The organism is Streptomyces viridifaciens (genome assembly GCF_001888885.2).
In the GTDB taxonomy this organism is placed as follows: domain Bacteria; phylum Actinomycetota; class Actinomycetes; order Streptomycetales; family Streptomycetaceae; genus Kitasatospora; species Kitasatospora aureofaciens.
On the sequence record NZ_CP090841.1, the window covers coordinates 1,622,206 to 1,852,891 of the forward strand.

The following is a 230,686-nucleotide window of genomic DNA, read 5'->3' on the forward strand; positions in this document are numbered from 1 at the left end:
GCCCCCGGCCACTTCCAGGACTTCACCGTCGACCTCGGCGCGCTGCCCGACGGCACGGACAAGGTCGTCTTCAAGGCCCTGCAGACCTACAGCGACGGCACCGTGGTGCGCTGGATCGAGGAGCCCCAGGACGGCCAGCCCGAGCCGAAGAACCCGGCGCCGGTGCTCAAGCTGACCGCCGCCACCGCCGGTGACTCCGACGCTCCCGCCCCCAGCGCCGCGGCGAGCGCCAAGGCCGACCCGGCGCCGGCGAACCCGACGAGCACCGCGACCGCGAAGGCGAGCGGCAGCGACTCCACCGCCCGCGCACTGGGCATCGCGGGCATCGTGGTCGGCGTCCTCGGCGCGGTGGCGGGCGTCGTGATCGGCCGCCGCGGTCGCGGCACCGGCGCGGACGCCTCGGCGTAAGAGTCCGGGGTCGGTGCGGGACGCGCGTCCCGCACCGACCCCGCCCGGCAACCCGCGGACTGGCGGGGTCGGAATTGAACAGGCCGTGCCATGCTCGGCCGCATGTGGTTCTGGCTGGGCCTCCAGGCCGGGACCCTGTTCGGGGTCGGCTTCGTCACCTGGCTGACGGACCAGACGCTGTACGAGATCGGCGCGGTCTGCCCGTACTGCATAGTCGTGTGGATCGCCACGATCCCGCTGTTCTGGTACACCACCCCGCACAACGTCAGGCACAGCGTGATCCCGCTGCCCGCGCGGTGGCGCCCGGCGACCGAACTGGCGCGGGGGATTTTTCGGACGTTCTTCGGAACTTTTCCGGGCCACGATCCGACTACCAGTGCCGGGTCCGCACACGGCGGACCCCTCGCACCCGGATCGTCCCAGGAGAGTTCCATGCGTTCTCGTGTTCTGTGCGGCATGGCCGCCGCCGTCGCCCTGCTCGTGACGGGCTGCGGCAGCGGCGGGAGCGCCGAGTCCGGCGACGCCGGTGCAACTGCGGCGAACGGCGGGGCCTCCTCGGCCGCGGCGGCATTCCCGGTCAAGGTCACTGACTGCGCGGGGAAGGAGACGGTGTTCGACTCCGCGCCGAAGAAGATCGTCACCAGCAACGCCTCCAGCCTGGAGATGCTGCTGAAGCTCGGCGCGGGCGACAGAGTCATCGGAACCGGCTTCCCGCCCGGCAAGGGCACGCTGCCCGCCGACGTCGCCGATGCCGGAGCAAAGGTCCCGGTCCTCGGTGACATGGTGATCCCGAAGGAGAAACTGCTCGGCTCCGGCGCGGACCTGTACGTGGAGACCTTCGCCGACATGGGCGGCATGGGCGGCGGCATGGGCACCGCCCCGACCGCCCAGGAGTACCAGGCCGCCGGGATCAAGCGGGTCTTCCTGCACTCCACCGCCTGCGCGGCCACGGCCCCAACCACGGTGCGGGACCTGACCGGCGTCGAGGGCGACATCAAGAGCCTCGGCCAGGTCACCGGCACCTCGGCCAAGGCCGACGCGCTGGTCGCGGACATGGAGAAGAAGGTCGGCGCCGTGAAGACCGCGCTGGCGGGCGTGGCGGCGGACAAGCGCCCCGGCTACTTCTTCTTCGACTTCGACGCGGGCACCAAGCAGCCGATGGCGGTGGGCAACCGGCAGGTCGCCAACGCGGTGATCACCCTGGCCGGCGCGCGCAACGTGTTCGGCGACGTCGACGGCGACTTCAAGCCCGTCTCCTGGGAAGACGTCGTCGCCAGGAACCCCGACTGGATCCAGCTCGGGGTGCGCAACCGCGGCAGCGACGCCGAGAACAAGAAGGCCTTCGACGACGCGGAGAAGTTCCTGCGCGAGTTCCCCGCCACCAAGGGCCTCAAGGCCGTCCAGGAAGGCCACTTCGTGCGCATCGGTTCCGAAGTGACCACCATCGCCGGCACCCGCAACGCCGACACCGTCCAACAGATCGCCCACACCCTCTTCCCCGACCAGGTCAAGGACGCCCAGTAGTGACCGCCGCCACCGCGGCGACCGGCCGCCGGCCCACGCGCACCGCGCGGGCCGGCCTCGTCGCGTCCGCGCTCTCCCTCGCCCTGGTCCTCGCCCTCACCCTCGCCGTCTCCCTCGGTGCGGTGGACATCCCCGTCCGCGAGGTGTGGACCGTCGTCGGCCACCGGCTCACCGGTTCGGCTCCGGAAGCCGGCACCCGGGACCTGATCGTCTGGCAGCTGCGGGTGCCCCGCGCCCTGCTGGCCGCGATCGTCGGAGCCGGACTCGGCCTGGTCGGCACCGCCGTCCAGGCCCTGGTCCGCAACCCGCTCGCCGACCCCTACCTACTGGGCATCTCCTCCGGCGCCTCGCTCGGCGCGGTCGCCGTCATCGTCCTCGGCGCCGGCACCGGCTTCGCGTTCGGCTTCGGCGTCCCGGCCGCCGCGTTCGCCGGAGCCCTGGCCTCCTTCGCCCTCGTCTGGGCGATCGCCCGGCGCGGCGGCGGCTTCGCCCCGATGCGCCTGGTCCTCGCCGGGGTGGCCATCGGGCAGTTCCTCTCCGGCTTCACCAGCTTCCTCATCCTCCAGGCCGGCGACGAACAACAGACCCGGGGCGTGCTGTTCTGGCTGATGGGCAGCCTCGGTGCCGCCACCTGGGACCAACTCGCTGTCCCGGCCGCCGCCGTCGCCCTGGGCTGGCTGGCCCTCCAGGGCCGCGCCCGGCACCTCAACGCGCTGCTGATGGGCGACGAGACCGCCGCCGGCCTCGGCGTCGACACCTCCCGGCTGCGCCGTGAACTGTTCGCCGTCACCAGCCTGCTCACCGGCGTCCTGGTGGCGGTCTCCGGCGCGATCGGCTTCGTCGGCCTGCTGGTGCCGCACGTGTGCCGGCTCGTCGTGGGCGGCGACCACCGCCGGCTGCTGCCGCTGTCCGCCCTGACCGGCGCCGTCCTCCTGGTGGCCGTCGACACCGTCGCCCGCACCGCCCTGGACACCCAGGAACTGCCGATCGGCGTCGTGACCGCCGTCATCGGCGCACCCGTCCTGCTGTACCTCCTCGACCGGAAGCTGGAACGCTGATGAGGATCACCGTCGAGGACATCACCGTCACCCTCGGCGGGCGCGACGTCCTCTCCGACGTCGGCCTGATCGCCGCCGAGGGCGAGATCGCCGGTCTCGTCGGGCCCAACGGCAGCGGCAAGTCCACCCTGCTGCGCACCGTCTACCGGCATCTGCGCCCGCACGCCGGGCGGGTGCTGCTGGCCGACCGGGACGTCCGGTCCATGGCCCCGGCCCAGGCGGCCCGGCACATCGCGGCGCTGCCCCAGGAGCGCGGCTCGGACTTCGAGTTCACCGTGCGCGAGGTCGTCGCGATGGGCCGCACCCCGTTCAAGCGGGCCTTCGCCGGCGACGACGAACGCGACCACGCGACGGTGGCCGAGGCCCTGGAGCGGGTCGGTCTCCAGGCCTACGCGGAGCGTCGGTTCGCGGAGCTGTCCGGCGGCGAGCGCCAACGGGTCCTGCTCGCGCGGGCGTTCGCCCAGCAGCCGGATGTCCTGGTGCTGGACGAGCCGACCAACCACCTCGACGTCCAGCACCAGGTGGAGCTGCTCGCCCTGCTGCGCGAACAGCGCCGCACCACGCTGATCTCGCTGCACGACCTGAACGCCGCGGCCTCGCTCTGCGACCGGCTCCACGTCCTGCACGACGGCGCTCTCGTCGCCTCCGGGACACCCCTGGAGGTTCTCACCCCGGACTTGCTGGCGATGGTGTTCGGGGTGCGGGCCGCCGTGGTCGAACACCCGCTGACCGGGGATCCTCTGATCGCCTTCGACCACCGGAAGACCATGCCCGCCCCGCCTGCGGAGGAGTCACCCGTCACGGTGTGAGATCGGTGCAGGTGGCCCCCGTTCCCCCCACGGGACCGGGGGCCACCTGCACTGCCGGAGGTGGTCAGGAGGCCTCGAAGTGGCTGGGCCGGCCGTCGCGTAGCACCAGGGTGCCCTGCCGCTCGGCGTCGGCCCGGCGCATCAGCTGCCAGCTGCCGTCGAGCCGGTGGAGGGCGGCGGAGTGCCACGGGGTGGTCCAGGCGTCGGGGGCGTCAAGCAGGCGGATGCCGAACTTTGCGGCGCCGCGCGGCTGGGGATGGATGGACAGGCGGACGGTGCGGGGGTGGTGCTGGGCGATGAGGTCGCCCCAGGCGCGGCTGCGCTGGATGACGCCGTAGGCGCGCTGCCGGCATTCGCGCTGGAGGGCCGACTTGGTGCCGGTGAAGTCGACGGTGTCCTCGGTGAGGAAGCGGGTGATGCCGCAGTAGAGGGCGCGGGCGTGGTCATCGCTCTTCACCTCGGCGCGCAATTCCTCCACGGTCGGGGCGTGGGCGGCGTGGACGCGGGCGCGCTTCTCGTCGTACGGGAGGTCGCCGAGCACGTCGCGAAGGTCGAAGACGGACAGGTGGGCCAGGCCCTCGCGCCGGATCACGGCGGTGAGTTCGTCGGAGTAGGCGTCGATGTGCGGGTCGGGGACGCGTATCAGGTCGCCGAAGATGTGGCCGTCGGAGCAGATCTCCATCCGCGCGCCCGGCTCGTACACCTCGCCGACCGCGCGGCACAGGTCGTCGAGGAAGGTGAGGGAGAGCCGTTCGCCCTCGTCGGGGAGGTGACCGAGGACCTTGTCGGGGCTGGGGGACTTGCAGGGGAAGCCGGGCAGGGTGAACACGATCGGGTCGCCCTGCTCAGCGACCTCGCCTATCTGGCGCAGCTGTTCGGGGAAGTCGTCGACGGTGGCCGGGGTGGCGGTGTCGGTGGCCCGGCGGTGGGGCAGGAGCAGTTCCAGGACGGCGGCGCTGATCTGCCGGACGTCTCTGGACATGGGCGTGGCGGTACCGGTGGTGGTCATGCGGCTTCTCCGTGAGGGCATGGCGGGATGGCGTCCCGGCGCCCGCACCCTCCGGTGGGGGCGGGCGGGCCAGGACGCTTGCGACGGGCGGGTTGGGGCTCGCGGTGTGGCCGGGTCGGTCAGATGCGCTTGTCGTAGGCGACGGGAAGCTGGTTGACGCCGCGGGCGAGGACGGCCGGGATCCAGGTCAGGTCGTCGAGGGAGCCCGCGGGCCGCAGGCCGGGCAGGCGGGTGAGCAGGGTGACGATGGCGATCTGGAGTTCGGCGCGGGCGAGGGCGGCGCCGGGACAGAAGTGGATGCCGTGGCCGAAGGCCAGGTGGGAGTTGGGGCTGCGCTCCAGGTCGAGCGTGTCGGCGTCCGGGAACTGTTCGCCGTCGCGGTTTGCGGCGCACAGCGAGACGATGACGGAGTCGCCGGCCGGGATCCGGGTGCCGTGCAGGTCGCTGTCCTCGGCGAAGAAGCGCCAGGTGGTGAGCTCGAAGGCGCTGTCGTAGCGCAGGAGTTCCTCGATCGCCCGGGGCATCAGGTCCGGCTCGTCCCGCAAGCGCGCCAGCTGCTCGGGGTGGCGGAGCAGAGTGATGATCATAGTGGTGATCTGGTTGGTGACGGGCTCCTGGCCAGCGACCAGGAGCTGGAAGATCATCGAGTCGAGTTCCGCCTGGGTGAGCTCCTTGCGGTCCTTGGCGAGGACCAGTCGGGAGAGGAGGTCGTCCTCCCAGTGCTCGCGCTTGTGGGCGACGACGTCGGCGATGTAGGTCTGCAGGCCGAGCAGACGGGCCTCGTAGGCGGGGCGGCCCGGGTCCTGGGGCCCGACGGGCTGGACGACCTTGCCCCAGTCGCGGTCGAAGCGGGCGGCGAGCTCCGGGGGCAGGCCGATGACCTCCGCGAGGACCCGGAACGGGTAGTGCGCGGCGAAGCCGGCCACCAGGTCGGCGCCGCCCTCGGCTGGCAGCTCGTCCACGAGGCTGTCGGCGATCTCATGGAACCGGGGCCGCAGGGATTCCACCCGGCGTGGGGCGAAGGCGTTCAGGACGAGGCGGCGCATCCGGGTGTGCTCCGGCGGGTCCTGGTGCAGAAGGTGCACCTGGAGCTGGGAGTGCTGGGGCTCGGGCATGATCGAGGCCAGCGACCGCCAGTTGTCATTGCCCAGGCGGTGGTTCTTGCCCAGGCGCGGGTCGTCGAGCGCGGAGTGGGCGGCCTCGTAGCCGGTGACCAGCCAGGCGGCGATCCCGGAGGGGAAGCGCACCCGGTGGACGGGTCCCGCGTCGCGCATCCGCTCGTAGAGGTCATAGGGATCGGTCTTGTACGCGGCACCGTACAGGGGTATGGGTTCGCCGGCGGTGGCGCCGGTGACGGGGCAGCGGCCCTCGGTACGGTCGGGGGTGGTCATGCCGGTTTCCTCCGGTAGGGGTGGTGCGGTGGAGAGGGGTTCAGAGGGAGAGGGCGGGGCGGTGGTGGTCGAGCCAGAGCGCGAGGTCGACGACCCGCTCCAGGCGCAGGCGGTGACCCCATGCCAGCTGGTCGGCGGGGGTGTCGAGGGTGGCCTTGATGACCGTCTCGTCGGCGATGTCGCGTACGTAGGGCGCGTCCAGCGCCTCCCGGGCGAGCCGCTGGAGGCCGGCGTTGTAGTCGGCGTGGTGGGTGGCCGGGTAGTGGTTCTTCGGCCGCCACAGCACCGAGTCCGGGGCGATGCCCTGGCCGGTGTCGCGCAGCAGGCTCTTCTCCCGGCCGTCGTGGTTCTTCATCGCCCAGGGGGTGTTGAAGGCGTACTCGACGAGGCGGTGGTCGCAGTAGGGGACGCGGACCTCCAGGCCCTGGGCCATGCTGAGCCGGTCTTTGCGGTGCAGGAGTTGGCGCAGCCAGCGGGTGAGCGAGAGGTGTTGCATCTCGCGCTGGCGGTGCTCGGCCGGGCTCTCGCCGTCCAGGTGCGGGACGGCGGCGAGGGAGCTGCGGTAGGTGTCCTCGCGGAACTCGCGGATGCGCAGGTGGGCGGCGAGGTCGGGGTTGAGCGGCATGGCGGCGTCGTCGCCGGTGACGAGCAGCCAGGGGAAGGCCCGCGCGGCGAGCGCCTCGGGGGTGTGGAACCAGGGGTAGCCGCCGAACACCTCGTCCGCGGCCTCACCGGAGAGCGCGACCGTGGAGTGCTTGCGGATCTCGCCGAACAGCAGGTAGAGCGAGGTGTCCATGTCGCCGACACCGATCGGCGAGTCCCGGGCGACCACGACGGCCCGCCGGTTCTCCAGGTCGAGCAGCGCGCGCGGGTCGAGGACGACGGTGGAGTGTTCGGTGCCGATGAAGGTGCCTGCCTCGGCGGCGTACGGGGTGTCGTGGCCGGTGCGCAGCACGTCGCCGGTGAACTGTTCGGCCTGGTCGCTGTAGTCGACGGCGTAGGAGCGCAGTTTGGCCTGTGCGCCTTCGCGAAGGCGCAGTTCGTCGGCGATCAGGGCGGTGACGACGGTGGAGTCGAGGCCGCCGGAGAGCAGGCTGCACAGTGGGACGTCCGCCTCCAGCTGGGTGCGCGCGGCGCGATTGACCAGGGAGCGGACCCGGTCGGTGGTGGTGGCGAGGTCGTCGGTGTGCGGGCGGGCGGTCAGTTCCCAGTAGCGGCGCTCCCGGACGCCGTCGCGGTCGAGGACGAGCAGCGCGCCGGGTTCCACCTCGCGCACGCCGGCCCATACGGTGGGGCCGGTGTTGAAGAGCAGGCTGTAGGCCTCGCGCAGACCGTCGGCGTCGACGGTGGGGGTGACTTCGGGGTGGGCGAACAGCGCCTTGGGTTCGGAGCCGAACACCAGGCCGCCGTCGACTGTCGTCCAGAACAGCGGCTTGACGCCGAGCCGGTCGCGCACCAGGAGGAGCCGCTGCTGGCGTTCGTCCCAGATGGCGAAGGCGTACATGCCTTCCAGCTGGTCGACTAGGGCGTCGCCCCACTCCAGGTAGGCGCGCAGCACCACCTCGGTGTCGCTACGGGTGACGAAGTGGTGCCCTCTGCCGCGCAGTTCGGCGCGAAGCCGGTGGTGGTTGTAGACCTCGCCGCTGTAGGTGAGCACCACCTGCGGATGGTCCGGGCGGTCGGTCATGGGCTGGGTGCCGCCGGCAAGGTCGATCACCGAGAGGCGGCGGTGGCCGAGCGCGGCGTGGCCACCGAGCCAGACGCCGCCGGCGTCGGGGCCGCGCAGGGCCATGGTGGCGGTCATCGCCTCGATGACGGGGGCCGTGTGGCGGACGTCCTGGTGAAAGGACACCCAGCCGGTGATTCCGCACATGCGTGTGCTCCTGTCGTGAACTGGGTTGGAAGTAGGGGGTTTCAGGCTGTACGGGCCGCGAGGCGGCCGTGTGACGCCAGGAGGACGACGGCGAGGCAGGCGCCGGCCGCCGCGAGTCCGATGCCGGTGTGCAGACCGGCCGCACCGGGTCCGCCCAGGCTCCAGGAGGCCGTGGCGAGGGCCGGGCCGAGGGTGAAGCCGAGGCTGCGGGCCAGCTGGACGGTGGAGCTCGCGGTGGCCGTCGTCGCCGGGGTCGCGGCGCTCATCACCAGGGTCTGGGTAGGCCCGCCGTACAGGCCCATCCCGGCCCCGGCCAGGGCCAGTCGCCAGGCGACGTCCGGCAGGCTCCAGGAGTCGCCGAGCGGCACCAGCAGCAGGAAGCCGGACGCGGTGAGCGCGACCCCGGCGGTAGCGGTGGACCGGGCGCCGAAGCGGTCGGCCAGCCGGCCGCCGAGCGGACCGCCGATCCCCATGGCGAGGGGAAAGCACAGAATGGTCAGGCCGGTGGCGGTGGCGCTCTCGGCCTCGTCGCGCTGCAGGTGCAGGGCGAGCAGATAGTGCACCACCGCGAAGGCCGCCGCGACGGCCAGGACCGCGGTGTTGAGCCCCGCCGTACGGTTCTCCCGCAGGACGGCCAGGACCGGGCGCCCTCCGCCCCGGCGCAGCCACCACAGGACCAGCGGGAGAGCGGGTGCCGCCAGCAGCAGCCAGGCGACCGAGTCGGCCGACAGGGTGAGCCCCAGCAGCACCGCGGCGACGGAACCCCCGATCAGGCCCGCGTCCGCGAGCTCCGCCCGGCCCGGTGCGCGCAGGACACCCCCGGCCGGGACGTGGCGGCGGGCGAGCAGCCAGGCGGCCAGGCAGACCGGGAGCTTGACGAGGAATATGGCCCGCCAGCCGAAGTGGTCGAGCAGCAGCCCGCCCAGGGCCGGGCCGGTGACGGCGCCGAGCGGGCCCAGCGTCGCGGGCACGCTCATCGCCCGCGCCCGCAGCTGCGGCCGGACCGAGCGCATCGCCAGCACCGGCATCAGGACGAACAGCACGGCGCCGAAGGCACCCTGGACGACCCGTGCCGCGATCAGCGCACCGGCCCAGGGCGCCGCCGCGGCGGCGACGCTGCCCAGCGCGAACCCGGCGACGGCCGTCAGTACGGCCGGCCGGGTGCCGACGGCGTCCAGCCAGCGGCCGGCGGGAAGCAGCAGCGCCACCAGCGGGAGCTGGTAGCCCAGCACGGCCCACTGGGCGGTCTGCGCGGATATGTGGAAGCCGTCGGCGACGTCGGCGAGCGCGATGTTCACGATGTTCATGTCGAGCATCGCCACGAACGACAGCATCCCGGCAACCGCGACCAGGCTCCACCGGTCCGCCACCTGCGGCACCTGCTGTGCCGTCGGCGCGCTCACTGGGCGACCCCCTTGACGGCGGGTCCGAACCGGCGCGACGAGCGTTCGTTGAGCCGCATGCCCTGTCCTTCCTCGTGTGCCGGGCGCCGTCGGCAACGGCGCCCGGCACACGAGTCGGACCGGAACCCCGGGAAGTTCCGAACAGTTGCGTGATTCTTTTACGAACATGGGGACGGCGCCGTGCCGGGAACCGCGCCACTCGGACCGGCGCTGGCTGGCAGCGGCAGGGAGACCGAAGGGGCGGCCCGGTCGGCCCGGTGCGTCCCGGTGGGCTGGTCCCTGCTGCTGACCAGGGAGTCGATGTCACCGCGCACCAGGGTGAGCCTGGCCGCGCCGATCGCGGCGTCGGTGCCGGAGCCCATAGCGATGCCGAGGTCGGCGGCGGCGGGAGTCGGCAGCCCCGACTCCCTGACTGACACCCCCGCTAACATCCCGATAAAATGACCGCCTCAGGTGTGCCGGGAAGTCTGGTCGGCTCGGGGGACGACTGCGGCGACAGGGCGGCGGCGCCCCGCTCTTTGTGATGGAGTCTGCCGCTGATGCACGCCGTGGGGATCATCCTGCTCCTGGTCGTCCTGGCCACCACCGTGGCCACTTTCGCCGGGCGTTTGCGTGTGCCCGCCCCGTCCCTGCTGGTGCTGGCCGGCCTCGGGATCGCGATGATCCCGGGCGTGCCCGCCCTGCACATTCCGCCTCAGGCCATCGCTCTGGTCGTCCTGCCGCCCCTGCTCTACGCCTCCGCCGAGGAACTGTCCCTGCGCGACCTGCGCACGGTGTGGCGACCGGTGACGATCCTGTCCTTCGGCCTGGTCTTCGCCTCCGCCGCCGCCGTGGCTGGACGCTGCCCCTCACCCGCGCGGTCAAGCCCACCTGCGGCAGGCTCTCCTGGCGGGTCGCCGGGGTGGTCACCTGGGCCGGCACCCGCGGCGTCATGCCGCTGACCGCCGCTCTCTCCGTCCCCCTCACGGCCGACGACGGCAGCATCCTCGCCGGACGTCCCCTCATCCTCGTCCTGACCACCTCGGTCGTCGTCTTCACCCTCGTCGTCCAAGGCCTGACCCTCGCCGCCGTGGTCAACCGCTCTGGCCTGTCCCTGGAACCCGAACACACCGCCCGCGAGGAGAACGACGCCCGCGACGCCCTCAACCGCGCCGCCCTCGACCACGTCGACCACCTCGCCACCCTGGAGGTCATGCCCGACACTGCCGTCGACCGCGTCCGCCGCGGTCTCGCCGCCCGCCTCGACCACACCCCCGAGACCCCGGAGGGCACCACCGCGGGCGCCGCCTACCGCCAGCTGCGCCACGAGGTCATCGCCGTCCAGAGCACCGAACTGCACTGCCTCTACGACGAGCACCGCATCAGCGACACCACCCGCCGTCGCCTCCAGCACGACCTCGACCGCGAGGAAGCCGCCCTCGGCACCCGCTGACCATCCGGGGCTGTGATCAAGCTCCGGATCAGGCCGCCTTCGCCGGACGGGTGGACGACTCCAACGCGGCACCGGCCTGGTCGGCGAGCGTCACCGCCACCAGCAGCAGCAGGGCCACGTTGGTGTTGGCCAGGTGCCCGCGCAACGGCAGCAGCATCGCACTCAGCGCGAGCGGGATCACCATCGCCGCGAGCAGGGAGACCGGGCCTCTCATCACGTACCGGCGCATCGCACACCTCCGGGTTCCGGTGTAGGCAGTGCGCGGGCCGGGCGCGACCCGCAGGGCAGCGCATTAACGCGATCCTTGCGGTCACCGCGGCAGGAGAGCCCGGCCGCCCGGCGGGGCGACGATGGAAGACGGAGGCGCGATCAGAGGGAGGACCACATGCCTCGCGGCCGGTTGCGGGTCTACCTCGGGGCCGCTCCCGGGGTCGGCAAGACGTACGACATGCTCGCCGAGGGGCAGCGCCGTGCCTCGCGAGGGACGGACGTGGTCGTCGCCTTCATGGAGGACTACGGCCGCCCGCTGACCCGCCGGATGGCCGAGGGCTTGGAGACCGTGGCCCGCCGGACCATGACCTACCGGGGCTGCACCTTCACCGAGATGGACCTGGACGCCGTGCTGGCCCGCCGCCCCCGGGTGGCCCTGGTCGACGAGCTGGCGCACACCAACGTCCCGGGATGCCGGCACGAGAAGCGCTGGCAGGACGTCGAGGAGCTGCTGGAGTCCGGGATCGACGTCATCTCCACGGTCAACATCCAGCACCTGGAGTCGCTGAACGATGTGGTGGAGCAGATCACCGGCATCCGGCAGCGCGAGACGATCCCGGACGACGTAGTGCGCCGCGCCGACCAGATCGAGCTGGTCGACATGTCCGCCGAGGCCCTGCGCAGGCGGATGGCGCACGGCAACGTCTACCCGCCCGAGAGGATCGACGCGGCCCTCGCGAACTTCTTCCGGGCCGGCAACCTGACCGCCCTGCGGGAGCTCGCCCTGCTCTGGGCGGCCGACCGTGTCGACGAGGCCCTGCTGCGCTACCGCCACGACCACGGCATCCAGCAGCCATGGGGCACGCGGGAACGCGTCCTGGTCGCGCTGTCCGGCGGTCCCGAAGGAGACACCCTCATCCGGCGGGCCAAGCGCACCGCCTCCCGCGGCGCGGGCGGCGAGTTCCTGGCCGTCCACGTCGCCCACGACGATGGACTGGCCGGCGCGTCCCCGCAACTGCTGGCCAGCCAGCGCGCCCTCGTGGAGAGCCTCGGCGGCAGCTGGCAGGCGGTGAACGGAGACGACCCGGCACAGGCGGTGCTGGCCTTCGCCCGGCAGGTCAACGCCACCCAGATCGTCATCGGCGCCACCCGCCGTAGCCGCCTCAAAAACCTCTTCGGCCGCGGCACCGGCGAGACCATCATCGAAGGCTCCGGCGACGACATCGACGTCTACGTCGTCACCCACTCCGAAGCCGCCCATGGCCGGTTCCTGCCCAGCCGCCGGTCTCGCGAAAAGCGTTGACCACGACCTTTCCGGCCGAGACGGGCCACCGGCAGGAAACGTTTCGGACAACCGCTGGTCTCGTGCGCGTGACGCCGCCGTCAAAGCCGCATCAAAGTTCGGATTCACCCGTATGGAACGCGTCAGGGAACGATGACGCGTTCCATACGGCTGGTTTGCTGCCCTCTGCCGGTTCGTCCGCCGGTGCCGCACACGTCTCCGGGCAGTGCCTGCGGCGTCCCCCACATCCCCCACCAGGTGGAACCCATGCTCGATCTCGTGTTCGTCGGCCTCACGGTTGCCGTGTTCGCCGTCATCGCCCTGATCGCGAAGGGGGTCGAGAAGCTGTGAGCGCCGAGAACCTCGCAGGCCTGATCGTCGCCGTCGCACTCGTCGGCTACCTCGTCGTCGCGCTGATCTTCCCGGAGAAGTTCTGATCATGAGCTCCACTGCTGCTGGTTGGCTTCAGGCCCTCGCCCTCGTCGGCGCACTGGCCCTGTGCTACCGCCCCCTCGGCGACTACATCGCCAAGCTCCTCACCACCGCCAAGCACCTCAGAGTCGAGCGCGGCGTCTACAAGCTGATCGGCGTCGACGGTGACGCCGACCAGCGCTGGCCGGTGTACCTGCGCTCGGTGCTGGCCTTCTCGGCCGTCTCCGTCCTCTTCCTCTACGCCCTGATCCGTCTCCAGACGCACCTGCTGCTGAGCCTGGGTGTGCCGGAGATGGAGGCACACCAGGCCTGGAACACCGCCATCTCGTTCGTCACCAACACCAACTGGCAGTCCTACAGCGGCGAGTCCGCGATGGGCCACCTGGTGCAGATGGCGGGCCTCGCGGTGCAGAACTTCGTCTCCGCCGCCGTCGGCATCGCCGTCATGGCCACGCTGATCCGCGGGTTCATGCGGAACAAGACCGACCGGGTCGGCAACTTCTGGGTCGACCTCACCCGGATCACGCTGCGCCTGCTGCTGCCGCTCTCGATCGTGCTCGCGCTCGTCCTGGTGGCCAACGGCGTGGTCCAGAACTTCCACGGCTTCCACGAGGTCACCTCGCTCGCGGGCGACGTACAGAAGATCCCGGGCGGCCCGGTGGCCTCCCAGGAGGTCATCAAGGAGCTCGGCACCAACGGCGGCGGCTTCTTCAACGCCAACTCCTCCCACCCGTTCGAGAACCCGACCGGCTTCACCAACGGGCTGGAGATCTTCCTGCTCCTGGTGATCCCGTTCGCCCTGCCGCGCACCTTCGGCAAGATGGTCGGCGACAACCGCCAGGGCTACGCGCTCGTCTCCGTCATGGCGATCTTCTGGGTCGCCTCCGTCGCCCTGCTGACCCTCGCCGAGGCGCAGCACCACGGCACCGCCCTGCAGGCCGCCGGCGGCGCGATGGAGGGCAAGGAGCAGCGGTTCGGCATCGCCGCGTCCACGCTGTTCGCCGCCTCGACGACGCTGACGTCGACCGGTGCGGTGAACTCCTTCCACGACTCGTTCACACCGTTCGGCGGCGGGATCACGATCTTCAACATGATGCTGGGCGAGATCGCGCCCGGCGGTGTGGGCTCTGGCCTGTACGGCATGCTGATCCTCGCCGTCGTGGCGGTGTTCGTCGCCGGTCTGATGGTCGGGCGCACGCCGGAGTACCTGGGCAAGAAGCTCGGCGGCCGGGAGATGAAGTTCGCCTCCCTCTACATCCTGACGACCCCTGCTCTGGTGCTGGTCGGCACGGGTGTGGCGATGGCCCTGCCGGGCGAGCGGGCCGGGATGCTCAACAGCGGGGCGCACGGCTTCTCCGAGGTGCTGTACGCGTTCACCTCCGCGAGCAACAACAACGGTTCGGCGTTCGCCGGTATCACCGTGAACACCGACTGGTACGACACCGCGCTGGGCCTGTGCATGGTGCTCGGCCGGTTCCTGCCGATGGTGTTCGTCCTGGCGCTGGCCGGTTCGCTCGCTCAGCAGCAGCCGGTCCCGGCCACTCCGGGCACCCTGCCCACCCACAAGCCGCTGTTCGTCGGGCTGCTGTCCGGTGTCGTGCTGATCGTCGTCGGCCTCACCTACTTCCCGGCCCTGGCCCTCGGGCCGCTCGCAGAAGGTCTCCACTGATGTCCACCACCCACAACCCCGCACCGGTCGACCACAGCACGGCCCCGCACCGAGTCCAGAGCGGCCTTCTCGACCCCAAGCTCATCCTCACGTCGCTCCCCGACGCGGTGAAGAAGCTCGACCCCCGGGTGATGGTCAAGAACCCGGTCATGTTCGTGGTCGAGGTCGGCTCGGTCGTCACCACGATCTCCGCGATCGCGAGCCCGTCCGTGTTCGCCTGGTCGATCACCGTGTGGCTCTGGCTGACCACGGTCTTCGCCAACCTGGCCGAGGCCGTCGCCGAGGGCCGCGGCAAGGCCCAGGCCGACACCCTGCGCAAGACCAAGACCGAGAGCGTCGCGCGTCGCCTCACCAACTGGCCCGCCACCCAGGACGAGGAGGAGGTCCCGGGCACCGCCCTGCAACTGGGTGACCACGTCGTGGTCGAGGCCGGCCAGATCATCCCCGGCGACGGCGACGTCGTCGAGGGCGTCGCGAGCGTCGACGAGTCGGCGATCACCGGCGAGTCCGCGCCGGTCATCCGCGAGTCCGGCGGTGACCGCAGCGCCGTCACCGGCGGCACCAAGGTGCTGTCCGACCGGATCGTGGTGAAGATCGCCTCGGAGCCCGGCAAGTCGTTCATCGACCGGATGATCGCCCTGGTCGAGGGCGCCGCCCGGCAGAAGACGCCGAACGAGATCGCACTGAACATCCTGCTGGCCTCGCTGACCATCGTCTTCCTGGTCGCGGTCGTGACCCTGCAGCCGATGGCGACGTTCGCGGGTGCCCCGCAGTCGATGGTCGTGCTGGTCGCGCTGATCGTGGCGCTCATCCCGACCACCATCGGCGCGCTGCTGTCCGCGATCGGCATCGCGGGCATGGACCGCCTGGTGCAGCGCAACGTGCTGGCGATGTCCGGGCGCGCCGTCGAGGCCGCCGGCGACGTCAACACCCTGCTGCTCGACAAGACCGGCACCATCACCCTGGGCAACCGCCAGGCCGCCGAGTTCCTGCCCGCCGAAGGTGTCGAGATCGGCGAGCTGGCGGACGCCGCGCAGCTGTCCTCGCTCGCCGACGAGACGCCGGAGGGCCGCTCGATCGTCGTCCTCGCCAAGACCGAGTACGGCCTGCGGGCCCGCGCACAGGGCGAGCTTGCCCACGCGACCTGGGTCCCGTTCACGGCCCAGACCCGCATGTCGGGCGTGGACGTGGACGGCGTGCAGGTCCGCAAGGGCGCGGCCGGCTCGGTCGCCAACTGGGTGACCGACAACGGCGGTTCGGTCGGGCCGGACGTGGCACAGCTGGTGGACGGCATCTCCGCCGCCGGCGGTACGCCGCTGGTGGTGGCCGCGAAGAACGGCGACGAGGCTCCTCGCGTCCTCGGGGTGATCTACCTGAAGGACGTGGTGAAGGAGGGCATGCGCGAGCGGTTCGACGAGCTGCGCCGGATGGGCATCAAGACCATCATGATCACGGGCGACAACCCGCTGACCGCCAAGGCGATCGCGGAGGAGGCCGGTGTGGACGACTTCCTCGCCGAGGCCACGCCCGAGGACAAGATGGCCCTGATCAGGAAGGAGCAGGAGGGCGGCAAGCTGGTCGCGATGACCGGCGACGGCACCAACGACGCCCCCGCGCTCGCCCAGGCCGACGTCGGCGTCGCGATGAACACCGGGACCATGGCGGCCAAGGAGGCCGGCAACATGGTCGACCTGGACTCCAACCCGACCAAGCTGATCGAGATCGTCGAGATCGGCAAGCAGCTGCTGATCACCCGTGGCGCGCTGACCACGTTCTCGATCTCGAACGACGTGGCCAAGTACTTCGCGATCATCCCCGCGATGTTCGCCGGGGTCTACCCGGGCCTGAAGCACCTGAACATCATGGGCCTGCACAGCCCCCAGTCCGCGATCACCTCGGCGATCATCTTCAACGCCCTGGTCATCATCGGCCTGATCCCGCTCGCCCTGCGCGGCGTGAAGTACCGCCCGTCCGACGCCAGTTCCCTGCTGGCCCGGAACATCGGGGTCTACGGCGTCGGCGGTCTGGTGGTGCCGTTCGTCGGCATCAAGCTGATCGACCTGATCGTCCAGTTCATCCCCGGTCTGAGCTGAGAGAACGAGAACCATGCCCACCATCGTGCGCACCCACCTCACCGCGCTGCGGGCGCTGCTGGTGATGACCGTCCTGTGCGGCATCGCCTACCCGCTGCTGATCACCGGCATCAGCCAGGTCGCCTTCAGCGACAAGGCCAACGGCTCGATCGTGAAGGCCGACGGCAAGGATGTCGGTTCCAGCCTGCTCGGCCAGAACTACAACCTGCCGAAGAAGAACCCGGACGACCCGAAGGAGGACCCGGTGCCGGACCCGAAGTGGTTCCAGCCCCGGCCCTCCGCCAACAACTACGCCGGCGACAACTCGGGCGCCTCCAACCTCGGCCCGAACAGCGAGGACCTGCTCAAGGCCGTCAACGACCGCCGCGCCGCCGTCGCCGCCTTCGACGGCGTCGACCCGGCGAGCGTCCCGGCCGACGCGCTGACCGCCTCCGGCTCCGGCCTCGACCCGCACATCTCGGTCGCCTACGCCAAGGAGCAGGTCAACCGGGTCGCCCGGGAACGGAACATCCCGGCCGACACGCTGAACCAGCTCATCGACAAGTACACCGAGGGCCGCTCGCTCGGCTTCCTCGGCCAGGAGGGCGTCAACGTCGTCCTCCTCAACAAGGCCGTGAACGAGACGAAGTGATCGCCGCGGCGACCTGAGGATCCCGACCGGCCCGAGTGCGCAGGACCACCTGCGTGCCCGGGTCGGTCGCCCGCGTTGCGCGCCGTCCCAGCGGACCACACTCCACGGTCCGCCTTTCCCGGACACCCCTTCGTACCGGCCACCCTTCGTCAGAAAGCGCAGCACCCATGTCCCCTGACCTCACTCCCGGCACCGTTCATCGCCGCGGACGGCTGCGGGTCTACCTCGGATCGGCCCCCGGCGTCGGCAAGACCTACCGGATGCTGGACGAGGCCCACCGGCGGCGGGATCGCGGCGCGGACGTGGTCGTCGGCTTCATCGAGACCCACGGGCGCCGGCACACCGCAGGGATGCTCGACGGACTTGACATCGTCCCCCGCGTCCACCGCTCCTACCGCGACGCCGAGTTCGAGGAGATGGACCTCGACGCCGTGCTCGCCCGCCGCCCCTCCGTCGTCCTGGTCGACGAACTCGCCCACACCAACATCCCCGGCGGCCGCAACGCCAAGCGCTGGCAGGACGTCGAGGAACTGCTCGCCGCCGGCATCGACGTCATCACCACCCTCAACATCCAGCACCTCGAATCGCTGAACGACGTCGTCCAGAAGATCACCGGGATCCCCCAGCGCGAGACCGTCCCCGACGAGGTCGTGCGCCGGGCCGACCAGATCGAACTCGTCGACATGGCCCCCCAGGCGCTGCGCCGCCGCATGGCCCACGGCAACGTCTACAAGGCGGAGAAGGTCGACGCCGCCCTGACCAACTACTTCCGGGTCGGGAACCTCACCGCCCTGCGCGAACTCGCCCTGCTCTGGGTCGCCGGCCGGGTCGACGAAGGACTGCGCGACTACCGGGCGACTCACAACATCGACCGGGTCTGGGAGACCCGCGAACGCGTCGTGGTGGCGCTGACCGGCGGCCCTGAGGGCGAGACGATCATCCGCCGCGCCGCCCGGATCGCCGACCGCACCGCCGGCGGAGAACTGCTCGCCGTCCACGTCAGCCGCAGCGACGGCCTCGCGGGCGCCTCGCCCGGTGCACTCGCCCAACAGCGCCAGCTGGTGGAGGACCTGGGCGGCAGCTACCACGTGGTCGTCGGCGACGACGTGCCCACCGCGCTGCTGGCCTTCGCCCGCGCTCACAACGCCACCCAGCTGGTGCTCGGCACCAGCCGCCGCGGCCGGATCAACCGCTTCCTCACCGGCCCCGGAAACGGCCAGACGACCATCGACGCGTCCGAGGACATCGACGTCCACATGGTCACCCACGAGTTCACCGGCCGCGGCCGGATCCTGCCCAAGCTCGGCCCCCGCCACTCCAGGCGCCGCACCGTCGCCGGCTTCGCCGCCGGCCTGGTGGTGCCCGCGCTGCTGACAGCCGTACTGTCCCAGTTCCACCACTCGGTCAACCTCACGACGGACGCCCTGATCTTCCAACTCGGCGTCGTGGCCGTTGCGTTGCTCGGCGGCGCGACATCGGCGCTGCTGGCCTCGCTGGTGGCCTCGCTGCTGCTCAACTACTTCTTCATCCCGCCCGTCCACACCTTCACCATCGACGAGACCAACAACTTCATCGCCCTGGTGGTATTCGCGGTCGTCGCGCTCACCGTCGCCACCGTCGTCGACCACGCCGCCCGCCTCACCACCAGAGCCGCCCGCGCCACGGCCGAGGCCGAGACCCTCTCCACCCTGGCCGGCAGCGTGCTGCGCGGCGCCGACGCCCTGCCCGCACTGCTGGACAAGACCCGCACCGCGTTCGGCCTGGACTCCGTCGCCCTGCTGGACCGCGACGGCGGCACCATCGCCCGCAGCGACTCCGACGGCGACCCGGCCGCGGACCGTACGGTCACCGAACTGCCGGCCGGACCGGACGCGCTGCTGATCCTGGCCGGACACCAGATCTCCGCCACCGACCAGCGCGTCCTGACGGCCTTCACCGCACACGTCACCGCCGCGCTGGAACGCGACCGCCTCGCCACCGCAGCCGCCGAGGTCGAACCGATCAAGGCCGCCGACAAGATGCGCACCGCCCTGCTCGCCGCCGTCAGCCACGACCTGCGCACCCCGCTCGCCGCCGCCCTCGCCGCCGTCGGCTCGCTGCTCAGCGCGGACGTGGAGTTCGCCCCCTCCGACCGCGACGAACTCCTCACCATGGCCAACGAGTCGCTGTTCAAGCTCACCGCACTGGTCGACAACCTCCTCGACATGAGCCGCCTTCAGGCCGGTGCCCTCACCCTCCACCTGGAGGCCACCCAGCTCGACGAGGTGCTGCCCCGGGCGATGGACTCCCTGGCCGACCCGGACGCCGCCGTCCAGCCGCTCGACCTGGACACCGCCCCGCCGGTGCTCGCCGACCCGCCCCTGCTGGAACGCGTCCTCGCCAACCTCATCGCCAACGCGCTGCGCCACAACGCCCCCGGCGCGCCCGTCCTGGTCACCGCCAGCCACCACGCCGACCAGGTCGAGATCCGCGTCGTCGACCGCGGCCCCGGCATCGCCCCCGAGGACCGCGACCGGGTCTTCCTGCCCTTCCAGCGCCTCGGCGACACCGACAACACCACCGGCGTCGGCCTCGGCCTCGCCCTCTCCCGCGGCCTCGCCGAAGCCATGGGCGGCACCCTGGAAGTCGAGGACACCCCAGGCGGCGGCACCACCATGCTGCTCACCCTGCCCGCAGCCACCCAGGTCGAGGAGGAGCGGTGAGCCGCATTCTGCTGGTCGACGACGATCCGCTCCTCCTGCAGACCCTGCGGATCAATCTCCGCGCCCGCCAGTACGCGGTCATCACCGCAAGCAGCGGCCAGGAGGCACTCGATACGGCCGCGCGCGAGCAGCCCGACGCGGTCCTCCTCGACCTCGGCCTGCCGGACTTCAAGGGCCTCGACGTCCTCCAGGGCCTGCGCGCATGCCTCGATTCGCCGATCATCGTGCTCTCCGGCCGCACCGAGCCCGAAGAGGTGATCCGCGCCCTCGACGCCGGAGCCGACGACTACGTCACCAAGCCGTTCGACCCCGACGAGCTGTTCGCCCGGCTGCGGGCCGTCCTGCGCAGACCGTCCCGCCTCGTCCGCGAGCACAACCCCAGGATCGGCGAGTACGAGATCGACACGGACGCCACCACCGCCACCGGGCCGGACGGGACCGTCCGTCTCACCCCCACCGAGTGGAAGATCCTCACCCTTCTGCTGGCTAACCCGGGCCACCTGGTGTCCGGCCGCCAGATCCTACGCGAGGTATGGGGCCCCACCGCCGAGAAACAGCGCCACTACCTGCGCGTCTACCTCGCGGGCCTGCGCCGAAAGCTCGAACCCGACCCCGCCCACCCCCGCCACCTGATCACCGAGGCCGGCATGGGCTACCGCTACGAGCCCTGACCCGCCCCTGGGGGCACCAGGTCCGAAGGCAGTGAGCTGAACACGTACGGCCCGCCCGGCAGGTCGATGGTGTTGGTGCAGCCGAGCGCCTTCTCGGCTGCCCGGTGGGCGAACGCCACCGCCAACTCCGCCGTCTTCTGCCGGCCCGGGGCGGGATCCGAGTTGCCCCCGGCGTTCTGGACCGCAGCCGTCGCCGTGTAGTACCAGATCAGCTCCTTGCCGTCGGCGCCCGACCTGGTGACACAGGTGAAGCGGACCACGGCGGCGCCGTCCCCGGCCTCACCACCCGGGAACGACTGGGCGTCCGCCGGTACGTCCTTCCGTTCGAGGGTGGTTCGGTCCTGTTCGTCGCCCGCACCGCTCACCCTGACGCTCAGGTCCCGCCGGTGCTCGCCGTCCACGAAGCAGGACAGGATGTCGGGCAAGGTGGACCCGCCCGGAATGAACGTGGTGTCGACCCGGACCTGTCGGGTGGACCCCAGGGACGCGGCGAAGCGCGGGTCGTCGAGGGTTCCCCGGCACTCTCCGTGGGAGAGGTCCACGGCCGGCGGGTGCTTCACGCTCTGATCGAGGTGGTAGTGCCAGCCGAACAGGCCGGCGCCGAGGACGACCACGACAGCAGCGGACCCTGCCACCCATCGGAGACCGTTCACTCGCACCCCGTAATCATCTCCTTCGGCAGCGCGGACTTGGCGAGGTCCTCGAAATCGGCCCGGTCCGCCTGCGGCTGACTGACCCGGGCGGCCTCACCCGGCACGACCCGCAACAGCACGTGGTGGAACGAGTTGGGGCGAGGACAGTACTCCACGACCGCGGCGCCCCGCGCCCAGGCGACCGAGGAACTGCCGGCCCCGAAGCTCTCCACACCGCTCTGCTGGGCCGGCGCGGGCGGCAGTACGGCACGTCCCACGTGGCGGTCGGCGGTGACGGTCAGGGCGGTCCGGCCGTCCACCCGGATCGTGCAGGACTCCGACGCCCCCTCATCGCCCGATCCGTGGACGCGCTCCTGGACGTCCTGCCGGCCCGGGGGCAGCAGCCGACCGAGCGGCGTGTCGGGCCCGGTGGGCAGTCCGCACAAGGTCGTCGCCCTGCTCCGGTCTCCGTCCGGTTCGTGCGCCCGCCAGTCCAGGTAGCCGACGACCCCGGTCGCCGTGAACGCCACCACCAGTCCCCCGGCGAGCAGCGCCGTCTCGTACCGCCGCATGCCCGTCACCCCTTCCCGTTGGCGGTGCTGTTCGCCACGGCACCCACTGCGCCGCCCTGGGCGGCCTGGTGCCCCGCATGGGTGGCGAGCTGATTGATCTGGTCCATGCTCAGGCCGCTCCCGGCGGCCGCGTCCCGAACGGCCTGGGCCGTGCTGATGCCGCTCGCGTTGCGGCCCTCGTCCGCCTTCTGGCCGGCCTCGTCCTGCGCCGCCGCGAGGGTGTCCTGGTGCGTGCTGTCCACGATGCTCTGCAGCATCTGGCCGAAGACGAAGTCCCCGGCCGCGCCCGCGCCCGGGACCACCGCGGTGGCCTGGTAGACCACGGTGTCGAACGCACCCCGGGCCCACGACGCCCCGTTGGCCACCGCGTCGTTGTAGGCCTTGTCCAAGGCGGCGTGGTCCTTGAACACCGCGTCCGCACGCGCCTCGTTGAGGATCCCGGCGATGGCACCGCCCGAACTCGCCGCGTTGTCCACCGGGATGGCGAGCTTCGTGGTGTCGGTCTCACCCCCGGCGAACGCCGTGTGGATGAGCGCGGTGGTGTACGCCTGCTGGGCGTTGATGACGCTGCCGTACGCCTCCGGATCGCGGCCGAGCTGGTTGAGGACGGCACGAACGTGGGAGGTGTCGAGGTTGGCGGGCGCCCCGTTCACCGGCAGGATGCTGTCGAACTTCGAGAAGGAGTGCTGGACATCCCCCATGTAGTCGGCGACCAGGTGACCAAGGCTGGGGCGCAGCGCGGCGAGCGGGGCGTCCTTGCCGGTGATCCGGGCCAGGCTGCCGCCGTCCTTGCTGTGGCCGAACTCGTCCATCACCTTGGCCATGACCTCGGCCTGGTCCGCGCGGTGTCGGAGCGGAGGGTTGGGCGTCTCGTCGTACGGGTGGCCGCTGGTGGCCGCCTCCAGCGCGTGGCCGAGCGCGGCCGGCCCGCTGGCCAGGGATTTCGCCTGGACGTCCTTGTCGTAGGAGAGGGTGTCCGGTTTGAACTCCTTGTCGTGCGCCAGGTAATGGAGGTAGTCGGCGGGCTTGGGCTTTCCGTTCGGGTTGACCGTGCCGTCGGTGTTGTAGGCGGTGGGCTGGTCGTGGAAGAACTTGGTGGCCGCCTCCGGGCTGTGGCCCAGCGCTTCCAGGATCCCGGTGAGCGGCTGGTAGCCCGCTGCCCCGTCCTGGCCGGCGATGTTGAAGATTCCCCGCTTGTCACCCCCGAAGTCGGGCCAGAACGGCCTCGTCCGGTTGGTGTCCTTGGCGTCGAGCTGGACGACGTGCTCGGCGATCGGGTCGAGGAAGTGCGGGTCGTAGTTCCCGGTCCGCAGGATGCCGGCCAGCACCTGGTACCCGCGGGGGATGTACGGTCGGGTGCCCATCCCGACCGGCGGTTCCTCGGACAGCAGCTCGCAGCCCGCCTTGCGCAGGTCGGCTTCCCACTGGTCCGACAGGTGCGGCTGGTTGGAGGTTCGGGTGGCCGTGGCCAGGGTGGTGCCGAGGTTCTTCTGCAGGTCCCGGTACTGCTGCAGGCGGGCGTCGCTCACACCGTCCACGCCGGAGTCGGCGCCGACCATGTTGTCCCAGAAAACCAAGAGGCCCTTCGGCCCGACCGTCTCGTAGAACCTGGTGGTGAACACCGGGTCGCCGCCGTGGGCGGCCAGCAGGCTGTTGAGTTCCAGGAGTTCGGGGTCGGTGAGCTTCTTGCCCCTGGCGGCGAGCTGGGCGGCGCGCTTGGCGTCCGCCTCGGGGCCGCCTCCGACTGCCTGGGCGTTGAAGGAGCCGTCCTTGTCGGTGGTGGCGTCGGCGCGCAGGGCGAAGCAGGCCCGCTGGTCGGCCTCGGTGGCCTCCCTGAGAACATTCCCGATCCGGTGCTGGAAGCCCTCGGCCTTGGCGCGGCACTTGTCCTGGTAGGTCCGCGACGCCTCCGGGTCGTGCGCGGTCGCCTTGTCCGGCGCCGGCCAGCTGACCGTGCCGCCGTCCTGGCTGACGGTGTATCCAGCGGCCGTGATCTCCGCGACGACCGCTGCGGCCTTGTCCTTGGCGGCCTGGATCTCCTTGGCCGCCTCGCCCAGTACGGAGGCGATCGCGGCGGCCTCGGTCGCAGCGGCGCCAAGCTGGTCGTTGCCGCGCTGGAGGGCGGGCTTGGCCAGTTCCGAGCTCTTGCCCGTCCAGCCCGAGCCGTTGATCTTGGCGACGACGACGCTGTTCCACTCGCCGTCCATCGCCCTGAGCTTCGTCGCGATCTGCTCCCAGGAGGTGGCGGCGGCGGTGAGCACGTCCACCTTGGCGTTGCTCAGATCGTGCAGGTCGACCATGGTGCACTCCCCCCGTCAGCCCTGGAATCCGGCGGCCGCGGCCGAGTTCGTGGACTGGTAGTTGTGGACGCTCGTCCGGAGGTTCTGGGCGAGAGCGCCGATGACCTTGGACAGCGCCAGGATCTGCTTGTCCCAGGTGGTCGACGCCTCCTTGCACGCCGCCCCCACGCCGAAGCCCGGGAGGCCTGCGGCGACCGCCGTCATCTTCTGGTCGGCGCTCTGGCATTCGCCGCTCAGCCGGCAGTTGATCTGCTCGGCGTCCGTGGCGGCTGCGGTCAGTTCCCCGAGCTTGACCGAGAATCCACCGCCGGCGCCGGCCGGCGACTCGGCCGAGTTGAGCCGGGTCCGCGCCGCCTCCTGGCGCTGGGCCTGGGCCGTCAGATTGCCTTCGGCATCGTAGGCCCACGGGTTCATCATCCGGTCGAACGCGGTCCCGCGGTCGGACATCGTCCGCCACTCCCCTCAATGCGCACCGGACGCTCGGTCCGGTGCCCCCCATGAGTAACCGGGCGAGCCTACCGACCGGTAACCTTCGCGTGCGCCCGACCGGTGGAATCACAACGAATCATTGACGGGCGGGAACGCCGGACGCCTGGCCGCGCGCCAAGACCGGGGGTGGCTCCGAGCTGTGACCGGATCGTCCGCCTCCCCGGCCCACCGGCCGGGGAGACGAACCGCAATGTCGCGCCGCGCGAGGGCGGTCAGCTGGGGTCGACGACCTGGGTGACGGTGAACCGGTTCAGGCTGTCGGGGTTCAACCGGTGGCCCTCGACCACCAGGTACTGATCCGCCCCCGCCCGTAGCACCTGGGTCTCCTTCGCCGTCGGCGCGAAGTCGGGGTGTTGGCCGCGGGCCGCCTCCAGTGCGAACGCTCGAGCCTCCTCCAGGGACATCGGCTCGGAGGTCCTGATCTCGGCGCCGAAGCGGTTCTTGGTCAGGCCGATCTCGACCACGACGACGTGGTTGCTCATGATTCCTTCTGCTTCCTTCCGTGTTGATCAATCCGTCAGTCCGCCAGCAGAAAGGTCTCCAGGCTGATCACCCCCGAGACCACCGCGATCGCAGCAAGGGCTCTGGAAGGACCACGACCACTCTCCACAGCGCCCGCAGCGGCCGGCCCTCGCGCCGGCGCGCCGCCCGGCGGGGCGCGGCTGGCTCGACGGCCTGCGCGACGTGGGCCGCACCGGCGCTCCTGCTCACGCGAACTCGCACAGGCGGGGCCGTACCCCCACCGCGGTCAGGGCGAGCGCCGCCGCCAGGGCCGCCGCACCCAGCCCGGCCGTGGCGGCGTCGAGGTCGTCGTCGGTGACGGCGACGGCTCCGTCGAAGGCGCGCTGGTTGATCGCTTGGTCGTCGTCGAGGGCGGCGCTGAGCGCGTCGAAGTCGGCGTTGGACTGGCCCGCGGTGGTGCCGGTGTCGAACGTGACGGCCTCCTTGAGCTTGCCCTGGGCGTTGAGCTCGCGGATCTTCCGGTCGTCGCGCTGGTACTGCTGGAACGCGGCCAGCACCCGTGGTCTTTCACTGGCCGCCGAACCTTCCCCGGAGGAACCCGCCGAGGGTCGGGGTTCGGCAAACGGTCCGCCGTCAGGCCCCACGCCCGGGCGGCGAACCGTTTCCTCGCAGCTCACGCTAGGCGCCATCGAACACCCGTCCGACTGTCTTGACGGGTCCTTGATGCCCTCGACGGTCATCTTGACGAGGCATTGTCGCCGCGGGTCAGGGCCTCGTCTTCCCGTCCCGTCCGCTTGACCGGTGGCCGCCGTGATCGCTGCTCGGCGTCGGCCCTGGAGCCCCGTCTGCAGTGCGCGAAGCAGCGTCGGCTCGTCGTCGACGGCGCGGCTCGATGCCTCGGCCCCCGCGGCCGCCGTCCGCACAGCCGGACGCCGGGCCGCGAGGGCCGAGGGGGTGCACCCGGTGCCGGTGGCACGCGGCACCGGGTGGGTCTACGGGGTCAGCTCTGCCCGGCCTTGCGGCCGTGGTTCGCCTTCTTCTTCCGTCGGGCCTTCTTCTTGCGGGCGCGCTTGGACACGGCGGCCCTCCTTTCGTTCGTCGGGTCGGTGTGCTTCAGGCGGCCTGGCCGACCAGCTGGTCGGCGAGCTTGGCCACGCGCTTCAGCGAGCGCTCCTCCTGGGCGGCCGGGGCGGTCTGCGCGATGACGCCGCCGTCGTAGTACGCGCCGTTGACCAGCTCGACGTCCGGCAGGCAGAGCCGCACCACGGCCGCCGCGCCGTCCGCCGCCGGGGCGCCGGTGCGCCCGTACAGCGGCAACAGGGCGGTGTCGCACTGCCCCGGGTTGAGACTGACCGCGGTGATGCCGGAGCCGACCGGGGCCATGTCGGCGGTCGCCATGGTGAGCGCGAGCTGCGACTGCGCGTAGGCGGCGACCCGCGAGTACTTCTTCACCCGGTGCGGGTCCGACCAGTTCATCGAGGCGGTGCGGTGCAGCGAGGACGACACGTTGACGATCCGCGCGTCCCCGGCCGCCGCGAGCGGGGCGCGCAGCAGCTTCGCCAGCAGGTGCGCGGCCAGGAAGTTGACCTGCAGCGACACCTCGTTGCCGTCGTCGGTCAGGGTGCAGCGCTCGGGCGCCATTACGGCGGCGTTGTTCACCAGCAGGTCCAGCGACGGGTAGTGCTTGACGACCGTACCGGCCAGCACCGCGACCTCGGACAGCTTGCTGAAGTCGGCCGCCAGCTCGACGAGTTGGTCGCGCCGGGCGCCCACGTCGACCAGCCGGGAAACGGCCGCCTCGGCCTCGGCCGTCGTCCTGGCGTGCACCAGCACGGTGGCGCCATGCCCGGCGAGCAGCCGGGCGGTCTCCCAGCCGATGCCGGAGGAGGCACCGGTGACCAGGACGGTACGGGCGGACAGGACGGATTCGGACATGACTCATCCAAGGTGGAAGGGCACCGGCGGGGTGCGAAGGCGGCACGGCGCGAAGCCGTACGCCTCCGGGGCCGCCGGCGCGGGAGGTGTGATGCGGTGGAACGCCCGTCTGCCCCCTGCCCTCGGAGCCCGCCGGGGCAGGGGACGGGCGGCGGTGATGAGCATGGGCACGGCGAACAGCAGCCGGCCCGTACGCGCGGCCGGTGACGGGCGGGAAGGCGCTTGGTCCTACCGGACGGCAGTGGCGACCGCGACAGCGACGACGATCCGCGGCCGGCTATGCGGCGGGCGGTCGTGGTGGCGTGTCGAGCGGTGCATGTCCCCCATCGAAGCCCTCGGGGAGGCCCGGGGCAAGTGCGTTCACCCTCCCTGACGTACCCCTGACGCGCTGCCGACAATTCCTTGACGACGTTGTCCCTCGGGCGCTCGCCAAGGTTCCGTCAGGAGGCGGCCCGCCACCGCCAGGCTTACGTCAACGGGCCGCCGCCGGTTCGCCTCGGCCTGTCGTACTGGACGGATGTCCGCCACCACCTTTCCTGCCACCGACTGGTTCTCCCCCGAACGGCCCGGCGCGCGCGTCCTGCCCGCCCATGTCGCACGGAGCTCCCACGGCGGTTGGTGGGCGGACGACCCCGCCCCGCCCCGGGCGCTGCTGGTGCACTGCGGACCGGAACGCCTGCTGCGTGGCGACCCGGACCGACTGGACCCTGACGTCCTGGCCCGCTTCGGGCGCGGCCAGTTCCACGCCCCCGACCGCTTCCTGCCCCTGCTCGGCCGCACCTTCACCCACCTCACCCCCTGGGTCCGCGTGCTGCACGTCCACGCGGAGCGGCCCCGGCCGGTGTCGCGCCACACGAGGGCGTGGGTGCGGGCGTTGAAGGCCAGTGACGAGACGGCGCTCGACCGGCTCGCCCGACGGTCCGCCCCTGTCGGGTCATCGCCGGACGGCCCGCACTGGACCGCCTCGACGTGGGGTGGCCACCGCGCTCTCGCGGTGAGCGGCTTCGCCTGGGGCGCGTTCATCGGGCCGTACCTGGCCTCGCTCGCCTGCGGCTACCTCGTCGGGCGGAACCACCTCGACATCGCCGTGGCGACCGACCCTGCTTTCCGCCGGCTCGACCTCGCACTCGCCTGCGTCCACGCCGCCACCGCCGCGGCCCACGCGCAGGGGCTCACCGCGACGTGGTCGGCGCCGGTGAGCAACCACGCCAGCCGGGCGCTGGCCGAGGCCGCGGGCTTCCGGCCGGTGCGGCGCGAGGTGTTGTACTGGGCGGGCCCGGCCCTTGCCCGCTGACAGCGGGCGCCTGGGCTTCCGGACCGAGGCCACCACCCCGACCCGCGCTCACCTCCGCGCCAAGAAGGCGTCAGAGCCGCGCCGGACGCCGCCAAGCCCGCGTCAACGACCGCCATCGATTACCTGTCCCGTGGCCGACTTGGACCGCGTCCACCTCGAAGAGGCGCGCACTCCCCTGCGGTGCACTGCCTGGTTCGTCCCGGAACAGGTACTTGCCCGATCCAAGCCGGAGGTTCAGATGGGCCGCATCACCGAGCCTGATGACGGCCCGCTGTCGAAGCACGTCCCGGAGACTGCCGCGCGGCACCATCTGGGCGGCCATCGTGCGACCTACGTTCCGGCGCCGCTCCCACCGATTTTCCAGCGGTCGGAGATCGTCGTCGTGTCCATCATCCTTGCCATCATGGTGTCCGCCGGCGTCGCGCTGGCCCCCATGTCCCCGCCCCTGGCTGCCTTCTGCACGGTGCCGATCCCGCTCCTCCTGATCTACCGGTTCCTACGCGAGAGTCGCGTCAGGAGATCCAGGACGGACGCCGGCCTCCACCTCTACGAGCACGGCCTGGTCGTCGTCGGGCACGGCGAACTGCGCGTGCTGCACTGGGACGCGATGACGGTGTACCAGAACATCGGCCGGTACCACACTTTCGGCCGGAGCAATCGCATCAAGCACGCCTACACGCTGCGCGACCATGGAGGCCAATGGCTCACCATCCGCGAAGGGTTCCCGCGCCCCGAGGAATGGGGCCGACGCATCCAGCAAGCCGTGGCCGACGCGCAACTGACGGGCACGATCGCCGCCCTCCGGTCAGGAGAAATCCTCACGTTCGGCCGTTTCCGGGTGGACCTGACCGGCGTGGAAGCGGGACGCAAACGGGTCCCCTGGTCGCAGGTGGAGGGCGTCGGCGCGAGCAGGCAGGGACTCGTCCGCATCGAGGTCGCCGGGAAGGGAGCGGGGCTGTCCGGCGACCCGGTTCGGATGTTCCCGAACCTCCAGCTCTTCACCTCCTTGGTCGAACAACTCCGGCGATAGCCTTCACACGGGACCATCCTCGGCCACCCTCCCGTTCGGCAGTTCCCGACACACAGTCAGATCAAGAAGCTCCGGTTGACCATGCGACGCCTGAAATTCCGGGCTCATGGCCGAGGGCTCTCGGCAGCTGAGAGGCGGGCGGTGTAGACCGGTGGGCCTTGTGCTCGGCCAGGCCGGCTGCTTCGGCGACAATGGTGGTGCTCTGCTGCAGCGCGGCGCAGTGTAGTTCGAGCGGGCCGGTGATCCGAAGCGAGCGGCCTTGGTCACGGCGGACGATTCAGCCGGAGGCGAGCACCTGGCGGACTGTCTCGTCACCAGCGGCGTGCAGGTGGCGACGAGCAGGCCGGGCAGGTCGAGCACCACCGCCGGCTCCGGCGTGAGCTGCCCTGACCAGACTTGCTGAGTGTCACCCCGCCGAGGTGCCATGCGAGCACCACACAGGAAACTCGCGCACCTCCAGCTCACCCGGCCGACGAGAGTACGAACCGGTAGAGCGAGCCGACGCCCGAGCGCCGTCACGGCCACCGGGTCCGTGCTCGCCAGTACCGCACCGAGGACGAACGCCATCGCGAGTGGCAGGCCGGTCACCGCGACCGCGACATAGCCCGCCGCGGCCACCGAGGCCAGCACGAGGCCGAAGGCGAGGATGGTCACCGGCCGCCACACCGCCCGCAGATCCCGCAGTAACAGTTCCTCGGCGGAGGCGTACAGCAGCGGCGGCAGTACCACGAGGGCGATGGTCTGCGGCGGGATCCGCAGCGCCGGCGTCCCGGGTATCAGCGCGACGGCGATGCCGGGCGAGCACCAGCAGGGAGGGAGCGGGGATGGCGCCAGCGCCGCGCGAAGGTGGCCACGGCCGTGGCCAGCACCACCAGGAAGAGGACGGGCGCCACCGCGCGCATCCGAGGAACCCCTGCTCACGAGAGACGGGGTCGCTGCCGCTGAACGCTGCAGTCCGTCCCCCGTGCCGACCAGGCTTCCCGGCTCACCGCGGGTAATTTTATCGGAGATTTAGCGGGCCTGGACAGCGCCCTGCCCTCGCGCGGGGAAACCTGCCAGGTGAACCGGATCCGGGCCGACCGCTGGCAGACCGTCCACTCCACCCTGCCGCACCGCGTCGGCGCCGAGCTGCGGCCCGAGCTGACCCTCTCCTGGCACGCGCTGTGCATCCTTGACGAGGGATCCGCACGGCAGGCCCCGCCCGCGCGAGTGGCGGCTCACACGAGTCGAGGGCCCGGCGGGGCTACCGATCGGCGACCGCTCCCGAACCTGAGCTGTCGGCCGCCCACGGCACCGGATGCGGTGTGAAGTTGGGCCGCTCCCTGGTGGGTTCGTAGCGGCGCTGCCAGATGGGGGTGGTGGAGCCGCTGGTGGCCGGGACGATGGCCGACCAGTCGGCCGGGCAGCCTCGGCCGTGCTTCTGCTCGCGCTCCTCGTGCCGGACGAACTGCTTGGTGGCGAAGTGGTGGTCGATGATGGACACCCCGGCCTGGTCGTAGGAGTGCAGCACGGCCGCGGTGAGTTCCAGCATCGCGCGATCGCGCCAGAGCGTGCGGTCCCGGCTGGTGTCCAGGCCCATCCCGCGGGCGACCTCGGGGAGCTTGTCGTAGCGGTTGGTGTCGGACAGGTTGCGGGCGCCGATCTCGGTGCAGGTGTACCAGGCGCTGAACGGTGCCAAGGTGTAGCGCAGACCGCCCAGTTCGAGGACCTGGTCGGAGATGGTGGGAAAGGCGTGCCAGCGCAGGCCGAGCCCTTCGAACCACGGGTGGTCGGGGTGGCTGATCCGCACCTCGGGGACGGCGTCCGCAGGCAGTTCGAACCAGCGCGGTTCACGCCCTGGCCACTGCACGACCAGCGGCAGCACGTCGTACTCGGTGCCCCGCCCCCGCCACCCCATCCGCAGCACAGCCTCGGTGAACTCCACCGTCTCGGGGTCACCCAGCACCGACCCGTCGTGCCGCCGGTAGCCGGCGTAGCGGATGAGCTGTCCGTTCCACACCCTGGGTCCGGGCGTGCCGGGCTCGGCCGGGGTGAAGGCGGTCAGCAGCAGGCGGACCTTCCCACCGTTCCAGGCCAGCCGCAGATGCTCGACCAGCACCTCGAACAGGCCGCTCTCGTCGCAGCCGCCGACCCCGACCTCGCGGCAGTCCCAGACGTCCAGCCCCTTCCAGTAGAACTTCCCGATGCACTGCGGGTTGTTGCGCCAGGCGATCCGAGCGCCCTGCAGAAGCTCCAGGTCGCTCTGCCAGTAGCCGCCCGTAGCGGCTAACTCGGCCGTGAGCTCCCCGGTCCGCCGCTGTGCCGCCTCGGCCGACAGGTGTCCCTCGGCGGCGAGCTGCCGCAGCAGGTCGGCGGCCTCGGCGGCCACCGGGCCGGCGGGCTGGGCGGAGGGTACGGACGGTGTCGCGCGCAGGTGCGAGGTCTTCACGATGAGCCCCTTGTCAACGGCGAGAGATAGGCACCCAGTTCACACAAACGAAACATCTGACCGTGGTCGGACACTACGCGAGGAGGACGCCGGACCCGTATCCCTCCGATGCCGATTTGACGAAACCCATGCGACCTGCCGCCACCCCGGGATAGGTCAAATCAGCTGCCGACCAGCAGGCTTGACCGCCCGGCCGGCCGTCATCGACGCGCCACCGAACCCTTTGGCGACAGCGCGAGTTGACGACGTGACAAGCCATCCGTCGCGCCAACGGGTGCGGACGGCAGCTGCTCGGGTACGCTCGGCGCCCGGAGCGCCGGGAAGCCTGGTCGGCAGTGGACAACGTCCTGCCAACTGGAGCTTCCCGTGCCCGTCATGTCGTTCCCGGCAATCCGTCAGAGCACCCCCATCAGCGGGCTTCCTGGCGCCGCAAACGGCTGCGCACCAACCTGTGGCTGGTCCCGGCCGTCGAGGCACTGCTCATCTCGCTGCTCTTCGCGGCCACCATCACCCTGGACCGCCTCGCTTACGACGGCCGGATCACCTTCGCCGACTGGGTACTGAGCGGGACGGCCGACGGCGCACGCCAGATCCTCACCACCATCGCCGCCGCCCTCATCACCGTGGTCGGGCTGGTCTTCTCGATCACCATCGTGGCCCTGACACTGGCCTCCACCCACTTCGGCCCTCGGATGCTGCGCACCTTCATCCGCGACCGGGCCACCCAGCTGACCCTGGGCACCTTCGTGGCCACCTTCTCCTACACCGTGCTGGCCCTGGTCGCGATAAGCCCCGGCCCGCACGGCGACTTCGCACCGCACCTGTCGACCACGCTCGCACTCGGCTTCACCCTGGTCGACCTCGGCATGCTGATCTACTTCATCCACCACATCGCCACCATGATCCAGCTGCCGCAGGTCATCGCGGTCATCGCCGACGACCTGGCCCGGGCCATCGCGGCCCAGAGCGGTGCCGACCGGCCACCGGCGCCCCGCTCCGAGTGCGGACCCGGAGCCGGCGACCTGCTGCGCCAGGTAGACGAGTCCGGGACGGTGATACCGACCCCAGTCACCGGCTACCTGCAGTTCCTCAAGCACGACGAGCTGGTCCGGCTAGCCGAAGCCGCCGATGCGGTCCTCCATCTCCCCTACCGCCCCGGCCACTTCCTGGTCCAGGGCCAACCCCTTGCCGTGATCTGGCCGCCCGTCGCCGCACCCCAACTCGACGCCCAGCTGCCCCGGGTACAGGTGACGGGCCCGTACCGCACCCTGACCCAGGACGTCTCCTTCGGCTTCGACCAGTTGGTGGAGATCGCCATCCGCACCCTCTCCCCCGCCGTCAACGACACCTTCACCGCGCTGACCTGCATCGACTGGCTGAGCCACTGCCTGTGCCGGATCACCCATGGCTGGCACCCCCAGCGCGTCCACCGCGACCAGGCCGGCCGCATCCGCGTCATCGCCTACCAGGCCGATTACGACCGCCTGGTCCAACGCGCCTCTCGAGAAGATCCGCCAGTGCTCGGTCGGCATGCCCGCCGTGATGATCCGCCAGTTGGACGCGCTGTGACGGGTCATGGAGCAGACCACGATCCCGCACCGGCGCGAGGCCCCGATGGAGCAGGGCGCGATGATCTGGCGAGGCTGCGAAGCGACGGTGCCCGAGCCGGCCGATCGCGAGCACGTGCTGCGCCGCTACGAGGCACTGCTCGCACTCCACCGGGCAGCGGATTCGCCGGTGGAGGCCGCAGGGATGGGCGCGCCCGCACCCCTGGCTTCAACGGCTCCGATATCAACCTGACGACCACCCAGTTCTGCCGTCATTTGGACGCTGTAAACACTCCGTCAGGGGTGCGTCAGGGAAAGGGGCGAGCCACACGGACAGCCCTAGCATCCAAAGATCGTCTTCCGTGGACGAACGTCATCTGTCCAACGATCGGGGTAGCTTCACCATGCACGCTTTCTCACGCCATCGGGGCACGCTCGTCCACCGCGCCGTAGCCGGCACCATGCTGTCCGCGCTGGCTGTCACGGGCCTGGTGGCCGCCCCACAGCGGGCAGCGGCAGCCGACTGCTCGGGACAGTCCACCGTCGGCGGCGGCAACTGCACCACTGCCCTGATCAACGCCGTGGGCGACGAGGTCAGGCTCTTCGTCAACGCGGCCCACATCGCGAAGTCCGACAACGCCCGGTTCACCCAGGACGCGGCCGGCAAGCTCAGCACCCTGGCGCCCGGCTACAACATCATGGTCTTCAAGTACGACGGCACCGACGCCTACGACACCAAGTGGTTCGTCAACCCCTACACGGCGAACATGAACTCGGTGGTGGTCGACACCACCGTCAAGCTGGAGCACCACGACTCGGAGGGCGGCCCACTCGGCTACGACGACTTCCGGATCTGGATCTTCGCGGGCGACTCGACCTTCACCAACATGGGCGACGGCGGCTACGTGAACTGGGCCTTCGTCGGCAACGACAGCGACCGGAGCGTGGTCCGGCACAGGTCGTGCGGGTGGGCCGCCTGCGACCACACCGACCGGATCATCCACTTCCCGGGCCGCACCGTCCCGGGCACCAGTTCGGGCGGTCCGGCCGATCCCGGCGTTCCGGCCACGCCCGGCATACCGGTCATCGTCCCGGGCGTCCCGAAGGACCCCGGCACCCCGCTCGACCCCGGCGTCCCGGCCACTCCGGGTCTTCCGCTCAACCCAGGCGTCCCCGCGACCCCGGGCGTCCCGGCCCACCCCGGCATGCCCTCCGGCGGCGTCAGCGGCACGCTCCACCCTCGGGTGAAGAACGGGCAGGGCGTCGCCTCCACCGGTTCGAACGCGGGTGCGGCGGTGATCGCCGGTGGCGGCAACGGCAGCGACTCCGCTTGGCTGTTCACTCCGATCGGCGGCGGCCGTTACAAGATCACTAGCGCCGCAACCGGTATGGCCCTCACCGAGAACACCCACAGCTACCTCGCCGAGACCCGGCCCTGGAGCGGCGCCGCCGAGCAGAAGTGGGAGATCGCCGGCCAGAGCGGCGGCCGGTTCCAGATCCGGATCAGCGCCGACGACTGCCTGACGTACGACGAGAACTCCAAGGCCCTTGGCGTCTGGACCTGCAACAACGCCTGGCCCCAGCAGTGGAGCCTCCAGTCCTGAACGAGAGCTGGGAGCACGAACTCCCGGTCAACTGAACAGCACCTGCCGAACCGGCCAGGCGGGCCGGTTCGGCAAGTGCTGCTCTACCCCGTGGACGTCGTCGGGCTGCGCCGGGCCGGCCCCGCCCGGATCCTCACCCTGGCGGGCGGCTCCGAGCTCAGCGCTGAGGCGGCGAGGCGGCGAGGCGGCGAGGCGGCGAGGTTCATCCTCACCAGGTTGGCTTCGTGGGCGGGCGAGGACCCCCTGGCCGTCGCGCTCATGCACCGCTACCGGGCAGGCGTCTGACGCTCTGCCACGGCCGCGGGGCCCGTTAAAATCCAGAAGGCGCAGCCGGGCGGCCTACCAGACCCAAGACTGCGGATCCTCTCAACTGACGCCATGTCAATTACACGTAAGTTTCGGATCATCGCCCAGTGTTGGCCAGCCTGCGGTGGCACCATGGAGGCCGGTGCGCCGACGAACGGAGAGTCCGGTGAGCAGTCTCAACAAGGGTCTGGAACGGGTCGAAGTGGGCCTAATGTGGGATCCGAGTCCCGCAGGCTCGGTGCCCCACGACCTGGACCTCGTCGCAGCGACGTACACCGAGGACGCCCCGTCCGGCGCTCCCGCCTACCTCGTGCATTTCGACAGCCGCTCTCCCGATGGCACGATCACGCTCAGCAGGGACAGCCGTGACGGCAAGGGCCTCGGTGTCGACGAGCGCCTCATCCTGGAACTCGACCGCCTGGCGCACCGCTACATCCGAGTGGTCGTGGGCGTCGCCATCCAGCAGCACAACGGCCGGCTGACCTTCGCAGGCATAGCCCACCCCGCTGTACGGATCCGCAATAGGCACGATGAACTCGCGGCGGTGGACTTCACCGAGGTCGGCGAGGCAACGGCTGCGAGGGTCGCGGAATTCGTCCGGGACGATTCAGGAGCCTGGGGATTCCATGCCGGCGTCTCCGGCTTCGATGCCGATCCGGCGACCTTCGTGACGATCATGGGCAGTTAGGGAGCTGCCGCCCCGAGGGAGTATCCGGCGGCCGGCACGCCGGCGACACGGCAGCCGGCCGTGATCGTGCCGAGCGTGGCGTATTCAAGAGCGAACCCGCGCTCCAGCAGAGCCTGGCAGCTCATGGGATTCGAGCTCGTCATACGGGACAGTCTGGCTGACACAACATCGCCACGCAGACCCGCTCCCGACCGAGCGTGTACGGGAGGTCGCGATACCACCACCCCGTGACAGCGGTTCAGCTTCGCGCGGCCTGGCGGTTCAAGGCGATGCGGCGCGCGTCCGTCCGGCAGTCGCACTGCGGTATCGTCCGCCCCGATGCACCAGGTCTGCGGCCCCGCAGCCCGCACCGGGGAGGACCACCATGGCCGATCGCAGCGCGGTACTGCGGCCGCCGGACGCTCATCGTCCGAGCGCGCAGGACACTGCGCGCCTCGCGCTGGTGATCGGCGCCCTGGGGGTGGTCTTCGGTGACATCGGGACCAGCCCCATCTACACCCTGCAGACCGTCTTCAACCCGAGCGATCCGCATCCCGTCCCGGTCACCCCAGGAAACGTGTACGGGGTGGTGTCGCTGGTGTTCTGGTCGGTGGTAATCATCGTCCTGGTCACCTACGTGCTGCTGGCGATGCGCGCCAGCAGCACGTAGGGCGAGGGCGGCATCATGGCTCTGATCACCCTGCTGCGGCGGGCCGGCTCACCGCGGGGCCGGCGCACCACCGCGGTCCTGGCCGCGCTGGGTATCTTCGGCGCGTCGCTGTTCTTCGGCGACAGCATGATCACCCCGGCGATCTCGGTGCTGTCCGCCATGGAGGGACTCAAGGTCGTCGAGCCCTCGCTGGAGAATGCCGTCGTGCCGGGCACCGCGGCGATCATCGTGGTGCTGTTCCTGGTGCAGCGCAAGGGATCCGCAGCAGTGGGCCGGCTGTTCGGACCGGTGATGATCGCCTGGTTCCTGGCCATCGGAGCCTGCGGCGTATCCGGCATCGCCGACCACCCGCAGATCCTCAGGGCACTGTCACCCAGCTACGCGCTGAGCTTCCTGTTCGGCCACTTCGGCACCGCGTTCTTCGCGCTGGCCGCGATCGTGCTCGCGGTCACCGGCGCCGAGGCCCTCTACGCCGACATGGGACACTTCGGGCGCCCGGCGATCACCCGCGGCTGGCTGTTCCTCGTCTTCCCCGCCTGCGTGCTGAGCTACCTCGGCCAGGGCGCCCTGATCCTCGACGACCCGAAGAACATCAGCAGCCCGTTCTTCCTGCTCGTGCCCGGCTGGGGACGGATCGCGATGGTCGTGCTGGCCACCGCGGCCACGGTGATCGCCTCCCAGGCGGTGATCACCGGCGCCTACTCGGTCGCCTCCCAGGCCGCCCAGCTCGGCTACCTGCCCCGGCTGCGCATCGCGTACACCTCAGAGTCCACCATGGGCCAGATCTACGTCCCCTGGATCAACTGGCTGCTGATGGTCTCGGTACTCACCCTGGTCTTCGCCTTCCGCAGCTCCACCGCACTGGCCTTCGCGTTCGGCATGGCGGTCACCGGCACCATCACCATCACCACCCTGCTCTTCTTCTACGTCGCCCGTGCGAGATGGGGCACCCCGGTATGGCTGGTCGCCATCGGCGCGATCGTGCTGCTCTCCGTCGACCTGCTGTTCGTGGCGGCCAACGCGACCAAGCTCGTCCACGGCGCGTGGCTCCCACTGCTGATCGGCCTCACCGCGTTCACCATCATGACAACCTGGCAGCGCGGGCGCGACATCGTCACCACGGAGCGGGCACGCCACGAAGGCCCGTTGCGCGAGTTCGTCGACCAGCTCCACAGCGGCCAGGCGCCGGCGCTGCGGGTCCCCGGCACCGCCGTCTTCCTCAACCGCGGCGAGCAGACCGCGCCGCTGGCCATGCGGGCCAACGTCGAGCACAACCACGTGCGGCACGACCAGGTCGTGATCCTCTCCATCGAGACCGAGCCCGTACCCCGCATCCCGGCCGACCAGCGGATCCTCCTCGACCACCTCGGCCCCACCGAGGACGGGATCATCCACGTCACCGCCCGGTTCGGCTACATGGAGACCCCAGACGTGCCCGCCGCACTGACGCTGCTCGACCCCACCCAGACCGAGGGACAACTCCAACTCGACCAGGCCTCCTACTTCCTGTCGAAGATCGAGCTCCGACGCGGAAAGGCCCCGACAATGGCGCCCTGGCGCAAGCGGCTGTTCATCGCCACCTCCTACATCACGGCCGACGCCGCCGAGTACTTCGGCCTCCCCCGCGACCGCACCGTCATCATGGGCTCCCACATCGAGGTATAGGCACGCCGTCCCTGCGGCGCGAATCTTCGCGGCCCACACCACTTGGCGGGCAATCTAGCCAGCCGCTCGGCCGCACCAACCGGAGTCCGAATACCCCGCAGCTATCACCCTCTGTAGTCCTCCTGCGCGTCGAACCTGACGCAGAACTCGGGCAAGCAGCTCTCCCTGGGCCGAGTACCTCACCACCTGCGGGCAATCACCGAAAGTCGCAGGTCAGAGCGATGGTTCCGCGTTGGTGATCGCATGGTGGTCGCAGCAGCCCATCCAGACGCGGGATCTGTAGCCTCACGGGCTGATCAAGGAGTCATGACCGCAGGAGGCAGAGGAAAGTGCGCAGTTCGGGGCGCCAGCGGGGCCGGGTCTACCGTCGGTGCGGATGTCGCGACGCGGATCGGCGCCAGCTCGGGGCCGGGTGTCCGAGTCTTGCCGAGGAGGGGCACGGCACGTGGACCTTCGCAGTCGACATCCCCTCCCTCGACGGCCGCAGGCGCACCGTGCGCCGCAGCGGTTTCGAGGATGCGTGGCACGCGGAGGGCGCGTTGCGACGCCTGCTCGAAGGGCGGCGGCTGGGCTTCGACGCCCACCCGCACGAGACAGTGGCCGCCTACCTGACCAAGTGGCTGAAGTCGATGGAGTTCCTACTCAAGCCCACCACGTACGCGCGCTACCGCACCTACGTGCTCTGCGAATTGATACCGGTGTTCGGCCAGATGCGCCTGGAGGAGCTCGCCCACGACCACATCGCCGCCTACACGCACCAACAGCTCGAGGCCGGCCGCGGCCGCCAAGCCGTCTACCACTGCCTGGCAACGCTCTCCAGCGCCCTGGGCACCGCCGTCCGCAACCACGGGCTCCCCTTCAACGCCGCACAGCCCCTGCCCATGCGCCGGCCCCGCGCCGACGAACGCGTGCCCTGGAGCGCCGAGCAGGCCGTCGAGTTCCTCACCCACTGCCGAGGCGTCGACCCCGCCTTCGCCGACCTCTTCGAGGTCATCATCGGCACCGGCCTGCGCAAGGGAGAGGCACTCGGTCTCCAACGCCAGTGCGTCCGGATCGACGACCGCGTCATGTACATCCGTCACACGCTCTCCGCGATCGACAACCACGAGCTCGTCCTGACCGCGCCGAAGACCAAGAAGAGCCGCAACTGGGTGCCCCTGTCCGACCGCGTCGCCGCGGCCCTCCAACGCGCCATGGCGAGAAACACCTCCACCGACAACGACCACGTCTTCCAGGACTCCGACGGCAAGCCCCTCCACCCGGCCGCGGTCCGCCGGCGCTTCCACGAACTGCGCAAGCAGGCCGGACTTCCACACGTCACCATCCACGACCTGCGACACCTGGCTGCCACGCTCGCCCTGGAGGGCAACGTCTCCATGGCCGTCATCTCCAAAACGCTGCGACACTCCACACTCTCGACCACCGCCAACATCTACAGCCACTTGACCTGGGACGTTGCCATGGCGGCGGTGCACACCATCGAGGCCAGGCTCTGCCTCGTCGAGGCCCGCACGCGATCCGGCAGCAACGCCCTCGCCCCCAGCAGATCCCTGCCGAACCCGCTCTTCAGCCACGCAGCCTGACGGCTACGCGGCCACAGCCGACTCGGCCCACCGAGCCACTCGCACCGCGGCAAGAGCCGACAGGCAGGCGTCACCGCCGGTCCGGCAATGACGCCCAATCAGGCACGCGGCTCATTAGACCAGCTGACGCCGCGGGTCCCACAGCCATGCCCAATTACGGGGAACCCCCACCCGCTTCAACGCCGGAGAGAAGCTCAATCGGCTGGCGATTACGCTCAGCTACTTCGAGCGAACGAATAAAAGCCGCATAACGGTTGCGCCAGAGCATCCCAAGCCCCCGGATACACCCCCTGATGCGACGCGAACGAGCGTTCACGACCACACTGCGACCACCAACCACGAAGGCCGGCTCCGCCATCCAGCGGAAACGGCCTCTGACCTGCAGTGATGCAAGTCGGGACGACAGGATTTGAACCTGCGACCCCTTGACCCCCAGCGGTCGAAAGGGCGTCCGACTGATGCTCCTCAGTCCGAATCCCGCAGGTCAGGGCCTACCTCGTCCGCGACGCACGACGCCTGATGACACCTCATGACGCCCAGTCCGTGAGAGCCTCGTGAGAGGCGACGCGCGAGCGGGGGTTCGCGAGTGATTTGCCTCACGCCCCAACTGTGGGATGCTCCGCGCTTTCCGGAGCCTCCGATGGCGTCCTCCCCACAGCGCGGCGGCGCGGTCACGGGCGGGCCACCGGACGGTAGCCGTTCCCGGCGAGCCAGACCCGCGCCCGGCCGCGTTGCCGCTCCTCGGCGAACAGGTGGAACCGACGCAGCCCGTCCTCACGGCGGGCCAGCACGTCCTTGAAGCGGCGGAACGCGCCACGGCCGGCGATCGCGATCCCCAGGCGATCCGCGAAATCGGCGTCGCCGATCGTGGCGATGAACAGTTCCATGTCCCGGTAACCGTCCCGGGAACCCTCGCACCACGCCGGCAGCCACCGATCAGGATCCTCGTCGTCCTCCGTCTGCTCGTCGGAGTCGACCAGCTGCGGCCAGCAGTCACCTGTGGTCAGGTCGATCCGGCCACCACCGAGGACCGGGTCTCCTTCCAGCAACCCGGACAACTCCTCCAGATCCACCGGCAACGGCCTGAGCGGTGGCACCGGGCCGCGCCCCAGGGCAGCCGCAAGCTGCCGCGCCAGCTCCGCATCCCCCTCCCAGTCGCGCTCACCGAGTGCGGCGATGCACCGCTCGGCCAGGTCCGCCGCCCCCGGGACCCGCGCGGTCACCGCGTCGCCGACCGCATCTCCGACCTGCTGCAGAACCTCCGCGAACGGCAGCCCCGACAGCAGCGCGACCAGCGCCGCCCCGTCACCGGCATGCCGCGCCGCGCGCAGCCGCCGCAGACTCTCCTCGCTCCACGTACCCGTCATGGACAGCACGGTAGCGGCGCACCCGGTCCGGCGAACGCCAGGTCCGCGTTCAGGTAACGGGCGCGTCCGCCAACTCCTCGCGGATATGCCGATGTGGTGGGATGGGGCGCATGGGCTCGAACACGGTCTCCCCGGACGAGCTCGCCGCGCTGGTGGGCAGGTTGCGGTGGGACAAGCGCCGCCATCCCTACCACGGACGGGGCGAGTACCAGGCAACCGCCCACCAGGTACTGGAGACGGCGACCGCGCTGGTCGACGCCCGACGGGCCGGCACGGTCGTGCGGACGCTGCGCACCGCCGTGGACCGGGTCACCCGTGCGCTGATGTACCTGGACGACTCCTCTGGCATCGTCGGCGATGCGCTGCGGGAACTCACCGACCTCTACGCCCGCGCGTTGGAGCAGGCCCTGCCCATCAACCCCAAGACGCTCGCGTCCTGGCTGGTTGCGGCGCAGTTCGACGGCCCCGGCTGGCCCCGTATCCACCTGCGAGCGTTCGCGCCCGCCCTCGGCGAGCGGGGCACTGCCGAGATCACCGCCCAGGTCCAGGCACGCGCCGTCGGCGCCGCTTCGGACTCGTGGAGCGCCCAGTTCGCCGTCCGCGACTTCCGCGAGCAGCTCGCCGAGCTCACCGGCAACGTCGACCACTACATCGCGGTCCTCGCCGAGGACCTGAAGAGCCCGGAGCAGTACCGCAAGATCGCACGCGCCCTGCTCGACGCCGACCGCCCGGGCGAGGCCATCGACTGGGCCGGGCGCGGACTGGCCCACCACCCCGGCACCCCCTACAGCGACAGGCTCCGCGAACTGCTCGTCGACCTCCTCATCGATGAGGGCCAGGTTGACGCCGCGCTCGAGGTGCGCGTCACCGAGTTCAACCGTCACCCCGTCGCCGCCACCTTCCGTGCCCTGGCCGACACGTGCGACCGCGTCGGTGACACCACGCCGCTCGCAGCAGCCTTGGAGGCACTGCGCGCCCGGGCCACCGAGAACCCGCTCCGGCTGCGTGAACTCGTCCAGGCTCTGGACAGCGTGGGCCTGGACGAGGAGGCATGGTCCACCGCCGCCGCACACCCCGGCGATGTCGGGGCCCACCTGCTCCACTTCCTCGTCGAACGGCGCGAAGCGGCACGCCCCGCTGAGGTGCTCGGCCCCTACCGCTTCCTGGTCCAGGCCCAGCTCACCGACACCGGCCAGTACCGCTACGACCGCGCTGTCAGACTGCTCCGCCGCCTGCGCTCCGTACACACCGCAGCAGGCGACGCCGAGGGCTTCATCCGCTATCTCACCGAACTCCGCACCGAGCACAAGCGCAAGACCACTTTCATCGCCAAGCTCGACAAAGCCGGACTGGCCCCCTGACGTCGGTCCGGGCGAGTCCGGCTACCAGCCGCGCAGTTCCCTCCACCTCCGCTCGAACGCCTCCAGACCGTCGCGGCCGAGCAGATGCCGGTACTGACCGGTCGGGTACAGGGGCGAGGTGCTCGGGCGGCAGCTCGAGGAGGTTGAACGCCTGGTGGCGCGCACCGGGATGCGCCGCCGCCACCTCGGCCGGCTCGCGCTGGTCGGTCCGGCCCAGTTCGACCAGCAGCCCGTCGGGGCGCAGCAGCCGCAGCGACTCGTCGACGCGCTCGCCGGTCAGCGAGTTCGGACGACCGCCATCCGCCGGCCACCCGCGCCGAAGCCGCTCTCGCGGGACGAGGCGAGGTGGTCGTCGTCGACGCCGAGCTCACGCAGGGCGGGCCACTTGGCGGGACTGGCGGTCGCGTAGACCTCCGCGCCCAAGTGCCGGGCCAGCTGGACGGCGGCCATGCCGACGCCGCCCGCCTCCGGCGTGGATCAGGACGGGGTCGCCCGCGCGCACGCCGCCCAGCTCGGTCAGGGAGCGCAGGGCGGTCAGGTGAGCGACCGGCACGGCGGCGGCCCGGGTGAACGACCAGCCGTCGGCCGGACAGGACCCAGGGCAGCACCCCGGCACCGCCATTGCCGACGGAGCGCTCGACCAGCCCGCCAATCCTCCAGGATCACACGGCAGTTGGTGTCACCGATCCCGAACGAGCTGACCCCCGCGACCAGCGGCCGCTCAATGACGACCTAGTCCCAATCGAGGGAAATATGGGACTTTCTGACGTACGATTGGTCGACTCAGCTCGGATCCGATCCCGCACGTTCCCCGCAGCCGCCGAGCACCCCTGCCCTGCGTGATCGCCGGAGTATCAGCACTCTCAGGGACGGTGCGGGGCCGCAGCGAGCTCGCGGCCCGCGACGAAGTCCTCCTCGCCAAAGCCCGCCGCGCGACGCAGGCTTCCGCTCTCGATCAGGTCCATGACCGCGCGGATGTCCTGATCCAGCCGGCGGTCGTGGGTGACGAACGCACAGTGCTTCCGGATCAGCGCGTGCACCGCTCGGACGGCCGGCGACGCCAGTTCGACGCCCCGCAGCTCGATCGCCTGGGCGAGGGCGAGCAGGTGGATGGCCGCCATCTCGCGCACCAGCCCGTTGACGGTGCGCGCGTCGCGCGCCGAGATGGTGCCCATGCTGACGATGTCCTGGTTGTGGGCCTCCGTGGAGCGGGAGAACACGGAGACCGGACCCGTCTGTTTGAGGGCTTCCGCGGTGACGGCGGAGGCCGCGATCTGCATCCCCTTGAATCCGTGGTGCAGACCCGCCTGCGGATCGTCCGGCCTGCGCGCGGCGACCAGGTTGGGCGGCAGTCCCTCGTTGAACTTCTCGTCCACGACGAGCGCGAGCTGCCGGTCGAGCAGATTGGCCAGGCCCGCCACCGTGGTCTTGAGGCTGTCCATGGCCTGGCCGACGTGGCCCGCGTAGAAGTTGCCGCCGAGGTGGAGACCGTCTTCGTCCACGTCGAACAGGGGGTTGTCGGTGGCGGAGTTGATTTCGGTCTCCAGCCATCGCTCGACCCAGTCGAGCGTGTCCCGCGCGATGCCGATGATCTGCGGGGCGCAGCGCACCGAGTACTTGTCCTGGATCCTCTCGTTCAGCTTGACGTAGCCGCGCCCGGCAAGTTTCTCCCGGCGCATCAGGATCTCGTCGAAGGACGTGGCCAGCCTCGACCCCGCGAGCAGGGTCCGCACAGTCCTGGCGGACGCGACCTGCCCCGGATGCGGTTTGTTGACGTGCACGAAGGGGTGCAGGGCCGAGGCGTTGCCGCGCAGGGCCTCCAGGGTCATGGCCGTCGCCAGTTCGGCGACGAAGACCAGCTCCCGAGCGTCCCAGGCCGCGAGGACCGCGTAGGCCGCCGCGAAGGAGGTGCCGTTGATCAGGGCGATGCCCTCCTTGGGCTCGAGCCGCAGCGGCTGGATGCCCTCGTCGCGCAGGGCGTCGAGCGCCGGGCGGACCGTGCCCCGGTGCAGGACGTCACCTTCCCCGATCAGCGCCGCGGCCAGGTAGCACAGCGGCACCAGGTCGCCACTGGCGCCGACGGAACCCCGTTCAGGGATCAGCGGCAGGATGTCCCGGCGCAGGCACTCCAGCAGTGTCTCCACCGCCTCCGGCCGTATCGCCGAGACACCGCGGGCCAGCGCGTTGGCCCGGATCAGCATGGTCGCCCGGGCGACCGCGGGCACCGCCGCGGGCCCCACGCCGTTGAGGTGGTAGAGCACCAGATTGCGCTGGAGATCGGCCGCCTTGTCGGGCGAGATCTGCCGGATGCAGCTGTCGCCGAAGCCCGTGGTCACGGCGTAGATCGGGATCTCCTGGGCCAGGAGCGTGTCCTTGAGGCCCACGGAGGCTCGCATCCGCTCCGCTGCCCCGGCGGAGAGCCCCACGCGGGTGTCCCCGCCCTCCCGTCGCGCGGCCGCGGCAACCGAGCGGGGCGAGAGGGTGACTCCGTCGAGCTCGAGGTGCCGGCCCCCGGACATGTACGGCATGGTGCTGCTCCTCGCAGTGTGGTTACGAGCGGTGCGGGTACGGGCGGAAGGACCGGCGGCCTAGTAGACGCCCTCGATCATCTTCTGGCCGTCCATCTCGGCGACGGGATGGATGTTGCGCAGGGAGTCTCCGGCACCGGTGGGGCTGGGCACCCGGGTGGCCAGGTCACGTTCCAGGCTGTTGGGCACGAGGCCGTACCGGGTGAGGTAGTTCATGACGACGGCCCCCTCCTCCCCGAAATCGACCGGCCGGCCGGTGGCGGGGTCGACGACGCGGTAGATGACGTAGGGCGCGTACGAGTCGAAGACCACGTCTCCGGCGCCCTCCGGGTCGGGCCGCTGCACCGTGCCGCTGAGCACGGAGGTGCTGCCGTACGAACCCCGGAACTGCGCCTTGGGAAAGATCTCCGACGACAGGTAGTCCAGGGCGTCGAGGTCCATGTGGGCCCCGGTCCAGATCACCAGCCGCACCTTCTCCTCGATCAGGGCGCGCGTCGAGGGCCGCTCGGCCATGCGGGCCAGTAGCGGGGGCGTGGTGATCAGGAACGCGATGTCCTGGGAGCGCAGGACGAGTTCGGCCTGCTCGAGGAGGTGGTCGACGTAGGCGGCCGCGCCGGCGGTGTCGCCCTTGGCGATCAGGCGCTTCACCCAGCGCGGGTCCAGGTCGATGGAGAACCTGATGCCGCCTCGGGCGTTCGCGATCCGCTTGGAGTACTCGCCGAGCATGTGCGGGCCGCTGGGCGCCACGGCCAGGGCGTGTCCCTCGCCGTCGGCCGTGTAGTGGGAGTTCTCCCACTCCATGTACTGGTCGAACCAGTTCTCGAACATGACGAAACGCTTGGGGGCGCCCGAGGTTCCGCCGCTCTCGTACACGGCGAACGGCTTCTCCGCGGCGTCGATGCCCCGGGGGATCAGGTGCTCGACCGGAACGTCCCGCAGTTCGTCCACCAGATTGGGGAACTTCAGCAGGTCATCCACGGACCGGACGTCCTTGATCGGGTCGAATCCCAGACGGTCCCGCCGCTCCAGCCAGAACCGGGAACCGGTGGCCGGGTCGAAGTGCCACCGCATCATCGCTCGGATGTGTTCGTTGGCCTGTTCACAGGTGTCCATGACGTGTCACCGCTCTTTCTCGATGAGGATTGCGCAGGGAGGAGGGAATGGCAGATGGGTAAGGGCGAGGCGTGAGAAAGGAATTGATTTTCCCTCACACACCGTGGTAAGAACCGCCGTTGATCTGCAAGATCTGCGAGGTGACGTAGCCGCCCGCCGGGGAGCACAGGTAGAAGCCGAGTTCCGCGGCCTCCGCCGGGTCTCCCGCCCGTCCCAGGGCGGTCTGCCGGACAAGCATGGTCTCCCGCGCCGTGGTGAGCCGGTCGCCGAAGAAGTCGGTGCCCGCGAAGTAGCCGGGCGCGATGACGTTCGCGCTGATGTCGCGCGGGCCCAAGCGCGCCGCCAGGGTGTGGACGTACGAGTGGAGGGCGGCCTTCGCGGCGCCGTAGGCACCCGTCCCGCCCGATCCGCGGTAGGCGGCGATGGAGCTGTAGAGCACGATGCTGCCGCCGTCGGCCATGACGGGGAGCAGTCCTTCCACGGCGATGACCGAGGTCACCACGTTCGACTGGTAGGCCTCCTGCCATTCGATGAGGACCGAGTCGATGTCCTCTCCCCCGGCCTGGGGGGCGGAACCGGCGCAGCACACCAGGCCGCTGACCGACAGTCCGGTGGACTTCACGTACTCCTGGAGCCGTGCGACCGACCCGGGGTCGGACATGTCGAGGGCGAGCAGGGCGACGTCCGCGCCCTCGACGCTCGACTCGATCTCCTTGACCGCCTGCGCGAGGCGGTCCTCCCGCCGCCCGATCAGCAGCACCTTGTCCTTGTTCTCGGCGAACCGCTTCGCCGTGGCCTTGCCGATACCGGCGCTGGCACCGGTCACCACGATCAACCTGGACATGAGGGTCTCCTTGGGGAAATCGAAGAAAGCAGAGAAAGGGAGGGAAGAGGGGGTGCCGGAATTCAGCCGAAGAGCTGTTCTGCGATGTCCAGCAGCGCACCCTCGGCGTTCGGCCGTCCCACCAGCTGCATGCCCGCCTGCGGAGCCGTCGGCACGGACAGGGCAGGCCAGCCCAGCAGGCTGGCTATCGGGGTGTATCCCGCCATGGTGTCCACGGCGGGGTCGTGGACGTCGGGGAAGAGCATGGGCCAGGTGCGGATCGACTCCGGGGTGGGCAGTGCGAAGGGATAGACGGGGAGCAGCAGGGCGTCGATCTCCTCGGCGTCCAGCCGGGCGCGGAGGTCCTGTGCGAGGGCCGGCTGCTGTCGCCGCAGCTCTTCGGCGGCCTCGGGGGCGACCCGCTCGCCGAGCCGCAGCACGTTGAGCACGTCTTCGCCGAGCGGTGCCAGTGCCGCGGTGTGCGGGGTGAGCTGCTCGTAGGCCTCCCGCGCGCAGAGCGCCCAGGCGGCGGAGCGGACCTTCCACAGGTCGCCCAGGGAGATCCGCACCACGTCGAAACCACGGGCGGCGGCCGTCTCGGTCAGCTCCTCGTACGCCCGCAGGATGCCCGGTTCGCAGGCGCTGTCCTCCAGGACGTCGGTGACCAGGGCCAGCCTTCGGGCCGGCCGACCGTCCCGGGCCGGGGCCTCCAGCACGTCGAACCGCTCCAGGGCGAACCTGAGGTCGTCGATGGTCCTGGCGAACCACCCGACCGCGTCCAGCGAGGGCGACACGGGCAGCACACCGTCGAGCAGGGCCGGGTCGTAGGTCATGCGCAGGCCGACCACGCCGCACGCGACGGACGGGATCCGCACCGAGCCCAGCGAGTCGCTGCCCACGGCCACGTCGCAGATGTTGGCGGCGACGGCGACGGCGCTCCCGGTGCTGGACGCGCCGGGCCAGCCCCCGGGGACGACCGGGTTCACGCAGCCGGCGTCGAGTCCGAGCGTGGCCTCGGTCAGCCGGGTCTTGCATGTGACGTACTCGGCCGGCACGCCGTCGAGTACGGGCGCCGTCCACTGCGGATGGGCCCGGAACCGGGGGGATCCGGCGCCGGTCGCGAAGTCCCGGCAGTGGATGTTGTCCTTGACGCCGACCCGCAGCAGCGGCCGGCGTTCCGGATGGATCTCGGTGGCCGCCCGGAAGCGTTCGTCCGCGGTGCGCGCCCACTGCCGGCCGGCGTCCGCGCACGCCTGGCCCCACGCGGGGTCCTCGGCGGCGCGACGCAGCCTTTCGCGCAGCGCGCCGGTCAGCACCGGCGGCATGTCGTCCAGCCCGTTTTCCGGGTCACCGGCGGCACCCGTACCGGCCCCACCGGTGAAGAATTGCTTCATGTGATCAGCCTTTGCGGTGAGTTGAACGGACCGGTCAGAGCGCTGCGAGCAGGGCTTGCCGGTCCGGTTTTCCGGTGTCGGTCCGCGGAATGCGGTCCATTTCCACGATCTTCGCAGGACTCGGGAAGCCCAGGAGAGCAGCTCTGATGTCGGCGACCTCCACGCCCCGTCGGCGGCCCGTCCAGAAGACCGCGTAGCCCTCGCCGGTGAGCGCGTCCTCGGGGAGGGCCAGCGCGACGCACTCAGTGTCCGGCAGGCGGGTGCTCAACTGTTCGTCGACCCTGGCGAGATGCACCTTGATCCCGTTCACCTTGATCAGGGAGGTGGCACGGCCGACGAGCCGGAAAGCACGAGGACCCGTGAACTCCACCAGGTCCCCCGTCGTCCACCGGTCCGGAGGCCGTGGATCGTTCTCCGGGCGGGCCAGGCGCGGGCTGCGGATCACCAGTTCCTCCGGCCCTCCTGCCGATCCCTCGGCGTCCCGTACGAGGGACACGTCGGGAAAGGCCTGCCACTCGCGCGTGCCGTCCCCGTCGGGAGCCAGTGGCCGGTGGGCGATGCCACCGGTCTCCGTCGCCCCGAGGATCTCGTGCGCCCGCAGCAACGGGCTTGCCTGGCGGACGAGTTCGTACGCGGCGGCCGGCACGGTCGCAGAGCTGTGCAGGGCGACGACCGACCGGGCACGCTCCAGCGCCGGCCAGCCGCGCCGCAGCAGCTCCCAGGCCATGGGGATGCAGACGACCAGGACGCGCGCGCCGGGCGCGACGGAGCAGGGCTCGAAGGGGTCGGCCCACGCCTGGTGGACCCGGACCTGCCTCATGCGTGGCAGCCACTCGCCGAAGAGCGCACCGAACAGGTGCCGTGGCGGGGCGTAGTTTATGACCTCGTCGACCACGCCGACCAGGTGCCTGCCGATGAGGTCCACCTCGCTCTCCATCTGGTGCGGCAGCCGGAACCAGTGGCGCGGGACGCCCGTGCTGCCGGACGTCCGGAAGTGGATCTCCTCTTGGCGAGCGGCTGTCCGCGTCATGCCAGCTGGTCCTCCACCCGCTCACGCACGTACTCGGCGACCCGGTCGAGCGTGCTGAACGAATAGCGGACGTCGTCACCCACGAAGTCGACCTCGATGCCGAACTCGCCCTCGACGGCGGTGACGAACTCGAGAGCCGCCAGGCTGTCGAATCCGGGCAGCGCCATGGACAGGTCCGCGTCCTGGGCCAGCGCGCGGGCGGCCTCGCCGAAGCGCTTCTCGAGGACGGTCAGCACGCGGGTGGTGATCTCCGTGCGGTCAGCGGTCTGCATGGTCGGGACCTTTCTCTCGGCTGCGGGCGGCCGGCTGCGGGCCGGCGCTCGTCATCGATCCCGATTCCAGGTAGAAGACCCGGTCGGGCTGGGTGGGTTCGAAACGGACGAGGCAGTGGGCGGAGTCCGCGTCCAGCCCCAGTGCGGCCCTGATCTCCTGGGCCAGTTCCGTCAGGTACGCGTGGTCGCGGTCGGGATGGACGTGACACACGACGGACGCCCACCGGGCCTGGCCGGCAGCGCCCTCGCTCTCGCCGTACGAGGTCTGCGGCATTCCCCCGGCGAAGTACGCCATGGGCTCGGTGATGTGGAAGGTGACCACCACGTGCCCGGCGTTCGAGCCGTGCGCCGTCAGCCACCGGGTGAGGCGCAGGGCGGCCTTCAGCCGCGCGGAGGGGGTCAGCGGGGTGCTGGTCACATGGACGGTCGGCATCGGTCCGCGCCTTTCACGACAGGGCCAGCGGCGGCAGGGCGTGCTGCTCGGACGACAGCCGCAGTTCCAGGCGCCGTCCCAGGCAGTCGGCGAGCGGACCGCCGCTCGCGGCCATGAGGGGCGTCCAGGCGAAGCCGCCGTCGGCCGTACGGACGCTGTCCAGGAACTTCCTCAGGTGCTCGGGGTCCACGGCCAGACCGAACACGTCCGCCGCAAGGGTGGATTCGTAGGTGCTCAGCAGGTCGGGAACCCGATTGCCCTCGTTCGCGAAGCCGCCGCCGCGCACCCGGTGCCGGGTGAGCGCGTCGCCCACCGCGGCGGCGTCGGTCCGGCCGGTGCGGTGGAGCGCCCTGAGCGCCTGGAGAGTGGCCCGCAGGGCGGGGCGGCCGCCGGGCACGTTGGCGTACTGGCCAGGCACGGTCTCGCAGGTGGCGACGTATCCGGCGATGCCGGGCAGACAAGCCGCGGCGGCGTCCCCCTCGGTGCGGTGCAGGATCTCCGCAGCCGCGCAGGTCGACACCATGTCCGACGCGCGGCCCTCCCAGTACCCGTATCCGCCGTCGGGGTTGCGGATCGCCGTGGCGAGCCAGTCCGCGATCCTGAGGCGGGCCGCGGCATCGTTGGCGAACGCTCCCGCGGACAGGCCCCACAGGGTGCAGCGCACCTCGCTGCCCCGGCCAGGCATGTACATGATGCCGTTTTCATTCGGCATCATGCAGCTCTCCATCCAGCGCACGGCGTCGCGTTCCCCGGTGCCGGAGAGACGGCCGGCCAGCAGGTGCGCGGAGGTGGTGAGCACCTCCGAGGCCAGTTCGGGCTCGCGGTAGGTGAACCCGCCCTGACCGGTCCGGAAGGACAACACCGCCTCGACCACCCGGTCGGCGATGTCGTCGAGACCGGCGCCGAGCTCCCGCAGCGCGCCCACCGCGCAGAACGCCGCCCACACGTCCGGTACGGGATAGCCCGGCCACCGGGTGAAGGAACCGTCCGGGCTCAGCCGGGCCCGGATCCAGGCAACGCAGCCCTCCACGTCCCGCGGGGTCTCGTCCAGGCGTCGCAGCGCACTGGTAGCCCGGAACGTCGCCCACAGGCAGTCCGTCTCGTCGCCCTCCTGGAAGGTGAACCCGCCGGCCGCGCTCTGCCGTCCCCTGAGCCAGCCGGTGAGCCGCTCGCGATCCCAGGGCAGCGGGCCCCGCCCGCCGGTGGCCGTGCGCCAGGCGGTGATGGCGTAGTAGCAGGCGCGCACGTCGGACGCGCCATCCTTCGCGTGGCCGGGGCTCCAGGCCAGTCCGCCGTCCTCGGCCTGAAGCGCCGCCAGCCAGTCCTGCAGGGCCTCGGGCGGCTGCTCGCCGTAGATCTCCACCAGGGTGCGCACGGCGTAGTACGTCGCCCAGACGTCGGACGCCTGGCCGGGCGTCATCGCGAACCCGCCGTCCTCGTTCGCCGCGCTCCACACCCACGCGGAACTCGGCCGGCCAGCCTCGCCACGGCTGCCGTCCGGCAGGTCGGCCATCGCCTGGGTGCAGTAGTAGGTGGCCCAGGCGTCGGAACTCATGCCGGCCGACCACGCGTAGCCACCGTCGGAGTTCTGCCGCGAGGCCAGGAAGCCGGCGACGGTTTCAGGGGAGGGCAGATCGCCGACGCGGTCGAGCCACCTGAGGGTGCGCACGGCCGCATAGGTGCACCACAGGTCGGACTCCCCGGAGACGACCCCGGACGACCTCAACAGTGTTTCGTACGTCATGCCGGCACCACCTCGTCGACGACGCGGAAGTTGGATCGCTTCCAGCTCTTCTGGGAACCACCGCTCTTCGTGGTCACCGGCAGCCTGTTGACGAACCGGACCTCGTCCCACCGGAAGCCGAGGCGCTCGTGCGTGCGCTCCTGAATGAGGCCCGCCTTGCCGGACTCGGCGTTCCTGTCGGCGCTCGGGTCCCGTTCCAGCAGCAGCCTGGCCCACGCGCCGGCCTCGTCGATCTCGATCAGATAGCCCATGACGTCGCGGTTGGAGTAGACAACGCCTTCGAGGTCGCGGGTGCGCACCCGGCTGCCCTTGATCGCGGTCCCGTCGCTGCCCCGGCCGTGCACCGTCACCACCGGAGCGTCCGCGCCGCAGGGGCAGTCGCCGGACAGGGACACCTCGTCACCCATGTCGAGGCGCAGCAGGGGGCGCGCGTCGTTGTTGAGCGGCGTAACGACGAGCCGGCCCGTGCGCCCGGCCTCGGCCGGGCCGACGCCCGAGTCGTCCGCAATCTCGAAGTGGTTGGCACCGCGCAGCAGATGGAGCCGGTCCTGTGCACAGCAGGCGGCCAGCGTGCCGCTCTCCGTGCTGCCGTAACTCGCGTCGAACGCGCGGGCGTTCCACCAGTGCCCGGCCATCTCGCGCAGCTCGGGCGTACTCACCTCGCCGAGCAGCATGAGCAGTTCGACCGGCTCGCGCAGCTGCTCCAGCAGGCCGCGCTTCTTCATGATCTGCGAGAACTGGAGGAGGACGCCAGGTGCCACGAACAGCACGGTCGGCCGGAAGACCTCCCACAGGCCCGCGATCCGGTCCCAGTCGGAGATCCCGGTCGTGTACGGGTAGGCCTTGACGTGCGGAATGCCGAGGAATTCGCAGACGCCGACCATCAGGTCGGCCACCGGCACGATGTCCGAGGGCAGCAGGATCAGCGCTCGGTGACCGCCGTCCGCCAGCAGCGGGCGCCAGGCCTCGGCGACCGACACGGTGTTGGCGATCATGTCCTGGGAGGTCCGGGGCGTGGGAGTGGGCGTGCCCGTCGTACCCGTCGTCTGGTAGTACTTCAGCCCTCCGCCGGCCGGGACCCGCAGGTAGTCCAGGGGCCGGGCCTTGAGCTGGTCCTTGGACGTCACGGGCAGGTCATGGAACGCCCGCATCGAGAATGCGCCGAGCGACCCGTACGCGGACGTCTGCTCCGCTCGCTGCCACACGTCGGTCAGCTTCGAGGCGTAGTAGGTCTCGTCGTACTCCTCGTCGCGCTGGTGAGCGGTCACTTCCCGCTGTATTCGCTCCAGGAATTCGAGATCGCTCCGGGAGTTAATCTTCATTTCCCACTCCTTGATCGCGGCGGAAGAGCCTCAGCGCCGACGCCGACGCCAGAGTCGTCAGCGTGGCGAGAGCAGTCATGGACCACAGGGTCGACACGAACGACGTCGATGCGTCCCCGTGCGCGCCCTGGCCCGAGTACAGGGCGAGGAAGACCGCCTGGCCGGCGGCCATCGCGCAGTTGCAGATGGTCAGCAGCATGCCGGAGGCGACTCCGGAGAACCGGGTGGCCACCGAAAGCAGGACCACGTTCATCAGCGGCGGCACGACGACCCCCTGGGCGACTCCCGTGACACCGGCCAGCGACGCGGTGAGCGCGAGCGCGCCCGTCCGCGGCAGGTCCTGCGCGGCGATCAGCAGCAGGCGCGTGGCCACCATGCCGACGCAGCCGACCACGATCACCGTGGGCCCGAGCCGCCGTGCGGCTTTGTGCGCCGTGGCCGACCCCAGAGCGAATCCGATGCCCAGCGGTGCGGTGAGGAGCCCCGTGGCGAGCTGGGACAGCCCGAAACCGCTCTGGAGGTGAAAGGCCAGCACGACGTTGAAGCCGGCCGTCCCGACGAAGTAGACGCCGAGGATGGCGAGCCCCACGCCGACGCTGCCCCGCGCGAACATCGCCGGCGGGATCAGCGCGGTGTCCCGCTTGCGCCGCTCCAGCGACCGTTCGTACCTCCACAGGCCGACCAGCAGCGCGACCAGGCCGACCAGCAGCGCGGTCAGGAGACCTGGGGAGCCGAGGCGGGGGAAGGACAGCGGGACCAGCAGCGTCACCATGGCCGACGCCAGCAGCACCGGTCCCAGGACGTCGAACCCCTCGACCCTGCCACGTGACTCGGGGACGAGGCCGCGCCGGCTCGCGGCCAGGATGAACGCGCAGATCGGGATGTTGATGACGAAGACCGACCGCCAGCCGGTCGCCCCGACCAGGAACCCGCCGACGATCATGCCGCTGATCGTCGCCATTCCTAGGGTCGCCCCGTACAGCGAGGTCGCGACCTCCGCCTTGCGCCGGAACGAGGCCTTGATGATCGCCAGGACCTGGGGAACCATCAACGCCGCCGACAGCCCCTGCAGCACCCGCAGCGCGATCAGCGCCGGGAGGGTGGGCGCCAGCGCGCAGGCGATCGAGAACAGCAGGAACAGCAGCACTCCGGTGCGGAAGACCGCGCGCCGCCCGAACTTGTCCCCGAGTTTGCCGCCCAGGACCAGTGCGGCGGCGAAGGCCAGGATGTAGCCCGACCCCACCAACTGGACCTGCTCGACGCTCACGCCGAAGTGGTCGCGGATGGTGTTGAGCGCGATGTTGACGACCGTCGTGTCCAGCGTTCCGAGGAACGCTCCGGCGAGCAGGGCGGACAACGCCAGCCACGATTCCCCGGAGAGTCCGGCGGTCTCCGCCGGGGCCGTCCGTTCGCTAGTCGCCATGGGCCAGCCCCTTGGCGCGCATCAGGAACTCCCCGAGGAACCCGTCGTGCGGCACGTCCTGATGGACCCAGGAAGTCGGCCTGCCCCAGTACACGTTGGAGACCGCCGTGAACTCCACGGCCCGGGCGACCAGCGCCGCGTCTCCGGTGTGCAGCGCCAGCACCAGGGAGCCGTCGAGGACATCCGGCGCATCGCGCTCGAAGGGGGCCACCCACACGCAGGGGAAGGGAACCTCGTACGACAGCAACGGGTTCTTGGCGGAGGCCAGTTCCACGACCGCGGGCGTGATGGTCGCCAAGGCGCCCTCGCCGCCCAGCCGTTCGACCCTCGGCGCCAGGTGCACCGTGGCGTTGCCGGCCCGTTCCAGGACCGCCGCCGCCAGCCGCTCCGCGTCGGCCTCCGGCATACACGGTAGACACGCCGCGTCGTCCTGCGGCCCGACCAGCACCAACTCCCGCAGTGCATCGGCCAGTTCCCGGGCAAAGCCCGCCGGGTCGTGCTCGACCAGCACGCCCGTGGTCGCGGTGCACGCCGTTCCCGCGTGATACGCCGCGCCCTCGACCGCGAGGGCGAGCCCGGCGCGCCGGTCCGCGTCGGCGGCCACGACCAGCTTCGAACGGCCCGGGCCCTGGATGAGGACGTCACTCCGGTTGCGGTACTTGTCGACGACGTCCTGGCCTCCGTACACCAGGGCGCGGTCCGCCCGCTCGATGATCAGGTCCGCCGTGGCGTGGTCGCAGGGGACCAGGACCAGCTGGGTGGTGGGCACCCCCGCCTGCCACAGGGCGGTGACGAGCCGGAAGGGGGTGAGCGGATCCCGGTTGGAGGGGCGTACCACGACCCGGTAACCGAGGGCCAGCGCCTCCAACCACATCGAGTGGACGCCCGGGCTGTTCCCTGCCGCGTGCACGGCGAAGACGTCCCCGGTGCGGCACCACGCGGCGCCCGCCGCCGGCGTCTCCGGCACGGGGGCACCCAACGCCGCGCAGCCCGTGGGCCGGGCCAGCGAGGGCGCCCGCAGCACGTCCCGAAGGGTCTCGGTGATCAGTCGGTCGCATTCGCGTACGACGCTGACGGGCGTGCCCGTCAGCGCCGCCACCCGCCCCTGGTGAGCGGCCAGGTCGTCGCCCAGGATCTCCTCGGCCTCGAAGACGTCGGCCGCCTTCCTGAGCACGTCGGGCATCTCCGCGACGGACAGCGGCTCGCTGCCGCGCAGCGTGTCGATCCAGTGGGAGACGACCAGTCCCGGGACCGAGGCCAGTTCCAGGACGGGGACGCCGGAGGCGTCCGTCACGGACGTGCGCCTGCGCGTCCGGTACTGTCCGGCCGGCCCCAATGCGGCGATGTCCAGCATGCTCGCTCTCCTGTTCCCTTCGGCGAGTGGCGGTGCGTACGGTGGTGCGCGCGTCAGCGCGTGGCAGCGGTCGCGGCGCGGCGACGGCGGACCGCGGCGGCGAGGTCCCGGAGCACCTCGGCGGTGGCGTCCCAGCCCATGCAGGCGTCGGTAACGCTCTGGCCGAACACCGGCTCGCCCTCCCCGAGCTCCTGGCGTCCGGGGATCAGGAAGCTCTCCAGCATGACGCCGCGGATGTCCGTGCCGCCCTCGGCGATCTGTTCCCCGATCTGGCGGGCGACCACGGCCTGTTGCACGTGGTCCTTGCCGCTGTTGCCGTGGCTAGCGTCGATGACCAGCCCGGTCGGCAGCCCGGCCTCGGCGAGCAGGCGTGCCGTCTCGCGGACGTTCTCCGCGTCGTAGTTGGGCCGGCCCGAGGCACCCCGCAACACCACGTGGCAGTCGGGGTTGCCGCTGGTGTGCAGCTTGACCGGCCGGCCGTCCGGCCCGAGGCCGAGGTAGGCGTGCGGGGCGGCCGCGGACCGGACGGCGTCGACGGCGACGCCCACCGAGCCCGTGCTTCCGTTCTTCATGCCCACCGGCATGGGCAGACCGCTCGCCAGCTGGCGGTGGACCTGGCTCTCCACCGTGCGTGCGCCGATGGCTCCCCAGGAGACCAGGTCCGCCAGGTAGGCCGGAGCAGCGGGGCTCAGCCATTCCGTCGCGATGGCGGTCCCCATCTCGGCGATCTCCAGCATGAGCGCCCTGGTGGCGCGCAGCCCCCGGTCGAGGTCCAGGCTGCCGTCCAGCGCCGGATCGGTGAGCATTCCGGTCCAGCCGACCGTGGTGCGGGGCTTCTCGATGTACACGCGCATGACGACTGCCAGGTCGTCCATGAGGTCGCGGCCCAGGTCCCCCAGGTACTTCGCGTACGCCAGACCGGCGTTCACGTCGTGGATCGAGCACGGGCCCACGACGACGAGCAGCCGGTCGTCGTCGCCGTCGAGCACCTGACGGGCCACCAGGCGACCGGCGTGTACCGACCGGGCCGCGGACGCGGTCAGCGGCAGTTCGCGCAGGAGTTCCTCGGGCGTGCTCACCCAGTGCGTACGGTGTGCTCCACCGACGCCGTCCGGGGTGAATTCACCGATCGCGGAGTCCATGGATTCCGCGGAATCCGTGGACTCCCCGGACAGCGTGTCAAGAGTTCGCATCGTTCCCCCAATTCGTTCTACCCAGCGCAGCGGTTGTGCGTCGTCAACGAATGAAATCGGGCGGATGACGACAGCGGCGCCCACCCGTCCGGCAGTCACGTCGTCCACCCTGGCCCACGTCCGGGCAGGCGCGCCACCTGTGTCGCATGCAGCAAGGTGCGGTGCACCTTGCTGCACCATCGGGCCGCGCCGCAACCGCTAACATCGCGACGTAGCCGTCGCCGAATTCCACGCCGTTCCATGCTGCGTGCCGACGCTTTCCCTACGCACCGCATTCCCCCGGTAATTCTTCCGTTCACCACGGGCCCACGCCCCCCAGGAGCAGAATTGACCACTGATACCGATTCCGGCATCGGATCGACCGCCCGGATACCCGGTTCGAAAAGCCTGACCAATCGAGTGCTGCTGCTGGCCGCCGCGGCGAACGGGGTCAGCCGGCTCCGCGCACCGCTCGTCAGCGACGACACACTCGCGTTCCGCACGGCACTGGCGGAACTCGGCGTCCGGATGGACGGCGGCCCGCTGGAGGAGTACTGGGACGTGACCGGAACGGGCCGGGGGCCGACCGGCCGGGCCCGGGTCTGGTGCGCGGACGCCGGTACGGCCGCCCGCTTCCTGCCCCCCTTCGCCGCCACCGGCCACGGCTCCTTCCTCTTCGACGGCTCGGAACAGCTGCGGGCACGCCCGCAGGCGCCGCTGTCCGACGCGCTCCTGGGACTCGGCACGCGGGTGGAGCCGGGCCCGGGCGGCGGACTGCCCCTGCTGGTACGGGCCGACGGTCTGGACGGCGGCGAGATCACCGTCGACTCGCGCATGAGCAGCCAGTACCTCAGCGGTCTGCTGATGGCCGCACCGCTCATGCGGCGCGGACTGCGGGTGCGCATCCGGCGGTTGGTCAGCCGTCCCTACGTCGACATGACGCTGGCCCTGATGCGGCGCTTCGGCGCCCGCGTCACGGAGGACGGCGACGGTGGGTTCACCGTCGAACCCGGTGGCTACACCGCCACCGACGTGACCGTCGAACCGGATGCCTCCACGGCCTCGTACTTCTTCGCCGCGGCAACCGTCACCGGACGGACCGTCACCGTGCCGGGGCTCGGCGCCGGCAGCACCCAGGGCGACCTGCGCTTCGTCGACGTCCTGGCGCGGGCGGGTGCTCAGGTGCGGGTGGGACCGGACGCCACGACCGTGACCGGATGCGGCCCGCTGCGCGGGGGCTTCGACGTCGACATGGGTGACATCTCGGACACCTTCATGACCCTCGCCGCCGTCGCCCCGCTCGCGGACGCGCCCATCACCATCCGCGGCATCGGCCACGCCCGGCTCAAGGAGTCCGACCGGATCGCCGCCGTCGCCGCCAACCTCCGGTCCTGCGGCGTGGCCACCCGGGAGGGCCCCGACGAGATCACCATCCATCCCGGACCGCTGCGCCCGGCCCGGATCACCTGCTTCCGCGACCACCGCATCGCGATGGCCTTCTCCGTGCTCGACCTCGCGGCCCCGGGCGTCGTCACCCTCGACGACCCGCGCTGCGTCACCAAGACGTTCCCCGGGTTCCACACCGAGCTGCGGCGGCTCTTCCCGTCGCACGAACTTCCCCTTCCCGCAACCGAGTCCACTGAGGAGCACCGATGAGCAGGCTGCGTTGGCTGACCGCTGGGGAGTCCCACGGTCCCGCACTGGTCGCGACGCTGGAGGGCCTGCCTGCCGGCGTGCCGATCACCACGGAGTCGGTGGCGGACCACCTCGCGCGGCGGCGGCTCGGGTACGGCCGCGGTGCGCGCATGAAGTTCGAACGGGACGAGGTCACCTTCCTGGGCGGCGTCCGGCACGGCCTGACCCTCGGTTCCCCGGTCGCGATCATGGTGGGCAACACCGAGTGGCCCAAGTGGGAGCAGATCATGGCGGCCGACCCGGTCGACCCCGGGATCCTCGCCGGGCTCGCCCGCAACGCGCCGCTGACCCGGCCCCGTCCCGGCCACGCCGACCTGGCGGGCATGCAGAAGTACGGCTTCCACGACGCCCGGCCGGTCCTGGAGCGCGCCTCCGCCCGTGAGACCGCGGCCCGGGTGGCACTCGGCGCGGTCGCCCGGTCGTACTTGAAGGAGACGGCGGGCATCGAAATCGTCTCGCACGTGGTCGAGCTGGCCTCCGCCGCGGCTCCACGGGGTGTCTACCCGACACCGGCCGACGTCGAGAAACTGGACGCCGACCCGGTGCGCTGCCTGGACGCGGACGCCTCGAAGGCGATGGTCGCCGAGATCGACCAGGCCCACAAGGACGGCGACACCCTCGGCGGTGTGGTGGAGGTCCTGGCCTACGGCGTACCGGTGGGCCTGGGTTCGCACGTGCACTGGGACCGCAGGCTCGATGCCCGCCTCGCCGGTGCCCTCATGGGCATCCAGGCGATCAAGGGCGTCGAGATCGGTGACGGCTTCGAGCTGGCCCGGGTGCCGGGCTCGCGGGCGCACGACGAGATCGTGAGGACCGACGAGGGCATCCGGCGGGCCTCCGGCCGCTCCGGCGGCACCGAGGGCGGTCTGTCCACGGGTGAGCTGCTGCGTGTGCGGGCGGCGATGAAGCCGATCGCGACCGTGCCGCGTGCCCTGCGAACGGTCGACGTGACCACGGGCGAGGAGGCCCAGGCGCACCACCAGCGCTCGGACGTCTCCGCGGTGTCGGCCGCCGGGATCGTCGCCGAGGCCATGGTCGCACTGGTGCTGGCCGACGCGGTCGCGGAGAAGTTCGGCGGCGACAGCGTGGCCGAGACCCGCCGCAACGTGCGGTCCTACCTCGCCAACCTCTCGGTCGGCCGGGCCACTTGAGGGAGCGACGTCGTGGCGGCGGCGGGCCGCCGCGACGTCCCCGGACGGGCCGGCCCCAGCCGTCCTGCCCGCCGCCCACGAAGACGCGGGCGCACGACGCCGCACGAACATGCAGCAAAGTGCCCGACAACTTGCTGCACCTGCCCGACGGTGGCCGGAATTCCGCGGATTCGACAAGCTGAGGTCATGCCTCAAAACCACTCGGAACTCACGCTTGCCTATGTCGAGTTCTACGTCGGCGATGCATCCGCGCGTGCCGAGGAACTCCGGCGCCGATATGGATTCGAGGTGTTCGCGACGACAGGTGCCCCGGGCCCCGACAGCGAACGCCACTCCCTGGCCCTACGGCAGGGCGGCGTCACCCTGATCGTCAGCCAGGGCGCAGCAGCCGCCTCGTACGTGGAGCGTCACGGGGACGGCGTCGCGGACATCGCGTTCCACGTGGACGACGTCTCGGACGCCTTCGCCAGGGCGGTGCGAGCGGGCGCCCGGCCCGTTCGCGAGCCCTCGGGCGCTCCGGAGCCGCAGGCGGCGTTCGCCGTGTTCGGCGATGTCGCCCACACCCTGCTCCCGCACGGTGTTCCCCTTCCCCCCGGCTTCTCCCCCGTCACGCGCGACGCCCGCACGGGCCTGGCGGATTTCGAAGCTCTGGACCATTTCGCCGTCTGCGTCGAAGCGGGCGACCTCGCCGGCACGGTCGAATTCTGGCAACGTGCCTTCGGTTTCTCCTCCGTCTTCCGGGAGCACATATCGGTCGGCGTTCAGGCGATGAACTCCGAAGTCGTGGGGAACGCCGCAGGAGACGTCGTCCTCACCATCATCGAGCCGGACCGCGAGGCCGGTCCGGGGCAGATCGACGAATTCCTCCGGGAACACCGGGGCCCGGGAATCCAGCACCTGGCGCTGCGTACGCGCGACATCGTCGGCACGCTCGACCGCCTCGCCGCACAGGGCGTCGAGACGCTGAACGTGCCCGACACCTACTACGACGCGCTGCCCGAGCGCGTCACGGTCACCGAGTACAGCCTGCCGCAACTGCGCAAGGCCCGGATCCTGGTGGACGAGGACCACAACGGCCGGCTCTTCCAGGTCTTCACCCGGTCCGTCCACCCGCGCCGGACCTTCTTCTTCGAGGTGCTGGAGCGGTGCGGCGCCGAGACCTTCGGAAGCAACAACATCAAGGCCCTATACACGGCCGTCGAGTCCGAGCGCGTGCTCTCCGCAGCAGTGTCGCCGCGATGACCGCGCCGGTCACGGACTTCGCAACTCGTCATCGATCCCGGGAGGCATCGGCGTGCGCGGCGATCTACTGATCATCGGAGCGGGTGCGACGGGCGTGAGCGTCTTCGCCAACGCCGTCCGCCACGCTCACCACCGGTCCATCCGGCTCATCGACCCCCGGGAGGTGGGCCGGGGCGTGGCCTTCGGTGAGACCCACCCGGACCTGTTGACCAACAGTTCCTGCGAGGTCAACTCGCTGTTCGTGGACGAGCCGTACGACTTCGTGGACTACCTGCGCGGCCACGGCCTCTCCTACACCCCGCAGGACGTCGTTCCGCGCCGGTACCTCGGCGAGTACTGCGCGCAGCGCTTCGAGGAGCACGCCGCCCTGGCCCGCGCACGCGGCACCCGGGTCGAGCGGTCCCGGGCCCGGGCGCTCTCCATCGGCCGGGACGGCGAGGGCTACCGGGTCCGGCTGAGCGACGGCAGCGAGGTGCGCGGCTCGGACGTCGTGATCTGTTCCGGGCTCGAACGGCCCCGGCTGCCGGACCTGATGCGCGAGCACGAGGGGCATCCGGCGTTCACCGTCGGCCCGTTCCCGGCCGAACGCCTGCTGCGACGCGTGCCGACGGCTTCCCGGGTGCTGCTCATCGGCTCGCGCCAGTCCGCCGTCGACGCCGCGCTGCTGCTGTGCGGACAGGGCGACCGCGTCACCATGACCTCGCCGTCCGGGGCCCTGCCCTCGGTGCGGACCCGGACCCCGCTTCTGCCCGCCGCGGTCACCGCACCGGCCCGGATACGGGAGTTGCCCGTGTCAGGCACGAATCCGGTACCCGAACTCACGCGGATCTTCGTGCGGTCCGTGCGGCAGGGCGATGCGCGGCCGCTGGCGGAGCAGTTCACCGCGGAGAGCGACCCGGTGCGCCGGCTGCGGGCGGAGATCGCGCTCGCCGAGAGCGGCGCCTGCGCCTGGCAGGACATCGCCGTCGGGGTCAGCGCCGAACTGGCGGACTGGCTGCCGACCCTGCCGGCGGCGACGCGATCCGAGGTGCTCGCCGCCTTCCGGGAAACCGGTCGGCGCTATGCCACCGCACTGATCCTGCCCAACGCCAGGAAGATGCTCGGCCACATCGACGGCGGGGCCCTGGAACTCGCGCCGACCCATCCGGCGCGGGTGAGCCGCCAGGGCGCCGAGTGGGCGGTGGAATGGCCCGACGGGCGTACCCGCACGTTCGACCACGTGGTGAGCGCCTGCGGATACGAACCGCCCACCCTGTGGCGCGACCCCCTGAACGGCGACATCCACCTGGACGGGGCGCCGCGGCACGCCGTCCGTGTCGACCACCTCGGACCGGACCTGCGTGTCCGGGCCTCCGCGGACGCGCAGCCCGAGAACGTCTGGATCGTGGGCGCCGGCACGCACGTACGCGTCCTGTTCTTCGCCACGCTCCTCTACGTCGCCGCCCGCCAGGCCCGCGACGTGGCCGCCCAACTGGCCTCGCCCGCGGAACCCGCCTCCCGGGAACCGGCGTTCGCCGCCGGCCGCTGACCCCTTCGCGGCCGCCCCCCTGCCCTCCTTCGGCCGTCGCCGCCCCTGACGAGAACGGAATCGGATCGCCATGCCCGCCCCCCACGTGACCTCCGTCCCCCAGGCGTTCCGCGCCCCGGTCGCGCACACGCCCGACGCCGTCGCGGTCCGCTCCCCGGACGTCCGGCTCACCTACCGGGAGATCGACGACCTCTCGGACCGCCTGGCCCGGACGCTGCTCGCCGCGGGCGCCGGACCCGAGACACCGGTGGCCGTCCTCCTGGCACACACGCCGCTCCTCGTGGTCTCCCTCCTCGCCATCCTCAAAGCGGGCTGCGCGTACGTGCCGTTGCACCCCGGCTACCCGGCCGACCGCATGCGCCGCGTGCTCTCCCGAAGCGGTGCCCGGCACCTGCTGGTCGACTCCCGCTACCGGGACGTCCTTCCCACCGACGGCTCGCACGTGATCGACGTGGACGCGGACGCCTGGCGGTCGGCACCGGCGGGAGCGCCCGAGGTCCGCATCCGCCCGGACCAGCTGGCGTACCTGATGTACACCTCCGGTACGACCGGAGAGCCGAAGGGCATCGCGGTCACCCACCGGAACCTGCTGGACCTGGCCTTCGACTCCTGCTGGCGCGGCGACGCCCACCGCAGCGTGCTGTTTCACGCGCCCTACGCCTTCGACATCTCCGACTACGAGCTGTGGGTACCGCTGCTGGCCGGTGGGGAGATCGTGCTGCCGGCGGGCGGCTCGGTGGACGGCGGACGGCTGCCGCGGCTGATCCGCGAGTCCGGGGCACGTGCCGTCCATCTGACCGCCGGCCTGTTCCGGGTCGTCGCGGAGGAGGACCCGGGCTGCCTCGCCGGGGTCCAGGAAGTGCTGACCGGCGGGGACGTGGTCTCCGCGGACGCGGTCCGCCGGGTGTTCCGGGCCTGCCCCGGCATCACGGTGCGGGTGCTGTACGGGCCCACGGAGACCACCCTGTGCGCCCTTCAGCACGAGATGCGCTCCGTCGACGAGGTCGGGGACGTGATCCCGCTCGGGCGCCCGCTCGACGGCACCGGCGTGTACGTCCTCGACGCCGAGCTGTGCCCGGTGCCCGACGGCGCGACGGGTGAACTGTGCATCGCCGGGGCGGGCCTGGCGCGCGGGTACGTCGGCCGGCCCGAGGAGACGGACGCCGTGTTCGTACCGAATCCGTTCGGCCCGCCGGGCTCCCGGATGTACCGCACGGGGGACCTCGCGCGCCGGGAGCCCGACGGCCGGCTCGTCTTCGCCGGGCGCGCCGACGAGCAGGTGAAGGTGCGCGGCTTCCGGGTCGAACTCCCCGAGGTGGAGGCCGCCCTGACCAGCCACCCCCAGGTCCGGGACAGCGTGGTGGTGGCCCGGGACCGGTCCGGCGACAAGCAGCTGATCGCCTACGTCGTCCCCGCCGGCGACGCCCCGGTGGCGCCGGACGCACTCCTGACGCACGTGGCCGCGACACTGCCCGACTTCATGGTGCCGGCGGTCGTCGTCCCCCTCGACCGGCTGCCGCTGACGCCCAACGGCAAGGTCGACCGTCGGCAGCTGCCGGCCCCCGAGGCCCCGCGCGGGGCCGGGGCCGGGGCCGAGCCCGCCTCGTCGACCGCTCGGCTGGTCGGCGAGCTGTTCGCCCAGGTCCTGGGCGTGGAGCGGGCCGGTTCGCAGGACGACTTCTTCGACCTGGGCGGCACCTCGCTGCTCGCGATCCAGCTGCTGACCCGCGTCCGCGCGGTGTTCGGCCTCGAACTGGAGCTGTCCCGGATGTTCACCGACGCCACCGTCGCCGGCCTGGCCGCGCTGGTGGACGCCGGGATCAGGGACGAGCGTGGCAGCACGGGGACCCTGCTGCCCATCCAACCGGGTGGAGGGCAGCCGCCGTTGTTCTGCGTGCACCCCGGGTTCGGCCTGAGCTGGTGCTACTTCGCCCTGTCCCGGCGCCTGGGCGCGGACCAGCCGATCTACGGCTTCCAGGCACGCGGCACCACCGGGCCGGCCACGCTGCCCTCCAGCGTGCGGCAGATGGCCGGCGACTACGTACGCCTGTTGCGCACGGCCCGGCCCACCGGCCCCTACCGCCTGCTCGGCTGGTCGTTCGGCGCCGTCGTCGCCCAGGAGATGGCGGTCCAGCTCCAGGCGCTCGGCGAGCGGGTCGAACTGCTGGCGATGCTGGACGGATACCCGCCGCAGGACCGCGGTTCGCACGCTGGGCACGAGCAGCAGATCGTGCGCGGCCTGCTGACCGACCTGGGCGTGGAAACCGCGCACCTGACGGACGAACAGCTCTCGGCCACGGCCGTCGCCGACCTGCTGGCCGGCGCACAGGACGGCAGCGGCTTCCTGAGCGGCTGCGACGGCGACGCCATCCTGCGCGTCTTCGGCAACAACCAGCGGATCCTGCGGGAACACATCCCCGGACGCTTCGACGGAAGGGCCGTGTTCTTCACCGCCACGCGCAGCTGGCCCGCCGACGGCGAGGACGCGCGGTTCAGGTCCTGGCTGCCGTACCTGTCGGAGGGCATCGAGCACCACGGTGTCGACTGCCTGCACAAGGACATGCTGCGGCCGGTGCCCGCGCGCGGGATCTCGGACACCGTCCGCGGGCACCTCGGGGCGTTGTCCGCCGTCGGCTGAGCCGCCCGGCGAGCGGAGCCGACGGCTCGGCGGACGCCCCCCGTTCACCCCACACCACCCCTCTCACCCGCATCCCACCCGAACCAGATCTGGAGCAAGCTGATGACTTCAACGGACCAGGAGACCTTCGACGTCGTGGTCGTGGGCGGCGGACCCGGCGGGTCCACGGTCGCGACCCTGGTGGCCCAGCAGGGCCACCGTGTCCTCCTCCTGGAGAAGGAGACCTTCCCCCGGTACCAGATCGGTGAGTCCCTGCTGCCGTCCACGATCCACGGCATCGGCGCGCTCCTCGGCGTGACCGACGAGATCGAGAAGGCCGGCTTCATGCGCAAGCGGGGCGGCACGTTCCGCTGGGGCGCCAACCCGGAGCCGTGGTCCTTCTCCTTCGCCATCTCGCCGCGGATCGCCGGGCCGACGTCCCACGCGTACCAGGTCGAGCGCATGAAGTTCGACCAGATCCTCCTCGACAACGCCCGCCGCAAGGGGGTCGAGGTGCGCGAGCAGTGTGCCGCCGTGGAGGTGATCGAGGACGGAGGGCGGGTCCAGGGCCTGGTTTACACCGGCCCCGACGGCACCCGGCGGTCCGTGCGCTCGGCCTTCGTGGTCGACGCGTCCGGTAACAAGAGCCGTCTCCACCAAGGCGTCGGCGGCGAGCGCGTCTACTCGGACTTCTTCCAGAACATCGCCCTCTTCGGCTACTTCACGGGTGGCGACCGGCTGCCCGAGCCGAACCGCGGCAACATCTTCTGCGCCGCGTTCGACGAGGGGTGGTTCTGGTACATCCCGCTCACGGACGACCTCACCAGCGTCGGGGCCGTCATCAACCGGGAGTCCGCGTCGGAGGTCCAGGGCGACCCCCGCCAGGCGCTGGCCCGGCTGATCGACCGCTGCGAACCGATCCGCGACCTGCTGAAGAACTCGGCCGGGGTGACCGAGGGGCCCTACGGCCAGGTGCGCGTCCGCAAGGACTACTCGTACCTCAACACCCGCTTCTGGCGCCCCGGCATGGTCCTGGTCGGTGACGCCGCGTGCTTCGTCGACCCGGTCTTCTCCTCGGGCGTCCACCTCGCCACCTACAGTGCCACGCTGGCCGCCCGGTCCATCAACACCGCCCTGGACGGGCTGGTCGACGAGGAGCGCAGCTTCCAGGAGTACGAGGCCCGCTACCGGCACGAGTACGGCCTCTTCTACGAGTTCCTCATGTCCTTCTACGACATGAACGCCGATGACACCTCCTACTACTGGCAGGCCAAGAAGGTGACCCGGTGCGCCGACTCCGAACTGGAGTCGTTCGTCGGGCTGGTCGGAGGTGTCGCCTCCGGCGAGAGTGCCGTCCTCGGCGCCGAGTCGCTGCGCGCGAAGCTGGCTGCCACCTCGGGAGAGCTCGCGCAGTCCGTGGCCGCGGTCGGTGCCGCCGCGACGGCTGATGACGCGACCCCGCTGTTCCAGTCGTCGATCGTCTCCGAGGTGATGCGTGAGGGCGCCCGGACCCAGGCGCGGGCGCAGTTCGGCGAGGCGTTCGGTGACGCGGGCCCCATGTTCCCCGGCGGTCTGATGCCCACCGCCGACGGGACCCGGTGGACGGCCGCCGACGCGCAGTAGGGCCGTGGTCCCGGTTCCGGATCCGGCGGCCACCGGATCCGGAAGGGGTCGGCCCCGGCCCACTCTCCTCCCGCCCGCATCCGGGCCACACCCGTACGAAGGGAGTTCCCGCCGTGACCGTCGAGGTCCCAGGAACCACCTCGGCATGGCGCAGGACGACGGCGGCCGTGCTGACCGTCGTCCTGCCGCTGGCCGTGATCGGACTCGTGACCGTTCGGCTCGGCTCCTCGGCCTCCGCCGGCCGTGCCGCCGGGGGCGGCGCCGCAGCCCGTCTGGACACGACCGGCCACTTCCTGCTGGCGACCGCCGTCGTGCTGGCGGTCTGCCGCGCCGGGGGCCTGCTGGCGCGGCGCCTCGGGCAACCGGCCGTGATCGGTGAGATGTGCGCGGGCCTCGCGCTGGGGCCGTCGCTGCTCGGCCGGATCTCCCCGGACGCCGTCCGCCACCTCTTCACGGAATCCTCGCAGCCGCTGCTCGACGGCCTGGCTCAACTCGGCCTGGTTCTCTTCATGTTCGGTGTCGGGCAGGAACTCGCCGGCATCCGGCTGCGGGGCGCCGTCACCCGCTCGCTGCTGGTCAGCCAGGCGTCCCTGCTGGTCCCCTGCGCCTGCGGCGTGGCGGTGGCGCCGCTCCTGTGGCACTCGTACGCCGGCCAGAACGGCTCTCCCGTGGTGTTCGTGCTGTTCCTCGGCTGTGCGCTGAGCATCACGGCCTTCCCCGTGCTCGCGCGGATCCTCTCGGACCTGGGCATCATCCGGACCGAACCGGGCCGGCTCAGCCTCTTCGTGGCGGCCGTCGGCGACGGTGGGAGTTGGCTGCTGCTGGCCGCACTGCTCGCCGGGGCGCGCGGTGGCGACGTCGGCGCCTTCCTGCTGAACGCGGCGGGTGTCGCGACTCTCGTCGCCGCGTTCCTGGGCCCGGTCCGCCGGCTGCTGGCCCGGCGGCCGGGCCTGGGCGGGGAGGAGCAGGACGGCCCTGCGCGCTGGGCCGTCCTCGTCGCCGCGATCGCCGCGACGTCCGCCCTGACCGCGGCCCTCGGGGTCCACCAGCTCATCGGTGCGCTGCTCGTCGGGCTCGCCTGGCCGGTGCGCGACCGGGGCGCGCGGGAGGTGGCGACGCGTCTGACGGAGTGGGCGAAGTCGGTGCTGCTGCCGTTCTTCTTCTTCGAGTTCGGCCTCCACACGGACCTGACCGCGCTGGACTGGGGCGGCTCGACCGTGATGGCCCTGCTGGGCCTGTTCCTGCTCGCCACGGTCTCGAAGACCGTCGGCTCCGCACTGTGCGCCTGGCTCACCGGCATGTCGCCACGGGCGGCCTGCACCGTAGGTGTCCTGCTGAACACCCGTGGGCTCACCGAACTCGTGGTCATCCAGACCGGGTACCAGGCGGGGATCATCGGCGCGCGGATGCTGGGCGTCCTGACCCTGGTCGCGCTGGGCACCACGGCGACGACGAGCCTCCTGCTGCGTCTCCTTGACCGCGGTCCGCTGGCGCGGCAGGAGGATGCGGCACGGGGCGCGGAGGACGCCGGCTCCGATCCGGTGCGGGCCCTGGCGAGCCACGGCGCCTCCCTGGCCGAACGGTGAGGCGGGGCGCCACGCCCGGAACCTCCGGATGCGGCGCCCCGCCCCTGCACCGGCCGTCACCTCAGGCGGCGCTCACGCTCCGGGCCGCCCCGGCACCGTCCACACCGGCCGCGAGCATGTGGTCCCGCACCATCCAGCCTGCCTGGAACCTGCTCTGCGCCCCCAGGTCGCCGAAGATCTCCGCGACGTACTTGCGGCACGTCCGCAGGGCGATGCCCAGGCGCTTGGCCACCACCTCGTCCTTGTAACCGGCGGCGAGGAGTTGAATGATCGCGGCCTTGGTCTCCTGGGTGAGGTGCTCCGGGATCGGGTTGTTGCCGCCGGCCCCCTGGAAGCCCTCCCCCGCCGTCCAGGCGCTGTCCGTCAGGTGGGTGATGAACTCCACCAGGGCACCGTGCTTCACGATGTGCGCCTTGTCCTCGCCGCCGTCCAACAGGAACGCCACCGCGCGGTCGAAGACCACCATCGCGGGCAGGGACGAGGCGGTGGTACGGGCCTCGCCGCCGGACGCCGTGATCCGCTCGACGCACTCCCGCGCCTCGGTGTCGTAGCGCGACAGGTGCGGGAGCAGGGCGCGCATCCTGACCGTGGGCGGCAGCGGGCGGGGGTCGTGGAGGAGCACGTGCCGGGCGAGTGCCGGCGCTCCCCGCCCCAGCGGCTGCACGGCGAACACCTCGTCCGCGCACTGGGCCGCTGAGTCCTCAAGCGCGGCACGGATGTCGGACGCACCCGTCACCGTGACCACGGGACTGGACCACTCGGTGTCCGCGTCGCCCACGCAGAGGGCGGTGAGGGTGTCGAGCTCCCGGCGGATCCCGTCCAGTTGGGCCTGCCACGCATCGATGGCTCCCGAGAGCGGCTTGGTGTACCGGAGCTTGGCCGTCTCCGGGTGCACCGCCTCCCAGTCGCCGTGTCCCTCCGCGTCGGACCTCGCCAGCCGGAGTCTTCTCAGCCGGGCCAGCACGCGCGCGGCCCGGACCGTGCCCCATCCCAGGTTCCGCGCCAGTCTCTCCAGAGTCACGCCTCCAGTGCTGACGAGGAACCGATATGCGAGCACCTCCTCGTCTCCCATCGACGGGACGATCTGCGAGACGTCCATGGCTCCCCCTAGCACTTACCACGCCAATTGGATGACTACAGCCCAAGGATAATCACCAACTCATTCATAGGCGCAAGTACAAGTTTGGAGCCTGTAGCCGAGGGGTGAACCGTGACTCAGTCGGAGAAATCGGTCATATACATGCCAGCCAAGTCATGGTTTTGCCAAGTCCATGTGCAGATCCCGGCATAAATTTGGCCTGCAGTGTATTTTTAGATCCCGACCTGACGAATGTGTGCCCCACGCCGGCACTGCAGCTTGGAGTCTTCGTGCGTCCTGAAGTGTCGTACTCGTCACCCGTCGCGATCGTCGGCATGGGGTGCAGGTTTCCGGGGATCGAAGGGGTCGACGAGCTCTGGGACGTCCTGGTGGGCAACGTCGACGCCGTGACCCCGGTTCCGCAGGAGCGCTTCGACATCGACGACTCCTACGACCCGGTTCCCATGACCCCCGGTCGGACCGTGTCCCGGCACGGCGGCTTCCTGACCGACCCCTTCGGCTTCGACGCGGGGTTCTTCGGCATCTCGCCCGCGGAGGCGCGGACCATGGACCCGCAGCAGCGGCTGCTGCTGCACGTCGTGTGGGAAGCCCTCGAGTCGGCCGGGATACGGCCCTCCCGGCTCGCCGGCAGCCGGGGCGGCGTCTTCGTCGGACAGGCGACGTCGGAGCACGCGGACACCGAGCCCCGAGTCCACGAACCCGACGTCCGCAGCATCGTGGGCGGCCGTCTGCGCGCCGCCACGGCTGGCCGCGTCTCCTACGCCCTCGACCTGCGCGGCCCGAGCGTCGTCCTGGACACCGCGTGTTCCTCGTCGCTGGTCGCCGTGCACGCGGCCCGGCAGAGCCTGCTCACCGGTGAGAGCGACCTGTGCATCGCCGCCGGCGTCAACGTCATCCTGTCCCCGCACGACTCCATCGCCTACTCCCAAGGGGGCATGCTCTCCCCGGAAGGCCGCTGCCGGTTCGGCGACGCCGACGCCGACGGGTTCGTGCGCAGCGAAGGCGTGGCCGCAGTGGTGCTCAAGCGGCTGGACGACGCGCTCCGGGACGGCGACCCCGTGCTCGCCGTACTGCGCGGCAGCGCGGTCACCAATGACGGAACGACGAGCGGGCTGCTCCTGCGCCCCTCGGTGGCAGGCCAGGCCGACATGGTCCGCGAGGCCTGTCGCAGTGCGGGCATCACCCCCGCGGAGCTCGACTACGTCGAGGCGCACGGCACCGGAACGTCCGTCGGGGACGGCGTCGAACTGCAGGCGCTCGCCGAGTCCGCCGGTCCGGGCCGGCCGGCCGACCGGCCGTTGCTGACGGGATCGGTCAAGACCAACCTCGGCCATGCCGAGGCCGCCGCCGGTCTCGCCGGACTGATCAAGGCAGTGCTGATCATCCGACACGGGGTGATCCCGGCGTCCCTGCACCTCGACACACCGAACTCCCTGCTGACCCAGGACGGCTTCCCGGTGCGCGTGGTGACCTGCAACCAGCCGCTCCAGGCCGCCGGTACCGGCGCCCTGCTCGGAATCAGCTCGTTCGGCCTGACCGGTACGAACGCCCACGCCGTCATCGGCGCTCACGTACCCGACCCCGTGTCGGACACCGGGGTCACCGACGCCGACGCCGACGCCGAACCCCGACTACTGGTGCTCAGCGCGCGGACCCCGCACGCCCTGCGCCGCCTGGCCGAGAAGTACGCGTCCTACCTGGGCCCGTCGGGGCCGGGACGCCGGCACCGGCTGAACGACATCTGCTCCGCCGCCGCCACCGGTCGCGACGCCCATCCCCACCGGCTGTGGGTCGTGGGCGCCGACCACGACACCCTGTCACGGCGGCTGCGCGCCCTCGCCGCGGGCGACACGATCCCCTACGGCGGCACCGGTGAGGCGGAGCTGTCCGGCGAGCGGCGCACGGTGTTCGTCTTCTCGGGGCAGGGCTCGCAGTGGGCCGGCATGAGCCGGACCCTGTACCGTGCCTCGCCCGCCTTCCGCACGGCGCTGGACGCCTGCGACCGTGCGGTCCGCAAGGAGCTCGGCTGGTCGGTCCTGGAGCGGCTGGAGTCCGTGGAGACCGAGTTCCCCACGGATGTGAGCATCGTCCAACCCGTCCTGTGGGCCGTGCAGGTGGCGCTCAGCGCCGCCTGGCGCGAGCGCGGCGTGGAACCGGATCTGTGCATCGGCCACAGCATGGGCGAAATCGCGGCGGCCCACGTCTCCGGCGTCCTGTCCCTGGACGACGCGGCCGCGGTGATCTGCTGGCGCAGCCGACTGATGCGACGCACGGCTGGGCAAGGCGCCATGCTCGTCGTCGAGTTGTCGGCCGAGGAGGCGCGGCAGCACCTCCGCCCCCATGGAGCCGCGGTGTGCGTCGCGGCCGAGAACGCGCCCACCGCCACCGTGCTCGCGGGCTCGCCCACCACCCTGGGCGTCCTCCGGACCGAACTGGAGGAACGCGGCGTCCTGTGCCGCCCGGTGAAGGTGAACGTGGCCTCGCACTCACCGCAGATGGACGCCCTCTGCGACGACCTGCTGCGGGAACTGGCCGACCTCGCCCCGGTGCCGCGCAGCGTGGACATGATCTCCACCGTGCACGGCTCCGAGGTCGAGGGCCCCGAAATGACGGCCCCGTACTGGATGGACAACCTGCGCCGCCCGGTACTGTTCGCCGGCACGGTCCTGGAGGCGGCCCGCGAGACCGAGAGCGTCTTCCTGGAGATCAGCCCGCACCCGGTGCTCGTGTCCGCGATGGCGGACACGCTGAATACCGATCGCGACCGGGCCGCCACGGTGGCCTCCCTGCACCGCGGCCAGGACGAGCGCTCCGAACTGGCCAGTGCGGCGGGACGGATCTTCGCGTGCGGCGGCCGCGTGGACTGGACGCGGTGGTACGGCAGCGGCCCGCGCCATCTGCCGTCGCTCCCCGGCTACGCCTGGGACGCGGTGCAGTTCCGGCGGGAGCCGGCCGGCCGCGGGTCCGCACACCGCTCCACCGGTGCGCGCGTGCGCTCGCTCGACCTCGCGACCTGGGGTGGCACCGCCGACTGGGGTGACGCGGTGGCCGTGCACGGAATCGCGCCGGTGCCGCCCGTCGTGTACCTCGCGGCGATGCTCGAAGCGGCGAAGGAGACCGACCGGGACGCGGCGTTCGAACTGCGGGACGTGACACTGGGCGAGACGCCCGTACCCGTCGAGACCGCTGCGGACACCGTCCTCCAGGTGGCCCTCGACGGACCGGAGACACCGGGGCGGGCGCGCACCGTGACGGTCCGGGCCTCGTTGCGGGGCGCCCCGGCCCCCATCCTGTGCGCTTCGGGGCAGCTCGTCAGGGTGGACCCGGAAGGGGCCGGCCCGGTGTCGGGCATCCTCGACGGCGCTCTCGCCCGATGCCGCGAGTACTGCGGGGAGCAGGACTTCCAACGGCTCGCGCAGCGCCACGGGTTGGAGATCGCGGAGCCGTTCAGAGCCGTGCAGCACCTGTGGCGACGCGACGGAGAGGCGGTGGCCCGCATACGGCTGCCCAACCCGCTGCCGAAGGCGGGCTGGGAGGCCGCCCTGCCGTCACTCCTGGCGGCCCGGCCGGGAGCCACGTCGGACGTGGCCGGCTCCATCTACGCACCCGTGGCCTTCGGCTCGGTCCGGATCCACGCGGAGCCGGTGCCGGAGTTCTGGAGCCTCAGCACCATGCGCCCCGGGAGCGACGGGCAGTCCGCCGAGGCCGACGTCCTGCTGATCGCGCCGAACGGCCAGGTCCTCGCGCGTTTCTCCGGAATCCGCATGCGACGGATCGCCCGGGCGGTCCCGTCGCACACACCGCTCCGACACGTACCGGCGCTGATGGCCCGGCTCACCGAGCAGTGCGCGGCACCGCTCACCGGCCTGGCCAGGAAGGCCGCGGAGCCCGTCGTCGGGTTCCTCACGAACGTCCTGCGTGCCGCCCCCGAGCACGGATCGGTCCTCGCGGGCACCGTCGCCCCGCCGCCCGGCCCGGAGGAGACCCCGCGTCCGGCTCGCCCTCGGGAGACGGTCGCCGCACAGGTGCTCCTCGAACACTCCGCGGCGCTGCTCGGCATGCCGGTGGCGGAGATCGACAAGCGTCGGTCACTGCACGATCTGGGACTCGACTCGCTCATGGCCGCGCGGCTGAGGCAACTCCTCCACCGCAGCGGCGTGGAGGTCACCGCCGGGCGGCTCCTGGGTCCGGAGAGCCTCGCCAGTCTCGGCAGGAGCCTCTCGGAGCGCGACGCCCCGGGGGCGTCCGACGCGGCCGGGAACTGCGGCGTTCCGAAGCGACGGCAAAACTTAGACCATGGTATAAAAAAATTCTGACCGGTCCCGACGCCGTCACTCGGTAGCCACCACCCCCACCCGGGATTCCGACGGGGCCGTCACGAAAGGGAGAGGCAATGGACTCGCCGGAGACAAGGACGCCGCCGGTCGGCCGCCGGGAACGCAACAAGCAACGCGTCAAGGAACGCCTCTACACGGCGGCGGTCGAGCTGATCGTGGAGAAGGGCTACGACCACACCTCCATCGACGAGATCGCGGAGCGGGCCGACGTGGCCCGCGGAACGTTCTTCAACTATTTCCAGCGCAAGGAAGACATCATCAGCGCGTGGGGAGAGCAAAGGCGCGCCACGCTCATGACGCATCTCGACTCGAACAGCAGGTTCAACCCCGGCTCGATCACCCGCCTCCAGCAGGGCATGGCAGCCCTGGCCCGCCTCAACCAGGAAGAGCAGCACCTCACCATCGCGATGCTCACCGCCTGGGTGAAGGCGGGCCGCCCCATCCTCGAAGAGCCGTACGTCGCGGACGTGTTCGCCGGCATCGTCGAGAGCGGGGTGGACCGGGGGGAGCTGAGCACCGCCCTGTCACCGGACCGCGTCGGCAACGTCCTGCGCGACGTCTACCTCGGGGCCCTCTACCGCTGGGCCCACCAGCCGTCGGACCGGCCCGAAGCGCTGGGCGAGGAACTCCAGCAGATCCTGCAACTGCTCCTCGACGGCATGGCCGCAACGACCAGTCCCTAGCCGGAGCGGAGATCGAGACGACGAGTTGACCCCTGCGGTCCCTGACGCACTGCCAGTTGGCCGGCCAGGGCGCGCAGGGCCAGCTCGTAGGACCCGATCCCGAAGCCCGCGATGGTCCCGGAGGCCACCGCGGCGATGACCGAGGTGTGCCGGAAGGTCTCCCGTGCGTACGGGTTGGAGATGTGCACCTCGATCAGCGGCGCCGTGCGCTGGGCCGCGGCGTCCCGCATCGCGTACGAGTAGTGGGTGAACGCGCCCGGGTTGATCACCACGGGCACCTTCCCGTCGGCCGCCTCGTGCAGCCACTCCACCATCTGCTGCTCGGAGTTGGTCTCGTGCACCTCGACCTCGAAGCCGAACTCCTTGCCCAGCGCGGTGCAGCGCTCGACCAGTCCGGTGTACGAGGTGGCGCCGTAGACGTCCGGCTCCCGGCTGCCCAGCCGGCCGAGGTTGGGGCCGTTGAGCACCATCACCCGGGTCACGCCGAGACCTCCGCGTAGGCGGCGACCAGCAGGGACGGGTCCGGGCCCTCCAGCACGGAGGTCTTGCCGAGGCCGTCCAGGACGATGAAGCGGATCAGGTCGCCGCGCGACTTCTTGTCGATCTTCATCGCGTCCAGCAGCTTCGGCCAGGCGTCCGCCCGGTAGCTCAGCGGCAGGCCGACCGACGCCAGCACGGTGCGGTGCCGGTCGGCCGTCTCGTCGTCCAACCGCCCCGCCAGGCGGCCGAGTTCGGCCGCGAAGACCATGCCGATGGAGATCGCCGCGCCGTGCCGCCACTTGTAGCGCTCGTTGCGCTCGATGGCGTGGCCCAGGGTGTGGCCGTAGTTGAGGATCTCGCGCCGGCCGGACTCCTTGAGGTCCCCGGAGACGACGTCGGCCTTGACCTGGATGGCCCGGCGGATCAGCTCGACGGTGTGCGGGCCGGCCGGCGACTTGGCGCCCTCCGGGTCCGCCTCGATCAGGTCGAGGATGGCCGGGTCGGCGATGAAGCCGCACTTGATGACCTCGGCGAGGCCGGAGACGTAGTCGTGCCTGGGCACGGTCTCCAGGGTGCCCAGGTCGGCGAGCACGCCCACCGGCGGGTGGAAGGCGCCGACCATGTTCTTGCCCTCGGCGATGTTGATGCCGGTCTTGCCGCCGACAGCCGCGTCGACCATGCCGAGCAGCGTGGTGGGCATGGAGATCCAGCGCACCCCGCGCAGCCAGGTGGCCGCCACGAAGCCCGCCAGGTCGGTGGTGGCGCCGCCGCCGAGACCGACCACGACGTCGCTGCGGGTGAACCCGGTCTGCCCGAGCACCGACCAGCAGTACGCGGCGACCTCGGCGCTCTTCGCCTCCTCGGCGTTGGGCACCTGGAGGGCGATCGCCTCGTACCCCTCGCCGGCCAGGTCCTCGCGGATGGCGTCGGCGGTGGCGGCCAGCGCCTCCGGGTGGATGATCGCGACCCGCTTGGCCCGCGTCCCGATCAGCGGCGCCAGCTCGCCGAGCAACTGGTGCCCGATCAGCACGTCGTACGGGTCGTGGCCGGCGCTGCCGCCGACGTGGATCCTGACGGTGGTGTCAGTCATGGGGGGTCTTCAGCTCCAGTGCTTCCAGTACGGCGTCCGCGACCTGCTCGGGGGTGCGGTCGGCGGTGTCGACGACGGCGGTGGCCACCTCCAGGTAGAGGGGGCGGCGGGCCTCCATCAGCTCGCGCCAGCGGGCCCGCGGGTTGACGGCCAGCAGCGGGCGCGGGGCGTCCAGGCCGACCCGCTTGACCGCGTCGCCCAGCGGGACCTCCAGGAAGACCACCGGCAGCTCGCGCAGCAGCTCACGGGTGGCCTCGGCCATCACCGCGCCGCCGCCGAGCGCCAGCACCCCGCCGTGTCCCTCGGCGGCCGCGCGCACGGCACGGACCTCCAGCTCGCGGAAGTGCGGCTCGCCCTCGTCGATGAAGATCTCCGGAATGGGCTTGCCGGCCAGCGCCTCGATGTCGGCGTCGGTGTCCCGGAAACCCACGCCCAGACGCTCGGCCAGGGCCCGCCCGACGGTGGACTTGCCACTACCGGGCGGGCCGACCAGCACCACAACCGGTGACGTCATGCCCACACCTCGCTGCGCTCGGCGTGCGATGACCGCGACGGGCGCCTGCTGATGGTGAGCTCGCCTCGCTCGCTCATCGGACGATCAGGTGGTCGAGGTGGGCGTGAGTCGAGCCCGGCCCACTCATGACTGCTCCGCGGCAACGGCTTCGAGGGACTCCCGGGCGGCGGCGGCCACGCGGTCGGCGGTGAAGCCGAACTCCCGGAAGAGCAGTCCCCCATCGGCCGAGGCACCGAAGTGTTCGAGCGAGACGATGCGTCCGGCATCGCCCACGTAGCGGTGCCACGTCAGTCCGATGCCGGCCTCGACCGCGACCCGGGCCCTGACGGACGCCGGCAGGACACTGTCCCGGTACACCTGGTCCTGCTCCTCGAACCATTCGATGGACGGCATCGAGACCACCCGGGTCGGAACACCGGCAGCCTGCAGCTGTTCACGCGCTTCGACCGCGAGCTGCACCTCGGAACCGGTGCCGAGCAGGATCACCCGGACGGTGCCGCCCTCGGCCTCCAGGAGGACGTAACCTCCCTTGGCTGCACCCTCGTTGGGCTCGTACGTCGGAACGCCCTGGCGGGTCAGCACCAGACCGTGCGGGGCGCCCTTTCCGAACACCTTGGTGTGCCTCGCCAGGATCTCGCGCCAGGCGATCACGGTCTCGTTGGCGTCCGCGGGGCGGACCACGTTCAGCCCCGGAATCGCCCGCAACGATGCCAGGTGCTCGACCGGCTGGTGGGTCGGCCCGTCCTCGCCCAGACCGATCGAGTCGTGCGTCCACACGTACGTGACCGGCAGGTGCATCAAGGCGGACAGTCGTACCGCATTGCGCATGTAGTCGGAGAAGACCAGGAAGGTTCCACCGTAGATGCGGGTGTTCCCGTGGAGCGCGATGCCGTTCATCTCCGCGGCCATGGAGTGCTCGCGGATGCCGTAGTGGATGGTGCGGCCGTACGGGTCGGCCTCCGGCAGCGGGTTGCCCTTCGGCAGGAACGAGGAGTTGCCGTCGATGGTGGTGAGGTTGGAGCCGGCGAGATCGGCGGATCCGCCCCACAACTCGGGGATGACCGGGCCCAGGGCCTGGAGCACCTTCCCGGAGGCGGCACGCGTGGCGATGACCCGGCCCGCTTCGAAGACCGGGAGCTTCTCCTGCCAGCCCTCCGGCAGTTCTCCGGCGCTGATCCGGTCGAAGGCGGCGGCCCGCTCCGGGTTGGCGGTGCGCCAGGCGTCGAGGGACTTCTCCCACTCGGCCCGGGCCGTGTGCCCGCGGTCCAGGGCCCTCCGGGTGTGGGCCAGGACATCGGCCGCGACCTCGAAGGTCCGCTCCGGGTCGAAGCCGAGGACGCGCTTGGTCGCGGCGACCTCGTCGTCGCCGAGCGCCGAGCCGTGCGCGGCCTCGGTGTTCTGCGCGTTCGGGGCGGGCCATGCGATGACCGAGCGCATCGCGATGAAGGACGGCCGTTCGGACTCGGCCTTCGCGGCCCGGATCGCGGCGTACAGGGCGATCGGGTCGAGGTCGCCGTTCTCCTTCGGCTCGACGCGCTGGATGTGCCACCCGTACGCCTCGTACCGCTTCTCGGTGTCCTCGGATGTCGCGGTCGCGGTGTCACCCTCGATGGAGATGTGGTTGTCGTCCCACAAGAGGATCAGGTTGCCGAGCTTCTGGTGACCCGCGAGCGAGGACGCCTCGGCGGAGATCCCCTCCTGGAGACAGCCGTCACCCGCCAGCACATAGACGAAGTGGTCGAACGGCGAGGTGCCCGGGACGGCATCGGGATCGAACAGACCACGCTCGTACCGGGCCGCCATCGCCATGCCCACGGCGTTGGCGACGCCCTGCCCCAGCGGTCCCGTTGTCGTCTCGACACCGATGGTGTGCCCGTACTCGGGGTGACCGGGCGTCTTCGAGCGCCAGGTGCGGAACGCCTTCAGATCGTCCAACTCCAGGCCGGCGCCGGCCAGGTAGAGCTGGATGTAGAGGGTCAGCGACGCGTGGCCGGCGGAGAGGACGAACCGATCGCGTCCCACCCAGTCGGCGTCTGCCGGGTCGTGCCGCATCACCTTCTGGAACAGGGTGTACGCGGCGGGAGAGAGGCTCATCGCCGTACCGGGATGGCCGTTACCGACCTTCTGCACCGCATCAGCGGCCAGGACGCGGCCGGTGTCGACCGCTCGCTGGTCCAATTCGCCCCATTCGCAAGGCATCTTCAGTTCCACCTCAATAGTCGATTCGCGCCCGGACGCCGAAACGCGGTCCGCGCTCTCCGTCAATTTCCCGAGACTGTCCGGCCGGTGATGCTAGCGCGCCTCGCGCCGCCCTCACCATGATCCACGGATCAATTCGGAAGGCATGAATACGGCAGACGTGCAGCAAGGTGCTGCGCAGCTTCCTGCACGTCCGGGCCCTGGCGGGCCACTTCGCCGGATGGCCAGACTGGTCCCGAGATCGAAGCCAGACCGACATCGTGGGAGCGGGTGGCCGCTGCGGCCGATATCGGCCATATCGACGGCGGAAGCTTGCGAATGCGGTCGACGACCGCTGTGACACCAATTCGTCGGATCCCAGATGACTCATCGGACGACCCGGATGAGCGGATTCCTTGAAGGGCGCGTGAACCACATGACAGCCGAAACCCGAGTGCTTGCCCATTCGGAACGCGTCAGCTCGCCGGCCCGCAACACCATTCGCCTGGCGCTCCACTGCCGCGGAAAGCTCGATCGTGTCCTTCTGCAGCGAGCCTGGGAGATGGTCGGCCACGAGGTGCCGGGGCTCGCCGGAACGCTTCGGCTGTCCGACGGCGAGTACGTCTTCGAACCCCGACCGGACCGAGCGGGGCTCGTCGCGCACGTCGAGGGCGAGCAGCCGGACTTCCCGCTGACGGCACATCTGACCCTCGACGAACTCGACTGCGTGGCGGCGCTGGAAACACGCAGCACCAGTGCGGACGACCACGTCGTCTCGCTCCTGGTGCGGCACTCGCTGGCCGACGGCAAGCACGGTCTCCACGTCCTCTCCCGGCTCTGGGAGCTGTACACCGAGATGGCCGAAGGAAGCGCCGCGCCCGCCCTGCGGGAACCCGTCGTCGCCGGTCCGCTCGACGCCGCACTCAAGGAACGGACGATCCCCAGGGGCACCCCCCGGGAGTTCGGGACCGGCTCCCCGGCGGTCTACCGCACCGGAGAGGAGTGGGACGGGCAGCACCTGAGCGGTCTCAACCACGGGTGCCTGCGCCTGAGCGAGGAGGACACCAAGCAGCTGGTGCGCCGCTGCAAGGCGCAGTCACTCTCGCTCCACGGTGTGCTCTCGGCCGCGGTGATCCTGTCCTTGAGCCGGAGCCGGACGGACCTCCAGGCATTCGACCTGACCTCCGTCATCGACGTCCGCCGGCACATGGAACCCCCGATGCACCCGATCGAGGGGACCACCGTCCTCGGATACTCGACGTCCACCGTGGACGTGACGCTCCACCCCGATGTCGACGGCATCGCCAAGCTGATCACCGAGAACCTGCGGATCGATCTCGAATCCGGGGCCGCCCAGGAGTCCAGCGTCGTCAACGCGGGCTTGGAGAACCCCGGGGCGGTGCCGACCATGCTGTCGAACCTCGGTGTCGTCCCGCCGTTCCCGCACCCCGACGGCCTCGTGTTCACCGACTTCAGTGCGTGGAACGAGATGGACCTCGACAACCCGGGAAGCCCGGACGTCCTGACGGTCTACGGCAACATGCTCGTGGCCTCGACCTTCGGAGGCCGACTGCGAGTCGATCTCTTCCACGGGAACGAGATGTTCCCGACCGGGTGGACCGCGGCCCAGGTGCGGCAGATCGAACAGATCCTGACGGAGTACCCCGCACAGGACTGAACGCTTCGCCAACGGCGTGCGGGGCTCGGACCGCGTCCTCGCTCCGCCGCCCCGCGCACCGCCCCCCTGCCCGCCTGTTCGGAGGAACCGCCTTGTCCACCACTCTCGCCCTGTCCCTGCCTTCCAGGGGTGCGCAGTTCACCCGTACCACCATCGAGCGCCGTCCGTTGCGCGACGACGACGTCCGGATCGATATCCGGTTCGCCGGAATCTGCCACACCGACCTGCACTTCGGGAACGACGACTGGGGCACGACGCTCTTCCCGCTCGTACCGGGACACGAGATCGCCGGTGTGGTCTCCGAGGTCGGGGACGCCGTCCGCACGTTCAAGGTCGGCGATCGGGTCGGGGTCGGCTGCATCGTCAACTCATGTGGTGAATGCCAGAGTTGCCGGGCGGGTGCGGAGCAGTACTGCGCCAAGGGCTTCGTCATGACGTACTCCAACCGCGACTACGACGGTACCGTCACGCTGGGCGGCTACAGCCAGTCCATCGTCGTCGGTGAGCAGTTCGTCCTACGCATTCCGGACGCCATCGAACTGGACGTGGCCGCACCCATGCTGTGCGCCGGCGTCACCGTCTACTCCCCGCTCAGGCGCTGGGGAGCGGGCCCCGGCAAGAACGTCGCTGTCGTCGGCATGGGCGGCCTCGGCCACCTCGGTGTCAAGATCGCCGCGGCCATGGGGGCCGAGGTCACCCTGTTGGGGCACTCGCCGAGCAAGGAGGCGGATGCCCTGCGCTTCGGTGCCAAGCGGTTCGTCAACACTGCTGACCGCGAGGCCCTGACCGCCGTCGGCAGTCAGTTCGATCTCATCGTCAACACCGTGCCGACCACCCTCGACGTCGACGCCTACCTCGGTCTGTTGCGGCTCGACGGCACCCTGGTCAACGTCGGAGCCCCGGACGACCCGACCGGTTCCTACAACGTGTTCTCCCTGCTGACCGCGCGCCGCAGCATCGCCGGTTCCTCCATCGGCGGGATCCGGGAAACCCAGGAGATGCTCGACTTCTGCGCGGAGCGCGGCGTCACCACGGAGATCGAGAAGATCAGCGCCGATCAGGTGCCCGACGCCTGGAAGAACATGTCCGCGGTCCGCTACCGCTACGTCATCGACATCGCCACTCTCAGCACGACCTGACCGCGCGCCCAGGTGCTGCGCGTCGACCGGCCGGCCGACGGCCGGGCGTGACGGAGAAGTTGCTGCCAGAAGGAGGGTCATCCGTGGGGTCCAAAGAACCAGTCGTGCCGGAGCAGCTGCGCTCCCTCCACCGCAACCCGGTGCGCGCCGACGCGACGGGGCTGCTCACGCTGGCCGACCACGCCGCCGCGGCCGAGGCGCGAGTCGACCCCGCCGTCTGGGACTTCATCGCCGGTGGAGCCGGCCAGGAGCGCACCCTGGCGGCCAACACGGACGCCTTCGAAGCGGTCCGGCTGGCGCCTCGGGTGCTGGCGGGCGCCGGCCGACCGGACACCGGGACCGAGATCCTCGGGCGAACCTGGGCGGCGCCGATCGGCATCGCACCGATGGCCTACCACACCATGGTCGATCCCGCGGGCGAGGTGGGCACCGCGCTGGCCGCCGGCCCGTTGGGCCTGCCGTTGGTGGTGGGCACCTTCTCGGGACGCACCTTCGAGGACATCGCCCGGGCCGCTTCGGCCCCGCTGTGGCTGCAGGTCTACTGCTTCAGGGACCGCGCGGTCACCCGGCAGCTCGTCGAGCGCGCCGAACGGGCCGGCTTCGAGGCGCTGGTGCTCACCGTGGACGCCCCCCGCCTGGGCCGTCGGCTGCGCGACCTGCGCAACGACTTCCGGCTGCCGACCGGGATCACCCCGGCCAACCTGGACGGCGACGGCTTCTCGTGCCCCAGCGGCCACGCGCTCACCGAGTTCGACGTCACCCTCGACTGGTCCGTGCTTGACTGGCTGCGCTCCATCAGCGCCCTTCCGGTCCTGGTCAAGGGCGTCCTCACAGCCTCCGACGCGCACCGGGCGATCGCGGCCGGAGTCGACGGCATCGTGGTCTCCAACCACGGCGGCCGACAGCTGGACGGCGCCCCGGCCACGCTGGACGTGCTGCCCGAGATCGCCGCGGAGGTCGCCGGAGCCTGCCCCGTCATCGTGGACGGCGGGATCCGCCGCGGCGCGGACGTGCTGGCGTCGCTCGCCCTGGGCGCCGACGCGGTCCTGCTGGGCCGCCCGGTACTGCACGGCCTCGCGGTCGGAGGGGAGGGGGGCGTGGCCCGGGTGCTGGGCATCGTCACCGACGAGCTGACCGAGGCGATGGCCCTCACCGGCACCCGCTCGGTCGCCGAGGCCCGCCCGGAGCTGGTCCACCGCCGGCCCGTCGAGCCCCGCCCCGCCCGCCTACCCGCGCCGGCCACTGCCGGGCGGCGCAGGCCGAGCGGCTCCGGGTTGTGGAAGGCGGAGCTGCACGCCAGCCTGTCCGACCCGGTGCTGGACACTATGAACTTCCTCAACGAGGTCACCTTCCGCTATCCCGAGGCGATCTCCTTTGCGCCGGGGCGTCCGTACGACGGCTTCTTCGAGACGGAGCAGATCTTCGGCTACCTGCGCCGCTACCTCGACCACCTGGAGCAGGGCGGGGCCTCGCCGGAGCAGGTCCGCTCGATGCTCTTCCAGTACGGCCCGACCGGAGGCCAGATCCGCGAGCTGATCGCCGACTGGCTGCGCCAGGACGAGGGCATCGAGGTCGCTCCGGAGGCCATCGTGGTCACCGTCGGCGCCCAGGAGGCGATGCTCCTCGCGGTGCGCGCGCTGATCTCGGGTCCCGAGGACGTACTGCTGGTCTCCAGCCCCTGCTACGTCGGGATCACCGGTGTGGCCCGCCTGCTGGATGTGGAGCTGACCGCGGTCGAGGAGCGTGCGGACGGCTTCAGCTGCGCCGATGTGGAGGCGGCGATCCTCTCCGAGCGGGCCCGCGGCCGCCGTCCTCGCGCGCTGTACGTGATCCCCGACCACTCGAACCCGTCTGGTACCACCATGTCGCTGCAGACCCGCCGGGAGCTGCTCGACCTGGCGGCCCGGCTGGACATCCTGATCCTGGAGGACAGCCCGTACCGGCTGGTCAGCCAGGGCACCCAGCTGCCGGCCTTGAAGGCGCTCGACCGCGAGCGGCGGGTCGTCCACCTGGGATCGCTCTCCAAGACCCTCTTCCCCGGCGCCCGGGTAGGCTTCGCCATCGCGGACCAGCCGGTCCTGGACAGCTCGGGCGGCACCGGTCTGCTGGCGGACGAACTCACAAAGATCAAGAGCATGGTCACGGTGAACACCTCCGCGGTGAGCCAGGCCGTGGTGGCCGGCATGCTACTGGCCGCCGACGGGCGGGCCTCGGCCCTCAACGCCGAGACCGCCGCGTACTACGGCAATGCGATGCGGGTCACCCTGGAACAGCTGGCCGAGAACTTCCCCGAGGCGGACCAAGCGGCGCTCGGCGTGCGCTGGAACGAGCCCAGCGGCGGCTTCTTCCTGGCCGTCAACGTCCCGTTCCGCGCCGACAACGCCGCGCTGGTTCGCTCGGCGGAGGAGTTCGGCGTCATCTGGACACCGATGTCCTACTTCAAACCCCAGGGCGGCGGCGAGCAGAGCCTGCGGCTGTCCGTCAGCTACCTGGCCCGCGAACAGATCGCGGACGGCATCGGCCGGCTGGCGCGATTCATCAAGGCCCAGGCGGGCGCCTGACCAACCATCACCCCGCCAGAGAGGGGACACTGCGGCGGCGAACCCGCTCGACGACCCGAGCCAACTACCGGGTGCCGGTCAACGACGAGGGTCCGCACTCGCTCCCGCCGATCTTCGTCGACGCTGCCCTTGCCGATAGCCTCATCCGCCCTGGTGGGAGCCACTGACGATTACCCCTGCATGATGATCAGCCGTGCGCTGCGACTGGTGACCCAGGCCGCGAGGAACCTGGTCATGGACCTCGAGGACGCCCGCTGCCACGCCCGCTATCTGATCAGGGACCTGGGACGGGTGACGAGCGGTGGAGCGCGCGAGACCGAGCGGGACAAGGCTCTGCTGAGCAACCTCCGCAAGGCGTACATCCGCTGCTCGCCAAGCGAGCCGGTCTGTTCTCCAGGGCCGTGTGCCGGCTGGAACGACTCGTTGCGAACCACCGCGCCCGGACATCTCCTCGCCGATTCCCGTTCGATGGAGATGGCGATCGATTCCTGACGTCACGACAGGAGCCCTGTCTGCCCTCTACGCCGCCTACATCTTCAACGAAGGCGGCTGCGGCTGCGGCTGCGGCTGCGGCTGCCTCATCGTCGCTCGACCCACCCGACCCTCGGGCAGCAACTGGACCTGTCGGCGCGCACTTGACCGACGGCAGATACGTCAAGTGCGAACCCTCTGGCCAGAAGATGCGATCACGGCTAGCAACCACCGCCCCCATAGCAGTGATCGATAAATCCGATATAAAGCCTGAAGTGGCGCATACGGTCGCCAGCTAACGGCCCGCGCAGCCCTCAGTGCCACCGATGAACCGTGGAAACCGTGAGACGAATGTGAGAGGCAGGCTCCAGAGCACGCCGAAGGCCGCTTCCTCGCGAACGAGAAAACGGCCTCTGACCTGCGACGATAGGGATGAACCCCAGTCGGGACGACAGGATTTGAACCTGCGACCCCTTGACCCCCAGTCAAGGGGTTCACTTATTGTCGACAGCCGAGACCTCACGGTGTCGGCTTTTTCATTGATCAACTATCGTGAGAAACAAGTGAGTTAAGAGTTTCCGACGAAAGCGATGCGGCGGGGAGCTGACAGCTCGCCAATGGCCACCTTGCACACAAGCGCCCGTTTTGGCTCATCAGCGTTCACGAGCGCTCATCCCGCGTGGTCCCAAAATGGTCCCCAGGCCGACCACCCTGCCGCAGCTACTGCCGGTGACCGAGATCTGTCGCTCCTTCAGCAAGCACCACTTTTGCGATCTCGACAGCCGCTGCGTCGGCGGCGCTGGCCGGCTCGCGCCGCCGGCTCCGGCGAGCGGATCATGGTCACTTACCCACTGCCTACGAATGGTGATCTTCCGAGCGGTGTGTCATCTTGAGCGTGTCGTCTCCAGCTGGTTCTGGTGTGTCTCGCGCACCGCCCCGCACGCTCTGCCGCCACGCGCCCCACTGGACAGCCAGCCTTGGAACGGCATCACCGTGCTCTGTGCGCAGCGCGGTCGGTCCTATCAGCGGTGCGTGTGCAAGGACAGGTCAGGGGAGCATTTGGGTCCGTAGCGTTCGAGGCTGACTATGGAGCACCACGATCACTCACAGCCACATCTTCGAGAACTCCGCCGACGAGGCTGCGCTCACGCTGGCACAGGCCCTCGGCCGCGCCGAATCGGGCAGCGACTGTCCGAGCATGCTGGGGTTGGCGGGCAGTGACCCCGTGGCAGCGTGAGCTACGCCTGCCGTCGGCCGAGGCTTGAGCAGGCCCGGCAGAGCGGTCGGCGTCACACAATCACTGCGGGTCGGCCATGGCTAGTTCCGCCAGTGCTGCTGGGCTCCGAACCAGGTGCTGCGCCCACTGCACCTGACCCCCTTCTGGAGCACTCCGGCGCATGAGCACACCGTTCGATCGTGCGGGCACGGGAGTGACTGTCTGGGGCCGCACACTCAAGGCAGCTTTGGTTCCGCTAGGTTGAGAAGCCATAGTCGAAAGGGCCTCAGTCAGACGTGGTGGCCCAACAGGAGGCCACTGGTGAGCGATCGCAGCGCCATCGAATGGACGGAGGCGACCTGGAACCCCACCACCGGGTGCGACCGGGTCTCATCCGGATGCGACAACTGCTACGCCCTCACGCTCGCGAAGCGGTTGAAGGCGATGGGCGCGGAGAAGTACCAGGCGGACGGCGACCCCCGCACGTCCGGGCTAGGATTCGCTCTCACGCTCCACCGGGACGCCCTGACGGTGCCATACGGCTGGAAGAGCCCGCGGACGGTGTTCGTGAACTCGATGTCGGACTTGTTCCACGCGAAGGTGCCGCTCGACTTCGTGCGCCGGGTCTTCGCGGTGATGGCGGACACGCCCCAGCACACCTACCAGGTGCTGACCAAGCGGGCGAGGCGGCTGCGACGCGTCGCCGACCGGCTCGAGTGGCCGGAAAACGTGTGGATGGGCGTGTCCGTGGAGAACTCGGCCGAGCTCGACCGGGTCGACGACCTTCGCGACGTCCCGGCGGCGGTGCGGTTCCTGTCGTGCGAGCCACTGCTCGGCCCGCTGGAGGGGCTTGGCCTGGACGGCATCCACTGGGTGATCGCCGGCGGCGAGTCGGGCCCCGGCCACCGGCCGATGGAGGCCTCCTGGGTCAGGCAGGTGCGCGACGCCTGTCAGGAGGAGAACGTGGCGTTCTTCTTCAAGCAGTGGGGAGGTCGCACTCCCAAGGCCGGTGGGCGGCTGCTGGACGGACGGACCTGGGACCAGATGCCCTTGCCCGTCACGGTCTGACCGGTGGGCGCACCTCCAGCTTGTGAACCGGGGATCCCTTGCCGTCACTGGGCGTTCCCCCCGCTCCGTGCAGGTGCTTGACCGCCTGGCGGGCGACGGTCTCGGGGACCTGGCCGTAGTGCTCCCCGAACACCTGCAGCGTGTGGTCGACCAGCTTGAACGGGTGCCCGGCCCGCAGCAGTTCGGCCAGGTTCGCGGCCATGGCCGGTACGGCCCGGGCCCGGACGTGGTCAGGATCGGGACGCTGCAGGGTCGCCACCGAGAACAGCGCGTTGTCCTCGGCCTCCTCGGTCAGTTCGAGCCCCTCCCACCACGTGTCGCGGGCCCGGGCGTGCGCATCGCCGAAGGCCCACAGGCCATGGTTGCTACGCGTCCCGAAGACCAGGTTGTAGACGGCCTTCCGGTTCGGTGCGTTGGTGACGGGCACCGAGACCGTACTCATGCCCGTCCGCTCGCCGAGGAGCCTGCTGTACTCGGCGGCGACTTTGTCGTCGGCGTCCCCGGTGTAGCCGTCGGCGAAGAAGTCCCGCCACCAGCGCCCGCCGCACACCTCGTCCAGGCGCTCGTTGGTCCGCTCGTTCCCCTTCGCGGAGTGGGAGTTCCCTCCGATCCGGCGCACCGCCATCATGCTGAAGTTCAGCAGCAGCTCGGTGGGCGGCCAGATCTCCTTGCGGCGCCTGGCGAGGACGTCGACGAGGGTGTCGAACGGCAGGGCGAGCCCGCACGGGTCCAGGAACAGGAACAGCGGTCGGCCTACGGCGGCGGCCAGCACCTCGTCCAGGAGTCCGGTCACGTCACCGTGGAAGGCGCGGGCGTCGACGCCCTGCCCGCGGTACTCGGCGACGACGGACTCCAGGTGGGAGAAGGACGGCGCGGACCTCTCCGCGAAGAAGCAGGTCCAGCGGACCAGGTTCTTCGCCTGGTGGTCGGCTGCGATCTTGAGGACGAGTTCGGCCGATCCCGCCGTTCCGTTCTCGTAGCGCCCCTCCCCGGCGTACCCGTCCAGATAGACGACCTCGCCACCGCTCTTCGAGCCGGTCATCCCTCCGAACCGGGGTATGTAGCGGCTGAGCAAGGTGTGCTTGAAGACGCTGGGCAGCGCAGGTGCCGCCCAGTACTCCCCCGACGTGCCCTTCGACATCCGTTCCCCCTCCGCGCCCGGCACGACCCGACCACCGATTGCTCCAGGGTGGGTGCGGCGCATGCATCGCGTAAAGACCATGTGTCAGCCATCCCGCCACCCCGTGTTGCCTCATGAGGCACGACGAGCGCAGTCCGAGACCCACCGATCAGCGGCTTGGGAAAGCGATTACATGAAACCATAGACATGAAAGCACTGTTCAACAATATACCGAAGTTGACTTGTGCTGTAGGGTACAACCAAAGCCGACGATCGGAGCCAGGGCCACACCCATGTCGCAGCCACCCGCACCATCCGCCCAGGTGACAGCCGCCGAGATCTCCCGCATCGCGGGAGTCACGCGTGCCACCGTCAGCAACTGGCGCCGCCGGCACGAGGACTTCCCGGCGCCATCGGGCGGCACGGACAGCAGCCCGCTGTACGACCTGGAGAAGATCCGCGCATGGCTCGCCTCACGCGGACAACGCACGGCGGCCACGCCCAGCGGGGAACTGCGCACCACCCTGCGCCTCCGCGAACGTGTCGGCACCGGCACGTCCGACTTGCTCCTGCTGGTCTTGGCAGCCGCCCGCCACCCCGCCGACGACCTCACCGGTCTGCACGCGCGGTCCGATACCGACCTGGTGAAGCAGGCGAACGACGCGGCGGCCGAGGTCGCGGACGTGGTGCCGGACACGGCGCCCGTCCGGTTCACCGACGCCGACGCCCCCGTGCTGCGAGCCCTGCTGCTCTGCGTCCGCGACGAGGGCGCCCAGACGGCGCTGGGCGTACTCGCGGACAGGGAGTTGGAGGACAGTGCCGCCAGCGGCGCCTACCGGACACCGGCCCCGCTCGCCGACCTGCTCGCCCGCCTGGTTCCGGGCTCTCCGGCCCGGGTTTTGGACCCCGCCTGCGGCAGTGGCACCCTACTGTCGGCCGCCACCGCGATCGGCGCGCGCGAGCTGTACGGGCAGGACAGCCTTCCCGTCCAGGCACGGCGCACCGCGGTCGGCCTGACCCTGACGGCCCAGGAAGGCGCCGCCGTCACCGTTCGCACGGGTGACAGCCTGCGCGCCGACGCCTTCCCGGACCTCACCGTCGACGCCGTGCTGTGCAACCCGCCCTACGGCGACCGGGACTGGGGTCACGACGAACTGGCCTACGACCCGCGCTGGGCCTACGGTTTCCCGCCCCGCGCCGAATCCGAACTCGCCTGGGTCCAGCACGCATTGGCCCACCTCGAACCCGGTGGCCACGCCGTACTGCTCCTCCCGCCGGCCACGGCGTCCCGCTCCTCCGGCCGTCGCATCCGCGCCGAGCTGATCCGCAGCGGCGCGCTGCGGGCGGTGGTGGCCCTGCCACCGGGAGCGGCGATCCCGCTGCACATCGGCCTGCAGGTGTGGGTACTGCAGCGGCCACAGCCGTCCTGGCCGGCGCACCAGACGGTGCTCTTCGTCGACACCACGGGCGAACCCACGGCTCCGCAGCGAGGCGGCAGCCGTGCCGGTGCGGTGGACTGGACACGAGTGACCGAGCAGATCCTCTTCGCCTGGAAGATTTACATCAAGGAGCCGAACGCGTTCGAGCCGCAGGCCGGCGTGGCACGGGCGGCGAGCGTGGTCGACCTGCTCGACGAGGTCGTCGACGTGACCCCGGCCCGCCAGGTGCGTGCGTCCCAGACGGACATGGACCCACGAGAACTGGCCGACCAGGCCGTCACGGCCCGCGAGGCACTGACCGAGGCAACGCGGTCGGTCGCCTCCCTGGCCGCCACGGAGCCGTGGAGCGCGGCGGGCGCCTCGGCCCGGCAGTGGCGTTCGGCCACCGTGTCCGACCTGGCCCGGGGCGGCGCCCTGAAGGTCCTGCGAACAACCCCCGCCGCGCCGAGACAGGCAGACGGCGAAGGCGGTCCGGACGTAGACAGCGGAGCCACCCGACCAGCCCTCACCGGTGACGACATCGCCCGCGGAAGCGGACCCACCGGGAGGATCGACGACGCTCAGGCCACCGAACAGGTGCCGGAGATCGCCGTGGGCGACGTGCTGGTCCGTGGCCTGATCGGCGGCCGGGGCCCCGTCGCGCGGGTCGCGGGCGAGGACGAGGCGGGCGTGCTGCTCGGTCCGAACGTCCACCTCTTCCGTCCCGACCCGGCGCGCCTCGACTCCTGGTTCCTCCACGGCTTCCTCGGCTCGGAAGCCAACCTGGCCGGCGCCTCCACCGGCAGCTCCACCCTGCACCTCAGCCCGGGCCGGCTGCGCGTCCCCCTGCTACCGCTGGAGGAACAGCGGCGGTACGGGAAGGCGTTCCGACACGTCGCCGCCCTGCGCGAACAAGCCCGCCGAGCTGAGGAGTTCGCCGAGCGGACGGCGCGGCTCGTGGCCGACGGCCTCACCGGCGGGCAGCTCGTCCCGAGCGGACCCGAGACATTCGAACTCCCACTCACGCCATCCGTACCGGCCCTGGAAGGGAAGCGGAAGAAGTCTTGAACAGCAGCAAGCACACGGAGTTGGCGAACCACGCGTGGTCCGTCGCCGACCTCCTGCGGGGGGACTACAAGCAGTCCGACTACGGCAAGGTCATCCTGCCGTTCACGGTGCTGCGGCGACTGGAGTGCGTGCTGGAACCGACCCGCGAGAAAGTCGCGGAGATCGCGGAGCAGTACAAGGACAGCGACATCAACCCGGACCGCTTCCTGCGCCGGGCCTCGGGCCACGCCTTCTACAACAGGTCCGGCCTGACCCTGAAGAAGATCGCGGCGGACCCGCAGAACGCGGCCAAGAACCTCGCCGTGTACGTCGGGGCGTTCTCCGACAACGCCCGCGGTGTGCTGGACCGCTTCGAGTTCGCCCAGCAGATCAAGCGGCTGGACGGTGCCGGTCTGCTCTACCAGGTCATCGGCAAGTTCACCGACCTGGACCTGCGGCCCGAGATCGTGCCCAACCACAACATGGGCTACATCTTCGAGGAACTGATCCGCCGCTTCTCCGAACAGTCCAACGAGACGGCCGGTGAGCACTTCACGCCGCGCGAGGTCATCCAGCTCATGGTGCGACTGCTGGTCGCCCCCGACGGCGACGCGCTCCAGCTCCCGGGCGCGGTGCGCACCGTTCTCGACCCGGCCTGTGGCACGGGCGGCATGCTCTCCGCGATGGACGACCTGATCACGGACCTCAACCAGGGCGCCACGGTGGAGGTGTTCGGGCAGGAGCTCAACCCCGAGTCCTGGGCGATCTGTCGGTCCGACCTGATGATCAAGGGGCAGGACCCGGAGAACATCGCCTTCGGCAACTCCTTCTCGGATGACGGCCACTCGCGCAAGACCTTCGACTACATGCTGGCCAACCCGCCGTTCGGCGTGGAGTGGAAGAAGGTCAAGGACGAGGTCGAGGCCGAACACAAGTCGCTCGGCGATGCGGGCCGCTTCGGCGCGGGCCTGCCGCGCATCACCGACGGGTCGCTGCTGTTCCTCCAGCACATGATCTCGAAGATGAAGCCGGTGGACGTCAACGGTGGGGGCGGCTCGCGTATCGCGATCGTCTTCAACGGCTCGCCGCTGTTCACGGGTGCGGCCGGCTCGGGCGAGTCGGAGATCCGGCGCTGGATCCTGGAGAACGACTGGCTGGAGGGCATCGTCGCCCTGCCGGACCAGCTGTTCTACAACACCGGTATCTCGACGTACTTCTGGATCCTGACGAACAGGAAGAGCCCGGACCACAAGGGCAAGGTCGTCCTGCTGGACGCGCGGGACCAGTGGCAGAAGATGCGCAAGTCGCTGGGCGACAAGCGCAAGGAGCTCGGCAAGGACCACATCGCCACGGTGGTCAAGCTGTACGGCGAGGCCCTCGATGCAGCGAAGGACTCCGACCACCCGCTGCACGCCAAGGTCAAGGTCTTCCGCAACGAGAACTTCGGCTACCAGCGGATCACGGTGGAACGCCCGCTGAAGCTGCGATTCGAGGTGACGGAGGAGACGCTGACGGAGTTGGAAGCGTCGAAGGTCATCCAGAAGCTTCCGCAGGCCCCGGCCTTGACGGACGCCTTCAAGTCCCTGCTGGGCACGAGCTGGGCGACGAAGCAGGACGCCTGGCTGGCCCTCAAGGACGCAGTGGTCCAGGCCGGCGGAACGTGGCCCACCGGCGCGCCATTCAACAAGGCCCTGCGCGAGCTGATCGGCGTCCGGGACCCGGAGGGCGAGGTCCAGCTCGTCAAGGGCCAGCCCGAGCCGGACGCCGAGCTGCGGGACTACGAGAACGTCCCGCTGGGCGAGGACGTCGAGGAGTACCTGGCACGCGATGTACACCCGCACGTACCGGACGCGTGGATCGACCACAGCAAGACGAAGATGGGGTACGAGGTTCCATTCACCCGGCACTTCTACGTCTACGAGCCGCCGCGCTCGTTGGCCGAGATCGACGCGGATCTGAAAACACTGGAGGCCCAGATCCAGGAGCTGCTGGGGGAGGTCACCGAATGAGGCACGATCAGCTTCCGTACGGTGGCGGTGCCATGCCGGACACCTGGGCCGTCGTTCCCCTCAGGTACCTGGCCACGCTCACGAACGGCTACGTGTTCAACTCCTCGGACCGCTCCGACGAGGGCACCCCCATCATCCGGATCGAGAACCTGAACGGTTCGCGCAACTTCAATCGCTCCAGCCTCTCCCTCCCCGACAAGTACAGCGTGGAGGCAGGAGACTTGCTGTTCTCCTGGTCGGGGAACCCTGGGACCTCGTTCGGCCCGTACCTGTGGACAGAACCCGGCAAGCACTTCCTGAACCAGCACATCTTCAAGGTGGGAGTCCACGGCTGCAACCCTCGATGGCTCTACTGGGCCCTCAAAGCGGCCACGCACTGGATCGAGCGTCACCTGACCAGCGGCATGATCGGCATGGTGCACGTCACGAAGGAGGATCTCGCCGGAGTTCCGATCCCGGTTCCGCCCAGGGAAGCACAGATCCGCATCGCCGACTTCCTCGACTCCGAAACCGCCCGTATCGACCAGATCCGCTCACTTACACAGACACAAATGGAGCTTGTGCGTGAGCGTTTCAACGAACAGATGCGCTCGCTGACCACCGATGGAGCTGAATACGGGATCGAAGCCAAAGCACCCTGGATGCCACGCATCAACAGGCAGTGGAGGCTTTCTCGCATCAGCTATGAGTTCACCACCTCAAGCGGCACGACCCCTACGTCCGGCCGTGCCGATTACTTCGACGGCCCGCATCCATGGGTGAACAGTTCGGACATCAAAGATGCGCCGATCCTGTGCGCCGCCAAGCACCTATCGGATGCAGCGCTAGCCGACTTCTCTGCCCTGAAAGTATGCCGTACCGGGTCCCTCGTCGTCGCGCTGTATGGACAGGGAGCAACGAAAGGGCGTGTCGGAGTTCTACAGATAGACGCCTATCTGAACCAAGCGTGCTGCGCCCTGGCATCACTGGGGCGCGTTTCTGAAGAATTCGCCTACTACTGGTTCCGCGCACACAAGGAAGGGATCGTGACTCAAGCAGTGGGCGCGGGCCAACCGAACCTCAGCCAAGAGCTGATTCGGCAACTACCGCTACCAGTCCCTGATGCTGAAACGCAAAAAAGGATTGTCGCAGAGCTGAGCGAAGCAGAGCAGCAACTCAGAGTGCATAGCTCACTTCTCGTCCGCCGCGACGAACTCCTCGCCGAACGCCGCCAGGCGCTCATCACCGCCGCCGTGACCGGCCAGTTCGATGTCACCACCGCCAGCGGCCGCAACGTCACCGAAGGAGTCTCCGCTTGAGCCCCGTGCACGACGAATCTTCCTTCGGTTCCGCCATCGTCGCCGCCCTCTGCGAGCGCGGCTGGCGGGAGGCGAACCCGGAGGACTACCGGCCCGACCTCGGCCTGGACACCAACGAGTTGTTCACGTTCATCGGCGCCACCCAGCCCGATGAGTGGAACGACCTCCTCACCGTCTACGGCGGCAACCCCGACGAGGCGCAGCGCGGCTTCGCGCAGCGCCTCGACCGGGCCATCGCCGACGACGGCCTTCTCCACGTCCTCCGGAACGGGGTGAAGGACCGCGGGGTCCGTCTCCGTGTCGCCTACTTCAAGCCCAACCTCATCTCCGCGGACTCCGTCCTCGACGGCTACCGGGCCAACCGCCTCACCGTCGTCCGGGAACTCCCCTACGCCACCAAGCAGGCCGACTGGGGTCACCGCCTCGACCTGACCCTGTTCCTCAACGGCATCCCGGTCGCCACCGCCGAGTTGAAGAATCCGCTCACCGGTCAGGGCGTCGAGCAGGCCAAGGATCAGTATCGGGACGACCGCGACCCGACCGAGCTGATCTTCACGCGCCGCGTCATCGCCAACTTCGCGGTCGACCCGGACCTGGCCTTCGTCACCACCCAGCTCCGCGGCAAGAGCACCCGGTTCCTGCCGTTCAACACCGGCTCCCATGGCCCCGGCCAGCCCGGTGGTGCCGGAAACCCCTCCCCCACCACCCACGGCAGGTACGCCACCTCCTACCTCTGGGAGGAGGTCTGGCACCGCGACAACTGGCTCGACCTCCTCCAGCGCTTCGTGCACCAGCAGAAGCACAGGACGCCCGGCGGCGGCACTTCCAAATCGACGATCTTCCCCCGCTTCCACCAGTGGGACGTGGTCCGCAAGCTCACCGCGCACGCGGCCGCTCACGGCGCGGGCCAGAACTACCTGATCATGGCCTCGGCGGGCTCCGGCAAGTCGAACACCATCGGCTGGCTCTCTCACCGTCTGAGTGATCTGCACGCCGACACCGACCCGGCCGTCCTCGACCCCGAGGCCGTCGCCGCCGGCCGACTCAAGCCCGGCGAGCCCGTCTTCGACAAGGTCATCGTCATCACCGACCGTCGTAACCTGGATGCCCAACTCCGGGAGACGGTCGGTAGCTTCTCGCAGACCGACGGCCTGGTCGTGAAGGTCGACGAGAGGCACGGGGCGAAGAGCGAGCAGTTGGCCCGCGCCCTCTCCCGGGACACCGGGAAGATCGTCACGGTCACCCTGCACTCGTTCCCGGCACTGCTGGACTACATCAAGCGCAATCCCACCGAGATCAAGGGCACCCGCTTCGCGATCATCGTGGACGAGGCGCACTCCTCCCAGTCCGGCGACGCCGCCACCGCCGTGAAGTCCGCCCTGCGCGACCTCGGCCTGGACGCCGACTCGGACGACGAGGGCGCGACCACCGTCACCCTCGACGACAGGCTGAAGGCGAAGGCGGTCGAGCGCTCCCAGGCCGCCAACCTCTCCTACTTCGCCTTCACGGCCACCCCCAAGGCCAAGACGCTCGAACTCTTCGGCACGGAAGGCATGGAGGACGGCAAGGCCGTCTACCGTCCCTTCCACACCTACTCCATGCGCCAGGCCATTGAAGAGGGCTTCATCCTCGACCCCTTGCGCAACTACGTCACCTACAACACCTACTGGAAGCTCGCGAACCTCAACCGGGACGAGAAGGAGGTCGACCCCTCCAAGGCGAACAGCCTGTTGGCCCGGTTCGCGCTGATGCACGAGCACACGGTGTCCCAGCACGCCCAGGTGATCGTGGAGCACTTCGTCGCCCACACCCGTGGTCGGCTCGGTGGACGGGCCAAGGCTATGGTCGTCACGGCGTCCCGGCACTCCGCCGTGCAGATGGCCCGCGCCATCCGCAGCTACCTCGCCGACCGCGAGTACGACACCAGGTACCCGGACCTCGGTGTTCTGGTCGCCTTCTCCGGATCCCTCACCCTCGACGGCGAGGAGACCACCGAGAGCAAGGAGAACGGTGGTCTGTCGGAGAGCGCGCTGCCCAAGGCGTTCGCCTACACCCGTGCCGACGACAAGGCCGCGAAGGCCGGCGGCAAGGGGCAGCAGGAGTACCGGATCCTGGTCGTCGCAGAGAAGTACCAGACCGGCTTCGACCAGCCGCTCCTCACCACCATGTACGTCAACAAGACGCTGACCGGCATCGCCGCCGTGCAGACGCTCTCGCGCCTCAACCGCACCGCCGACCGCAAGTCGCAGGCCGACCTGGCCGTCCTGGATTTCGTCAACGAGGCCGAGGACATCCAGGACGCCTTCCGCCCGTATTTCGAGGAGGCGCACACCCTGCCCTCCGACCCGAACCTCCTCTACACGGCTCAAAGCCGAGTCATGTCCGCGCCGATCGTCTCGGAGCAGGACATGGACGAGTTCGTCGCCGCGTACTTCGAGGCGCAGGAGAAGGCCGGCGGGTCCCAGGCCAAGTGGGAGAAGCTGCACGCCGAGCTGTACCGGCTGCTCTCCCCCGCCGTCATCCGCTTCAGCACTTTGCTGGAGAGCGGGGAGGAGGACGACGTCGAGGCCGCCGAGGAGTTCCGGGCCAACCTCAACGACTACGTCCGCAAGTACGGGTTCCTCGCGCAGATCGTTCCCTACCAGGACGCCGAGCTGGAACGCCTGTACCTGTACGGGCGATACCTGCTCAACCGGCTGCCCCGCCTCGCGGACGGCGGCGTCGACATAGGCGAGGTCGACCTCAGCCACCTGCGCGTGGAGAAGACCGGCGAGCACGACAAGTCCCTGCTCCCCGAAGGTCCCGCTGAGCTCAAGGGTTTCGGCGACGGAGTCGGCGGCGGGAAGGACGACGAGAAGTCGCTGCTGTCCGAACTGATCGAGAAGTTCAACGCGAAGTTCGGCACGGAGTTCACCGAGGAGGACGTCCTCCCGGCCTTCAACGCGACGAAGAAGGACCCGAAGGTCCGGGCCGCCGCCCTCGTCAACGACGAGGAGAACTTCGGCGTCGTCTTCGACAAGAAGTTCGAGGAAAACATGATGGACCACGTCTCCACGATCGACACGCTCGGCAAGCGCTACTTCGGGACGGACCGGGACTTCAAGTCCAACCTCGACCGCAGTGCGCGCCGCGCCGCCTGGCGGATGATCCGCCGCGAGGAGGGGCTGGACGACTTCTGACGGGTTGCGGTCCGGCATCATCGGTGTCGGACCGCAACCTCGTCTGACGAGCATGGCCGGCTCCACAGAGCATGCCGCATCTGATGATCGGTGGATCTCCGCCCCTCCGGGAGCACTTCAACATCCGCCAACTTCGCCTGCGGACCGTCGGGTAAGACCTAGACTGCGTCCGGAGACGCAGGTCACAGCGCTGGGGGAAAGAGTTGGAAGAAGCAGAACGCAGGGCCGCAACCGCTCCTATCCGCATCCACCAGATCCGCACTGCGCTTCTGCAGCAGTACAAGGGGCTCATCTACGACGAGGACCTGAAAGGCTACGACCAGCAGGGTTACGAACAGCGGTTCCTCTCCCGTGCGTTGACGGCGGCTGCTGTACGCGAAGTGACAGGCTGCGATCACGCGGCCGCCGGCGCCTCCGTCATCGATGGCGAAGACGATCAAGGCATCGACGGCGTAGCAGTCACCGAGGGCACACAGGAAGTCTGGCTCGTTCAAGCCAAGTGGAGTGACGAGGGCAAGGGCAAGGTCGACACCAACGCGGCCCACAAGCTCATCGCTGGTCTCCGCCTCATCGAGCAGCGAAGTTTCGACCGATTCAACGACCGCCTGGAACCGATCGCCGCTCGTGTCAACGCAGCGATGCACGACGCCCGGCTGAAGGTGACTCTGGTGATCGCCGTCATGGGTGTGGGGACCCTCAGCACGGAAGTCGTCAACGTTCTCGAAGACGCTCGGAAGGAGTTCAACGGCCTCGGACCGGTTCTTGAGTACCGCGTAGTCCACGCTGCGGACCTCCTCCGACAGATCCGTGGCGATCTCGCGCCCGAGCCTGTGCGGGTGACCGTGCGGATGACGAACTGGCTCCGGCGGAACACACCACTCACCGCTTACCAGGGCACGGTTCCGGCCAGCAATGTGGCCGAGTGGTACCAGGCGCATGAAAGCCGGTTGTACGAGCAGAACTTGCGCCAGTCCCTCGGTACTACGCGAGTCAACTCCGGAATGCTGAACACTCTGATGAATGAGCCGGAGAACTTCTGGCTCTTCAACAACGGGGTGACGGTGCTGTGCGATCACCTCGAAGAGGAGTGGCCAGGACGCCGCCGTCCGGACGAGCCGGTGCACTTGCACGCCTCGGGCGTCAGCGTCGTGAACGGCGCACAAACCGTCGCGGCGGCACATCGCGCGATGGAAGCGTCCCACCAAGCGGTGGAGGACGCCGAGGTCACGGTCAAGGTGATCGTTGTCGACAAGAACGTGCCGGACCTCGCACGGCGCATCACCGAGACGACCAATACGCAGAACCACGTGGAGCAGCGCGACTTCATCGCCTTGGACGAGGTACAGGCGATGATCCGCGAAGACTTCATGCTGTCGCTTCAGAAGTCCTACGTGTTCAAGCGCGGGGAGCCCGACCCAGCGCCGGACGAGGGTTGTTCGGTCGTGCACGCCGCCATTGCCCTGGCTTGTGCGCATCGCAACACCGAGCTCGCCGTGCGTGCGAAGCGGGACACGGACCTCCTCTGGGAGCGCGGGAGCAGAGGTGCCTATCCCCGCCTCTTCGGAGAGCGCCCCAGCGCCTTCCAGATCTGGCGCACGGTACTGGTGCACCGCGCCGTGGGTACTGCTCTCAACGAGGAACGGAAGCGGTTCCAGAAGCGCGCCGCCGACGTGAGTCAGCGGGGCGACCTGCTCCTCACCCATCTGGTCTTTCAGCTTCTCGATCAGGATCGCATCGACGATCCGGATTTCGACTGGAACACGGCACTGCAGGAGGTGCCTGCACTCACCAATCGGGTCCTGTCCTGGTTGATCCACCACATCGACGCCGAGTACGGACCCACCTCCTTCCTGAGTGGGACACTGACTGACGCCGGGCGCTGCAAGCGGCTTGCGGAGCTGGTGCTGCGCGACGCCGAACGTGAGGGAGTCATCCCCGACCTGCCGGCGATCTACAAGGCCACCAAGGAGAGCAAGCGCAGGCCACGTCGGCCCAACGCCGTGCCGACCCTCGTGGACAACGGAAGGATCAAGAACGGGACGCCTGTCCGGCTACGTTTGTGGAACAAGCCCGAGATCGAGGCACTCACCCCTTGGCTCGCGGATGACCCACGACGCGGTGAAGCATCCTGGGTGAACGACCGCACACGGTGCCTCGTATGGGCGGTCGACGGGAAGGCGTATTCGCCGACCCGCCTGGTCCTCAACCTGTACGAACTCGCCGGCTGGCAGGAGGCCCCCGTGGCAGTGCAAGGACCAGCACGGTGGACGCTGGACGGTACGAACGACACTCTTTCCGATCTTGCACGAGCACTGCACGATGAGCAGACCGAACAGGAGTGAGCACGCACGTGCCGTGGCGCGAGCTGCGACACGACAGCTCACTTGGTGACGCCGACAAGGCTGAGCCCGCGTGGGGACCGGTCGAGTACTCGGACTGGCGCAATACGCGCCGTCCGCGGTTTCTTCTCGGCCGTCGGCTGGACGCAGTGATTCCTTCCGGAGAAACTCACTGCGACGGACAGGGCTCAGGGAGAAGAGCGAGCGCAAGTGCAGGACGCGGGGCGGGGACAGGTGCCGGACAAACCGATCGCGGGCCGCTACGAGTTGCTGGAGCGCCTCGGCAACGGCGGCATGGGCGATGTGTGGCGGGGCTACGACGCCGTACTGGACCGACCGGTCGCCGTGAAGCGGATCCGGCCGCAGGCCGTCGCCGCCACGCCCCGACTGGCCGAGGAGCTCGAAAGACGCTTCCGCCGCGAAGCACGGATCACCGCCCGCATCCAGCACCCGGGCGTGCCGCAGGTGTACGACGCCGTCCTCGACAGCACCTACGAGCAACTGTTCCTCGTCATGGAGCTGGTGGAGGGCGTCCCCCTCACCCGGTACGTGCATGAGGAGCGGCCCCTTCCCGTCAGCTGGGCGGTGGCGGTCGCCGCGCAGGTCGCCACCGTGCTGTCCTACGCGCACGACGTGCCCGTGGTGCACCGCGACCTCAAGCCGTCCAACATCCTGGTCGCGCGGGACGGTACGGTGAAGGTCCTCGACTTCGGGGTCGCGGCGATCCTGCAGTCCGACGTCACCAGGCTGACAGCCTCGGGCCGGCCCATCGGCACCCACCAGTACATGTCGCCCGAGCAGGTGCGCGGCACCCGGGTCACCCCGCGCACCGACCTCTACGCCCTCGGCTGCGTGCTCCACGAACTCCTCTGCGGCAAGCCACTGTTCAGTTCGCACAGTGACTTCGAGCTGATGGACCAGCACGTCCGGACCGCGCCCACTCCGCTGCGTGGCCTGCGCGCCGACGTCCCGGAGGAGTTGGAGGCGTTGGTTCTGCACCTGCTCCGCAAGACCCCGGAGAGCCGACCGGTGGACGTGCAGGAGGTGTACGAGCGGCTGATGCCTTTCCTGCCCGTGCCGGGGGAGTCCTCCGCCCTCGGGGAGGCCGGGCCGCCCGGAGCGCCGGACCCGACCGGACTCTACCGCCGCCCCTACGCACCCCGCGCTCGGGCCGAGGGCCGTCTCCGTGTCGCCCCGGACACGGCGGCACCCGGCCAGGTCGACGGCTACATGGTGTCGCCCTCCGAGCGGGAGCAGCTGCGGGCCCAGCTGCGGGAGGTCGACGAGCACTACATCGCCCTCATGGAGGAGGAGCGCTACACGCAGGCCGCCGAGGTCGCGGGCGAGATGATCGAGCCGCTGGCGCGAGCCCTGGGCGCCGAGAACAAGGCCGTCCTCCGGTTGCGGCGCCGTCGGGCGGTCAGCCGGCAGCTGGCGGGCGACCACCGGGCGGCCCTGCCCGAGTTCGAGGCGCTGACCGAGGCGTACGGCCGCATCAACGGGCCGACCAGTGAGGCCGCCCGCGACTGCCGCGCCCAGGCCGCCCGCTGCTGCGGAGAACTCGGGCAGGTGACCGAGGCGTTGGCGGAGCTGCGGGCGGTCCTCCAAGTGGAGCGGGCCGTCGAGAGCGACGTCAGCGACGCGGCTGTGGAACTGCGCCGTGACATCGGCATGCTGTTGCTCAGTCAGGGCAGCCCGGAGGAGGCCCGGGCATGTCTGGCGGCTCTGCACGAGGACGTCGTGCTCGTCCACGGCCCGCACCACGACGTCGCCGCCGAGGCCGCCGAGGTCCTGGCCATGCTCCGCCGCGAACTCGACAACGAGTGAACGGCAGAAGCTCGGTCGACAACCGATGAACGGACGATCGTGGCCTTGCTGCCGAGCCGCGCCGGCCTAGAATCCCGTCATGCCGCACCTCGCCCTCGACAGAGCCTTCTGTCAGCAGCTGGAGAAGCTTGAGAAGCACGTCAGGAACGGCGTGTTCGACGCCTGGGAGAAGTTCGAGCGGCTCACCCTCGACCAGCTCTTCAAGGACCCGGGCCTGAAGCTGGAATCCCTGAAGGGCGCCAGGGACCGGCAGATCCGGACCATCCGGATCACCCAGGGATACCGCGGCGTGGTCCTCGCGCCCGAGACCGGGGACACCTTCGTGTTGCTCAGGGTCGGCCCGCACGACGACGCCACCGAGTGGGCAGTGAAGCAGAAGGCAACCATCAACGCCGTCACCGGCGCCGTGGAGCTCCGTGAGATCGCCACCCTGGAGGAGCTGACCCCCACCTACCGGCGCATCGCGCCCGCGGAGGAGCAGCGGCTCTTCGCCAAGGTCTCCGACGGGGAGATGGCCGCTCTCGGCATCGACGCGACCACCCTCACCCAGGCGCGTGTGCTGACCAACCTGGAACAGCTCGACGTCTTCGGGCGGTTCTTCCCGCCGGACCAGTACAAGGTGCTGGAACACCTCGCCCTCGGGGCAACCGTCGAGCAGACGTGGCAGGAAGTCGTCGTGCCGGCGCTGGCGGCCGACGCGGCGTCGCAGGATCCCGTCGACACCACCGACTACGCGACCGCCATCGCACACACCCGCACCCGGATCGCCGTCGTCACGGACGCCGACGAACTGCGCGACATCCTCGACAAGCCGTTCGCCGCCTGGCGGATCTTCCTTCACCCGGCCCAGCACAAGGTCGCCTACCGCCCGTCGTACTCCGGCCCCGCGCAGGTGACCGGCGGGCCCGGAACCGGAAAGTCCGTCGTCGCCCTCCACCGGGTGCGGCACCTGCTGCGGCACCTGCGCGACGGCGACCGCATCCTGCTCACCACCTTCACCAACGCCCTCGTGGACTCCCTGAACGAAGGGCTCTCCCTGCTCGTCGACGACCCCGACCTGCGCGACCGGGTGGACGTCGTGACCGTCGACGCCTTCGCCGGGCGCGTGGTCAACACCTCGCGTCGACCGCTCACCGGGTTCGAGGAGACGGCACGGTGGGAGCAGGCCGCAGCAGCCACCGGCTTCACCGGTACCCCTCAGTTCCTGGCCCAGGAGTACAAGCACGTCGTCCTCGCCCAGGGCATCCACAGCCGGGAGGAGTACGAACGCTGCGAGCGCCGGGGCCGCGGCAGCGCGCTGTCGCCCTCCGCCCGGCCGCTGGTGTGGCGGACCGTGGAGGAGTTCACCAGGCGCCTGGCCGAGGACGGACTGCGCACCTACCTCGGCACCTGTGTGGAGGCCGCCGACCTGCTGACCCGGCAGGGGCCGTGCTATCGGCACGTTGTCATCGACGAGGCCCAGGACCTGCACCCGGCCCAGTGGCGGATGCTCCGTGCGGCCGTCCCGCGACGCCCCGATGACCTGTTCATCGCAGGCGACCCGCACCAGCGGATCTACGACAACCGGGTGTCACTGAAGTCCCTCGGTATCAACGTCGCCGGCCGTTCGACCAAGCTGCGCAAGAACTACCGTTCCACCCAGGAAATCCTGAGCTGGACGACGGGACTCCTGCTCGGCCGCCCCTACGCCGAACTGGCCGACAGTGGGCGGCACGACACCCTGATCGGGTACAGCTCTGCCCTGCACGGCTCCGGACCGCGCGTCCACCCGGCGAAGACGGAAGAGGCCGAACTCGACGCGTTGGTCGCGCAGGTGCGTGAGTGGTTGGACAGCGGCGCCACGTACGGGGAGATCGGAGTCTGTGCACGGTTCAACAAGACCTGCGAGAAGGCCAAGGACCGCCTGATCGCGGCCGGGATCCCCGCCAGCCGGGTCCGTGCGGGAGCCATCCGCACGGACGAGGCGGTCAACGTGGGTACCATGCACGCGTTCAAGGGGCTCGAGTACCGCTACACCGCCGTCGTCGGCGTCAACGACCGCGCATTGCCGAACCCTTCGGCCATCACCCCGGAGGAGGTCGACCGGCTCCAGCACGAGGCCGACCTCGCCGCGGAGCGCTGCCTGCTGTTCGTCGCCTGCACCCGGGCCCGGGACGACCTGTACGTCTCGTGGACCGGACAGCCGAGTACTTTCCTGGTGGAGGCCGGTTGCGGGGCAGGATAGTCAGTACAGTCCGCTCATCATGCCTGATTCAAGCGAACGCAAGCCCACCTCGACCGCACTCCCGAGTCTTCCAGCAGTACCACCGACGACAGCGCCTACCGCCAACGCTGCCACAAGGCCACAGCCGTCCGGAGTATCGAACCACACCGCCTCGACCACGAATACCGCATTAGCTATCGCACCCGTATCCCCTCCAGTAGGACCTCGACATGAGGAAACCGCCCCCGGCACCCGCTGACCACCGGGAGGCTCGGCCGATGCCCAGACCAGACAACCTTCACCGGGCGGGTGGACGGCCCCAGTGCGACACCCGTGTCTGGGACGCCGCAGAGCGCAGCGCAGACCCGCCAGAACGGACTACCCGTTCGCTGCGGGCGAAGGTCTCTACCCAGAGGCTGCCAGCCGGATGTCTCGACGAGGTCTCGCCTGAGCGGCATTTCGCAGCTACGCGTACGGGTCGCGCAGCGGCCGGGGCTCGCGGATTCCGCGCGCGAGCTCCTCGGGGAGATCCGGGCCAGCCATATAGTAGCGGCCCTGCGCTTCGCCCTGGGCAGCAAGCCAGCCGGCGCGGACGAGTTCGCGGATGTCGCGTTGGGCCTGCTGCTCGCTGAGTTCGGCGTCGGCCTGGTAGGTGGCGCGGCGGACACGGTTGCTCATGGCGGCCGGGTAAAGGGCGTAGAGCATGCGGTCAGGCCAGCCGCGCTGCTCTACGGCTTCGTCAAGGGCGGTCCAGACCTCGCGGGTGGTATTCACCTGGCGCTCGACGGTCTGGGCCTGCTGGTGGTGGGCGCGCAGGCAGAACCGGACCCAGGGGAGGGTGTCGCGGTCGGGGCTCCAGACGGGGCCGCCGACTTCGGCGAGGATGTCGTAGTAGCGGTAGGTGTTGCGGGCCCGACCGAGCCATTCCTCAATGCTGGAGAACTCCGGCGCCATGATGCCTTCGCGGGCCAGGACCAGGGTGTGTAGGGCGCGGGACATCCGCCCGTTGCCATCCGACCACGGGTGGATCGCCACAAGGTTCAGGTGCGCCATCGACGCCCGCACCAGGCCCGGCGTCTCTAGGTCGCGCTCGTTCAGCCACTCCACCAACTCGCCCGTCAGACCCGGCACCTGCTCGACCTCCGGGGCTGTGTAGGCGGCGATGGTCGGATCCTCGGCCGAGGTGACGTATACGGGCCCCGAGCGCCACCAGCCGGGCCGCTTGAGGAGGTGGTGGCCCTGCATCATGAAGTGCAGCGAGTTGAGTAGGCCCTTGCTATAGGCGAAGTCGTTGCCGGCCTCGGCCAGGCGCTGGATGTAGGTCATCGCCTGCCGGTAGCCCTCGATCTCGGCAGCGACAGTGTCGTTCGCGTCGATCGGCGCCTCGCCGACCATGATGTCCTCGACATCCGAGACACTCGCCGCGTAGCCCTCGATCGTGTTCGAGCCGGCGATCGCCCGCGCCGTGAGGTTGCGGCGCAACTGCCCTTCCCAGCGGCGCGGGGTGCGCAGGTGAAGGCGCAGCCGGTCCCGCACCTCTCCGATCTCTGCGAGAACAGCCTGGTCGATGTCGTGCAGCGTGGGCACACCATAGAGCATGAAACAATGACACCATGACGGCATCATTAAGTCAAGGTGGATCGGCGCAACGATGGCTCATGACTACTTCAACACCCACCTGGAAGCCACCCGTCCCGGATCCGTTCAGCGAGATCACTACCGCCGACCATCTGGCGCCGCCGAGCGGTCACCACGTTCGGAACCGGGCCACCCATAGGCCCGTCAACCACTACCAGCAGTCCACGCAAGTCGCCCCCGCTCAGACGCAGGCCTGGGCCAACTTCCTGGCAGAAGCTGTCCGCAATGGGCTCGACCCGACGCTGGTCACCCAGTGGCTGACCGTCCTGGCCGATGCCACCGGCAGCCCCATGCTCCCGTCCCTGGCCTCCATGCCGCTGGCCGACTACGCCAACCTGCGTCTCCCAGCCATCCTGACCGGCCTGGAGACCACCACGCACGTTCCCTACCTCGCCGGTTGGCACCTGCGGATCGTGCCCGAGCTTGGGCATCTCCCCCTGCGCCTGATCACTACCAGTCTCATCACCGCCGCAGTCCTCGGCTGGATCGCCGACGGCTGCAGCCGCTCCACGATCAAGAACACCCTCGCCATGCTCGCCCGCACCTTCGAGCAAGCCATCATGGACGGCATCCTCGAACGCAATCCCGCCCACATCACCGGATGGCAGCACCAGTTCCAGCAGGCCGAGGACGAACTGCGAGACCCCCGCACCCTCGCGCTGCGCGACTGGGACGCCCTTATCGAACTCGCCGACGCCCTGGTCGAAGCCTCGTACAACCGCTACCGCGGCTGGGGCGACGTCGTCGTCCACAGCGCTTGCACCGCCACCCGCATCGGAGAAGTCTCTGGAGTTCGGGCCCGCGACGTCGACACCGACAAGTGGCTCCTGACCTGCCGCCGACAGACCACTCCCGCACCCGGCGGTCTGGTCGACAAGCACACCAAAGGCCGGATCGCCCGCTTCATCCCGATCATCGAGCCGCTGCGCCCGCTCATCGCCCGCCGACTGCAGGCCACCCGCGGCGACCCCGACGCCCGCCTCTACACCGGCCCGCGCGGCCGCCGCATCAGCACCGCCGTCCTACGCGACGCCACGCACTGGGACGAGGTCATTAGCGACCTCGGCTACGAGCACCTACGACGCCACGATCTGCGCCACACCGGGCTCACGTGGATGGCGGACGCTGGATTCCTTCCGCACATCCTCATGGAAATCGCGGGACACCGGCTCATCACCACCACCCAGCGCTACTTCCACCCTGACGTGCTCCGGATCCTGGAAGCCGGCCAAGCCCTCACTCATCACCTCGAGGAGCTCCAATGCGACGGCCAGATCACGCGCCGCTGGTAACACACCGTGACCACCATTGCCTCGAAATGGCCACTGCCAAGCCGCTTCGAGGCGGCCCGCGTCACTTCACAGCAAGCAGCGGGCAGAAAGGCCTTAGAAATAACCCGATATGAACCAGTTTGACCCACTTGACCGATGCCCGGCGCACTTGACCTTCGGTCAAGTGCGCCACCACGCCTCGCTCCAGCAAAACGGCAAGGAGGTCTCGCACTTCACCTTGAGATCGAAGAACAATCCGCATACCAGCCACTGGAGCAACGGGTGGCGACGCACCCATGGCCAAACCTGGGGACCATTTTGGGACCACCCGGGACCAAAAACGGGCCCTGAAACCAGCAAGAGCGGGCACCTGGTTTCCCAAGTACCCGCTCTCACAACCGACTTCACAGTCGGGACGACAGGATTTGAACCTGCGACCCCTTGACCCCCAGTCAAGGGGTTCAATTAGTGTCGAAAGCCGAGGCCTTGAGGCCTCGGCCTTTTTGTTTCCCAACTGCACTGGAAAACAAAGGAAGTTGAGGATCGCCAATGAAGATCTATGGTCGGCAGATCTCGAATGCGTCCGATGCTCATTCGCGTTCAAGTTCGTACATAGATGTCCGTAAGCGCCCACGGGCGCTCATGGGCGCTCACCAGGTACAGCCCAAAGCTGGTCCCCAAATGGTCCCCAGGCCCCCGGATCGACCTTGGTCACCGCGCGTAACGGCAATCTGTCGGCCCTTCAGAAGACTCCTGCTGCCGACTGCCACAGCCCTCCGCGAGTCGCCCCTGGCCAGGCGGGGTACCTCGGGCGGATCACGGGCGCTTACCCACTGGCTACGGATGGTGATCTTCCGGGCGGTGTGTCGTCTTGAGCGTGTCTTCGCCGTCTGGTTCTGACATGCTTCGCGCACCGCCCAACGCGCTCTGCCGCCACACCCGACACAGCAGCCAACTCTTGTCCCAGATTCACCAGGCAGTCCGGGAGAAGGGCCGCTCATGGGACAGCGTGCGCAGCGGGGCAGGTTTGCCGGCGGTGTGGGTGCCGGGACGAGGGCGGGAGGCAGGAATCCACTACCGCCTCGCGCACGAGGGCGAGGACCAGGGCCGGCTCGTCGCCGTGACCAACGACGCGCGCGCCGATCTCGTCCACCGCGCTCTGACTGTCGCTGACCCCGACATCCAGCAGCGCACCGCGCACGCCATCGCGCTCTACCGCGGCCGCGGCGCGGCCATCGAGGCGAAACGCTACGCGGTCATCGCCCTCGCCGGAATCCTCGAGGAGCGACGCGACCTGATCCGCGCCGAGCTCGGCAGGCCGGACGACGGCGCGCTGTTCCAGATCGCCAACCGCTTCGAGATCCGCCACCGTGACGCCAGCCAGCTGGAGGACTACGACCCGGCGTTCCTCGACTGGATCTTCTGCTGGTACCTCGCCACGGTCGAACTCACCACCGTCCTCCTCCAACGACAGCAGGCATCCGGCTGACGCTCTTACGAGGGCCGCCTGCGGCGTCCTACCGGATGAGCAGGGCTGTTCGGAGCCCTGGTTCGCGGAGGTGAGCAAGGAGTTGGGGGTCGTCGCTGAAGAGGATCTCGGCAGCAGGGTCGAGGGCCTGGTGCAGCATGGCCTGGACGACGTCGGCCATCGGCTGTTCGTTGACGACTGCGGCCCAGCGGGCGGCCTCGTCGTGGTCCCCCTTCGCGGTGGCGTCGGCCCACTGGGCGACACAGGCCTTGGTGACGCGGTAGGCGTTCACCCGGCCCTTGGCCAGCAGGCCACGGTTGAGGTCGAACAGGTCGATGGTGGCCCGGCCCCTGGGGGTGAGCGGGTGGTACTGGCCGACCGCCAGGACTAGGCGCAGGTGCGGTGTCGGGTCCTCGGCCGTGGGGTCGATGAGCAGCGGCTTGCCGTCGGGGTCGAGCGGGAAGACGGCCTTCTTGAGGTGGCTGTTGCACAGTGAGCAGGCGAGGACGTGGTTGGTCCAGTCGAAGGCGCGTATCGGGTGCCGGTCGATGGGATCGAAGTGGTCGATGTCGGTGCCCTGGTTGTCCCCGCAGTACATGCACCGCTCGCGGCCGGCCGCCATCTCCCCGAGCAGGCCGCGCAACGGAGCGTGCACGTCACGTCGCACGGTGGTGTTCTTCCACAGCTGTCGTGCTCTGGCCTTCGGTTCCGGAGCCAGCACGATGTCGCAGGTGCATTCGGCCATGCGGGAGCGCGGCGGTTCCGGCAGGGCGAGCCGATGGATTCGGATCACGCGACGTGCCCGGTCAGGGAGTGCAGGCGGGCGGCGACCTCGTCGACCCGGGCGGCCGGCGAGCTGGTCAGGGTCCGCTTCAGCTGCCGGTAGCGCTCCCGTTCCTCCTCGCTCGCCTCGCCTGCCACGATCTTCATCTCCAGCGCGACCAGGAGTGCCCGGGCCTCGTCCGCGCGCTGCGAGTACGGGGTGTCGAGGCCGAAGAGTTCGGACAGCACCGCGTCGTCGCCGCTGCCGAACACCACCCGGTCGTACAGGTCTGTCCCGACGACCTCGGGGGCTTCGTCGACGTCCGGGCCGGGCAGGCGGATGAGCCCGGCGGGGTCGGCGGCCTGGCAGATGTAGGGGCTGTGGGTGGTGACCAGGAACTGCACCAGCGGGAAGTGCTGCTTGAGCCACCCGCCAATGCGCTTCTGCCAGGACACGTGCAGGTGCGCGTCGATCTCGTCGATGATCACGACGCCGGGAACGGTCACGACGGGGTGGCCGCTGTCGTGTTCGACGTGGAGGGCGCCGTAGGTGTCGTGGAGCTGCTTGAGGATGTCGACCACGAGCGCGGCCACAGTGCGGTAGCCGTCGCTCATCTCCCGCAGGGGGAACGAGCGGCCGCCGTGCGCGACCCACAGGCCGTCGGAGTCCACGTTCCCGATGGTGTAGTCGTCGGGCAGGAGCTCGTCACCGAGGATCTCCAGCGCGACGAGCTTCAGCTCCGCCGCCCCGGGGCGGTTCTCCAGGGACCGCAGGTGCTGCTCGATCAGCCAGCTCACGCCCTCGGCCAACGAGGCATCCTCGTGGAAGAGGCTGGTCAACCGGGCCACGGCACCCGCCCCGGCCATGCGCCGCTGAACCTCCCCGGAACCGCCGACGAGCCGGCGGAACGGACCGTAGCCCGCGCAGAACCAGCCCACCGGGTTGTCCGCCCACGGCCCGCGCTGGGCAGCGGTCGGTGCCTTCCTGTAGGCCATTGGGCTCAGGGCCGGCTGGGCATGGCGACCGGACGCGGTCGCGGATTCCGGCGCGGTCCACTGCAGGCCCGCCCAGAACACCCCGGCCGGAGGCCGTCCCGTGGTGAACCTGTCCTCCGCTGTATCCGGCTGGAGGCAGACCTCCGCGACGGCCCGCTCGCGCTCGTCGCTGATCCACGAGTCGAAGCCGGTCACCAGCCCGCGTGCCGCACTCGGCCCGCTGACGGCCAGGGCGACGGCGCGCAGCAGGGTGGACTTGCCGGAGCCGTTGCGGCCGGCCAGCACCGTCCATCCGGCGTAGGAGCCGTCGGGCCGGGTCAGGTCGAGGTCCACCTCACGGGCGCCGCGGAAGCCGCGTACGTTCCGCACCCGCACGTTCTTGAGGTACATGCCGCGTCCTCCAGCCCTTCCTCCGTCGCACGTCCCGGTCGCGGGCCGCCGCGACGACTCTATCCGTGCCGCGCGTCGGCGAAGGGCTTCCGTCCTTCCCCCCGTGGTACGCCGCTACAGTCCGGTGGGGCCTTGACCGGCTCCGCAGGAGCGTCCCTGGATCAACCTCCCGAAGGGAGGACGGCCCGGCCCACCACGCAGCTGGGGATCTCGGTCAGCTGTCAGGTAGGGCTTCGGGGCCGTGGTCGACGTCGAGGAAGCGGTACTCGGTCGCCCGGGTGCGACTCATCGCGTCGAAGGTGCGGCGTTGCTCGACAACGAAGCGGACCTGGTCGCCGAGGGCCAGGCGCATGGCGAAGAGCTGCTCGGGGTCGTCGAACTTCACGTCCCAGGCTGGTGACTTCTTCGAGGTGCCGGTCTTGATCCGTACCACGCCGGAGCTGCGCAGTTCGGTGATCCGGCCGGACAGGCGCTGGACGTCGACGGCTGTGTGGGTCTCGCGAAGGCGGGCGACGTACGCCCGGCCGCGGGTTGTCAGGGTGGCGGTGCGGACGTCGCCGTCGGATGCGAGCCATTTCATGCTCATGCCGAGGTCGAATTTGTCGAGGGCTCTGACGACCGCGTCGACCGGGTCGAGGATCTCGCTCCAGGCCCGGACGTCCTGCTCGTCTTCGAGGGCGCGCAGCAGGTTGACGAGTGCGCGCACGCCGGCGTCGGCTGGTGAGATGTCCAGCGGAAGTCCGTCGTCGTCCGGTTCGGGGTCGGGGGCCGGCCGGGGCCGTACGTGCATGATGGTGCTGCCGCGGGACAGTCCGGTCAGTTCCAGGGGGACCTGGCGGTGGGCTGCCGCCGAGACGCTGTCCTGGAGCGGGCGTAGCAGGGCGTTGCCCCAGTCGAACTGGAGGGCCCCGGTGGCGGCGTGGTCTCCGGTGAGTCGGATCTGCAGTTCTTCCTCGGCCTGGGCCTGGGGGTCGTGGCGCTGGAGGTAGTCGAGGTTGGCGCGGCGCAGGTCACTCTCGACGAGGTCGTCGTCCCGGTCTTCCGTGCCTTCCTCTTCCAGTCGGCGGGCGGTGCTCTCGCCGTGGAGTCGGCGCATCTGCTCTCGCCATTCGGCCGTCACAGGGTCACCTCCACGTAGCCTCGTACCGGCGCGGCGCTCTGCACGCTCGGTTCCCCCTCCCCGGGGCGGCGGCATCGCTGCCACCAGTCGTCCCAGCGGCCGCGGTCGCGGAAGTACTCCAGTTCCTCGGCTGCGAAGTCCTGGGGCTGGAACACCTTGGCCACCGGCACGTACGGGATCCGCAGGGGAGCCACGCCGTACCGGTCCTGCATAGCCTTCCAGCTCTTGAAGGCGGTCGTCAGCCATTTCGAGCCGGGATTGCCTCGAATGGCCCGCTCGGCTTCGGGGTTCATGAGCAGTGTGGCGTCCACGTTGTGAGGGTCCAGCTTGGCGCTGACGAAGCTGCCTCCCAGCCAGACGCTGTGGATGAGTTCGCGGCCCTGAAGCAGCGGCGCGAACTGCTCCTCAAGGTGAATGAACTGGTAGAGGTACTCCTGGAAGCCCTGCCAGATCTGGGCTCGGCTGGTGGAGGCTTGGAAGCGCTCCGCGTGGACGAAGGCTTCTGCGGCCTGTGTGATGGTCAGCCGGTAGCGGCCGGGCGGCAGGTGCCCGTGGTCGTTGAAGTCTGGCAGCACAGGCCCCCTTACCGGTCGTGGAGTGACCCTAGCCGCAGATCGGCCGGCGGTGACCATCCGGTCGGAAGATCGTGCGGAGATGTGATCTCACGGACCTGTGGCTTGTGGCCGTTCGCCGGGTCTGACTTTCAGGTGCTGTGGATGTCGGGGAGGGGGTCTTCCGTGCCGGTTCTCGGTTGTCAGGTGTGGCGGCCCGGCCCGGGATCGATGTCGAGGACCTGGTAGAGGTGCTGGCCGGCACCCCAGCGGGCGAGGCGTTCGCGGTCGACGAGGTGGAGGTGTTGCCGGGTGGCGAAGGCGGCAGCGGGTTCGGTGAAGCCGTTGAGCGCCACGACGACCGGGACCGCGGCGCCGTGAATGGGCCGGGCGGTGCCGTTGAACCTCTGGACGGCCTCCGACCTCAGCGGGGTCGCGTACCGCTTGCACTGCAGCACCACCCGTCGCCCCAGGCCGTCGACGGCGACGACGTCGGCACCGAGGTCCCCGGCACCACCGACCCGTACGGCGTCGATGAACCCGTCGCGTTCCAGCAGTTCGCGGCACATCTCCTCGAAGCGGGTCGGTGTGGCGGCCTCGAACGCCTCCAGAGTGTGGTCGAGAGAGCGCCGGGTATAGGACGCGGCGGGTTCAGCGGGCGTCGCCTGACGCACCGGTCGGTGGGCCCACTGCTCGATACGGCCGGTGACGGACGCCGCGGCCCGGGTACGGGCGAGCTTGAATCGCGTGGCGATGCCCGCACGGACCAGGGCCCACAACGGTTGCAGGAATCGACGCACCGGCGGGCCGAGGCCGGTGCGCCGAAGTGCCGCACGCAGAGCGACGAGTACCGCGGCGGCACCGCCGAGCGCCGCGGTGGCGGCCAGTGGATGTCCCCACAGCCAGGCCGCGGTCTGCACGACGGCGCCGAGCGCGAAGAAGCCCATCAGGAACGCGAGACCACTGCCACTGTCGTCGTCGGTACCCATGCCGTCCTGCCGCCGCGTGCGTCCTTCGCCAGGAGTCATACCTGTCACCCACCGTTTCCTTCCCGTCCGACGAGAGGGTAGGGCCCGACCGTACTCGCGGTTCACGTTTCTGATGAATCGCCTTGATTCGACGGCCGGTTGCGGCTTTGACGGGCTGACAGTGACCGTGCGGCCGCTGACCGGCTCAGGGCGCGAGCGCCCTCTTCTGCGCCCCCGGCGTACGCCGCCAATTTTCGCCAGATGCACTACGACGCCGTCACACCACCGGCCGGGCATTCGTCAAGCTGACAGATGGTCCACAGGCCTCCTGCCGTAGCGCAGCCTCCTCGCCCCTCAAGGGCACTACTGGGTCGAGCAGTTCGACAGCCTTGGCCAAGGCTGTCTACAGGCCCCTCCGGGAAGAGCCGCGCTCGGCGCGAGCTCTGTGTCCGAATCCCACTGCTGCCTGTGATCGATTGTCGACGTTCCGTCAGTTCGTGTCGGGAGGCGCTGCTACATCAGAGGGCGGAACGGGCCGCGAGGGACAGCCCGCCGACGGGAGGGGAGCCCATTCGATGCCGGTGCCCGAGGGATACCACGTCGTCCGTAGCCACATCCGCCGCAACCCGCGGCCGAGCGCGAAGAAGATGAGCGGCTGGTCGATCGTCGGGGTCTGTGCGCTGGTGTGGCTGTGGAGCCATTTCGTCGGCTTCGGTGACACAGGCACGGCCACGCCGAACAATCAGGCGCCAACGGCCACCTCTGCCCCGGCGACGCCCTGATGTCCAGCGGGCGACACCGGTGGCTCCGCCGGCCCCGGGGAGTCACCGAGCACATGGCGGCCGGCGTCACCGCCCTGGCGGTGGCCACGTTGCTCGCTCAGGCCGCGATCGCCGGTGCCCGGACCGCCGCCCGGCACTGGCCCGTCCTCATGGTTCTTGCCGCCACGGCCCTCGTCATCGCGACGGCAAGGTGGGTGCGGCGCCGCTCCGCCGATCGGGCCCGCGCGGTGCGGCTCGCCGGCCTTCGGCTGACTCTGAGCGGCATCGACTCGCTGGACGACCAGGGGTTCGAGTTCGCGTTGCGGGACCTGCTGCTCCGCGACGGCTGGACGGCGCGGCAGGTCGGCCGGCAGGGCGACCAGGCCGCCGACGTGATCGGTCAGCATCCGACGCTGGGCCGGATCGTGCTGCAGGCGAAGCACACCACGGTCGGCGGAAAGGTCGGTTCCCCGGTGATGTACCAGGTCAAGGGCACCGCCGGCCCCGTCCACGGCGCCGACATCGCCGTCGTGGTCACCAACGGCTCCTTCACTCGCGACGCCAAGGCCTGGGGCGACAAGCACCAGGTGCGCTGGGTCGACCGCGACCGGCTCCGCCTGTGGGCCGAACACGGCGTCGCCCTCCATGAACTGCTGCACCTTCCGACCCGAAGGACCCGGCGGCAAGTCCGCCATCCCTCAGCTCGGCCGATCCGGCCCTGGCACCCCGAGATGACACACGAGAGGCCGCACAGTGCGCCATGACGGCACCTTCGACCCGCTGCTGAAGGCCATCGCTGGAGCGGTACTCGCCCTCGCCGTCGCCAAGGTGGTCTGGCAATGGCTGAGCACCACCTTCTGGCGCTGGCTCAGCATGGACGTCTGGGGTTGGATCGCCGAACACCCGTGGTGGTCGGCTCTGATCGCCGCTCCTCTCGGGCTGGTTCCCCTCCTGCTTGTGGCCCGCCTCCTCGCCCCGCGCGGGTACGTCCGCTACACGGACGACGACTCCGACGACGAGGCCCCGGCCATCCTGACGTACGGGATCCACCACCTGGACGCGATGGAGGCCACGGAGTTCGAGCGGGCATGCGCCGCCCTGCTCGCCCGCGACGGCTTCACCCTGGTCCAGCACTCGGGTCGTGCCGGGGACCTCGGCGCGGACGTCATCGCCTGGGACCACCTCGGCCGCAAGGTGGTCGTGCAGTGCAAGCACTACGGCAAACCGGTCGGATCCCGGGACGTCCAGACCTTCAACGGCACCGCCCGGCCCGAACACCACGCCGACGTACCCGTCATGATCGGACTCAACGGATTCACCCGGGACGCCCGCGACTTCGCCGCCCGCCACAACCTCACCCTGGTCAACCGGCAGATCCTCCGCGACTGGGCCCAGGGCACCTACCTCTACGACGCCATCGACGACGAAGCGGACCGCGCCGCCGCCTGAGCACCCGCCCGGCGATCTATCCCCAAGCAAGGAGGAACTCACGGCGAACACCCATGCCCTCGACCAGCTCCGCAAACGCACCGCTGAACTCTGACGCCCCAGAATCGACCTGCACGACCTGCAGCACACCGCGGTCGCCGAAGGCATCCCCATCGCGATCGTGTCCAAGACGCTGCGGCACACCACCTTGGCGACCACGATCAACCTCTACGGCCGCCTCTTCAAGGACTCCGCGACCAGGCCGTCCAGGCACTCGCCCGAGCCCTCGATCAAGCCCAGGCAGGCCAACTCCGATCCGTCCCCGTGGTGATGACGACCTGCCGCCCGCGGCATAGCTGCCCGGCGGCCACCTGACCTGCCGCGCGATCCATCGGGGTAGGCCCCGGGACTTCCTCGTGCCTGAAATTGGCCGACACGCCCTGCGTCGGTGTGCCGAGAAGGGGCCGAGCACCGTGCCGGGCCCAAAGTGCCCTGCCTGCCTTCCTCCCCGGTTGCCGCGGACGATGGGCGGAGGCACCTGAGTGCCCTGGCCCACCGTTCGGGCGCGAGCCGTCCGTTCGGCGGCGGAAGCCGCGGTAGGGCAGGACCTGTCACCGCCGCTCGGACGGGCGCATCAGCCGACGTACGACCGCGTGCCGACCGGAGTCATGGGCGAGCAGGAATGCACGCAGGCGGTCCGCATGCTGCTCGCTGCTGCATTGCAGAGGCAGCACGACCGCGTACTCCTCCCCCTGGGCGACGAAGGAGAGCTCGCGGAGCATCGGGACCTGCGGGTCGGTGACGAACTGCTCGACCCTCTCGACGACCTCGTCGTTGCTCACACCGGCCGGCACGACCAGCTCGCCCGCCTCGGCCTTGGTGCGGTAGAAGCGCAGCATCTCATCGGCGAAGGCGGCGCGCAGCTCGTCCTGGACCTCCGGAGTGCGGCAGCGGTCGAGGAGGGCGTCGCAGGCTTCCTGGTCGGGCAGGACCCCCAGTGTCAGTCGGTGACGCAGCTCCATGGTGCGGCGGCGGGAGGTGTCACTCAGGTACATCTGCACGGTCCGGTCGGAGAGCGTGGTGAACCGTTCCCCGGCGTCGGTGAGACGCAGCCAGAGGTCCCAGTCCTCCATGCCCGTGTGATCGACCGTCCAGCCACCGACGCTCTCCGGCAGACCCCTCAGGTGTGCGACCCGGGAGGGCTCGAAGAACGCCCACAACAACTGGAGGTCGGGGTGCCACACCGCGTTCAGCAGGTCCGACTGGTACTGCTCCTCGTCCTGCTGGTTGAAACCGATGCTCGCCGTCACCACCAGGCGGGCGCCGTCGGCGAACGCCCGCTGAAGCGCGGCGAGATGGCCCGGCAGCCACCGGTCGTCGCTGTCCAGGTACGCGATGGCGGGGGCGGTGGAGGCGGCGAGCCCGATGTTGCGGGGGCCGCCCGGGTGGCCGTGGTGCGACGTCCGGATGAGGCTGATCCTGGGGTCGCCGTAGGAGCGGACGACGTCGTCGGTGTCGTCGGTGCTGCCGTCGGAGACCACGAGCAGCCGCCAGTCGGTGAACGTCTGGGCGAGGACGCTGTCGATCGTCGGCCGGATGGCCTGGGAGCGGTTCCAGGCTGGGCAGACAATGTCGATCGCCGCCATGTTCAAGGCTTCCCCCACAGGTGTACTGGCTGATGTCCGGTCGGGCGCCCTCGCCCCATCGGCGTCACCCTGGCCACCGGGCCTACAGATCGGCTATGCGGGCCTGGGCGGGGACCCCGTAGGAAACCTGTAGAGCGGCGCCGCAAGCTCGGGGGACAGCCCTTCCGCACGCACAAGTGAGGTGTTCACCGTGGCCAACCCGTTCGAGAACGACGATGCGCCGTACTTCGTCCTGGTCAACGACGAGGGCCAGCACTCGCTGTGGCCGACGTTCGCCGAGGTCCCCGCCGGCTGGCAGGTGGCGCACGGCGAGGACACCCGTGCGGCGTGCCTGGAGTACGTGGAGCAGAACTGGACGGACATGCGCCCGCTCAGCCTGGTCCGTGAGATGGCGGGCGACACGGCCTGACGAAGGCCGATCCGCCGAACCCACCGGCACCCCCGAACAGCGCAGAGGCCGCGGTTGACCCCGCGGCCTCTGTCGTGCTTCCACAGCCGGAGGACCCTGGCCGGGCCACCGCTTGCGCGGGCCCGGCCAGGGGAGTGAGGTCACGCCGTCTCGTGCCGGCCCTCCGTCTCGGCCACGAGGAAGGTGGCGAGCTGCTCGATGGTCGGGTGGTCCCAGACCACGGTGGGGTCGATCGGGATCGCGAGCCGTTCCTCGACGTCGGCGGCGAACGCCAGCACGACAATCGAGTCCAACCCGTACTCGCCGAGCTCGCGGTCGGGGGAAACGGGTTCCGCCAGTTCCGGCAGGTACTCGCCGACACGAGCCACCAGCCAATCGACCAGTTCCTCGACGGTCGCCGGAGCGGTACCGGGCTTGTCCATCTGAAGTGTCCTCCCTGATTCGTGAATGGTCGGGCCTGAGCGGTCGGGCCGCAGGCCTCATCGATAGCGGCGGTCCGACAACCCGAAGCCGCGGACCTCGTCGTCCCGCTCGAACAGCTCCTCGATCAGCGCGTCCTCGACCTCGCCCGCCAGGTCCGCCGGTCGGCCAGGGACACCGGGCGCCAGTCGGGTGAGCACGGCGACCAGCCAGTGCGGCCGGGCGAGGAAGGTGTCGGCCGGCGCGTGCCGATGGATTCCGAAACAGGCGGAGGCCGCGAGCAGCGCCGCGTACTCCGCGCCGAGCTCACGTACCATCACGGGCGCGGCGATGGAGAGGTCCGCGGGCCGCAGCCCGGCGCAGTCCTCCGCCAGGGTGCGCAGGCGGGCGGCGGTCCGTTCGGCAAGCGGCCGCAGCTCCGTCGGCAGGGGATCATCCTCGGGGGCCGCGTTGAGCGCGGCTGCGAGCGCGTCCCGGCCGCCCGCGGAGACCCGCAGCCCGGCGAGGTCGAGCGGCGGGAGTTCACCGTCGGCGGTGAACAATTCGGCCGGGGCCGGGGCGCTCTCGCGCCAGGAACGACGGGCCAGCGAAGGCAGCTGGGGTAGCAGCGCGGACAGACAGGCGGCTCGGGCGATGTGCCCGAAGCCGACCGGCTTGACGTCCCGCGCCATCTTCTGGAACACGGCGTGCTCGCCGTCGCGCCGGTAGAACTCCGAGCCCATCACCAGTGCCAGCTGTTCCACGGCGTCCAGCAGCAGGCCGGCCAGCAGGTACTTCACCGCTGGCGCGTACACGCTGCCCGATTCCGGTCGCACGTGCAGCGACCGGGCGGCCACCGTAGCGAAGGCCTCGCAGAGCAACAGGTCGGCGAAGGCGTTGGCGAGGGTGCTGCGCACCATCGGGATGTCGGCGGCGGTGCGGCCGTACAGCCGGCGGCGGCGGACGTGGTGCAGGGTGACGCGCAGGGCGGTATCGAGGATCGCGGTGCTCATCCCGGGCAGTGCGATCCGGGTGAGCTGGAACGCACGGGCCGCGGTCTCCAGGCCCGTCCCCGAGACGCCGACGAGGTCGTCGGGGGTGACCGGGAGGTCCTCCACCCGGATGCCACCGAGGAGGACCCCGCGCATGCCGACCGACCGGAAGCGCGCCAGTCGGGTCACCTTGGCGGGCTCAAAGGCGGTGACCGGGAGGTAGAACTGGGAGCAGCCCCGCGGGCCTCCGGCCGGGTCGGTGCGGGCCAGGAACACCACGCCCTGGGCCCGGTCCAGGTTGGAGATGCTCTCCTTGCGGCCGTTGAGCCGGTGGCCGTCGGCGGTCGGGACGGCAGCGAAGTCGATCGAGCCGATGTCATTGCCGTGGGCGAGCTCGTGGAAGGCGCAGGAGAGCTTGCCGCCGCCGAGCAGGAGGTCGGCCACGTGCCGCTGCTGGGGCCCGGAGCCCGCCGTCCAGAGGTTGACGGCGCCGAGCAGCGAGCTGGAGCAGTGGCCGAGGCCCAGGCTCGGGTCGCGCCGGTAGACCGAGCGCATGAGGTCGACCAGGTGGTCGGCGCGGCGCAGTCGTCCACCGAGGCGCTCGGGGACGAATTCGGCGAGCACACCGAAGTCGTCCAGAGCGCGTTCACCGCCCTCCGGAGTGCGTTCGGCCTCGTCGGCGGCCACGACGGCCGCGAAGCCCGCCGGGTTGTCGGCGTCCCACGGGTTGCCGAGCCGGTCTTCGAGGAGCTCGATGCGGGCGTCGACGCCGGCCTCGGCGAGGGCGTCGGCGGCCGGGACCGGGCGTGGATCGGGGTGGACGTCGGCGGTCACCGGAGGTCCTCCAACGGTTGGCGGAGCAAGGAGGCGTGCGCTCCGGCATCGGAGAGCAGGAGGCGCCCGAGTTCGTCGAAGACGGCGTCCGGTCGCTCGCCGGACCCGTCTCCGACCTGTTCGAGCACGAGGGCCAGGCAGCCGCGCAGCCAGCTGCCGCCGCGCCACCAGTCGTCCTCGGTGCGGTCGGGGTTGGCCGTCCAGAGGGCCAGGGCGGCGGCACCGGCCCAGCACCACTCGTACTTCTCCGCGAGCCGCATGGTCGCGGTGGCGGGCGCTCCGGCGGCCGGGCGCAGCGTGCGTACCGCGTCGAGCAGTTCGCGCTTCGCGGCGGCGAGCGCCCGGACCGGCCGGTCGGCGCCTCCGGAGCGCTCGGGGTCGACGCCGGCGGCCAGCGCGTCCAGGGCGCCGAGCACGGTGTCGCCCCGGCTGAGCGAGAGCAGGGCATCCGTGTCGAGCGGCGCGGGGGTGTGGTCGGCGCGCAGCCAGTCGGCGACGGGGCCGAGGCCGGGGGCGGTCACCAAGGTCCGGGCCAGCAGCGGCAGGTGGGCGGCGAGCACGCTGCGGTTCACCCAGGTGCTGCCGTCGAAGATCGAGACGATCTGGTGGTCGCGTTCCAGCTTGCCGAACGTCCCGTAGCCCTCGACGTCCCGCAGGAAACCGCGGGCGCCCAACAGGTCGCCGATGAGGCGGAGTTGTCCTTGGACGAGGGTGGGGGCGAGCGCCTTGGCGATCGCCGAGACGGCGGCCAGTTCGCCGGGCGCCTCGTGCGCGACGGCGGTGGAGGTGGCGGCCAGTGCCTCGGCCAGCATCAGCCGGGCGACCGCCCTGCCGGCCACCGCCCTGGCGTGCGGGAGGTCGGCGAGTCGGCGGCCGTGCAGCATCCGCTCGCCCAGGAAGCGGCGCAGGACGCGCAGTCCGTGGTCACCCGCGCCGAGCGACAGGGCCACGCACGCGGTGCGCGTCAACTGGAGGGATTTGAGTGCGATTTCGATGCCGTGTCCCTCGGCGCCGACCAGCGCGCGACCGGGCACCAGGGCGTCGACGAATTCGGCTCCGCTGATGTCCGCGCCCCGGATGCCGTGGGTCGGCAGCTTGGGAAGCGGGCGGATGGCGCCGCCGGCAAGTTCCCGCTTGTCCACCAGGAAGACGCTGAAGCCCCGCGGGCCGCCGGCTTCCTCGGTCCGGGCGAGGACGCACAGGAAGCGGCCCCGGGTGGCGTTGTTCACCGGCCACTTCCGCCCGTTCAGCCGCCAGCCCCCACCGTCCCTGACGGCCGCGAGCTCGCCAGACAGCAGGTCGCTGCCGTGGTCCGGTTCGGTGAGGCCCCAGGAGACGGCCTCGCCCGCGAGGACGTGCCGGGCGAGACCTCCGGCCTGGGCCGGGTCGCCGCCGATCCACACCGAGACGGCGCCGAGGAAGGTCTTGCCGTGGGCCACCGCGACCGTGACGTCCCGGGCGGCGACCTCGCGCAGCTCCGCCTGCAGCCGGTCCAGGCGTTCCAGTCGGCCGCCGTGACGGACCGGGACGTAGTGCGCGGGCAGCCCGTGGCCGTCCAGGGCGGCACAGGCCTCGGCCGGGAAGGACTCGGCCTCGTCGTGACGGGCCAGCAGGTCCGGGTCGAAGGGGCCGCCCGGTTCCGACCAGCGTTCGATCTCGGACGCCAGGCCGGGCGCGCGGTCCACCGTGGTCATCGGGACTCCCCCGCGGCCGCCTCGGCGCGGGCCCGGTAGCCGTCGGCGAAGACCGGCCGCAGCTCCCCGTCGAGGTACTGGGCGCGCATCTCGGCACGGCGGACCTTGCCGCTGGTGGTGCGCTGGATGCCGCCGCGGCGCATCAGCAGCACGGCGTGCGCGCGCAGGCCGAACTCCTTGGACACCGTATTGCGCACCTTGCCGACGAGGTCGGCGAGTTCCGGCTCCGGGGCGAGCCGGCGGATCTCGTGGATCAGCACCAGGCGGTCCTCGCCCTCCGCCTCGCCGGGGACCGTCACCGCGGCACCGACGGCGTCGCGCAGCTGCTCGTGCTGCTGGCGCAGTTCGTGTTCGATGTCGTGCGGGTAGATGTTGCGGCCGCGGATGATCATCATCTCCTTGATCCGGCCGGTGACGTACAGCTCCCCGTCGACGAGCGTGCCAAGGTCCCCGGTGCGCAGGAATCCGCCCGCCGTGCCGACGGTCCGTCCGAAGGTCTCGCGGGTGGCCGCCTCGTTGCGCCAGTAGCCACGCACCACGGAGGGGCCACTCAACCAGATCTCACCGACCTGCCCGGCCGCCAGCTCCTCCGGGGTCGCCGGGTCGACGATCCGGACGTCCAGGTCACGGGGAGCACCGCAACTGACCAGGGTGCGGACCGGCCCGTCGGCGGCCGGGCGGACGACGTCCTGCTCCAGGGCGGCCGCGTCACAGCTCAGCACCACGGGCTCGCGGCTCGGGGTGGTGGAGACCAGCAGGGTGGCCTCGGCCATGCCGAAGCACGGCGCGAAGGTGTCCGGCCGGAAGCCCGCCGGAGCGAACTTCTCGGCGAAGTCGGCCAGCACCCGGGCCTTGACCGGCTCGGACCCGTTGACGGCGTAGCGCCAGCCGGAGAGGTCCAGACCGGCCAGCTCCTCGTCCCGCACCCGGGCGGTGCAGAGCTCGTAGGCGAAGTTGGGCGCCGCCGAGAGGGTGACCCCGAACGTTCCCAACATCTGCAGCCAGGCACGCGGGCGCCGCAGGAAGGCCGCCGGGCTCATCAGGACGGTGCTGGTGCCGCCGAGTAGCGGCGAGAGCAGCAACCCCATCAGCCCCATGTCGTGGTAGTTCGGCAGCCAGCCACCGAAGCGCTGGCCCTCCTCGAATCGGAAAGCCTCGGCGGTGGCGGCGGCGTTGGCCAGCAGGTTGCCGTGGGTGACCATGCTGCCCTTCGGGTCCGAGGTGGAACCTGAGGTGTACTGGAGCAGCGCCAGGGTGTCTCGGTCGGCCGGCAGCTCCCGGACGTCGGTCACGTCGCGCCTCGGGTCGATCTCCGGGCAGAGCACGGACACCTCGAAGCCCTCCCGCGCGGCCCAGGCGGTGACGTCCGCGTGGTCGCCCACGGAGGTGAGCACGCACGCAGCCTCGGCGTCGCGGGCGATGCCGAGGACCCTGCGCTGGTCGTGCCGGTAGCGGCCGGGCATCGAGGAGGGCACGGCGACCATGCCCGCGTAGAGACAGCCGAGGACGGCGGCCACGAACTCCCTGGAGGTCGGGTAGAGCAGCAACACCCGGGCGCCCGGCTCGCAGGTCCGGCCCAGGTCCTGCGCGAAGACCCGGGCCGCGTGGTCGAGTTCGGCGAAGGTGAGCCACTCGGCGGACGCCGGATCCGCGGGGTCGGTGACGATGGCGACGGCCTGTTCGGTGCCGGTCTTCCGGGCGCGCTCCGTGAAGACCGCGCTGACGCTGGTCGCGCTGATGAGGTCCACCATGCTCGGGGTTCTCCAGATCGGGGTAGGTGCGGTCGGTGGGCTGGCTCTCAGGCGACGCCGTAGGCCGTGCGCCGGGTACCCGGCAGCCAGGGCGCGATGGTGTCGAGCACCGGCCCCTCGTCGACGAGGTAGAAGTGGTCGCCGGGCAGAGCCCGCGCGGCGAACCGGCCGCTGGTGCAGGCCCGCCATTCGGCGAGGTCCTCCGGACTGACGTCCGGGTCGGCGATTCCGCCTAGGGCCAACAGCGGTGCGCGGAGCGCGACCGGCGGGGAGCGGAAGTAACGGGCGGCGAGCTTGAAGTCCGCCCGGATCGAGGGCATGACCAGCTCCAGGAGTTCCGGTGCGGCCGCCAGTTCCTCGAAGGACTGGTTGAGCCGCCGCACCTCCTCGATCAGCTCCCGGTCGTCGAGGTCGTCGAAGTCGCGCGGGTCACGGTGGTACGGGGCCCGGGAGCCGGAGACGATCACCAGGTCGGCCGGGCGACCGAGTCGGCGCTCCAGTTCCAGCGCCACCTCGTAGACGACGCCGGCGCCCATGCTGTGGCCGAACAGCACCAGCGGCTCGCCCAGGAACGGCTCCAGGGCGTCGGCCACTGGCCGGACGATCTCCGGCATGCTCTCGACCGGGTCTTCCGCCAGCCGGTCCTGTCGGCCCGCGTACTGCACCGCGTGCACCTCGACGTCGTGCGGCAGTCCCCGCGGCCAGCCACGGTAGGCCTGGGCGGTGCCACCCGCGTGCGGGGCGCACACGATGCGGCAGCGCGGCCGGACGACCTGGTTGCACGCCCGGAGCCACCGGGTGCGGGTCGGGCCAGGAACAGTCACTGTGATCGCCTCCCATTGTGCTCCCGCACAGCACAATGAGCGTCGCTATCAGGCTTCTATAACGGCCGCGACGGCCTTCTATAGGGCGGCGACAGATCGGTGGGCATCCCGGGGCGGAACGCGAAGGAGCGCTGCTCCGGGTCGGGGGTGTCCCGGAGCAGCGCCCGTCTCAGATCTCCGCGCGGCGCAAGGTCTTCCAGGTGACCGCCGCGCTCGCGGCGATCGCCAGGACGAGCGATCCGAGGATCACTGCGGCCAGCATGGAGAAGTTCAGGTTCAGCCCGACGTCCGCTTTGGTGACCTGGGAGAGCCCGGAGGCCATTCCGGCCAGCGGCGGCAGCGTCACCAGCACGCCGAGCACCGCGCCGACGCCGACCACCAGGGAGGTCTCCCCGACGGCGAACGCCAGCAGTTGCCTGATCGTGCCGCCCGCAGACTTCATCACCGCGAAGTCACGGCGCCGGCCGTGCGCGGCCATCGCCATGCTGTTGGCGACGGCGATCCCGCTGTAGCCGACCGCGATGACGATCAGCATCGCGGCCAGGCTGTTGGTCAGTCGGGCATCGGTGTTGTAGTCGTCCAGGGCGTACTGGACCGCGTCGTGCACGGCGGTTCCGGGAACGGTAACCGGCTTCGTCTGCTCGGGGACGAAGATGTCGTCGTTGAGCGCGGCCGGGTCGTGGCCGCGGACCAGCCCGCGGGACATCACGAAGTCGCCCCGGGCCGGGTCGTCGGGCAGGACCTCGGCGACGCGCAGTTGGACGGTCGCACCGTCGGCGAAGCGCACCGGGTACTGGTCCCCGGCCTTGACGCCCAGCCAGGTCGCGATGGACTCTCCGAGCACCGCCTGACCCGGGCGGTCCCACTTCGGGTCCCGGGAGCCGAGCGCGTCGATCACTACGGTCGAGCCGTCGGCCTTGTGGACGAAGGCACGGGTGGGCAGGGAGGCCTTGCCGACCGGATTGGCGCCGACCACCTCGTCGGTGTTGCCGGGGGTCCCGTCGTTGGTGATGATCACCTGGCCGGCGAGCTTCAGCGCGTCGCCTGCCGGGTAGGCCACCCGCATCGTCTCGACCATGCCGCTGAGCAGCACGGCGAACCCGACGGCCGCGATCACCGGGGCAGCCATGGACGCGGCGCGGCGCGCACTCGCCGTGAGCTCGGCCCGGATGAGCATCGGCCCGGCCGAACCCGCCCGGTTGAACGGGCTGGTCACCGCCCGGCCCACCGGACCGACGAATACCGGGGCGAGCAGCGCGGCCGCCACGATCAGCACCATGGTCGCCGCGATCGCCATGTTGACCCGGCTGTCCGCGGCGGCAGTGGCGGTCATCACTGCGCACACCACTCCGAGGCCGAGCACGACCAGGCCTGAAATCAGCCGGGGTCGGCTCATTGACCGGCTACCGGAACGGCTCTCCAGCAGCGCCTCCAACGGAGCCACCTTGGCGGCCAGCCGACTCGCCGCCCAGGCGCCGATCACGCTGACGCCGATACCGATCGCGGCGGCGGCGAGCAGCGGCCATGCCGCCACCCGCACCGCGAGGTCCGGCGGGGCGACGTCCAGGCGCAGCAGGATGTCGCGAAGGAGCGGCGCGGCCGCGACGCCGACCAGGCACCCAGCCAGCGAACCGAGCACACCGACGGTGGCGGCCTCGCCCAGGACCATCCGGCGCACCTGGCGCGGGCTGGCACCGATCGTTCGGAGCAGGCCGATCTCACGGCGACGCAGTCCGGTCGCGAGGACCAGCATGGAGGCGACCACGAAGGCCGTCGTGAACAGACCCAGGGTGGCCATGGCGGCGATCAGTTGGGTGCCGAGGAAGCGCTTGTGGTCGACGTACTGGGGCTGGATCGTGGAGCGGCCGTCGCCGGACACCACACTGCCCTGGTCCCCGACGGCGGTACGGGCCGCCGCGGCGATCGCCCCGCTGGAGGCGCCGGCGCCGCCGACCAGAGCGATCACCCGAACGCCCGGGTCCCGTTGGGCGGCGGACTCGTCGCTGAAGAAATAGCCGGGCCCGTCGACCGTGCCGACGACCTTGAACTCACTGCGCCCAGGGGTGAGGTTCAAGGTCACCCGCTGCCCTGCCGCCACGCCCAGTGAGCGGTCGACGACGACCTCATCGGTTCCGCTCGGCGCTCGGCCCGAGACCAGGTTGTACGGGGCCAGCCTGGTGCTGGAGAAGCCGTGGCCGGCGTCAGCCGCGCCTTCGTCAGCAACCGGTCGGCCGTCCCGGAACACCTGGGCGTAGAAGGTTCGGTCGACCACGGCGGCGTCCACGCCGGGCACCGCGCGCAACTTGGCGACGAGCGCGTCCGCCTCGGCCTTGTCCCACGGGACCCGGTCCTTGGGGCTGCCGTTGCGGTCGGTGGCCTGCGGCGGCAGCACCAGCGCGGCGGTGCCCTCCAGCCGGGGCTGGACGGTCGGCTTGGCGGAGTCATAGATGACCAGGGTGGTCGAGATCAACGCGACGCCGACCAGGACCGCCACGAACGAGGCGAGGAAGCTGGTCCAGCGCTCGCGCACGTTGGCGATGACCAGCATCAGGACTCCAGTCGGGTCATGTGGGCCGAGATGGCCGCAGCGTTGCGGGCATCGGCCTCTCGGCTGAGGGTCACCCGGTCGGCGATCCGGCCGTCCTTGAGGAAGACCACGGTGTCCGCGATCGCGGCGGCCACCGGGTCGTGCGTGACCATGATCGTGGTCTGCGCCTCCTGGTCGACCAACCGGCGCAGCAGCCGAAGCACTTCGCGCGAGGTCTTGGTGTCCAGCGCGCCGGTGGGCTCGTCCGCGAAGAGCACATCGGGGCGGGTCACCAGCGCGCGGGCAAGGGCGACACGCTGCTGCTGGCCGCCGGAGAGCTGGCTCGGTCGGTGTCCGGCCCGCTCGGCCAGCCCGACCGCACTCAGTGCCGCGGCGACCTGGTCACGGCTGACCCTGCGGCCGGCGAAGCGGGAGGGCAATTCAACGTTCTGCGCGGCGGTCAACGACTCGACCAGGTTGAAGGCCTGGAAGACGAACCCGATGTGGTCGCGCCTCAACTTGGTGCGCTCGCGCTCGTTCTGCGAACTGATGTCCACTCCTGCCACCATCACCTGGCCGTCCGTCGGCTGGTCCAGACCCGCGGCGCATTGGAGGAGGGTGGACTTTCCGGAACCGGACGGTCCCATGATCGCGGTGAGGGTTCCACGCGGAAAGCCGAGCGACACACCGTCCAGCGCGGTCACGGCCTGCTCGCCCGAGCCATAGACCTTGCGAACGGTGTAGAGCTGGACCGCGTCCGAGGCGGGTGCCTGCTTCGTAGTTGTCACGATGAGCATTCCACCCGATCGGCGGACCACCAGCATTGATCCGGGCTCTACTTCAAAGGTATTGCCAGCACTACCCTGCCCCGTGCACCCCCGGGTTAGGGTGCTTGGCATGCGTCCCAAAACGGCCTGGCAGGCGATGGCCCAACGCCCGTTGAGCTTCCTCACCTCCAGTTGGCCGTGGCGCTCAGTGGCCTACCTCGCGAGCGGCGTGCTGGTCGGAGCCGCCGCCGTGGCGGTGCTGGCGGCCGGCCTGGTGGTCGGTCTGGTACTGCTGGTGATCCTGGTCGGCGTGGCCCCGTTGGTGGGTGTCGTCCTCTCCTCCGTGACGGTGGCGACCATCGAACGGCGCCGACTGCGACTGGTCGACCTCGACGACACCCCGGATCCGCACCAGAAGCCGAGCGGTCCGGGCCTGCGCGCCTGGGTCGCCACTCGATTGAAGGAGCCGGTGACCTGGCGCGAGTTGGGCTTCACGCTGCTCTCGGCAGCCGCACTCTGGTGGCTGGACCTGCTGGTCCTGGCCTTCTCCTTCGGCGTGCCCGCGCTCTGCTTCGAGGCAGTCGACGGCGTCACCTGGCCATGGGCCGTCTTCGGAAGCCTCGTGCTACTGGCCTCACCGTACACGGTGACCTCCTGGGCTGGCGCCCGCGCCGCACTCTCCCGGACCCTGCTCGCCCCGCGCGACGAGGAACTCGGCATCGCCCTGGAGGAGGTGCACGCCTCCAGGGTCCGACTGATCGACGCCTTCGACGCCGAGCGGGTGCGCATCGAGCGGGATCTGCACGACGGCGCACAGCAGCGGCTCATCACTTTGGGGATGACTCTCGGGCTCCTACAGTTGGATGTCCCACCGGGATCACCGCTGAGTGCGCAACTGATCCAGGCGCAGGAGCAACTGTCCGCCGCACACGAGGAGTTGCGTAGTCTGGTTCGCGGGCTGAATCCACCGGTCCTGGCAGACCACGGGCTGGCCGCAGCCGTACGGGAGCAGGCCAGCCGCTTCCCGATACCAGTCGAGGTGGACCTGCACCTGCCCGGGCGACTTCCTCGGCACGTCGAAACCAACGTCTATTACCTGATCAGCGAGGCCATGACGAACATCGCACGCCACAGCGGTGCCAGGAACGCCAGCGTGTCCGGCCGCTACCACGCCGATCTGCTGGTCCTGGAGATCTCGGACGACGGCCGCGGAGGAGCGGACCCGACCCTCGGCAGCGGTATGACCGGGCTCGCCGACCGCCTCACTGCCGTCGACGGGCGCATCCGCGTATCGAGCCCGATCGGCGGCCCGACCCTGCTTCATGTGGAGATCCCATGCCACTTCGGGTGATCGTCGCCGAGGATGCCGTCCTCCTGCGGGAGGGCTTGGTCGGCCTGCTGCAACGCTTCGGGCACACCGCCATCGCCGCCGTCGGCGATGCGGACGCCCTGATCGAGGCCGTCCACGCCGAGCAACCGGACCTGGTCGTCACGGATGTGCGGATGCCACCGTCGAACAGTGACGACGGGCTGCGTGCAGCCGTGACGTTGCGCCAGACGTACCCGCGGCTCCCCGTGGTGGTGCTGAGCCAGTACGTCGAGCAGTCCTACGCGATGCGTCTACTGGACTCGGACAACGGCGACGCGGTCGGCTACCTGCTGAAGGAGCGGATCGGTGCGGTCAGTGACTTCATGACGACGCTGGACCAGGTGGCCCGCGGCGGCACGGTGGTGGACCCTGAGGTGGTACACCAACTGGTGCGACTCCGCCAGGACCCGCTGGAGCGGCTGAGCGCGCGCGAGAAGGAGGTACTGAGCCTGATGGCGCAAGGTAGGTCGAACGCGAATCTCGCCGCAGAACTTTTCATCAGTGACGCCGCCATCAACAAGCATATTGGTAATATCTTCACCAAGCTTGATCTGCCGGTCGACATCGACGGACACCGTCGTGTCCTGGCGGTTCTGCGTTTCCTCCAGGCGTGACCGGCCGTAGAGCCGATCTCGCCACGGGACGATGGAATCGGCCAACCGCTCGGCAGTGACACCCGGAAGGGTTCAACGGCGCAAGCAATCGCCAGATCCAGTCGTAGATCATGTAAACGGGGGGTTTACTTGATGGCGAACTGTTCAGTTCATTCCTCGATCAATCGAGTTGGAACGCACTCCCTCGATTGTTCCTTCTTGCGCTCCCTGAGGTCCCAGCCGCCGGCCGAGCAGCAGACCGGATCGTTCACCCACCGCCTCCAGCCGCCCTGCGCCGGAACGTGAGCCCGGGCTGTGCCCCGTCCCGCCCCACTGCGGCTTCAGCACCCCATGGTCTTCCGTCCACTTCACGGGCGGAGCCATGCCTTCGGCCGACCGGGAGCCGCTGCATCCAGAAGCAGGCAAGGAGATCAGCATTGAACACGTCTTCACCCCCGGCACATGATCCGGCACCCGGAACGCCTATCGACGGCAGGAGATCGCAGCTCGAGTTCCGCGTCCTCGGTCCGGTCGAAGTACTGTCGAACGGCCGCCCCATCAAGCTGTCCGGCGCCAAGATCCACACGGTGCTCAGCGCTCTTCTCCTCGCCCGCGGCAGATCCGTGACCTACGACCAGCTGAGCGCACGCTTGTGGGGCTGGTCACCGCCATCGTCCATGCACGCGCAGATCTACACGTACATCCACAAACTTCGAAGGCAGTTGGGGGATGCCGTCGAGATCACCCGTCAACACCGTGGCTATCGTCTGGACATCGGCGATTCCCCGTTCGACCTGACCGGATTCGAGCAGTTCACCGAGACCGGTCGACAGGCCCTCGCCGAAGGCGACCACCACACTGCAGCGGTTTCCTTGCGGGCCGGCTTGGAACTCTGGTCCGGCACAGCTCTGGTCAACGTCACCGAGCACCTGGCCGAAATCGAACGACCAGCCCTGGACGAGGCATTCGCCGCAGCTACCGAGCAACGCATCGCCGCCGATCTCCTGCTGGGCCAACATTCCGGCCTGATATCCGAGTTGACCGGGCTTGTCAGTCGGTATCCACTTCGCGAGCTGTTCCGTGCCCAGCTGGTTACCGCCCTGGGGCGCAGCAACCGTCAGGCTGATGCCCTCATGACCTACCACGACGGCCGCCGCCTGCTCGCCGACCAACTGGGCGTGGATCCAGGCCCGGAACTCTCCGAGGCCTATCAAGCCGTCCTCTCGAGTGATCTGTCCTCCACCATTCTTCCCTCACGAACTGTGTCGGCGAATCCGCCCCGCGGGGGCCGCCCTACTGTCCTACTGCCACCTGACATCCGACCGCTGGTCGGCCGTACGGCCGAACTCGTAGCGGTGGAGGGCGGGGTGACCAGCGCCGCGACCGCGTCCTCTCCACGGTCCGCTCCGGCCCGGCTACTGGTAACAGGACCGACCGGCTCCGGGAAGACGGCCCTCGCAGTGCGCGCGGCCCACAACTGCACCGAGTTGTTCCCCGACGGTGTGCTGTTCGCCGAAGCCGTCGAACCCGACGGTACTCCGCGCGACGCCGAGAGCATTCTCGCGCGGCTCCTCGACGCCATGGGCGAACCGGCCGGATCCGTCGGAGGCTCCGAGGAGATCGCCCAACGCTACCGCGTCCTCTCCCACGGGCGCCGCCTGCTGGTCGTCCTGGACGACGTCACCCCCGAGCAGGACATTCAGCCGGTCATCCCGGACAGTCCGTATGCCGCGATCATCATGACCAGCCGCAGCCGGCTGCCGACCGTTACTCATGCCGACACCGTTGCGCTCGGCCCGCTGTCTCCGAAGGACGGGGTGGAACTGCTGGCCGCGATCGGCGGCCAGGGGAAGGTGATGGAGGACCTGCCCGCTGCCAGGGCGGTCGTGGAGTTCTGCGACGGGCTGCCACTCGCCCTGCGGCTGGTGGGTGCCAAGCTGGCGGCCCGACCGATGCTGGCCATCGGCGACCTGGCAGCCCGGCTGGCGAACCCGCGACGTCGGCTGGACGAACTCTCGTACGGCCCGCAAAGTGTCCGAGCCGCACTGATGTCGGCGGTCAGCCAGCTGCCGGAGGGCGCGCGTTCGCTCCTGCCCCAGCTCGGACGGATCACCGAGTTCGAGTTCGGGGCGGACACCGTGGCTCTTACAGCCGCTGCCGAGCCGGCCCTCGAACAGCAACTGGAACAGCTGGCCGACGCCTGGCTGATCTCCCCGTCCTCCATCGACGACCATGGGCGGTTACGGTTCCGCTTCGCCTCCCTCACCCGGCTGATCGCCGCCGAGCTGTCCCGGGAGGAGGCACCGGAAGAAGCGCTGGATGACGAACCCGAGGGCCTGGACGGGGAGTTGTCCTCGGTGGCCCGCCGTGCGGCCCCCGCTTCCTGCTGAAAGCCGCGCGCCGGTGCTCCGCCCCCCTGGGGACGGGACACCGGCGCGCGTTCCACCAGCGGACTGGTGATCCCCGGTCAGTCGGACATGGCGACCAGGATCCTGCGGCTCCCCTCGAAGGGGCGGCGGCCGTGGGCGGTCAGGACGTTGTCAATCAGCAGGAAGTCCCCGGGATACCAGTCCACGTCGATGGCATGCTCGAGGCCCCGGTCCCGGATCTGCAGGATGTACTCGTCCGGGATCGGCGTGCCGTCGGCGAGGGTCACGTACTGCGGGAACTCGGACGGTTCCAGGATCTGGTAGAGCTCGGCCGCCGTGTCGTCGCCCAGTCCCGCCGGGTGCCACTGGTCGGCCTGGTTGAACCACACTTCCGTGCCGGTCACCGGATGCGTGGTGGTGGCACGGCGCAGTTGGCTCACCCGGATGCCGTCCGGCCCCCATTCCCACTCCGCCTCCGAACGGGAGAGGAACTCCTCGACCACCGCGCGGTCGTCGGTCTCGAAGGTGTCCTGCCAGCTCTTGCCGAGGCCGTAACCGTCGTGCAGGTTCTGCACGTAGCGGATCCCGTCGGCGAACGCCTCACGCACCTCGTCGTCCAGTGAGGCCAACCAGAGCGCGCCGTCCAGCACGGGCGTCGCTCCACCGCGCTCGGCGGCCGTCTGGCAGTAGAACGCCAGCCGCGATGGCCAGCTACGGGCGTAGTTCAGCTCGTTGTGCATCGAGATGGTGAACCGCTGAGGGTACTCGGTGGAGGTGTACAGGTTGCCGCGCACTCTGGTCCGCGGCGAGTTTCCGTGCACGTAGGGCAGGCGGTTGGGCAGCAGCCGGTCGAGCACCGGCTCGACGGCCTCCGGCGGGACGCCGAAGCCGCGGAACACCAGCGCCTTCCGTTCGGTCAGCAGCGCGGTCAGCCCCTCGGCACCCAGTTCGGTGAGCCAGTCGGCCAGGTCACTCGCGCCTGCGGCCTCCGTGGTGATCTCGTACGGGGCCCATACCTGGTTGGTCCGGACTTCGGTGGTCATCACAACTCCTCTCGGTGGGCGGTGAACCGATTCATCGGGTGGCGAGGTCGTGCAGCTTGCCGAGCTTGTCGATCCCTTCTAGGACAGCCCGGGACTCCACCCCGAAGTCCACCAGGCAGCCGATCTCATCCACGCCCAGGGCCCGGATGTGCGGCAGGAGTTCGGCAGCGCGGTCGACACCGCCGAACAGACCGCCCGTGTCGAAGTAGCGGTCGAAGGCCCGCGCGGCGAGGTAGTCCATGTCGGCCGCCTGGAGCTGCGAGAGGTCGACGTCCTTGCCGAGGAAGTTCTTGGCCGTCAGGTTGGCGGAGCTCTTCAGGTAGGCGGTGAACGGGCCGCGCACCTGCTCGCGAACCTTGTCCAGGTCGTCGCCGAGCAGCGTGTGCAGCATCAGCACGACGTGGCCGTTCCAGCCGTCGTGCTCGGCGGCGGCTACCCTGCGGTACTCGGCGATCTTCCCGGCGAGTTCCTCCAGGTTCTGGCCCAGCAGGTGGGTCAGAACACCGGCGCGCATCCGGCCGGCCGCACGAAAAGTGTCCACGCCGCCCGCGGAGGTCAGCCAGATCGGCAGCTCTGGCTGGACGGCGGGCGGATAGGTTCGTACCTCGACCGGCCGACCCAGGCCGTCGGTCGTGCTCAGCGACTCGCCCCGCCACAACCGGCGCACCTCCTCGGCGGTCTCCTGGACGAGGCCCCGGCGCTCGGCGTAGTTCTCCGGGCGCAGCGCGAAGTCCACCGCGTTCCAGCCTGAGGCGAAGGCGACCCCGACCCGGCCGCCCGACAGGTTGTCCACCACCGACCACTCCTCGGCGATGCGCGCCGCCGGGTGCAGGGGTGCCACTACACTGCCGGCCCGGATGCCGATCCGCTGGGTGCAGGTGGCCAGTGCCGCGCCGAGTACGGACGGGTTGGGGTAGGCGCCGCCGAACGGGTCGAAGTGCCGCTCCGGGGTCCACACGGCGGCGAGCCCGGCTTGGTCGGCGAGCTTGGCACCCTCGATCAGCAGCTCGTAGCGGCCGGACTGGCCGGGCGCCGTGCTGTCATGGGCGAAGTAGAACAGGCTCAGTTCCATGAACCGTCCCTTCGGTTCGGGTCAGACACTCGGGTCGGACAGGAGGGGTTGGCGAGATGATGGCGGGTCGTCAGACCCGGGTGGGTTCGGGGGCCGGGCCGGGTTCCGGCGGCGGGCCGTCTTCCGGCGCCGGATCGGTCTCGGACGTGGGGCCGGCTTCGGGCGCCTGCTCGGCCGGGCGGGCCTGCCGAACGGCTGGGACGGCCGCCGCGCTGAGCGCGACCACCGCCATGCCACCGGCGGTGATCAGCATCGTCCCGGATCCGTCGAACCGGTCCAGCAGGTGGCCGGAGGCGAAGGCCCCGAGCGCCGGGCCAGCCGCGGTGAGCAGCCCGGCGATCGAGGCGACCCGGCCCTGCAGCTCCGCCGGGGTGGCGGTCAGCTGGTACACCGCCGTGGCCACCCCGAACACCGCGCCGACCAGGTTCATTGCGCCGAACAGCATGCCCAGCGCCAGCGGCCCGGTCACGAAGGCCATGCCCGCGATCAACGCCGACCAGACGGCGAAACCGCCGACCAGCAGCACCGGGAACGGCAGCAGGCCCATCCACCAGCGGGCGGTGAGCGCCCCGACGGCGCCGCCGCAGCCGCTGATGCCGACCAGCAGACCGACCGTGTCAGGGTCGTGCCCCTGCTCCTTCACCAGGACGACGACCAACGCGAGCGAGACCACCTGGAGCAGACCGCTGCTCGCGGACACCAACGGGATCGCCACGCGCAGGAAGCGGTGCCGACGGACCCAGTCCAGGCCATCGAGCAACTCCCGTCGGACGTCCCGGTGCTCGGTTCCCGCACCCGGCGGGCGGCAGTCGGTCCGGATGAACCGGACGTTGACGGCGGCGACGACGGCGCCGACCGCGGCCGCGAAGTACGGCGCAGACTTCGTCCAGGTGTAGAGCACGGTGCCGATCGGTCCTCCGACCAGACCGGCCACCCTGCCGCGGGCCTCGTTCTGGGCCATCGCCGAACGCAGCTGGCTGGCAGGCACGATGACGGGGATCGAGGCGCGCTCAGCCAGGCTGGAGAAGAGCGCGCAGCTCACGTCCAGGCCGATCAGCACCACCAGCGCCCGGACGTCCAACCGGTCCAGCACCAGGGCGACGCCCACGGTGACGAGCACCAGGAGTCGGCCGAGCGCGCTGAGCTGCATCACCCGGCGGCGGTCCCAGCCGTCGACCAGGACACCGGCCGGCAACTGGAACAGCAGGTAGGGCAGCACGGCGGCCGTCGCCGCGTAGCCCGCCATCCGCGCCGAGCCCCCGGAGAGGCCCAGCGCGAGCAGCGGATAGCAGACCCCGCTGAGCCGGGAGCCGAAGAACTGGAGCCAGTTCCCGGTCCAGAGCAGCAGGAAGTCGCGGTTACGGCGCAGCGGCACCGGTGCGGCGGATTCGGTGGGCGCCGTCATGCGTCGACCCTCGACCGAGGCTCTACAGCATTCCTATGCCCCGCCTTCATTCGCCGCGGACGCCCGCCGCGCGCTGTCATCGCCGCCCGTCCCGGTCGGCCGCGCTCAGCGTCTCGCCGATCAAGGCGACCGACTCCGGCTCGATGAGCATCCGCTCGTGCTCCACGGCCACCCGGTGCTCGACGATGCCTCCGCGCACGTACGGCCGCCACGCTGCGGGAGTGACGCCGGCCGCCGTGCTGGCGGCGGAGGAGACGAACAGAAGGTCGCCGCCGAACACCGCTGGGCGGTGCGCCCGCATCATCCGGACGTTGTCCACGAAGGTGTCGATCATCCGCACGAGTTCGGCGTCCCCGAGGTCCAGCACCGAGGGGTTCTCCCGGCGCAGGAAGGCCAGGTACTGCTCGACGGGCAACTCGCCGCGGGCGATCGCCTCCGAGTCGAAGTCGAAGCCGACCGAACGCATCTGCGCCGCGATCACCTCCTCCCGGGTGGGCGGCGCGCTGTCCGGGGCCTCCGGGTGAGCGTCCAGGACAGCCAGCAGCTCGACGGTGGCGCCCTCGCGCTCCAGCCGGGCGGCGACCGCGTGCGCGACGTGGCCGCCGAAGGACCAGCCGAGCAGCCGGTAGGGCCCCTCGGGCCGGGTCTCGCGGATCGTCCGGGCGTACCGCTCCGCCATCTCCTCGACATCGGCCGGGCGGCCGTGCGCGTCCGCCAGGCCGTGGGCCTGCAGACCGTAGACCGGCTGACCGGGGTCGAGGTGGCTGAGCAGCGCGGCGTAGCACCAGGCGGCACCGGAGGCCGGATGGATGCAGAACAGCGGCGGGCGGGTGCCGCGGGTGCGCAGCGGCAGCAGGTGGCGCATGGTGCCACCGCCCCCGTTCGCCGCCTCCCCGCTGCGCGCGTGCTCGGCGAGCAGGTCCGCGAGCGCGGCCGGGGTCGACGCGTCGAACAGCATCCGCACCGTCATCGGCGCGCCCAGCACCGCCCGGACCCGGGTGACCAGGGCCGCCGCGAGCATCGAATGACCGCCGTACTCGAAGAAGCCGTCGTCCACACCGACGGCCGGGAGCTTCAGCACCTCGGCGAACAGTCCGCAGATGATCTCCTCCTGCGCACCGCGCGGCGCGCGGCGAGGCCGGTCCGTGTCGTGGACCGGGGCGGGCAGGGCCCGGCGGTCCAGCTTGCCGGTGCCGGTGAGGGGCAGCCGCTCCAGGCGGACGACGGCCGACGGCACCAGGTGGTCCGGCAGGGTCCGGCGCAGCCGTTCACGTTCGGCTGCCGGGTCGTAGGCGGCGCCGGGCTCGACCACGACGTAGCCGACCAGCCGCTGGTCCCCCGGTGCGTCCTCTCGGACCAGAGCGGCGGCGGCTGTCACCCCGGCTCCGGCCGCCAGCGCGTGCCGGACCTCGCCGAGTTCGACCCGCTGGCCGCGGATCTTCACCTGGTCGTCGACCCGGCCGAGATACTCCAGTTCGCCCTGTCCGTTCCATCGGGCGAGGTCCCCGGTGCGGTACATCCGGGCACCAGCCGGACCGTACGGGTCGGCGACGAAGCGCTCGGCTGTCAGGCCGGGCCGGGCGTGGTAGCCGCGGGCCAGGGCGGCCCCGCCGACGTACAGCTCGCCCGCGTCTTCGGGGACCACCGGGCGCAGTCGGGCGTCCAGCACGCGCAGGCTCGTGTTGTCGAGTGGACGGCCGATCGGCGCGCTCTCCGGCCACTGGTTCACCGCCTCGGGCAGCGTCCACGCCGAGACGACGTGGGTCTCGGCCGGGCCGTAGTGGTTGTGCAACCGGGCCTGCGGGTGAGCGGCGAAGAAGGAGCGGACGGCCTCGCTCGGGTCGAGCGCCTCCCCGGCCTGGGCAACGGTGCGCAGCGCGGACAGGTCGTCCCCCTGCTCGGCCGCCGCCTCGAACACCGCGTCCAGGACCAGGTTCGGGGCGAGCAGTTCCTCGATCCGGTGCTCGGCCAGCCAGGCGGAGAGCGCGACCGGATCGCGTCGGACGTCCTCCGGGCAGACCACCAGGGTGTCGCCGTGCAGCAGGGCCGCCAGCAGTTCCTGGACCGACACGTCGAAGCCGACGGCGGAGAACTGGGCGAGCCGGCGCGGGCCGGCCGCGGGTAGGGCCCGGCGGTGCCAGTCCAGGAGGTTCCGCAGGGCCAGGGTGGTCATCACGATGCCCTTGGGGCGGCCGGTGGAGCCGGAGGTGTAGATGACGTACGCGGGGTGCTGTGCCGAGGGGCGCCGCCGTTCGGGCACCGGGGCGGCCTCGGCCTCGTCCGGCCGCGCGATGTCGAGCACTCGCGCGGCGCGGGCCGGCAAGCCGGCCCGCAGGGTGGCGTCGGTGACGACCACCGCCGGGTCGAGGTCCGCCAGCATGACGGCGACGCGCTCCGGCGGCAGCGCGGTGTCCAGCGGCACGTACGCGGCCCCGGACTTGAGGATCGCCACGAGCGCGACCACCAGGTCCGCCCCGCGCGGCAGCAGGACGGCCGCATAGCGCTCCGGTCCGGCGCCGGCCGCCCGGAGCCGCGCGGCCAGGTCCTCGGCGCGCTGGTCCAGTTCGCGGTAGCTCATGGCGGTGGGGCCTGCGAGCACGGCGACGGCCTCCGGGGTGGCGGCGGCCCGCGCCTCGAACTGCTCGGCGAGGCCGCGGTCGGCCAGGTCGCGGCGCGGTCCGCGGCCGGCCAGCAGCGACTCGGCCGCCTGCTGCGGATCAGCCGTGCGCAGCTCGTCCACGACGACGTCCGGACGCTCGACCGCGTCGGCGAGGACGGTGAGCAACTGGCCGACGATCCGCCGGGCGGCCGCCCGGTCGTAGGCGTCGGTGCTGTGGAGCAGGCGGCCGGCGATGCCGGAGGGCCGACCGTCCGCGTCACGGCGGCCGAACAGCGAGAAGGACAGATCGAGCCGTGCCGTCCCGGTCTCCGGGCGCTCCTCGGCGAGCCGTAGGCCGTCCACGGCGGTGGCGCCGACCGTGTCCGCCCGCTGATCCTCCCAGACGATCTCGACCTGGAAGAGCGGGTGGCGCGCGCGGGACCGAGCGGGGTTGAGAGCCTCGACCAATCGTTCGAATGGCAGGTCCTGGTTCTCGTACGCGGCGAGATCGCGCTCGCGCACCCGCTCCAGCAACTCGGCGAAGCTCGGCGCGCCGGACAGGTCGGTGCGCAGGACCAGGGAGTTGACGAAGAAGCCAACCAGCGGCGCGAGCGCCTCATCGGTACGCCCGGCGACCACGGTACCGACGGGGATGTCGTCACCGGCCCCCATGGCGCGCAACACGACCGCCAGGGCCGCCTGGATCACCATGAACGGGGTGGCGTGGTGGGCGACCGCAAGCTCGCGGATCCGGGCATGCAGCTCGGCCGGGATGTCGAAGGGGATGGTCTCGCCCCGGTTCGAGAGGAGATCGGGACGTCGGCGCCTGGCAGGCAGCGGAAGGTCCTCCGGGAGATCCGCCAACTCCTCTTTCCAGTAGTCGATCTGCCGGCTGATCAGGCTGTTCGGATCGTCCTCGCTGCCGAGCAGGTCGCGCTGCCAGAGCGTGAAGTCGGCGTACTGGACGGACAGCGGCACCCAGTCGGGCGCACGGCCGGCGGTTCGCGCCCGGTAGGCCTCGACCAGGTCGTGGGCGACCAGCCGCAGCGACCAGCCGTCCCCGGCGATGTGGTGGATCAGCAGGACGACCACGTGCTCGTCATCGCCGGGCTGGAAGAGCCAGGCGCGGACCGGGATTTCGGCCTCCAGGTCGAAGGGTTGCCGCACCGCTTCGGCGACGTCCCGGCCCAGGTCCGCGGTGGGCGCCACGGTGAGCGGCACCCTGGCGTCGGAGCGCACCACCTGGTGGGCGCCCTCCTCGTCGGCGGCGATGACGGTGCGCAGGATCTCGTGCCGGGCGGCAAGGTCCTGAAGGGCGGCGTCCAGCGCGGCCACGTCGACCTCTCCGGTGAGCCGCAACGCGGTCGGGATGGTGTAGACCGGCGAGGGGCCGTCGAGCTGGTGGAGGAACCAGAGCCGCTGCTGGGCGAAGGAGAGCGGGATCCGCCCCGGCCGTCCGCCCACCGGAAGCGCGGGGCGGGCCCGGCCGGCCCCCTCCAGCGCGGCCGTCAGCCCGGCGACTGTCGGCGCGTCGAACAGCTGCCGGACGGCGACCTCGGCGCGGAATACGGTCCTGATTCGGCTGACCAGCGCGGTGGCGAGCATGGAGTGGCCGCCGAGGTCGAAGAAGTCGTCGTCGATACCGACCTGTTCGAGGCCGAGGATCTCGGCGAACAGCGCGCAGAGCACCTCCTCGCGCTCGGTGCGCGGGCCCCGGCCGCCGCCTCCGGCGACCATGGGGGCGGGCAGCGCCCGCCGGTCCACCTTCCCGGAGCCGGTCAGCGGGACGGACTCCAGCTCGACCATCACACCCGGCACCATGTAGTCGGGCAGTGAGCCCGACAGGAAGGGCCGCAGGTCCGCGATGTCGGTACCGGGGCGCACGACCACGTAGCCGACCAGCCTGCGGTCACCCGGCGTGTCCTCACGGACGGCCGCGACGGCCCGCTCCACACCCGGGTGCGCGAGCAGCGCGGACTCCACCTCGCCCAGCTCGATCCGGAAACCGCGCACCTTGACCTGGTCGTCGACCCGCCCGAGGTAGTCCAGCCGACCGTCCGCACGCCACCGCACCAGGTCACCCGTGCGGTACATCCGGGCGCCCGCCGGACCGAACGGATCGACGGTGAACCGCTGCGCCGTCAGCCCCGGCCGGGCGTGGTAGCCCCGCGCCACACCGGCACCGGCCACGTACAACTCCCCCGGCACCCCCACCGGCACCGGACGCAACCCACCGTCCAGCACATACACCGAGGTATTGGCCACCGCAGTACCGATGTCCGGGGTGGCTCCGCTGGAGACCCAGGACATGGTCGAGTAGATGGCGGCCTCGGTCGGACCGTAGCCGTTGGACAGGGACAGCGCCCGGTCGGTCAGCGCGGTCGCCAGATCGGTGCGCAGCGCCTCGCCGCCGACCAGCAGGCAGAGGCCGTCGAAGGCGTCCGGGTCGTCGGCGAACACGGCCTGGAGGTGGCTCGGCGTGGCCTGGACCATCAGGGTGCGGGCCGCGGCCCGCTCCCCGCGCATCAGGGCGGCCAGCGCGAGCGGGTCGCGCACCGTGTCCGCAGGTGCGACGACCACGGTCGCACCGGTGACCAGCGGGAGGAAGACCTCCAGGGTGGCGATGTCGAAGGCGATGGTGGTCACCGACAGCAGCCGGTCCCCCGGGCCGAGGCCGAAGCGTTCGGCCATCGCGGCGACGGTGTTGGCCAGGCCGGAGCGGGTCACGACGACGCCCTTGGGGCGGCCGGTGGAACCCGAGGTGTAGATCATGTACGCCGCACCGGAACCCGGCACCGCGACCGTCGCGTCCGCGACCGGCTCGACGGACAGGTCCGCCTCGTCCAGGTACAGCCGCGGCACCTCCGCCGCCACCGCCGGATCGACGGTGCGGTCCGTCAGCACGAGCGCCGGAGCGGCGTCCTCCAGGACGAAGCCGATCCGCTCCACCGGGTGCGTGGGGTCGACCGGCACATAGGCCGCACCCGCCCGCGCCACCGCCAGCAACGCCACCACCAACTCCACCGAACGCGGCAGCACCACCGCCACGAAGGACTCCGCACCGACGCCACGCCCACGCAGCGCCCACGCCAACCGGTTCACCCGCTCATCCAGCTCCCCGAAGGTCACCGAACCGTCCGCGGCCTCCACCGCGACCTCCCCCGGGCGCTCCCGCGCCGCCCGGGCGAACCACCGCGGCAGATCACCCCGCGGCACCACCACCGACGCACCGGCCCCCGCGGCCACCAGCTCCCGCGACTCCGCCTCCGACAACAGCCGCACCCCACCGACCCGCACCGACGGATCCGCCACCACCTGCTCCAACAGACCCGTGAACCACAGCGCGAACCGCTCCACCGTCGACCAATCGAACAAATCCTCCGCGAACTCCAACGCACCGACCAGTCCGGACGGCCGGCCGTCGGGGCCCTGGAAGGACTCGCCGAGCGAGAAGCGCAGGTCGACCATGACCGCGCCGGTCTCTACCGCGTCGGTGCGCACCGAGATCCCCGACAACTCCGGCGCCTGGTCGAGCAGTTCCTGCTGGTCGACGGTGTTGAGGGCGAGCATGGTCTGGAACAGCGGATGGCGGGCCGTGGAGCGGGCGGGGTTCACGGCCTCGACGACCCGCTCAAAGGGCACGTCCTGGTGCGCGAACGCCGCCAGGTCCCACTCCCGCACCCGCTCCAGCAACTCCACGAAGCTCGGATCACCCGACACGTCCGTACGCAGCACCAGCGTGTTCACGAAGAACCCCACCAGCCCGTCCAACGCGTCATCGGTACGACCCGCCACCGGCGAACCCACCGGAATGTCGTCACCACCACCGAGCCGATGCAACAGCACGGCCACCGCCGCCTGCACCACCATGAACACACTCACCCGGCAGCGCGCCGCCAGCTCCACCAGCCCCGCGTGCACCTCCCCCGGCACCACCAACGGCACCCGGCCGCCCCGGTAGGACGGCACCACCGGACGCGAGCGGTCCCACGGCAGCACCAACTCCTCCGGCACACCCGCCAGAGCCGACTGCCAGAAGCCCAACTGCCTCCCCAACTCGGAGCCTTCGCCCTCCGCCAGCAGCTCCCGCTGCCAGAGCGCGAAGTCCGCGTACTGCACCGGCAGCGCCTCCCACCGCGGCGCCGCGCCACCCACCCGGGCACCGAACGCCACCGCCACGTCCCGCACCAGCACCGGGACCGACCAGGCGCCGTCACCGGCGATGTGGTGCATGACCAGGACCAGCACGTGCTCGGTCGGGCCGACCCGCAACAGCGCGGCCCGCAGCGGGATTTCGCTCCGCAGGTCGAAGGACCGGCGGACCACGGCGGCCGTGGCGGCCGTCACCTCGGCCGCGGACACCGCGGTCACCGGCAGGTCCGGTTCGGCGGAGTCCAGGATCCGCTGGTACGGGCCCTCGGCGTCCTCGGCGAAGACGGTGCGCAGGCTCTCGTGCCGCGCCACCACATCGGCCAGCGCGGCCCGCAGCGCGGCCACGTCCAGCGCACCGTCCAGCCGCAGGGCGACCGGGACGTGGTAGGCGGGGTTGGGACCCTCCAGCCGGTCGATGATCCACAGCCGCTGCTGGGCGTAGGAGAGCGGGATGCGGTCGGGGCGCGGTCCGGCGGTGATCCGGGCCCGGCCCCCGCCGGCGGCGTCCATGGCGGCCGCCAGGCGTTCGACGGTGGGCGCCTCGAACAGCGCGCTGATCGGAAGCTCCATGGCGAACTCATCGCGGATCCGGGAGATCAGTCGCATGGCGAGCAGCGAGTGTCCGCCGACCGCGAAGAAGTCGTCGTCGATGCCGACCGCGGGCAGCCGCAGCACCTCCGCGAACACCGCGGCGAGCGACTCCTCGCGCGGGGTGCGGGGCGCGCGGAACTCGGCGGCGGTCAGGTCCGGGGCGGGCAGGGCCCGGCGGTCCAGCTTGCCGTTGGGGGTCAGCGGGAAGGCGTCCACCCGGACGAAGGCTGCCGGGACCATGTACTCCGGCAGCTGCTCGGCCGCCCGGCGGCGCAACGCGTCGACGTCGGCCAGCGGGTCGTCCAGGTAGGCGACCAACCGGCGCTCACCGCGTTCGTCGGTGTACACGGTGACGACCGCGCGGCCCTGGTCCAGGTACCGGGTGAGCACGGCCTCCACCTCGCCGAGCTCGATCCGGAAACCCCGCAGCTTGACCTGGTCGTCGACCCGGGCGAGGTGTTCCAGCTCGCCGTCGGCGGTCCAGCGGGCGAGGTCGCCGGTGCGGTACATCCGCGCGCCGGGGGCACCGTACGGGTCGGCGACGAAGCGCTCTGCGGTGAGCCCCGGACGGCCGTGGTAGCCACTGGTGACGCCGTGCCCGGCCAGGTAGAGCTCACCGGGCACGCCGGGCGGCACCGGCCGCAGGCCGGCGTCCAGGACCTGGGCGCGGGTGTTGGCGATCGGTGCGCCGATCAGCGGCGCGGTGCCGGGCGCGACCCGCCAGGCGGTGGACCAGACGGTGGTCTCGGTCGGCCCGTACACGTTGAGCACCGCCTCGGCCGAGCGGCCCAGCCGCTCGGCGAGGTCGCGCGGCAGCGCCTCGCCGCCGACCAGCACGGTCAGGCCGTCCGCCGCGTCCGGCGCCTCCTCCAGCACGGCCTGCCAGAGCGACGGGGTGGCCTGCATCACCGTGGCGCCGCGCATCTCCCCGGCCAGCCGCCGCGGGTCGCGGACCAGCTCGCGCGGGGCGAGCACGGTGGTGGCGCCGCAGAACAGCGGCAGGAACAGCTCCAGGGCGGCGATGTCGAAGCCGACCGTGGTGACGGCGAGCAGCCGCTCCCCCGGGCCCAGCGGCACGAGCTCGCGGAAGCCGGTCAGCATGTTGTCCAGGGCGGCGCGCGGAACCACCACGCCCTTGGGGCGGCCGGTGGAGCCCGAGGTGTAGATCAGGTACGCGGCCTGGCGGCCGTCCGGCGCCGGCAGTGCCGCGGCCGGGCCGTCCACGGCCGGACCGTCCGCGTCGGGGGCGAGGACGGGCAGGCCGTTCGGCGCGGTGAAGTCGGGCCCGGCGACGGCGAGCACCGGAGCGCAGTCGGCGAGCATGTGGGCGATCCGGTCGGCCGGGTACTCGGTGTCGAGCGGCAGGTAGGCAGCGCCGGTGCGCAGCACCGCGAGCAGGGTGACCGGCAGCTCGGCGGTCCGGGGCAGCGCGACCGCCACCACCCGGCCGGGGCCGGCGCCGGCGGCCGCCAGCCGGCCGGCGAGCCGGGCCGAGCGCTCGGCCAGCTCACGGTAGGTCAGGGTGTCGGCCCCGGCGGCCAACGCCGGCGCGTCGGGCGTCTCGCGCACCCAGCGGTCGAAGGCGGCGAGCAGGTCCTCCGGCACCTCCCGGCCGGTGAGGTTCCACCGCTCCAGGACGTTGCGGCGCTCCTCGTCGAGCAGCACGTCGATCTGCTCGACGGGTGCCTCGGGCCGGGTCGCGAAGGCGGCGAGGACGCGCTGGAAGCGCTCCACAAGCAGGGCGGCGGTCGCGGGGTTGAAGAGGTCGTCGGCCACCGTGAGCGCGCCGCCGAGACCGTCCGGGCGCTGCCGCGCGTCGCCGCGCTCCTCGATGCTGAAGGAGAGGTCGAAGCGGGCGAAGCCGCTCTCGGTCGAGTAGCCGGCCACCCGCAGCCCTGGCAGGTCCGCCACCGCCTCGCCGACGTCCCGCCGGTCGAGGCTGTTCCAGGTCAGCAGGGTCTGGAACAGCGGGTTGCGGGCCATCGAGCGGGTCGGGTTGAGTGCCTCCACCAGGCGTTCGAACGGCAGGTCCTGATGGTCCTGGGCCGCCAGCACGAGGTCCCGGCTACGGGCGACCAGTTCCTCGGCGCTCGGGCCGCCGGACAGGTCGTTGCGTAGCACCAAGGTGTTGACGAACAGTCCGACCAGGCCCTCCAGCGCCTGGTCGGCCCGACCACCGACCGGGGTGCCGATAGGGATGTCGTCCCCCGCGCCGAGCCGGTGCAGCAGGGTGGCGACGGCGGCCTGGACCACGGTGAACAGGCTGGTCCGGTGGCGGCGGGCGAGCGCCTCCAGGCCCTCACGGACCGGCTGGGGCACGACGATCGGCACGGTCGTGCCCCGGTGCGAGGAGGTGGCCGGGCGCGGACGGTCGGTCGGCAGCGACAGCTCCTCGGGCGAGCCGTCGAGCACGGTCGTCCAGTACTTCAGCTGGCGGGAAACGAAGCTGTCCGGGTCGTCCTCGCTGCCGAGCAGGTCGCGCTGCCAGAGCGCGTAGTCGGCGTACTGGACGGGCAGCGGCTCCACGGCGGGAGCCTCGCCGCGCACCCGGTTCGCGTACGCGCCCAGCAGGTCGCGCACCAGGACCGGCCGGGACCAGCCGTCGCCGTTGACGTGGTGCTGGAGCAGCAGCAGGACGTGCTCCTGCTCGCCGAGCTCGAACAGGGTGACCCGCAGCTGGGGTTCGGCCCGCAGGTCGAAGGCGTGGCGCTGGGCCTCGGCCACCAGGGCGGGCAGTTGCTCCTCGGTGGCCCGCACCGTGAGCGGCTCGGGCACGGCGGTCGGGGGCAGGAGGATCTGCTCCGCGGCCTCCCCGTCCCCGTCGACCGGGGCGAAGACGGTGCGCAGGGTCTCGTGCCGTTCCACCAGGTCGGCCAGCGCCGCCCGCAGCGCGGAGCGGTCCAGGGCCCCGGTGAGCCGGAGCACGGTCGGGATGTTCCACACCGGCGAGGGCCCGTCGAGCTGGTGGAGGAACCAGAACCGCTGCTGGGCGAAGGACAAGGGGATCATCGGGCGTTCCTCCTGCGCAGAACCGGGCGGGCCGGGGCCGCGGCGCGGTCGGCGTCGTCGAGATGGGCGTCGAGCTGGGCCACCGTCGGGTGGCTGAAGAGCGCGCGGACGCTGAGGTCGAGGCCGAGCCGCTCCCTGACCCGGCCGACGATCCGGCCGGCGAGCATGGAGTGGCCGCCGAGGTCGAAGAAGTCGTCGTCGATGCCGACCTGTTCGACGCCGAGGATCTCGGCGAACAGCGCGCAGAGCACCTCCTCGCGCTCGGTGCGCGGGCCCCGGCCGCCGCCTCCGGCGACCACCGGGGCGGGCAGCGCCCGCCGGTCCACCTTCCCGGAGCCGGTCAGCGGGACGGACTCCAGCTCGACCATCACACCCGGCACCATGTAGTCGGGCAATGAGCCCGACAGGAAGGGCCGCAGGTCCGCGATGTCGGTACCGGGGCGCACGACCACGTAGCCGACCAGCCTGCGGTCACCCGGCGTGTCCTCACGGACGGCCGCGACGGCCCGCTCCACACCCGGGTGCGCGAGCAGCGCGGACTCCACCTCGCCCAGCTCGATCCGGAAACCGCGCACCTTGACCTGGTCGTCGACCCGCCCGAGGTAGTCCAGCCGACCGTCCGCACGCCACCGCACCAGGTCACCCGTGCGGTACATCCGGGCGCCCGCCGGGCCGAACGGATCGGCGGTGAACCGCTCCCCCGTCAGCCCCGGCCGGGCGTGGTAGCCCCGCGCCACACCGGCACCGGCCACGTACAACTCCCCCGGCACCCCCACCGGCACCGGACGCAACCCACTGTCCAGCACATACACCGAGGTATTGGCCACCGCGGTGCCGATGTCCGGCAGCCTGCCGGCCCGGACGGGAGAGCTGGTGGACCAGACCGTGGTCTCGGTCGGGCCGTACATGTTGCGCACCGACTCCGCCGCGCCGGCCAGCGCGTCGGCGAGGTCACGCGGCAGCGCCTCGCCGCCGACCAGCGCCCGCACCCCCTGGACGGCGGTGGCGTCGGCGTCCAGCAGCGAGCGCCAGAGCCCGGGGGTGGCCTGCATCAGCAGGGTGCCGGGCCGTTCACGCCGGGTGCGCAGCAGTGCGGCGAGCGCGCCCGGCTCCCGGACCAGCTCCGGCGGTACCACGACGGTGGTGGCGCCGGTGACCAGCGGCAGGAACAGCTCCAGTAGGGCGATATCGAAGGCGACCGTGGTGACGGCGACGACCTGGTCGCCCGCGCCGAGGTCGCAGCGGCCGGCCATGTCGTGCAGGAAGTTGGCCACCGCCTCGCGGGTCACGACGACGCCCTTGGGGCGGCCGGTGGAACCCGAGGTGTAGATCATGTACGCCGCACCGGAACCCGGCACCGCGACCGTCGCGTCCGAGACCGGCTCGACGGACAGGTCCGCCTCGTCCAGATACAACCGGGCCACATCCACGGCCACCGCCGGATCCGCCGTACGGTCCGTCAACAGCAGCACCGGAGCGGCATCCTCCAGAACGAAACCGATCCGCTCCACCGGATGCGCCGGATCCACCGGCACATAGGCCGCACCCGCCCGCGCCACCGCCAGCAACGCCACCACCAACTCCACCGAACGCGGCAGCACCACCGCCACGAAGGACTCCGCACCGACGCCACGCCCACGCAGCGCCCACGCCAACCGGTTCACCCGCTCATCCAGCTCCCCGAAGGTCACCGAACCGTCCGCGGCCTCCACCGCGACCTCCCCCGGGCGCTCCCGCGCCGCCCGGGCGAACCACCGCGGCAGGTCACCCCGCGGCACCACCACCGACGCACCGGCCCCCGCGGCCACCAGCTCCCGCGACTCCGCCTCCGACAACAGCCGCACCCCACCGACCCGCACCGACGGATCCGCCACCACCTGCTCCAACAGACCCGTGAACCACAGCGCGAACCGCTCCACCGTCGACCGATCGAACAAATCCTCCGCGAACTCCAACGCACCGACCACGCCCGCGGGCACCCCGCCGGCGGCGCGCTGCTCGGAGAGGTTGAAGGTGAGGTCGAACTTGGCGCCGCCGGCCGGGGCGGGCAGCAGCCGGGCGGTCAGCCCGCCCAGCGGGACGGTGGCGCCCTCGCCGACCGGGGTGTTGTCCCACATCAGCATGGTCTGGAACAGCGGGTGGCGGACCATCGACCGGGCCGGATTCACGGCCTCGACGACCCGCTCGAAGGGCACGTCCTGGTGCGCGAACGCCGCCAGGTCCCACTCCCGCACCCGCTCCAGCAACTCCACGAAGCTCGGATCACCCGACACGTCCGTACGCAGCACCAGCGTGTTCACGAAGAACCCCACCAGCCCGTCCAACGCGTCATCGGTACGACCCGCCACCGGCGAACCCACCGGAATGTCGTCGCCACCACCGAGCCGATGCAACAGCACGGCCACCGCCGCCTGCACCACCATGAACACACTCACCCGGCAGCGCGCCGCCAGCTCCACCAGCCCCGCGTGCACCTCCCCCGGCACCACCAACGGCACCCGACCACCCCGATAGGACGGCACCACCGGACGCGAGCGGTCCCACGGCAGCACCAACTCCTCCGGCACACCCGCCAGAGCCGACTGCCAGAAGCCCAACTGCCTCCCCAACTCGGAGCCTTCGCCCTCCGCCAGCAGCTCCCGCTGCCAGAGCGCGAAGTCCGCGTACTGCACCGGCAGCGCCTCCCACCGCGGCACCGCGCCACCCACCCGGGCACCGAACGCCACCGCCACGTCCCGCACCAGCACCGGAACCGACCAGCCGTCACCGGCGATGTGGTGCAGCACGACGAGCAAGGCGTGCTCGTCCGGGCCGAGTTCGAAGAGGGTGGCGCGCAGCGGCATCTCCTCGGCGAGGTCGAAGCCGTGGGCCGTCGCCTCCGCGATCCGCTCGGCCAGCTCCTCGGGGGCGCAGGGCACCACGTCGAGCTCGGGCCGGGGGTCGTCCAGGACGACCTGGTAGGCACCCTCGGTGTCCTCGGCGAAGACGGTGCGCAGGCTCTCGTGGCGCTCCACCACATCGGCCAGCGCGGCCCGCAGCGCGGCCACGTCCAGCGCGCCGCTGATCCGCAGGGCGCTGGCGAGGTTGTAGGTGGCGCTCGGCCCCTCCATCCGGTGCAGGAACCAGAGCCGCTGCTGGGCGAAGGAGAGCGGGATGCGGTCGGGCCGGGACATCGGCCGGACGGCCCCGCGGGCGCCGGCCGCCTGCCCCAGCACGGCGGCGAGCCGGGCGACGGTCGGGGTCTCGAAGAGCTGACGGACGCCGATCTCCACGCCGAGGGTCGAGCGGATCCGGCCGACCAGCCTGGTGGCGAGCAGCGAGTGTCCGCCGAGCGCGAAGAAGTCGTCGTCGATGCCGACCGCGGCCAGTCGCAGCACCTCGGCGAACAACCCGCAGAGGATCTCCTCCTGCGGCGAGCGCGCGGCCCGCCCGGCGGGCACCGTCCGGGCGGCGGGCTCCGGCAGGGCGCGCCGGTCCAGCTTGCCGTTGGCGGTCAGCGGCAGGGCATCCAGTGGCACCAGGGCGGACGGCACCATGTAGTCGGGCAGTTCGGTCGCCAGGGCGGCGCGCAGCGCCTCCGGGTCGGCCGTCTCGCCGAGCGCCGGGACGACGTACGCGACCAGCCGCTTGTCCCCCGGCTCGTCCTCGCGGACCACCGCGGCGCAGCGCTGCAGGCCGGGGATCCGCGCGAGCGCCGCCTCGACCTCGCCGAGCTCGATCCGGAAGCCGCGCAGCTTGACCTGGTCGTCGGAGCGCCCGACGTAGACCAGCTCGCCCTGTTCGGTCCGCCGGACCAGGTCGCCGGTGCGGTACATCCGCGCGCCGGGCGCGCCGAACGGGTCGGCGACGAAGCGCTCCGCGGTGAGCTCGGGACGGCCGAGGTAGCCGCGGGCCAGGCCGGCGCCGGTCAGGTAGAGCTCGCCGGTCACGCCGGTCGGGACCGGGAGCAGGCCGGCGTCCAGGAGGTAGCCGGCGGTGTTGCTGATCGGGCGTCCGATCGGCGGGGTCCGCGGCCAGTCGGCCGGGTCGGCGGGCAGCTCGTGGCCGGTCACCACATGGGTCTCGGCCGGGCCATAGTGGTTGTGCAGCCTGGTCCCGGTAGCGGCGTGGTGGGCGCGCACCGCCGCGCCGAGCGTGAGCGCCTCACCGGCCTGCACGATGTGGCGCAGCGCGGACAGCTCGATGCCGTCCTCCCGGACGGCCTCCAGCACGCCGTCGACGACCAGGTTCGGCGCGTACAGCTCGCCGACGCCCTCGTCCCGCAGCCAGCGGGCGAGTTCGCGCGGGTCGCGGCGGACCTCCTCGGGGCAGACGGCGAGCGTCTTGCCGCCGAGCAGGGCGGCGAGCATCTCCTGCACGGAGACGTCGAAGCCGACCGCGGTGAACTGCGCGACCACCGTGCCGACCGGCCCGGGCACCGCCCGCTCGTGCCAGGAGAGCAGGTTGGCCAGGGTGCGGCCGGGCAGCACGATGCCCTTGGGCCGGCCGGTGGAGCCGGAGCTGTAGATCACGTAGGCCGGGTGGTCGGGCAGGATCCGGGGCTCGGGCGCGGCGGGCGCCGGCGGGCGCTCCTGGTCGAGCAGCAAGGTCCGCGCCTCGGTCGATGGCAGCCCGGCCAGCAGTTCGCCGGTGGTCACCAGGACCTCGGGCGCGGTGTCGCCCAGCATGAAGGCGAGCCGCTCCGCCGGGTAGTACGGGTCGAGCGGGACGTAGGCCGCGCCGGTGCGCAGCACGGCGAGCAGGGTGACCACCAGGTCGACCCCGCGTGGCAGGGCAACCGCGACGAACCGCTCCGGGGCGGCACCCAGCGCGGCCAGTTCGCCGGCCAGGGCGGTGGCGGCCACGTCCAGCTCGCGGTAGCTCAGCCGGCGCCCGGCCTCGGCGACCGCGACGGCCTCCGGGGTGGCGGCCGCCCGCGCGGCGAAGCGCTCGGCGAGCGGGCGCGGGTCGAGCGGCACCGCGGGACCGGTGAGTTCGGCCGACTGCCGGGCCCGCTCGGCCTCGTCGAGCAGGTCAATGCGGTGCACCGGCCGGTCGGCGTCGGCGACGACGGCCCGCAGCACCCGGACCAGGGAGTCGGCGAGCCGCTGGGCGGTGGCCCGTTCAAACAGGTCGGTGCTGTACTCCAGCCGGACGGCCAGCCCGGCCGGGGCGCCGCGCTCGGCCCGCAGGTCGGCGAAGGCGAGCAGCAGGTCGAAGGTGGCCACGCCGGTGGAGACGTCCGCGACACTCAGCTCCAGGTCGGGCAGCTGCACGGCGCTCTGCCCGGCGGCCTCCAGGTGCCCGGCGTTGTTCCAGGTGACCATGGTCTGGAAGAGCGGGTGACGGGCCGGGACACGCTCCGGGTTGAGCTCCTCGACCAGCCGCTCGAACGGGACGTCCTGGTGCGCGTAGGCGCCGAGGGCGGTCTCCCGGGCGCGGGCCACGACCTCGGCGAAGGAGGGGTCGCCGGAGAGATCGGTGCGCAGGATTAGGGTGTTGACGAAGAATCCGATAAGGCCTTCCAGGGCCTCGTTGGTCCGGCCGGCGCTGGGCGTGCCGAGCGGAACGTCATCGCCGGCGCCGAGCCGGGAGAGGGTCACCGCGAGGGCGGCCTGCACCACCATGAAGAGGCTGGCGCGGTGCTGCTGCGCGAGCGCGTCCAGCGCGCCGTGCAGGTCCGCGGGGATCTCGAAGCGCAGTTCGTCGCCGCGGTGGCTCGGCACGGCCGGGCGGGGGCGGTCGACGGGCAGCGCGAGCTCCCCAGGCAGGTCGGCCAGCGTGGCGCGCCAGTGGTCGAGCTGGCGGGCGAGTTCGCTGGACGGGTCCTCGGTGGAGCCGAGCACCTCCTGCTGCCAGAGCGTGTAGTCGGCGTACTGGACGGCGAGCGGATGCCAGGCCGGGGCGGCGCCGGTGCTGCGGGCCGCGTAGGCGGCGGCGAGGTCCTTGACCAGCAGCGGCATCGACCAGCCGCCGTCACCGGCGATGTGGTGCATGACCAGCAGCAGCGCGTGCTCGCGCGATGAGCGGGCGAACAGGTGGGCCCGCAGCGGGATCTCCCGCGCGAGGTCGAAGCCGGCGCGGGCCGCTTCGACGAGCCGGGCGTCCGCCTCCTCGCCGGCCGCCTCCTCGACGGTCAGCACCGGGGCGAGCGGGGGCAGGATCCGCTGGTACGGGCCCTCGGCGTCCTCGGCGAAGACGGTGCGCAGGGTCTCGTGCCGCTCCACCACGTCGGCCAGGGCGGCCCGCAGGGCGTCGAGGTCCAGCGCGCCGGTGAGCCGCAGGGCGACCGGCACGTTGTAGGTGGCGCTGTCCCGGCCCTCGAACTGGTTGAGGAACCAGAGTCGTTGCTGGGCGAAGGAGGCGGGAAGCCGTTCCGGCCGGGGCCCGGCGGCCAGCGGGGCGCGCTTGGCGCCGCTCGCGTCCAGGTGGGCCGCCAGGGCGGCGACTGTCGGCGACTCGAACAGCCGGCCGATCGGCAGGTCGATGTCCAGAACCGAGCGGATCCGGCTGACCAGACGCATCGCGGCGAGCGAGTGCCCGCCGCTGACGAAGAAGTCGTCGTCGATGAAGATCCGCGGCCGGTCGAGGATCTCCGCGAACAGCCCGCAGAGGATCTCCTCCTGCGGCGAGCGCGGCAGCCGTCCGCCGGTCTCCCGCTGCTCGGGCGGCTCCGGCAGGGCCTTGCGGTCGAGCTTGCCGTTGGGCGTCAGCGGCAGGGCGTCCCGCGCGACGAACACCGAGGGCACCATGTAGTCGGGCAGGACCCGGCCGAGGTGGGCCCGCAGGGCGGCGGCGGTGGCGGTGCCGGTGGTCCAGGCGACCAGGCCCGGCTCGCCGGAGGCGCCGGTGCGCACCCCCACCGCGGCCGCGCCGACCTGCGGGTGGGTGGCGAGCACCGACTCGATCTCGCCGATCTCGATCCGGAAGCCGCGCAGCTTGACCTGGTGGTCGCTGCGTCCGACGAACGACAGCTCACCGTCGGCGCTCCACCGGGCGAGGTCGCCGGTGCGGTACATCAGGGTGCCGCGCGGCCCGTACGGGTCGGCGACGAAGCGCTCCGCGGTCAGGGCGGGCCGGGCCAGGTAGCCGCGCGCCAGGCCGTCGCCGGCCAGGTACAGGTCGCCCGCGACGCCGGCCGGTACCGGGCGCAACGCGGCGTCCAGGACGTAGGCGCGAGTGTTGTCGATCGGCCGGCCGATGTGCGGGGCGCGCGGGCCGACCGGGGCGGCGGTGGACCAGATGGTGGTCTCGGTCGGGCCGTAGACGTTGAGCACCGAGGACGCGCCAGCCGCGAGGGTGGTGGCGAGGGCGGGCGGCAGGGCCTCGCCGCCGACCAGGACCCGCAGCCCGGCCAGGACCTCCGGGTCGTGGCCGACGACCGCCTGCCAGAGGGTGGGGGTGGCCTGCATGACGGTGACGGACCGTCCGGTGAGGGCGGCGCGCAGCGCGTCGGGGTCGCGGACGGTGTCGCGGGAGGCGAGGACCACCGTGGCGCCGGCGGCCAGCGGCAGGTAGAGCTCCAGGCCGGCGATGTCGAAGCCGACCGTGGTGACCGCGAGCAGCCGGTCCCCGGGGGCCAGCGGGCAGCGCGCGGCCATGGCGACCAGGAAGTTGTCCAGGGCGGAGCGGCGGACGACGACGCCCTTGGGGGCGCCGGTCGAGCCGGAGGTGTAGATGACGTACGCGGGGGTGGCGCCCGCGGCGCGCTCGGCCGGGTCGCCGTCCGGCAGGCCGTCCAGGTCCGTCCGGTCGACCAGGACGGTGGCCGGGCCGTCGGCGGGCAGGTCCGGCCGCAGCCCGTCGGTGGTGACCAGGACGGCGGGGGCCGCCTCGGCAAGCATCCGGGCGAGCCGGTCGGCGGGGAACTCCGGGTCGAGCGGCAGGTAGGCGGCGCCGGACTTCAGCACCGCGAGCAGGGTGACCAGCAGGTCGGCGCCGCGCGGCAGCAGCACGGCCACGAAGCGCTCGGGGGCGGCGCCCCGGGAGCGCAGCAGCCCGGCGAGGGCGTTGGCCCGCGCGTTGAGCTCGGCGTAGCTCAGGGTGGTGTCGTCGGTCTCCAAGGCGGGCGCCCCGGGCCGTTCGGCGGCCTGCCGCTCGAAGCGGTCCAGGAACCAGCGGTCCTGGGCGGGCCGGGAGGTGGCGTTCCACTCGTCGAGGACGGTGGCGTGCTCGCCGTCGAGCAGCACGTCGACGGCGCCGACCGCGCGGCCGGGTTCGGCGACCAGGCGGCCGAGGACCGCGATGAAGCGCTCCACCAGCCGCTCGGCGGTGGCCGGGTCGAAGAGGTCGGTGGCGTACTCCAGGATGCCGGACATGCCGGCGGCGGTGCCGTCCTCCGCCGAGCGCTCGCGCAGGTTGAAGGCGAGGTCGAACTTGGCCGCGCCGCTGCCCACGCCGCGGGTGCTGACGGTGAGCCCGCGCAGCCGGGCGATGGCCTCCTCGGCGCCGTCGGCGCTGTTGTTGTTGAACGCCAGCAGGGTCTGGAACAGCGGCGAACGGGCCAGTGAACGGGCCGGGTTGAGTACCTCGACCAGTCGCTCGAAGGGCAGGTCCTGGTGGGCGTAGGCAGCGAGGTCGGTCTCCCGGACGCGCTGCAGCAGCTCGGTGAAGGTCGGGTCGCCGGACAGGTCGGTGCGCAGCACCAGGGTGTTGATGAAGCCGCCGACCAGGTCGTCCAGGGCCTCGTCGAGGCGCCCCGCGATCGGGGTGCCGAGCGGGATGTCCTCGCCCGCGCCGAGCCGGGAGAGGGTCACCGCGAGGGCGGCCTGCACCACCATGAAGACGGTCACGTTGGCGCTGCGGGCAAGGTCCGCGACCGCCGCGTGCAGGTCGGCCGGGATCTCCAGGCCGGTGTTCGCGCCCCGGTAGGAGGCCACGGCCGGACGCGGCCGGTCGACCGGCAGGTCGAGTTCCTCGGGCAGGTCGGCGAGCGTCTCGGTCCAGAAGGCGAGTTGGCGGGCCGCCAGGGACTCCGGGTCGTCCTCGGAGCCCAGGACCTCGCGCTGCCAGATCGCGAAGTCGGCGTACTGGACGGGAAGTTCCTTCCAGGACGGGGCCCGTCCCGCGGCCCGGGCGGTGTAGGCGCGGGTGAGGTCGCGGGTGAGCAGCGGGGTGGACCAGCCGTCGCCCGCGATGTGGTGCAGCACCACGACCAGTTCGTGCCGGTCCTCGGCCAGCTCGAACAGGTGGAGCCGGACGGGGGGTTCGGTGGCGAGGTCGAAGGGGTGGCGGGCCTGCTCGGCGAGTTCGGCGTCCAGCCGCTCCTCGCTGCAGCGGGACACCATCAGCTCGGGAGCGGTCGCGGCCAGCAGCACCTGGTGGGCGCCCTCGTCGTCCTCGGCGACGACCGTGCGCAGGCTCTCGTGTCGGGCGACCACGTCGGCGTACGCGGCAGCCAGTGCCTCCCGGTCGAGCGGGCCGTCCAGCCGCAGCGAGGAGACCAGGTTGTAGACCGGGTTCGGCCCCTCCAGCCGGTGCAGGAACCAGAGCCGCTGTTGGGCGTAGGAGAGCGGGATCCGCTCGGGCCGCTCCTGAGCGGCGCGCAGCGGCGCCCGGCCGGCCCCGGCGGAGTCCAGTACCCGGACCAGGGCGGCCGGGGTCGGGTTCTCGAACAGTCGGCGCACCGCCACCTCGATGCCGAGGGCCGTGCGCAGCCGGCTGACCAGCCGGATGGCGAGCAGCGAGTGCCCGCCGAGCTCGAAGAAGTTGTCGTCCGGGCCGACCGAGGGCCGGCCGAGGACGCCCGCGAACAGCTCCCCGACCAGTTCCTCACGCGGGTCGCGGGGCGCCCGGTGCACGGCGAGGCCGTCCGGGGCCTCGTCAGGGGCGGGCAGCGCCTTGCGGTCCACCTTGCCGTTGGGGGTCAGCGGCATGGCGGCGAGTGCGACGGTGGCCGCCGGGACCATGTATTCGGGCAGGGCGGCGGCGAGGTGGGCGCGCAAGCCCTCCCGGTCGACGTCCTCCGGCGTGACGTAGGCGACCAGCCGCTGGTCGCCGAGGCGGTCCTCGCGCAGCACCACCACGGCCCGGGCGACGCCCGGGAAGCGGGCGGCCGCGGACTCGATCTCGCCGGGCTCGATGCGGAAACCGCGCAGCTTGATCTGGTCGTCGGCCCGCCCGGCGTACTCCAGGTTGCCGTCGAGGCGCCAGCGGGCGAGGTCACCGGTGCGGTACATCCGCTCGCCGGGGGAGCCGTACGGGTCGGCGAGGAAGCGCTCGGCGGTCAGGCCGGGACGGTCGGCGTAGCCGCGAGCCAGCACCACGCCGGCCACATACAGCTCGCCGGTGACGCCGGGGGCGACCGGACGCAGCGCGGCGTCCAGCACGTAGCTGCGGGTGTTGGCGAATGGACGGCCGACCGGCACCGGGCCGTCCGGCAGCTCGGCACCCGGCTCGACCCGGTGCTCCAGGCAATTGACGGTCGCCTCGGTGGGGCCGTACGCGTTGATCACCAGGGCCTGCGGGTTCGCCTGGCGCCAGGCCCGGACGGCCTCGCCGCGCAGCGCCTCGCCGCCCAGCACGAGCGTGCCGGAGGGCGAGACCTCGGCGGACAGGGCGTCGAGCAGTTCCAGGTGGCTCGGGGTGCCCTTGAGGAAGGTCGGCCGGGGACCGCCGACGGCGTCGGGCAGTTCGGCCACGTGCACGGTACCGCCGGAGACCAGCGGGGTGAACAGGCCGGTGACGGTGAGGTCGAAGGCGACCGAGGAGTGCGCGAGGACGAGACCGGCCGCGTCCGGGTAGACCGCGCGGCCTCGGCTCAGGTAGGCGCCGACGGAGCGGTGCTCGACCACCACGCCCTTGGAGCGGCCGGTGGAGCCGGAGGTGAAGATGACGTAGGCCGGGTCGTGCGGGTGCGGGACGGCCGTGAACGAGGGCGCCTCACCCTCGTTCACGGTCAGCGTCTGGTGTCCGTCGAGCGCGGTGCCGGGCTCGGCGAGGACGAGCATGGGGGCACTTTCGGCGAGCACGGCGGCGATCCGCTCAGCCGGGTGGGCCGGGTCGATCGGCTCGTACGCGGCGCCGGACTTGGCGACGCCGAGCAGGGCGACCACCAGGTCCAGCCCCCGCGGCAGGATCACCGCGACGTACCGGCCCGGGCCGGCTCCGCGGGAGATCAGCTCCCGGGCCAGGAAGCTCGACCTGGCGTCGAGTTCGCGGTAGCTCAGCGATCCGTCGTCGGCCAGCACCGCGGTCGCCCCGGGGGTGCGCTGGGCCTGCGCAGTGAACAGCTCGGGCAGGCTGGTGCGCTCGATCGCGCCGACCGGGCCCCTCGCCCAGCCGGTCACCTGCTCGCGCTCGGCCGGCAGCAGCAGGTCGATCCGGCCCACGGGCAGTTCCGGCCGCCGCACCAGGGCGTCGAGTGCGCGCAGGAAGCGCCTGGCGACGGCCTCGACGGCCTCCTGGTCGAACAGCTCGCGCTGGTGGAAGAGCTTGAAGCGCAGCTGCTCCTGCGGCATGCCGACCAGGCTGAGCGGGAAGTGGTTGGCGGAGTGGCTCTCCGCGCCGACCACCTGGACCCGGTCGGTCTCCGGGGTGACCTCGGGCGCCTGGTCGAACGGGAAGTTCTCGAACACCACCGAGGTGTCGAAGAGCGGTCCGAGCCCGGCGCGGTGCTGCACCTCCTGCAGGCCCACGTGCTGGTGCGCCATCAGCCCGGTCTGGCCGAGGTGCACCCGCTCCAGCAGTTCCCCGGCGGTCTCCTCCGGGCGCAGTCGCACCCGCAACGGCAGGGTGTTGATGAACAGGCCGACCATCGACTCGATGCCGGGCAGCTCGGCCGGACGCCCGTTGACCGTCACGCCGAACACGACGTCGTCGCGGCCGGTGATCCCCGCCAGCACCAGCGACCAGGCGGCCTGGACCACGGTGTTGACCGTCACCCCGGCCTCCCGGGCACGCGCGGTGAGCGCCCGGGTCGCCTCCTCGGAGAGCCCGAACTCGTGGCGGCCCGGGTCCTGCGGGACGTGGTCTGCGGCACCGACCCGGGTGGGCGCGGCGAGCCCGTCCAGCATGCCGTCCCAGGCGGCACGGGTCGCCTCGGCGTCCTGCGCGGCGACCCACTCCAGATACCTGCGGTACGGCACGACCGGCGGCAGCTGCCCGAGGTCGGCGTCCGAGGTGTAGAGCAGGTGGAACTCCTTGAGCAGGGTCGGCAGCGACCAGCCGTCCAGCACGGTGTGGTGGACGGTCAGCACCAGCCGGTGGTCGAGCGCGCCGAGCCGCACCAGGGTGAAGCGGATCAGCGGCGGGCGGCCGATGTCGAAGCGGCGCTCGCGGTCCTCCAGCACCAGCTCGCGGACCCGTCGCCCGGCCTGCTCGGCGCCGAGGCCGGACAGGTCCTCCTCCGTCCACGGCAGGGTGAAGCGAGCCGCGACCACCTGGGCCCACTCGCCGTTCGCGCGCTGCCGGAAGGCGACCCGCAGGCTCGCGTGGCGGGTCAGCAGCGCCTCGGCGGCCCGGCGGGCCCGGGCCGCGTCCAGCGGGCCCGCCAGGTGGAAGGTCGACTGGACGGTGTAGACGTCCGGTGTCGACTCGTCGTAGACGCTGTGGAAGAGCAGGCCGCTCTGGAGCGGGGACAGCGGCAGGATGTCGTCGACCGTTCGGGTGGGGCGTGCCACGTCAGTTCTCCCAGTCCAGTGCCAGCTCGTTCTCGAGCTCTTCGATCTCGGTCTGTGAAATGCCGGTGAGGGCCACGTCGTGCGGGGTGAGCCCGCCGGCGTCGGGCCGCTGCGCGTATCCGGCGAGCGCGGTGAGGGCGGCGAACCAGCCGTCGGCGAGCGCGGCCACCTCGGCCTCGTCGAGCACGTCGGCGGCCCAGGTCCAGGTGGCGCCGAGCGCGGGTCCGTTCGCGGTCTCGGTCACATGGGCGTTGATCTCCACCGGGTGGGCGAGCGGGGTGGCCGGGTCCTCCCCCGCCGGGCGGGGCAGCTCGGCCGCCACCGACCAGTCGCCGGTGTCGTTCTGGACGAACCGGCCCAGGTAGTTGAAGCCGATCCCGGCGTGGCCGAGCCCGGCGAACTCGGCGGCGGTGTCCGGCCGCAGGTAGCGCAGCCGGCCGTAGCCGAGACCGTTGCCGGGGACGGACCGCAGCTGTTCCTTGACCCGCTTGAGCGCGGAACCGGCCGCCTCACCGGCGGCGAGCGCGTCCTCGACGTCAATGCCCTCGGTGTCCAGAAGCACCGGGTAGAGCGCGGTGAACCAGCCGGTGGTGCGGGACAGGTCGACGGTCGCGTCGGCCTCGTCGCGGCCGTGGCTCTCCACGTCGACCAGCAGCCTCTGGCGTGCCCCGGCCGACCATCGGGCGGCGGCCAGCGCCAGGCCGGTGAGCAGCACGTCGTCCACTCCGGAGCCGACCACCGCGGGTGCGGTGGTGAGCAGGTGACGGGTGACCTCCGCCGGAAGCTCCCGGGTCAGCCGGCCGGCCGAGGCCAGCAGGTCGGTCGCCGGGTCCAGCGGGCGGCTGCCGATCAGGCCCTGCCCGTCGCGCAGCACGGTCGTCCAGTGCTCCAGTTCGGCGCGGGCACCGGTGTCGTGGGCCCGCTCGACGGCCCGGTGCGACCAGCGGCGCAGTGACGTGCCGCCACGGCCGAGTCCAGGCCGCTCGCCGGCCTGGACGTCCGCCCAGGCCCGGTACAGGTCGGGCAGGAGCACGCGCCAGGAGACTCCGTCGACCGCCAAGTGGTTGACCGCGACCAGCAGTGGGCCGGGGAGTTCGCCCCGGTCGAACCAGACGACGCGGATCATCCGGCCCGCGCCGGGTGCCAGCGCGGCGACGGCCTGCTCTCCGTGCCGGCGGACCAGCTCGGCTAGCGAGTCGCCCGCCGTGCGGGCGTCCACCCGCTGGACGACGTCCTCGGGCCGAACGGCGCCCGGCTCCGGGACCTCGGCGCTCCAGGTGCCGGCGTCACCCGGGTCGGCCACGACGACCCGCAGCCGCAGGCTCTCGTGCCGTTCCAGCAGTGCCCCGACCACGGCGTGCAGCTTCGGCAGGTCAAGCGCCGCGGGCGCCCACAGGACCGTGGTCTGGTTGAACCGGTCCACCGGGACCCGCCGCTCCGCGAGCCAGTGCATCATCGGCGGCACGGCCACCTCGCCGAACGCCTCGCCCGGCTCCTCGGCCGCCGCGTCCTGGGCGGCATCGGCGACCCGGGCCAGTTCGGCGACGGTGCGGTGGGTGAAGACGTCGGTGGCGGTGATCAGCAGATCAGCCCGGCGGGCCGCGCTGACCAGCTGGATCGCCATGATGCTGTCGCCGCCGAGGTCGAAGAAGGAGCTGTCGGTGCCGACCTCCTCGGCCAGCAGGCCGACCACCCCGGCGACCAGCCGCGCCAGCGTCCGCTCGGTGTCGGTGCGCGCCTCCCGGCCGCCGGAGGCCCCGAACTCGGGGGCGGGCAGCGCGGCACGGTCCAGCTTGCCGATCGCGGTCAGCGGCAGCTCGGTGAGCTCGACGATCGCGGCCGGCACCATGTAGTCGGGCAGGACCCGGCCGAGATGGGTACGCAGCCCGGCGTGGTCGTAGCCCTCGCCCGGGACGGTGTAGCCAACCAGCCGCTTCTCCCCCGGCCGGTCCTCGCGCAGCACCACGGCGCAGCCCGCGACGCCGGGCGCCGAGCCGATCGCGGCCTCGATCTCGCCCATCTCGATGCGGAATCCGCGCAGCTTGACCTGCTCGTCGGCACGGCCGACGAACTCCACCTGACCGTCCGCGCGCCACCGGGCGAGGTCGCCGGTGCGGTACATCCGGCCGCCCGGGGCGCCGTACGGGTCGGCGGTGAACCGCTCGGCGGTGAGCCCGGGCCGGTCCCAGTAGCCGCGGGCCAGGCCCCGGCCGGCCACGTACAGCTCGCCGACGATGCCCGGCGGCACCGGGCGCAGTCCGTCGTCCAGCACGTAGTGGCGCATGTTGTCGGTGGAACGGCCGATCGGGACACCGGCCGCCCACTGCTCGGGACTCTCCGGGTCGACCCGGTGGGCCAGGGCGACCACGGTCGCCTCCGTCGGGCCGTACGCGTTGACGATCCGGGTCCGCGGAGCGTGCTCCAGGATCCGGCTCACCGCCGCGGCGGAGACCACGTCGCCACCGGTGGAGATCTGCCGTACGGAGGCGAAGCACTGCGGCAGTTCCTGGGCCATCACGCGGAACAGGCCGGCCGTCAGGAACAGCGAGGTCACCCCGTTGTCCTCGATCAGCGTGCGCAGCCCCTCGACGTCGAGGTCACCGGGCGGAGCGACGACCACGCAGCCGCCACGCAGCAGCGGGATCCAGAACTCCAGGATGGAGGCGTCCCACGCGTGCGGGGAGTGCAGCGGCACCCGGTCGGTGACGCCGTCCCAGTGCCGGTCGGCGGCAAGCACCGCGATGTCGCCCTGGCTGATCGCGACGCCCTTGGGCTGCCCGCTGGAGCCGGAGGTGAACATGATGTAGCCGAGCTGCTGCGCGCTGACCCGGACGGCCGGAGCGGTGTCCGGCAGCTCCTTGTCGCGGCCGACGTCCTCGGCATCGAGCACCGTGGCCCGGATGTCCAGGCCGTCCGCGCGGGCCCGCAGGGACCGGTCGGCCAGCAGGTACGAGACCCCGGCCTGGTCGAGCAGCCACTCCAGCCGGCTGTCCGGGGCGGTAGGGCTCAGCGGGACGTAGACCGCGCCGGCCTTGACGATGCCGAGCAGGGTGACGGCCAGGGTCTCGGACCGCTCCATGAGCACGCCGATCCGCGACTCCGGGGTGACACCGCGCCGCAGCAGGTCGTGGGCGAGGCGGTTGGCCAGAGCGTCCAGTCGGGCGTAGGAGAGCGTCGCACCGCGGAAGCTGATCGCGGGCGCGTCCGGCCGCTCGGCGACCTGTCGGGCGAACAGCGTGGGCAGGGAGTCGACGGCCACCGGGCGGGTGGTGTCGTTCCAGCGTTCCAGCAGGCGCTCGCGCTCGTCGTCGACCAGCAGCTCCAGGGCCGAAACGGTCTGCCCGGGGTCGGCGATGGCCGCACCGAGCAGGGTGACCAGGCGGCGGGCGAGAAGTTCGGCGCTCGCCCGCTCGAAGCGGTCAGCGCTGTACTCGATGGCCCCGCTCCAGCCGGCGCCCTCGGCGCCGGTGCGCTCGGTGAGCGCGAAGGTGAGGTCGAACTTGGCGAACTGCGGATCGATCCGGCCGGGCGTCACCGTGAGGCCCGGCAGGTCGGCGACGGCGGCCAGTGCCTCGCCCCCGGAGCTGTCGACGCTCAGCGCCACCTGGAAGAGCGGGTGGCGGGCGGCGGAGCGCTGCGGGCGCAGCGCCTCGACCAGCCGCTCGAAAGGGACGTCCTGGTGGGCGAAGGCAGCCAGGTCCGTCTCCCGCACCCGGCCGACCAGCTCGGCGAACGACGGGTCACCGGACAGGTCGGTGCGCAGGACGAGCGTGTTGACGAAGAAGCCGACCACGTCCGCCAGCGCCTCGTCGGTACGCCCGGCGATCGGCGAGCCGATCGGCACGTCCGTACCCGCCCCGAGGCGGCAGAGCAGCGCGGCCAGCGCCGCCTGGACCACCATGAACGGCGTGGCCCGCAGCTCCCGGGCCACCCGTACCACCTGCTCGTGGACGTCGGCCGGCACCTCGAAGGCCACCCGACCCGCCCGGTGCGGACCCACCGCCGGACGCGGACGGTCCGCCGGCAACGCCAGCTCCTCCGGCAGACCCGCCAACGCGCCGCGCCAGAACTCCAGCTGGCTGCCCAGCACCGAATCCCGGTCGTCCTCCGCGCCCAGCACCTCACGCTGCCAGGCCACGAAGTCCGCGTATCCGACCGGCAGCACCGGCCACCGCGGCTCCACACCACCCGCCCGGGCACCATAGGCCGTCACCAGATCACGGGCCAGCACCGGCATCGACGCACCGTCACCCGCGATGTGGTGCACCACCACCAACAACACCCGCTCCCGCCCACCCACCTCGAACAACCACGCCCGAACCGGCAGCTCGACCGTCAGATCGAAGCCCTCGCGGGCCGCGGCGTCGAGGCTCCGGTCGAGCTCCTCGGCCGCGGTCCGGACCGTGCGGAAGTCGACCGGGGCGTCCGGGCGCAGCCGCAGTGCGGCCGGGCCGCCGTCGCCGTCGGGCTCGATCACGGTGTGCAGGCTCTCGTGCCGCAGGACGACGTCCTCGAAGGCGGCGCGCAGCCGGCCGGCGTCGAGGTCTCCGTCGAGGCGGAGCACGACCGGGATGTTGTAGGTGGCGTCCGGGCCGGTCAGCTGGTGCATCAGCCACAGGCGCTGCTGGGCGTGGGAGAGCGGGACCCGCTCGGCCCGCGGCCGGGCCACCACCGCCGCCCGCACCCCACCGGCACCACCCACGACCACCCGGGCCAGCTCAGCCACCGACGGATGCTCGAACAACTCCCGCACCCCGACCTCGACACCCAGCACCACCCGCACCCGCGACACCAGGCGCATCGCCAGCAACGAGTGACCACCCAGGTCGAAGAACGAATCCTCCACCCCCACCGAGGCCACACCCAGCACCTCGGCGAACACCCCCGCCAGCAACTCCTCCACCGGCGACGACGGACCACGACCACCACCCGCCGACACCCCCGGCACCGGAAGCGCCGCCCGGTCCAGCTTGCCGTTCACCGTCACCGGCAACCGGTCCAGCACCATCACCACCGACGGCACCATGTAGTCGGGCAGCACCTCACCCACCCGGGCCCGCACCTCACCCGGCACCAGACCCGCACCCACCACGTACGCCACCAACCGCCGGTCCCCCGGACGGTCCTCACGCACCACCACCGCGCAGGACACCACACCCGGCACCGCCCCGACAGCGGCCTCGACCTCTCCCAGCTCGATCCGGAAACCACGCAGCTTCACCTGCTCATCGGCACGCCCCAGGTACTCCAGCGCACCATCCGCACCCCAACGCGCCAGGTCACCCGTCCGATACATCCGCGAACCCACCGGCCCGAACGGATCCGCCACGAACCGACCCGCCGTCAAACCAGGCCGACCCACATACCCACGCGCCACACCACCACCCGAGACGTACAACTCACCCACCACACCCACCGGAACCGGCTGCAGGTGCCCGTCCAGCAGATGCACGCCGAGATCGGGGATGCCGACGCCGATCGCGCTGGCGGCGCCCGCGGCGGCCATCGCCGCGGTCAGCGGGCGGTAGGTGACGTGCACGGTGGTCTCGGTGATGCCGTACATGTTGACGAGCGTCGGCTCGTCGTCGGCGTGCCGCTCGTACCAGGACCGCAGCCGGCCCGGGTCGAGCGCCTCGCCGCCGAAGACCACGTAGCGCAGCGCGAGGTCGGCGCCGCCGGCCTCCTCGTCGGCCCGGCTGAGCTCGTAGAAGGCGGACGGGGTCTGGTTCAGCACGGTGACCCGCTCGCGGGCGAGCAGCCGCAGGAAGGCGGCGGGCTCGCGGCTGACGGCCTGCGGGACGACCACCAGGCGGCCGCCGTGCAGCAGCGGCCCCCACAGCTCCCAGACGGAGAAGTCGAAGGCGTAGGAGTGGAAGAGCGTCCAGACGTCCGTGCCGTCGAAGCCGAACCAGTGCGCCGTGCGGTCGAACAGCCGCAGCACGTTGCGGTGGGTGACCGCGACGCCCTTGGGCCGGCCGGTCGAGCCGGAGGTGTAGATCACGTACGCGGCGTGGTCGGCGGCGGGGGCCAGGTGGGCGGCGGCGGGCCGCCGCTCCAGCGCGGCCGCGGTGGCCGGGTCGTCGAGGGCGATCCGCTCGCCGTCCGCCGGGAAGGCGGCCAGCGTGGCGAGGGTGCCGACGACCAGGGCCGGGCGGGCGTCGGAGAGGATGAACCCGACCCGGTCGGCCGGGTACTCCGGGTCCAGCGGCAGGTACGCGGCACCGGACTTGAGCACCGCGAGCACCGCCACCACGAGGTCGGCGCCGCGCGGCAGCGAAAGCCCGACCAGCCGCTCGGGGGCCGCGCCGCGCTCGCGCAGCAGGCCGGCCAGCCGGTCGGCGCGGGCGTTGAGCTCCGCGTAGGTGAGGACGGCGTCCTCGGCGGTGACCGCGACGGCCTCCGGGGTCGCAGCGGCGGCGGCCTCGAAGCGCCGGACGATCGAGTCCTCGGCCGCCACCGGGGCGACCGGGTCGGCCGGAGTGTGAGCCCAGTCCGAGAGGATCCGCCGCCGTTCCTCGGCGCTCAGCAGCTCCAGCCGGGCGACCGTCCGCGCCGGGTCGGCGACGGCGGAGGCCAACAGCCGCACCAGGCGCTCGCCCATGGTCCGGACGGTGGCGTCGTCGAACATGTCGGCGCTGTACTCCAGGTCAACCGCGATGCCGGCCGGGGCGGCGGCCTCGCCGGCCCCGCGCGGCCGCAGGTGGAAGACCAGGTCGAACTTGGCCACATCGGTGGTGACCGGCACCGGGTCGACGGCCAGGCCGGGGATGCCGTCGAAGGACGAGAGCGCCTGCGACTGGTCGTCGCCCCACTCCATCACCACCTGGAAGAGCGGGTGGCGGGCGGCGGAGCGCTGCGGGCGCAGCGCCTCGACCAGCCGCTCGAAAGGGACGTCCTGGTGGGCGAAGGCAGCCAGGTCCGTCTCCCGCACCCGGCCGACCAGCTCGGCGAACGACGGGTCACCGGACAGGTCGGTGCGCAGGACGAGCGTGTTGACGAAGAAGCCGACCACGTCCGCCAGCGCCTCGTCGGTACGCCCGGCGATCGGCGAGCCGATCGGCACGTCCGTACCCGCCCCGAGGCGGCAGAGCAGCGCGGCCAGCGCCGCCTGGACCACCATGAACGGCGTGGCCCGCAGCTCCCGGGCCACCCGTACCACCTGCTCGTGGACGTCGGCCGGCACCTCGAAGGCCACCCGACCCGCCCGGTGCGGACCCACCGCCGGACGCGGACGGTCCGCCGGCAACGCCAGCTCCTCCGGCAGACCCGCCAACGCGCCGCGCCAGAACTCCAGCTGGCTGCCCAGCACCGAATCCCGGTCGTCCTCCGCGCCCAGCACCTCACGCTGCCAGGCCACGAAGTCCGCGTATCCGACCGGCAGCACCGGCCACCGCGGCTCCACACCACCCGCCCGGGCACCATAGGCCGTCACCAGATCACGGGCCAGCACCGGCATCGACGCACCGTCACCCGCGATGTGGTGCACCACCACCAACAACACCCGCTCCCGCCCACCCACCTCGAACAACCACGCCCGAACCGGCAGCTCGGCCATGAGATCGAAGGGCCGGCCGGCCGCCGCGCGCAACGCGCCGGGCAGGGTGTCCTCGGTGACCTGGACGGTCTCGAACGGGACGGCCCGGTCGACCGTCACCTGGTGGGCGCCCTCCTCGTCCTCGGCCACCACGGTGTGCAGGCTCTCGTGCTGGCCCACCACGTCCGCGAGGGCGGCGGCCAGGGCGTCACGGTCCAGCGCGCCGGTCAGCCGCAGCGCCATCGGGATGTTGTAGGTCGCGTTCGGGCCGTCGAAGCGGTCCAGGAACCAGAGGCGCTGCTGGGCGTGGGAGAGCGGGACCCGCTCGGCCCGCGGCCGGGCCACCACCGCCGCCCGCACCCCACCGGCACCACCCACGACCACCCGGGCCAGCTCAGCCACCGACGGATGCTCGAACAACTCCCGCACCCCGACCTCGACACCCAGCACCACCCGCACCCGCGACACCAGGCGCATCGCCAGCAACGAGTGACCACCCAGGTCGAAGAACGAATCCTCCACCCCCACCGAGGCCACACCCAGCACCTCGGCGAACACCCCCGCCAGCAACTCCTCCACCGGCGACGACGGACCACGACCACCACCCGCCGACACCCCCGGCACCGGAAGCGCCGCCCGGTCCAGCTTGCCGTTCACCGTCACCGGCAACCGGTCCAGCACCATCACCACCGACGGCACCATGTAGTCGGGCAGCACCTCACCCACCCGGGCCCGCACCTCACCCGGCACCAGACCCGCACCCACCACGTACGCCACCAACCGCCGGTCCCCCGGACGGTCCTCACGCACCACCACCGCGCAGGACACCACACCCGGCACCGCTCCGACAGCGGCCTCGACCTCTCCCAGCTCGATCCGGAAACCACGCAGCTTCACCTGCTCATCGGCACGCCCCAGGTACTCCAGCGCACCATCCGCACCCCAACGCGCCAGGTCACCCGTCCGATACATCCGCGAACCCACCGGCCCGAACGGATCCGCCACGAACCGACCCGCCGTCAAACCAGGCCGACCCACATACCCACGCGCCACACCACCACCGGACACGTACAGCTCACCCACCACACCCACCGGAACCGGCTGCAGGTGCCCGTCCAGCAGATGGACCCGGGTGCCGGGCAGCGGAGTGCCGATCGGCGGCACGCCCGGTCCGGCGAGCGGACCGCTCATGGTCGCGCAGACCGTCGTCTCGGTCGGCCCGTACGCGTTGACCATGTGCCGCCCCGCCGACCAGGTCTCGGCGATCCGCGGCGGGCACTGCTCACCGGCCACCGCGAGGCTGCGCAGGCCGGCCAGGCGCTCCGGCGCGAGCTCGGCGAGGACGCTCGGCGACAGGGTGGCGTGGGTGACGCCGAACTCGGCGACGGTCCGCACCAGCGGTTCGCCCGGCAGCAGCCGCTCGCGCGGCACCACCACCAGGCAGGCGCCGGCCAGCAGGGTCACCACGATTTCGGAGACCGACGCGTCGAAGCTCGGCGAGGCGAACTGCAGCACCCTGCTGTCCGCGTCCACCGCGAAGCCCGCGCGCTGCGCCCGGGCGAGGGTGCCGAGGCCGGCGTGGGTGACCACGACGCCCTTGGGCCGGCCGGTCGAACCCGAGGTGTAGATCACGTACGCCGCCTGGTCCGGCCGGACGGTACGGGCCGGGGCGGGCCCGTCCCCGTCCAGGTCGAGCCGGTCGAGGTCCAGGCGCACGGCGGCGTTCGACGGCACCTCGACGTCGGCCAGGGTGAGCACCACGTCCGGCGCCGCGTCGGCGAGCACGAAGGCGATCCGCTCGGCCGGGTACTCCGGGTCGACCGGGACGAACGCGCCGCCGGCCAGGGCGACGGCGTGCAGGGCGACCACCAGCTCCACCGAGCGCGGCAGCAGGACGGCGACCCGCCGTTCCCGGTCGACGCCCGCCTCGGCGAGGATCCGGGCCAGCGCGGCCGAACGGCGGTGCAGCTCCCGGAAGTCCAGCTCGGCACCCTCGGCGACGAGCGCCGGGGCGTGCGGCGTGCGCTCGACCTGGGCCGTGAACAGCTCCGGCCAGACCTCGCCCGCGCCCTCGGCCCGCGGCCCGGTGCCCAGGGCGAGCAGCACGGCGCGCTCCTCGGCGCCGACCGCGGCGAGCCGGCCGACGAGGGCCCGCGGCTCGTCGGCGACGGTCCGCAGCAGGCGCCCGAACCGCTCGGCGAGCTGCCCGATCCGCGCGGCGTCGAACACGTCGGCCCGGTAGTGGAGCCGGGCGTGCAGGGCGCCGCCCGGGGCCGGCGCCGCCTCCAGGGCGAGCGCGTAGTGGGTCACCGAGTAGTGGTCGACGGCGTCGATCGCGAGCCCGGCCCCGGCGGCCGTCCGGCCGAGCGCGGCCCGGTCGAGCGGGTAGTTCTCGAACACCATCGAGGTGTCGAACAGTTCGCCGTGCCCGGCGGCCCGCTGGATGTCCACCAGCCCGAGGTGGTGGTGCTCGACCAGCGCGGCCTGCTCCGCCTGCAGCCGGCGCGCCAGCTCGGCGACCGTCTCGTCGGCGCGCAGCGCCAGGCGCAGCGGAACGGTGTTGATGAACAGGCCCACCAGGTCGGCGACGCCCGGGAGTTCGGCCGGGCGGCCGCTGACCGTAACGCCGGTGACGACGTCCGTACGGCCGGTGCTGCGGGCGAGCAGCAGCAGCCAGGCCGCCTGGACGAGGGTGTTGACGGTGACCCCGAGCGCACGCGCCGCGGCCTCCAGGTCGACGCCGTCGACCTGGAACTCCAGCCCGTCCGGCTCCTGGTGCACCGGTGTGCGGCCGGAGGCGACCAGGGTGCCGGAGTCGAGGTCCGCCAGCGCGTCGCGCCACGCCCGCTCCGCGGCGGTGCGGTCCTGGCGGCCCAGCCAGGCCAGGTACTCGGTGAACGACCTGGCCAGCGGCAGCTGCTCGCCGGCGTACCCGGCGAGCAGCTCGCGCAGGATGACCGGCACCGACCAGCCGTCGCGGATCGCGTGGTGCGCGGTGATCGCGAGGGTCGTGCCGCCGTCCCGGGTGATCAGGGCGAAGCGGATCAGCGGCGGGGCGGCGAGGTCGAAGCCCCGCAGCCGTTCCTGGTCGAGCAGCTCGGCCAGCCGCTCCGGCGCGCCGCGCAGGTCGGTCTCGGTCCAGTCGAGCGCCGGGTCGACGGCGACCACCTGGACGACGGTACCCGCGCCGGTGCGGCGGAAGGCGGAGCGCAGCGCGGTGTGGCGCCGCAGCACCTCGGTGGCCGCGGCCCGCAGCCGGGCCGGGTCCACCGTGCCGCTGAGGTCCACCCGCAGCTGGGAGACGTACGGGTCGTGGTCCTCGCCGCGCTCGTCGCGGTAGGAGTGGTGGAAGAGCAGGCCCTCCTGCAGCGGGGCGAGCGGCAGCAGCTCGGCGACGTCGCCAGCCGTCTCCAGCTCCCGGATCTCCTCCTGGGTGAGGGCGATCATCAGGTCGGACGGGGTGCGTCCGCCGGTGCCGGGGCGGGCGGCGTGGATCGCGATGCCGCGCAGCGCCTCGAACCAGAGCGCGGCGAGGCGGCGCACCTCGTCGTCGTCGACCAGGCCGTGGGCCCAGGTCCAGGTGGCGACCAGCTCGGGGCCGTCGGGGCCCTGGTGGGTCGCCGCGTTGACCTCGACGAGGTGGGCGAGCGGCGCCTCCGGGGCGTCCGCGGCGCTGAGGCCGGGCACCAGCGCCCAGCCCTCGCCGAGCGGGCCGGCCACGTCGATCCGGCCGAAGTAGTTGAAGCCGAGCTGGGCCTCGGGTGCGGCGGCCAGGCCGGGCGCGGTCTCCGGGGAGACGTAGCGGGCCAGGCCATAGCCGATGCCCTCGCCGGGGGTGGCGCGCAGCCGCTCCTTGACCGAGCGCAGCGCCTGCCCGGCCGCCTCCCCGCCGGCGGCGAGCTCCGTCCAGGCCACCGGCCCGGCGTCGAGGTGCACGGGGTAGGCGGCGGTGAACCAGCCGACGGTACGGGACAGGTCGCTGCCGGGCACCAGGTGCTCGGCGCGGCCGTGGCCCTCGACGTCCAGCAGCACGCCCTCGGCGTCCCCGCGCCAGTGCGGGACGGCGGCCGCGAGCCCGGTGAGCAGGACGTCGTCGACGTTGGCGTGGAAGGCGGCCGGCACGGTGGTGAGCAGCGGTCCGGTCACCTCGGCGGGCAGCCGCAGGGTGAACCGTCCGGCCTCGCCGCGCAGGTCCCGCTCGGGGTCGAGCGGGCGGGGGGCGAGTGGCGGGTCGTTGTGCGCCAGGACCTCGTGCCACCAGTCGGCGTCGGTCACCGGCAGCCGGGTGAGCTCGGTGGCCCACTGGGCGAAGGAGGTGGTGACGGGCGGCAGTTGGGCCGGGGTCCCGGCGGCGAGCTGCTGCTGCGCCTGGATCAGGTCGGGCACGATGATCCGCCAGGAGACGCCGTCGACGGCGAGGTGGTGGACGACCAGGAGCAGCCAGCCGCCCTCGGCGCCGCGGTCGAACCAGACGGCGCGCAGCACCCGCCCGGCGGCCGGGTCCAGCGCGTCCCGCGCGGCCTGGCCGAACTCCTCGACCAGCTCCGGGAGTTCGCTTTCGGAGCGACCGGTGGCGTCGACCCGGTGCAGGCAGTCGGCGGCGGCCACCGCGTCGACGGTCGACAGCTCGTGGGTGCCGGTGATCTTCATCCGCAGCAGGTCGTGCCGGTCCAGGACGGCCTGCAGCGCGCCGGTCAGCCCGTCCCGGGTGAGCGGCGGGGTCCGCAGCACGACGGACTGGTGGTAGCGCTCGGTGCGTCCGCCCCGGTCCGCCAGCCGGCGCATGATCGGTAGGTACGGCACCGCGGTGCCCTCGGCGACCGGGGCCGGGGCCGGGGCGGGCGCGGTGGCCGTCTCGCCCAGGGCGGCGGCCAGCCGGGCGACGGTCCGGTGCTCGAAGACGTGCCGGGCGGACAGCCGCAGGCCCGCGACCCGGGCCCGGCCGACCAGCTGAATCGACATGATGCTGTCGCCGCCCAGCGAGAAGAAGTCGTCGTCCACGCTGACGTCCTCGCGGCCGAGCACGGTGCGGAACAGCTCCAGGACCTGCTCCTCGGCCGGGGTGCGCGGGGCGCGGGCGGGCGCGGTGGCGGCGAAGGTCGGGTCGGGCAGCGCCGCCCGGTCGACCTTGCCGTTCGGGGTGAGCGGCAGTTCGTCGATCGGCACCAGCGCCGCCGGGACCATGTACTCGGGCAGGGCGGCGCGCAGGTGCCGCTCGACGGCGGCGGTGTCCACCTCGGTGCGGGCCACCAGGTAGCCGACCAGTCGCCGTTCGGCCTCGCTCCCCCGGACGGCGGCGACCGCGCGGGTGACGCCGTCGAAGGCCTCGATCGCGGCCTCGACCTCGCCGAGCTCCACCCGGAAGCCGCGGATCTTGATCTGCTCGTCGGCCCGGCCCAGGTACTCCAGGGTGTCGTCGCCCCGGAAGCGGACCAGGTCGCCGGTGCGGTACATCCGGGTTCCGGCCGGGCCGTACGGGTCGGCGAGGAAGCGCTCGGCGCTCAGCCCCGGACGCTCGAGGTAGCCGCGGGCCAGCCCGGCCCCGGCGATGTACAGCTCGCCGCGGGCCCCGGGGGCGACCGGACGCAGGCCGCTGTCCAGCACATAGGCGCGGGCGTATTCGAAGGGCCGGCCGATCGGCACCGGTCCGTCAGGCAGCTCCTCCCCGGGAAGCACCCGGAACTCCAGGCAGTTGACGGTCGCCTCGGTGGGGCCGTAGGCGTTGATCACGGTCGCCCGCGGGTTGCCGGCCCGCCAGGCGCGCAGGGCCTCGCCGCGCAGCGGCTCGCCGCCGAGCACCAGGGTGGCCGAGGGCGAGACCTCCGGCGGCAGGGTGTCGAGCAGCGCGAGGTGGCTGGGCGTGCCCTTGAGGAAGGTCGGCCGGGGGCCGCCCACCGCGTCGGGCAGCTCGGCGACGTGCACGCGGCCGCCCGCGACCAGCGGGGACCACAGGCAGGTGACGGTCAGGTCGAAGGAGACCGAGGTGTGCGCGAGGGCGAGGCCCGACGCATCGGGGTAGGCCTCCCGGGCCCGGCGCAGGTAGGCGCCGAGCGCCCGGTGCTCGACCACCACGCCCTTGGGGCGGCCGGTCGAGCCCGAGGTGAAGATCACGTAGGCCGGGTCCTGCGGACGGGGGCGGCGGTCGAGCGGCTCCGCCTCCGCGTCGGTGACCCGCAGGGTGGGCAGCGTGGCCGGGACCAGCCCGTCCTCGGCCACCACGGCCAGCAGCGGGGCGGCGTCGCCGACGATCAGGGCGATCCGCTCGACCGGGTAGGCCGGGTCCACCGGTACATAGGCGCCGCCGGCCTTGAGCACACCGAGCAGGGCGACCGTCAGGTCCACCGAGCGCGGCAGCAGCACCGCGACCAGGCTGCCGGGGACGACGCCGCGATCGGCCAGCTCACGGGCGAAGGCGTCGGCCCGCCGATCCAGCTGTCGGTAGGTCAGCGTCCGGCCGTCGGCCGTGACCGCGGGGGCGTCGGGCGTGCGGGCGGCCTGGGCCGCGAACAGCTCGGGCAGCGAGGCGGTCGGCTCGGCGTGGTCGAGCGGAGGGTTCCAGTCGAGCAGCCGGTCCCGCAGCCCCTCGTCGCCCGGGGTGACCAGGGCGCCGACCGGCGGCTCGGAGTCGGCGGCCAGTGCCCGCAGCACGTCCACCAGTTGCTCGCCGGCCAGCCGGGCGGACTCCTCGGAGACCAGTCCGGGTTGGTGGCGCACCCGCAGGGTCAGCTCCTCGCCGGGCACGGCGACCACGCTGATCGCGAAGTGGCTGCCGTCCCGCACCCGCGCGGCGGCCAGGTCAAGGCCGCCGGCACGGGCTGCGGCGCCGAGGCGCTCCTCGTCCAGCGGGTAGTTCTCGAAGGTGAGCAGGGTGTCGAACAGCTCGCCGAGGCCGACCTCGCGCTGGATGTCGCGCAGCGCGACGTGGTGGTGGTCCAGCAGCACGGACTGCTCGCGCCCGAGCCGGGCGACCAGGTCGGCCGGCGACTCCCGCGGGTCCAGCCGCACCGCGAGCGGCACGGTGTTGATGAACAGGCCCACCATGTCCGCCGAGCCGTCGAGGTCCGCCGGACGACCGGCCACGGTCACCCCGAACAGCACGTCGTCGCGCCCGGTCAGTCGGCGCAACACCAGCGCCCAGGCGGCCTGGACCATCGTGTTGACGGTGACGCCCCGGGCCCGGGCGGCGGCGGCGAGGGCCGTCGTCGTGGCCCCGTCGAGCAGGTACTCTCGCCGCTCCGGCTCGGCGACCTCGGCGCCGCGGCCCTCGGCCACCAGCATCGGCTCGGCGACCTCGGCGAGCGCGGCCCGCCAGGCCGTCAACGAGGCCTGCGGGTCGGTGCAGGCCAGCCAGCCCAGGTAGTCCCGGTACGGGCGGGGCTCGGCCGCGGGCTCGACCCCGGCGTAGGCGTCGAAGAGGTCCCGCAGGACGATCGGCAGCGACCAGCCGTCCACCGTGATGTGGTGCATGGTCAGCACCAGCGCGTCGGCCCCGTTCGCCCGGCGGACCACCGCCACGCGCAGCAGCGGCGGCGTCGCCAGGTCGAAGCCGGCCGCCCAGTCCCGCTCCAGGTAGGCGGTGAACTCCGCCTCCCCGGTCAGCGCGGCCTCGGTCAGCGGCACCTCGGGGGCCTCGTGCACGCACTGGACGGAACGCTGTTCCTCGGTGGTGCGGAAGCCGGCCCGCAGCACCTCGTGCCGGGCCAGCACGGCGGCCAGCGCGGTACGCAGCCGGGCGACGTCCACCGGACCAGCGAACTCCAGCACCAGCTGGATGGTGTACGGGTCGAGGGCCGCCTCGTCGAAGGCGTGGTGGAACAACAGCCCGTCCTGGGTGGGCGAGACCGGCAGGACGTCGGTGACGCCGGGCTCGGCCCGCAGTCGGGCGGTCGCAGCGGTGGACGGCAGCGGGAGGGCCTCGGCCGCCGGCCGCGGCCGGTACCCGGTGCTGGCCTCGGCCAGCCCAGCGACGGTCCGCCGTTCGAAGATGTCCTTGAGGGTGAAGTCCAGGCCGCCCGCCCGGGCCCGGCCGAGCAGCCGAAAGCCGAGCACGCTGTCGCCGCCGAGGGCGAAGAAGTCGTCATCCACGCCGACCCGGTCGACACCGAGCACCTCGGCGAAGACCTCGGCCAGCCGCCGCTCGGCCGCCGAGCGCGGGGCACGGCCGCCGCCGCCCGCGATCACCGGCACCGGTAGCGCCCGGCGGTCCACCTCGCCGGTACGACCGATCGGCAGGGTGTCCACCCGCACCACGACGGCGGGGACCATGTAGTCCGGCAGCGACTGGGCCAACAGACCGCGCAGTTCGGCCGTCTCGACGCCCCGGCGGGCCACCACGTAGCCGACCAGTCGACGGTCACCCTGGACGTCCTGGCGCACGGCCGCCGCGGCCCGCACCACGCCGGGGGCGGCGGCCAACACGGCCTCCACCTCGGCGAGGTCGAAGCGGAAGCCGCGCAGCTCGACCTGGCCGGCCTGCTCCTCGGCGGCCTCCCCAACGTCCGGGAGGAACGCGCCGACCAGGGTTCCGGGGGCGGTCGCGGTCGCGGTCAGCACCGTGGTGAACAGGTCGAGGAGCCGCTCGGCGTCCTGGGGGCGCTCGACGCCGAACAGCTCGCCGCGGTGGGCCAGCCGCGCGGTGAGCCGGTCGCCGGGCAGCACCGCGAGGGTCAGCGGGTAGTGCGTCGCGTCCACGAGGTCGACGCCGGTGACGGTGAGTCCGGTGGTGCCGGCCGCGGCGGCGATTGCGTCCCGGTCCACTGGGTAGCTCTCGAAGACGACCAACGTGTCGAACAGGTTCGGCACCCCGGCCGCCCGCTGGATGTCGACCAGCGCGAGGTGCTGGTGGCCGAGCAGTTCGCCCTGGCCGTCCTGGACGGCGCGGGCCAGCCCGGCCAGGGTGCTGCCCGCCGCCACGTCGGCACGCAGTGGGACGGTGTTGATGAACAGTCCGGCCATCCCCTCGACGCCGCCCAGTTCGGCGGGACGCCCGGCGACGGTGATGCCGAACAGCACGTCGGAGCGGCCGGAGAGGGTGCGCAGCGCCACCGACCAGGCGGCCTGCACCAGGCTGTTGACGGTGACGCCGAGGTCCCGGGCAGAGTCGATGAGCAGTCGGGTGGTGGCCTCGTCCAGCTCGCGGACGGTCTCGCCGACCACGGGCTCGGCGGACCCGGGCTCGGACCCCGCCGCAACCAGAGTCGGGCGGACGCCGGCCAGGGCCTGCGACCAGGCGTCGGCGGCGGCCGAACGGTCCTGCCGGGCGAGCCAACCGAGGTAGTCCCGGTACGGCCGGGGCTCGGGCGCGTCGAGCACGCCGCCGTAGGCCTGGAGCAGTTCACGCACCACGACCGGCACGGACCAGCCGTCCAGCACCGCGTGGTGGCAGGTCAGCACCAGCCGGTGGCCGTCGTCCAGGCGCAACAGGGCGGCCCGCAGCAGCGGGGCGGCCGCCAGGTCGAACGGCTCCGCGCGCTCGGTCGCGCAGACCTGCTCGGCCTCGGCCGCGCGCCCGTGCAGGTCGTACCCGCGCCAGGGCACCTCGGGCGCCCGGTGCACGGCCAGGACCGGCCGGCTCAGCCCCTCGTGCCGGATGCCCGCGCGCAGCACGGGGTGGCGGGAGAGCACACCGGCCAGGGCGGCCCGCAGCCGCTCGGCGTCCAGCTCGCCGGCCAGGTCGAGGCGCAGCTGCACGGTGTAGACGTCGCGGCCGCCGGTGGCAACGGCGCTGTGCACCAGCAGGCCTTCCTGCAGCGGGGTGAGCGGCAGCACCTGGTCGAGGTCCGGCTCGGCGAGCAGCTCGGAGAGTTCGGCGGCCGGCAGCGGGTCGGCGAGCGGGACGGCCTGCTCGGGCGTGTCGTCGATGGTCCGGGCGCCGCAGAGCGGGGCGAGGCGGGCGACCGTCCGGGCCCGGAAAAGGTCGCGGACGGCCAGGGTCAGTCCCTGCTCGGCGGCGCGGGCGGCCAGCCGGGTGGCGGAGAGCGAGTTGCCGCCAAGGGCGAAGAAGTCGTCGTCGATGGTGACCTCGGCGACGCCGCTGGCCTCCGCGAACAGCTCGCAGAGCCGGGCCTCTTCCGGGGTGCGCGGCGCGCGGCCGTCCGTCAGGGCGACGCTGACCGGCTCGGGCAGGGCGCGCCGGTCGAGCTTGCCGTTCGGGGTCAGCGGCATGGCATCCAGGACGACGATCACGCCGGGCACCATGTACTCGGGCAGTCGGCCCGCCAGGTGCTCGCGAAGCTGCGGCGAGTCGCCCTCGGAGGACACCACGTACGCCACCAGCCGCCGGTCTCCGGGGCGGTCCTCGCGCAGCAGGACGGCGGCCCGCTCGACCGGGGGGTGGGCGAGCAACGCGGCCTCGATGTCCCCGAGTTCAATCCGGAAGCCGCGCATCTTCACCTGCTGGTCCACCCGGGACAGGTAGGTCAGCGAGCCGTCCTTGCCGACCCGCACCAGGTCGCCGGTCCGGTAGAGCCGGCCGGGACCGTAGGGGTTGGCGACGAAGCGCTCGGCGGTGAGGTGCGGGCGACCGTAGTAGCCACGAGCGACGCCCCGGCCAGCGATGTACAGCTCGCCGCTGACCCCCTCCGGCACCGGCTGGAGGGCCGGGTCGAGCACGTACACCTGGGTGTTGAGCAACGGCTCGCCGAGGATCACCGGCCCGCCCTCCACCGCCGCGGCCATGGACCAGACGGTGGTCTCGGTCGGACCGTAGACGTTGGTCACCGAGGCGGTGTTGGCCGACAGGAGTTCGGCCAGCGGACCGGGCAGCGCCTCGCCGCCGGTGAGCGCCCGGACGTTCGCGAAGACCTGCGGCCGGTACTCCATCAGCGCCTGCCACAGGCTCGGCGTCGCCTGCATCACGGTGACCCACTCGCGGTCCACCAGGGCGCGCAGGCCGTCCGGGTCGAGCACCTGCTCGCGGCTGGCCAGCACGACGCAGGCGCCGGACAGCAGCGGGAGGAACAGCTCCAGGGCGGCGATGTCGAAGCTGACCGTGGTCACCGCGAGCATGGTGTCCGAGGGCCGCATCGGCACGATGGCGCGCATCGCGTCCAGGAAGTTGTCCATCGCCGAACGCTCGATCACCACGCCCTTGGGGCGGCCGGTCGAACCGGAGGTGTAGATGACGTACGCGGTCGAGCCGGAAATCCCGGCGCGGCCGAGCGGGCGGGCGTCGCCGGTGGTCAGCGCCGCGCGGTCGGGCACCAGCCGGGGCGCTCCGTCGGCGGTCGGGCCGTCGGTGGTGGTGACCAGCAGGTCGGGCCGGGCCTCAGCGAGAACCATGGCGATCCGGTCGGCCGGGTGGTCCGGGTCGATCGGCAGGTAGCCGCCGCCGGACTTGAGCACGGCGAGCAGGGTAACCAGCAGCTCGGTGGTGCGGGGCAGGGCGACGGCGACCAGCCGGTCCGGGCCGATGCCGCGAGCGACGAGCAGCCTGGCGAGGCGGTTGGCGCGGGCGTCCAGCTCGGCGTAGGTCAGCACCTCCTCGGCGCGAAGCGCGACGGCGTCCGGGGTGGCGGCCGCCTGGCGCTCGAACTCGGCGACCAGGGAGGGGACTTCGGCGGCGGTCGGGCCGGTGTTGCGGTCGAGCATGCGCCGGTGCATCGCCTCGTCGACCAGCCAGGCGCGGCCGACCTGGACCTCGGGGGAACGGCCCAGGTCGGCCAGCAGAGAGAGGAAGTTCCGCTCGTGATCGGCGAGTTCGGCCTCAGAGTAGAGCGCCGGGTTCGCGGCGAACTCCAGCCGGACGGTGCCGCTCGCGACCGGGTCGCCGTAGGAGGACAGCGCGAAGTCGGCGACCGGACCGTTGGAGAGCTGATGCCCGGTGGCGGTCACCTCGCCGAACCGCAGCGTCGGGTCGAAGGACATCGCGTTGACCAGGGTCCCGAAGAGGACCCCGCCGGTGCCGGTGAGGTCGAAGTCACGGTGCAGGTCCTCGCGCCGGAAGCGCTGTACCCGCAGTACCTCGCCGATCCGGGTCCGGACCTGCCCGACCAGGTCCGCGAAGGAGTCGTCGGGGTGGACGGCGATCCGCAGCGGCAGGTCGTTCGCGAGCATCGCCGGGGTGGCCAGCGCCGCCGGGGACTGCCGGGCGGCCACCGGCACGCCGAGTACCACTTCCGACACCGACAACAGGCGGTGCTGGTACACCGCCGTCGCGGCGGTCAGCACGGCGGGCCAGTGCCCGACGGCGGTCAGCACTGCGGTCAGCTCCGGGCTCAGCTCCACCTGTCGGCGCAGCGCGCGCGGGGCCGGGCCGGCGGAATGGTCGGCCAGGGAGCGACGCTCCTCCGCCTCGTCCACCTGGTCCAGCAGGAAGCGGCGGTCGTTCTCCCAACGCGGGGACTCCCGGTAGGCGCGCTCCTCGGCCAGCAGGTCGGCGAGGCCGTGCCGGCGCCGCGGCGCGCCGACGACGGCCGCCTCGTCGCCGTCGGGGGCACCGTGGAGGGCGGAGTAAAGGGCGGCCAGCCGGCTGAGGTAGCGGGTCTGACCGAAGCCGTCGAGCAGGATGTGGTGGTAGCGGAACCAGAACAGCTGCCGGCCGTCCTCCACCAGGAGCAGGGCGTGCCGGAACAGCGGGTCCGCGGCCGGATCCGGTGCGGACCCCAGCGTCGGCCCGGTCGCGAGGTCATGCTCCATCCAGGCCCGGGCCGCCTCCGACGGCTCCACCTCGGCCCGCAAATCCACGACCGTCAGCCCGGCATCCAGCTCCGCCCGGACGACCTGGTACACCTCGCCGTCGTCCCCGAACCCGGCCCGCAGCGCCTCGGTCTCCGCCACCGCCCCGGCCACGGCCCGGCCCAGCAGCCCGGCATCGAGCCCCTCGGTCTCGAAGTAGACGCCGCACTGGTAGAGCGGGCTCTCGGGCTCCATCCGCTGCGCCACCCAGACGCCCTGTTGCGCGGCGGTGACCGGCATGCGGACGTCACGGACGTCGTTGCGAACCTCGGACTGTGCCAACCGACTCACGCTCCCAGAACGGCGTACAGGCTGCGGGGCGCCGTCACGCGCCACCGCTCCCCTGCGTACACGGCAGATGCTCGGACCACCGCCACCGGCCGAAGTCCACTGCGTGAGGCTCATCTCGGCCGCTATCTCGTTCCTATAGCGGGCCCGACGATCACTTATAGGCGTCGCATAGCAGCCCCGCTGACGGTGGCGGGCATGGACAGTCCGATCGGACCCGGCACACGCACCGCCTCACGGCCACCACGGACCCCGTCGTCCGCCGGGCGACCGACGGCCCCTCGGTTCTTCGAACCCGATGAGCGGGAGTTCCGCAGCACACTCGGCCACTTCTGCACCGGAGTCGCCGTCATCACCGCCCAGGACGACGAGCCTCTCGGCTTCACCTGCCAATCCCTCACCGCGCTGTCACTCACTCCGCCACTGGTCACCTTCGCGGCCGGGAACGGCTCACGGAGCCTTCCCCGGATCATCCGCAGCGGCGTATTCAGCGCCAATGTGCTGGCCTCCGACCAGGAGGCGCTCGGCCGGCGGTTCGGCAGCGAGCAGCAGGAGAAACGCTTCTCGGGCGTGGAGTGGCACCCGTCCCCGATCTCCGGCAGCCCCCACCTCGCCGACGCGCTCGCCTGGATCGACTGCCGGGTGCACGAGGTGCTCCCCGGCGGGGACCACACCATCGTCGTCGGCCGGGTCACCGGCGTCGCCCGGGGCGGCGGCGATCCGCTCCTCTACTTCCGCGGCCAGTTCCGACACCTCGCATCCCCACCGAACACCGACACCGCCCCCTCAGTCCCCGTATGAGCCCGGGCCGCCCCTCGATGGACCAGCCCTCCTCACCACCACCCGCCGAGATCGCATGACGCAGATATCCGACCCATAAAGAAGATGGGCCTGGCGATTCCCCTCCGGGGAGGGACCTATCACGGCACCAATGGCGCCAGGCTGCCGATGGAGTTCCTGCTCGCGGTCACGGCCGCCGCCGAACCCGGCTCCGCCTCGGCCCGAATGGCGGCCGAGCAGACACGCGGGATCGCCGGCGATCCGCAGTCCGGATCCGTCCTCGAAGCGCTGCTCACGAAGCCCTTCCGGGCTGAGGCACCCGGCTGACTGTTGGAAGCCGCAGTGACGAACGGGCTCCAGCAAACCGAGTCCGGGTACAGGCCAGGCCAGGCCAACAAGCCGGTTGCCGGGCCTCGCCCTCGCTCACTCGGACTGCGCCCCGGAGCTTCGGGCCGACACAGTTCGGCGCTGCACCGGCGAACCAGCTCGGCTCCCTCAGCACCGTAGGCCGACCACAGGTGCTCTGCGATCCGGTCGTCGCCGAGTTACTCAGGTTGACATTCCCCTCGTAGCGTGGAGTCGTGACCAGAGGGGAAGTTGAGGGTCATGGCAGGGAAGAGGCGCTCTTACGACGCGGAGTTCCGCGCGGGTGCGGTGCGGATAGTGACGGAGACCGGGAAGTCGGCCGCGGAGGTCGCGCGGGACCTGGGCGTGCACGAGAGCACGCTGCAGAACTGGGTCCACCGCGCCCGGACCCGGGCGGACGCGGAGGCGGCGGGAGGCTTGAGCGAGTCCGAGCGGGACGAGCTGCGCCGGCTGCGAGATGAGAACGCCCGGCAGCGCAAGGAGATCGCTGAGCTCGGGATGGAGCGCGATGTCCTCAAGCGATCGGTGGTCCTGTGGGTGAAGGAGGCGACGAAGTGACGGTTGCGGGCTTCATCGCCGACCAGAGGACCGAGCACAGCGTCCCGCACACGACCGCCTGCCGGGCCCTTGGAGTGTCCGCGTCCTGGTTCTACAAGTGGCGCCGGCGCCCGGCTGAGCCGACGGCCCGCGAGGTCCGGCGGGCTGAACTGACCGACCGAATAAGGTACTTCTTCGCCGCGTCCGGCAGTACCTACGGCTCGCCCAGGATCACCCTGGACCTATGGGCCGAGGGCTGGCAGGTCTCGGAGAACACCGTCGCCAAGATCATGGCCGAGCTCGGACTCCAGGGCCGCAAGCCCCCGCGCCGACGCCGGTCACTGACTCGCCAGGGCAGACGCATAGCGGCCCGCGACTTGGTCAATCGACACTTCGACGCGGTGGCGCCGAACGTTCTGTGGGTGGGCGACATGACTGAGATCGGCACCGGCGAGGGCAAGCTCTACCTGGCCACGGTGATCGACCTGTTCTCGCGTCGGCTCCTCGGCTACGCGATGGGTGCCCATCACGACGCCGCCCTGGTCGGCGCCTCGCTCACGATGGCAGCGGCCACCCGTAGTGGTCGGGTGGACGGCGTGATCTTCCACTCGGATCGCGGCAGCGAGTACAGCAGCCAGGCCTACAACGAGCTGTGTGACCGTCTCGGCGTGGTCCAGTCGATGGGCCGGGTGGGGTCGGCGCTGGACAACGCCGCCGCCGAGAGCTTCCACTCCACGATCAAGGTCGAATACATCCACCGGCAGCGCTTCGCCACCCGCGCAGAGGCCCGCTTGAAGATCGCGACCTGGATCGCCGACTTCTACAACACCCGTCGCCGACACAGCGCGGCCGGCGGACTGCCGCCCGTGGAGTTCGAACGGATCATCAGCAAGGCACGAGCCGAGGCTCATCAGGAGGCCCAGGCCGCTTAGCGAGGACTCCACGATTACTGGGGATTGACAGGTGCACACCGCAATGGCTCTGCATGGCACCCGACCCCAGCTATGGCTCGCCCCTTCGAGCCACCGCCCACCCCAGCGGCGCGTCCCACCAAGCGGAGGACACCCAGCCCCACAGTCACTCGGCCCGTGCGCAGCCGCAGCCACACACCGTCCGGAAACCCTCCTGGAGCCGGCCAAGAATGCCGCCGCGGGTAGCCGACGAGTCCCGGCAAAGAAGGCCGAGCCTGCCCATTGCGCCGGTAAGGGACCTCCCATCCGGTGATCTCTCGAGCACGCCGGTCTCCGCGATGTCCCACACCGCTGGTCTCATCCCAACCCGTCGAGGAGCCCGCAACCCGGCTCAAGCGCCTCTGCCCCCAGAGGGCCTCGCTCTCTCACAGCCGTCGGCGCCTGTCGGCTGCACGAACCGGAATATCTGGCGATGCGCCAGAATGGCTCGATGCTCAGCGGCGTTGCCGAGCAGATCACCGGAGGTACGGCTTCATGACCCGCTACAGCGTCGACCCCGAACAGCACGAGCTGATCGCGGCCTGGGGCACGGGCGAGGGTGATCTCGCCACTCGTCTCGCCGCCGTCCCGACCGGCACGAACACCGCCACGCTCATGCGTCTGGCCGGCGCGCTCACCCACCTGTCCGAGGCCGCGTGGCGCACCTACACCCATCCGGCCAGCGCCGCTGCGTCCATGGAGCCCAACTCCGAGGGCTGGCGCCGCGCGGAGGAACGCAAGTCCTTCGACGAGGTCCCCGGCGCCATCACCCGGCCCAACCTCCCCCAGGACGGCATGCTCGACGTCGGCTACAGTCTTTTGGTCGAGTCCGCCCACCGCGCCGGCTGTGCTCTGCACGCCCTCGACAACGCGGACCTCACCGCCGCCGTCCTCGCCGAAGTCGGCACCGAACTCACCGCAGTGGAGAACGCCGAACTCGGCGATCTCACCGGCCGCGCCGGTCAGGCCGTCCTCCTCAGCCGGGAAGGCGCCTCCCCCGTCCAGGTCGCCGCCGCCGACCGCCTCCTCGAACAGGACCCCTTCGGCCCCGCAGCGCTGTTCACCGAGATGGACCCCACCGCCGCAGCCGTCGCCGCAGCCCACTGGCTCGCGGCCGCAGCCGCGGTCACCGCCGCCGCCACCGGCCACTCCCCCACCTCCGTACTCGTCGAAGCCGACAACATCGAAGCCCTCCCCCACGAAACCCCCACCCTCGTCCTCCAGTTCCTCGAAGCCGGCGCCTCCCCGTACGACGCGGTCACCGGCCTCGTACGCCACGCCCTCCACATCGCCGACGGCCTCCTTCCCGACCCCGCCGGCCTACGCGAACAACTCGACGACATCGACGACAACCTCGCCCAACACACCGGCCCGGACACCGACACCAAGGACACCGGCCTGCGCCTGACCCCGCTCGACCCCAAACGCCCCGCCCCCGACCTCCTCGAAGACCTCCTCGCCGGCATCCACGGCTGCTGGCTCCTCCACGAGGAATACGACGAACCCGACAACGACGAGGACGAGGGCTGGGACGACGAACACGTCGAAGCGCACCAGGACCGCAGCCACGGCCACTTCGCCCAGCTCGTCCGCGAAGCCGCAGCCACCCACCACGACAGGCTCGTCTGATCATCTGCCCGACCGTCGACCCGCCACGCCCACCCGCGTGCGGATCCCTCTCTGTCCCGTCCGAACGAGGGCCGGTCGGCATCCGCACACCGTTGCTCCATCGCCGGCAAGCCCGCACACCTCGCCCTGGCCGCCACACATCGCCACGGCCGTCCATCCGCCCCGCCGATCGGTGACGCCGTGCATGCGGTCCTGTGGCCGTAGGCGTTCGCCGGCCACGCCGGGGTGCTGGCCCTTGTGGCCCCCGTCACGAGATCCCCGGACCGGGCCGTGTCGCCGACGCGTTCCGCGCGAGCGCCCAGAGCTGGGGCAAACCTGATGCCGGGTCGGATTGGGGTGAGCGCGCCCTCGCGCGCTGTGGGCGCGCTTCACGCCCCTTTGCTTGGTACGACTTCACGGCTGCTGAGTGGGCAGGCATGTGACGGAAGTTACTTGCGTGAAGGGAGAGTTCAATGGCGGCTAGTGAGGCTGAGTTCGAGCGCGGGCGGGTCTACCGGCGCTGCGGCTGCCGGGGTGCGGATCGACGTCCGGTCGGGGCGCGCTGCCCGCGGCTGGCGGCGGATGAGCTGCACGGGAGCTGGGCGTACGCGGTGGACATGCCGACGAACGGCGAGGGACGCAGCACCCGGCGGCGCAGCGGCTACGGGTCACGGGAGGATGCCGTGTACGCGCTGCAGTGCGTGCTGAACGCGGAGGCGACGGGTGTGTTCGAGGACCGCAAGCTCACGGTTGGTGCATTCCTGCTGGAGTGGGTGGCGTTGAAGGAGCGGACGCTCAAGCCGTCCACCGCGGCCTCCTACGCCAAGTGCGTTCGCCAGGAGCTTCTTCCGGTGTTCGGCCGGATGCGGCTGAAGGACCTGCGCTCCCGGCACGTCGCCGCCTGGCAGGCCGACCTGCGGGATCAGGGCCGCGGCGCGCCGACGGTCTACCGGCTCGGGGCGACGCTGCGCAGTGCCCTGAATCATGCCGTCCACAAGGAGCGTCTGATCGGCTACAACGCGGCCGAGGGTGCCATCGGCGCGCGGCCGGCGGCAGCCGAGCGCCTGTGCTGGACCGCGGTGCAGGCGGCGGCATTCCTGCGTCACAACGAGCTGTACTACCGCGACCAGGTCGCCGACGTGTTCGAGGTGATGCTGGGAACCGGGATGCGGCGCGGGGAGGTGTTGGGTTTGCATTGGGAGGACGTCCACTTCATGGAGCGCAAGATCTTCGTCCGCTGTACCCTGGCCACCATCGACAACAACGAACTGCACCTGTGCGCGCCGAAGACCAAGGCGAGCCGGAACTGGGTCAGCGTCAACCCGCGGGTCCTGGCGGCGCTGCAGCGCCAGGCCGATCACCAGAGATCCCTGCTGCCTGCGGGAGCCCCACTGCGCGGACTCGTCTTCGCAGGCGTCGACGGAGCCCCGCTACGTCCGCAGTACGTCCTGGACCAGCTGCGGCACCGCCAGGCCGAGGCCGGGCTGCCGCAGATCACGATTCACGATCTGCGGCACACGGTGGCGACCATCATGATCACCTCCGGGGTGTCCATCGCGATCGTGTCGAAGGCGCTGCGTCATTCGACCATCGCGACGACCATCAACATCTACGGGCACCTGCTCAAGCACGCGGCCGACGACGCGGTCAACGCGCTCGCCCATGCCTACGAACTGGCTGCCACGGACCTTGAGGACTGGCCCGGTTTCCAGCCCCGCCACGCTGCTTGACCGGCCCGGGAGTCAGCCGCCCAGGAGCAGATCGGACACCGCCCGGGGAGCGGCGAGCGAGACCTGGCCGGCCGGCCAGTCGACGCCGGTCTGGTGGGCCGCGATCACCCCGGCTTGCCAGAAGGTGAGCGGATCGTACTCCCGACCGGTGAACGGCTCCGTCTCAAGTAGCGGGAGCGCCATCTGAACCAGGTGTACGGGCCTGGCGTACTCCTCTTCAGCGAGCCGCCGTGCCTGGTCGATTGAGGACGTGATGAGGCGCTGGACGCTGTCCAGCGCCTCATCACGTGCCTTGCGCCGTCTGCCGAACGCTTCGTAGACCGCTGCGGACGCCGCCCGTACGCAGTCCGCCACCCGTGCCTCGCCTTCGGCGCAGGCGCTCTGCCAGCGCGTCCATGCCTCCAGCAGTAGCCACTCCCCGTCGACCCCCCAGCTCCCCGCACAAGCCGGCGGCCCTTCCCGCAGCCCGACCGGCACGGGTAGGGCCGCCACGCAGGCAGCCGTCAGCAGTTCGCGAGGGTCGACACGGCGGCCAACCGCTCCGCGAGCCTGCTCGACCGCGCCGGTCAGCGCGGACAGCCTGGGCCCTGCCCAGGGCTCCAGCCAGGGGAAAGCGGCAGCGGCAGCGAAGCCCTCAAGCGCGCGAGTCTGCGCGCGCCGCCACACCCGCACCGCCTGGGCGGGCTCAGCGCCCGCAGGCCCTGGTGCGGGCACCGGACCCGCCGGCGCGCCGGCGCCCGCCACCACGGCGGGAGTTCTCAGCCCTGCCACCGCGACCGCGAACTCGCTCACGGGATGCTCTGCCGGCAACATCCACGCACAGGAGCCGCACAACGGCCCGGCCGCGAGCCCGACACGGCCCAGCCGCGCACCGGGCCCCAACTGGCGGCACGCCCGGTCACCGTGAAGCACAGCCCGACCCCCGGGGACGCTGTAGCAGTCCAGGAGGAAGGAACCCAGCGAACCCAAGGGCACGTCATCGCCGAAGATCTGCCCCAGCCGCACCCGGCGCGCTCCACCCCTCAGCACACCGCCTCCCGAAGCCCGCAGCCTGCCGGGCCCCTTTGCGCCCCAGCAAGGAGGACCGCCTGGCCAGGGCGGCTCCCGCCTGCGTGGTGGTCGCATGGTGGTCGCAGACCTTCGCCTCGCGGGTCCGCCCCCGCGCCGACATCTGGCCCAGAAAATGCGGACAGAACGGAAGAAAGCTCACAAATTGAACGACGCTCACGCCCGACCGCGTCAACCCCGCGACGCGAGGTCACCCGCCACAGGACGTCGTGAGTGGTTAACGATCCGGCCACCGATCGGGCCACGTGCGCCAACTCCAGCCATACAGCAGCGAGTTGACCAGGTCAGCCCGCGCCCGGCTGCGACCCGCGGCCGGACGAGGTGCGACCACCCTGCGACCACCACCCCGCGACACGCACAAAAAGGCCGTCCCCATCCTCAGATGGAAACGGCCTCCGACCTGCGGATTCGCAAGTCGGGACGACAGGATTTGAACCTGCGACCCCTTGACCCCCAGTCAAGTGCGCTACCAAGCTGCGCCACGTCCCGTGGTCTCGGTGCCGTGCGGCGGGGCCTGGGGGGCTCTGCCGGGCGGCTTCTCGACCTTGTCTCCGGTTGTCCCGGCGACGTGGAAAACAATACAGCACGTCGGGGGGTGCTCGCTGCCAGGTTTCGGGGGTGGGATCGGTCAGGGGGTGGGGTGGCGGGCGTCGTAGGTGAGGAAGGCGGGGCGGCGGGCGGCGAGGAGGAGGACGCAGGCGACGCAGGCGAGGCCGCCGGTGATGACGGAGATGGCGGGGTTGGTGAGGGCGGCGACGGCGCCGGACTCGAAGTCGCCGAGGCGGGGGCCGCCGGCCACGACGACGATGAAGATGCCCTGGAGGCGGCCGCGCATCTCGTCGGGGGCGGCGACCTGCATCATCGTGTTGCGGAAGATCATGCTGACGGTGTCGGCGCAGCCGGCCACCGCGAGCAGGAGGAGGCCGAGCCAGAGGTTATGGAGGGCGCCGAAGGCGGCGATGGCGAGGCCCCAGGCGGAGACGGCGGCGAGGATCGCGATGCCCTGGCGGTGGATCCGGCCGACCCAGCCGGAGAAGAGGGCGCCGATCAGGGCGCCGACGGCCGGGGCGGAGACGAGCAGGCCCACGGTGCGGGCGTCGCCGGCGTAGAAGGTGACGGCGATGGCCGGAAAGAGGGCGCGCGGCATGCCGAAGATCATCGCGGCCAGGTCGGCGAGGAAGCTGGTGCGCAGGTTGGGCTGCTCGCGCAGGAAGCGCAGGCCGTCGAGGACGGAGGCGCGGCCCTTGCGGTCGCCCTGGGGGCGCATGGCGGGCAGGCGCCACATGGCGTAGAGGGTGCCGGTGAAGGCGACGGTGTCGACGAGGTAGGCGGACTGGGCGCCGAAGGCGCCGATCAGGACGCCGCCGAGCATCGGGCCGACGGTGAGGCCGAGGTTCATGCTGACGGTGTTGAGGGCGTTCGCCGCCGGGAGCTGGTGGGCGGGGACCAGCCGGGGGATCATCGCCGAGCGGGCGGGCGAGCTGAGTGCGAAGAACCCGGCCTGGACAGCGACGGCCGCGTAGAGGACGGCCACCATGCCGAGGCCGGCCATGGTCTGGGCGGCGAGCAGGGCGGAGACGGCGGCGAGGCCGGCCGAGCCGATCAGGCCGAGCTTGCGCCGGTCGACGGTGTCGGCGACGGCACCGCCGTAAAGGCCGAAGGCGACCAGCGGGACGAGGGAGAACAGGCCAACCAGGCCGGTCGCGAAGGCGGAGCCGGTCAGGTCGTAGACCTGGACGGAGACGGCCACGGCGGTCATCTGCTGGCCTACGGAGGACACTGCCTGCCCGGACCAGACCCGGCGGTAATCGGGGTGCTCGCGCAGCGGGCTGAGGTCGGCGAAGGCCCGCCGGTACCAGGGCGCCTCCTGCGGGGCGGAAGGCACGAGAGGAGCGGCAGGCACGGGAGGAGCGGCAGGGGCAAGGGGTTCGGCGGGCGGGGCGTCAGAGGGTTGGTTCGTCGTCACAACGGTCCATAGTTGCTCCGGCCTGCGCCGAACGCGACACCGGGTCCGCTTGACCCGTTCACCCGTCGTCGCCGACCGGGCCCCGCGCCCGGTCGGCCGACGACGCAGTTCATGCGCCCTACCTGCTCAGCACCTGCTTCTCCCCCGCCTCCACCGCGAAGTCCAGCCGGTTGCCGGGCGGCGGGAACGGGCAGATGAAGTGGTCCGCGAAGGCGCAGGGCGGCAGGTACGCCCGGTTGAAGTCGAGGACGGTCCGGCCGTCCCCGTCGGGCGCCGGCAGGGTGATGAAGCGGAAGCGGTAGGTGTCGATCCCGCTGGTGGCATCCGCGATGACGCCGGTGAGGCGCTGGCCGGCGCGGCTGACGGTCAGCGTGCGGTGCTCACCGGCCACGGTGAACTCGATCGTCCCGGTGACCGCCAGCGGGCGGTCCTTTCCGTCCGCGTTCGGGACCAGCACCGACTGCCCCTCCTCCTCGAAGGGGGTGTAGACGGCGGGTACGGCCCACTCGGGCGCGTACGGGTAGGCGGAAATGCCCGCGAAGCCCGTCCGGCCGGGCGAGGCCGGGTCAAAGACCCGGAGGGCGAGTTCGCCCTCCCGCTCGATGGGGACGAGCAGCAGCTCGCCCACGGTGGCGGTGTCGGCGGCCGGGTCGGTGTCGGGGCGCAGCAGCACCTCGCCGTCCACCGGACCGTCGGCGCCTCCGACGGTGATGCCGTCGGCCGCCGCGGCGCGTACCCGGACGCCCTCGGCGTCGGCCCACCAGCGCCCGGGCAGGCCCGGGATCTCGACCGGTTCGGGCTCCAGCCAGTGCGTGCCGGTGAGTGCGAGCTGGCCGTGCGGCGCGCTCACCGACGCCGCCCGCCGGTCACTCCAGTGCTTCCAGTCCTCCGCGGCCGTCGCCGTCATCGGTCAACCCTCCCGGTCCGGTCCGCGGACGGCCCGCCGTTCGAGCCGTCCGTCTCGGTCATCCTGCACAACACCGTGCGCGGGTACGGATCATTCCCCGGCCTCGGCAAGCCGCCGACTCGCAATGAGACCGCAAGGTGACGCAAGGCGCCCGAAAGGCAGCGCACGGCAGTGCAAGGCGCCCGCGAGCAGACGCGACGCGGCGGCAACACGGCGTCCACCCGGCGGCCGGGACACCGCCCTCAGCCCTTCAGCGGCCGGAACAGGCCCTCCTGCACCACCGACACCACCAGCTGCCCGTTCCGGTCGAAGATCTGCCCGCGCGCCAGGCCACGTGCGCCGTGGGCGATCGGGGACTCCTGCTGGTAGAGCAGCCAGTCGTCGGTCCGGAACGGCCGGTGGAACCACATCGCGTGGTCCAGCGAGGCCATGTCGAAGTGCCGGGTGCCCCAGAGCGGCTCGACGGGGGCACGGACGGCGTCCAGCAACGTCATGTCGCTGGCGTAGGTGAGGGCGCAGACGTGGATCAGCGGATCGTCCGGCAGCGGGCCGTTGGTGCGCAGCCAGACGCCGCTGCGCGCCTCCACGTCCACCAGCTCCTCCTTGCTCCAGCGCAACCGCTCGACGTAGCGGATGTCGAAGGGCTGGCGGCGACTGATGAACGGGGGCAGTTCGCCGAGCCGGGAGCCGACCTCGTCCAGGGCGCTGGGCAGGTCCTCGGGCGCCGGGACCGACGGCATCGGGTACTGGTGCTCGATGCTGCCCTCCTCCGGTCTGTGGAAGTCGGCGGTCAGCGAGAAGATCGACCGGCCGCCCTGGATGGCGAGCACCCGGCGGGTGGTGAAGGTGCGGCCGTCGCGGATCCGGTCGACCTGGTAGACGATCGGCACCCCGGGCACCCCGGGGCGCAGGAAGTACGCGTGCAGCGAGTGGACGGGGCGCTCGCCCTCGACCGTGCGCCCCGCCGCGACCAGCGCCTGCCCCGCGACCTGCCCGCCGAAGGTGCGCTGCAGCGCCTCCTCGGGACTGCGCCCGCGGAAGATGTTCAGTTCGATCTGCTCCAGGTCCAGCAGATCGACGAGGTCGTCGACGGGGGTACCCATGCGCGCGCTCCCTCTCGTGGTTCTCGAGATTCCGATCGAGCTCTCCAGCTCACTCGAATGAATTCTCCGGCGACCCGGGCCATTCCCGCCCACTGGCCCCGGGCGTCCGATTCACTCGAACGTGTAAACGAGTGGACAGGTCGACGAACGGCCGCGCACCCTCGAAGCGCCCAGCCCCCCACCCCACACGGCAGGGCAGGGCAGGGCAAGGCGGGGCGGGGCTGGGCAGGGCGGTACGGGACGCAGGAAGATGGTGAGGTGATCCAGGGTGACCTGTTCGACGACCGACCCGACGACCCGCCCGGCGCGGGCCCGGCCGCGCGGGTACGGTCCGAGCCCGCCCCCGGGGCCGTCCTGCTGCCCGACTGGCTGGACCCGGCCGCGAAGCTCCGGCTGGTCGCCGCCTGCCGGGAATGGGCCCGCCCACCCGCCGGCCTGCACAGTGTGCGGATGCCCACCGGCGGGGTCATGTCGGTGCGGATGGTCAGCCTCGGCTGGCACTGGTACCCGTACGGGTACGCACGCGTCGCCGAGGACGGCGCCCCCGTCAAGCCGTTCCCGGCTCTGCTCGGTGAGCTGGCCCGGCGGGCGGTCGCGGACGCGTACGGGGAGAGGATCGGGGAGATCGCGGGCGCAGCGGCGTACGAACCGGACACCGCGATCGTCAACCACTATCCGCACGGCGCGAAGATGGGCCTGCACCAGGACCGTGACGAGCGCGCGAACGCCCCGGTGGTCTCGCTCTCGCTGGGCGACGACTGCCTCTTCCGGCTCGGGAACACCCGGACCAGGAACCGCCCGTGGACCGACCTGGAGCTGCACAGCGGGGACCTGCTGGTCTTCGGTGGCCCGGCCCGGTTCGCCTACCACGGGGTGGTGCGGACGCTGCCGGGAACGGCGGACCCGGCGCTCGGGCTGGTGGGGCGGCTCAACGTCACGATCCGCCAGTCAGGGATCGAAGCCTAGGAGCCGAGGGCGGGGGAAACACCGGCCCCTCGATCGGCGAAGTGCCGAACACCGTACTGCGCCCAGGTGGGCGGCCGGATCCGCAGGCCGCCGTAGTGGCCGTTGCCGATGTCCGCCCGCCAGTCCTCGCACAGGGCACGACAGCCGACCCCGGGCAGCCCGACCCCCGCCGGGCCGCCACCCGACCAAGACACGCCACACCACGCCACGCCGGGAACGCCGACGGCCGCTCCCCCGCGTGGCGGAGGAGCGGCCATGGCACCGCCCGAGCCGACCCACGGTCAGCTCATCGGGTCTCAGATGCTCAGGGTCTGACCCGGGAAGATCAGGTCGGGGTTGCCACCGATGACCTTGGCGTTGTTCTTGTACAGGTCGTGCCAGTCCAGGCCCTGCGCGGCGGCGATCGAGCTCAGGGTGTCACCGGACTTGACGGTGTAGCTGCCCTTGGCCGGCTTGGCGTCGTTGGAGCCGGTCCAGGACTTGGCAGCATCGGCCTTCGGCGCGGCGTCGGCCTTCGGCGCAGCGGCCTTCGGGGCGTCAGCCTTCGGCGCGGCAGCGGCCTTCGGGGTGGCGGCCTTCGGCGCGGGGGCCTGCGCCGGCTTGGCGGCGGAGGAGCCGGCCGTGGTGTCGACGGCGGCCGGGGCGCCGCCCTTGGTCAGGCCCGCCTTGACGGAGCAGACCGGCCAGGCGCCGGGGCCCTGCGAGGCGAGGACCTTCTCGGCGACGGAGATCTGCTGCGCCTTGGTGGCCTGGTTGGCCTGCGCGGCGTAGGCGGTGCCGCCGTACGCGGCCCAGGTGCTGGAGGTGAACTGCAGACCGCCGAAGAAACCGTTGCCGGTGTTGATGGCCCAGTTGCCGCCGCTCTCGCACTGGGCGACGGCGTCCCAGGTGGAGACGGGCGCGGCGGAGGCCGAGGTGGCCGTGACGAGGCCGGCCACCGGCAGGGCCGCGACAGCGGCACCCGCCACGACGGCCATCCGAACGCGGTTGCGCTTGGTGGCGGCGGTGGTGGTGGCAGCGGCGTTCTCGTTACGGAAGGTCATGGGGTTCCTCTCGACAGCCCCGGGCGGGCATGCGGAACCAGACCCTGGAGAGGGCCGCGATTCGCTTGCCGCGTCCGTCGGACGGCCGTGCACGTGTCGGACGTGCCGCTGCCGCCCCGGCCACCCAGCCACTCGCCGGCGACCTGTTCGAGCGATCGCGTCGGCGGGCACCTGCCGCGCCCGGCCGGGACCGGGGGGCGGTGCGTCGGGGGTGAGCCCGGGTGGCGCTCGTTGCGCCGCCAAAGAAGCTACGAGCCGGTCACCGGGGAAACCAAAACCCCGACGGTTCGCCCAGCTCAGCAACGGGTTACCGGCGGTAATGACCTCACATTTCCGTCCGAAATGTCGGATTTAGCCATCGATTCCTAGATCAAAGGTCGAGATCGCGTGACCCACCTCACGGCTTCATTCCGGCAGTCCTGCCCCCGACATCGACAGATTGCGACCACGAGAACACGTGTCGCGATCGGATCCGGGGCAATTCCCGTCAGCCTCGCCGGAGACCCGTGACGCCTGACACAGGGGCCCGTTGGGCATGGCGACCTCCCCGAGTCCGACCCAATGACCCCAACCGCACCCCATCCGAGGAGACCCTGTGCCGCGCATGCTCGACGTCAGCGACGAGGTCCGGTCCGAGATCGGCGACGACGAGGCCGACCGCCTGCTCGGCGGCGACCGCGCCCCGGACAGCTACGAATGCACCTCCTGCCGCACCCCCGGCGACACCCACGCGGAGCCCACCAGCACCGTGCTGTTCATCGGTGACGAAACCGCCGTCCTGGCCTTCGCCCACGCCCGCTGCATCCCCTCCCAGGTCGTACCGGTCGCCGAGGAGCAACTGGCCGGAGCCGTCCGCAGCATCAGTCAGTCCCAGCCCGCCGCGCCGAACCTGACGGTCCCCGCGCCGAACCTGACGCTCCCCGCCCCGGACTTCACGGTCCCCGACCACGACTTCGCCCTCCCGGCCCAGGACGCCGCCGGCACCCCGTCCCAGCCGATCGCCCCCGGTCAGGCCGCCATCCTCGGCATCACCTGCGGACTCGTCCTGCACGGCAAGGTGGGCCACGCCTCACTGGTGGTCGAACCCACCGGCCCGGTCGGCCGCCCCGGCAGCACCTCCGGCGAGGACGAGTTCCTCGACCTGCTCCAGGACGCGGGCTTCCAGCGGGTCAGCGACCTCGACGAGACTCCGGAGCAGCTGCCCGGCTGGTCGGTCCTGGTCGCCATGGGCAAGCTGCACGCGATCCTCCAGCCCGCCGCGGCGGGCGGCAGTACCGGCTGGTGGCAGGCGCACCAGCCGCTCCAGGTCACCGACGCCTGGCGGATGGCCGCCAGCCAGCTCTCCGAGGTGACCATGTACGCCGTCCCGGCCGGCATGGTCGGTCGCCAGCCCCGCGAGGACCTGCTGCGCCAGGCGCTGGAAAGGGCGGTGGCGCTGGGTCAGGTGGTCGCCGCCTCCCTCCCGCTGGCCGGCACCTGATCCGCTCCGGCGCTTCGGGCGGTGGCCGCTGACCGAACCCGGTCAGCGGCCACCGCCCGAAGGGGCCGGCGCACGCCCGCCGCCCGGTCCCCGGTCCGCCCCGCCTAAGGCCTCCCCCGATCCCACGCCGCCAAAGGCCTTCCCCGGCCCCGTCGGCCAAACGCCCCCGCATCCCCCACCGCCTCTCACTCGTTGGCCCCTACGTGTACAGCTACGACGTCTCCGCACCCGCCGGACGGCCCACCACCCCCACCCGCTCGATCCCGGGCATGCGCCCGTCGTACGACGCGGAGCACCCGCACTCGACGACCCCGATCTACGACGAGCTGTACTCCGAGTACCGACGGCTGTTCCGCGCCCTGCCCGGCGACCGGTCGGGCGAGGAGGACCTGAGGTTCACCGGCTTCGCGATCCGCGACGGCTACCCGCTCCGCGGCGAGCAGCGCCCGCACCAGCCGCAGCAGCAGGCCTTCCACACCTACGCGGGCCAGCCGTCCGGCCTCCCCCAGTTCGTGCCGGCGCAGTCACAGCCCACCCACCCCACCAGCCACCCCGGCCACATCCCCGCACCGGCGCCCGCACCGGCGCCCGCCGCCACTACCAGCGACGGCGACGGCCAGAGCCACGGCCACGCCCCGCCCCCCTCGCCCCAGTTCACCAACGGCCAGGGCTGGGTCGCCGCCGGCTACCTCGGCCCGCTCCCGCACGCGACCCCCGCCCCGCCCCCGCCCCCGACCCCTGCCCCGCCCCCGGCCCCCGCCCCGGTGCTGGGCACGGCCACCGGCCTCGCCGCCGCCCAGTCCACCGGCGGCCGCCACCGTCAGCTGCTCTCGCTCCCCCCGGGCCGCGCCGGCGACCACCACTGACAGTGGCAGCCGACCACGCCCCACCACCACGCGCCCGCCAACCGCCTCGAGCGGCAACAGCCCCGACCGGGCAACAGCCCAGGCAGGCAACGCCCGGGGCAGGCGACCGCGCCACCGTCCCCGACAACAGAGCCGGAAGAGCCCGAGGGCCTCGCCACCACCGGTGACGAGGCCCTCAGCCGTACTACGAGCTACCAACTACCCACTGTCAGCAACCAACTGACCACTACTTCTTCTTGCGCTTCTCCCGAACCCGCACCGAGATCGAGATCGGCGTCCCCACGAACCCGAACTCCTCACGCAGCCGGCGCTCGATGAAGCGCCGGTAGCCCGCCTCCAGGAAGCCCGAGGCGAACAGCACGAAGCGCGGCGGCCGGATGCCCGCCTGGGTGCCGAACAGGATGCGCGGCTGCTTGCCGCCCCGGATCGGGTGCGGGTGGGCGGCCACCAGCTCGCCGAGGAAGGCGTTCAGGCGCGCGGTCGGGATGCGGGTCTCCCAGCCCTCCAGCGCGGTCTCGATCGCCGGGACGAGCTTCTCCATGTGCCGGCCGGTCTTGGCCGAGACGTTGACGCGCGGGGCCCACTGCACCTGGACGAGGTCGCGCTCGATCTCGCGCTCCAGGTAGTAGCGGCGCTCCTCGTCGAGCTGGTCCCACTTGTTGTAGGCGACGACGACGGCGCGCCCGGCCTCGACGGCCATCGAGATGATCCGGGTGTCCTGCTCGGCGAGGGTCTCGCTGGCGTCGATCAGGACGACCGCGACCTCGGCCTTCTCCAGCGCGGCGGAGGTGCGCAGCGACGCGTAGAAGTCGGCGCCGGCGGTCAGGTGGACCCGGCGGCGGATACCGGCGGTGTCCACGAACTTCCAGGTCTTGCCGCCGAGTTCGATCATCTCGTCGACCGGGTCACGGGTGGTGCCGGCCAGCTCGTTGACGACCACCCGCTCCTCGCCGGCGACCTTGTTCAGCAGGCTGGACTTGCCGACGTTGGGCCGACCGATCAGCGCGATCCGGCGCGGGCCGCCGGGGGCGGCGTCGCCGAAGGTCTGCGGCGGGGCCTCGGGCAGCGCGTCCATGACGGCGTCCAGCAGGTCGCCGGAGCCGCGGCCGTGCAGGGCGGAGACGGGGTACGGCTCGCCCAGGCCGAGCGACCACAGGTAGGCGGCCTCGGCCTCGGTGGACGGGCCGTCGACCTTGTTGGCGCACAGGACGGTCGGCTTGCCCGCCCGGCGGATGATCTTGATCAGGGCCTCGTCGGTGTCGGTGGCGCCGACGGTGGCGTCCACGACGAACAGGACCGCGTCGGCCTGCTCGATGCCCAGCTCGGCCTGCGCGGCGACCATGGCGTCGATGCCGAGGACGTCGATCTCCCAGCCGCCGGTGTCGACCACCTTGAAGCGCCGGCCGTTCCAGCTGGCCTCGTAGGTGACCCGGTCGCGGGTGACGCCCGGCTTGTCCTCGACGACGGCCTCGCGGCGGCCGATGATGCGGTTCACCAGGGTCGACTTGCCGACGTTCGGGCGGCCGACGACGGCCAGCACCGGCAGCCGGACGTGCTCGGCGCCGTCCGCGCCGTCGAAGCCGTCGAGGTCGAAGCCCTCTTCGGCGGCGAGGGCCATGAACTCGGCGTAGTCGGCGGCGTCCAGCTCACCGGGGCCGGTGGCGGAGTGCTCTGCGGTCATGTTCGTCTGTTCCGTTTCCCGGCCCGGCCCTTCCCAGGGGCGCGCCGTGCGTACCTGCCCCGAGGGGGCAGCGCGATGGTTTCCGCCGCGGCGCCTCGACGGCCCGCGGTTCGTTCAATGGTCGTCCGACCAGCCGAGTCGGCTGGTCAGACGGACGACAGCCCGGCCCGCTCCTCCACCAGCGCGGCGATCCGGTCGATCACCTGCTCCAGGGTGAGCTCGCTGGTGTCGACCAGCACGGCGTCCGCGGCCTGGGCCAGCGGGGCCGTCTCGCGCGAGGAGTCGGCGGCGTCGCGGCGGGCGAGATCGGCGGCCATCGCGACGATGGTCGCCTCGTCCACGCCCTTGGCGCGCAGCTCGGCCGCCCGGCGCTCGGCCCGGGCCGCCTCGGAAGCGGTCAGGAACACCTTGACGGTGGCCTGCGGGAACACCACGGTCCCCATGTCCCGGCCCTCGGCGACGATGCCGCGCTCGGCGACCTCGGCGCAGCCGCGCTGCAGCTCGACCAGCCGGGCCCGCACCGCCGGCACCGCCGCCACGGCGCTGACCTGCGCCGTCACCTCGGGGCCCCGGATCGGGCCGGAGACGTCCTGACCGTCCACGGTGATGGTCGGACCGTCGGCGTCCGTACCGGACACGATGACGGGCTTGCCGCACGCGACGGCCACCGCCTCCGCGTCGGTCACGTCGACGTCGTTGGCCAGCATCCACCAGGTCATCGCCCGGTACATGGCGCCGGTGTCCAGGAAGCTCAGGCCCAGCCGGGCAGCGACCGCCCGCGAGACGGTCGACTTGCCGGAGCCGGAGGGTCCGTCGATGGCGACGACGACCGGGGCGTGCGCTCGGTCGGCAGTGTCCACGGGGGCGAACCTCTCTCTGAGCATGGAGGCCGGCGCCTGCGTGGGCGGACGGCCGGGGATTGTCTCCCTCAAGGTTAATGGACCGCCGCCGCACCCCGTCCCGGGCCGGTCACCGCAGGGGCATCACCGCAGGGACACCACCTCAGGGACATCCTCCGGGGGACATCACCCCAGGGCCGTCGGTCCACTGACCTCCGGCCCCGCTCGCCCGTTCCAGCACCGCGTGCCCGAGCCGGGGCCGCAGGAACTCGCCGTCCCGCTCGATCCCGAGCACCCCGCCCACGAAGGCCATCGGCCGCTCGACACCCAGGCACTCCCACACGAACGGCACCGTCGACAGGTGCGAAGGGAAGTCGTTCACCGCGAAGGCGTCGCGGTGATAGGGCCACTCCGCCGCCTCCCGCCAGCCGAAGGTCTGCCGCAACCGGGGCCCGTCGGGGGTCTGGGTGTGGGCGAAGAAGGCGGTGAGCCAGCCGGTCACCCGCGGCCCGCCGGACACCGACTGCCACTTGTACAGCGAGCGCCAGAAGGCCTCGTCCACCGGGCCGCCCGCCGCCGTCGCCGCGATCTGCGCCAGTACCGGGCGCAGCTCGGCGAACCACGGCGCCAGCCAGTCGAAACGTTCCGCCAGCTCGCCCGCCCGCGCCGACAGCAGCGCCCAGTCCTCGGCGGTGCCCTCCAGCCGGACTTTGGGGATGCCGCAGCGGGTCTCCCAGCGGAAGTCGTAGTACGGGCTGACCACGTCCATCAGCGCCACCAGCGCCGAGGCCTCGTCGTCCGGCGTCGTGGTGGAGAAGTCCGGCCGGAACAGCCGGACCACGTCCGCTCCCAGCGCCGCCGTCAGCGGCTCCCGGACCAGCCGCAGCGACCGCGCCCAGTCGGCGTCCCGGCCGATCAACGTGTCGTCCCGCACGCTGAGCACCCGCGCCCCGTTCGCAGCGCCGAACAGCGCCCGGTAACGCGGCGGATACATCCGTACGTGCACCGCGACCTCGTGCACCACGGCGTACCAGAGCACATCGGGCGACAGGCTCAGCGGCAAGTGGTCCGCGAAGGCCACGTGGGCGGCGCGCAGCAGCAGACTGCAGGTCGGCTCCGGCTCGGCGGGCTCCCGGCCGGGGACCTCCGTCAGGACGGGCCGGGGCCGCTCGACCATCGCCGTCACACTGCGGTGGCGGACCAGGAACTCCCCGCCCACCACCGCCCGCAGGAACCGCTCGTTCCCGAGGTCCACCGGCTCACCGGCCGAGCCGTGTCCGGTCCCCTCCAGCGGCAATTCGATGATCACGCCTGCTCCCCTCCGCGCCCGCTGCCCGCCGCCCCGCGCCCGCTGCCCGCCGCCCGACGGCCGTCAGTCCCGAACGCTCCAACCGCCCGCGCGCAGCGCCGCCGTCAGCCGCTTGACCGACGTCGGCGCCACCGACAGCTGAACGAAGCCGACCTGCTGGCCGTCCGAGTGCTCGATGAGGACGTCCTCGATGTTGACCCCGGCCTCGCCGACCTCGCCGAACAGCCGGCCCAGCTCGCCCGGCTGGTCGCCGAGCACCACCGCGACAGTCTCGTACCGGGTGGGCGGGGCGCCGTGCTTGCCGGGGATGCGGGCCTGCCCGGTGTTGCCGCGCCGCATGACCGCCTCGATGCCCAACGCACCGGCCCGGCGCTCGCCCTCCTCCTCCGCCGCCAGGGCGCGCAGCGCGACGACGGTCTCGCCGAGGTCACCGGCGACCTCCTCCAGCACGTCGGCGACCGCGCCCGCGTTGGCGGACAGGATGTCGACCCACAGCGCCGGGTTGGAGGCGGCGATCCGGGTCACGTCGCGCACGCCCTGGCCGGAGAGCCTTATGGCCGTCTCGTCGGCGTTCTCGAGCCGGGCCGCGACCAGCGAGGAGACCAGCTGCGGGGCGTGCGAGACCAGGGCCACGGCCCGGTCGTGCGCGTCCGCGTCCATCACGATCGGCATCGCGCCGCACAGCGCGACCAGCTCCAGGGCGGCGTTGAGCGTGTCGGTGTCGGTGTCGGCGGTCGGGGTGAGCACCCAGGGGCGGCCCTCGAACAGGTCGGCGCGGGCGGCCAGCGGCCCGGAGCGCTCGCGGCCGGCCATCGGGTGACTACCGATGTAGTGGACGGTGTCCAGGCCGAGGGCGGCGATCTCGCTGCCCGGGCCGGACTTCACGCTGGCCACGTCGGTGTACCAGTGCGCCAGGTTGCGGCGCTGGCAGTCCGCGAGCACCTTGCCGACCAGCGCCGGCGGGACGGCGATGATCGCCAGGTCGACCGGGCCCTCGGCCGGTTCGGTGGTGCCGGCGCCGAGCGACTCGGCGGTGCGGGCGGCGTCCGGGTCGGCGTCCTCCAGATGGACGGTCAGCCCGCGTGCGGCCAGGGCCAGGGCTGCGGAGGTGCCGATCAGTCCGGTGCCGACGACGACGGCAGTGCGCATGGCGGGTGGCTCTCCTCGATCACGGTTCTCGACTGGACGGTTCTCACTGGCGGCGCTCAACAGGTGCCACGGTCCCAACGGGTGCCACGGTCCCAACGGGTGCGGTACCGCCGGAGTCGGCCGGGAGCACCCGCGCCCATCCTCCCATCCGACGGCCCCCGAAAACCCCGGACCCCGGCAACCCCACCGACCTCGGGTCCCGTCCCACCCCGGCAACCGCGGGCGGCCCCGGGCAGCGCCCCCGCAACCCGGTCAATCCCCGGCAGCCCCGACCAACTTCCGGCAACCCCGGGCAACCACCGCGCCCCGCCCCCCGTCTCACCCGGTGCACACGCCGTGCCCCGGGAAATCCGGCGGCGCCCGGCCCCGAGCGGGGCACACTGGCCGCCGGGGACGGCGGGGCGAGCCGCGGCACACCGGACGCGAACGAAGGGGTTGCGCATGGACGATCAGGACGATCAGCACAGCAGTCACACCGGGCCGTCGAAGCCGCCGGCCGTACCGGCCCACCCGTCGGTCCTGGACTCCGTCGTGGTGTACGCCGAGGGCGCGGTCTGCCGCCGCCGGGCCACCGTCCCGGTTCCGCCCGGCGGACGGCTCCGGCTGACCGGCCTGCCCGGCTCGCTGGACGCCGACTCGCTGCGCGCCCGGGTGCTCGCCGGCCCGGCCGGCACGGCGGTCGTCGAGGCCCGCCTGGAGACCGTCGCCGAGCTCCACGAGGTCGACGAACTCCCGCAGCTGCGACGCGAGTTGGACGAGGCCATGGAGCGCCAGGGCGCACTGAACGAGCGCCACCGGCTGATCCGGAACGCGATCGCCGAGACCGCCGCACTGCGCGCCGTTCCGCCGCAGCGCCGTCGCGACGAACCGCTGCGCCGCACCCCCGCCGACGCCTGGCTGGAGCTCGCCGACTTCGTCGACGAGCGGCTTGCCCACCTCCAGGAGCGTGCCGAGCGGCTCACTCGGGAGATCGAACTCGCCGACCACGAGCGCCAGTTGGCCGCCGACCGACTGGAGCGCGCGTCCACCGCCGGACGGACCGACCAGGTCGAGGCCACCGAAACCGTCGTGCTCACCCTCACCGCTCCCGAACAGACCGAGCAGGAGGAACAGGCCGAACAAACCGAGCAGGCCCCCCAGGTGGAGCTGGAGCTGGAGTACGGCGTCCCCGCCGCCCGCTGGGTGCCCGCCTACCGCCTCAGCCACCGCACCGGCGCCGCCACCGCCCACCTGGTCCTGCGCGCCGCCGTCGCCCAGCACACCGGCGAGGACTGGACGGGCGTACGGCTAGCCCTGTCCACCGCCGACCTGGAGCGCCGCACCGACCTGCCCCGGCTGGCCTCGCTGCGGATCGGCCGCAGCCAGCCCGCCCCGCCGCCCTCCGGCTGGCGCGAACCCCCGGCCGGCCTGTCCGACCTGTTCACCGGCTACGACGCGGCCGCCGCCGACAGCCCCGCCACCTCCCACCCCGGCGCCCCGGTCCCGGCCGCGGCCCTCGCCGCACCCGAGCCCGCCGAGCTCCGCCGCAGGTCCCGCGCGGGTGGCGCCCGCCCTGCCGCCGCCCGCGCCGAGTACCCGGACCAGGCGGCGCCCACCGGCCCGTACGGCGGCGGCTCCCTCGGCGTCCAGGAGCCGGTCCCCATGCCCCCGCCGCCCGGCTTCGCCGGCTACGGCGCCCCACCCGCGGCGAGCACCCCGCCCACGACGAGCGCCCCGCCCGCACCGACCGCCCCCGCCCCGATGCCCCAGGCCGCGGGCGGCCCCCCGATGCCCACGGCTCCGGGCGGCCCCCCGATGCCCCAGGCCTTCGGCGGCGCCCCGGCGGCGCGAAGGGCCCGCCGCCTCGGCGCCACCCCGCCCCCGGTCACCGGCCTCGCCCCCGACACCGTCCTGCTCGACTACCCCGGCCTCCGGCTGGCCGGCCCGGACGACCCCACCGACCGCCGCGGCACCCTGCGCCCCGACCCCGCCCGGGTCGAGCGCGCCGAGCTGGAACGCTTCTTCCCCGGCGGCCCCGGCGGCGCCCGGCTGCGCGACCTCCCGCTCCCCCGCCACGCCGTCCCGCCCCGCCGGTCGGCCGGCTCCTTCGACCACCGCTTCGACGCCGCCGCCCCCGCCGACATCCCCTCCGACGGCACCTGGCACTCCGTCACGGTCGACGAGATCCCGCTCTCCGTCAGCCCCGAGTACGTCACCGTCCCTGCCGTCGAGCAGAAGGTGTACGCGACCCTGATGCTCGCCAACCGCACCGACCGCGCCGTGCTGGCGGGCCCGGTCGAGGTCACCGTGGACGACGAGTTCCTGCTCACCGCCGCCCTGCCCACCCTCGCCCCCGGCGAGACCCGCCACCTGGGCATCGGCGTCACCGAGAGCATCGAGGTGGCGCGCCGCACCGAGCTGCACGAGTCCGCCACGGGCATGCTGAAGGGCAACAGCACCCTGCTCGACCACCGGGTGCACATCCAGCTGGCGAACCGGCTCGGCCGTGCCGTCACGGTCGAGGTCCGCGAGCGCGTGCCGCTCGCCTCCGACGCCGAGATCCGGATCGAGGAGCGCGCCGACTGGCACGCCCCGGCCGTCCCCACCCCGGAGTGCCCACCCGGCACCCGGGTCTGGCGGATCGAACTGCCGCCGGGCGGCCGCACCGAGTTGGACGGCGGCTACCAGATCAAGATCCCGGCCGGAAAGGCCATCGCCGGCGGAAACCGGAGGAACTGACCAGATGACCGAAGAGACCGTCCCCCTCCCCGTCACCGCCGTCACCTGCCTGGAGGACCGCGCCCAGGTCGAACGCGCGGTGACCGTCGAGCTCGTCGAGGGCGTCCAGCGACTGCGGCTGGGCCCGCTCACCGCCCTCGCCGTCGACCGCACCCTGCGGGCCGAGTCCGCCGCCCCCGGCACCCGGGTGCTGGAGGCCAGGCTGGTGCGCACCTGGCTCCCGCGCGCCCCGCTGCCGCCCGGTCCGGAGGACTCCGCGCTGCGCCACCGGCTGCACGCGCTGGAGGCCGAGTACCGGGTCGCGGAACAGACCCGCGCCCGGCTGGAGGCCCGCCTGGCCCTGCTCGCCCAGCTCTCCGCGGACCTGCTGCGCGAGGTCGGCGAGGGCGCCGGCGTCGGCGAGATCGAGCGCACCCGCTGGGCCCGCGAGCTGGACCGGGTGGACGCCGAGCGCGAACGCTACGGCGAGGAGCTGCGCGCCACCCACTCCCGGCTGCGCCGGCTGGACCGGGAACGCTCCGAGGCCCTGCTGGCCCTGGACCGGGCCGAGGAGGAGCCGGCCGAGCTGCTCGCCCACCTGGAGCTGACCGTCGAGGCCGAGCAGCCCGGCCCGGCCGGGCTCACGGTCCACCACCTGGTGCCCTGTGCCCTGTGGCGCCCGTCCTACCGCGCCACCCTGGACGGCGGCGACCTGCGCCTGGAGTCGGAGGCGGTGGTCTGGCAGCGCACCGGCGAGGACTGGACCGGCGCCCGGCTGACCTTCTCCACCGCCCGGTCCGCCCTCGCCACCGATCCGCCCGCGATCACCGAGGACCGGCTGACCCTGCGCGAGCGCACCGACGAGGAGCGCCGCACGGTCGAGGTCGAGCTGCGCGAGGAGGAGGTCAGCACCCTCGGCCCGGGCGCGGCCGTCCCCGGCCTGGACGACGGCGGCGAGGTACGGGTGCTGCCCGCCCCCGCCCCGGCCACCGTCCCCTCCGACGGCCGGGCGCACCGGGTCCCGCTGGGCGCCTTCACCGCCCCGGCGAAGACCGAGTACGCCTGCGCCCCCGAGCTGTCCCCGCTGGTGACCCAGGTGGTCCGGTTCCGCAACGCGGCCGGGCACCCGCTGCTGGCCGGCCCGGTCGAGCTGGTGCGCGGCAGCGGCTTCACCGGCCGCGGCGAGCTGCGCTTCACCGCCGCCGGCGCCGACGCCGAGCTGTCCTTCGGCAGCACGGACGGCTACCGGGTGGTCCGCGAGACCGACGAGCGCCAGGCCACCGCCGCCCTGAGCGGCCGCCAGACCACCACCCGCACCGTCCAGCTGCACCTGTCGCGCTTCTCCGGCCCGGAGGAGCGCGACGAGCAGCTGGTCACGGTGCGCGAACGGGTCCCGGTCTCCGAGGTGGCCGCCGTCGAGGTGCGGCTGCGCAAGGAGGAGTGCTCACCGGCACCGGACTCCTTCGACGCCGAGGGCATCGTCCGCTGGGACGTCCCGCTCGGCCCGGGCGCCCGCCGCAGCCTCACCCTGGTGTACGAGGTCTCCGCCTCGGCCAAGGTCGCCGGACTGTGAGGGCGGGCCGCCCGTGACGACCGCTCAGGAGCGGAATCGAAACCGGAAAGCGGGTACAAAAGGAACATGATCCTCCACCTCGCACCCCTGGACGACTGGCTGGCCGACCCCGGCCGCCCGTACGCCACCGCGTCGCTGCTCACCGACGGGTTCATCCACTGCTCGGCCGACGAGCAGACGGCGCTCGCGGTGGCCAACGCCTTCTACGCCGACACCCCGGACCCGCTGATGGTGCTGCTGATCGAGGAGGCACTGGTGGAACCGATGGTCAAGTGGGAGGCCCCGCACGGCGCCCCGCCGCCCGGCGCCACCCCCGGGGTCCTGTTCCCGCACATCTACGGCCGGCTGAACCGCACCGCCGTGGTCGGCCTGGAGAAGGTCGAGCGCGGCCCGGACGGCCGCTGGTCCGCCCTCAGCCCCTGGAGCTGAAGAACCCCCGGCCGAGCAACCCCCAGCTGAAGAACCCCGAGCCGAGGAACCCCCGGCCGCTCACCGCCACCCCGCTCACAGCCACCCCCGCTCCCGGGCCGCCATCCCGGCCTGGAAGCGGGTGGTGGCGCCCAGCGAGCGCATCAGGGCCTGCAACCGCCGCTGGGTGGTCCGGGCGCTCCAGCCCAGCGAGCGGGCGATCGACTCGTCGGTCAGTCCGGCGGCGAGCAGTCCGAGCAGCTTGCGGTGGTCGGCGTCCGGCTCCGGCGACGCCTCCCCGGTGCCGATCGCGGCCTGGAGCTGCACGGCCCGCTCCCACTCCGCCTCGAACAGCGTGTCCAGCGCCTGGAGCAGCGCCGAGGGGTGGATGACGTAGGCCGCGTCCAGCACGCTGTCGCCGACACTGATCGGAATGACCGCCATCCGGTCGTCCGAGATGATCATCTTCATCGGCAGCGTCGGCCGTACCCGCGCCTCCTCGCCGTCCGCGACGCCGACCATGATGTTCTTCTCCAGCCGGCCCGGCCAGGCCACCGCGTCCCGGTCGTAGATCGTCCGGAACCTCAGCCCCTCCCGCAGCCGCCGCCGCTGCAGCGGCATCGCCGCCACCGGGTCCTGGATGTACGGCGGCCGGTCGAAGCCGCGCACCTGGTACTGGCTGGTCCCGGTGATGTGCTCCAACCGCTGGGCGATCGCCTCGCCGCCGGTCAGCACCTCCACCGAGTGCGCCGGGTCGGTGTAGCGGGAGGCCTCCCGGAAGGCGTCCATCAGCCGGTGCATCTCGGCCCGGGCGTGCCGAAGTTCGGACTCCCGGTGGCCGATCAGGGTCCCTATCGCCACGTCCGGGGCGACCGGCAGGTAGCGCTCCCGGTCCACCGGCGCCCGGGTGGCCATCCCCTGCTGCGCCAGGCGGTCCAGCGCGCGCACGCACTGCTGGAACGTCAGGGCGCAGCTCTCGGCCAGTTCCTCCGCGGTGGACTGCGGATTGGCCACCAGCGCCGCGTACACCTGCCCGTCCGGCTCGGCCAGTCCCAACGGGCCGAGCGCTCGCCCGGCGGACCGCCCCAGTGCTGCATCGGACACGACGCCGTCTCCCCCTGTTCGCCCCGGAACACCCCCTCCGACGCCGTGCTGGCGCAGTCCCGCCACTCGGCGGGCCGGTGCTCCGGTGGCCATCCTCGGCCACGGATCATGACGCTGACAAGGCCGTGACCAGCGCTTGCGTCCCGGCTCACAGACAACGCCGGAGGGTCCCCCGCCACCACGGGCGGGGGACCCTCCGAAGAACTCCGGGTGAACCTGCCGGTTACAGGCCGACCTCGCGCATCAGCTGGCCGACCTCCGGGTTGGTCAGGCGGCGCAGCCAGCCCGACTTCTGGTCGCCGAGCGCGATCGGACCGAAGTGGGTGCGCACCAGCTTCTCGACCGGGAAGCCGACCTCGGACAGCATCCGGCGCACGATGTGCTTGCGACCCTCGTGCAGGGTCACCTCGACCAGGTAGTTCTTGCCGACGTTGGAGACGACCTTGAAGCTGTCGGCGCGGGCGTAGCCGTCCTCCAGCTCCACGCCCTGGGCCAGCTGCTTGCCCAGGTCGCGCGGGATCGGGCCTTGGATGGCGGCCAGGTAGGTCTTGGTCACGCCGTACTTGGGGTGGGTGAGGCGGTGGGCCAGCTCGCCGTGGTTGGTGAGCAGGATGATGCCCTCGGTCTCGGTGTCCAGCCGGCCGACGTGGAACAGCCGGGTCTCCCGGTTGGTCACGTAGTCGCCCAGGCACTGGCGCCCGTCCGGGTCCTCCATGGTGGAGACCACGCCGGCCGGCTTGTTGAGCGCGAAGAACAGGTAGGACTGGGTGGCGACGGTCAGGCCGTCCACCTTGATCTCGTCGTTCTGCGGGTCGACCCGCTTGCCCTGCTCGGTGACCCGCTTGCCGTTGACCTCGACCCGGCCCTGCTCGATCAGCTCCTCGCAGGCGCGGCGACTGCCGACGCCGGCCCGGGCCAGCACCTTCTGCAGGCGCTCGCCCTCGGGCTCGCCGAAGGTCTTGGGCAGCTTGACGGCCGGCTTGTCGTGCCGGGCGAGGACGGCGTCCTCGATCTTGGCCTGCAGCTCGCGCGAGCGCTGCGGCTGGCGACGCGGGTCGCCCGGGGCGCCCTGGCCCTCCCGGCGCGGACGCGGGGCCGGACCGGGGCGACGGCCGGCGAAGCCGCCGCGCGCCGGGGTGGCGTTCGGGCCGCCGCCGTACTCGGGGCGGTCGTACTTGCGCTCCTCGGGCCGCAGCGGGCGGTCCGGGTAGCGGCGGTCGTCGCGCCGGTCGTCCCGGCGGCCGCCGTCCCGCCCGTACGACCCGCCGCGCGAACCCGAACCCGAGCCCGAACCGCCGCCGTACGACCCGCCACGACCGCTGCCGCCGCCGTACGAACCGCCGCGCGAACTCGACCCCGAGCCGCCGCGACCGCTGCCGCTGCCGCCGTAGGAGCCGCCGCCCCGGCCCCCGCCCTGTCCGCCGCGACCGCTGCCGCCGCCGCTGCCGTTCCTGCCGTTGCCACTGCTACGCATCAAAGTGTCCGTACGTCGTTCCGTCTGGGATGTGCGGTCGTCTCGGCCGACCTCACCTCCCCCTACCGATCGTGCGTTGCCCGACCGGCCTCGCCACTGCCGTCCGCGGCCTGCACGGCAGCGGCGGCGACCGCCTCCGCGATCATCGTGCCCTCCAGGGACTCCGCTTCCACGTCGTCGACCTCGGGCAGGAAGGGAGCGAGCTCCGGCAGCTCGTCCAAGCCGCGGAGCCCCATCCGTTCCAGGAAGTAGTTCGTCGTCCGATACAGGATCGCACCTGTTTCGGGCTCGGATCCGGCCTCTTCCACCAGTCCTCGCTGTACCAGGGTACGCATCACGCCGTCACAGTTCACACCGCGGACGGCGGAAACCCGTGATCTGGACACCGGCTGCCGGTAGGCGACCACCGCCAGGGTCTCCAGCGCGGCCTGGGTCAGCCGGGCCTGCTGGCCGTCCAGCAGGAAGCGGTCGACGGCCGCGGCGCAGGTGTCCCGGCTGTAGAACCGCCAGCCGCCGGCCACCAGCCGCAGGTCGAAACCGCGCCCCTGGGCGGCGTACTCGGCGGCCAGCTCGCGCAGGGCCTGCGCCACCTCGGCCCGCGGCCGCTCCAGCACCCCGGCCAGCCGTTCCTCCCCGACCGGCTCGTCGACGACCATCAGGACCGCCTCCAGCTCGGCCCTCAGCCCCGGCCCGAGGGGCTTCCCGGCAGCACCGACGGGCTCCTCGGGCGCATCGGAAGTCGACGGAGCCGACTTCTGGCGCACCACCCCGGGCTCGCCCTCCACCTGCTGCGGCACCACCGCCGGCCCGGCCACCGGCTCCGGCACCGCCGCCGGCTCCGGCAGCAGCGCGAAGGCCGGCTCCAGCCACTCCTCGGCCCGGGGCCGCCCCGGCAGCCCGAGCGGGCGCCGCACCGGCCGCCCGCCGTCGTTCCCGCCGCTCATCGCCGCCCGTCCTCCTCCCGGGACCGCTCCGGCTCGCCCGCCGGACGGTCGAACTCGTCGGTCACCTCGACCGCGCCCCGGCCCTCCTCGGCCACCCAGCGCACCCGCAGCTCGCCGAGCGCCTCCGGCTGCTCGAAGGCCAGCACCCGCTCCCGGTACAGCTCCAGCAGTGCCAGGAAGCGGGCGACCACCACCATGGTGTCCGGTGCGTCCGCGACCAGCTGCTGGAAGGAGGCCTCGCCGAGGCCGGTCAGCAGGTCCACCACCAGGGAGGCCTGCTCGCGCACGCTGACCGGCGGGGTGTGGATGTGGTCCACGTACACCACCGGCTTCGGCTTGGGCTCCATCGCCTTGGCCGCCATCTGGGCGAGCCGCTCCGGCCCGACGGTGATCACCACCTCGGGCAGCAGCTCCGCGTGCCGGGGCTCCAGCCCGACGGTCCGCGGGCGCCGCAGCAGCTCGGCCGCCCAGCGCTCGCCGAACAGCGCCGCCGCCCGCTTGTACGCCCGGTACTGCAGCAGCCGCGCGAACAGCAGGTCACGCGCCTCCAGCAGGGCGAGGTCCGCCTCGTCCTCGACCTCGGCCACCGGCAGCAGCCGGGCGGCCTTGAGGTCGAGCAGGGTGGCGGCCACCACCAGGAACTCGGTCGCCGCGTCCAGGTCCCATTCCGGGCCCATCGCCCGGATGTGCGCCAGGAACTCGTCCGTCACGGTGGCCAGCGCCACCTCGGTGACATCCAGCTTGTGCTTGGCGATCAGGCTGAGCAGCAGGTCGAAGGGGCCCTCGAAGTTGTCCAGCCGTACCCGGAAGCCGCCCCGCGACTCCTCCTCGGTGGCGTTCACGGCGCTGGCGGCTGGTTCGACGGTGCTCGGCATGACGGTCCATCTTCGCCCGTCCGCACGGCTCGGCCCGCCCCGGGTCCCGCCGACACGCCGACCCCCCGACCCGCCGGTCCAGCGACACGCCGACCGGCCCGCCGCCGTCGGCGCCCGGCGAGGGCGCCCTACCGGCCGCGCAGCCGCCGGACCAGGATCGAGGCCTCGCCGCGCTGCTCCAGGTCCGCCAGGACGACCGCGATGGCCTCCCGGACGATCCGCCCGCGGTCCACGGCCAGGCCGTGCTCGCCGCGCAGCACCAGCCGGGTGTGCTCCAGGTCCATGAGCTCCTCGGCGGACACGTACACGGTGATCTTCTCGTCGTGCCGCTCGCGCCCGCTCGGACGGCGCGGCGCACGGCCGCGCGGGCGGGCGCGCCCGGCGGCGGTCTGCTCCTCGGCGGCACCCGCGTGAGCGCGGCCCGCCGGAGAGGCGGCGCCACCGCGGCCCCCGGTCACGGTCTTCCCGGCCTGGGCTTCGCCAGGCGCGGAGCCCTGGCCCCCGGCCGTCCGCTGGACGGGCGGCTGCCCGGGCGGGGGCACCGCGGCGCCCGACTGCTGGTCCTGGGGCATCCGCCGGTCGTCCTGGGCTGCCTCGGCCCCCTCGGCGCCGTCCGTGCCGTTGACGGTCCGCGCGGTCTCCGGTCTGGATGCCTCGGCGGCCGGACGCGGCGCGAGGGACGGCGACAGCGCCATCCCGCCGGTGGTCCGGAACAGCTCGTCGGCACCCGGGAGACTCACTCGGCGGGGCGGCACCGGTCGAGCACCTCCCTGGCGAGCTGGCGGTAGGCGGCGGCACCGACCGAGTTGGTCGCGTACGTCGTGATGGGCTCGCCGGCGACGGTGGTCTCCGGGAAGCGCACGGTCCGCCCGATGACGGTGTGGAAGACGTGCTCGCCGAACGCCTCGACGACCCGCGCCAGCACCTCACGGCTGTGCACGGTGCGCGAGTCGTACATGGTCGCCAGGATGCCGTCCAGGCGCAGCTCCGGGTTGAGCCGCTCGCACACCTTCTCGATGGTCTCGGTCAGCAGCGCGACGCCGCGCAGCGCGAAGAACTCGCACTCCAGCGGGACGATCACGCTGTGAGCGGCCGTCAGCGCATTGACCGTCAGCAGGCCCAGCGAGGGCTGGCAGTCGATGATGACGTAGTCGTAGTCCGGCAGCAGCGGCTTCAGGGCGCGCGCCAGCGCGGACTCCCGGGCCACCTCGCTGACCAGCTGCACCTCGGCGGCGGAGAGGTCGATGTTGGAGGGCAGCAGGTCCATGCCGGGAACGGCGGTCTTGAGCAGCACTTCATCGGCCGTCAGGCCCCGCTCCATGAGCAGGTTGTAGACGGTGACGTCGAGCTCCATCGGGTTGACGCCGAGGCCGACCGAGAGCGCGCCCTGCGGGTCGAAGTCGACGAGCAGCACCCGGCGGCCGTACTCGGCCAGCGCCGCGCCCAGGTTGATGGTCGACGTGGTCTTGCCGACGCCGCCCTTCTGGTTGCACATGGCGATGATCTGGGCGGGGCCGTGCTCGGCGACCGGCGCGGGGATCGGGAAGTACGGCAGCGGTCGGCCGGTCGGGCCGACCCGCTCGCGGCGCTGGCGCGCGGCGTCGGGGGCCAGCGTGGCGGCGTACTCCGGGTCCGGCTCGTACTCGGCGTCCGGGTCGTCGTAGGCACCGTAGGCGAACTCGCCGTAGGCCAGGCCGTAGGCCGCCAAGTCGGTGTCGTGGTCGGTCACCGTGGTCACCTGCGCTGTGTTCTGGCGTGCTTCGAAGGTACGGAGTGCGACCGAGCCGACCTCGGCCGAGCCCACGGAGGGCTGCCGGGCCCCGGGCTCCTCACTCGGCTGGCCGGCGGTGAGTTCCGCCAGTCCTGGCTGACCACCCCCGGGAGCAATTGTCGACTCATTCACAAGTCGTCTTACCTCCTTGGGGATCCAGGACTCTATGTCGATTCGTCAGCGTGGCAGCATGCCGACGGTTTGCGACTCTAGGCCGTTCAAGGCGTTCGCAGCAACACAATCCACGGTAGTGGGCACGATGTGTCGACTATCGGGCGGGCTGCTGTCAAGGGATGAGCGGGCTTATGACCCTAACGTTTCTGCGGGCGGCCGCGGGGTCTGGTGGGACGACCCACGGGAATTGACGACAGAGCGACCCGCCCGCTCCACCCGGCGTTCGCGGGCACGGCTAAGCCCCCGACCCGAACGGATCGGGTCGAGGGCGAACGACCGCCGTGCGGTCAGGGAGTTCAGGCGAGCACGCTGTCCAGCGTGACCGACTCCAGGCCGAAGGCGTCGGCCACGGCCGGGAAGGTGATCTGACCCTCGTGGACGTTCAGGCCCTTCGCGAGCGCCGGGTCGCGGCGCAGCGCGTCCTTCCAGCCACGGTTGGCCAGCTCCAGCACGTACGGCAGGGTGGCGTTGGTCAGCGCGTAGGTGGAGGTGTTCGGGACGGCGCCCGGCATGTTGGCCACGCAGTAGAAGACCGAGTTGTGGACCTGGAAGGTCGGGTCGTCGTGCGTGGTCGGGTGCGAGTCCTCGAAGCAGCCGCCCTGGTCGATGGCGATGTCGACGAGCACGGAGCCCGGCTTCATGCGGGAGACCAGCTCGTTGGTGACCAGCTTCGGGGCCTTGGCGCCCGGGATCAGCACGGCGCCGATGACCAGGTCGGCGTCCAGGACGGCCTTCTCCAGCTCGAACGAGTTGGACATGATGGCCTTGATCTGGGTGCCGAAGATCCGGTCGGCCTCGCGCAGCTTGTTGATGTCGCGGTCCAGCAGGGTCACGTCGTAGCCCATGCCGATGGCGATGGTGGCCGCGTGCCAGCCGGAGACGCCACCGCCGATGACGACGGCCTTGGCCGGGTGGGTGCCGGGCACGCCGCCGGGCAGCACGCCGCGGCCGCCGGCCGGACGCATCAGGTGGTACGAGCCGACCTGCGGGGCCAGGCGGCCCGCGACCTCGGACATCGGGGCGAGCAGCGGCAGCGCGCCGTTGCCCAGCTGCACGGTCTCGTACGCGATCGCGGTGGTGCCCGAGGCGATCAGCGCGTCGGTACCGGCCCGGTCGGCCGCCAGGTGCAGGTACGTGAAGAGGGTCTGGCCCTTCCGCAGCCGGTGGTACTCGGAGGAGATCGGCTCCTTGACCTTCAGCAGCAGGTCGGCGGTGGCCCACACCTCGTCGGCGGTGGGGAGGATGGTGGCGCCGGCGGCCACGTACTCCTCGTTGGGGATCGAGGAGCCGAGACCGGCGTTGTCCTCGATGTAGACCTCGTGTCCGTTGCGGACCAGCTCATGCACGCCGGCGGGCGTGATGGCCACGCGGTACTCGTGGTTCTTGACCTCGCGGGGGATGCCGACCTTCACGGCTAAACACGTCCTCTTGCCATGGGGGTCCCGACCGGAGAAGACCGGTGGGCGACGCGCACGTGGGGAAGCCTCCGGGCAGGCCGGGGCAGGGGATCGCTGCGCGACTGAGTTCGAGTGTAATGAAGCCCAGGCGGCGTGTCAGCCTTCCAAATCGAATAATTTCGCCGAACACATTGGCAGGTTCGTAGGCTTCCACAGGAACTTACCTACCATGAGCGCTCCAACCGGGCACTTTCGACGATACCTCCGAAACCGACCTCACCACCCGCCGCCGACGCGTTCCCGCAGGTCCGCGAGGGCGGCTCCGACGGCCTCCCGGCCCCGTTCGTCGCCGGTCCGGCGCAGCACCGCGAGGGCCGCCCGGTACTCCCGGTCGGCCTCCTCGAAGCGGCGCTGGGCGGTGTGCGCCTCGGCCACCCGGGCCAGCAGCCGGGCCTCCGCCGCGTGGTCCCCCAGCGACTGCCGCAGGGCGAGCGCCCGCCCGTACCAGTCGGCGGCGCGCACCGCGTCGCCGAGGGCCCGGTGGCAGCCCGCCGCCCCCTCGAGGGCCCGGGCGCAGAGCGGTTCGTCCCCGACCGTACGGGCGTGCTCCAGGGCGGCCCGGTAGTGCGTCCCGGCCTGCTCCCAGCAGCCCGCCGCCGCCTGGAGGTCGCCCAGGTTGAGCAGTGCGGCCGAGGCCCGGCGGGGGCGGCCGTTGCGCTCGGCGACGGTGAGCACCAGCTCGTGCAGCCGGTACAGGTCGGCGGGGGCGGCAGCGCCGGTCAGCGGCAGCGCCCGCAGCAGCGCGGTGACCAGCCGGCCGGCCGAGCCGTCCAGGTCGCCCTGGCCGATCGCGTCGGCCACCGCCCCGAGCAGCAGCTCCCGCTCGCCGAGCAGCCAGTCCCGGGCCTGCTCGGCCGAGCCCAGCCGCAGCGCGGCCGGCAGCGGGTCGGGGGCGGGGCCGTCGGCCGGGTCGAGCAGGGCGCGGGCCGATTCGGTGAGCCGGACCAGCCGCTCCAGCAGTCGGGCCCGGGCGAGCTCGGTCTCGGCGGGCCGGTCCTCCTGCTCCCGCAGCCGGACCAGCCGCGGGTAGAGCCGGCCGGGCACCCGGTAGCGCGGGGTGCCGTCGACGGCCGGAGCCTCCTCGCCGAGCAGCTCCCGCTCGGCGAGCGCGGCCAGCGTCGCGGCGGCCTCCGGCGCCGGGCAGCCGACCAGGGCGGAGGCGGTGCGCGGGTCGGCGGTCTGCGCCGGGGCAAGGGTGAGGGTGCGCAGCATCCGCGCCTGGGCGGCGGGCAGCCCCCGGTACACCAGGGTGAAGGCGCCCAGCAGCGGGTCGTTGTCGGGGACGGGCACCGGTTCCGCGGGCTCCGGCGCGGGCTTCACCCAGCTCGCCGGGCTGCCGGCCGGTTCGGCGGCCGGCGGTTCCGACCCGGCCGACCCGTCGGTGGGGGCGGACCCGGCCGCCCGTTGCTCCCCCTTGTTCTCCCGGGGCTTCTGCCGCCCCTGCCGGTCGGTCCTCCCGGCCTTGGCCGCCTTCGCGGACCTGCCCGCCGCCCCGTCCGGCCTCGCGGACTCCGACTGCTCCCCCACCACCCGGTTGAGTTCACGCGCCGCCTCCGTGACGGCGAGCTTGGGGTCGCCGCGCAGCCACCCGGCCATCAGACGCAGCGCGGCGGGCCGGGCGGCGCAGGCCTCTGCGAGGTCGGCCCCGCCGACCGGGTCGCAGGAGATCCGGGTGCCGCCCACCAGGTCGGCCAGCAGTTCACCGGAGGCCTGGCGGTCCAGCCCGCCGAGGATCACCGGGTCGATGTCCTCGATCCCGGTGAGCGGCCCGGCCGTGGTGGCGACCACCAGACAGCCGGGCTCGTCGGCGAGCAGCGGCCACACCTGTCCGGCGTCCCGCACGTCGTCCAGCACCAGCAGCACCTTCAGCCCGGCCAGCGCCTCCCGCAGTGCCGCGCAGCCCGGTTCGTCCCGGCCGTCCTCGACCACCCCGGGCAACGGCACGGCGGCCTGCGGGTCGAGCTGCTCCAGCAGCAGCCGGGCGGCCCGGCCCGGTGGCACCCGCCCGCCGTCGGGGGCGGAGAGCCGGGCGAACAGCACCCCGTCGGGGTAGTCGGCGGCGACGGTCCGGGCGAAGCGGGCGGCGAGCGCCGTACGACCCGAGCCGGGCCGCCCGGCCAGCACCAGGACGGGGCAGCGACCGCTCACCCGCCGGGTCGCAGCCGCCCGCAGCGCGGCCAGCTCGGCGCGCCGCCCGGCGAACAGCGCGGGCCCGGCCGGCAGCCGGTCGAGCCCCGGAACGGCGCTCGCGGGCGCGTCGGGGCCGGAGTCCATCGTCGCCGTCTTCCTCGCCACCCGTGCCCACTCCCGACGTCATCCCGCGCTCAGCGCCCCGGCGCGAAAAAGCGGGCGGCCCGGGACGGGCGCCCTGTCCGGGAAGCGTAGTTCGACCGTCCGGCTGATCAGAGGTGACATCCGGTCGTACGAACCGGCAAATCATCCCAAGGCATCAAGCCGGGTCGTTCGCCGACGTCCCCCGGGGCGCCCGCTGCCCGGTGGGGCTCACGCCTCGGACGGGCTCACGCCTCGAACGGCCGGGCCGGCCACGGGGCGTCCGGGCGGCGCAGCGCGTCCAGGCCGTCCGGGGAGGTCAGCGCGGCGTGCAGGGCGAGGGTGCCGGTGATCAGGGTCGGGTTGTGCAGCTGACCGGCGTGGATCAGCCGGATCAGCTCGGGCACCGGCACCCAGGCGACCTCGATCTCCTGCTCCTCGCCCTCGGCCGCGTAGCGCTCGCCCTCGGCGTCCGACAGGTCGGTCGCCAGGAACATCCGCAGCGCCTCGTCGGTGCCGCCCGGGGAGGTGTAGTAGTCGGCCAGGATCCGCCAGGTGTCGGCCTTGCAGTGGGCCTCCTCGTACAGCTCGCGCTGGGCGGCGTGCCACGGGTTCTCGCCCGGCACGTCGAGCAGGCCGGCCGGCAGCTCCCACAGCCGCTGGCGGACCGGGTGGCGGTACTGGCGCAGCACCAGCACCCGCTCCTTGTCGTCCAGGGCGAGTACGGAGACCGAGCCGGGGTGGGTCTGGTAGTCGCGCCGGGCCCAGCTGCCGTCGGGCATCCGGACCTCCTCGCTGCGCACGCCGGTGACCTTGCCCTGGAACGGCGTGGTGCTGCCCCGGACCTCCCACTCCTCGGCCGTGTCGGCGATCACCAGGTCGCGCTGCTCGTCCATCGCTCTCCCCTTTTCGTCAGTACGACACAATCTAACGCCGGACGGCGGCTCCACGGGAATCGCGGAGCCGCCGTCCGGTGAACGACCGAGGAGGAGACGACTACTCGGCGGGCGCGGTCTTGATGTCGATGGCGGCCTTGACCAGGCCCGCGAACAGCGGGTGCGGGCGGGTCGGGCGGGACTTCAGCTCCGGGTGGGCCTGGGTGGCCACCAGGTACGGGTGCACCTCGCGCGGGTACTCCACGTACTCGACCAGATCGCCCTTGGGCGACAGGCCCGAGAACTGCAGGCCGGTCTTCTCCAGGTCCGCACGGTAGGCGTTGTTCACCTCGTAGCGGTGACGGTGGCGCTCCTCGACGTACTGCTCACCGCCGTACACCTCACGCACGATCGAGCCCTCCGCCAGCTTGGCCGGGTACAGGCCCAGACGCATCGTGCCGCCCAGATCGCCCTTGCCGTCCACGATGGCCAGCTGCTCCGCCATCGTGGAGATCACCGGGTGCCTGGCCGCGGCGTCGAACTCCGTCGAGTTCGCCTCCGGCAGACCCGCAAGGTTGCGCGCGGCCTCGATCACCACGCACTGCAGACCCAGGCACAGCCCCAGCAGCGGGACCTTGTTCTCCCGCGCGTAGGTGATGGCACCCACCTTGCCGTTGACGCCCCGGTCCCCGAACCCGCCGGGAACGCAGATCGCGTCCACGTCACCCAGCTGCTCCCGCGCGCCCTCCGGGCTCTCGCAGTCGTCCGAGGTCACCCACTTGATCTCGACCCGGGCGTTGTTGGCGAAACCACCGGCGCGCAGCGCCTCGGTCACCGACAGGTAGGCGTCCGGCAGGTCGATGTACTTGCCGACCAGGGCGACCTTGACGATGTGCTGCGGCTCGTGGACGCGGCGCAGCAGGTCGTCCCAGGTGGTCCAGTCGACGTCGCGGAAGGGCAGGTCCAGGCGGCGTACGACGTAGGCGTCCAGGCCTTCGCCGTGGAGGACCTTGGGGATGTCGTAGATCGACTTGGCGTCGATGGCCGCGACCACCGCTTCCTCGTCGACGTCGCACATCAGGGAGATCTTGCGCTTGATGGCCTGGGGGACCTCGCGGTCGGCGCGCAGCACGACGGCGTCGGGCTGGATGCCGATGTTGCGCAGCGCGGCGACGGAGTGCTGGGTGGGCTTGGTCTTGAGCTCGCCCGAGGGGCCGATGTAGGGCAGCAGGGAGACGTGCACGAAGAACACGTTGTCGCGGCCGACCTCGTGGCGGACCTGGCGCACGGCCTCCAGGAACGGCAGCGACTCGATGTCGCCGACCGTGCCGCCGACCTCGGTGATCACCACGTCGACGTCCTCGGTCGCCATCCGGCGGATCCGGGACTTGATCTCGTTGGTGATGTGCGGGATGACCTGGACGGTGTCGCCCAGGTACTCCCCGCGGCGCTCCTTGGCGATGACCGTCGAGTACACCTGCCCGGTGGTCACGTTCGCCGAGCCGTGCAGGTTGGTGTCCAGGAAGCGCTCGTAGTGACCGATGTCCAGGTCGGTCTCGGCGCCGTCGTCGGTGACGAAGACCTCACCGTGCTGGAACGGGTTCATCGTCCCGGGGTCCACGTTGAGGTACGGGTCCAGCTTCTGCATCGTCACGCGCAGGCCGCGGGCCTTGAGCAGCGCGCCCAGGCTGGAGGCGGTCAGCCCCTTGCCGAGCGAAGAGGCGACACCCCCGGTGACGAAGAGGTGCTTGGTCGTCACGGCGCGGCCGTTCGCTGCCTTGCCGGAATGGGGCTGTGCCAAGAGGGGGCTCCCGTGGGTCGCGTGTCGAAGGTGACGTGGGCGGGAGGCTCGCGGCTCGCCGGGCGACGGAGGCCGCGAGTGCTCGGCGCTCGTAGGGTCGTCGGTTCGGCTGGTCCGGGGCGTTTGACCCCGCCGGTCCACGGGATACCAGGGTATCAGTGACCTGACCGGGACGCCTTTCGGCCCGCGCGCGGCACTCGGGGAGCGTACGCCGGGCGCACCACCCGGCGCATCATGCGCCGCACGAGTCACACCGGTCGCACCACCCACCGGACCGGGCCAGCCGGAGCGCACCGTCCGGGCCATTCCGGCTCCTCCGTTACGGCCACCCGGAGCTGATCCTTCCGGACCATCCTGCGCCGCGCCCCCGCGATGCACGGCATTTCCGCCGAATTGCGGCGCCACACGAGGCTGCGCCCGCGTGCTTCGCCCCTTTCGTCCGTCGTAAGCTGCACGGACGCATCGCGACAGCACGAGCACGCGGAGGGCGTGGGAGCGTCAGGACACTCCCGGTCCCCGATGCGCGACCGGACCTCCCCGTAATCCAGCTCCTTCCCACCCACCCCCAGGGGCTCGACCGAGCCCCGCGCGGACACTCCAGCAAGGCCCGCCACCACCCCCCCGGCGGGCCGGACGTCCCGGGGTGAACCCCCGGCCCCGCAGACCGCTCGCTCCCTGGTTCGTTCGCCGATGCCCTGACCACATTGCGAACTGGAGATCCACGTGGCCGGCCGTATCGAGGACTACGCACTCATCGGGGACATGCAGACCGCTGCCCTGGTCAGCAGGGACGGGGCGGTGGACTGGCTCTGCCTGCCCCGCTTCGACTCGCCGGCCGTGTTCGCCGGCCTGCTCGGCACCGATGAACACGGCTTCTGGCGGATCGGTCCGGCCGAGGCCGTCGTGACCGAGCTCCCCGCCCCGGCCGCCACGACCCCCGCCGCCGTCGGCCGGGTCCGCATCGCCACCCCCGGCGACCTGCGCGTGCCCCCGCCCACCGCCGCCGCCCCCGCCCTGCCCGCCGACCGGCGCCGCTACCGGGGCGACTCGCTGATCCTGGAGCAGGAGTGGGACACCCAGGGCGGCACCGTCCGGGTGATCGACTTCATGCCGCCCCGCCCGCTGGCCGGCCGGGACGCCGTCCCCCAGGTGATCCGGATCGTCGAGGGCGTGGCCGGCGCCGTCCGGATGCGCTCGGCGCTGCGGATGCGCTTCTCGTACGGCCGGATCGTCCCCTGGGTGCACCGGGTCGAGCAGGCCGACGGCGGCCACCGCACCGTCGCCATGGCCGGCCCCGACTCGGTCTGGCTGGACGGCGAGGCCGAGACCTACGGCCGAGACCTGACGACGTACGCCGACTTCACCGTCCGGGCCGGCGATCGGATCGCCTTCGCCCTCACCTGGCAGGCCTCCCACCTGGAGCCCCCGGACGTCCCGGACGCCGAGGCGATGCTCGACGCCACCGCCGACTTCTGGCACGACTGGGCCGACCAGTGCACCTACCAGGGCCCCTACCGCGAGGCCGTGGTCCGATCGCTGATCACCCTCAAGGGCCTCACCTACGCCCCCACCGGCGGCATCGTCGCCGCGCCCACCACCTCCCTGCCGGAGGACATCGGCGGCGAGCGCAACTGGGACTACCGCTACACCTGGCTGCGCGACGCCGCGATCACCCTGTCCTCGTTGCTGCGCACCGGCTACCGCGAGGAGGCCAAGGCCTGGCGGGAGTGGCTGCTGCGGGCCGTCGCCGGGGACCCGGAGAACCTGCAGATCATGTACGGCATCGCCGGCGAGCGCGAGCTCAACGAGACCTCGCTGGAGTGGCTGCCCGGCTACGAGGGCTCCCAGCCCGTCCGGGTCGGCAACGGCGCCGCCGGGCAGCTCCAGCTCGACGTCTACGGCGAGGTGGTGGAGGCCCTGCACCTGGCCCACATGACCGGCCTGGTCCGCAACGACCACGCCCACCACCTCCAGCTCCGCCTGATCGAGTACCTGGAGGACCACTGGCAGAACCCGGACGAGGGCATCTGGGAGGTCCGCGGCCCGCGCCGGCACTTCGTCCACTCCAAGGTGATGGCCTGGGTCGCGGTCGACCGCACCATCAAGCTGCTGGAGCAGACCCCCGACGACGCCCCCGCCGACGGCCACCTGGAGCGCTGGCGCGAACTGCGCGACACCATCCACCGGGACGTCTGCGAGAAGGGCTACGACCCGGAGCGCAACACCTTCACCCAGTACTACGGCGGCCAGGAGCTGGACGCCTCGCTGCTGCTCATCCCCCAGGTCGGCTTCCTGCCGCCGGACGACAAGCGGGTGATCGGCACCATCGAGGCGATCCAGCGCGAACTGTCCACCGAGGACGGCTTCGTGCTGCGCTACCCGACCCACGACGAGACGGGCAACAACGTCGACGGGCTGTCCGGCCACGAGGGCGCCTTCCTGGCCTGCTCCTTCTGGCTGGCCGACGACCTCGCCATGATCGGGCGGGTCCAGGAGGCCCGCGAGCTGTTCGACCGGCTGCTGTCGCTGCGCAACGACCTCGGACTGCTCGCCGAGGAGTGGGACCCGCGGCTCAAGCGCCAGGTCGGCAACTTCCCGCAGGCCTTCAGCCACGTCCCGCTGATCGACACCGCCCTGCGGCTGACCGCCTGCGGCGCCGCCTACCTGTCGGCCCAGCCGGACGGCCCGGCCGCCGACCGGATCGAGCAGGCGACGGTCTAGGTCAGGCGCGCTGGACCAACTCGTCGTAGGTGCTGAGCACCTGGGCGACGGTGGCGGCCTCGTCCGGCCAGGTCTCGGCCTGCTGCCGGCCGGCCGCCACCAACCGCTCGCGGCGGGCCGGGTCGGCCAGCAGCTCGCGCACCGCCCGGCCGAGCGCCGCCGGATCGCCGGGCGCCACCAGCACGGCGGCGTCGCCGACCAGTTCGGGGATGCCGCCGACGGCGGTGGCGACCACCGGCACACCGGCCCGCATCGCCTCCTGGACCACCAGCGAACGGGCCTCCCAGCGGCTGGAGACCACCACCACGTCGGCGGCGGCCAGCAGGTCGGGCACGTCGGTGCGGTAGCCGAGCAGTCGCACCGGCAGCTTCTCGGCGGTCACCCGCTCGCGCAGCGGGACCGCCTCCGGGCCGTCCCCGGCGAGCAGCAGCAGCGGCTCCGGGTCCAGCGCGGACAGCTCGCCGGTGGCGTCCAGCAGCAGCCCGAAGGCCTTCTGCGGGACGAGCCGGCCGACCGCAAGCACCAGCGGGCGGTCCGGTCCGTCGCCGAGCAGTGCGGCCCGCGCCTCGGCCCGGCCGATCCGGCCCTCGGGCATCGGCGGGGCGGCCACCGGGCCCAGCCGGGCGTCGGTGGCGCCCAGCTCGCGGGCCCGGGCGACCAGGTCGGAGGAGGCGCCGAGGACCAGGTCGGCGGCGCGCGCCACCCGGCGCTCCATCAGCCGCTGCAGGCGCCGCTCCATGCCGGTGGCCAGCAGCGCGTGGTGCGAGGTGACCACCAGCGGAGTCTCCGGGCGCAGGCCCGGGAACCGGCCGGCGGTGCGCAGCGCGAGGTCGGACAGCAGCCCGGCGCGCAGCCCGTGGGCGTGCACCACGTCGGCGCCGGTGAAGGCCCGGCGCAGTTCGCCGATCGCGGTGGCGTCGCTGCGGGCGCCCGCTGTGGGGGTGATGTCGACCGTGTGGAACCGCGCGCCCGTGCGGGAGAAGCCGAACAGCGCGTCCGTACCGGCCGGTGCGCAGACCGTCACGATCACCCCGTGCGCCACCAGGCCCTGGGCCAGGGAGCGCACGTGCGCACCGATGCCGCCGGTGCTGGCGGCCAGGACGAGTACCACGTGCAGCTGCCCCGGTTCGGGGGCGGCCGCGGTGGCCCGGGCAGCGGAATGGTCCACGTCGTCTCGCATCCGACTCGATCAGGTTCGCGCGCCGCTTCGCGAGGGTTGCCCGCCGGGCGGCGCTCGGGACTGGAAAGCCAGTGTCCAGCCGCCACCATGCCAGGTCGGCGGCCCTCTTGGACAGTCGGCGCCACGGGAGGCGCGCCGTCGTCCCGCAGTGAGGGCCGCCGCCCGGGACTACCGGTGGCGGGGGGCGCGGGCAGCGGCCAGCAGCTCCTCGGCGTGGGCGCGGCCCAGCTCCGAGTCCTCCAGGCCGGCCAGCATCCGGGAGAGTTCGCGCACCCGCTCCTCGTCGTTCAACACCTTGACGCCGGAACGGGTCACGGTCCCGTCGTTGGTCTTCTCCACCACCAGGTGCCGGTCCGCGAAGGCGGCGACCTGCGGGAGGTGGGTGACCACCACGACCTGGGCGGTTTCGGCCAGTTTGGCCAGCCGGCGGCCGATCTCGACCGCGGCCTTGCCGCCGACGCCCGCGTCCACCTCGTCGAACAGGTAGGTGGGAACGGGGTCGGCGCCCGCGAAGACCACCTCGACGGCGAGCATCACCCGGGACAGCTCACCGCCCGAGGCGCCCTTGGCGATCGGACGGGGCTGGGCGCCGGGGTGCGGGGCGAGCAGCACCTCGACCTCGTCCACGCCGTGCGGCCCGTACGCGACGCTTCGGCCGTCCACCTCGATCCCGGCCAGGTCGTCGACCCGGGTGATCGAGAAGGTCACCCGGGCGTGCGGCATGGCCAGTTCGGCGAGCTCGGCGGAGACGGCCTCGGCGAAGCGCCCGGCGGCGGCCTGCCGGGCGGCCGACACCTCGGCCGCCAGCTCGGCCAACTCGGCCCTCAGCTCGGTCTCCTGGGCGCCGAGCTGGTCGATCCGCTCGTCGTCGCCGTCGAGTTCGGCGAGCCGGGCGGAGCCGGCCTCGGCCCAGGCGATCACCTCGGCGAGGGTGTTCTCCTCGCCGCCGTACTTGCGCAGCAGCTGGGCCAGCACGGCCCGGCGGTCCTCGACCGCGGCCAGCCGCACCGGGTCGGCGTCCAGGTCGTCGGCGTAGCCGGCCAGGTCACCGGCGACGTCGGCCAGCAGGTAGCCGACCTCGTTCAGCCGGTCGGCCAGGGCGGCGAGGCGCTCGTCGTGGTGGCGCACCGCGTCCAGGGCGCGCCGGGACTGGGCGAGCAGGGTGCCCGCGTCCAGCGCCTCCGGGTCGGCCGGGTCGCCGGCCAGGGCGGCGTGGGCGAGGGTCGCCGCGGAGGACAGCGCGTCGGCGTGGCCGAGCCGCTCGGCCTCGGCGGCCAGCTCGACGTCCTCGCCGGCCACCGGCTCGGCGGCGGCGATCTCGTCCAGGCCGAAGCGGAGCAGGTCGGCCTCCTGGGCGCGCTCGCGGGCCCGGGTGGTCAGCTCCTCCAGGGTGGCCGAGACCTCGCGCAGGGCGCGGTAGGTCTCCCGGTAGCGGGCCAGCGGCTCGGCCACCGACTCGCCCGCGTAGCGGTCCAGCGCGCCGCGCTGGCGGGCCGGGCGCAGCAGCCGCTGCTGGTCGGTCTGGCCGTGCACGGCGATCAGGTCCTCGCCGAGCTCGGTGAGCAGCCCGACCGGGACGGCCCGCCCGCCGACGTACGCCCTGGAGCGCCCCTCGGCGGAGACGGTGCGGCTGACCAGCAGGGCGCCGTCGTCCAGTTCCGCCCCGGCCTCGACGGCGCGCGCCGCCACCGGGGAGTCGGCGGGCAGTTCCAGCCTGCCCTCCACCACGGCGCGCCCGGCGCCGTGCCGCACCAGGCCGGGGTCGGCGCGTCCGCCGAGCAGCAGGCCGAGGCTGGTCACGACCATGGTCTTGCCGGCGCCGGTCTCACCGGTCACGGCGGTGAAGCCGGGGGCCAGCTCGACCACCGCGTCGTCGATGACCCCAAGATCCCGTATCCGCATCTCGTCCAACACGGAGACGACCTTACGAGGTTCCGCCCCCGGAGCGCGACGAGCGGCAACGGCGCGCGGCAACTCGTTGCCGCCGAGTTCACCCCTTCCGGGAGGTTTGGGCGGCGGTGGGCACCGTGCACCACGGCAGGAAGAGCTGCACGAGCGGGCCGATCAGCAGCGCGTACACGACGGTGCCGACCCCGGCCGTGCCGCCGAGCAGCAGTCCGGCGGCCAGCACGGTCAGCTCGATGCCGGTGCGGATCAGCCGCAGCGAACGCCCGGTGCGCCGGTGCAGGCCGGTCATCAGGCCGTCGCGCGGGCCGGGGCCCAGGCGCGCGCCGATGTAGAGGCCCGAGGCCACGCCGTTGAGCACCACTGCGGCGGCCATCAGCGCCACCCGGCCGGGCAGGCCGTGCGGACCGCCGACCAGGCCCAGTGTGAGGTCCATCGCCGCGCCGATCATCAGCACGTTGGCGACGGTGCCCACCCCCGGGCGCTGGCGCAGCGGGATCCACAGCAGCAGGACCAGGGCCCCGCAGATCGTCACCCAGGCGCCCACGGTGAGGCCGAGCACCCGTTGCAGTCCCTGGTGGAAGACGTCCCAGGGATCCAGGCCGAGGCCGGAGCGGAGCATCAGCGCCATGCTCACCCCGTACAGGGTGAGGCCGACGGCCAGCTGCGGAAGGCGCCGGCCGAGCGCGTGGGTGTCGCCGAGGACCCGGACGGCGAGGCTCTGTCGAGCCGTTGCGGACGCGGGCGGGGCGCTCGGGGACGTCGTGGCGGTCGTGGTGGTCGTGGCGGTCGTGGTGGCCAATGGTGCTCCTGCGGGTGGTGCCGCACCCCGGGGAGCGCCCCCGGTGGTGGCGGCTCGATGGCCGCCCTGCCATGATGGCCAGGCCAATGTGGCCCTCGACAGGGCCAATCCCGAGCAAGTGGACTGATGCGCCATGGCCGACTGGCACACCACCGTCACCCCGCCCGCGCTGGCCCGGCTGCTCGCCACCGCGCGGCTCCCCGAACCGGCCACCGCCCGCCGCCCCGCCTATCGCACCCTCGCCGGGCAGATCCGGCTGCTGGTCACCGAGGGCCGGCTGCCGGTCGGCGCCCGGCTGCCCGCCGAACGCGAGCTCGCCTCCGCCCTGGACCTCAGCCGCACCACCGTCGCCACCGCGTACGAGACCCTGCGCGGCGACGGCTACCTGCGCAGCCGGCGCGGCGCCGGCAGCTGGACCTCCCTGCCCGAGGGCGCCCCGCCGCCCAGCGACGCCCTGCACCCCGTCCCGCCGGACGAGCAGGGCCGGATCCTGGACCTCGGCGTCGCCGCCCTGCCCGCCCCGCAGCCCTGGCTCGGCCTGGCCGCCGCCCGGGCCGTCGAACTGCTGCCGCACTACGCCGCCGGACACGGCCACTACCCCACCGGCGTCCCGGTGCTGCGCGAGGCCGTCGCCCGCCGCTACACCGAGCGCGGACTGCCCACCACTCCCGACCAGATCCTGGTCACCACCGGCGCGATGGGCGGCCTGCACCTGATCCAGCGGGTCCTGGTCGGCCGCGGCGACCGGGTCGCCGTCGAGGCCCCCAGTTACGCCCACACCCTCCAGGCCCTGCGCCTCACCGGGGCCCGCCTGGTGCCGGTCCCCTACGCCGCCTCCTGGCACGGGCGAGCGGGCGGGGCACAGCCCCACTGGGACCTGGAGGAGTGGCAGCGGGTGCTGCGCGGGGCCGCCCCCAAGGTCTCGTACGTCATTCCGGACTTCCACAACCCGACCGGCGCGCTGGTCGACGAGGAGCAGCGCCGCCGACTGCTGGCCGCCGCCCGGGCGGCCGGGAGCGTCGTGCTGGTCGACGAGACCACCGCCGAACTCGGCTGGGGCGTCCCGGAGTCCACCCCGCTGCCGCGTCCGATGGCGGCGCTGGACCGCTCCGCCCAGGTGGTCTCCGTCGGCTCGGCCGGCAAGCTGCTCTGGGGCGGCCTGCGGATCGGCTGGGTCCGGGCCGCGCCCGCGCTCGTCCGGCGGCTGGCCTCCGAGCGGGTCTACAGCGACGTCGGCACCCCGGTGCTCGACCAGCTGATCGCCGCCGAGCTGCTGGGCGAGCCGCTCCCCGCCGTCCGCGCCCACCAGCTGGACCGGATGCGGGCCACCGCCCACGCCTTCGCCGCCGCGCTGTCCGAGCAGCTCCCGGACTGGAGTTTCGCGCTGCCGCCCGGCGGCCTCTCGCTCTGGGTCTCCACCGGCGGCCTGTCCGGCGCGGCGCTGGCCCGGGCCGGGGAGCCCGCCGGGGTGCGGATCGCGGCCGGCAACCGGTTCGGCTCGGACGGCGCCTTCGAGCACCACATCCGGATCCCGCTCACCGTGCCCGCCGCGGCCGTCCCCGCCGCCGTCGAGCGGCTGGCCGAGGTGGCCGCCCGCGCGACGGCGGGCGGCCGGTTCGGCCCGGCCGACGAGGGCCAGGCACTGGCGGTCTGACGCCGCGCCAGGCGCTTCGGGTCAGCAGGAGTGGTTCGACCGTCCGCGCCAACCCGTCACCGGGAGCGCGAACTTGGCCACCAGCCGGTCGGTGAACGGCGCCCGGTGCAGCCGGGCCAGCCGCACCGGCGTCTGCCCCCGGCGCACCTCCACCCGTGCCCCGGCGGGCAGTTCGACCGAACGCCGCCCGTCGCACCAGAGCACCCCGTGCGGGGTCTTGGGCTGCACCTCGACGGCCAGCACCGAGTCCGGCGAGGTCACCAGCGGCCGGGCGAACAGCGCGTGCGCGGAGATCGGCACCATCAGCAGCGCCTCCACCTCCGGCCACACCACCGGCCCGCCGCCCGAGAACGCGTACGCGGTCGAGCCGGTCGGCGTCGCGCAGACCACCCCGTCGCAGCCGAAGTTGGAGACCGGGCGGCCGTCCACCTCGGTCACCACCTCCAACATCCTTTCCCGGGACGCCTTCTCGATCGACGCCTCGTTCAACGCCCAGTCCTGGTGCACCACATCGCCGTTGGTCCGGACGATGACGTCGATCGTCATCCGCTCCTCGACCTCGTAGTCGGCCTCGACCACGCGCTCGACCACCACGGCCAGGTCGTCCCGCTCGGCCTCGGCCAGGAAGCCGACCCGGCCGAGGTTGATGCCCAGCATCGGCAGCCCGTGCGAACGCGCCAACTCCGCGCCGCGCAGCAGCGTCCCGTCGCCCCCGGCGACCAGGATCAGCTCGCAGCCGTCCGCCGCGCCCGGCCCCTCCGCGACCTCCTCGACCCCCTCCGGCAGGTCGAGGTCCACCGCCTCGGCCTCCAGCAGTCTGATCCGGAGCCCCGCCTTCAGCAGCCCGTGCACCAGGCCCTCGACGCTGCGCAGCGCCGCCTCCCGGCCGGTGTGCGCGATCAGGAAGACCGTACGTTCTTCATCGCTCATGCCGCTGCCCTCTCCCTACGTCAGCCGGGTCGCCCTTGGCCCGGTGCGGCCGCGCCTTACAGCATGACGGGCCGGACGCTCGCAGAGCACCCTACCGGGGCCCTTCCGCGACGGCCCGGTCCGCCTCCGCGGGGTCCAGCTGCGGGGCGTCGCGGCGCATCCAGAGGAAGTACTCGACGTTTCCGGACGGCCCGGGCAGAGGGCTGGCGGTGACGGCGCGCACGCCCAGCCCCAGCTGCCACGCCTGTCCGGCCACCTGGCGGACCATCTCGGCGCGCAGCTCCGGGCTGCGCACCACCCCGCCGCTGCCGAGCCGCTCCTTGCCGATCTCGAACTGCGGCTTGACCATCAGCACCAGGTCCGCGTCCTCGGCCGCGCAGCCGGCCAGCGCCGGCAGCACCAGGCCCAGCGAGATGAAGGACAGGTCACCGACCACCAGGTCGACGGGGGTGCCGCCGATCATCTCCCGGGTCAGTTCCCGGACGTTGGTGCGGTCCATCACCGTCACCCGCTCGTCGCTCTGCAGCGACCAGGCGAGCTGCCCGTAGCCGACGTCCACCGCCAGCACGTGGGCGGCCCCGGCCCGCAGCAGCACGTCGGTGAACCCTCCGGTGGAGGCGCCCGCGTCCAGCGCCCGGCGGCCCTCGACCACCAGGCCCTGCGGCACGAAGGCCGCGAACGCCCCGGCGAGCTTGTGCCCGCCGCGCGAGACGTAGTCGGGGTCGTTCTCGTCCTTGGCCACCACGACCGCCGCCGAGGTCTCCACCTGGGTGGCCGGCTTGGTCGCGGTGGTGCCGCCGACGGTCACCCGCCCGGCCGCGATCAGCTCGGACGCGTGCTCACGCGATCGGGCCAGCTTGCGGCGGACCAGCTCCGCGTCGAGTCGGCGTCGTGCCACTGCCACTGGTGCTTCAGCTCCTACGGGTCCTGCGGATCATTCCTGGTCGAGCGCGGCCAGCGTGTCGGCGAGCCGCTGGTGAACATCTTCGTACACCGCGACGTGTGCCTCGGCCGGGACCCCGTCCAGAGCATCCAGCCGGGCCAGCCCCGCGTCCACGCCGGGGTGCCCGGTGGGCAGCAGTTCGACGCCGAGCGGCTCGACCGTCTCCGCCCGGGCGCCGCCCTCACTCGTCCCGGACATCCGGCTTCTTCGCGCTGGTGGCCTTGCGGACGGTGGTCTTCTTCGTCGCCGTGCGCTTGGCCGCCGCCTTGGGCTCGGCGCCGTTGCGCTCCGGCTGCTTCCGCCGCGCGGCGGCGCTCTTCTTGACGGTCGCCTTCTTCGCGACGGCGGTCTTGCGCGCGGCTGCCTTCTTCGCGGCGGGCGCCCCCTCCGTCCCGCTGACGGGCGCCTCCTCCGTTCCGGTGACGGGCGCCCCCTTCTTCCCGGCGGCGGGGTCCTCGGCCACCTCGGCCACCGCCTCCCGCAGGGCGGCCTCCGTCTTCGGGGACAACGGCGGATCCACCTCGACCGGCTCGTCCACCTCCACCCGCTCGGCCACCGGCGGCTCCGTCGCCACCCGCTCGTCCTCGAACTCCCAGCCGCGCCCGAACAGGTCGTCCGCCCGGGGCGCCGGCGCCGGCGCGTCCTCCGGGTACGGCGCCACGTACGGGTTCGGGGCCGGCTTCGTCGCGGCCGGCTCCTCCTCGACCTCGCGCAGCTTGCTCTCCAGGTACGCCAGCACCACGCCGACCTTGGTCACCTGGTCGCCGACCTTCTCGAAGGCCTTCTCCACCTCGCTGCGCGCCACCCCGACGGCCAGGTCCACCCCGGCCCGCCCGGCGGTGACCGCCTCCTCCGCCAGGGTCTGCAGCGCCTTCGCCGACGGCGGGAACTGCCCGCCCAGCTTGCGCTCGACCTCCGACACGTCGACGCCGGTCTTCTCCAGGACCGCGGCCGCCGTGTCGGCGACCCGCTTGCCCACCTCCTCCACCACCACGGCGGCAGCCGCCACCGCTCCCCGCACCGTCCTCGGCAGCATCCGGGTGCCTCCTCCGCGCCTGCGCGCGCCTCGCTCCGTCGCCCATGGCGCCCGGGTGTTTCCGGGCACCCCACTGACGACGCTACCGCCAAAACCCTCCTGAGGTACCGTGGCCCGGCAGTCCGCACCACAGCGACCTGGGGATGGAGCGACCGCCATGGCGAACGCCGAGGAGTGCCGGGAAGCACTGGAACAGCTCAGCCGGAACATCGCGAACTCCACCGGCGACGTCCGCACGGCCGCCGCCCTCGACCGCTCGCTCAGCTGCCGGATCACCGACCTCGACCTGACCTTCACCGGGCAGCTGCGCGACGGCCGCATCCAGGACGTCGTCACCACACCCGGGCGGCCCACCGAGAAGGCCGCCATCCGGCTCACCATGGCCAGCGACGACCTGGTCGCCCTGGTCGGCGGCGACCTCAACTTCGCCGCCGCCTGGGCGAGCGGCCGGGTCAAGCTGGAAGCCGGGCTGCGCGACCTGCTGCGGCTGCGAAAACTGCTCTGAGGCGTGCGCCGAACGCTCAGAAGCCGAGCTCGGCCAGCGCCTTCCGCCCGTCCACCGGCCCGCCGTCCACCGCGTCCAGCGCCGTCCAGGCCGCCGCGCACAGCGCCCGAAGGCCGTCCCAGCGGTCCCCGGAGCCGGCCAGCCGCAGCGCGTCGCCCCCCGCCGTCGCGGTCCAGCCGCCGCAGGAGAAACCGCCGTCCGCGGCCTCCACCGCCGGCTGGGGGACCAGCAGGCCTCGCAGGTCGGCCGCCAGGTAGGTCGGCCGGTGCTCGACCGGGGCCGCCAGCAGCTGCCCCGGGGTGGTCACTCCGGTGAACACCAACAGGCTGTCCACCCCGCCGTTGAACGCCCCCTCGATGTCCGTGTCCAGCCGGTCACCGACCACCAGCGGCCGCCGGGCGCCGGTCCGCAGCACGGTCTCCCGGTGCATCGGCGGCAGCGGCTTGCCCGCCACCTCCGGCTCCACCCCGGTCGCCGCCCGCACCGCCGCCACCAGCGTCCCGTTGCCGGGCGCGATGCCGCGCGCGGTCGGCACCGTCATGTCGGTGTTGGAGGCGACCCACGGCAGCCCGCTGCCCACGGCGTACGCGGCCTCCGCCAGCTGCGGCCAGCCCACCGACGGGTCGAAGCCCTGGACCACCGCGAGTGGCTCCTCCGCCATCGAGCGGACGGCCACCAGCCCGCGCTCGGCCAGCGCCTCCTCCAGCCCCAGGCCACCCACCACCAGCACCTTCGCCCCGGCGGGCACCTTCTCGGCCACCACCCGGGCGGCCGCCTGGGCCGAGTTGATGACGTCGGCCGGCTCGGCGGGCACGCCCAGCTCGGTCAGGTGCTCGGCGACCACCCGGGGCGGGCGGGAGGCGTTGTTGGTCACGTACGCGAGCCGCATCCCGGCCGTACGGGCGGCCGCCAGCGAGTCCACCGCGTGCTCGATCGCGTGCGAGCCGGCGTAGACCACGCCGTCCAGGTCCAGCAGCGCCGTGTCGTACGCCTCGGTCAGCGGGCGGTCGCTGCCGCCGGGGGCGGTCCGTCGCGCGGTGGTGGCCGTCTCGGTCATGCCCTGCCCAATCTCATCCACCGCAGCGTCGTGGTGCGCTGCGGTCCGTCTGCTCGTCACTGCCCGCCCGGTCGGGCGTCGTCGTCGACGCCCTCAGGCTCTCCCCCGGCCTGCCGCGGCAGGTCCGGTTCCGGCCCCTGGCTCTCGCGGTAGCCGGGTGCGCCGGGCAACAGCGGGCCGAACGCTCCGGCGCGGGCCGCCAGCGTCGCCCTGGTCTGCCGCAGCGCCGACCGGTAGTGGTCGGTCTCCGGGCGCATGGCCACGGCCAGCGCCAGGTGCTCGGCCGAGGTCTCGAAGTCGCCCAGCCGGGCCGCCGCGACGCCCCACCCGAACTGAGCGTAGTCGTCCGAGGGATCGGCCAGCGCCACGGCCCGGAAGTTCTCCAGTGCCGCCGCGTAGGAACCGGCGTCGAACTGCGCCCGGGCCAGTGCCTCCCGGATGCTGCGCGAGTGCGGCTCGGCCTCCGCCGCCCGGGCCAGCAGTTGCTCGGCCGCCGCCGGATGGCCCTGGGCCAGCAGCTTCGCGCCCCGGCGGAACCAGTCGTAGACGTCCCCCACGGGCTCCCCGGGCCGCCCCTGGGCCGGGACGCCCCCCGTCGGCGACTGCCCGTCCGGCACTCCGCCGTCCACCCGCTCCTGCCCGTCCTCCATGCCGTACCTCGCCCTCGGTCGTACACCCGCCCGACCGTTCGGGACGGGCGTTCCGATCTCTCAACAACGCGTACCCGGTTACGATGCCCAGAATGAGCACACCCAGTGCAGAAGACGGAGTCGAGACTCCCGTGGGCGGCCCCGGTGACCCCGGGCACGTCGCCACCGCAGGCCTGTCCCTGTCCCCCTTCCGTGGCCTGCGCTACGTCCCCGACCGGGTCGGCGCGCTGGCCGCGGTGATGTCCCCGCCGTACGACGTCGTCGACCCGGGGCGCCGGCTGGACCTGGAGACGGCCGACCCGCACAACGTGGTCCGGCTGATCCTGCCCCGGCCCGAGCCCGAGGACGCCGGCGACCGCCCCGACCGGGACACCAAGTACCGGCACGCGGCCCGGCTGCTCGCCGGCTGGCAGCGCGAGGGCATCCTCGCCGCCGACCCGGAACCGGCGATCTACGTCTACGAGCAACGGGTCCCCGGCACCGACGACACCCCCGAGCTGCTCCAGCGCGGCCTGATCGGCGCCCTCGCGGTGAGCGGCCCCGAGGTCGGCGTCGTCCTGCCCCACGAGGACGTCATGCCCCGGCCGGTCGCCGACCGGGTCGGACTGATGCGCACCACCCGGGCCAACCTCGAACCGCTGCTGCTCACCTACCGCGGCAACGGCGGCGCCTCCGGCGTCATCGAGCGGACGGTCGAGGGCGCGCCGCTGCTGTCCACCACGACCAGCGACGGCACCCACCACCGCCTGTGGGCCGTCACCGAGCCCGCCATGCTCGGCGAGATCAGCCGCGACCTGGCCACCTGCCGGGCGCTGATCGCCGACGGCCACCACCGCTGGGCGATGTACCTGCGGCTCCAGCGCGAGCACCGCCACCTGCCGCGCAGCCCGTGGGACCGCGGCATGGTGCTGCTGGTGGACACCGCCCGCTACCCGCTGCGGGTCCGCGCCATCCACCGCGTGCTGTACCGGCTGCCGGTGGCCGAGGCGATGGAGAAGCTCGGCGACCAGTGGAAGGTCAAGGAGGTGCCCGGCCCGCTGCCCGCCGCCCTCCAGGCGCTCGCCGAGCAGAAGCGGCACGGCGGCAACGGCTTCGTGCTGACCGGCGGCGACGGCGTCTTCTGGCTGCTCAGCGAGCCCGAGGAAGCCCTGATCGACGCGACCGTGCCGCACGACCGGCCCGAGGAGTGGCGCCACCTGGACGCCACCGTGCTGCACGAAACCCTGCTCGACCATACCTGGCACGTCCCCGACGGCCCCGACGACATCGGCTACCTGCACACCGCCGCGGCCGCCGAGCGCGAGGCGGCCCGCGCGGGCGGGACGGCCGTCCTGCTCCACCCGGTTCGCGAGAGCGTGGTGCGGCGACTGGCCGAGCAGGGCGTCACCATGCCTCGCAAGTCCACCTCGTTCGGGCCCAAGCCTGCCACCGGACTGGTGCTGCGCAGTCTTCCGCTGGGCTAGCGGGGCCCGGACGCCGTGAGGCCCTGCCGTTCCTCGGGGGAACGGCAGGGCCTCACGGTGT

General features: G+C 71.9%; 152 protein-coding genes, 1 tRNA gene and 2 pseudogenes (1 of these 155 cut by a window edge). 70 read left to right on the forward strand and 85 right to left on the reverse strand.

Annotated elements, in window-relative coordinates:
- From BOQ63_RS14765 to BOQ63_RS14780, 4 genes are all read left to right on the forward strand, one after another.
- Positions 1 to 408 carry the 3' portion of a YcnI family copper-binding membrane protein gene (locus tag BOQ63_RS14765; protein WP_150475909.1) on the forward strand. It extends 354 nt beyond the left edge of the window, so 408 of the gene's 762 nt are visible here — the last part of the coding sequence; the start codon falls outside the window, past its left edge; it ends in the stop codon at positions 406 to 408.
- A 102-nt stretch (positions 409 to 510) separates the two neighbouring features.
- Positions 511 to 1,932, forward strand: a complete 1,422-nt coding sequence (locus BOQ63_RS14770; protein ID WP_191093564.1) for an ABC transporter substrate-binding protein — start codon at positions 511 to 513, stop codon at positions 1,930 to 1,932.
- On the forward strand, positions 1,932 to 2,990 hold the full coding sequence (locus tag BOQ63_RS14775; protein WP_030289167.1) for a FecCD family ABC transporter permease: 1,059 nt from the start codon (positions 1,932 to 1,934) through the stop codon (positions 2,988 to 2,990). The genes BOQ63_RS14770 and BOQ63_RS14775 overlap by 1 nt, the downstream gene beginning before the upstream one ends.
- A complete protein-coding gene (locus BOQ63_RS14780) occupies positions 2,990 to 3,799 on the forward strand; it encodes an ABC transporter ATP-binding protein (RefSeq protein WP_037831001.1) in 810 nt (269 codons plus the stop codon). The genes BOQ63_RS14775 and BOQ63_RS14780 overlap by 1 nt, the downstream gene beginning before the upstream one ends.
- A 64-nt stretch (positions 3,800 to 3,863) precedes the next feature.
- On the opposite strand, the gene BOQ63_RS14785 is transcribed toward BOQ63_RS14780, so the two are convergent.
- The 5 genes from BOQ63_RS14785 to BOQ63_RS14805 all read right to left on the reverse strand — a co-directional run bounded on the left by BOQ63_RS14785 (position 3,864) and on the right by BOQ63_RS14805 (position 9,894).
- Positions 3,864 to 4,808, reverse strand: coding sequence for an L-tyrosine/L-tryptophan isonitrile synthase family protein (locus BOQ63_RS14785; protein WP_223885938.1), 945 nt, complete (start codon positions 4,806 to 4,808; stop codon positions 3,864 to 3,866).
- A gap of 119 nt (positions 4,809 to 4,927) precedes the next feature.
- Positions 4,928 to 6,199, reverse strand: coding sequence for a cytochrome P450 family protein (locus BOQ63_RS14790; protein WP_072654414.1), 1,272 nt, complete (start codon positions 6,197 to 6,199; stop codon positions 4,928 to 4,930).
- Between the two features lie 40 nt (positions 6,200 to 6,239).
- Positions 6,240 to 8,072: an asparagine synthase (glutamine-hydrolyzing) gene (gene asnB, locus BOQ63_RS14795; protein ID WP_072654415.1), complete on the reverse strand. Its 1,833-nt coding sequence runs from the start codon at positions 8,070 to 8,072 to the stop codon at positions 6,240 to 6,242.
- 41 nt (positions 8,073 to 8,113) lie between these two features.
- On the reverse strand, positions 8,114 to 9,475 hold the full coding sequence (locus BOQ63_RS14800; protein WP_223885939.1) for an MFS transporter: 1,362 nt from the start codon (positions 9,473 to 9,475) through the stop codon (positions 8,114 to 8,116).
- 158 nt (positions 9,476 to 9,633) lie between these two features.
- Complete coding sequence (locus tag BOQ63_RS14805; RefSeq protein ID WP_143174726.1) at positions 9,634 to 9,894, reverse strand: hypothetical protein; 261 nt, start codon at positions 9,892 to 9,894, stop codon at positions 9,634 to 9,636.
- A gap of 120 nt (positions 9,895 to 10,014) precedes the next feature.
- On the opposite strand from BOQ63_RS14805, the gene BOQ63_RS14810 reads away from it, so the two are divergent.
- Together BOQ63_RS14810 and BOQ63_RS14815 are read left to right on the forward strand one after the other, a co-directional pair.
- The gene (locus BOQ63_RS14810; protein ID WP_223885940.1) at positions 10,015 to 10,416 is read left to right on the forward strand and encodes a cation:proton antiporter domain-containing protein; all 402 of its coding nucleotides are present in this window, start codon (positions 10,015 to 10,017) and stop codon (positions 10,414 to 10,416) included.
- Positions 10,317 to 10,907 (forward strand): cation:proton antiporter, encoded by a 591-nt coding sequence (locus BOQ63_RS14815; protein WP_223886237.1) that lies wholly within the window; start codon positions 10,317 to 10,319, stop codon positions 10,905 to 10,907. Before BOQ63_RS14810 ends, BOQ63_RS14815 begins: the two co-directional genes overlap by 100 nt.
- A 28-nt stretch (positions 10,908 to 10,935) precedes the next feature.
- Here BOQ63_RS14815 and BOQ63_RS14820 read toward each other — a convergent pair whose 3' ends face one another.
- Positions 10,936 to 11,136, reverse strand: coding sequence for a hypothetical protein (locus BOQ63_RS14820; protein WP_030289152.1), 201 nt, complete (start codon positions 11,134 to 11,136; stop codon positions 10,936 to 10,938).
- A 156-nt stretch (positions 11,137 to 11,292) separates the two neighbouring features.
- On the opposite strand from BOQ63_RS14820, the gene BOQ63_RS14825 reads away from it, so the two are divergent.
- The 7 genes from BOQ63_RS14825 (at position 11,293) to BOQ63_RS14855 (ending at position 20,597) form a co-directional block, all read left to right on the forward strand.
- A complete protein-coding gene (locus tag BOQ63_RS14825; RefSeq protein ID WP_072654417.1) occupies positions 11,293 to 12,420 on the forward strand; it encodes a universal stress protein in 1,128 nt (375 codons plus the stop codon).
- Positions 12,421 to 12,746: 326 nt separating this feature from the next.
- Positions 12,747 to 12,836, forward strand: coding sequence for a K(+)-transporting ATPase subunit F (gene kdpF, locus BOQ63_RS14830; protein ID WP_037830997.1), 90 nt, complete (start codon positions 12,747 to 12,749; stop codon positions 12,834 to 12,836).
- 2 nt (positions 12,837 to 12,838) lie between these two features.
- Complete coding sequence (gene kdpA / locus BOQ63_RS14835) at positions 12,839 to 14,500, forward strand: potassium-transporting ATPase subunit KdpA (protein WP_150475911.1); 1,662 nt, start codon at positions 12,839 to 12,841, stop codon at positions 14,498 to 14,500.
- The gene (gene kdpB, locus BOQ63_RS14840; RefSeq protein ID WP_150475912.1) at positions 14,500 to 16,593 is read left to right on the forward strand and encodes a potassium-transporting ATPase subunit KdpB; all 2,094 of its coding nucleotides are present in this window, start codon (positions 14,500 to 14,502) and stop codon (positions 16,591 to 16,593) included. The genes kdpA and kdpB overlap by 1 nt, the downstream gene beginning before the upstream one ends.
- A gap of 13 nt (positions 16,594 to 16,606) precedes the next feature.
- A complete protein-coding gene (gene kdpC, locus BOQ63_RS14845; protein ID WP_030291235.1) occupies positions 16,607 to 17,224 on the forward strand; it encodes a K(+)-transporting ATPase subunit C in 618 nt (205 codons plus the stop codon).
- A gap of 167 nt (positions 17,225 to 17,391) precedes the next feature.
- Positions 17,392 to 19,926, forward strand: a complete 2,535-nt coding sequence (locus BOQ63_RS14850; protein WP_072654420.1) for an ATP-binding protein — start codon at positions 17,392 to 17,394, stop codon at positions 19,924 to 19,926.
- Entirely contained in the window at positions 19,923 to 20,597 is a 675-nt protein-coding gene (locus BOQ63_RS14855; protein WP_030289247.1) for a response regulator, read from the forward strand. The genes BOQ63_RS14850 and BOQ63_RS14855 overlap by 4 nt, the downstream gene beginning before the upstream one ends.
- Here BOQ63_RS14855 and BOQ63_RS14860 read toward each other — a convergent pair.
- The 7 genes from BOQ63_RS14860 to BOQ63_RS14890 all read right to left on the reverse strand — a co-directional run bounded on the left by BOQ63_RS14860 (position 20,585) and on the right by BOQ63_RS14890 (position 26,987).
- Positions 20,585 to 21,232: a hypothetical protein gene (locus BOQ63_RS14860; protein ID WP_143174727.1), complete on the reverse strand. Its 648-nt coding sequence runs from the start codon at positions 21,230 to 21,232 to the stop codon at positions 20,585 to 20,587. The two genes, BOQ63_RS14855 and BOQ63_RS14860, sit on opposite strands and share 13 nt — an antisense overlap.
- Before the next feature lie 14 nt (positions 21,233 to 21,246).
- Complete coding sequence (locus tag BOQ63_RS14865) at positions 21,247 to 21,801, reverse strand: hypothetical protein (RefSeq protein WP_072654421.1); 555 nt, start codon at positions 21,799 to 21,801, stop codon at positions 21,247 to 21,249.
- 5 nt (positions 21,802 to 21,806) lie between these two features.
- On the reverse strand, positions 21,807 to 24,101 hold the full coding sequence (locus tag BOQ63_RS14870) for a hypothetical protein (protein WP_072654422.1): 2,295 nt from the start codon (positions 24,099 to 24,101) through the stop codon (positions 21,807 to 21,809).
- Between the two features lie 15 nt (positions 24,102 to 24,116).
- The gene (locus tag BOQ63_RS14875; protein WP_030289253.1) at positions 24,117 to 24,548 is read right to left on the reverse strand and encodes a type VII secretion target; all 432 of its coding nucleotides are present in this window, start codon (positions 24,546 to 24,548) and stop codon (positions 24,117 to 24,119) included.
- Between the two features lie 254 nt (positions 24,549 to 24,802).
- On the reverse strand, positions 24,803 to 25,072 hold the full coding sequence (locus tag BOQ63_RS14880) for a hypothetical protein (protein WP_030289256.1): 270 nt from the start codon (positions 25,070 to 25,072) through the stop codon (positions 24,803 to 24,805).
- A gap of 225 nt (positions 25,073 to 25,297) precedes the next feature.
- Positions 25,298 to 25,609, reverse strand: a complete 312-nt coding sequence (locus BOQ63_RS14885; protein WP_150475913.1) for a hypothetical protein — start codon at positions 25,607 to 25,609, stop codon at positions 25,298 to 25,300.
- Positions 25,610 to 26,165: 556 nt separating this feature from the next.
- Positions 26,166 to 26,987: an SDR family NAD(P)-dependent oxidoreductase gene (locus tag BOQ63_RS14890; protein ID WP_030289259.1), complete on the reverse strand. Its 822-nt coding sequence runs from the start codon at positions 26,985 to 26,987 to the stop codon at positions 26,166 to 26,168.
- Positions 26,988 to 27,504: 517 nt separating this feature from the next.
- Between BOQ63_RS14890 and BOQ63_RS14895 the strand changes: the two genes are divergently transcribed.
- Positions 27,505 to 28,281, forward strand: a complete 777-nt coding sequence (locus BOQ63_RS14895) for a GNAT family N-acetyltransferase (protein ID WP_051747204.1) — start codon at positions 27,505 to 27,507, stop codon at positions 28,279 to 28,281.
- A gap of 238 nt (positions 28,282 to 28,519) precedes the next feature.
- Positions 28,520 to 29,311, forward strand: coding sequence for a DUF6585 family protein (locus tag BOQ63_RS14900; RefSeq protein WP_143174728.1), 792 nt, complete (start codon positions 28,520 to 28,522; stop codon positions 29,309 to 29,311).
- Positions 29,312 to 29,314: 3 nt separating this feature from the next.
- On the opposite strand, the gene BOQ63_RS14905 is transcribed toward BOQ63_RS14900, so the two are convergent.
- Complete coding sequence (locus tag BOQ63_RS14905; protein ID WP_454132198.1) at positions 29,315 to 30,040, reverse strand: cation:proton antiporter domain-containing protein; 726 nt, start codon at positions 30,038 to 30,040, stop codon at positions 29,315 to 29,317.
- A 514-nt stretch (positions 30,041 to 30,554) separates the two neighbouring features.
- Positions 30,555 to 31,739: a nitric oxide synthase oxygenase gene (locus BOQ63_RS14910; RefSeq protein WP_167395735.1), complete on the reverse strand. Its 1,185-nt coding sequence runs from the start codon at positions 31,737 to 31,739 to the stop codon at positions 30,555 to 30,557.
- A gap of 335 nt (positions 31,740 to 32,074) precedes the next feature.
- On the opposite strand from BOQ63_RS14910, the gene BOQ63_RS14915 reads away from it, so the two are divergent.
- The 7 genes and pseudogenes from BOQ63_RS14915 to BOQ63_RS14945 all read left to right on the forward strand — a co-directional run bounded on the left by BOQ63_RS14915 (position 32,075) and on the right by BOQ63_RS14945 (position 39,781).
- Positions 32,075 to 33,739 carry a DUF2254 domain-containing protein gene (locus tag BOQ63_RS14915; RefSeq protein ID WP_072654427.1) on the forward strand — a complete coding sequence of 555 codons (1,665 nt, stop codon included), beginning with the start codon at positions 32,075 to 32,077 and terminating at the stop codon, positions 33,737 to 33,739.
- Positions 33,691 to 34,890 carry an RICIN domain-containing protein gene (locus BOQ63_RS14920; RefSeq protein ID WP_051747207.1) on the forward strand — a complete coding sequence of 400 codons (1,200 nt, stop codon included), beginning with the start codon at positions 33,691 to 33,693 and terminating at the stop codon, positions 34,888 to 34,890. The genes BOQ63_RS14915 and BOQ63_RS14920 overlap by 49 nt, the downstream gene beginning before the upstream one ends.
- A gap of 75 nt (positions 34,891 to 34,965) precedes the next feature.
- Positions 34,966 to 35,175, forward strand: a complete 210-nt coding sequence (locus BOQ63_RS14925; protein WP_072654428.1) for a hypothetical protein — start codon at positions 34,966 to 34,968, stop codon at positions 35,173 to 35,175.
- Between the two features lie 187 nt (positions 35,176 to 35,362).
- Entirely contained in the window at positions 35,363 to 35,884 is a 522-nt protein-coding gene (locus BOQ63_RS14930; RefSeq protein WP_030289270.1) for a TerD family protein, read from the forward strand.
- Between the two features lie 364 nt (positions 35,885 to 36,248).
- Positions 36,249 to 37,628 (forward strand): annotated as a pseudogene (locus tag BOQ63_RS14935) (KUP/HAK/KT family potassium transporter); the annotation flags it as partial.
- Positions 37,617 to 38,198, forward strand: coding sequence for a KUP/HAK/KT family potassium transporter (locus BOQ63_RS14940; protein WP_499504901.1), 582 nt, complete (start codon positions 37,617 to 37,619; stop codon positions 38,196 to 38,198). The pseudogene BOQ63_RS14935 and the gene BOQ63_RS14940, both read left to right, overlap by 12 nt.
- A 539-nt stretch (positions 38,199 to 38,737) precedes the next feature.
- On the forward strand, positions 38,738 to 39,781 hold the full coding sequence (locus BOQ63_RS14945) for a tyrosine-type recombinase/integrase (protein WP_051747208.1): 1,044 nt from the start codon (positions 38,738 to 38,740) through the stop codon (positions 39,779 to 39,781).
- A 671-nt stretch (positions 39,782 to 40,452) separates the two neighbouring features.
- Here the strand turns inward: BOQ63_RS14945 and BOQ63_RS14950 are convergent.
- Positions 40,453 to 41,148, reverse strand: a complete 696-nt coding sequence (locus BOQ63_RS14950; RefSeq protein WP_107488505.1) for a UPF0158 family protein — start codon at positions 41,146 to 41,148, stop codon at positions 40,453 to 40,455.
- Positions 41,149 to 41,258: 110 nt separating this feature from the next.
- Between BOQ63_RS14950 and BOQ63_RS14955 the strand changes: the two genes are divergently transcribed.
- Entirely contained in the window at positions 41,259 to 42,509 is a 1,251-nt protein-coding gene (locus BOQ63_RS14955; RefSeq protein WP_030289277.1) for a hypothetical protein, read from the forward strand.
- A gap of 276 nt (positions 42,510 to 42,785) precedes the next feature.
- Here BOQ63_RS14955 and BOQ63_RS14960 read toward each other — a convergent pair whose 3' ends face one another.
- The 13 genes from BOQ63_RS14960 to BOQ63_RS15020 all read right to left on the reverse strand — a co-directional run bounded on the left by BOQ63_RS14960 (position 42,786) and on the right by BOQ63_RS15020 (position 57,024).
- Positions 42,786 to 42,959: a hypothetical protein gene (locus tag BOQ63_RS14960; protein WP_167395737.1), complete on the reverse strand. Its 174-nt coding sequence runs from the start codon at positions 42,957 to 42,959 to the stop codon at positions 42,786 to 42,788.
- 413 nt (positions 42,960 to 43,372) lie between these two features.
- Complete coding sequence (locus tag BOQ63_RS14965; RefSeq protein ID WP_030289279.1) at positions 43,373 to 45,037, reverse strand: aromatic amino acid ammonia-lyase; 1,665 nt, start codon at positions 45,035 to 45,037, stop codon at positions 43,373 to 43,375.
- Between the two features lie 60 nt (positions 45,038 to 45,097).
- Positions 45,098 to 46,150, reverse strand: coding sequence for a phenylacetate--CoA ligase family protein (locus BOQ63_RS14970; protein ID WP_030289281.1), 1,053 nt, complete (start codon positions 46,148 to 46,150; stop codon positions 45,098 to 45,100).
- Between the two features lie 94 nt (positions 46,151 to 46,244).
- On the reverse strand, positions 46,245 to 46,994 hold the full coding sequence (locus tag BOQ63_RS14975) for an SDR family NAD(P)-dependent oxidoreductase (RefSeq protein WP_030289283.1): 750 nt from the start codon (positions 46,992 to 46,994) through the stop codon (positions 46,245 to 46,247).
- Between the two features lie 62 nt (positions 46,995 to 47,056).
- Entirely contained in the window at positions 47,057 to 48,367 is a 1,311-nt protein-coding gene (locus BOQ63_RS14980) for an amidase family protein (RefSeq protein ID WP_051747209.1), read from the reverse strand.
- A 34-nt stretch (positions 48,368 to 48,401) separates the two neighbouring features.
- On the reverse strand, positions 48,402 to 49,397 hold the full coding sequence (locus BOQ63_RS14985; RefSeq protein ID WP_072654429.1) for an acyl-CoA synthetase family protein: 996 nt from the start codon (positions 49,395 to 49,397) through the stop codon (positions 48,402 to 48,404).
- Positions 49,394 to 49,669 carry an acyl carrier protein gene (locus tag BOQ63_RS14990; RefSeq protein WP_030289289.1) on the reverse strand — a complete coding sequence of 92 codons (276 nt, stop codon included), beginning with the start codon at positions 49,667 to 49,669 and terminating at the stop codon, positions 49,394 to 49,396. Before BOQ63_RS14990 ends, BOQ63_RS14985 begins: the two co-directional genes overlap by 4 nt.
- Entirely contained in the window at positions 49,656 to 50,102 is a 447-nt protein-coding gene (locus tag BOQ63_RS14995) for a hypothetical protein (RefSeq protein WP_051747210.1), read from the reverse strand. The genes BOQ63_RS14990 and BOQ63_RS14995 overlap by 14 nt, the downstream gene beginning before the upstream one ends.
- A gap of 13 nt (positions 50,103 to 50,115) precedes the next feature.
- Complete coding sequence (locus BOQ63_RS15000) at positions 50,116 to 51,846, reverse strand: prenyltransferase/squalene oxidase repeat-containing protein (protein WP_072654430.1); 1,731 nt, start codon at positions 51,844 to 51,846, stop codon at positions 50,116 to 50,118.
- Positions 51,843 to 53,168: a phenylacetate--CoA ligase family protein gene (locus BOQ63_RS15005; RefSeq protein WP_030289293.1), complete on the reverse strand. Its 1,326-nt coding sequence runs from the start codon at positions 53,166 to 53,168 to the stop codon at positions 51,843 to 51,845. The genes BOQ63_RS15000 and BOQ63_RS15005 overlap by 4 nt, the downstream gene beginning before the upstream one ends.
- Positions 53,158 to 54,591 carry an MFS transporter gene (locus tag BOQ63_RS15010; RefSeq protein WP_072654431.1) on the reverse strand — a complete coding sequence of 478 codons (1,434 nt, stop codon included), beginning with the start codon at positions 54,589 to 54,591 and terminating at the stop codon, positions 53,158 to 53,160. The genes BOQ63_RS15005 and BOQ63_RS15010 overlap by 11 nt, the downstream gene beginning before the upstream one ends.
- Positions 54,581 to 55,945: an aldehyde dehydrogenase family protein gene (locus BOQ63_RS15015; RefSeq protein WP_072654432.1), complete on the reverse strand. Its 1,365-nt coding sequence runs from the start codon at positions 55,943 to 55,945 to the stop codon at positions 54,581 to 54,583. Before BOQ63_RS15015 ends, BOQ63_RS15010 begins: the two co-directional genes overlap by 11 nt.
- 53 nt (positions 55,946 to 55,998) lie before the next feature.
- Positions 55,999 to 57,024, reverse strand: coding sequence for a 3-deoxy-7-phosphoheptulonate synthase (locus BOQ63_RS15020; protein ID WP_318277881.1), 1,026 nt, complete (start codon positions 57,022 to 57,024; stop codon positions 55,999 to 56,001).
- Positions 57,025 to 57,465: 441 nt separating this feature from the next.
- On the opposite strand from BOQ63_RS15020, the gene aroA reads away from it, so the two are divergent.
- From aroA to BOQ63_RS15055, 7 genes are all read left to right on the forward strand, one after another.
- Complete coding sequence (gene aroA, locus BOQ63_RS15025) at positions 57,466 to 58,773, forward strand: 3-phosphoshikimate 1-carboxyvinyltransferase (protein ID WP_223885941.1); 1,308 nt, start codon at positions 57,466 to 57,468, stop codon at positions 58,771 to 58,773.
- Entirely contained in the window at positions 58,770 to 59,963 is a 1,194-nt protein-coding gene (aroC, locus tag BOQ63_RS15030; RefSeq protein WP_030289307.1) for a chorismate synthase, read from the forward strand. Before aroA ends, aroC begins: the two co-directional genes overlap by 4 nt.
- 12 nt (positions 59,964 to 59,975) lie before the next feature.
- Positions 59,976 to 61,205, forward strand: a complete 1,230-nt coding sequence (gene hppD, locus BOQ63_RS15035; RefSeq protein WP_454132190.1) for a 4-hydroxyphenylpyruvate dioxygenase — start codon at positions 59,976 to 59,978, stop codon at positions 61,203 to 61,205.
- 52 nt (positions 61,206 to 61,257) lie between these two features.
- Positions 61,258 to 62,733, forward strand: coding sequence for an FAD/NAD(P)-binding protein (locus BOQ63_RS15040; protein ID WP_072654433.1), 1,476 nt, complete (start codon positions 61,258 to 61,260; stop codon positions 62,731 to 62,733).
- 70 nt (positions 62,734 to 62,803) lie between these two features.
- Positions 62,804 to 65,371 carry a non-ribosomal peptide synthetase gene (locus BOQ63_RS15045; RefSeq protein WP_072654434.1) on the forward strand — a complete coding sequence of 856 codons (2,568 nt, stop codon included), beginning with the start codon at positions 62,804 to 62,806 and terminating at the stop codon, positions 65,369 to 65,371.
- Positions 65,372 to 65,473: 102 nt separating this feature from the next.
- Complete coding sequence (locus BOQ63_RS15050) at positions 65,474 to 66,973, forward strand: tryptophan 7-halogenase (protein WP_072654435.1); 1,500 nt, start codon at positions 65,474 to 65,476, stop codon at positions 66,971 to 66,973.
- Positions 66,974 to 67,086: 113 nt separating this feature from the next.
- A complete protein-coding gene (locus BOQ63_RS15055) occupies positions 67,087 to 68,559 on the forward strand; it encodes a cation:proton antiporter (protein ID WP_167395738.1) in 1,473 nt (490 codons plus the stop codon).
- Between the two features lie 61 nt (positions 68,560 to 68,620).
- Here the strand turns inward: BOQ63_RS15055 and BOQ63_RS15060 are convergent, their stop codons facing one another.
- Positions 68,621 to 69,658 carry a helix-turn-helix transcriptional regulator gene (locus BOQ63_RS15060; RefSeq protein WP_030289319.1) on the reverse strand — a complete coding sequence of 346 codons (1,038 nt, stop codon included), beginning with the start codon at positions 69,656 to 69,658 and terminating at the stop codon, positions 68,621 to 68,623.
- A 269-nt stretch (positions 69,659 to 69,927) separates the two neighbouring features.
- Between BOQ63_RS15060 and BOQ63_RS15065 the strand changes: the two genes are divergently transcribed.
- Together BOQ63_RS15065 and BOQ63_RS15070 are read left to right on the forward strand one after the other, a co-directional pair.
- Positions 69,928 to 73,974: a type I polyketide synthase gene (locus BOQ63_RS15065; protein ID WP_167395739.1), complete on the forward strand. Its 4,047-nt coding sequence runs from the start codon at positions 69,928 to 69,930 to the stop codon at positions 73,972 to 73,974.
- Positions 73,975 to 74,051: 77 nt separating this feature from the next.
- Entirely contained in the window at positions 74,052 to 74,678 is a 627-nt protein-coding gene (locus tag BOQ63_RS15070) for a TetR/AcrR family transcriptional regulator (protein WP_030289321.1), read from the forward strand.
- Here BOQ63_RS15070 and aroQ read toward each other — a convergent pair.
- The 4 genes from aroQ to tkt all read right to left on the reverse strand — a co-directional run bounded on the left by aroQ (position 74,675) and on the right by tkt (position 78,961).
- The gene (gene aroQ, locus BOQ63_RS15075; RefSeq protein ID WP_072656263.1) at positions 74,675 to 75,148 is read right to left on the reverse strand and encodes a type II 3-dehydroquinate dehydratase; all 474 of its coding nucleotides are present in this window, start codon (positions 75,146 to 75,148) and stop codon (positions 74,675 to 74,677) included. The genes BOQ63_RS15070 and aroQ overlap by 4 nt on opposite strands.
- 8 nt (positions 75,149 to 75,156) lie before the next feature.
- Positions 75,157 to 76,248: a 3-dehydroquinate synthase gene (gene aroB / locus BOQ63_RS15080; RefSeq protein WP_030291270.1), complete on the reverse strand. Its 1,092-nt coding sequence runs from the start codon at positions 76,246 to 76,248 to the stop codon at positions 75,157 to 75,159.
- Positions 76,241 to 76,762 carry a shikimate kinase gene (locus BOQ63_RS15085; protein ID WP_072654437.1) on the reverse strand — a complete coding sequence of 174 codons (522 nt, stop codon included), beginning with the start codon at positions 76,760 to 76,762 and terminating at the stop codon, positions 76,241 to 76,243. Before BOQ63_RS15085 ends, aroB begins: the two co-directional genes overlap by 8 nt.
- Positions 76,763 to 76,885: 123 nt before the next feature.
- On the reverse strand, positions 76,886 to 78,961 hold the full coding sequence (tkt, locus tag BOQ63_RS15090) for a transketolase (protein ID WP_051747293.1): 2,076 nt from the start codon (positions 78,959 to 78,961) through the stop codon (positions 76,886 to 76,888).
- A gap of 541 nt (positions 78,962 to 79,502) precedes the next feature.
- On the opposite strand from tkt, the gene BOQ63_RS15095 reads away from it, so the two are divergent.
- The 5 genes from BOQ63_RS15095 to BOQ63_RS15115 all read left to right on the forward strand — a co-directional run bounded on the left by BOQ63_RS15095 (position 79,503) and on the right by BOQ63_RS15115 (position 87,073).
- Entirely contained in the window at positions 79,503 to 80,618 is a 1,116-nt protein-coding gene (locus BOQ63_RS15095; protein WP_030290135.1) for a phthiocerol/phthiodiolone dimycocerosyl transferase family protein, read from the forward strand.
- A 92-nt stretch (positions 80,619 to 80,710) separates the two neighbouring features.
- Positions 80,711 to 81,757: an NAD(P)-dependent alcohol dehydrogenase gene (locus tag BOQ63_RS15100; RefSeq protein ID WP_030290136.1), complete on the forward strand. Its 1,047-nt coding sequence runs from the start codon at positions 80,711 to 80,713 to the stop codon at positions 81,755 to 81,757.
- 83 nt (positions 81,758 to 81,840) lie between these two features.
- Complete coding sequence (locus BOQ63_RS15105; RefSeq protein WP_223885943.1) at positions 81,841 to 84,318, forward strand: aminotransferase class I/II-fold pyridoxal phosphate-dependent enzyme; 2,478 nt, start codon at positions 81,841 to 81,843, stop codon at positions 84,316 to 84,318.
- A gap of 180 nt (positions 84,319 to 84,498) precedes the next feature.
- Positions 84,499 to 84,810, forward strand: coding sequence for a hypothetical protein (locus tag BOQ63_RS15110; protein ID WP_072654438.1), 312 nt, complete (start codon positions 84,499 to 84,501; stop codon positions 84,808 to 84,810).
- Between the two features lie 1,516 nt (positions 84,811 to 86,326).
- Positions 86,327 to 87,073, forward strand: coding sequence for a DUF5131 family protein (locus tag BOQ63_RS15115; RefSeq protein ID WP_072654439.1), 747 nt, complete (start codon positions 86,327 to 86,329; stop codon positions 87,071 to 87,073).
- On the opposite strand, the gene tcmP is transcribed toward BOQ63_RS15115, so the two are convergent.
- On the reverse strand, positions 87,063 to 88,214 hold the full coding sequence (gene tcmP, locus BOQ63_RS15120) for a three-Cys-motif partner protein TcmP (protein WP_072654440.1): 1,152 nt from the start codon (positions 88,212 to 88,214) through the stop codon (positions 87,063 to 87,065). The genes BOQ63_RS15115 and tcmP overlap by 11 nt on opposite strands.
- 302 nt (positions 88,215 to 88,516) lie before the next feature.
- Between tcmP and BOQ63_RS15125 the strand changes: the two genes are divergently transcribed.
- The 7 genes from BOQ63_RS15125 (at position 88,517) to BOQ63_RS15155 (ending at position 103,534) form a co-directional block, all read left to right on the forward strand.
- A complete protein-coding gene (locus tag BOQ63_RS15125) occupies positions 88,517 to 90,679 on the forward strand; it encodes an N-6 DNA methylase (RefSeq protein WP_072656265.1) in 2,163 nt (720 codons plus the stop codon).
- Entirely contained in the window at positions 90,676 to 92,667 is a 1,992-nt protein-coding gene (locus tag BOQ63_RS15130) for a type I restriction-modification system subunit M (protein WP_072654441.1), read from the forward strand. Before BOQ63_RS15125 ends, BOQ63_RS15130 begins: the two co-directional genes overlap by 4 nt.
- 32 nt (positions 92,668 to 92,699) lie before the next feature.
- Positions 92,700 to 93,965: a restriction endonuclease subunit S gene (locus BOQ63_RS15135; RefSeq protein WP_167395740.1), complete on the forward strand. Its 1,266-nt coding sequence runs from the start codon at positions 92,700 to 92,702 to the stop codon at positions 93,963 to 93,965.
- Positions 93,962 to 97,144: a type I restriction endonuclease subunit R gene (locus tag BOQ63_RS15140; protein ID WP_072654443.1), complete on the forward strand. Its 3,183-nt coding sequence runs from the start codon at positions 93,962 to 93,964 to the stop codon at positions 97,142 to 97,144. The genes BOQ63_RS15135 and BOQ63_RS15140 overlap by 4 nt, the downstream gene beginning before the upstream one ends.
- 203 nt (positions 97,145 to 97,347) lie before the next feature.
- Positions 97,348 to 99,486 (forward strand): AIPR family protein, encoded by a 2,139-nt coding sequence (locus BOQ63_RS15145; RefSeq protein WP_072654444.1) that lies wholly within the window; start codon positions 97,348 to 97,350, stop codon positions 99,484 to 99,486.
- A gap of 231 nt (positions 99,487 to 99,717) precedes the next feature.
- A complete protein-coding gene (locus BOQ63_RS15150; RefSeq protein WP_072654445.1) occupies positions 99,718 to 101,310 on the forward strand; it encodes a serine/threonine-protein kinase in 1,593 nt (530 codons plus the stop codon).
- 79 nt (positions 101,311 to 101,389) lie between these two features.
- On the forward strand, positions 101,390 to 103,534 hold the full coding sequence (locus BOQ63_RS15155; RefSeq protein WP_072654446.1) for a UvrD-helicase domain-containing protein: 2,145 nt from the start codon (positions 101,390 to 101,392) through the stop codon (positions 103,532 to 103,534).
- Between the two features lie 444 nt (positions 103,535 to 103,978).
- Here the strand turns inward: BOQ63_RS15155 and BOQ63_RS15160 are convergent, their stop codons facing one another.
- Positions 103,979 to 105,100, reverse strand: a complete 1,122-nt coding sequence (locus BOQ63_RS15160; protein ID WP_318299363.1) for a Fic family protein — start codon at positions 105,098 to 105,100, stop codon at positions 103,979 to 103,981.
- Positions 105,101 to 105,171: 71 nt separating this feature from the next.
- On the opposite strand from BOQ63_RS15160, the gene BOQ63_RS15165 reads away from it, so the two are divergent.
- Both BOQ63_RS15165 and BOQ63_RS15170 read left to right on the forward strand, forming a co-directional pair.
- On the forward strand, positions 105,172 to 106,443 hold the full coding sequence (locus tag BOQ63_RS15165) for a tyrosine-type recombinase/integrase (protein WP_079183612.1): 1,272 nt from the start codon (positions 105,172 to 105,174) through the stop codon (positions 106,441 to 106,443).
- 1,036 nt (positions 106,444 to 107,479) lie between these two features.
- Positions 107,480 to 107,911, forward strand: a pseudogene (locus tag BOQ63_RS15170) (hypothetical protein); the annotation flags it as partial.
- Between the two features lie 28 nt (positions 107,912 to 107,939).
- On the opposite strand, the gene BOQ63_RS15175 reads toward BOQ63_RS15170, so the two are convergent.
- From BOQ63_RS15175 to BOQ63_RS15195, 5 genes are all read right to left on the reverse strand, one after another.
- The gene (locus tag BOQ63_RS15175; RefSeq protein WP_072654449.1) at positions 107,940 to 108,683 is read right to left on the reverse strand and encodes an HNH endonuclease; all 744 of its coding nucleotides are present in this window, start codon (positions 108,681 to 108,683) and stop codon (positions 107,940 to 107,942) included.
- Positions 108,680 to 110,038, reverse strand: coding sequence for an AAA family ATPase (locus BOQ63_RS15180; protein WP_072654450.1), 1,359 nt, complete (start codon positions 110,036 to 110,038; stop codon positions 108,680 to 108,682). Before BOQ63_RS15180 ends, BOQ63_RS15175 begins: the two co-directional genes overlap by 4 nt.
- A 214-nt stretch (positions 110,039 to 110,252) precedes the next feature.
- Positions 110,253 to 111,134 carry a hypothetical protein gene (locus BOQ63_RS15185; protein WP_079183614.1) on the reverse strand — a complete coding sequence of 294 codons (882 nt, stop codon included), beginning with the start codon at positions 111,132 to 111,134 and terminating at the stop codon, positions 110,253 to 110,255.
- 20 nt (positions 111,135 to 111,154) lie between these two features.
- Positions 111,155 to 111,733 (reverse strand): DUF6932 family protein, encoded by a 579-nt coding sequence (locus BOQ63_RS15190; RefSeq protein ID WP_072654452.1) that lies wholly within the window; start codon positions 111,731 to 111,733, stop codon positions 111,155 to 111,157.
- A 179-nt stretch (positions 111,734 to 111,912) separates the two neighbouring features.
- On the reverse strand, positions 111,913 to 112,698 hold the full coding sequence (locus BOQ63_RS15195) for a restriction endonuclease (protein WP_072654453.1): 786 nt from the start codon (positions 112,696 to 112,698) through the stop codon (positions 111,913 to 111,915).
- A 554-nt stretch (positions 112,699 to 113,252) separates the two neighbouring features.
- Here BOQ63_RS15195 and BOQ63_RS15200 point away from each other — a divergent pair.
- The 4 genes from BOQ63_RS15200 to BOQ63_RS15215 all read left to right on the forward strand — a co-directional run bounded on the left by BOQ63_RS15200 (position 113,253) and on the right by BOQ63_RS15215 (position 115,197).
- The gene (locus tag BOQ63_RS15200; RefSeq protein WP_072654454.1) at positions 113,253 to 113,459 is read left to right on the forward strand and encodes a hypothetical protein; all 207 of its coding nucleotides are present in this window, start codon (positions 113,253 to 113,255) and stop codon (positions 113,457 to 113,459) included.
- A gap of 53 nt (positions 113,460 to 113,512) precedes the next feature.
- Positions 113,513 to 114,202, forward strand: a complete 690-nt coding sequence (locus BOQ63_RS15205; RefSeq protein ID WP_072654455.1) for a restriction endonuclease — start codon at positions 113,513 to 113,515, stop codon at positions 114,200 to 114,202.
- The gene (locus BOQ63_RS15210) at positions 114,192 to 114,887 is read left to right on the forward strand and encodes a restriction endonuclease (protein WP_072654456.1); all 696 of its coding nucleotides are present in this window, start codon (positions 114,192 to 114,194) and stop codon (positions 114,885 to 114,887) included. Before BOQ63_RS15205 ends, BOQ63_RS15210 begins: the two co-directional genes overlap by 11 nt.
- Before the next feature lie 160 nt (positions 114,888 to 115,047).
- The gene (locus BOQ63_RS15215) at positions 115,048 to 115,197 is read left to right on the forward strand and encodes a hypothetical protein (RefSeq protein ID WP_167395741.1); all 150 of its coding nucleotides are present in this window, start codon (positions 115,048 to 115,050) and stop codon (positions 115,195 to 115,197) included.
- 280 nt (positions 115,198 to 115,477) lie between these two features.
- Here BOQ63_RS15215 and BOQ63_RS15220 read toward each other — a convergent pair whose 3' ends face one another.
- Positions 115,478 to 116,512 (reverse strand): glycosyltransferase family 2 protein, encoded by a 1,035-nt coding sequence (locus BOQ63_RS15220; RefSeq protein ID WP_107488507.1) that lies wholly within the window; start codon positions 116,510 to 116,512, stop codon positions 115,478 to 115,480.
- 190 nt (positions 116,513 to 116,702) lie between these two features.
- Here BOQ63_RS15220 and BOQ63_RS15225 point away from each other — a divergent pair, with 190 nt between their 5' ends.
- Positions 116,703 to 116,921 carry an MbtH family protein gene (locus BOQ63_RS15225; protein ID WP_072656267.1) on the forward strand — a complete coding sequence of 73 codons (219 nt, stop codon included), beginning with the start codon at positions 116,703 to 116,705 and terminating at the stop codon, positions 116,919 to 116,921.
- Positions 116,922 to 117,061: 140 nt separating this feature from the next.
- Here the strand turns inward: BOQ63_RS15225 and BOQ63_RS15230 are convergent, their stop codons facing one another.
- From BOQ63_RS15230 to BOQ63_RS15260, 7 genes are all read right to left on the reverse strand, one after another.
- On the reverse strand, positions 117,062 to 117,343 hold the full coding sequence (locus tag BOQ63_RS15230; protein ID WP_072654458.1) for an acyl carrier protein: 282 nt from the start codon (positions 117,341 to 117,343) through the stop codon (positions 117,062 to 117,064).
- Positions 117,344 to 117,400: 57 nt separating this feature from the next.
- Entirely contained in the window at positions 117,401 to 119,146 is a 1,746-nt protein-coding gene (locus BOQ63_RS15235) for an acyl-CoA dehydrogenase family protein (RefSeq protein WP_499504201.1), read from the reverse strand.
- Entirely contained in the window at positions 119,143 to 120,840 is a 1,698-nt protein-coding gene (locus BOQ63_RS15240; RefSeq protein WP_072654459.1) for an acyl-CoA dehydrogenase family protein, read from the reverse strand. Before BOQ63_RS15240 ends, BOQ63_RS15235 begins: the two co-directional genes overlap by 4 nt.
- Positions 120,837 to 122,591 carry a fatty acyl-AMP ligase gene (locus BOQ63_RS15245; protein ID WP_072654460.1) on the reverse strand — a complete coding sequence of 585 codons (1,755 nt, stop codon included), beginning with the start codon at positions 122,589 to 122,591 and terminating at the stop codon, positions 120,837 to 120,839. The genes BOQ63_RS15240 and BOQ63_RS15245 overlap by 4 nt, the downstream gene beginning before the upstream one ends.
- A gap of 47 nt (positions 122,592 to 122,638) precedes the next feature.
- The gene (locus BOQ63_RS15250) at positions 122,639 to 123,415 is read right to left on the reverse strand and encodes a thioesterase II family protein (RefSeq protein ID WP_072654461.1); all 777 of its coding nucleotides are present in this window, start codon (positions 123,413 to 123,415) and stop codon (positions 122,639 to 122,641) included.
- A 169-nt stretch (positions 123,416 to 123,584) separates the two neighbouring features.
- Positions 123,585 to 125,963: an ABC transporter permease gene (locus BOQ63_RS15255; RefSeq protein WP_072654462.1), complete on the reverse strand. Its 2,379-nt coding sequence runs from the start codon at positions 125,961 to 125,963 to the stop codon at positions 123,585 to 123,587.
- Entirely contained in the window at positions 125,963 to 126,730 is a 768-nt protein-coding gene (locus BOQ63_RS15260; RefSeq protein WP_223885945.1) for an ABC transporter ATP-binding protein, read from the reverse strand. Before BOQ63_RS15260 ends, BOQ63_RS15255 begins: the two co-directional genes overlap by 1 nt.
- 109 nt (positions 126,731 to 126,839) lie before the next feature.
- Between BOQ63_RS15260 and BOQ63_RS15265 the strand changes: the two genes are divergently transcribed.
- The 3 genes from BOQ63_RS15265 to BOQ63_RS15275 all read left to right on the forward strand — a co-directional run bounded on the left by BOQ63_RS15265 (position 126,840) and on the right by BOQ63_RS15275 (position 131,061).
- Positions 126,840 to 128,060, forward strand: a complete 1,221-nt coding sequence (locus BOQ63_RS15265) for a sensor histidine kinase (RefSeq protein ID WP_072654464.1) — start codon at positions 126,840 to 126,842, stop codon at positions 128,058 to 128,060.
- Positions 128,045 to 128,692, forward strand: coding sequence for a response regulator (locus tag BOQ63_RS15270; RefSeq protein ID WP_072654465.1), 648 nt, complete (start codon positions 128,045 to 128,047; stop codon positions 128,690 to 128,692). The genes BOQ63_RS15265 and BOQ63_RS15270 overlap by 16 nt, the downstream gene beginning before the upstream one ends.
- A gap of 416 nt (positions 128,693 to 129,108) precedes the next feature.
- Positions 129,109 to 131,061 carry an AfsR/SARP family transcriptional regulator gene (locus BOQ63_RS15275; protein ID WP_072654466.1) on the forward strand — a complete coding sequence of 651 codons (1,953 nt, stop codon included), beginning with the start codon at positions 129,109 to 129,111 and terminating at the stop codon, positions 131,059 to 131,061.
- A gap of 77 nt (positions 131,062 to 131,138) precedes the next feature.
- Here BOQ63_RS15275 and BOQ63_RS15280 read toward each other — a convergent pair whose 3' ends face one another.
- From BOQ63_RS15280 to BOQ63_RS15305, 6 genes are all read right to left on the reverse strand, one after another.
- The gene (locus BOQ63_RS15280; protein ID WP_072654467.1) at positions 131,139 to 132,083 is read right to left on the reverse strand and encodes a TauD/TfdA family dioxygenase; all 945 of its coding nucleotides are present in this window, start codon (positions 132,081 to 132,083) and stop codon (positions 131,139 to 131,141) included.
- Positions 132,084 to 132,114: 31 nt separating this feature from the next.
- Positions 132,115 to 133,155 (reverse strand): MupA/Atu3671 family FMN-dependent luciferase-like monooxygenase, encoded by a 1,041-nt coding sequence (locus tag BOQ63_RS15285; RefSeq protein WP_072654468.1) that lies wholly within the window; start codon positions 133,153 to 133,155, stop codon positions 132,115 to 132,117.
- A gap of 70 nt (positions 133,156 to 133,225) precedes the next feature.
- Positions 133,226 to 134,560 carry an MFS transporter gene (locus BOQ63_RS15290; protein ID WP_072654469.1) on the reverse strand — a complete coding sequence of 445 codons (1,335 nt, stop codon included), beginning with the start codon at positions 134,558 to 134,560 and terminating at the stop codon, positions 133,226 to 133,228.
- Between the two features lie 76 nt (positions 134,561 to 134,636).
- Entirely contained in the window at positions 134,637 to 144,911 is a 10,275-nt protein-coding gene (locus BOQ63_RS15295; RefSeq protein WP_150475915.1) for a non-ribosomal peptide synthetase, read from the reverse strand.
- Complete coding sequence (locus BOQ63_RS15300; RefSeq protein WP_150475916.1) at positions 144,908 to 157,510, reverse strand: non-ribosomal peptide synthetase; 12,603 nt, start codon at positions 157,508 to 157,510, stop codon at positions 144,908 to 144,910. Before BOQ63_RS15300 ends, BOQ63_RS15295 begins: the two co-directional genes overlap by 4 nt.
- Position 157,511: 1 nt before the next feature.
- The gene (locus BOQ63_RS15305; RefSeq protein ID WP_191093566.1) at positions 157,512 to 178,001 is read right to left on the reverse strand and encodes a non-ribosomal peptide synthase/polyketide synthase; all 20,490 of its coding nucleotides are present in this window, start codon (positions 177,999 to 178,001) and stop codon (positions 157,512 to 157,514) included.
- Between the two features lie 204 nt (positions 178,002 to 178,205).
- Between BOQ63_RS15305 and BOQ63_RS15310 the strand changes: the two genes are divergently transcribed.
- From BOQ63_RS15310 to BOQ63_RS15335, 6 genes are all read left to right on the forward strand, one after another.
- Positions 178,206 to 178,808, forward strand: coding sequence for a flavin reductase family protein (locus BOQ63_RS15310; RefSeq protein ID WP_072654472.1), 603 nt, complete (start codon positions 178,206 to 178,208; stop codon positions 178,806 to 178,808).
- Positions 178,809 to 178,892: 84 nt separating this feature from the next.
- Entirely contained in the window at positions 178,893 to 179,114 is a 222-nt protein-coding gene (locus tag BOQ63_RS15315) for a hypothetical protein (RefSeq protein WP_143174733.1), read from the forward strand.
- A 279-nt stretch (positions 179,115 to 179,393) separates the two neighbouring features.
- Positions 179,394 to 179,711, forward strand: coding sequence for a transposase (locus tag BOQ63_RS15320; protein ID WP_030558334.1), 318 nt, complete (start codon positions 179,394 to 179,396; stop codon positions 179,709 to 179,711).
- Positions 179,708 to 180,622: an IS3 family transposase gene (locus BOQ63_RS15325; protein WP_150475918.1), complete on the forward strand. Its 915-nt coding sequence runs from the start codon at positions 179,708 to 179,710 to the stop codon at positions 180,620 to 180,622. The genes BOQ63_RS15320 and BOQ63_RS15325 overlap by 4 nt, the downstream gene beginning before the upstream one ends.
- A gap of 513 nt (positions 180,623 to 181,135) precedes the next feature.
- Complete coding sequence (locus BOQ63_RS15330) at positions 181,136 to 182,269, forward strand: hypothetical protein (protein WP_079183620.1); 1,134 nt, start codon at positions 181,136 to 181,138, stop codon at positions 182,267 to 182,269.
- Positions 182,270 to 182,931: 662 nt separating this feature from the next.
- Entirely contained in the window at positions 182,932 to 183,978 is a 1,047-nt protein-coding gene (locus BOQ63_RS15335; protein ID WP_167395745.1) for a tyrosine-type recombinase/integrase, read from the forward strand.
- A 12-nt stretch (positions 183,979 to 183,990) separates the two neighbouring features.
- On the opposite strand, the gene BOQ63_RS15340 is transcribed toward BOQ63_RS15335, so the two are convergent.
- The 5 genes from BOQ63_RS15340 to BOQ63_RS15360 all read right to left on the reverse strand — a co-directional run bounded on the left by BOQ63_RS15340 (position 183,991) and on the right by BOQ63_RS15360 (position 189,022).
- On the reverse strand, positions 183,991 to 184,770 hold the full coding sequence (locus tag BOQ63_RS15340) for a hypothetical protein (RefSeq protein ID WP_143174734.1): 780 nt from the start codon (positions 184,768 to 184,770) through the stop codon (positions 183,991 to 183,993).
- Between the two features lie 691 nt (positions 184,771 to 185,461).
- Positions 185,462 to 185,535: transfer RNA gene (locus tag BOQ63_RS15345), tRNA-Pro, on the reverse strand.
- Between the two features lie 139 nt (positions 185,536 to 185,674).
- Positions 185,675 to 186,931, reverse strand: a complete 1,257-nt coding sequence (locus BOQ63_RS15350; RefSeq protein WP_072654474.1) for an MFS transporter — start codon at positions 186,929 to 186,931, stop codon at positions 185,675 to 185,677.
- A gap of 199 nt (positions 186,932 to 187,130) precedes the next feature.
- Positions 187,131 to 187,919, reverse strand: a complete 789-nt coding sequence (locus tag BOQ63_RS15355) for a DUF1684 domain-containing protein (protein ID WP_030558025.1) — start codon at positions 187,917 to 187,919, stop codon at positions 187,131 to 187,133.
- Between the two features lie 242 nt (positions 187,920 to 188,161).
- Positions 188,162 to 189,022: an acyl-CoA thioesterase gene (locus tag BOQ63_RS15360; protein WP_030290141.1), complete on the reverse strand. Its 861-nt coding sequence runs from the start codon at positions 189,020 to 189,022 to the stop codon at positions 188,162 to 188,164.
- A gap of 261 nt (positions 189,023 to 189,283) precedes the next feature.
- Here BOQ63_RS15360 and BOQ63_RS15365 point away from each other — a divergent pair, with 261 nt between their 5' ends.
- The gene (locus BOQ63_RS15365) at positions 189,284 to 189,988 is read left to right on the forward strand and encodes an alpha-ketoglutarate-dependent dioxygenase AlkB family protein (RefSeq protein WP_223886240.1); all 705 of its coding nucleotides are present in this window, start codon (positions 189,284 to 189,286) and stop codon (positions 189,986 to 189,988) included.
- On the opposite strand, the gene BOQ63_RS15370 is transcribed toward BOQ63_RS15365, so the two are convergent.
- Complete coding sequence (locus BOQ63_RS15370; protein WP_072654475.1) at positions 189,985 to 190,182, reverse strand: transglycosylase family protein; 198 nt, start codon at positions 190,180 to 190,182, stop codon at positions 189,985 to 189,987. The genes BOQ63_RS15365 and BOQ63_RS15370 overlap by 4 nt on opposite strands.
- Positions 190,183 to 190,284: 102 nt before the next feature.
- The gene (locus BOQ63_RS15375) at positions 190,285 to 191,031 is read right to left on the reverse strand and encodes a LysM peptidoglycan-binding domain-containing protein (RefSeq protein ID WP_072654476.1); all 747 of its coding nucleotides are present in this window, start codon (positions 191,029 to 191,031) and stop codon (positions 190,285 to 190,287) included.
- A 595-nt stretch (positions 191,032 to 191,626) separates the two neighbouring features.
- On the opposite strand from BOQ63_RS15375, the gene BOQ63_RS15380 reads away from it, so the two are divergent.
- Together BOQ63_RS15380 and BOQ63_RS15385 are read left to right on the forward strand one after the other, a co-directional pair.
- The gene (locus BOQ63_RS15380) at positions 191,627 to 192,511 is read left to right on the forward strand and encodes a DUF8842 C-terminal domain-containing protein (RefSeq protein ID WP_030290145.1); all 885 of its coding nucleotides are present in this window, start codon (positions 191,627 to 191,629) and stop codon (positions 192,509 to 192,511) included.
- A 203-nt stretch (positions 192,512 to 192,714) separates the two neighbouring features.
- A complete protein-coding gene (locus BOQ63_RS15385) occupies positions 192,715 to 193,377 on the forward strand; it encodes a hypothetical protein (RefSeq protein ID WP_150475919.1) in 663 nt (220 codons plus the stop codon).
- A gap of 226 nt (positions 193,378 to 193,603) precedes the next feature.
- Here the strand turns inward: BOQ63_RS15385 and der are convergent, their stop codons facing one another.
- The 4 genes from der to BOQ63_RS15405 all read right to left on the reverse strand — a co-directional run bounded on the left by der (position 193,604) and on the right by BOQ63_RS15405 (position 198,355).
- The gene (gene der / locus BOQ63_RS15390; protein ID WP_030290147.1) at positions 193,604 to 195,058 is read right to left on the reverse strand and encodes a ribosome biogenesis GTPase Der; all 1,455 of its coding nucleotides are present in this window, start codon (positions 195,056 to 195,058) and stop codon (positions 193,604 to 193,606) included.
- 146 nt (positions 195,059 to 195,204) lie between these two features.
- On the reverse strand, positions 195,205 to 195,918 hold the full coding sequence (cmk, locus tag BOQ63_RS15395) for a (d)CMP kinase (protein ID WP_030290148.1): 714 nt from the start codon (positions 195,916 to 195,918) through the stop codon (positions 195,205 to 195,207).
- Between the two features lie 142 nt (positions 195,919 to 196,060).
- On the reverse strand, positions 196,061 to 197,206 hold the full coding sequence (locus BOQ63_RS15400; RefSeq protein WP_051747290.1) for a DUF4419 domain-containing protein: 1,146 nt from the start codon (positions 197,204 to 197,206) through the stop codon (positions 196,061 to 196,063).
- A 63-nt stretch (positions 197,207 to 197,269) separates the two neighbouring features.
- The gene (locus BOQ63_RS15405; protein ID WP_030290150.1) at positions 197,270 to 198,355 is read right to left on the reverse strand and encodes a prephenate dehydrogenase; all 1,086 of its coding nucleotides are present in this window, start codon (positions 198,353 to 198,355) and stop codon (positions 197,270 to 197,272) included.
- Positions 198,356 to 198,796: 441 nt separating this feature from the next.
- Between BOQ63_RS15405 and BOQ63_RS15410 the strand changes: the two genes are divergently transcribed.
- The 3 genes from BOQ63_RS15410 to BOQ63_RS15420 all read left to right on the forward strand — a co-directional run bounded on the left by BOQ63_RS15410 (position 198,797) and on the right by BOQ63_RS15420 (position 203,054).
- Positions 198,797 to 201,073, forward strand: coding sequence for a mucoidy inhibitor MuiA family protein (locus BOQ63_RS15410; RefSeq protein WP_150475920.1), 2,277 nt, complete (start codon positions 198,797 to 198,799; stop codon positions 201,071 to 201,073).
- 4 nt (positions 201,074 to 201,077) lie between these two features.
- Positions 201,078 to 202,625 (forward strand): mucoidy inhibitor MuiA family protein, encoded by a 1,548-nt coding sequence (locus tag BOQ63_RS15415; RefSeq protein ID WP_072654478.1) that lies wholly within the window; start codon positions 201,078 to 201,080, stop codon positions 202,623 to 202,625.
- A 66-nt stretch (positions 202,626 to 202,691) separates the two neighbouring features.
- Positions 202,692 to 203,054: a DUF952 domain-containing protein gene (locus BOQ63_RS15420; protein WP_030290153.1), complete on the forward strand. Its 363-nt coding sequence runs from the start codon at positions 202,692 to 202,694 to the stop codon at positions 203,052 to 203,054.
- Between the two features lie 75 nt (positions 203,055 to 203,129).
- Here BOQ63_RS15420 and BOQ63_RS15425 read toward each other — a convergent pair whose 3' ends face one another.
- The 10 genes from BOQ63_RS15425 to pyrG form a co-directional block, all read right to left on the reverse strand.
- Positions 203,130 to 204,137 carry a helix-turn-helix domain-containing protein gene (locus tag BOQ63_RS15425; protein WP_157846643.1) on the reverse strand — a complete coding sequence of 336 codons (1,008 nt, stop codon included), beginning with the start codon at positions 204,135 to 204,137 and terminating at the stop codon, positions 203,130 to 203,132.
- Positions 204,138 to 204,360: 223 nt separating this feature from the next.
- Positions 204,361 to 205,611, reverse strand: coding sequence for a pseudouridine synthase (locus BOQ63_RS15430; RefSeq protein WP_030290157.1), 1,251 nt, complete (start codon positions 205,609 to 205,611; stop codon positions 204,361 to 204,363).
- 62 nt (positions 205,612 to 205,673) lie between these two features.
- Positions 205,674 to 206,267: an SMC-Scp complex subunit ScpB gene (gene scpB / locus BOQ63_RS15435; RefSeq protein ID WP_232543328.1), complete on the reverse strand. Its 594-nt coding sequence runs from the start codon at positions 206,265 to 206,267 to the stop codon at positions 205,674 to 205,676.
- 284 nt (positions 206,268 to 206,551) lie between these two features.
- Positions 206,552 to 207,430: a segregation and condensation protein A gene (locus tag BOQ63_RS15440; RefSeq protein WP_072654479.1), complete on the reverse strand. Its 879-nt coding sequence runs from the start codon at positions 207,428 to 207,430 to the stop codon at positions 206,552 to 206,554.
- A gap of 128 nt (positions 207,431 to 207,558) precedes the next feature.
- Positions 207,559 to 208,170, reverse strand: coding sequence for a hypothetical protein (locus BOQ63_RS15445; protein ID WP_030290160.1), 612 nt, complete (start codon positions 208,168 to 208,170; stop codon positions 207,559 to 207,561).
- The gene (locus BOQ63_RS15450; RefSeq protein ID WP_030290161.1) at positions 208,167 to 209,234 is read right to left on the reverse strand and encodes a ParA family protein; all 1,068 of its coding nucleotides are present in this window, start codon (positions 209,232 to 209,234) and stop codon (positions 208,167 to 208,169) included. Before BOQ63_RS15450 ends, BOQ63_RS15445 begins: the two co-directional genes overlap by 4 nt.
- Positions 209,235 to 209,671: 437 nt before the next feature.
- Positions 209,672 to 210,787: an alanine dehydrogenase gene (gene ald / locus BOQ63_RS15455; protein ID WP_030290162.1), complete on the reverse strand. Its 1,116-nt coding sequence runs from the start codon at positions 210,785 to 210,787 to the stop codon at positions 209,672 to 209,674.
- A 261-nt stretch (positions 210,788 to 211,048) separates the two neighbouring features.
- A complete protein-coding gene (locus tag BOQ63_RS15460) occupies positions 211,049 to 213,106 on the reverse strand; it encodes a tetratricopeptide repeat protein (protein WP_051747292.1) in 2,058 nt (685 codons plus the stop codon).
- A gap of 245 nt (positions 213,107 to 213,351) precedes the next feature.
- Positions 213,352 to 213,999, reverse strand: a complete 648-nt coding sequence (locus BOQ63_RS15465) for an NUDIX domain-containing protein (protein ID WP_030290166.1) — start codon at positions 213,997 to 213,999, stop codon at positions 213,352 to 213,354.
- 100 nt (positions 214,000 to 214,099) lie between these two features.
- Entirely contained in the window at positions 214,100 to 215,779 is a 1,680-nt protein-coding gene (gene pyrG, locus BOQ63_RS15470; protein ID WP_370863332.1) for a CTP synthase, read from the reverse strand.
- A gap of 723 nt (positions 215,780 to 216,502) precedes the next feature.
- Between pyrG and BOQ63_RS15475 the strand changes: the two genes are divergently transcribed.
- Positions 216,503 to 218,500, forward strand: a complete 1,998-nt coding sequence (locus BOQ63_RS15475; RefSeq protein WP_050366516.1) for a glycoside hydrolase family 15 protein — start codon at positions 216,503 to 216,505, stop codon at positions 218,498 to 218,500.
- A gap of 1 nt (position 218,501) precedes the next feature.
- Here the strand turns inward: BOQ63_RS15475 and BOQ63_RS15480 are convergent, their stop codons facing one another.
- The 3 genes from BOQ63_RS15480 to yczE form a co-directional block, all read right to left on the reverse strand.
- Complete coding sequence (locus tag BOQ63_RS15480) at positions 218,502 to 219,668, reverse strand: glycosyltransferase family 4 protein (RefSeq protein ID WP_030558149.1); 1,167 nt, start codon at positions 219,666 to 219,668, stop codon at positions 218,502 to 218,504.
- Positions 219,669 to 219,848: 180 nt separating this feature from the next.
- Positions 219,849 to 221,582, reverse strand: coding sequence for a DNA repair protein RecN (gene recN, locus BOQ63_RS15485; RefSeq protein WP_030558148.1), 1,734 nt, complete (start codon positions 221,580 to 221,582; stop codon positions 219,849 to 219,851).
- A gap of 88 nt (positions 221,583 to 221,670) precedes the next feature.
- On the reverse strand, positions 221,671 to 222,249 hold the full coding sequence (gene yczE / locus BOQ63_RS15490) for a membrane protein YczE (protein ID WP_046385386.1): 579 nt from the start codon (positions 222,247 to 222,249) through the stop codon (positions 221,671 to 221,673).
- 271 nt (positions 222,250 to 222,520) lie between these two features.
- Between yczE and yczR the strand changes: the two genes are divergently transcribed.
- The gene (gene yczR / locus BOQ63_RS15495) at positions 222,521 to 224,041 is read left to right on the forward strand and encodes a MocR-like transcription factor YczR (protein WP_046385379.1); all 1,521 of its coding nucleotides are present in this window, start codon (positions 222,521 to 222,523) and stop codon (positions 224,039 to 224,041) included.
- Positions 224,042 to 224,062: 21 nt separating this feature from the next.
- On the opposite strand, the gene BOQ63_RS15500 is transcribed toward yczR, so the two are convergent.
- The 4 genes from BOQ63_RS15500 to BOQ63_RS15515 all read right to left on the reverse strand — a co-directional run bounded on the left by BOQ63_RS15500 (position 224,063) and on the right by BOQ63_RS15515 (position 226,950).
- The gene (locus BOQ63_RS15500) at positions 224,063 to 224,971 is read right to left on the reverse strand and encodes an NAD kinase (RefSeq protein ID WP_030290941.1); all 909 of its coding nucleotides are present in this window, start codon (positions 224,969 to 224,971) and stop codon (positions 224,063 to 224,065) included.
- A 91-nt stretch (positions 224,972 to 225,062) separates the two neighbouring features.
- Positions 225,063 to 225,869, reverse strand: coding sequence for a TlyA family RNA methyltransferase (locus tag BOQ63_RS15505; protein ID WP_030290943.1), 807 nt, complete (start codon positions 225,867 to 225,869; stop codon positions 225,063 to 225,065).
- 36 nt (positions 225,870 to 225,905) lie between these two features.
- On the reverse strand, positions 225,906 to 226,112 hold the full coding sequence (locus BOQ63_RS15510) for a hypothetical protein (RefSeq protein WP_033355582.1): 207 nt from the start codon (positions 226,110 to 226,112) through the stop codon (positions 225,906 to 225,908).
- Positions 226,096 to 226,950 carry a hypothetical protein gene (locus BOQ63_RS15515; RefSeq protein WP_050366517.1) on the reverse strand — a complete coding sequence of 285 codons (855 nt, stop codon included), beginning with the start codon at positions 226,948 to 226,950 and terminating at the stop codon, positions 226,096 to 226,098. The genes BOQ63_RS15510 and BOQ63_RS15515 overlap by 17 nt, the downstream gene beginning before the upstream one ends.
- A 157-nt stretch (positions 226,951 to 227,107) precedes the next feature.
- On the opposite strand from BOQ63_RS15515, the gene BOQ63_RS15520 reads away from it, so the two are divergent.
- The gene (locus BOQ63_RS15520; protein WP_030290947.1) at positions 227,108 to 227,455 is read left to right on the forward strand and encodes an SCP2 sterol-binding domain-containing protein; all 348 of its coding nucleotides are present in this window, start codon (positions 227,108 to 227,110) and stop codon (positions 227,453 to 227,455) included.
- Between the two features lie 16 nt (positions 227,456 to 227,471).
- On the opposite strand, the gene BOQ63_RS15525 is transcribed toward BOQ63_RS15520, so the two are convergent.
- Together BOQ63_RS15525 and BOQ63_RS15530 are read right to left on the reverse strand one after the other, a co-directional pair.
- Complete coding sequence (locus BOQ63_RS15525; RefSeq protein WP_150475924.1) at positions 227,472 to 228,512, reverse strand: HAD-IIA family hydrolase; 1,041 nt, start codon at positions 228,510 to 228,512, stop codon at positions 227,472 to 227,474.
- A 56-nt stretch (positions 228,513 to 228,568) separates the two neighbouring features.
- Positions 228,569 to 229,162 carry a tetratricopeptide repeat protein gene (locus BOQ63_RS15530; RefSeq protein WP_078657233.1) on the reverse strand — a complete coding sequence of 198 codons (594 nt, stop codon included), beginning with the start codon at positions 229,160 to 229,162 and terminating at the stop codon, positions 228,569 to 228,571.
- 92 nt (positions 229,163 to 229,254) lie between these two features.
- On the opposite strand from BOQ63_RS15530, the gene BOQ63_RS15535 reads away from it, so the two are divergent.
- Positions 229,255 to 230,625 (forward strand): DUF1015 family protein, encoded by a 1,371-nt coding sequence (locus BOQ63_RS15535; RefSeq protein WP_078867775.1) that lies wholly within the window; start codon positions 229,255 to 229,257, stop codon positions 230,623 to 230,625.
- Positions 230,626 to 230,686: the final 61 nt, after the last annotated feature.

What these genes read in the sequence shown, in the direction of transcription:
- BOQ63_RS14770 (WP_191093564.1), top strand. Translation starts at nt 511, where the DNA reads ATGTGGTTCTGGCTGGGCCTCCAGGCCGGGACCCTGTTCGGGGTCGGC.
- BOQ63_RS14780 (WP_037831001.1), top strand. Translation starts at nt 2,990, where the DNA reads ATGAGGATCACCGTCGAGGACATCACCGTCACCCTCGGCGGGCGCGAC.
- BOQ63_RS14785 (WP_223885938.1), bottom strand. Translation starts at nt 4,808, where the DNA reads ATGACCACCACCGGTACCGCCACGCCCATGTCCAGAGACGTCCGGCAG.
- BOQ63_RS14790 (WP_072654414.1), bottom strand. Translation starts at nt 6,199, where the DNA reads ATGACCACCCCCGACCGTACCGAGGGCCGCTGCCCCGTCACCGGCGCC.
- asnB (WP_072654415.1), bottom strand. Translation starts at nt 8,072, where the DNA reads ATGTGCGGAATCACCGGCTGGGTGTCCTTTCACCAGGACGTCCGCCAC.
- BOQ63_RS14810 (WP_223885940.1), top strand. Translation starts at nt 10,015, where the DNA reads ATGCACGCCGTGGGGATCATCCTGCTCCTGGTCGTCCTGGCCACCACC.
- BOQ63_RS14820 (WP_030289152.1), bottom strand. Translation starts at nt 11,136, where the DNA reads ATGCGCCGGTACGTGATGAGAGGCCCGGTCTCCCTGCTCGCGGCGATG.
- BOQ63_RS14825 (WP_072654417.1), top strand. Translation starts at nt 11,293, where the DNA reads ATGCCTCGCGGCCGGTTGCGGGTCTACCTCGGGGCCGCTCCCGGGGTC.
- kdpA (WP_150475911.1), top strand. Translation starts at nt 12,839, where the DNA reads ATGAGCTCCACTGCTGCTGGTTGGCTTCAGGCCCTCGCCCTCGTCGGC.
- kdpB (WP_150475912.1), top strand. Translation starts at nt 14,500, where the DNA reads ATGTCCACCACCCACAACCCCGCACCGGTCGACCACAGCACGGCCCCG.
- kdpC (WP_030291235.1), top strand. Translation starts at nt 16,607, where the DNA reads ATGCCCACCATCGTGCGCACCCACCTCACCGCGCTGCGGGCGCTGCTG.
- BOQ63_RS14850 (WP_072654420.1), top strand. Translation starts at nt 17,392, where the DNA reads ATGTCCCCTGACCTCACTCCCGGCACCGTTCATCGCCGCGGACGGCTG.
- BOQ63_RS14865 (WP_072654421.1), bottom strand. Translation starts at nt 21,801, where the DNA reads ATGCGGCGGTACGAGACGGCGCTGCTCGCCGGGGGACTGGTGGTGGCG.
- BOQ63_RS14870 (WP_072654422.1), bottom strand. Translation starts at nt 24,101, where the DNA reads ATGGTCGACCTGCACGATCTGAGCAACGCCAAGGTGGACGTGCTCACC.
- BOQ63_RS14875 (WP_030289253.1), bottom strand. Translation starts at nt 24,548, where the DNA reads ATGTCCGACCGCGGGACCGCGTTCGACCGGATGATGAACCCGTGGGCC.
- BOQ63_RS14880 (WP_030289256.1), bottom strand. Translation starts at nt 25,072, where the DNA reads ATGAGCAACCACGTCGTCGTGGTCGAGATCGGCCTGACCAAGAACCGC.
- BOQ63_RS14890 (WP_030289259.1), bottom strand. Translation starts at nt 26,987, where the DNA reads ATGTCCGAATCCGTCCTGTCCGCCCGTACCGTCCTGGTCACCGGTGCC.
- BOQ63_RS14895 (WP_051747204.1), top strand. Translation starts at nt 27,505, where the DNA reads ATGTCCGCCACCACCTTTCCTGCCACCGACTGGTTCTCCCCCGAACGG.
- BOQ63_RS14900 (WP_143174728.1), top strand. Translation starts at nt 28,520, where the DNA reads ATGGGCCGCATCACCGAGCCTGATGACGGCCCGCTGTCGAAGCACGTC.
- BOQ63_RS14920 (WP_051747207.1), top strand. Translation starts at nt 33,691, where the DNA reads ATGCACGCTTTCTCACGCCATCGGGGCACGCTCGTCCACCGCGCCGTA.
- BOQ63_RS14940 (WP_499504901.1), top strand. Translation starts at nt 37,617, where the DNA reads ATGACAACCTGGCAGCGCGGGCGCGACATCGTCACCACGGAGCGGGCA.
- BOQ63_RS14950 (WP_107488505.1), bottom strand. Translation starts at nt 41,148, where the DNA reads ATGACGGGTACGTGGAGCGAGGAGAGTCTGCGGCGGCTGCGCGCGGCG.
- BOQ63_RS14955 (WP_030289277.1), top strand. Translation starts at nt 41,259, where the DNA reads ATGGGCTCGAACACGGTCTCCCCGGACGAGCTCGCCGCGCTGGTGGGC.
- BOQ63_RS14960 (WP_167395737.1), bottom strand. Translation starts at nt 42,959, where the DNA reads ATGGCCGCCGTCCAGCTGGCCCGGCACTTGGGCGCGGAGGTCTACGCG.
- BOQ63_RS14965 (WP_030289279.1), bottom strand. Translation starts at nt 45,037, where the DNA reads ATGCCGTACATGTCCGGGGGCCGGCACCTCGAGCTCGACGGAGTCACC.
- BOQ63_RS14970 (WP_030289281.1), bottom strand. Translation starts at nt 46,150, where the DNA reads ATGGACACCTGTGAACAGGCCAACGAACACATCCGAGCGATGATGCGG.
- BOQ63_RS14975 (WP_030289283.1), bottom strand. Translation starts at nt 46,994, where the DNA reads ATGTCCAGGTTGATCGTGGTGACCGGTGCCAGCGCCGGTATCGGCAAG.
- BOQ63_RS14980 (WP_051747209.1), bottom strand. Translation starts at nt 48,367, where the DNA reads ATGAAGCAATTCTTCACCGGTGGGGCCGGTACGGGTGCCGCCGGTGAC.
- BOQ63_RS14985 (WP_072654429.1), bottom strand. Translation starts at nt 49,397, where the DNA reads ATGACGCGGACAGCCGCTCGCCAAGAGGAGATCCACTTCCGGACGTCC.
- BOQ63_RS14990 (WP_030289289.1), bottom strand. Translation starts at nt 49,669, where the DNA reads ATGCAGACCGCTGACCGCACGGAGATCACCACCCGCGTGCTGACCGTC.
- BOQ63_RS14995 (WP_051747210.1), bottom strand. Translation starts at nt 50,102, where the DNA reads ATGCCGACCGTCCATGTGACCAGCACCCCGCTGACCCCCTCCGCGCGG.
- BOQ63_RS15000 (WP_072654430.1), bottom strand. Translation starts at nt 51,846, where the DNA reads ATGACGTACGAAACACTGTTGAGGTCGTCCGGGGTCGTCTCCGGGGAG.
- BOQ63_RS15005 (WP_030289293.1), bottom strand. Translation starts at nt 53,168, where the DNA reads ATGAAGATTAACTCCCGGAGCGATCTCGAATTCCTGGAGCGAATACAG.
- BOQ63_RS15010 (WP_072654431.1), bottom strand. Translation starts at nt 54,591, where the DNA reads ATGGCGACTAGCGAACGGACGGCCCCGGCGGAGACCGCCGGACTCTCC.
- BOQ63_RS15015 (WP_072654432.1), bottom strand. Translation starts at nt 55,945, where the DNA reads ATGCTGGACATCGCCGCATTGGGGCCGGCCGGACAGTACCGGACGCGC.
- aroC (WP_030289307.1), top strand. Translation starts at nt 58,770, where the DNA reads ATGAGCAGGCTGCGTTGGCTGACCGCTGGGGAGTCCCACGGTCCCGCA.
- BOQ63_RS15045 (WP_072654434.1), top strand. Translation starts at nt 62,804, where the DNA reads ATGCCCGCCCCCCACGTGACCTCCGTCCCCCAGGCGTTCCGCGCCCCG.
- BOQ63_RS15050 (WP_072654435.1), top strand. Translation starts at nt 65,474, where the DNA reads ATGACTTCAACGGACCAGGAGACCTTCGACGTCGTGGTCGTGGGCGGC.
- BOQ63_RS15060 (WP_030289319.1), bottom strand. Translation starts at nt 69,658, where the DNA reads ATGGACGTCTCGCAGATCGTCCCGTCGATGGGAGACGAGGAGGTGCTC.
- BOQ63_RS15070 (WP_030289321.1), top strand. Translation starts at nt 74,052, where the DNA reads ATGGACTCGCCGGAGACAAGGACGCCGCCGGTCGGCCGCCGGGAACGC.
- aroQ (WP_072656263.1), bottom strand. Translation starts at nt 75,148, where the DNA reads ATGGTGCTCAACGGCCCCAACCTCGGCCGGCTGGGCAGCCGGGAGCCG.
- aroB (WP_030291270.1), bottom strand. Translation starts at nt 76,248, where the DNA reads ATGACTGACACCACCGTCAGGATCCACGTCGGCGGCAGCGCCGGCCAC.
- BOQ63_RS15085 (WP_072654437.1), bottom strand. Translation starts at nt 76,762, where the DNA reads ATGACGTCACCGGTTGTGGTGCTGGTCGGCCCGCCCGGTAGTGGCAAG.
- tkt (WP_051747293.1), bottom strand. Translation starts at nt 78,961, where the DNA reads ATGCCTTGCGAATGGGGCGAATTGGACCAGCGAGCGGTCGACACCGGC.
- BOQ63_RS15095 (WP_030290135.1), top strand. Translation starts at nt 79,503, where the DNA reads ATGGTCGGCCACGAGGTGCCGGGGCTCGCCGGAACGCTTCGGCTGTCC.
- BOQ63_RS15110 (WP_072654438.1), top strand. Translation starts at nt 84,499, where the DNA reads ATGATGATCAGCCGTGCGCTGCGACTGGTGACCCAGGCCGCGAGGAAC.
- tcmP (WP_072654440.1), bottom strand. Translation starts at nt 88,214, where the DNA reads ATGTCGAAGGGCACGTCGGGGGAGTACTGGGCGGCACCTGCGCTGCCC.
- BOQ63_RS15135 (WP_167395740.1), top strand. Translation starts at nt 92,700, where the DNA reads ATGCCGGACACCTGGGCCGTCGTTCCCCTCAGGTACCTGGCCACGCTC.
- BOQ63_RS15155 (WP_072654446.1), top strand. Translation starts at nt 101,390, where the DNA reads ATGCCGCACCTCGCCCTCGACAGAGCCTTCTGTCAGCAGCTGGAGAAG.
- BOQ63_RS15165 (WP_079183612.1), top strand. Translation starts at nt 105,172, where the DNA reads ATGACTACTTCAACACCCACCTGGAAGCCACCCGTCCCGGATCCGTTC.
- BOQ63_RS15180 (WP_072654450.1), bottom strand. Translation starts at nt 110,038, where the DNA reads ATGTACCTCAAGAACGTGCGGGTGCGGAACGTACGCGGCTTCCGCGGC.
- BOQ63_RS15185 (WP_079183614.1), bottom strand. Translation starts at nt 111,134, where the DNA reads ATGCGCCGACTCCACGGCGAGAGCACCGCCCGCCGACTGGAAGAGGAA.
- BOQ63_RS15195 (WP_072654453.1), bottom strand. Translation starts at nt 112,698, where the DNA reads ATGGGTACCGACGACGACAGTGGCAGTGGTCTCGCGTTCCTGATGGGC.
- BOQ63_RS15200 (WP_072654454.1), top strand. Translation starts at nt 113,253, where the DNA reads ATGCCGGTGCCCGAGGGATACCACGTCGTCCGTAGCCACATCCGCCGC.
- BOQ63_RS15205 (WP_072654455.1), top strand. Translation starts at nt 113,513, where the DNA reads ATGGCGGCCGGCGTCACCGCCCTGGCGGTGGCCACGTTGCTCGCTCAG.
- BOQ63_RS15220 (WP_107488507.1), bottom strand. Translation starts at nt 116,512, where the DNA reads ATGGCGGCGATCGACATTGTCTGCCCAGCCTGGAACCGCTCCCAGGCC.
- BOQ63_RS15230 (WP_072654458.1), bottom strand. Translation starts at nt 117,343, where the DNA reads ATGGACAAGCCCGGTACCGCTCCGGCGACCGTCGAGGAACTGGTCGAT.
- BOQ63_RS15240 (WP_072654459.1), bottom strand. Translation starts at nt 120,840, where the DNA reads ATGACCACGGTGGACCGCGCGCCCGGCCTGGCGTCCGAGATCGAACGC.
- BOQ63_RS15245 (WP_072654460.1), bottom strand. Translation starts at nt 122,591, where the DNA reads ATGGTGGACCTCATCAGCGCGACCAGCGTCAGCGCGGTCTTCACGGAG.
- BOQ63_RS15255 (WP_072654462.1), bottom strand. Translation starts at nt 125,963, where the DNA reads ATGCTGGTCATCGCCAACGTGCGCGAGCGCTGGACCAGCTTCCTCGCC.
- BOQ63_RS15265 (WP_072654464.1), top strand. Translation starts at nt 126,840, where the DNA reads ATGCGTCCCAAAACGGCCTGGCAGGCGATGGCCCAACGCCCGTTGAGC.
- BOQ63_RS15270 (WP_072654465.1), top strand. Translation starts at nt 128,045, where the DNA reads ATGCCACTTCGGGTGATCGTCGCCGAGGATGCCGTCCTCCTGCGGGAG.
- BOQ63_RS15280 (WP_072654467.1), bottom strand. Translation starts at nt 132,083, where the DNA reads ATGACCACCGAAGTCCGGACCAACCAGGTATGGGCCCCGTACGAGATC.
- BOQ63_RS15285 (WP_072654468.1), bottom strand. Translation starts at nt 133,155, where the DNA reads ATGGAACTGAGCCTGTTCTACTTCGCCCATGACAGCACGGCGCCCGGC.
- BOQ63_RS15290 (WP_072654469.1), bottom strand. Translation starts at nt 134,560, where the DNA reads ATGACGGCGCCCACCGAATCCGCCGCACCGGTGCCGCTGCGCCGTAAC.
- BOQ63_RS15295 (WP_150475915.1), bottom strand. Translation starts at nt 144,911, where the DNA reads ATGATCCCCTTGTCCTTCGCCCAGCAGCGGTTCTGGTTCCTCCACCAG.
- BOQ63_RS15310 (WP_072654472.1), top strand. Translation starts at nt 178,206, where the DNA reads ATGGACAGTCCGATCGGACCCGGCACACGCACCGCCTCACGGCCACCA.
- BOQ63_RS15315 (WP_143174733.1), top strand. Translation starts at nt 178,893, where the DNA reads ATGGGCCTGGCGATTCCCCTCCGGGGAGGGACCTATCACGGCACCAAT.
- BOQ63_RS15320 (WP_030558334.1), top strand. Translation starts at nt 179,394, where the DNA reads ATGGCAGGGAAGAGGCGCTCTTACGACGCGGAGTTCCGCGCGGGTGCG.
- BOQ63_RS15330 (WP_079183620.1), top strand. Translation starts at nt 181,136, where the DNA reads ATGACCCGCTACAGCGTCGACCCCGAACAGCACGAGCTGATCGCGGCC.
- BOQ63_RS15355 (WP_030558025.1), bottom strand. Translation starts at nt 187,919, where the DNA reads ATGACGGCGACGGCCGCGGAGGACTGGAAGCACTGGAGTGACCGGCGG.
- BOQ63_RS15360 (WP_030290141.1), bottom strand. Translation starts at nt 189,022, where the DNA reads ATGGGTACCCCCGTCGACGACCTCGTCGATCTGCTGGACCTGGAGCAG.
- BOQ63_RS15375 (WP_072654476.1), bottom strand. Translation starts at nt 191,031, where the DNA reads ATGACCTTCCGTAACGAGAACGCCGCTGCCACCACCACCGCCGCCACC.
- der (WP_030290147.1), bottom strand. Translation starts at nt 195,058, where the DNA reads ATGACCGCAGAGCACTCCGCCACCGGCCCCGGTGAGCTGGACGCCGCC.
- BOQ63_RS15405 (WP_030290150.1), bottom strand. Translation starts at nt 198,355, where the DNA reads ATGCGCACTGCCGTCGTCGTCGGCACCGGACTGATCGGCACCTCCGCA.
- BOQ63_RS15410 (WP_150475920.1), top strand. Translation starts at nt 198,797, where the DNA reads ATGGACGATCAGGACGATCAGCACAGCAGTCACACCGGGCCGTCGAAG.
- BOQ63_RS15415 (WP_072654478.1), top strand. Translation starts at nt 201,078, where the DNA reads ATGACCGAAGAGACCGTCCCCCTCCCCGTCACCGCCGTCACCTGCCTG.
- BOQ63_RS15420 (WP_030290153.1), top strand. Translation starts at nt 202,692, where the DNA reads ATGATCCTCCACCTCGCACCCCTGGACGACTGGCTGGCCGACCCCGGC.
- BOQ63_RS15430 (WP_030290157.1), bottom strand. Translation starts at nt 205,611, where the DNA reads ATGCGTAGCAGTGGCAACGGCAGGAACGGCAGCGGCGGCGGCAGCGGT.
- scpB (WP_232543328.1), bottom strand. Translation starts at nt 206,267, where the DNA reads ATGGTCGTCGACGAGCCGGTCGGGGAGGAACGGCTGGCCGGGGTGCTG.
- BOQ63_RS15440 (WP_072654479.1), bottom strand. Translation starts at nt 207,430, where the DNA reads ATGCCGAGCACCGTCGAACCAGCCGCCAGCGCCGTGAACGCCACCGAG.
- BOQ63_RS15460 (WP_051747292.1), bottom strand. Translation starts at nt 213,106, where the DNA reads ATGGACTCCGGCCCCGACGCGCCCGCGAGCGCCGTTCCGGGGCTCGAC.
- BOQ63_RS15465 (WP_030290166.1), bottom strand. Translation starts at nt 213,999, where the DNA reads ATGGACGAGCAGCGCGACCTGGTGATCGCCGACACGGCCGAGGAGTGG.
- recN (WP_030558148.1), bottom strand. Translation starts at nt 221,582, where the DNA reads ATGCGGATACGGGATCTTGGGGTCATCGACGACGCGGTGGTCGAGCTG.
- yczR (WP_046385379.1), top strand. Translation starts at nt 222,521, where the DNA reads ATGGCCGACTGGCACACCACCGTCACCCCGCCCGCGCTGGCCCGGCTG.
- BOQ63_RS15500 (WP_030290941.1), bottom strand. Translation starts at nt 224,971, where the DNA reads ATGAGCGATGAAGAACGTACGGTCTTCCTGATCGCGCACACCGGCCGG.
- BOQ63_RS15510 (WP_033355582.1), bottom strand. Translation starts at nt 226,112, where the DNA reads ATGTCCGGGACGAGTGAGGGCGGCGCCCGGGCGGAGACGGTCGAGCCG.
- BOQ63_RS15515 (WP_050366517.1), bottom strand. Translation starts at nt 226,950, where the DNA reads ATGCTGCCGAGGACGGTGCGGGGAGCGGTGGCGGCTGCCGCCGTGGTG.
- BOQ63_RS15520 (WP_030290947.1), top strand. Translation starts at nt 227,108, where the DNA reads ATGGCGAACGCCGAGGAGTGCCGGGAAGCACTGGAACAGCTCAGCCGG.
- BOQ63_RS15525 (WP_150475924.1), bottom strand. Translation starts at nt 228,512, where the DNA reads ATGACCGAGACGGCCACCACCGCGCGACGGACCGCCCCCGGCGGCAGC.
- BOQ63_RS15530 (WP_078657233.1), bottom strand. Translation starts at nt 229,162, where the DNA reads ATGGAGGACGGGCAGGAGCGGGTGGACGGCGGAGTGCCGGACGGGCAG.
- BOQ63_RS15535 (WP_078867775.1), top strand. Translation starts at nt 229,255, where the DNA reads ATGAGCACACCCAGTGCAGAAGACGGAGTCGAGACTCCCGTGGGCGGC.